We start from the raw sequence: 230686 nt of genomic DNA, 5'->3' as shown, positions 1-230686 counted from the left end.
CTATGACCTGTTTCCCAGACATCATGCTCTGATTCACTCATTTTCGGGAATCCTGACAATCCTTTATATTTTCTAAGGGTATCAAAACCGCCAGCACGACCTGTTAAAATTTTATGAACATAAGATTGATGCCCAACATCCCATAGAAGTTTGTCTTTAGGACTGTCAAATACTTTATGTAGTGCTAATGTAAGCTCTACAACACCAAGATTAGGACCTAAATGACCGCCGCTCGTTGAAAGCTTTTCAACAAGAAACTTTCTAATAGCTTCTGCCAGCTTCTCTAACTCATCATCTGTAAGGTTTTTGATCATTTTAGGGTCTTTTAACATCTCAAGGTTCATGTTAGCAACTCACTTTCATTTTCTAACTTTACGTTTTTTATGTTCTTTAAAAAGTGTAATTTTAAACTTATCTTCAAGCACGTATAAAATCTGTCCAACTCGAAAAATTATATCCGTTGAATAACGAATCGCAAATGATTTTCCAAATGCTTTTCCGCCCACTGTCAACGCAGCAACAATACTTGTAAAAACAACTGAAATAATATATTGAGGAGCCGAAACCTCTTCATAGCCTAAACTCGTCGCAATTTGAATTATGACGATGGCCGAGGCAGTTCCACTAATAATTCCGGAAATATCACCGATGACATCATTACAAAAATTTGCAAAACGATCCGCATTCCTTGTAATTAAAATCGCTTGCTTTGACCCCTTTATCTTCTTTGAAGCCATCGCATGAAAAGGCGTTTCATCTGCAGAGGTAGAAGCAATTCCTAGTATATCAAAAAAAATCCCGATAAGGACAATGAACAATACTAATAGCATGCCCACTCCCCATTTTACACCACTGAGCATGATAGTTGAAATAATTGAAAAAATAGCCGCTAACACAAATGTGATAACGGCAATGCTTAAACTAAAACGTATCGATTTATGTAAGAGATCTTTCATTTTTCAACTACCTTTTTTCGGTAAATTCCGATAAAAATTATTGAAAGCGGAGTGGTCATACACTGAGTAAAAACTACGGCTTAGGTCCAGTAGGTTTTCCCAAGCGAGTACCAAGTGTTGCCACTTCGGCGGTTTCCCTTTAAACCCACCTTAGCTGTGTCACCAGCAGCTAGACTGGATTGCCACTTAGTCCGTACTATAATCCCCAGTATATGTCAGTCGTGAACAGTCTAGGAGTTTTCCTCAGGCAGCCTTTAACTAATCCCTAGCCTCTTTTGCAGAGAAGATTTCATATGGACATGTTCATAACAGTTCGAGCGGCCTACTCGATACTTTATGCTTTAACCATAATCCCCGCTTACTCCACTCAAGGCAGGCTACGCTGCTTGCAATGCTTCCCGCACTTGCAATAACAGGTTCATACCCCATTCCATAGGATTGCTCCTGTTACAACTCCTACGCAAATGGGCCTCCGCGGAAGAAGGGTCAACGCCCACATGCCTTTGTGGATCGCCCTTCAACCTTAACTCCCAGCATCAACCCAAGGCTGGGCGCCTCAAGCCAACACAAGGAACTTCATCGATGTGCCCTTTAACGGATTTTTAGGCCCGTCTTCAGAATTAGTAGACCGACTAGAATACTGCACCACTCCAATTGTTACTTTCATACTACCATAAAACTAACAAATGCTCAATGATTGCGATTGACAATATAGTCGGCAATTTCCAATAACAAATCTTGATTGACGTTTGCTTTTTCGAGCCACATTTTCGCTTGTTTTAGGTGGTCATTGCACTTTTCCTTTGCGCCTTCTACAGTTAATAATTTCGGATAAGTGCTTTTCGCTTTTCCTTCATCACTACCTACTGGCTTGCCAATTTGCTCAACACTACCTTCAATATCTAAAATATCGTCTTTAATTTGAAAAGCTAAACCTAAATGTTTAGCAAACGCATCCAAACATTGTTGTTGTTCATCGGTAGCACCTGCAATAACAGCACCAGCTACAATCGCAAAACGAAGAAGCTTTCCTGTTTTATGCTCATGAATATACTCAAGTTCAGGAACAGTTAAAAGCTTATTTTCCCCTAAAAGGTCAGCAACTTGTCCACCAACCATGCCACTAGGTCCCGCAGCATGCGCTAGCATCGCAATAACTTTAACTTTTAAAGAATCCGATAGCGCTTTCGAATTGGCGATGACTTCAAAGCTATGGGTCAACAAACCGTCCCCGGCTAATATCGCAATCGCTTCCCCATAAACCTTATGGTTCGTCGGCTTTCCGCGTCGGAGATCATCATCATCCATGCTCGGCAAGTCATCATGGATAAGCGAATACGTATGAATCATTTCCAGAGCACAAGCAACGTCCAAGCCTGATTCTTCTGGTTTTCCAAATGCGTTTATCGTTGCGAATAAAAGAATCGGCCTTATTCTTTTCCCACCAGCCTTTAAGGAATAGATCATCGATTCCTTAATTATTTCCGGTGCTTCCATAGTCTCGATATAAATAGGGAGTTTCTCTTCTATCCACTGTTTTTTATTCGTTAAATATGTACTTAAAAGCTGGGTCATTGTTGTCCTCCATCTTCTTCTAAGATAAAAGGCTTCATTTCTCCATCTTCCCCGAGAATTTGCTCCATTTGTTTTTCAACATATTGTAATTTTTCATGGCATATTTTCGATAAGCTCATTCCTTCTTGAAAATATGCAATCGCTGCCTCCAAAGGAACGTCACCTTCTTCTAGCTTTCCGACAATGTCCTCAAGACTTTTCATTGCCTGTTCAAAAGTCATTTTTTCCGCTTCACTCATCAATTTTCACCCTCTTCTAGTCCCCAAACTTGACATTCAAGGCTGCCATTCGTCAAAAGAACTTTTATAGTATCACCAAGCTCAATTTGTTTAATGGATTTCACAATTTTTTTCTCTTCATTGTAAACGAGACTGTAGCCTCTTTCCATTACTTTTAACGGGTTTAAGGCGTTCAATGTTGTTATCGTATTGCTAAATTGCATCCGTTTCTCATTCAGTTGCTTCATAGCGGCCCGTTCTAATTCCCGCGTTAACCGCTTGAGTCGTTCATTTTCGCGGTTAATTTGGGCAAGTGGATGGGACTTTTTTAATCTAGCGTTGACTTGCTTGAACTTTTCTTCTTCTCTTTCTAATTTACGGCGCATTTCTTTCGTTAATTTCTCAAACAACCGGTCCAACTCTTGCTCTTTTTGATTAATAAGTTGCCTTGGATAACGAAAAGCATACGATTTTCGAAGATGTTGTAAGTTTTTTTTCGCCATATTTACTTTTTCATTCACAGCTCTAACGAGCCTTACTGTATTTACAGCTACTCTTTCGTGCAATTCCTCAATATGGGGGACGGCCAGCTCCGCCGCTGCAGTTGGCGTTGGGGCACGGAGGTCCGCCACAAAATCAGCGATTGTAAAATCAGTCTCATGGCCGACAGCCGAAATAATTGGAATGACTGAGGCAAATATGGCGCGTGCCACGATTTCCTCATTGAAAGGCCAAAGATCCTCAATCGATCCTCCACCACGTCCGGCAATTAGACAATCAAATCCACCCATTGTGTTAGCATTTTGAATTGCATTTGCAATCGAAGCAGCTGCTTCGTCTCCCTGTACTAAAACAGGAAGAATCGTAATTCTGGCAATTGGATAACGTCTTTTGATTGTTGTCAAAATATCCCTGATTGCAGCACCTGTTGGTGATGTTATTACACCAATATGCTCAGGAAATTTTGGAATTACTTTTTTGCGCTCCTCGGAAAATAGCCCTTCAAGCTCTAGCTTTTTTTTCAATTCTTCAAAGGCCAAATATAGATTACCAATGCCGTCTGGCTGCATTTCTTTCGCATAAATTTGGTATTGGCCATAAGCTTCATAGACTGTGACTTCACCGCGAATAAGCACCTTCATCCCATCTTCAGGCTTAAACTTTAGATAACGATTATCACCAGCAAACATCACGCCTTGAATGCGGGTATTTTCATCCTTCAAAGTGAAATACATATGACCACGGCTATGCCATTTAAAATTCGAAAGCTCCCCCTTTATCCATACTTCCTGTAAATGGGGATCTGTATCAAATTTTCTTTTTAAATACCTTGTTAAGGCCGTAACCGTTAAAAATTTTTGCTCGGTCATGAACGAGCCTCAAGCTCGTATTTTGCAGATTCAATTGTATTATAAAGAAGCATCGTAATCGTCAACGGGCCGACACCACCTGGAACTGGCGTAATAAAGCTTGCCACTTCTTTTCCTTCATCAAAAATTACATCACCAACAAGTTTGCCTGTCGTTTCATCACGATTGACACCAACGTCAATGACAACTGCGCCCTCTTTAATATGGTCCTTGCCGATGAAATTTGCTCTACCAACAGCAACAATTAAAATATCCGCTTGCTTCGTCATTTCTTTTAGGTTTTTCGTTCTTGAATGGCAATAGGTAACTGTTGCATTTTCATTTAAAAATAGCTGACCAACTGGTTTTCCAACAATATTGCTGCGGCCAACGACGACAACATGCTTCCCTTCGATTTCAATATTTTGAAGCTGCACCATTTTTAAAATGCCAAAAGGTGTGCAAGAAATAAACGCTCTTTGCCCTGTCATCATTCTGCCAACATTAATCGGGTGAAACCCGTCCACATCTTTGTCCGGTGAAATTCTTTCGATAACTTTTTTCTCATCAATATGAGCTGGTAAAGGCAATTGCACTAAAATCCCGTGAATAGCAGCATCATTGTTTAATTCATCAATCATTTGTAGAAGTTCAGCTTCCGTTAATGTAGCTGGCACTTCAATAGAACGATTGTAGATGCCTACTTCTTCACAGCCTTTTTTCTTACCTTTAACATAGGAATGGGAAGCAGGGTCATCACCCACGAGGATTACCGCTAATCCCGGTGTAACCCCTTGTTCTTGAAGTTTGTTAACTTCTACTTTCATTTCCTCCCTTAACTGTGTTGCGATTTCCTTACCGCTAATAATTTTTGCTGTCATGTCTGTGCCCCCAATATTAATTCTCTTTCATTTTATTTTTTATTTTAGATAAAACACTATTTACAAATTTACTTGAATTGTCATCACCGAATTTTTTTGCTAATTCAATTGCTTCATCGATTGAGACATTATGTGGGATATCATCCAAAAACATCATCTCATATGTAGCCATCCGTAAAATTGTCCGGTCAACATTGCCTAAACGTTCAATTGTCCACTTTTCTAAATTTTCACTAATGAGCTTGTCTATTTCAACGAGATTTTTTGACGTGCCGATGACTAAGTCCTCTAAAAAAGGATCGATTTTGCCATCCTCTAACACATAACGAATGGCTTCGAGAGGATCAATCTGACTTCGGTCAATCTGAAATAAAGATTGTAACGCTTTTTCTCTTGCTGTTCTTCTTTTCATTCACTAACTTCCTTTCAACAGTATAGAAAGATGATACCATAAAATGACACGATTTTTAATAATATAAAAAAAAGCCAAGGAGATTGCTACTCCCCAAGGCTTAAACATCGTTATATTTTTAATTAAAATGCTAGGTCTTCCTCTTCGGCTTTCTGTTCGAACTGTACACCAACAACATGAATATTAATTTCGCTCACATCAAGAGCAGTCATATTCAGTAAAGCTTGACGAATGTTATCTTGAATTCTTTTGGCCACGTCTGGAATGGAAACTCCAAAAAGCATGACGACATAAACATCAATCAAAATCCCTTCTTCTCCAAGCTCAACTTTAATCCCTTTTCCATGTGATTTTCTGCCAAGTTTTTCGGCAACACCAGTCGCAAAGTTTCCGCGCATTGATGAAACACCATCGACCTCTGATGCCGCAATTCCAGCAATAACCTCAATCACTTCGGGAGCAATTTCTACCCTGCCAAGACTTGTTGAGTGCTCTGCCATGCCAATTAATTGATTTTCAGACATGTAAACAGCTCCTTTCCTATCATCTGTTCATAAGTATTACTTTTTCTCTGTTAAATCATACTTCTCAAGGAATTTTGTGTTAAAATCTGCATCCACAAACTTCTCATGATTTAATAATCGTAGATGGAAAGGAATGGTTGTGTCAATACCTTCAATTACAAATTCACTTAAAGCACGCTTCATTCTCGCAATAGCTTCTTCTCGTGTTGCACCGTGGCAAATAAGTTTAGCAACCATTGAATCATAAAACGGTGGAATTTTATAGCCAGGGTATACAGCTGAATCAATACGTACTCCAAAACCACCTGGTGGTAGGTACATTTTTACCTCTCCTGGTGACGGCATAAAGTTCCGATCAGGATTTTCTGCGTTGATGCGACATTCAATCGCCCATCCTTCATATTTGATATCTTCTTGTTTAAGCGTAAGTTCTTCGCCATTGGCAATACGAATCATCCACTTAATTAAGTCGACGCCTGTTACCATTTCGGTGACTGGATGCTCAACTTGAATCCGCGTGTTCATTTCCATAAAGTAGAACTTCTTATTATTGTAATCATAAATAAATTCTACTGTACCAGCGCCAGAATAATTAACAGCTTTTGCGGCTTTAACCGCAGCTTCACCCATTTCAGCGCGTAGCTTTTCGTCAAGCGCTGGTGATGGTGTTTCCTCAAGAAGCTTTTGCATCCGGCGTTGCACTGTACAATCACGCTCACCTAGATGAATGACATTGCCATGGTTATCTGCTAATATTTGAATTTCACAATGACGGAAATCTTCGATATATTTTTCAAGATAAATACCAGGGTTGCCGAAAGCTGCTGCAGCTTCTTTTTGTGTTACATTAATACCTTTAATAAGTTCCTCTTCATTAAGGGCAACACGGATTCCTTTACCGCCGCCGCCTGCAGTAGCTTTAATGATAACGGGGTAACCGCCGATAATATCGCTTACAACCTTTTTCGCATCTTCAATTGTTTCAACGATTCCGATAGAACCTGGAACAACCGGAACGCCAGCTTCTTTCATTGTTTCCTTAGCTACATCTTTTGTACCCATTGCGCTAATCGCTTCAGGGCTTGGGCCAACCCAAATGACGTTGCTGTCACGGCACAACTCTGCGAAATCAGCATTTTCCGCTAAAAATCCGTACCCTGGATGTACAGCATCTGCATTCGTAAGCTTGGCGATTGTTATTAAGTTTGTTTTATTCAAATAGCTGTCTTTTGAAGGTGCTGGACCTATGCAATAGGCTTCATCAGCAAGCTGTACATGAAGGGCATCTTTGTCACCTTCAGAATAAACAGCAACCGTTTCAATGTCTAATTCTTTACATGCACGAATAACTCGAACAGCTATTTCTCCTCGATTTGCAATTAATAGCTTTTTAATCACTATAGCCGCCCCCTATTCTGCTTTAACAAGAAATAATGGTTGACCATATTCAACAAGCTGGCCGTTGTTAACCAATACTTCAACGATTTCTCCTTTAACCTCTGCTTCAATCTCATTGAATAATTTCATTGCCTCAACAATACAAACGATTGTTTCAGGATTTACTTTATCGCCAACTTTAACATATGCTGGTGAATCTGGTGATGGAGCAGCATAAAATGTTCCTACCATTGGCGAAACGATTTTATGTAAATTTTCATCGTCAATATTTGCACTAGCTTGGCTTTCAACAGCTTTTGGCGCTTCAGCTTTTTGTGCTGCTGGTGCTGCTGGCGCAGGTGGTGCCACTTGGACCTGTGGTGCTTGGACAACTTCTGGCGCTACCGCATAAGTTACACCACTATTTTTTCTTAGTTTAATTTTGCAATCTTTTTCCTCGTAAGTTAACTCGCCGATTGATGAGCCATCAATCAATTTAATAAGTTCTCTAATTTCTTGGATTTTTAACATTGTTACTACACTCCTTTACCCCTGTGAGTTTAAATTTTTTTTAAAAAATTACTTAGAGAAAACGATACACTTTTCCTCATATACACTACTATACGAATCTTTGCTATCAAATTCAACAATATATTGTTAGATTCGTAATATTTTGACAGTGTTTTTGTTTCAACCACAAAATATTATAACCAAAATAAAAAGAAGATAACCTGTTTTCGGTTATCCTCTTGAACAGCTCCCGCTTATTTATTTAATTGGTTGGAATTCCACTGCTACTTTAATTTGTCCTAGTTCATCATGAACTAACCGCATAATTTCATTGGCAGATGTTGAAGATAGCTCTTTTGCCTTAACAATTACGCGCACCTGGTTTTCCTCAGCTTTTACAAGGGCATCCGCATAATTTTCATTAGCAAGAATCATCGTTTCCAAAATAGCTTCCTTCGCCGCAAAGGTTTGTAGGTCTTCCATCTTATCTAAAGCTGCGCTTCTTTTTTCAGCTGTTACACTACTAGAAGCCACGATTGCTTGTAGCTCTTCTTTTGCTTTTGCACGTTGATCGTCTATTTCCATTCGTAAAGCTGTAAACCATTCATCTGAAGAAATTCCTGAAGCTACCTTTCCATCTGTCATTTCTTCAATCGAAACTTCAGTTCCTTCTGTTGATGTCTTCTCATCATTAGCCTTCTCTTCCTCAGACGTCATGGTGGCATGTTGATTTGCTGGCTTCAGCGGTGTCGTAATATAAAATACTGATAAAACTACTACTAAACTAACCATAGTTAATAACCATACTGTTTGCTTTTTCAATAACATTATGAATCCCCCTTAGTTTTTTTCGGTAACACAGAGACGCGATGGCTTGGTACATCTAAAACCCTTGTAACCGCCTCAATAACCATTTGTTTAACTTTTAAATTATCAGCACCTTTTGCAACTACAAGGACACCTCTAATTTCTGGTTTTTTCGTTTTAAGAATAATCGGCCCTTCTTGTTCCCCAGCCCTAACAATGACGACTTGTTCATCACGGGAAAGATCCTCTACTTGGCGTTTCCCCCCTTCACGGTCGACTTCATCTGTTTCTTGACTTTGAACAACTGTATTTTTTTCAAGGACTTTTGTTTCCGTTGCATCGAGATTAATCATGACTGTTACATCTTCAATCCCAACAATTTGTTCAAGCGCTTCTTTCAGTTGATTTTCATATGTAGCTTCGTAGTCCGCGATTTCACTTGAACCTTCCGATTTTTTTTGTCCAAAAACAGCCGCATCTTTCTCAGTTGAATTTGTCGACCCTAAAACAGGTACTGCCGTTTCACTTGAGGGTTGGGATTGTAATAGATTGCTAAGAAGCATAAAGAGAATCCCAATAGCTAAAAGGACTAATAAATATTTCTGATAATTTTTATCTTTCGGATTATGGTCATTTGAATGGTTAAACAAGCCTTTTAACCAACTGCCAAAGTTATTATTTTTTTTATCCATTTGCTACATCTCCCCTCCCTCCATTACTACATGTACTTTTTCCTCATCAAGTTGCCAATTTGCTGCTAAATAAGCTTCGACAGCAGTTAAATCATTCTTTTTCCGATTCACAATCGGTTTGGTTGTATCTATTTTTATATCATGAACAACTGGGATGCTCTCCAGATGGCCATCAGAATTTTCATGAGTAACAATTACATCGACTACTTGAAGATTTTCTTCGGATAAGTGACGATCATTTTCTAAAAATTGAAGATGAACAGCCTTTACTTGCAATCCGTACTCTCGCATTACCTCCACCTCCACCATTGATTTCATCTGGACAGCCATTTCTTCTAAAATATATGCACGTTGTGAGGCTTGTATTTCTTTTTTCTTATTTTCTATTAAATTTTCCACTTCTTTTTTTTCTTCAATCGTTGGCAATTTGAAGTTTGCTAAGATGTCCTCCATATTTGCGTTAAAAATTTTAAAAACTGGATTTAAAATAATGACGATTAATAAAAGCCCTATCACCATCTTCGTATAGCGCTGCAAATTAGAATTTGGCAATAATAAATCAATAATGACCGCAAATAGAACAAATAAAATAATATTCGTGACCCATGTTGTTAAATACTCCATTTTTATCACCTCATCATCATCGAAATATTGCCTGCAGAAACGATAATGGTGATTGCTAAAAAGAACATAATCGAGACAATCGCCAAAGCTGCAAAAACGTAGATGACGCTTTTGCTAATAACATCTAAACATTGAATAATAGCCCCGCCGCCAAGTGGCTGTAGAAGTGCTGCAGCCGCCTTATATATAAATGCAAGGATTAGTACCTTAATAGCTGGAAACACAGCTAGGATTAGAATGATTGCTACACCAACAAGGCCAATTGTGTTTTTGAGTAACACAGAAGCGCCTAAAACCGTGTCGGCTGCATCGGTAAGCGTCCTCCCAAATACGGGAACGACATTGTTTGTCACAAATTTTGCAGTACGGATTGTTAACCCATCGGAAACAGAAGTAGCTGCCCCTTGTACAGAAATAACTCCTAAAAAAATCGTTAAAAACGTCCCCAATAACCAAATGGCGATATTTCTCATCAATCCAGCTAACTGCGTTACTTTATAATGGTCAGTTAAGGTACTAACGATGCTCAGAACTGTCGATAAAAATAATAGTGGCAGCGTAATATTTTTTATAATGAGTCCACTCGTATGGACAAGGAAAATAATGATCGGATGAAAAAATGCAACAGAAGCTAGGCTTCCAATTGAAGCAATTAACCCTAAAAGCAGCGGAATTAAAGCGATCATAAAGCCCATCATATTTTGAATTGCACCATCTGCGTATGTAACAGCAACATGAAAACTATTGAGGGCTAAAATAATTAACACCATAAACACAATCGCATTCGCGGTTTTACTGACTGCATTGTGCTCAAAAGCATTTTGAACCGATTGCAGGATGAGGCTAAAAATCGTCAGCATAATAAGCGTGCCAAGAAGCTTTCCATTAGCAAGCAATTCATAAAGAATAAATTTTACTAAACCATTAAGCCATTCCTGCGCTGAAAACTGCTTGTCCCCTTTTACAAAATCAATAAAAGTTCCTTTTTGGCTTTCAGGTAAAAATCCGCCATATTCATGGACGATGCCGTCCCAAAATCGTTTTACTTCATCGACACCAAGCTTATCAAGCTCACGATCAATAAAGCTTTGCTCTGTTTCTGTTGGAGCCGCTTCAGCAACCATAAAAGGTGAAAATAGAAAAAATAAACATATTGCCCCCACAACCGCAAATAATGCTGCTCGATTTTTAGTTCTATAACCATTTATAAAAGAGAGCAATCTTTTCACCCCAGCTTTCTATGTCCAACTAACAAATTTCAAGAAGGAATTAATGAAATAATCGTTTCAATCAGTACGGTTAAAATCGGGATTGCCATAATAAGGATTAAAATTTTTCCAGCCATTTCAATTTTCGAGGCAAGCGCACCTTGTCCAGCATCTTTTGTAATTTGTGAGCCGAATTCGGCGATATAGGCAATGCCAATGATTTTTAAAATCGTTTCTACATACATCATATTGACATTCGTTGTAACGGCGATTCTTTCAAGCATCCGAATAATTTCATAAATTTGATCAACTAAAAAAAGAAAAATAATAATGCTTACAAAGATGACTAACATAGAAGCAAAGGCCGGTTTTTGTTCTTTAATAATTAATGCCAAAAATGTGGCAATTAGTGCGACGCCAACAATTTGTAATATTTCAATGATAGCCCCCTCCCCTATTGAAAAAGAAAGACACCTTTAATCTTTGTAAACAAATCTTGGAGCTTCGTGATGACTAAAAATAAAATATAAATAAAAGCAATTAATGTAACCCAATGGGCAAAATCTTCTTTCCCCATTTGTTTAAAAATAGTATGTAAAAAGGCCGTGATGATTCCTATTCCTGCTACATGAAAAATGATACTTGGATTAAACTCCATCAATTTCTCCCCCTAAAGCTACTACAGCAATAAAATGACAATTAATAATCCTGTTAAAAACCCAAGGTTTTTCACCATTTTTTCGTATCGTCCTTGTTTCTCGCACGCATCATTTTCTTCACGTTCTAGGTGTGCAAGCGCTAAGCGAATATGCTTTTGCTGATGCTCACGGTCATGCTGGCCCAATGTTTCACCGAATTGCCGTAATACTTCATACTCACCTTGTCCAAAAGCAGTCTGCTTCCAGATGCCATCTAGACTTTCTTTCCAAGCTTCACTAACAACCGTCTCCCCTTTCGAAAGGCGCATTGCAAAGCTTTCAAAAAATCGGGCTAACGGCTTTTCAAACTGTTTTGCCAAATGGAAGCAAGCTTCACTTAATGATGTATGGCCATACATAATCTCTGCTTCAAGCGACTGCATAGCAACCTTCAACTGTCTTAATTGCCTTGGTCGTTCCCTTAGTTTTTTGGCTGCTTCAAATCCAAACCATGTTGTAGCAACAATAATGATAAAAGCACCAATTAGCTTCACCTATGCCTCACGCTCGCTTCTTTCGTAAAAATAACCTCCCCATTTTTATCAAGAATTGAGGTAACCGTGCCAGGCCCAAAAGCTCTTGTTAGACCGACAAATCGTTCAAACACTTGTAGTTCCATAAGAGACTTAAGCGATGGTCTTCGATAAAGATCCTCTATATCAAATCCATGTACTGTCACAATAAGCCTCACACCTGCATTAACTGCTTCTAAAATCGCCTCTGTATCTTCCTCTCTACCGATTTCATCAACAACAAGAACATCTGGGCTCATCGAGCGAATTAACATCATCATTCCTTCTGCCTTTGGACAGGCATCTAAAACATCAAGACGCGGTCCAAAATGATGCTGGGGAACTCCCTTCACACAGCCAGCAATTTCAGAACGTTCATCAACAATCCCTACTTTGAACGAAGGGATATTGCGCTCGTAATTTCCAGAACTTATCGCTCTAGCAATATCTCTTAATAATGTCGTCTTCCCTGTTTGCGGGGAACCAAAAATAATCGTATTCAGCCATCTGTCATTGTATAAGTAAGGAATAAAGTAGTTGCATATACCAATTTTTTCTTTAGCCACTCGAATATTAAAGGATGTAACCTCCTTGATTGCCTTTACTTGCCCCTTTTCGGTGATGACTTTTCCTGCTAAGCCAACGCGGTGCCCACCTCGAATCGTAATAAAGCCTCTTTTTAGTTCTTCTTCTAACGTGTAAATTGAATAATCACTAAGTTTATTTAATAGGTTTAAGCCATCATGTTTTGTAACAATGTAGCCATTTGGATAAAATGGCTCGCCATCAATAACGAGCTCAAGCGGACGGTCAATCCTAATACGAATTTCCTCAATTTTCTCTTGAACAGATTGGGAATACTGGCAAATTCTTTCTACAATTGTTTTTGGCAGTACATCAAATATTTCTTTATACACCAGTTGCTCCTCCCTGCTACTTTCGAGATTTTATTTTTTTAAGCTATTACTGACAATTTATGCATGTCCGCTTCTTTTATGACAATTTCACAGCCATCTATTTGTATATTCCATATAAGATGAAGGCGACGCCTAAGCCAATAAACAAGAGCTTCGATAATGATAATTCATCAGCTAAATGTATGAGCCCGATGCTCATCGTCGTAATTAATACAGTCGGTCCAACAATGGCTAAAAAAGCATTAACCGCTAAAGCCTTTCGAACATCATTTAAAAACAGCATCGTAATCGCTGCCGATAATTCTATTAACGCTGATAAAATTCGTAACCCAGCCATTGACATGACAGTGGAGTCAATGAGTAGTAGCCAACGTCTCAATTTGTTTCCCCCTATCCCCGATCCAGTTAAAACCTATCACTAAAATATGTATGACAAGCATTTCTTTTTAGAATAAAAAACAAAAAGGTCTGACCCCACAATTGTGGGAGTCAGACCTCTATTATGCTCTTGATACATATTTTCCATCTTCTGTATTAATGATTAACATGTCACCTTCGTTCACGAATAGCGGAACTTGAGTTACTAAGCCTGTTTCTAATGTTGCTGACTTCGTTACGTTAGAAGCCGTATCACCTTTAATGCCTGGTTCAGTTTCGACTACCTTTAATTCAACCGTATTTGGAAGCTCTACACCAAGTGTTTCACCTTGGAATGACATAATATGAACTTCCATGTTCTCTTTTAAAAATTTAAGCTCATGCTCGATTTGCGCAGAGTTTAACTCGATTTGTTCATATGATTCATTATCCATGAACGTGTGAACATCACCGCTCGCATATAAGTACTGCATTCTACGGTTTTCAATGCGAGCCTTTGCTACTTTTTCACCAGCACGGAAAGTTTTTTCTTGAACCGCACCTGTACGAAGATTCCTTAATTTGGAACGAACAAAAGCTGCTCCTTTTCCAGGCTTGACATGTTGGAATTCCATCACTTGCCAAATGCCCCCGTCCACTTCAATTGTTAAACCAGTTCTAAAATCGTTTACAGATACCATGTAAAAATCCTCCTAATTATGAATGTCGTAAGTATAGTAATGAAATTAATTAAAATACATATTTATAATTGTAATAGTTCCTTTGGAGAATGTGTTAAAGCTACATTCCCAGCTTTCATAATGACGATATCATCTTCGATGCGGACACCGCCAATACCTTGAAGATAAATCCCCGGCTCAACTGTGACAACCATCCCTGCTTCAAGTATTGTGTTAGACTTCACTGAAAGAGCCGGTCCTTCATGGATATCTAACCCGATGCCATGACCAGTTGAATGGCCAAAATAATCCCCAAAACCCTTTTCGGTAATATAATCTCTTGTTAAAGCATCTGCTTGTTTTCCCGTCATGCCAGCCTTGATTCCATTCATTCCGCGGCGCTGAGCTTCCAAGACAATTTCATAAATATTTTTTAATTCTTCGCTTATTTCTCCAACAGCGACAGTTCTTGTAATATCAGAACAATATCCTTTATAATAGGCACCAAAATCAAGCGTTACAAGCTCACCAGTCTGAATCACTTTATCGGAAGCAACACCATGAGGCAAGGCAGAGCGATAACCAGATGCGACAATAATATCAAATGACGAAGACGCGGCACCTTGTTTTCTCATAAAAAATTCAAGTTCATTTGAGATACTAAGCTCTGTTACACCAGGTTTAATAAAGTTAAGAATATGTTCAAATGCTTGATCAGCAATCGCCGCTGCTTCTTTTAAGGTTTGCAGTTCTTCATTAGACTTTATTAAGCGTAGCTTTTCAACCATCCCAGAAGTGGGGACCATTTCGGCTGATACGGCTTTTTCATAAAGTTTATATGTACCATACGTCATTTCATCTTGCTCAAAACCAAGCTTTTGAATACCTAGTTCCTTAACAAGGCGAGCCACCTCTTCATGAATTGGATCTTTATGCTGAACAATCTCAAAGCCAATTACTTGTTTTTTTGCTTGTTCAACATAGCGAAAATCAGTAATGAACACGGCTTTTGTTAACGTAATTAAAGCAACACCTGAAGTGCCGGTAAAGCCCGTCATATATGTGCGGTTTTTACTATTCGTTATTAAAAGCCCATCAATACTAGCTTCATTAAATTTTTCGCGAACCTGCGTAAGACGATCCATTTTGACCATCCCTTCAATCTTTTCTACTATGTAGCTTTTCCTTAAAAGCAATCACAGCTAACTTATAGCCTGTTATACCTAAACCAACAATCTGTCCTTCACAAACAGGTGCAATGACAGAAGTATGTCTAAACTCTTCACGCTTATGTACATTTGAAATATGAACTTCAATGACTGGAACATCGATGCTGGCAATCGCATCACGAATAGCATAGCTATAATGCGTAAATGCACCTGGATTAAAAACAATGCCTGCAAATTTATTTCTTGCATCATGAATGGCATCAATGATGCAGCCTTCATGATTAGATTGAAAGCAAGACATTTCAAAGCCATGCCGAGAAGCAAACTGGCTAATCTGTTCCTCAATATCTTTTAAAGTTGTTCGCCCATATATTTCTGGCTCCCGCAACCCAAGAAGATTAAGGTTAGGGCCATTGATGAGGAGTAACTTAGACATGGTAAAACCCCTTTACCTAGATTTTGCAACCATTTCATTTTACCACAGCCGCTCCTCATTTGAATAGAAGATTATACCTGTTTCATTTGTTCAGCATCATAAGAAATTGAATACCCAACAAAAACACCATAAAGAATATATAAACAAATCGTTGTAATAATCGTATTTATACGAAATTCGCGCACAGATTCCAATTTAGGGAAAATTGGATTTAATAAATAAAAAACAATGAGCCATAAAACGACTCCAAATAAAATGCTTGGCCAAATTTTTTGTGTGTTTTTCAAAAAAACATTATAAACAAGGGCGACTCCAATTGAAAGTAGCCCAATAACAATAATTCCAATCCAATGGCCTGTCGTTTCATATTTCCAATCACCAATAGCCCAAGGCTGGAGGATTAATGAGGGCCCCATTTCGGTAAAATTAAAGTAATATGCCAAATAACCAATAAGACTCCAAAAAACGCCACCAATAAAACCAATAATGACGACTTTAGAAAGATGTGATAGCGGTTCATCCTCTTTATTCTGTTCAAGTGCTGGATTGTTTTTTGCCGCGTGATGATCTTGATTTTCTGCCATAATAAAACACCTCCATTATTCATTATGTCCGAAATAATGCTAATCATGACGAACGTTTGAACGTGTTATTTTTTCCCAAGATGGACATACTATTTATTGTATTCATATAGAGGTTTCATCATTTTTCCTGTAGAATATATATAAAGAGGAAATTATTTAGAAACTTTTAGGTTGGTGAAACATAGAATGTCAAACAGAAAGCAAATTTACGGTGGGCAAGCTGTTATTGAAGGTGTCATGTTTGGTGGAAAACACTCATCTGTTACAGCCATTCGCAGGAAGGATCAATCCATTGAATATTTCCATGTTGAAAAAGAAGGCAGACCAGTCCTTGCCAAGTTGAAAAAAATACCTTTTGTACGCGGTATTGTTGCGATTATTGAAGCAAGTGCAAATGGCTCCAAGCATTTAAACTTCTCCAGTGAACGCTATGATGTTAGTCCAGAAGATGATGAAAAGGTACAAACTGAAAAGAAGGAATCCAAGCTAACAATGTTATTTGGAGTAGCTGTCGTCGGTGTTATTTCATTTTTATTCGGAAAATTTATATTTACGCTAACACCAGCCTTCCTTGCCGAATTATTAAGGCCAATCTTTCCAGGCCACATTATGCAAAATTTAATCGAAGGATTTATTAAATTTCTGTTGCTTATCTCATATATATATTTTGTTTCTTTAACGCCATTAATAAAGCGTGTTTTTCAATACCATGGTGCAGAGCATAAAGTGATTAATGCTTATGAAAATGGGAAAGCACTAACAGTAGACAATGTGCAGGCTGCCTCAAGGCTTCATTACCGTTGTGGCTCAAGCTTCATGTTATTTACAGTCATTGTTGGCGTATTCGTCTATATGCTTGTTCCTACAGAACCTTTGTGGGTGAGAGTCGTGAATAGATTAGCACTTCTCCCAATTGTCTTAGGTTTATCATTTGAGGTTTTGCAGTTTACTAATAAACTACGGGAGGTTCCAGTGCTCAAGGTTTTCGGTTATCCCGGCCTGTGGCTTCAATTACTGACGACAAAAGAACCTACAAAGGACCAAATTGAGGTTTCAATAGCTTCTTTTAAAAGAATGCTTGAATATGATAAAGAAATAGCAGATTCCAAAGTAACTCAAAATATCGTTTGATTAATAAATCTATAGGGAGGTGGGCCTCTTGTTTAGGCGACCAACTATTCATCCTCTTATCGTTGGAATCATTGGGTTAGCAGGAATTGGGTTATTGTATCGTTTAATTGCAAATCCTCTAGGATTACTTAGAGATGTTTTGATCGCTGCTGTTGTTTTGGGAATTATTTTCGCAATATACAAAATTGTAATGAAAAAGCGTATAGGCGGTTATAGTGGTGTGGATGCAAAGTATCGTAAAGCTGTACAGCAGTCCAAAAAAAAGTTATATAACGAAACGTCTAACCATTTAACAACAAAAGTAAGAGGGTCATCACAGAAACGCCCAAGTAATAAGAAACCATTGCGAACAATGGCTACAACAAGACAAAAAGAACATAATTTTACCGTTATTGAAGGTAATAAAGGCAAAAAAAAGAATCGAGCACATTTTTAGGCTTGATTCTTTTTTTGTTGATGGAACAGCATAATTTTTATCCTCGCCATTTTTCGATAAATTCTTCCGCTTTTTGCCTTCCTACTTCTGCCAGCTCCTTTTTCATCTTGCTGGATAATGTAAATTCCGTGTTTTTTACAGATTCGATTGGGATAAAGATGATTTGGCTGGCAACCTTCTTTGATATATACCGTGCATCATGAGCAGTAAGCATTGTTTCAATTAGAGCTGGCAACATATCAAAGGCATTTTTGATGTTGTTAGGTGGGGTATTTTCAAGCTTGGGGCTCAGCTTAAACCCGACGATGGGCCGGTCATCGTTTGTTTCAAATAACCAGATGGGGAAATTGCTTAAAACTGCTCCGTCAACAATAACCGATTTGATTCCGAGACGATCATAGATTTTCATCGGTTCAAAAAAATACGGTATTCCCGCGCTCATTCTTACCGCTTTTGCTATCGGGAAGGCATGTTGATTTAATCCATACTCGCTTAAATCATCGGGCAAAGTAATCATACGGCCTTTTGTTAAATCAGAGGCAATGATTTTTAACGATCCTTCTTCAATATCTGCAAATGTCTCGATTCCTCTGTCTTTTAATAATTGCGCCATCCACGCTTCGAGGGCATCCCCTTTATATACACCCATTCGAAAGTAAAAGTGGGCCCATTTTAACAAAGGAATCGGGATTCTAGTATTCGGTCGGTCCAAAAACTTTTTAAAATTTACCTCCGTTAATATTTCTTTAATCTCGTTCGCTTTATAGCCTGCTTTAATAAGTGCAGCTATGATGGCTCCCGCACTAGTCCCTGCTACTTTTTTAAAAATAAAACCTTCACGCTCCATCACTTCAATTGCTCCAACAAAAGCAATCGCTTTCATACCGCCACCAGAAAAGACGCCATCAATCTCCATTTTTACGTCCTCCTTAGGGTGAGATTTCGATTTACATTGCGATTTTGATTTGCTTAGATTTTATTTGCTTTGTATCATTAAATCGTAAGCAGCTGGGACTGGATTTAGAACAGAATTTAGTAAACGGATTTTGATGTATCAATAAAAGCGACTGCTCTTATTGAACAATCACTCCTAGTTAAAAAACTTTTATCATTCTGTTCCTTGTTTTCCAAATCCATCGCCAAATTTTATTGAATGTAGCTGCCCATCTGTAGCCCAATTTTCTCGTTCGTATTCATCAAACACTACGGTTATCCATTCCTTTTTTACGTTTAAAGTTTTTACTGCTTCTTGAGTAATCGCTTCAACAAATTGCTGTTTTTGTTCAATTGTCCTACCTTTAGCCAATTTAATTGTTATAAAAGGCATTTCACCCACCACCAATATTTTCAATTATGTATTTTTAAACCTTTATATAGAAAACTTCTATTAATGTGCACTAGCAAACATTTGGATGTCTCTCTTCTACTTAAAATCTTTTATTTAACCAGCTTGTTTTGTCACTTAACATATCCATAAATTTCATTAAAGAAGTGGGCATATATTTATCTTTGCGGTATATGAATATTGTTTTAACTTTTCCGTATGGACTTGGGATTGGATGCATTCTCAGACTTCCTTCTTGTACATGTTTTTCAATAACACTACGAGGAAGGAGACTTATGCCAAGTCCTGCAGATACACAACCCACGATTGCTTCAAGTGTACCAAACTCCATAATTTTATGTGGGACGAGTCCCTCGTGATGTAACCATTGTTCGAATCTCGCTCGATATGAACAGCCAGCACGGAATACAAGTAGAGTACGAGTCTGCATATCTTTAATTGAGGATAAAGAAGAGTGAATCGTATCTGTAATGAGTACTAATTCTTCTTCTATTACCGTCGTTTGGATAAGTTCTGGGTGTTCAACAGGACCAGCTACAAATGCTCCATCAAGTTCATATTGCAGTACCCCTTGGATATTTTGTTCAGTAGGGCCAGTTTTAAGAGTGAGATCAACTTCTGGATACTTGTGATGGTACTTTGAAAGTAGGGCCGGTAAGCGGACGGCAGCTGTCGTTTCCATGGAACCAATGATTATAGGGCCTTTTGGTGTTTCTTCATCACTCATCACTTTTTGGGTCTCATCTAAAAGACGAAATATTTTTTCTGTATAAGACAGTAACATTTTTCCCTTTGCTGTTAATGTAGTTCCACGATTATGACGATAAAACAAAGTTGTTTCAAGACTTGTTTCCAGTTGTTGAATCTTTGTCGTGATATTTGATTGTGCATAATTAAGTTCTCTAGCTGCTTGCGAAATACTCCCCAACTCAGCTACAATTTGAAAAATTTTCAAAGCTTGCAAATCCATCGTAATCCCCCATATACCTTTCAGCCATCTCGAAAACTGATAGCCGATATCAATTTTATGTATTATACCATATAACAAAAATCCAGTATGATTGTAATATAGAAAAATTCGGAGGTGAATATTAGATTAAGCATTCCTATTTGTTTTTAGTTGGGGGCATACTATCTTTAATGGTTGCGATGGGAATTGGAAGATTCGCTTATACACCAATACTCCCACTTATGCAAAATGACCTCTCTTTTTCCGACGCTCTTGCTGGTTATCTTGCTACAAGCAATTACGGAGGATATTTACTTGGGGCCCTTTTAGCGGGAGTTCTGCCTTTAAGAAAGCACAAAACAATGTATTTAAGGATAAGTCTAGTTGTTAGCATTGTAACAACCTTCAGTATGGGACTATCACATTCTTATTTTCTTATGCTAGTATTCCGTTTTATTTCAGGTATTGCAAGTGCTTTTATATTTGTTTTAGCTTCAAGTATTGTATTGGATAAACTTGCCGCCGTAGGGAAGACAAATTGGTCAGGGATATTTTATTCGGGAGTAGGACTAGGAATCTTTTTAACTGGTCTATTCGTTCCAAGCCTAAACCATCTCTTTCATTGGGAGGGAGCATGGGTGGGACTCGCAATTGTCAGCGGGGCTCTAACTGTTTTCGTATGGATGTGGCTTAAAGATTCTCACAACATTGCTACAAAGAAGCATAAACAAGAAGTGTTTTCACAAGCACAACTACCACCTGCCAAATGGCTTCCATGGTTAGTTGCAGCCTACGGCATAGAGGGATTAGGTTATATTGTTACAGGCACTTTTATCGTTTCAATTGCTGAAAAAACCTCCACCGTTGGTAGTGTCCCTACCTTTGTATGGATGATTGTTGGGTTGGCGGCAGTTCCATCCTGTATCCTTTGGTCATCGCTCGCAAAAAAACGAGGATTTGTTACATCTTTAGTTTTGGCAATGACCCTACAATCTATTGGAATTGCAATGCCAGTTTTCTTAGCATCCCAAACGTTTTTTATAATAAGCGCAATATTATTTGGAGCGACGTTTATGGGGATTACAACTCTTGCTACAACGTTAGCAAGACAAATGAATCCAGCTAATAGCAGCAAGATTATCAGCTATATGACGGCCATTTATGCTGTCGGACAAATGGTTGGACCAACAATTGCTGGGGTTTTAGCATCTATTACGCAAAATTTTAACGCTGCTTTAATAGGTGCCGCGTGTGCCGTATTCATCGGTTCATGCCTGCTTATCAATGGAATTCGTTTTGAGAAGTTACCAATCACGAAAAATACGATTATAAATTATAACAAATAATAAAATAAAAAGGGGAAATCATTATGCCATATGTAAATATTAAAATTACAAATGAAAATGTTACACCAGAAAAAAAAGCATTGCTTATTAAAGGGGCAACGCAATTGCTAGTCGATGTGTTAGGGAAAAATCCTAATACAACTGTTGTAGTTATTGATGAAGTTGATACTGATAATTGGGGAATAGGCGGAGAAACAATAACAGTTCGTAGAAAAAATGGACAGTAAAAAAAAACAAGCTGAGTTCAAGCTACAAAATTAAAAAGGAATACTAAAAAGAAAAAAGCGGGAAATCAAAATGATGATTTCCCCTAGTTAATGTTTCTTAAACTTTTTAACAAGGCGGAAGCAACCCCATTTCCAGCTATTTTTTTACCATTGAATTCACCATTGTAATAAAAGAGGTTCAACAATTCACTCATACCTCTGCCACTCAATTGATTCTGCTTGAAACATTTTATCGCGAAATTCATAAACAATAACGATTTCACCACTAAAGCCTGCGGGTGAAACTTGAGCAGGGATTTTAGCAATAAGTTCCTTGTCTTTTACTTCATAAGCAATAATACCGCCAAAACCGATATCCTCAAATAAGTTCGTAGGTTGTATATTTAAATCATGATGTAGGCCTCGAAGAACCATGTATAACCCAATTAGAGACAAAATAAATCCAATGTAAAAAGGCCAAGGATTATCCTCTATACTTTTATCAAAAGTCCCATAAGTAAAAATACAAAATACAATTGAAATAGCAGGAAGAAGTCCAAAATCTGGTCCGAATGCAAAAGCAATACCACCCATAAAAAGCGCTATAATTCCAAGTAGATTTTGTCTTTTTAATTTACTCAACTATCTTTTTTCATACTCTGAAAGATCTTCATTATTTTCACGATAAAGCCATTCTTTTAACTCGTTCGGATAAAACTTTTTGCTGACTTTTTTAAAGACTTCCATTTTTCTCGTCCTTTTCCAATAAACTAGCCCAGAAATTACATAATCCATGATTCTATTAGATAGCTATCACAACGGGGTAGGATTATTTACTTGTTCATCAAAATTTAATTCTAAAAGTTGTCCAGCATGAACCAAACCCGATCCAAAACCGTACATAAGAACTCGATCGCCATTTTTTACTTTTCCCTCACGGATTCCAAGATCAAGAGCTAAAGGAATTGTTGCAGCGGAAGTATTTCCAAAGTTCACCAAGCTATAAAGAGTTTTTTTCATAGGGAATTCCAATTTTTCGCAAATAGGCTCTATTAACCGTAAGTTAGCACTATGGGGTATAAACCAATCAATTTTATCAAGACCCGTTTGTGTTTGTTCTAAAATCTTTCTTATACCATCTGGAACATTCCTTGCGACCCACCGAAATACTTCTCTACCATTTTGCACAAGATATTGAGTATCGATTAACTCAATTCCATTGACCTTTTTTGATAGTCCTGAACAATATACATGTTGTGCTCCACTTCCATCACTTCCTACATGGAATCCAAGAAAACTTTTTGCTTGTTCGTCCCTCTCTACCAATACCGCACCTGCACCATCCCCAAATAAAATGCATGTGTTTCTATCAGTATAATTTGTGATTTTTGATATTGTATCCGCCCCAATCACAAGTATCTTCTTGTGCAGTCCAGATGCAATATAGCTGTGGGCTGTATGTAAAGCATAAACAAACCCCGCACACGCTGCACTTAAATCTATTGCACCCGTTTGTGATATATTTAATCGGTTTTGGATGATGCTTGAAACAGATGGAAATTGAAAATCAGGTGTACTCGTTGCCACAATAATCATATCTACATCTTCAACTTTTTTATTATATCTTTGCATTAAATCATTTACAGCTGAAACACACAAATCACTAGTAAACTCATCAAGACGAGTTATTCTACGTTCATGAATTCCTGTCCTTTGTACAATCCACTCATGGTTTGTTTCGACCATTTGCTCTAATTCGAAATTTGTAAGGACTTTTTCTGGTACATATGTTCCAATGGCTGTTATTCTTGACCCTATCATATATTCCACCTCAAATTTTATTAGAAGTTAGTGTTAAAACCTAGTACTAATTATAACATACTTAGTTTTAAATAAATAGTTAATTTTCCTTTTTTTGTATGACTAAAAAATAGGGCTATCCAATAAGTCTATTTCCGCATTGGATGCCCTTTTCACGATTAAGAATACTGATGTATATATACGTTCTTGATTTTTACTATCAATTAATTTGTAATTTTCAGACAACATTGATTTTGAAAATCAACATATTAATCACCAAATGCAAATATCAGTTCTGTTTCGCATACTAATTGTCCATTAACAGTAGCAAGACCTTTCCCTTTCCCGATATGACCTTTTAATCTGGTAATTTCAACTTCAAGACAGAGTTGGTCTCCTGGTTTTACTTGTTGTTTAAAGCGGCAATTATCTATTCCTGCCAAAAGCCCTAATCGTCCATGATTTCCTTCCTTACTTAACATTACAACTGCACTTACTTGAGCTAATGCCTCTACAATTAGGACACCTAGTATAACTGGAAAACTAGGGAAGTGTCCATTAAAATTCTATCACTTTGTATTAATGGTTGGTACTATAAATTATACTTCATTTCCCTAAATTTGTTCATTTACATTATAAGAAAAGCGGAGAAATTCACCGCAGATTTTGTTTTGTATTTTTTATTGCAATGAACATTTGAATGATGTTATTCATTATGTGATGCTGTTAAAATCGTTATAATTCACAAAGAAACGTCGCTGTCCAACGGTTTGGATTACGACGTTTTTATTTTATTAGTTCGTTTAGTTTTGTCCTAACGCCTTCTAAAACCTCAGAGTTTACTTGTCCAAATTTTTTTCTGATAATATCTTTTGAAAGTGTATAAACTTTATCTGCCCTAATCGCCGATGTAACTTTAAGTTCACCCTCGTTTAAATCTTTTGGTTCAATTACTACGGAATAATCTAGATCCTTTAATTGTGAAGTAATAGCAGCAACAACTAAATCCTCAGTCACTTGGTTATAATTATCATTCGAAATAACTAGCGCAGGTCGTTGCTTTCTATTTGTTAAATCACTGTATGGAACAGCAACTAAAACAATATCACCCTGTTTATACATTATTCCAAACCTCGTCATCAATATCGTTATCCCAAAAATCAAGGCTACTTTCACTAGCTTTTGTTAAGTCCTTATATAAGTTTTTTTCCTTTTTAGCTTTTAAAAATTCCGCAAAGTCTAAAATTTTATCTACTTCTTGTTCAGGTATTTCTTCAATTATTTTAAGTAAGCGTTCTTTTGCAGTATTCATTTTGACACTCACCTCATCCGTGAATAGTTTATTTAATTATATCACCTACCGCGTCATGAAACTACCTATGGCGTGAACAAAATTAGAGGGCGCTTGGAACTTTTGTCAATTTAATGTAATTGAAACGATACAAATATCATCCGAAACCGTGCACTCCCTTATCCGACTAGTTAGAAATTCCTCCAGCATGAAAGATTCATCTTCATTTTCCATAGCAGTAAAATCCGTTATTAACCTTTGTAAACGACTGATTGTCGTACAATTCGGGGTTTCTATTAGCCCATCGGTGTATAGGAGTAACTTCGCTGGTGCTTGATAATGAATGGTTTTCGCTTCAATTCGAGGGGCATGAATTAATCCGATGGGAACCATTGTTGATTCGAGCATTCTTACGATGCCGTCTTGAAGCATCAGTCCTGGTTGGTGCCCTGCATTCACATAGGAGAATGACTTCTTCTGTGTGTCAATTAATAGAATCATTGCTGTGAAATAGGTTGTCACATAATGAAATTGGTCATTGCGTCCTTCAAATAACGCAAGCATATGTTCATTAAGTGCCTTGGAGATTTTTTCTGGATTCTTTACCCTTTTTAATAAGCCTGGTAATAAAGAGCGCATTGCCATACTAACCAATGACGCATGGACACCGTGCCCGCTAACATCCATTAAAATAAATCCATATTCATGAGGAGAAATTTTAACCCAAAAGTATAAGTCCCCTGATAATTGTTCCGATGGTTTATAAATAGCGTTAAATTTAATATCCTGATTAGAGAAATCTTTTGGAAGAACAAGCTGTTGCAGTTTTTTTGCAAGCTCTAGTTCATTGGTAATATGATTGATAGCGCTCTTTAATTGTATCTCTTTGTCAATTCTGTTTCTCATTTCATCCTGATGTTTAAGCAGCAGGCGAATTCGCAAAAATAGCTCGGATTCGGTCGGATCCGTAACAACATCCATCAAGATCCCCGAATCAAAGGAATGATGTCCAGAAGAATAGCTTTCTTTGCTAACAACGGCAAGTAGAGGAAATTGTTGCTTCAAGCAAAAGTTTTTTATCTGCTCCATTATGGGAGCGTTGTAGTGTCCCTTGTATACAAAAATAGAATCTTGTCTTATTTGAGAAAGTCTAGATTCTGAGGTTAAGGAATTTATAGTAACATGATAAGTACTCTTATACTCTTTTTTGAGAATGGTTGTTAACTGTTTTGCACTGTTTGCATCACAATCTACAATGTATATGTTCATATCTTTACCTGCCATCCAATACAATGTTTTATTTATTTTACCATAAATGATAGGTTATCTAATCTGTTCTCTCTTTTTTTAATAAAAGTTTTATAATATCGTTGTATTCTATGATGAAATATTACAAAATCACCTGTATAATTATCCGTAAATAGGATAAAAGACATACTTATTGTTAGGAGGACGAACATGAGAGATTGTCCATTTAAATCACTATTAAATAATCAATCTGGGGCTTTACGATTTTTCCGTAAAGATGATCAAAAGGACGTGCTAACGCATATAGCGGTTGAACATAGACTGCATGAAAGTAATTATGATTTTCAAGAGTTGCTGAAAAAGGATAAAGGTATACAAATTAAGTTTGTCGGTTTAACAGAAGAAGACATTCAAAATCTCGTTGAAATACGGCCTATAATGGAAAAGAATGCCACCTCAATTGTAGGGGCCTTTTATGAACAGCTACAAAATATGCCTAATTTGATTGAGATTATTGATAAGCATTCAACAATAGAAAAATTAATGAAAACCCTAACTCAATATTTGCTTGACATGGTGTCAGGGAAAATAGACGAACAGTATATTATTCGCCGGAAGGTCATTGGAAATATTCATAATCGAATTGGTTTATTTCCAGAATGGTATATTGGCGCCTATACATTAATCCAAAATGAAATGCTTCGTGTTCTAACGAGAGAACTTGACACATGGGAAGATGCAATGAAATATTATTTGTCATTCCAGCGTTTATGCTCCTTTGATATGCAGATTGGAATCGAAACATATATTGAATCATACACCTCATCTATGATGAGGTTGAACGAAATAGAAGAGCTGCAGACGATGTTGAATGATTCTGCTGCTACTCTAGCAGCAAGTGCAGAAGAAACAACTTCTACTATCGCTGATAAACAAGGATTGGTGGAAGGAATACTCAATGAGGTGGAATGCATCACTAAGTCCTCTAAAGAAATGATAGCAACTGTTGATCACGGTAGAGGGGATGTAACACAGGCCTTAACAAAGGTTGATCATGTTGTTGACTTAATCGAAACAACTAAATCCCTGACTCAGGAATTAAGTGAAAGCTCAACAAAGATTGGTCAAATAGTAAAAACGATTCGCGGTATTTCAAATCAAACAAATATCCTTTCATTGAATGCAGCGATTGAGGCAGCACGTGCTGGCCAGCATGGAAAGGGCTTTTCAATCGTGGCCCAAGAAGTTAGGAAACTTGCACATGAGACAGAGCAGGCACTTGATCATATTCAAGGACAAATTAGTACAGTGCAGGAGACGATTGATAAGTTTGAGAATAGCTATCAGGAAATTGTTGAGGAGACAAGTCTATTCCGAGAAACTAATCGAAATATTATCCAAATATTAGAGTCGTCAGTCGAGAATGTGAAATCAAATGATAGTCGCATATACAGTTTCAGAGGGTCTATTCAGGAGTTTAGAAAAACATTCAAGGAAATATCGGATGCCTCTCTTCGAATAACAGAGATGGCAGAACAACTAAGCTATTTGAATAATGAGCTGACAAATAAATTCAAGAACTAAATTTTTTAAGTTCTATATCTAAAATAGGCATGGAATTTTTCTGACGGGATGGGGTTTGAGGATGAAACAGGTTCGATTGAAATATGAGAATGTTGAATATGGAAGTTTAGAAGAAATGGCATCAGCACTTCTTAATGAAGTCAATGAACAAATAGTCCGTATGGATTTAGGCGATATACAGAATAGTAGGGAAGAGAGAAACTATGCAAAGTTTCGCCTAATGCACTTGGAGCGGTCATTTCAAGGGGAGATTCATGAACAATATCGCTCCATCTATAATTCGTTATGGAGCCAACTATATCGGTTAGAACATCAATGCAACGATGCAAATCCATTATTAAAAATATTAATAGAACGACTTCGTGCCAGGGATGTATAGCTATGATTATTTATTCTATCAAAAAGTTGAAACGTGATAATATTTCATCTACTATTGAAGAAATCCTTAATAAAATGAAGTATTGTGCAACTTTCCAGCAAGGGGAAGGAGATTACACGTTCTATAATATTAAGTTTGTCTTATGGGAAGTGCTCACGAACTATATTTGTCATGGTTCTGAAAAAGCTTGTGATGACATTACAGTGACCATTGATGAGAATGAATACGAAATCCATATACAGGTGATTTCTATTGGGAGTGAATTTGAATGGGAGAGTTACATGCAGCAAGATTGTCCAGGTGTAACGGCAGAAAGAGGAAGAGGGCTATTTATACTTCAACAAATATGTGAGCAGTTCACGTATGAACAGAACGGCCAGATAGTAAATATAGTCCTTAGGAAGTCGTAAATACTTCGAGTAAAGTTCATGCTATTTTGGATTACGGTTATGAATGCAAACGTTACGAATAGAACCTAACTTATTTGAAAGGGGATTTATTATGTTAATCAATTTCATGAATGCTGGGGATGTTTTAAACATTGCTTTTACAAACGATATTCATTTTGAATCATCGCATCAGTTAGAGGAAGAACTGTTTGCATATCAAGGATTGGATGATTATAAATGGGTTGTGATTGATTTTTCAAAAGTGGGATTTGTAGATAGTACAGGGATAAGTTTGCTTTTAAAATGGATATATCCAATGTCACAACATGCAAAAGTGGAATTAATCCATGTAAGCGAGCCTGTTCAAAATATCTTTAAAATCTGCAAGCTAGACCAATTTGCACAGATTCATTCATGATTCTTGCTTCCATATTTGACTAATTGTAGCGTAGAACAATAAAGTCACTATAACATTTCTAAACCGAAGTCTGCCTCTCTTCAGCAGACTTCGGTTTTTTCATTTAACTCATCTCTGTTTGTATTTTCTTAGGTAAACTTTGTAAAATAAGTGAATAAGAATGGACTATTAGTTTTTCGACTAACTCGTCTGGAATATTTGAATCAAAGTAAATTGAATTCCAGTGTTTTTTGTTCATATAGTATCCAGGCATAATTCCATCGTAATTCTCTCGCAATTCTTCTGAACGATTTGGATCACATTCTAAAGTTAAGATAGGATTACCTTCTGGATCTTCACCAATCATTGCATATAGTTTGTTCCCAACTAAGAAACGGTCAGCTTCCCACTCATTTTTATATTCTTGAGTACTACCTGTAAGATTCAAACAAATTGTTTCAACAGTGGCTTTATCCATGCTACTTCCTTTCACTTTTAGAAAATTATTTCATAAGTGGATTATTTTTTATTGAATTTCTCTAAAGAAAAATCATAAGCTTCTTGAATGAATGGCTTTAATTTCTCAAAAGCTTCTTTCGATGGATTAAGAATACTAATCCATCCCATCCAAGCATATACAGGATGAGGGATCACCTTATTATACTCCTTAAAATTATACTCCATTTCAACAACACCACCAGCTTGTGGTCTTTTCGGAATAAACGAGAATAGTTCTACAAAAGTTTTTTTTCTAATTCCTAAATTAACTCTAAATGTATTTTCTCTATTCAAATCAGATGCCTTATCGTTTTTACCATCTTTTTCCTTTATTGTGAGTACATATATCCCACGCTTGAGTGTGTGATTTGGATTATAGAAAATGCCTTTTTCTCCCCAGCTCTCTGTGAGAACTGTTCCTTTAAAGTTTTTTAAACAATAACTTACTATCTCATCAGGTTTCAATTTCGACTCTCCTATCACAGAAACGCAGGGACGATCCGAGACTACTGAAAAAGTAGCTTTCATAATCCATATATATTTCAAATATATGGTAATCGGACAATAAGTTGCCTAAACTCGACAATAAATGACTCTTATTGGACAATAAAAGTGATTCTAGGACAATAAGTTTGAAATGGCTCAATTTTTTCAGTGGTCTCGGACGACCCTCTCACTTCCATTCTAAAGCAGAATAACCATCCCTATATTTCCCTAAATGCGCTCCACTTGGAATCTAAATACCGTTCGCCATAACAAAATTTTTTACTCCGATTTAATTTAAAGAAATATAAATATGTACTTCTACATTGTCTGGCTCCAAACAACCTTGATATTCTTCAAAATCACCGCTGAATTTTCGATCCAAGTCCATAGACCAAAGCTTCATCCAAAATTCTGCTACCGCTTTTTGCACATGACCATGAATTATAAATTTTGCATATTTTCCAGCAGGGATGATTTCTGAATGAACTAAGCTAATAGAATTAGAAGTATTATGAATTTCACAGCAAACGACCACATCGTAGTCGCCATTAACATTGCTCGTATAGTTTGTATACAATCCAATGCATTTATCATTTTTCTTGTCGGGGATGGACTGGTATGTTCCATCTTCAAAAAACTTTTTCCAAGCATCTCCAATGGCAGTGCTCATATTCGGGTCACTATTATTGGTTCTAATTTTAAGCCCAGCGACCTTTTTTTCTTCCAATTGAACGATTTCATAATCCATGTCATATACCTCTTTCATGTTAGAATGAAATCAGTATAACACTCATAATTTGACAACAGTATGTCATATTATAAATATTTTCTCAAACTATCCTCTAGTTTTCTTTTAATGATATTTCGCATATACTCCGGTTCGACGACTTCTGCAAAATTTCCAAATGATAACACATAACCATAGACCCATTCATTTTCAGGAAAAATAGCAGTTACAGTAAAGCTTCCGTCTTGATTTTTTATAATGTTATTTTGATCAAATTCGTCGTATACCCTATAAGCCATGCGCGGGTCAATTTTTAGAATGAGTGTTTCTGTTTTATTAGTATAGCTACTTGTCAAGTCTTGAGGATTCATGCAAATATCCTCTTGTACATTTCTTTCAAATGTTTCGTTAGCAGGCGTAAGATTTTTTATCCGATTTATTTTAAATATCCTGTACTCATCTCTTGTTCTACAAAAACCAAAAACATACCAAGCTTGGCCTTTAAATAAAAGCCTTACCGGCTCTATTGTTCTTTCTGTTTTTTCTCCATATGAACTATAGTAATCAAACACAACAAGCTTTCTGTTTAAAATTGCAGTTTTCAGTATATTGAATTTTTCCTTTTTAATCGCGCCACTACCCCATTGAGAAAAATCCACATCAATCCAGCTTGTATTATTCTTATCAAACATGACAGTTAATTTTTTCAGCACAGGTTCAATATCTGGAACATTTAAAGCCTTCAAACTTTGAAGAGAAGATAAAATATGAAGCTGTTCTTTTTCCGAAAGCAAAGATTTGTTAAGAACAAAATGATCAAGTAACCTTATCCCCCCACCTTTACCTTTGCTTGTATAAATCGGTATTCCTGCAGTACTTAAAGTATCTATATCACGATAAATAGTCCGTTGAGATACTTCAAAATGCTCAGATAATTCTTTAGCGGTTATTATCTTTTTATCAAGTAAAATATATACGATTTCAAGAAGTCTATTAATTTGCATGCTTCATCACCTATAATTGATATACAAATGATTCTTTTAGTGAAATAATGTTTTATATAGTATTGTCATTTTTAGTTGAGTATCATTGAAACGACCCCAAAAATAATCGCTGTGAAAATAATACCGAACAATATTTGCAACAACATTTGTTTGAACTTCTTATCATCATTTTCTGCCTCTTTACTATCTTTAAAAAAAGAGAGAAGTCCTGAGAAAAAATAGTATCCCATATTTTCCAAGTTCCACTGTCATTATTATTTTGCTTATCGTTTTTGTCCAACTTAGTTCCCTTCCTTGTTTTATTACATAATTTTCAAACCACAACATTTATGATTTCGAAGAATTTCAAAGTCTTTGCAAGAAATCTCGCTGAGATTGACACTTTTAACATATTCAGTAAGTTGTTGTAAAAACTTTTGACTAAAATCCCCCTCAAGCCAGTAAATATAATCTTTCTTAATATAATTATCCAAACCGTATGGAGGATTATCACATCTTGATATACTTGGCCCGCCAAGTTCCGATTCATCCTTAGCATAAAGTATGGTTACCTCTTCATCCATCTCATCCCATGATTGAAAACATGCTGGTGGATTTGGTACAGGTTCGATTTTCTTTATATCTCTTACCTTCATCTTAACAAAACCACTATAATCCACTTCGGCTAATGGATTATCTGATGCAATAAACCTATATAAGCTCATAGTAATGCTCCCATCCTTTGCTTTTTGCAGGGTAGAAAACACCCCCAGGTATCAGTGTAAAATATATTTTCCGAAGATAATTTAGAGCCAATTACCTTGTTCAAATTTTTTTTGATTTCAGTAGTGAACTATCCTAATAAAAAAGAAAGCGCCCCTACTTGTAATAGAAACGCAATTCAAACATTTAACAAAAAGTAAAACTTTTATATTCCATACTTAAAGTATTTACCGATTCACTATCTCTATATCTTTAATAGGCCAAAAAATAATTTTAGATACACCTACTACTTTTCCCATTGGAATTGCCCCTATATGACGACTATCCTGACTATTTCTCCTGTTATCCCCCATAACAAATAAACAGCCTTCGGGAACTGTGACAGAGAAGTCAGTAGTCAATAACCCTCCGTATCTATTTAAACTTTGTTCAGTTTTAGTTCCGTCTAAATAATTTTCTTCAAATACTTGGCCATTAATATATAATGTATCATTTTTGTATTCAATTTGATCACCGGGTAAGCCAATGACACGTTTAATATAGTCCTTCTCTTCTGTTGCATGAAAAACAACGATATCAAATCTTTTCGGTTCTTCAATTTTTGATAAAATGATACGGTCATGGTCTTCTAATGTAGGCATCATAGATGCACCATCAACTACAACTGGGGTAAAGAAGAAAGTATTAATAATTAAGAATAATATTATTGGAGTACCAATCGTTTTAATCCATTCCCAAATCTCATTTTTTATTTTTTTCATTCGCATTTTTTCACTCTCCAGTTTTGCATCGTAAAGTTATATTCCACACATTAGTATACCATACAATACTATAACAGGATTATTCTTCAATTTTCTGCTTTAATAATACAGGAGCAATTGCAATAGTCTGCATTCCATTTTTAAGTTTTAAATATACGAACACAAATAAATTAATGCAGTCATTTATTTTATTGTAATTATATGTATAATTAAGCTAGAATGTAAAAACACGATTCGGTTGGTAGTCCGAATGCAGCATGCATTTGCTGTAAGTAACCTTCCCCTCCTCGGGATGTCCATCATTCTAATATATTTAGAGGAGGGACCTGCAATGAAACTAACCATTTTTTATGATGGTCAATTTTATGTAGGAATCATTGAAATTGTATCCGTAAATACCCTAAAAGCCTATCGGTATATGTTTGGTCGTGAACCAAAAGATCAAGAAGTTTTAGAGTTTATCAATTTGGTTTTGCTGAAATATATAGAACAGCATGACCAAAAGGGAATTGCAATTAATCAAATTATTCCCAAAAAGGTAAACCCTAAAAGACTTCAACGAACGGTTTCCAAGGAAATGAAACAAGCCAAAATATCTACCAAAGCACAAGAAGCCATCAAAGAAGACTATAGCCAGAAGAAGAAAGAGAAGTCGAGGAAAAATAAATATCTTAGGGATAGCCTCAAGCGCTATAAAAGAGAGATAAAAATACAAAAGGCTAAAAATAAACATAAGGGTAAATAGGATACTTCAAATATAACTGGCAATAAATCGCCAGTTATATTCCACTTCACAATAGGCATTAACAATCTTGATATATCAAAAAGTAAACAGCCAAAATAATTCTAACAGTTTGTTTCTTTAACTCAATTCAACATATCCATTACAAAAATATCACATTACCACTAAACGACCTTGCTTATATTTTCCTTTTTCTTCAAATTAATTTTGCTTTCTGATATAAAAAGCCCCATTAATGTAAGAATTGTCCCGGAAGCAGCAAGCCATGTGATTTTTTCGTGCAGTACAATCATCGAAGTAATAACGGTGATGACAGGAATTAAATATATATATACGCTCGTTCTAATAGCTCCTAGTACCTTAACCGCAAAATTCCATGTAACAAAACAAAGTGCGGAAGCACCAAGCCCCAAAAATAATATATTAAATAAGTAAGTTGGGTTAGCAAACCGCCCTAGCTCTAGTTTAAAATCAAATAGGAAAAGTGCAGGAATCATAAATAGGAGGCCGTAAAAAAACATCCTTCTTGTAGATTGGATTGTGTTATAGCCGTAACTGCTGATTTTTCTAGTTAATACTGAATACAGAGCCCAAACAATCGTAGCAGCTAGCGCCAATAAATCACCTAATGGATTTAGTTGAAAATTTGTTGCACCATTAAAGCTGATAAGAAAGATGCCAATCATCGCCATGATAAAACCGATAAAAAAATTGATTCGTAATCGTTCATCTTTTAAAAATAAATAAGTAAGTATTGCTGTAAAAAATGGGACTACAGCACTTATCACACCTACATTAGAAGCCATTGTATAGGTTAGTGCAATATTTTCCAAAAGATAATACAAAGTGACACCACATAAACCAGCACATGCAAATAAGAGGTTATGTTTTCTATCGACCAACTTCAACCTGTATGGATATATAATCATTAATACGATAAATCCTATCGAAAAACGAAATAATAAAATCTCGATTGGAGAAAAAACGTTTAATAAAATTTTTGTAGAAATAAAGGTTGTACCCCAAATTAAAATCGTTATAAAAGCTGTTAAATGGCCTACAGTAATTTTATTTTCCATGCCTATGTCCTTTCCTTTTAAAATACATTATTGAATATGATTAATAAAAATATCTCGGTACTGCCCAGGAGTGAGTCCAAGAAAATCCATAAAGAAATTACTAAAATGACTTTGATCAACGAAACCAGTGTGCAGCGCCGCATCTATTGGTTTCATCCCCTGCTCCAGCAGTTTCTTTGCTTCATTAATCCGCACTGTTTGTAAGTAACGATAGGGGGTAATTCCGCGAATACGGGTAAATGAGCGCAACAATGTATATTTGTTCATATTACAAATTTTTGCTAAATCATCTAAAGCAATATGTTCTGCATAATGCGCTTCGATGTAATCACAAATATTGACAATTTGCCGCTCGACTTCCCCAAGCTCTGTTTCTTTAACCGCTTGACAATACTCTTCAATTAGATGCTTCATAAGAAAATAAAACCTTTCTTCTTTCTCAAATGCCGATAATTCGTCCATAATCATTTGATGAAGATGATGCAACAAATGGGCATGTTCACTACGATAGACAACAGGAGCAGTAAAGTGAGGAAGATGGTCTTTTCCAGTAATCTCAATTGCCACTTTTCTCATAATCTCAGGGTTTATATTTAAGCAACGATAGTCTAGTGTATGACCGTCAATCTGTTCACAGGCATGATTATCTAGCGGATTAAAAAATACAATATCACCTGTACCAACTACATACTCTTTATTCATGCACGATAATCGTCTTTTCCCACTCTCTATAAACCCAATCACATAGTATTCATGGAAGTGGTTTGGGAATTTTTGCATAATCCCATGAAAACGATAGGCCTCGATTTGTAAATCATAATCATAACAAATCGTTCTTTCCTCTTGTTTCATGCAAAAAGGCCTCCTAATAATATTCTGAAAGTAAGTGTAGCATATTTTACGAAAAGCCTCTTGTATAATATTGACTAAAAAAAGCGATTGCACTTGTTCCGCAATCGCACTCCGTTAGTTGAGGATGACATACCAAATTTTTTTAATTTCTAGCTTTTAGAAAATAGTAAAGAAACCAAACGGCGTGATTTTGCTCATCTGCTGCCGCTCTGCGAAATACTTCTTTAATATATTGGTTAGTCGTGACATCCGCAATTTCTAAGTAAAAATCAACTGTCTGTTGCTCATCCTGTAGAGAAAACTCCAATCCATTTAAATAATCAGTAGGGCATTCTTCAGTAATTTTTGGTCGAGGTTGTTTTCCAGTTAGACTAGCATAAATCTGTCCAAATTGTTGAAAATGCTTTATTTCGTCCCGGCGAATTTCAAGAATTTGTTTCCGTTCATTGTCGTTTGAAGCCAAATTAGCTAACTTTGCATAACAATTTATCGCACTATATTCTCCATTTATTGCCTTTTCAATGTCATGAACCAATTTTTCATCCTGTCTATAATTACTTAAATAATAATGATTCATTTCAGAACCTCCCCAGCGTATAAATACTCATAGCATTATACGAGTAATTACAATACTGGGTGCATGTCTAGTGTTATTTACTATCTTACTTCCTATACGTAAAATATGTTCCAATAGGATATGGGATGATTATTTATTCGATGCTATATTCTCTCTATCAGCTGCATACGGCGGTTTTTCCATCCAGCCATTCTCTATACAAATTTCCGCTGCATCTTCAACAAATCCTTGGATTTTCATTAACGACCTGAAATAGAGCACCCCTAAATCATGTCTTGTACTTACAGCCACTGAATTTCCATACGCTCTCAGTTTCATTGAGAACATGTCCATCTTATGGTTTAACATAATCTTGTCTGAAAAGGGGGAAAACATTGATGTTGTAACCAAATGGTCCAAAAACGATGGAGAAGGCAAATTTTCATCATGTAGCTTTTTCATATAGCGTTCCAAATTTGTATGTGTAAGGTTTTTCCCTCTTTCAAATAGAACCCGAATTTTTTCATTTTTGGCAACTTGAGCAAATGCCATAATGAGTGCTTTACTCGTGACATTGTTTTCTATATTATCGTACAAATGGGTAATTTCTAATGCTTGCATAGGACGCACATGTCCTAAAAACCCATTTAAAAAGTCCTTATGAACAAATTCTACTTTTTCGGGAACCGGAATAAAAGGTGGTTTAATAATGAAGCCTTTATTCATTAAAATCTCTTTGATTTGTTCCATCAAAGTCTTTGTAGAATCTACACAATAATTAAAAAACTCTTTTACATCGTTTCTATAAGCAAGTGGTACGGCTACGGAATAAATACTCATTCCTGCTTTTGCTGTGTATTTTAAATAATGAACATAGAATTCATCTTCGAATAAACGAGGTGCACCAGGGTTTACATCCTCTTCACCGAAACCTTTAGGTATAGGGAAGCTTTCTTTTTCGAATATTCCTTTAATGGTTTCCATGAAGTCTACACTCAAATTGTATGCATTTTTTACTAAAGTTTTAATATCCTCATCCTCAACATGTTGAAGAAAATAGCTTAAAATGCATTTCGCCATACTGTTTCCCATATATGTCGCCCAAAGTTTACCCATTTCAGAAGATGTTAATGGTTCTGTAGTATTTGTTTTACTTGAAGTTAATTTTATCGGTTCAAGTATGTACATAGAAAAAACTCCCTCTTAATGTTTTCCCTAGTATTCTCCTCCATTCAAATCATATTCAGGTATAAACCTTTATCCAAAAATCCCCTTTTGCTTATTCAAGGATTGCACCGTTAGATTAATAAAAGATTTGGCCTTTTGTTGTCCAAAACTTTATATTGTAAATTAATACAGACTTCCAATTGCAACATTGTCTGGTAGTTTAAATGGATTTTCTTTATTTATCCTGTCATAAAACATGATACCATCTAAATGATCTATTTCATGTTGGATAACGATGGAACTATATCCTTTAAATTTGAAAATCACTTCTTGCCCATTTATGTCATATGCTTTTACCTTAATTTTTTCATATCTTGGAACTAATCCCTCAACTTCCCTATCAACCGAAAGGCAGCCTTCTCCTTCAGGTAGATAAATCATATTGAGAGAATGGCTAATAATTTTTGGGTTAATTAACATAAATTCCAAATTTTTATCATCAAAAAGTGCTGCAAACATACGTTTATCAAGCCCGATTTGATTTGCGGATAACCCCACTCCAGGGCGAAGTTTATATTTTTTTGAAATATTTGGATCTTGGCTGTTTTTTAAATATTGAAGCATGCATAGCAAAGCATCTCTATCTTCACTTGAAACAGGAAGGTCAACTTCTTGGGTTTTCTTTCGTAGTATTGCAGAACCTTCTCTGACTATATCATTCATAGTAATTATGTATTGTGAGCCATACTTACTCATATATAAACACCTCGTCTACTTTCCTATTTAAAACTTTTGAAATTTTAAAGGCTAATTCAAGAGTTGGATCATACTTATCATTTTCAATACAATTAATGGTTTGTCTTACAACTCCACATTCCTTAGCGAGATCTTTCTGCGTAATTTCTAATTTTTTTCTTAGAACTTTTATTATATTTTTCAAACTTATTACCTCATTTGTCCAAAGTATTGGACATTTATCATATAATATAATTAAAAAAGGGTCCGGTATTTTGGGCATTTTTACAATTCCCCCTAATCTCTAGTTGAACTAACCCGTTTATTTAAGTATTTTCCTTCACAATCTTAATAAGTCACTTTTTTGTTGCATAAAAAAATAACCCAAATCAATATGCGATTTGGGCTACCTTTTTGATGAATATTTTTCAAATTTCTTGGGTCTTTTTTATAAACCACATTTAAGCTGTGCGCCACAGTTTGTACATGTGTTGCATCCACCGATTTCTTTAACTTTACCTTTGCGGCAAACCGGACAAGTATTTCCTACTTCATTTCCGATTGTTACATCTGTAGAGCGAAGGTCACTAATTGTATCAACTAATACAACACGTGGCTGTTCATGTGGCACTTTATCAAATGCAACATCATCGAAGCTGTTTTCTTCAGCTTTAAGTGTTAATACTTGAGCGTCGCGGCTGCCATCAACATAAACTGTTCCACCTTTAGCTCCGCCTTTGTATAATCTTTCATAAACTTTTTCAACTTGCTCAACAGAGTAGCCTTTAGGGGCATTTACAGTTTTACTAATCGAGCTGTCTACCCAGCGTTGAATTACACATTGTACATCAGCATGTGCTTCTGGTTTTAAATCCATTGCAGATATAAACCATTTTGGTAATTTTTCCGGATCTGCTTCTGGATGCTTATCTAAATATTCTTGAAGGATATCAGCTTTTACTTCAATAAACTTACCTAAGCGACCGCTTCGGTAGTACGAGAATGAGAAGTAAGGTTCAAGACCGGTACTCACGCCAACCATTGTCCCTGTGGATCCCGTAGGAGCAACAGTTAGTAAATGTGAATTTCTAATACCGTTTTCTAGAATTTGCTGACGGATTTCCTCAGGCATTTTTTTCATATAGCCCGTTTCCGTAAATGCTGTTCTTAGACGATTTGTTTCTGCTTCCGTTTCACCAACTAGGAATGGGAAGCTACCTTTTTCTTTTGCTAGTGCTACTGATGCTTGATATGCTTCAGTTGCAATCGTCTCAAATATTTTATCAACTAGCTCGTTACCTTCCTGTGAACCGTATTCTGTTTCACAATAAATTAAGAGATCATGCAAGCCCATAACACCAAGGCCAACGCGGCGTTCTCCTAAAGCTTGTTTTTTGTTTTGCTCAAGGAAGTATGGTGTTGCGTTAATTACATTATCCTGCATTCTTACGCCAACACGGACTGTTTCTCTAAGCTTGTCAAAATCAACAACTTTCTTTTCTTTGTCTGCCATTTGGCCAAGGTTTACGGCAGCCAAGTTACAAACACTGTATGGTGCGAGAGGTTGTTCCAAAAGTTTGTTATCTCAAAGGCTTTTTATCCTTTGATTCTTACACTTCCTTATTCGTGTAAGTTCAGCATATATTTTCACTAATGGTAAATATGCGTCATTAGCGCTGCGGCCTCGTGCGAGCTTTATTCCTGTTACCGGTCAGCTCGTATGCGTTGCCCCTGACTGGTCTTTCACCAGCCTTCGGTTCGGGTTGTCATCTCAGATTCCCCGCTTAATTCCGCAGTGTTTAACGTGAGGCAAACTATTCTCTACCACACGGATTTGTTGCAACTACTTGATGACCATATGCACGTGCATTTGTCATATCATTCGCATTATCGATAAAGAAAATGCCTGGCTCTGCTGAATATGTTGCACAAATGTTAATTAAATTCCAAAGCTCTTTTGCACGAATTTTCCGGTATACTCGAACTCTATGTCCAAGCTTTTCCCATTCGCGGACATCGCCTACTTTATGCCATTCTTCATTGTAGATTTTCATTTCCACTTGGTTGTAATTTTCAACATCTGGGAACTTTAAATCGTAATATTCATCTTTTTCAACAGCATCCATAAATTCCTTTGTTAAACAAACGGAAATATTGGCACCTGTTAAAAATTCCGAATTATGAACGCTATAATGTCCTCCTGTTTCAAGCTTATCCTCCGCTTCACGGATCACTTTGTCTGAAAAACCACCAGTTCCAGGAATTGCTTTATAATTTACAATTCCTTGATACATCGCTCTTTCCGTTTCTGATAACGGCGTAAATTTCAGCTTATCTTTAGCAAGCTTTTTAATATGCTCATCTTCTGTATTATCAATTAAGAATCGTAATATTCTCGGGTTTTGCATTTTTGAGATGATAAATTCTACGATATCTGGATGCCAGTCCGCCAGCATAATCATCTGAGCACCCCGGCGCGACCCACCCTGCTCTACTAAATGTGTGAGCTTCGCAATATCATCTAACCATGAAACAGAGCCAGAGGACTTGCCGTTGACGCCTTTTGCAAGCGTGTTGCGCGGTCTTAGTGTTGAACCGTTTGTACCAACACCGCCGCCACGGCTCATAATTTCCATTACCTGGGTGCGATGTTCAGAAATGCCACCTCTTGAATCCTGAACAAATGGCATAACGTAACAATTAAAGAAAGTTACCGCTGTATCAGAACCTGCGCCATAGAGGACACGGCCTGCTGGAATAAAGTTCAAACTTGCAAGTTCTTCATAAAATTTTTGAAACCATTCCTGACGCTTGTCTACCGTCTCTTCAACAGCCGCTAGGCCAGTTGCGACACGTTTGGCTATTTGTTCAAAGTAAATTTCAAGCGGCTTTTCAATGACATCAAGAGAGCGTGTGATAAGGCCTGTCTTCATTTCCTTTTCAGTTTCAAAAACCCCACGAAATTCTTCCTCAACCAAAACAACTGCTTTATTATGCTCCCAATCAATATCTTGAATATACCCAGTGCCACGTGCGGGAAACTTTGGATCTTCTTTAATTGTCAAAACAACAAAATCCCCGGTTGTTAGCGTAATTTTTTCAGTATCTTTAAAAGCATACCGATCTAACATTACAAGCCGTGATACACCTTTATGTGTCAGTTTCATATCCTTTGTTATTTCATGTACTTGTGGGAATAATGCAATGTCCTTATTCAACCTTTCAACATCAACCATCATTCTTTCGGCAGCAGCCGTCACCATCATTTCATCTCCCCTTAAAACTAGTAATAAAAATAAACCACATGGTAATGAATACTAGTAGTTTTATCTAGCTGTTTTTCAATACACTTACAGTATCATAACATTCACTTTAAATCAATATATAGTATCTGCGATATTATCTGACATACTACATATTGATAAGCGATCTAAAAAAGATAATTTTGTCAAACTAGTAATTCATTGAAAATAAGAGAAAAATAAAGATTAAATTACAATTTTCGATAATTACCACGAAAAAAGGAAAATTTTCTTGTTTGCAAAATAAAAACGAGATTTTATCGTATTTTTTGGAGAAACAAACAAAAAAATGTGGCTTTTGTACCACATTTTCGACAAAATTCTCAGGCGTTTTTCGCTCATTTTCGAAAATTCCACTCATCATTTGCATATTTTTCTTCTTCAATGCTTTTGATTATATTTAATTGTCCCTCACTAAGTATAAATGGTTCAAGTTCAATTTCAAGTCCTTTTTGAAAGCCAATTTTAAAAGCTTGTTTTGCTTGTTTGATTGTTACTTGTTTATCTGTTAACTGATTAATAGAAACGGCTTTATTTTTAAAGGCTGCCTTCATCCGTTCTTTCATTCTCTCATTTTTATACTTAAATAGGCTAAATAATTTTTTCTCATCTATATCTAGTAAGATTGATCCATGCTGCAAAATGACCCCTTTTTGTCGCGTTTGCGCACTGCCAGCAACTTTTCTTCCTTCAACGACTAGTTCATACCACGATGGTGCATCAAAACAAACGGAGGACCTTGGATTTTTCAATTCTTCTAACTCACCAGAAGTTGCTGGAATAGCAAAATAAGCATCAAGTCCAAGTTCTTTAAAACCTTCCAATATTCCTTGTGAGATTACGCGATAAGCTTCCGTAACCGATTGCGGCATTTTCGGATGGGCTTCTGAGACAATGACGCTATATGTCAATTCCATGTCATGCAAAACAGCCCTGCCACCCGTAGGCCTGCGCACAAAACCAAGTTGCTGGTCTCTTACGGCATCCAAATTAATTTCTTTTTCAACTGTTTGAAAATAGCCGATTGACAATGTTGGCGGGTTCCAGCCATAAAAGCGAATCGTTGGTCCAATTTTCCCTTCACTATGCCACATTAACAACGCTTCATCACATGCCATATTAAAGCTTGGCGTACAATTTTCGGAATCTAAAAAGTACCATACCTCTTTTTTCATATGATTAGTTACTCCTTGTCATTATATGAAGTTGCCATTTAGTCTAGCAAAAAATCGACTAATCTCAAAATACTGATGTTTATCGTTCTGCAATACGACTAAAGTAATTTTACTATTTTCTTTGCTTCTCTTACCATTCCTTTATATAATGTAAGAGGACGTTTTGCTTTTGAAAGAGAGAGGGGTTTTTCGAATGGGAACAGGAACGACAATACTAATCATCACAATTATCGTAATGGCCGCATACTTTTTCGGCACTAAATTATATCAAAAAAGGTACTTGAAAACACTAAACCAAGACGAATTTATAGCTGGCTACCGTAAAGCCCAATTGATCGATGTCCGTGAGCCGAACGAGTATGAAGCTGGTCATATTTTAGGAGCACGTAATATCCCGCTTAGTCAGCTTCGGATGCGAAAGGCAGAAATTCGCATAGATCGGCCTGTTTATCTATATTGTCAACAAGGAATGCGTAGCGCTCAAGCTGCTGGTATTTTAAAACGATTAGGATGCACCGACATCAGTCATCTTAAAGGCGGCTTTAAAACGTGGACAGGTAAAATTAAAAAGAAATAAAAGAGGCTGGCGAAAGTCAGCCTCTTACTCATTATTTTTCGTAACGAAGCACTGGTTTTCTTGCTGCCAATGTTTCATCAAGACGTTTAACAACAGTATTATGCGGTGCTTCTTGAACAACTTCTGGTGTCTCCTCAACCTCTTTTGCAATTTGAATCATCACGTCAATAAACTCATCAAGCGTTTCCTTAGATTCCGTTTCAGTTGGTTCAATCATCATACATTCCTCAACATTCAGCGGAAAATAAATGGTAGGTGGATGGTAACCAAAGTCCAGTAACCGCTTCGCCATATCTAATGTACGAACACCGAGTTTTTTCTGGCGGCGGCCAGATAGAACGAACTCATGCTTACAATGTGTATCATGTGGCAGGTCAAAATATGGAGCTAAGCGCCTCATCATATAATTAGCGTTTAAAACAGCATATTCTGATACAAGCCTTAATCCCTCCGGACCCATCGTGCGAATATAAGCATAAGCACGAACATAGATGCCAAAATTACCATGGAAAGGTTTGACACGGCCAATTGTTTGCGGTTTATTGTAATCGAGATAATAGCCTTCTTCATTTTTTTCCGCTAAAGGCACCGGTAAAAACGGTACTAAATCAGCTTTTACGCCTACAGGACCAGAACCAGGTCCACCGCCGCCATGAGGGCCTGTAAAAGTTTTATGAAGATTTAAATGGACGACATCAAAGCCCATATCACCTGGACGTGCTTTTCCTAAAATAGCATTTAAGTTCGCTCCATCATAGTAAAGCTTACCACCAGCTTCATGTACTATTTTTGCCATCTCAACGATATGCTTTTCAAATAATCCCAATGTGTTCGGATTTGTCAGCATTAAGGCAGCAGTATCTCGTCCTACAACCTGCTTTAAATCCTCTAAGTCTACTAGACCATTTTCATCTGATTTTACAGTAATCGAGTCAAAGCCAGCTACCGTTGCAGAAGCAGGATTTGTTCCGTGAGCAGAATCAGGAACAATCACCTTTGTACGGTCAAAATCACCGTTTGCTTCATGATAAGCGCGAATTAACATCAGTCCTGTCCATTCACCATGTGCACCTGCTGCAGGCTGTAATGTCACCTTGTCCATCCCAGTAATTTCAGCAAGGTCATTTTGTAATTCATACATTAACTCCAATGCACCTTGAACCGTCTTTTCATCTTGATATGGATGAATATGACTAAATCCAGGTAAACGCACAATCGCTTCATTTACCTTCGGATTATATTTCATCGTACAGGAACCAAGTGGATAGAAGCCGGAATCCACGCCATGGTTTCTTCTTGATAAAGCAGTGTAATGGCGCATAATATCTAACTCAGACACTTCTGGCAATTCAGGCTCTGTTTTGCGAATATAGGCACTATCTAACAGTTCTCCTACATTGATTTCCGGAACATCTAATGGTGGAAGGCTATAGCCAACTCTGCCTTCTTTCGTAATTTCAAAAATTAATGGCTGATCGTGTTTAGACATGGTACCCCTCCATTTCCTTCACAAACAAATCAATTTCTTCTTTTGTTCTTAACTCTGTTACGGCAATCAACATATGGTTAGAAAGTTCAGCGTAATCGCATCCTAAATCATAGCCGCCAATGATTCCTTTTTGCAGCAATTGATCATTTACTTCGTTTACAGATTTTTTGCAATCAATAACAAACTCATTAAAGAATGGGCCTGTAAACGGAGAGCTAAAACCTGCCCCTTCCAGCTGTTTCTTAGCATATTGCGCTTTGGCGATATTTTGCAGAGCCATTTCCTTCAAGCCTTTTTTGCCTAAAGCTGTCATCGCTACAGCAGCTGCCAATGCATTCAGAGCTTGATTCGAACAAATATTTGAAGTTGCTTTTTCACGACGGATATGTTGTTCGCGCGCCTGTAGCGTAAGAACGAAGCCACGTTTTCCATCTTGGTCAACTGTCTGCCCAATAAGTCGTCCCGGCACTTTTCTCACCAATTTTTTCGTCACAGCGAAATAGCCGCAATGCGGACCGCCGAACTGTGCTGGGATTCCAAATGGTTGCACGTCACCAACGACGATATCGGCTCCAAACTCACCTGGAGGCGTTAATACTCCTAGTGCCAACGGATTACTTGAAACAACAAACATTGCTTTATTGGAATGGACGATGTCCTCGATTTCCTTTAACGGCTCAACTTGTCCGAAAAAGTTTGGATATTGGACAACAAAGCAAGCAACATCATCTGTCATTTTATTTTTTAAATCTTCTAAATCAGTTGTACCATTTTCAGTACCTACTTCGATTACCTCTAAATGCTGTCCTCGTGCATATGTTTCTAGTACTGTTCGGTATTCTGGATGAACAGCCTTTGAAACAAGAATTTTTTTACGATTCGTTTGCCCTGCACTTAATGCCGCTGCTTCCGCTAATGCTGTGCCACCGTCATACATCGAGGAGTTGGCAACTTCCATGCCCGTTAATTCACATACCATCGTCTGAAATTCAAAGATTGCTTGCAGCTCGCCTTGCGAAATTTCCGGCTGGTACGGTGTATAAGCCGTGTAAAATTCTGATCTTGAAATCACATGGTCAACAACCACTGGAATATAGTGGTCATATACGCCTGCTCCTAAAAACGAAACATGAGCTTTAAGATCCTTATTTAATCCTGCTAATCTTGAAAATTCCTTCATTAATTCATGCTCAGCTAAAGGAGCTTTTAAATTTAATTCCCCTTTAAACTGCACATCTTCAGGAATATCAGCAAATAATTCGTCAATTGAGGCAATTCCAATCGCATCTAACATTCCCTCTTTATCTTGTTCTGTCATTGGCAAATACCGATATTTCATTCTAAGGCCCCCTTACTTCTCTCGTCTATAAAATGGTGTAGACACAACCTTCGCTTTCGCAAATTTATTTGGTCGGACTTCCACATTAATTTCAGTTCCAATATTTGTGTTTTCGCTACTAATTAAAGCAAGACCGATTGATTTATTTAATGTTGGTGACTGTGTTCCTGATGTAATATAGCCAATTTCCTTTTCACCACTATACACTCTATATCCATGTCGTGGGATGCCGCGCTCAATCATTTCGATGCCAACAATTTTACGTGATAGCCCCTCTTCTTTTTGTTTTTTCAATGCTTCTTTTCCAATAAAATCAGCTTCTTTATTTAGCTTGACAGCAAAGCCAACCCCCGCTTCAAGTGGAGATATTGTTTCGTCTAATTCTTGGCCATATAAAGCAAGTCTAGCCTCGAATCGGAGCGTATCACGCGCACCTAAACCAATTGGCTGCACACCAAGCTCAGAGCCAGCTTCTAAAATCTTTTTCCACAAGTTTTGCGCTTCTTTTGCATCACAATAAATTTCAAAACCATCTTCACCAGTATATCCTGTCCGTGAAATCAGTACCTTTACACCATCTACTTCAACATTTTCAGCAAACTTAAAGGTTCGAATATCATTAAGATCAAAAGATGTTAATTTTTGTAATACTTGTGGTGATAGCGGTCCTTGTAAGGCTAGGAGAGCAATCTCACTTGATATATTTATGACTTCAACATTTTCAATAATATGCTTTTTAAGCCATTCATAGTCTTTTTCAGTATTGGCAGCATTGACAACAAGCAAATAATCACTATCCGCTTTTTTATAGACTAAAAGGTCATCAACGGTACCGCCGTTTTCATAGCACATCGCCGTATAGATGCAATCGCCACTATTCATGGCGCTAATATCATTTGTCATCATCTTTTGCAAAAAGGCTACACTATTTTCGCCTCTTATTTCGATTTCACCCATATGTGACACATCAAACAAACCTGCTTTTGCACGGACTGCCTCATGCTCTTCTTTAATTGAAGTAAATTGTACAGGTAAATCCCATCCTCCAAAATCAATTGTTTTGGCACCGTACTCTCCGTATAGCGGAAACAACGGTGTAGTTTTTAGCTCAGACATGAAACCCCTCCTTGTTTTTTTTATATAAAAAAAAACAGAGAAACACAAAAAATCTTGCATTTCTCTGTCATGTTACCACTCTTCAGAGTTGCGTCCAACAAGAGTCTTTTTGCCTGAGAGATTCACAACTGCATTTTGTTGCTTGCTCCTTCGGCGCCACCTATTTTATACTAGCGGTCTCTCCCCTTGCTATCATTCGCATCATATATAATTTTCCTAAATTGGGACATACTATTTCACAAATATACTACTATCCTACAATAAATAGGTGTGTTCGGCAAATATTTTTTGAATAATCAAACAGGCTCGCAATCATTTCCGATTGATTAAAAATTTTACAACTATACGGGCTCACCCCTAGATAAATATGGAAAGGAGCGATTCTATGCATATAGACATTGAATTTGATCAAACATGGCACGATGAATTTTTTAGAAAAATAGAAGATGACGGGCCTTGGGCGAACTGGGACCTTTTTAAATTAGCCTATGAAATAGAGGAGCATATGGTCATTGATGAGTTTGAAGGCTTAATTGCCCCTAAATTTTTACCGCAGCTCACACCACTACCACATCAAATTGAAGCAGCACAAACGGTGTTGGAGAAAATGAATGGAAAAGCCATTCTTGCTGATGAGGTGGGACTTGGAAAAACAATTGAGGCAGGCTTAATTTTGAAAGAATATATGATTAGGGGCTTAGTCAAAAAAGTACTTATTCTTGCACCTGCTTCCCTTGTCACCCAATGGGAAGCTGAATTGAACCAAAAGTTTTTCATCCCAGCCGTTGCCCAAAAGAAAAGTTATGTTTGGGAGCAATGTGATGTTGTCATTTCATCAATTGATACAGCCAAGCGGGACCCTCATCGAGAAATGATTTATCGCCAAAACTATGACATGGTCATAATTGATGAGGCGCATAAATTAAAAAACAATAAAACGAAAAACTACGAATTTGTGCAAAACTTAAAGAAAAAGTTTTGTCTATTATTAACTGCTACTCCAATCCAAAATAAAGTCGAAGAAATTTTTAATTTAGTATCTTTGTTAAAACCGGGACATTTAGGCAGTCAATCTAACTTCACAAAGTCTTTCTCAGCTAAAGAACGCTCCGTTGTAAATAATGACTATTTAAAAGAGTTGATTACTAAAGTTATGATTCGAAATCGACGCGGCGACACTGGAATGGAGTGGACAAAGCGCCATATTAAAACCGTCCCTATTCAGCTATCAAAAGAAGAAAAAGATTTTTATGATGCTGTTTGTGCCTTAAAATCTGACCCAATGCTAAATAAAAGTCAATTCTCCCTAATTACGCTACAAAAAGAAGTATGTTCAAGTCGTGAAGCTGCCTTTATGACATTGAAGAACATGTTGCAAAAAGAAGAAACTAGCATGCAAATGCTCACGATTATCCGTGATTTAATGGAAAAAGCAAGTACAGTAAAAACGAATGCAAAAGCTGAAATAGTATTGGAATTAATCAAAAATACCTCTGACAAATTCATCATCTTTACAGAATACCGAGCAACTCAAGTTTACTTACAATGGTTTTTACAGCAACATGGCATTACTTCCGTTCCTTACCGCGGTGGCTTTAACAGAGGCAAAAAAGATTGGATGAGAGACTTATTTAAAAATAAAGTGCAAGTTTTAATTGCCACCGAAGCTGGCGGCGAAGGAATCAACTTGCAATTTTGCAATCGAATTATAAACTATGACCTACCATGGAATCCAATGAGAATCGAACAACGTATAGGGAGAATTCATCGCTTAGGACAAGACCGTGACGTCCTTATTTATAATTTTGCAACGAAAGGAACGGTTGAGGAGCATATTTTGCACCTACTTTATGAAAAAATTAATCTCTTTGAAAGAGTTGTTGGTGAGCTCGACGAAATATTAACAAAGCTTGAGATTGGCAATATTGAAAAGCATATTGAGGACATTCTCTTCCATTCTGATAGCGATGGCGAAGTAAGAATTAAGATGGATAACCTTACTTCGATCATTAATTACAGTTCTAAAAGTGAAGGAAAGGAGTATATTGATGCAGCAGCAAGATATTCGTGACTTTTTAATCCGCTTCTTTGCTAGCAATGACTGTGAAATAATCGAAAACTCCCAAGGACATATCGTTGTCCAATTAACTGTAGATTTAGATAAACAATTAATGAACCGGCCTTTTTATTGGCATTACCTCGAAAAGACTGGTGGGAAACCAAACCCAATGAAATTAACATTCATAACAGACCATAAAAAAGCACCTGCAGATTGTAAAGGTGAAACGATTCATTTTGGTTCGCCAAGATTGCACCAAATTTTTAAAGCAACAAAATCAATGGCGTCCCATATCCGCCTATACGAACAAGTTCAGCATAATCAAAAAACGGCTCTCCAACCATGGCTAGTCTTACATACAAAAGTATCGTACAGGTGTGATCGAAAAAAGGAACGTTTCCTTTCTCTTGGTCTAAACTTAATTAACGGTGTTGTTATCAATCAATTCCAAAAAAAACTATCCAAGAAGAGATTAACACCGAAAATTCCCGACTACTGCTTTACGCTTTCACCGCTCATTAAACCAAATAGCGGCTTAAAAAGAATCGAAAATATGATTACGGAAATGATTAAAAGTGATGATCACACGTGGGCAATAGAGGCTGAGATGCGCTGGAAAAAGGATTTACAATTATTAGACCACTTTTACGAAGATCTTGAGGAAAAACCCGAAAGCTACCTTGTTGAAAAGATAGCTTTAGAGGAACAATACAAGCCAAGCATAAAAGTGGATATCATAAATGGGGGCTTATTTTACCTTACACAACAAGTCGTCTAGTATTTACACAGCAAAGGTTGACCTCCTCTATGTTGGTCAACCTTTGCCACGTTTTTATTATCCGCCAATATATGACATTTCAATTTTGCCTTTTCGTTGCTCTCCTTTTTTGGCAATTTCCAGCCGTTCATCAGAATAGCGATCTTTTCGATTTCCCCATATATCGAGTATCAATTGGATGAGTTCTTCGTCTGTTGCCTTCTTTCTTACTAATGTTTTTATGTCATAGCCTTGTTCAGCAAACAAGCAAGTATATAATTTTCCGTCTGCAGAAAGTCTAATGCGGGTGCATGATGAGCAAAAGGAATCGGTTACCGAGGAAATGACACCAAATTCCGTTGCTGAGCCTACATATCGGTAACGGCTCGCCACTTCACCAAAATAATTCGCCGAAAGTGGTTCAACAGGAATTTCCTTTGAAATCATTTCAACGATTTCTTTTTTAGAAACAACTTGTGACAAATCCCAGCCATTTGAATTCCCAACATCCATAAACTCTATATATCTTAAATTAATGTTTTTTTCTTTAAAAAACTTTGCCATCGGTATGATTTGACTCTCATTCATACCTTTTTTAACAACCATATTTACCTTAACAAAAAGATCAGCTTTCTGAGCTGCCTCGATGCCTTTTAAAACAGCATTCACCTTTACGTTTCTGCCGTTAATTTTTCCAAAAAGCTCGTCATCAAGTGCATCTAAGCTTATATTTACTCTGTTTAGGCCAGCCTCTTTTAAACATTTAGCATACTTTGGTAAATAAACTCCATTTGTTGTTAAGGCAATGTCTTTAATCCCGTTAATTTTATAGAGGCGTTCAATTAATAGATGTAAATCCTTTCTTAAGAGTGGTTCTCCACCTGTTAATCTAATTTTTTCCACTCCAAGGGCTGCAAAGATAGCTGTCATGCGTTCAATCTCATCAAAAGAAAGCAATTCATTTAGCGGAAGGAAGGGATAATCATCGCCAAATATTTCTTTTGGCATACAATAGGCACAACGAAAATTACATTGATCTATAACCGAAATTCTTAAATCTCTTAATGGGCGTTTTAATGTATCATATGTTTTTAGAGATTCTGTATTATTCAATTATTATCACCCCTAGACTCTCATTTAACAAAACTCTAACATATTCGTATCACCGTGTAAAAAGAAAAAAAGCCCAAGGTTTACATTTTGGGCTTTTTCCTTCTTCCATTTACGATTAACATAAGCGCTATAGGGATGATTCCAAACATTCTTGCTAACATTGGGTCTTGTTCAGATTTTCTTTTTTTTCTTTGATTCTTTCTTTCTTCCTTAGACGTATCAACATATTTTACAAATTGCTCTGTAATATATTTAATATAATCATTTGAAGACAAAAGCAATCACCACCTGTTTAAGCTATATACTAGTATCTCCTAGATGGGTCGGCTTTAATCAATTGCTCGATTTCTAAAACAATTTCTACTGGGCTTTTCCCAGTTGTATCTATTTTAAAATCTGCATCATCGTAATATTCAGACCGTTTCGCAAAAATAGACAAAATATTTTTTTGTTTATCTCCATCTAACAATGGCCGTGTTTCATCACTAGCGAGCCGCTTCATTATTTCTTCTGGTTCACAATGGAGATAAATCACTGTCCCGTTCTTTCTCATCCATGTCCTATTTTCATTCTTCAAAATAATTCCACCACCAGTTGTAATAATGTTGTTTTCTGTTGGAATCATTTTTAGAAATTGCTCTTCATACTCCCTAAACTGTTCCTCTCCTTCCGTTTCGAATATTTCTCGAATTGTTTTTTGGAGCTGCTCCTCAATAAACTGGTCTGTATCAATGACAGGCAGCGCTAGTTTTTCAGCTAAAAGCTTGCCAATTGTCGTTTTCCCTGACCCCATAAAACCTGTTAAATATAAAGATTTCATCCTATTGTACCACCCATTTCTCTATTTCATTTGTTTCGAGATTAACATTTGCGATAAAAACTTGTTGTCTCTCTTTGTCTGTATAACATGTTCCTCTTATTCGCAGAAGATTTAGTCCCAATGGTTCAATTGTATAATCAATTCTCCCTGTAAGATAATAAAGCTTTCCACCTGTAGCCTCCGTGATAGGTTGTTCGATGGCAAGAGCAAAAAGGTCTTGAATCCCTATTTGTGAAAGACTTTGCAATTTTTCTATCTCCTCTTCCTCAATGTAGAAGCGTTGCTCCATTTTATAGATTTCTAGTTCTGAAATAATGACTAGCGGAAATAGAAACATAAGCATCATCGTAAGCGGCAGGATAAAGCCCTTTTGATTAAAGATAACATACATGAGGGCCACCTCTAAATATATTTTTTTATTTTTAAAGTTTCGGTGCCATTGAAAATCTTTTATTCACTCTTCTTCCAGCTAACTCAACGGAAACAATAACCCCATTTGAAACAAGTTCATAATCGACATCAGTAACATTTTGAAGATAAAATTCATTGCCAAGTCCATCTACTTGTCTACGAATATTCGTATTAAATTTTTGAAATTGAATGATAGTGCCATCATCCATGCTTAAATAAAGCGTGCTCCCTGACGTCGATAACTGTTTTGCTTTGGCAATTTCCGTCTGAATATACTCAAAAAACAAATCAATATTGTAGGAAGCAGTAGGTGTTTCCGTTTTTATAATTTTAATCGTAACAGGAAAAAAAGAGATGACTAATAAAAACACGGAAAAGGCAAATAGTGTATTCAGTAGTGTATACCCTTGATTATTTTTTAGCATAATCACATACTTCTCCCTTCCTACCCCAAGGAGTTTTCCATTCTATACATAGCTTTGTTAAATTCCCTTCCATTAGAATCGTTAGTTGATACGATCTTGAGGCAGCTGTGATGACCTTGTTATGTAAAGGATAACCATCATATAAAAATGACTCCTTTTCATTATGTAATACTAACAATGCCTCTCTTTTATAATTGATGACCGTTTTTTCCTCATACGTTTTCAGCAAGATTGGAATGATCATTGTAATTAAAATTAAAAAAATCGCGAAGGAGCCAAGAACCTCGATAACCGAAAAACCATCACCATTTTTCAACATATGTCTGGCCCTTTCCAAATAAAAAAACAAAAGTATATTTATCATCATAAAAATGAACGTACATTTTCCCTGCTTTTCTTATCGTTCCATTCGCCAAAAACGTAACATTTGCTGGTAGCGTAACTAATTCGATTTTAATGCCTTTGGAATAGCTTCTGTTTACAAGTCTTGATCCGTTAAATCCAGGGATGATCTCATAGCGATGACTTTCTGGATAAAAGATAATGTTAACATCCTTAAAATGACTGATAGCATATATTTGTGAATAGGAAATATCAAGTTGCAGCTGTTTAAAGAAATAATTTATTTGCAATTGCCTTACAAGAGGCTTAAAGGAAACCATCGTCAGCGTAATGACGAGAAAAAATATCGTTAAAACAATTAACACTTCTGCCAATGTATAGCCATTCTCTTTTTTTATATGCACTACATTCATCACGAGCCACCAGATGTCCCTGAGCTTGGTGCCGATACAACACCATTTGCAAATTGAACATCCCCACCGCTCGGGCATGTATACGTCTTAATATAACCTTCAGATTTTAAAGTCTCTAAGCTTGTCGGTCTTTCGTTTTTCTCAATTTCATAAGCCTGAACTTGCGCTTCTACTAGCTTAACAAGAGCTTCGCAGCCTTTATCCTTAACAACTGTATTATTTTTCGTCACATTTGGGATTGTGATAAGTAGCAAGACAGAGATAATCATCAAGACGATCATCATCTCGATTAGAGTGAATGCCGCCTCATTTTTGTAATATCTATTAAACATTTGAATTCCTCCCTAAATTTTTTATAGCGATTGCATCATGCCGTAGATTGGATACATAACGGCAACATATAAAAGAACGATAAAAATCCCTAAAAACGCCATTATCGTCGGTTGGAGTACCCGTAGCCAAAAAGTAAAGGTCTCATCGAATTCTTCGATAAGTAGACCGCTGTATTCTAGCAGCTCACTTGATAGAATCCCATTGGCTTGACCATGAATGATGACGGTTGCTAATTCTTTATCGTAGTAAATTGTATTTTTTAATATTGTTGCTAAATCATCTCCTTCTAGTAATAATGCACTAATGCGTATTCCTTCTTCTTGAAAAAACGGCATATGGCTTTGTTGCACAAACACAGTTAAAGCTTCCTTAATAGACAGGCCGTTTTTTAATAAATTTCCTAAATGGAATGAAAAAAAATAAGTATGATGCTTTTTTACGATGTACTTTAAAAATGGAATTTTACATAGAAAAATAGTTTGGCTAATCGCACTTTTTCTGCGAAAATGCAGAAAATAAAGAGCAAAGATGGCAGCGGCAAAAATGAAAACAATCAATCCAATGATAGGCATAGAAGATTTGATGTAGATGATTAATGAAATGATTTTTGATTGTGGGAGATTCATCGATTGATATAATTGAATAAACTGTGGAAGCAATACCTTTTGCATCGTTGCTACTACGATTAGAAGGAGGAACAATAAAAACAAGGGGTAGCGAATCACTTTTTCTGTGTTCTTCCGAAGAGTTTCTTTCATTTCGAGCATTTTTCCAGCGTTAATGAATCCTTTTGCAAGCTCGCCATATTTTTCAGCAAAATAAATATAGCTCAGGCCTTCTTTCGAAAACTGTAAAGTGTGAAATGAATCAAAAAGTGGTGCACCTTGTTTAAGATTTACTAAAATAAACTGTATGTCTTGCTTTTTTTCATCATCAACATAAAGCATTAAAAATTCCAGCGCTGTTGAGAGTGTGTAGCCCCGCTTTAATAAATGGCCTAATCTATAAAAAAACTTCGCTTGCTCTTTACCCTTCCACTTTTTCTTATTTTTCATAGCTTACTCCATAATCATCAGCGGAAAGAAACCCAAGTGCGATTCCTTTTGTAATTAAATTAGCAAGTGTTTGATAACTGTACGAAAATTTTTCGCCTTTTACCTCTTTAAAAACTTCTCTGAGATTATTGCCATGTAAAATTTCGTATATGCATAAGCGGTTCACCTTTCTCACCTTTATACAATGCGGGGAGCATTGACCTTGACAATAAAGGCATTTTAAATTTACAAGCCTTTGAGCTGTCACACAGAGCAGTGTTTGTTCAAGATCTTGAAGTGAAACACCTAAATCTACCAAACGATTAAGTGCACTTCTTGTGTCCTTCGTATGCAATGTCGTTAATACTAAATGGCCTGTTAAACTAGCGCGAACAGCAGCTTGCGCTGTTTCTTCGTCACGAATTTCCCCAACCATAATAATATCTGGGTCATGCCGTAAAATAGCCTTTATCCCTGCCGCATAAGTAATCCCTGCCTTTTCATTTACTTGAACCTGCAAGCAGCCTGTATCTATTCTTTTTTCAATAGGATCTTCTAAGGTGATGATGTTACATTCTAATTTTTGTTGAATGGCATGAAGGAGGGAATACAATGTAGTTGTTTTGCCCGAACCGGTTGGCCCTGTTAAAATAATTAATCCTGTGGATTGCATTGCTAATGAGAAAAGTGTACTTGTTGCTTGCGGAAAAAGCGAAAGCTGTGATAACGGAGAATCAATCTTTTGCGGTAAAATTCTAAGAACCATACTTTCTTGCTGAAGTGTCGGCAACGTAGATAGGCGGACACTTACATTTGTATCATCCAGCAACAATTGAATCGCTCCATTTTGCGGCCGGCGTTTTTCGCCAATATCCATACCAGCTAGAAATTTAAAGTGCGAAATTAACTTTTCAAAAATTGACATTGGTATTTTTTCTCTAGTTACAAGGCGGTGCTGAATGCGAAATTGAATTAATGCATCTCCTTGATGAGGAATGATATGAATATCTGAGGCATGAAAACGCAATGCTTCTTTCAGCAAAGACTCACCTCGTTCTTCAATAAATCCCAAAATGAACACACCTCTTTTCATAAATGTTGTTTAATTTATAATTCTCTACAAAACGGCAAAATCCTTCTTTTTTTTGCATTTTTTTTAGAAGATTTCATGTATAATCTTTGTATAATTTATTATTATTATTTGTATGGCCAAATTATGAATATTTTCAAACAAATGTTGTTTCTATGTTAGAAACAATTCCAATGTCCAATGAACTATACTATAATGACTATATTATTAATAGTAATTAGTAAAGGGGTGAAGAAGATGGAACAGACGTTGAAAATTACGAATGTACTTTCAGATCCAACACGTTTTTCAATTTATCAATATATTACAAAACATCATAACGAGGTTACAGTACAGGAAATCGCTGATTCCTTTAATATTCATCCAAACGTTGCAAGATTACACCTTTCAAAGCTTGAAGACGTTAATATGCTTGTCTCTGAAACTAAAAAAACAGGTAAAGGCGGTAGACCAAGCCGCTTATATCGTTTATCAGATGATGTTGTCCAATTGAATTTTCCATACAGAGATTATCAGCTATTATCTGAAATCGCGATTGGAACATTGCTATCACTTGGAGAGGTTGGTAAAAAGGCACTTCTAGAAACAGGTCAGCGTTATGGAAAAGAGATCATCGAAAAGGAACTGAAAAGGAGTGGGAGTCCATTAAGCTTTCAGGATAAACTTAATATCCTAAAAGATGCAGCTTCCTTGCTTGGATTCTATCCTGAATTTGAGTCTAATGTAGACCAAACAAAGGTTTACTTTAAAATTTTTAATTGTCCATTTAAAGAAGTAGCCGCCCAAGAAATAGGTAATATTTGCAAAATGCATTTCGCGTTTCTTGAAGGAATGTTTAACAGCTTGTTTACTAACGCCCATCTCGTTGAGGAAGACAATATGTTCAAGGGCTGTTCATCTTGCAATTATTTAGCTTTAATAAACGATTAAATATGATTCGTTTATACAAAATTTGAAATTTCGGTCATTTACACCGCACAATTTGTCCATTATAATAAGTAGAGTAATTATATTCTATGTTTAAAATGGTGATTTTCTTGTAAAGGAGGAGTACATAATGGGTAACATGTATCGAGTTATGGCGTTTTGGACTGGTATCTTCAGCATTATGTTCTACCTGGGACATATGCACACAACATCTCTTTTATTCTTAGGGATTACAGTCTTTTTCTTAGCCGTAGGATTTTTAAAATTATCTGAACGTATGTATGTATACATATTCGGAGCATTTTTAACAGTATTTTTTATCGGCTTCACATACTGGACATCATTTATGATGCCACTAGGTGGACAATAAGCGATGCAAATTGCATCGCTTTTTTTAATCTTCTAAAAATCATGCATCAATACATCTTGGTCCGTGATTTTATCAAGATTTTTCTGCTGAATGACTACGGTGAAGCTCCCGCTAATCCCATCATCAAGTAAAAGTGTACGAATGGCCCGATTTTGTTTACTAACTTCCGAAAATGGATTAGGATCATAATGTTCCTGAAGGTACTCTAAAATTCCACCCTTTAACAAAAATTGATATTGCTTAAGCATCGCCAGTAATTTTATACCTACTTTTTCACTCTTTTCAATGAGAGCATCCAAATGTATATGTGTCGTTAAGTCCATATCTCCTGGATGAAGAAGAGGATTAGTAATCATTTGATGTTTATAATATCCCCTTAGACTGCCCTCTCGATGAATCGGCTCCATCCATTCCTCCTTTGTATATCCATAATCAATCGTAAACATCAGGCCTTTTTCAAACCAATCACCTGTTTGTTCAAGCCAGCCATTCATAGCAAGGGGGATTTCTATTCTTTGACCGCTTTTTAGGGTGATATTATTTTCACGAAGCCAGTCCAATAGCGCGGCATTTTCACAAGGAACGAGAGTTTCTACTAAATTTTCATCATTCATTGCCACTCTTACTTCAAATATTTCATTTTCCTTTTTTTGTAAAACATCAACTGGAAAGGCATCAAAAAGCTCATTAGAAAGAACAATACCACTAAATTTTCCGATTTTATCTTTCATCTCAGCGATTGACTGAAATTGAAGCACATTATCAATATCATGAATAACGGATTGCTGTTCTTTGCGGTGGTAAGGACTCATCTCAACGATATAATAATACAATTCTTCAAAAGTACCAGGAGCGATTCTTTTCCATTCTTCCATGATAAAATTGGCTAGTCTTCCTGTACCCGCACCAATTTCACAAATATAAGGTGGTAAGATTCCCATTTCAACTAGCCGACTAAATATTCGTGCCAAAACTTTTCCAAATACACTATGAACATTGCTGTTCGTATAAAAATCGCCTTCTTTGCCAATCTTTTTGCGATCTTTCATATAATAGCCCTTTTCTTCATCATATAGAGCTAAACTTATATAATCAGAATATGAGATACTGCCTTTTTCAGCATTTTTAATCTTATGTTTAAGTTTAGTAAGCATAGTTTCCCATCTTTCTTATTTAACACTGTTGACATAGTGTTAAATATGTAATATAGTATAGATAATGTATCTAACTATTCCTAATCCCATTTATGCTCATACCATACCCCCAAAGGGGCTGTCTTTATTGTCCGCACTAATAGTATGTGCGTTCAATATGTGGCAGCCTCTTTAACATTTGTTTAAAATCCATGTAAAAAAGGATTTTCATTCATTTCATTAATAATGGTTGTGAGCGGACCGTGTCCAGGTGCAACGATGGTCTCTTCAGGCAATACTAATAGCTTGTCATGAATACTTTGAATTAACTGCTTATGAGAGCCACCAAGTAAATCTGTTCTACCGATGCTTCTTGCAAAAAGCGCATCCCCTGAAAATACAGTGGCCTGTTCCTTTAAATAATAAGAGACACTGCCAGGTGAATGGCCTGGTGTTTCAAATACCGCAAAACGGAATGAGCCTATTGCAAGTTCCCCTTCCTCCTCTATCAACTCATCCGCTTCTTTCACAATAATCTCCTCATGTAAACCAAAACGTTTCGAACCATTCAACGAGGAATTTGAAAGCCAATCCTGCTCATTTTTATGTATATAAACAGGACAATTCCATTTAGCACGTAGGTCATCTACGGCGCCAATATGGTCAAAATGAGCATGGGTTAATAATACCGCAAGCGGCATAAGCTCTTTTTGTTCTAAATTTTTAACGAATCTTTTCCCTTCACTTCCAGGATCAATAATAATGCATTCCTTTTTTTCATTTTCAATGATATATGCATTTGTTTGAAGTGGCCCTAATGGGAACGGCCGCCATTTTATTTCCATCAAGAAAACCTCCATTTTATATAAAGTTCGCTTACTTAGCTAATGTATATCATAATTTTGACACATACACCTCTTATTTGGCCTCGACAAAACTATGAAAAAAGATTAAAATAAACATCAGGTGCACTTTTAGTATACATACTAAGTTGTTTTTATTCAAAAAATGGGTATAATAATGACAGAATTTTATTTGTAAGGGGGTAGGACAATGGGTCTTGTTATTATCTTTGCTTTAGTAACAGTATTTAGTCTAGCTGGTACATTCCGTTCTTTAAAACAGAAGAGCATGCTTGCGGTTCTTTTTGCGGGCGGTTCTACACTAGTTTTCGGCTGGTTTACAATAGTGACATTCATCGCTATTCTTAATGGACACGGCGTCCCAGTTGCTCATTAATCGAAAAAAGAGCAAACGATATTTTTTAACTAAAAAACATCAACAATGGCTATTACAGCTGTTGTTGATGTTTTTTTATTAATTAGACACTAGCCTTGTTATTTTTCTACTCGATGCATTCAATACTTGTTCAAACTGAGGGCCTATTAAACACCACTGTCCATCAGGAGAAAGTTTGATTGGAAGATTGTCAGAAAACGTTTCTAACACCTTTTCTTTATTATTCGCTAATGACAATACAGTCAATTGATAGCCTTCATTATATTCCGAAATATCGCCGGCACGCTTGGGCTTCATGTAATAAAACAATTTATTTTCTTCATCATAATCAAAACTTGGAATCCACCATGCTTCAGAAAAAGTATTTAAGACTGGAATATGGAGTGCAGTTAACTTTTTCCTCGTTTTAGAATCATAAAATGTATATAGCGATTGGTATAAATCATTTTCATCGATTGAAACGGTCATCATGATATCTTTTAATGAAAAAAATATGATGCAATTAGTAAGCCATTTTTCCTCTGTATTTGTATTCATATTAAATAATAACAATGGTGCTTCAATACTTGGTTCATTTTGATTCCAGTTTAAATAACCAATTTCATCTTTACTAATCCATTGGACAAACGGATTCGTAACTGGTATTTTTTCTACTTTTTTAGTATCTACACGAATCTTTAAAAGTTGAAAATCTAAATTAGCTAAAAATTCGGCTACAACCATCTCGTTACTTTCATATGGATTCCACATAAATTGCAATTCATCTATCTTATCAGACCAAGAGAAAACTTCTCGCCCGATTTTATTAATAATTCTTATATGCGTTACACCGCTTTGCTCAAATGTTTGTATAGCAAACAAGGAGTAATTGGAATTTGCTTGAACTTTACTAATAAATTCTTCCGTTTGATAAAAAAGATCTTTTTTCCCAGTGATAATATTATGTAAATAAAGGGAGGTTGTTCCCTTTTCTCCAACAGTATAAATAACTGTATGATTATCATACCATTCATTGATTGTATAAAAATCTTGCTTAGCTGTAGTTGTGATTGGCACTAAGCCCTCATTTGCAAAAAATTGTTCAATCATTACGCTCTTTTCGATACCATTTCTTTTAATGAATGAAGCATCATGTACTACTCTAGTAGGTCCACTACAGCCATATAAGAAAAAACATAAGATGACAACAAATAATCTCCTCATTTTTTCTCCTGTCTATAATTTATTTTTTACAAGCCATGCACCACCAATAACACCAGCATCATTGCCAAGTGTAGCAGTCGCCAAATCCGCCCCCTCAAAAACCCGCTTAAGAGCAAACTGCTTAAAATATTTACATATGGCCTCTAGGAAAATAGGTCCAGCTTTTGAAACTCCCCCACCAATCACAATCTTCTTTGGATTAATTGTATTAGCGATATTGGCGATTGCCAGTCCCAAATAAAAGCTCGCTCTATTCACTATTTCTAAAGCAAAGGCATCGTTTTTCAATGCCGCTTCAAATATCATTTTCGCTGTAAGCTGTCCAAGCTCTTCATATCGTGCTTTTAACATACTATCAGAACGTTCATCTAAACCACTTTTTGCAAGCCTTACCATTCCCGTCGCTGATGAAATAGTCTCAAGACAACCGTATTTTCCACAATTACATAGTAGACCGTTTTCTGGAATAACGGTAATATGACCGATCTCACCTGCCATTCCGTTCGTGCCATGCACTATTTCACCATTTAGGATTACCCCCCCGCCAATACCGGTGCCAATAGTGACGCATAGTAAATCTTTAGAGCCTACTCCAGCCCCTTTCCACATTTCGCCAAGCGCAGCAACGTTCGCATCATTGTCAACAACAACTGGAAGGCTTAAAATTTTTTCGAGTTCCGCTTTAAGATTAATATTTCTCCACCCTAAATTTATTGCTTCAAAAACAAAACCAGTCCCCATATCCATAAAAGCCGGTGCGCCAATGCCAATTCCCTTTAATTTGCTACTATTTTGCTGGCATTCATGTAGCTTCGTTACAATTGAATTAGCCATGTCAGGGATGATATTTTCTCCAGCATTTGAGGTGTCCGTTGGCATCACCCATTTAAATAAAATTTCGCCGTTTTCTGAAATAAACGCGAACTTTATCGTTGTTCCCCCTAAATCAACGCCAACCAACCATTTTTCCATTGTGCTCATCCTCTTTTAGTGCAACATTTGTCTTTTTGCTTTTTCTCGCTCTATTTCTTGACGTAACAAAAGCAATGCCATTTGAAAATCTTTCACATCTATAAATTGCGATTTAAACAATTCCCGCACTTCATCCTCCATCAGTTCTAAGTCTGCTATTCGGTCGCCAACATAAATAAACACGCCATATCGCTTTAATAATTGTTGAATATCGTAAATAGTCCTCACAATTATCCGTCTCCTAATCCACAAAATCTTTATCCTGTCTTAAGTATATTAAAAATAGAAAGCTTTAGCCACCATCCAAAAATAAAAAAAGAGCTGTCTCAGAAATAGTGATGTACAGCTACATACACTTTTGAGACAGCTCCTTACCGATCAGGATCTTGCGGGTGTAATATTGTTGGCCTTCGTTTCTTTAATGGAATCGGCGATCTAAACAATACATTTCTAAAAGCTTTGTATGAAAATGGAATAAATGGCCAAAAGTATGGTGTTTGAAACGACTTCATTCTTACCATCAAAATAATCCAAGCTGTAATGGCAATGATATAGCCAATCAAGCCAAACGAGCCGGCCAATAATAAAAAAACAATTCGTACTAAGCGGTTCGCCAAACTCATTTCATAGCTAGGTGTGGCAAATGTTCCAATCGCTACCACTGAGATGTATAGTACTGCTTCATTAGTAAACAGCCCAACTTCAACAGCAACTTGGCCAATCATTAACGCTGCCACCAATCCCAATGCTGTTGCAAGTGAAGTTGGTGTATGTACAGCTGCCATCCTTAATATATCAATACCCAATTCTGCAAGAATTAATTGGATTAGTAATGGAACTTCACCAGAATCATTTGGACCAATAAATTTCAACCCGCTTGGTAAATATTCAGGGTGAATCGAAAACAAATACCATAATGGTAGCAAAAACAACGAGGCCCAGATCGCAACAAAACGAATAAACCGCAAGTACGCACCAACAATCGGCTTTTGGCGGTATTCTTCAGCATGCTGAAGATGGTGCCAAAAAGTTGTTGGTGCAATCATCACACTTGGGGAACCGTCAATAATAATAATAACATGTCCTTCAAAAAGATGAGCAGCTGCTGTATCTGGTCGCTCCGTATAGCGGACAATTGGATATGGATTGAAATGACGACCACCAATAAATTCCTCAATCGTTTTTTCTGCCATCGGCAACCCGTCCGTATCGATTTTTTCTAACGAATCTTTAATTTCTTTTACTAGATCAGGGTCGGCAATATCTTCTATATAACTAATGACAACATCCGTTTTCGAGCGTCTGCCAATTTGCATCGGTTCCATTCTTAATGAACGGTCACGTACTCTTCTTCTCGTTAACGCTGTATTAAAGACAATCGTTTCGACATAACCGTCCCTCGAACCGCGGACAACCCGCTCTGTATCCGGTTCTTCCGGTCCCCTGACAGGATATGTTCTTGCATCTATTAAAATCACTTCATCAATGCCATCAATAACAAGTGCTGTAGGGCCAGCTAATACAGTATCAATAACAACATCTAAATCTTTTTTTTTATCGACTTCAACATATGGAATATATGTTTTTAACATCTTTTCTAAAGGAACTGGTTCAAGAGCTTCCGGCGTTAATTTTGCAAAGAATTTTTGCAACAAATGGAGCAAATCATCTTTCGCAAGACCATCAATTAGAAACATCGCCATCTTACGCCCTGCATATTCGAGATCCAAGTAAATAATATCAAAGCTCTTGCCAACCCCTAATTGCTCCTTTAAATAACGAACATTATCGTCAATTTGGGATTGGGCAGGATGCTTTATTTCTGTATTTTTTGACAATGGATGTCCTCCTCACATTGGCAATCTCCTAAATTCCATCATTAACCAATAGGAGAGGAAACATACATAATATTCCTTTCTATTTATAAAAAAAGCCGTAATATAATATTGATGCCGTTATGAAAAATAAAATTACAAGAGCGGTCAGCTGTCTAGCAACAAGCCATTTATGTTTTGGTAAATGAACGCATGCAGATGCAAAAAATCCGCCAATAAGCCCGCCAATATGGGCACTATTGTCAATCATTGGAACGAGTAAACCAAAAGCAAGATTGATAGCTAAAACTCCGAATATATTCGCTCCCATTGTACGGTAAAATAATGAAGGATGAACGACCCCAAAATACAAGAGAGCCCCAAAACAGCCAAAAATCGCACCTGAGGCACCTGCAGATACTGAAGTTGTAAATGCAAAGCTGGCAATGGCACCAGCAATGCCTGCTGCAAAATAAATGAGAAAAAAACGCCCCGTTCCATAAATTCTTTCAACCGACATTCCTAAATAATATAAGGCCAACATGTTCATCGCTAAGTGCAAAAAGCCAATATGTAAAAACATCGGTGTAATGAAGCGCCACCAGTCTCCTTGTAAAATAAGCGGATTATATTTCGCACCAAATGCAATTAAAGTTGCTATATCCGTACTTGAGCCCACCGATTCTACTAATAAAAACATGATAATATTTACAGCAACTAAAATATATGTTAACAAAGGTTTATTACTAGCGAATAAGAGACTTTTTTCCTCCTCCTGCCTCGCTTTTTCAGTTTGACGAATGGCATGGATAAATAAAGGAATGTCCTCCACATTACTTGACCAACTATGCAAATTAGGTACAGACAAGTTGAGATGGTCAAATAGCTTCCTAAGCTCTACTTCACGATTTCCTAATTCAATTAAAAATGTATCAACATGTTTATGCCCGTCTAGTTGATGTTCCCAATCATCAACAGGCGGATAAGTTGAAATATATATATTATATGCTTTCATTTTTTTGCGATAAGATTGTTTTTTATATTGACTAATAATCTGTGATGTTTGTTCCAAGTCTCGTACTAGCCAATTTCCCCAATCAATATCATAGCGAAGCAGCCTAATTATTTTCTTATCGCGACGTTCCAGCAATTCGAGCCATACTTCACCATGTTCATTAAGTTTTAATACCCGATATCCATGGTGGTTAACTAATTCGTATGCTAAACGCCAAAATATATAATCTTGACTAATCGTACCAATCAATCCCTCACCTTCTTTCCTTAGATTCAAGCTTTCTCTCTTTTCATTATAATAAAAAAAGGTGTGGTTTATAAACCAGCACCTCATTTTTATTGAAATCGAAACATTTGACCGACCATTTGCTCACGTACAAATGGAATTTGCATAAAAGATTTTACAACTAACCTTCGTAGCAAAGACTGTCCTAAAATGATATTGATTAACCGATAACGATAACGATAAATAAAGAAAGAAGCAACTCCTATTAAGATAATTCGCAAAAAGGAATTTTGCATACCTGATCCCTCCTCTTCCTTATCATCTCAAAAAAAGCAATTTTTATCCTTCTTTTTCAAAGTCCAATATATCTTGAATATAGTGTCTTCGCTCTCACTTCATCCTCCGTTCCTTGGACTAGCGTCCGCCCATCAGGGAATAAGACGAGTCTCTCTCCCTCTGGCAGTTCAACTTTTAAAAGGAATGGCGTTTTTTGAATTGTTCCAATATGTTTTAGGCGGTTCGCCCAATCCTCTAGATTAAAATTCCTTCCCGCTTGTATTTGCACCGTCTCTCTGCCACATAACACAGTGATGAAATCTTTCTCAGCTAAATTTAAGGCTGGATATTCGTTTTTTTGACATGTCGGGCAATCTTTGCGCGGCTCAGAAAACTTCATTTCATAACGGTAATTATTCCAAACATCAAGCGTAAGCAAGCTGTTGCGGCGATTTTTCTTATCACCGACAAGATATTTTAGAATCTCCACGACCTCTAAGGAAGCAACAATATCTACAATTGGTGAGATAACGCCAATCGTATCACATGTTTGTCCCCCTTGATCACTAGAAGAAATAAAACATCTTAAACACGGTGTTTCGTTTGGTACAAAGATAGCAGACATTCCTCTTGAACTTACTACACCTCCATAAACAAACGGAATCCCTTGCTTGAAACAAGCATCATTCAACAAAAACCTTGTTTGAAAATTATCGGTGCCGTCAACGACAAGGTCAACACCAGCTAACAACTCATCAATATTTCTTGGAGATACATCCGCGACAATGGCTTCTAAGCTAATTTCAGAATTAATTTTAGAGAGCTTATTTTTAGCAGCAATCGCTTTTGGCAATGCCTCAAGAACATCATCTTCATCAAACAGCATTTGCCGTTGCAGATTGCTTTTTTCCACATAATCACGATCAACAAAACGCACTAAGCCAATTCCAGCTCTAACTAAATGATTCGCTAAAGCTGTGCCAAGCGCCCCCATGCCGACAATAAGCACAGAGCTGTTAGCAAGTTTTTGTTGACCAGCTTCCCCAATTGGTGGAAACAGCATTTGTCTAGAGTATCTTGTATAATCATCCATCATTTTTCAACTCCATTACAGCAATAAAAGAATAAACAGTGAGCCAAATGCAATCGACAGGAAATTTACCATATCATTATTAAAAATACGTAAACCGCTATGAAAAGCCGTCTTTTCTTGACAATGCCTCGTTTTCTCAGTGATTAGGCCGCAGTTCGGGCAAACATATGTAACTTGAACAGTAGCTCCTAAGATTGTATCAATTATATTGCCAATAAATCCAACGAAACCAATAATCATGGCTACTTGTAGTGAGACTTCATGCATAAGAAAATGGCTCATCATTCCAATCAACATTGAACCTAATAGGGCTGCTATTGTTCCTAATAAGGACATGGCGCCGGACGTTCCGGCATCTACTTTTTGCCATGTTAACACATGAATAGGTTTCCTGCTGCTTAAAGAGCCAATTTCAGATGCCCATGTATCAGAATTGGCAACAGCAAGTGAGCAAATAAACATATACAACAGAATTTCTTCATGGAAACATAAGTAAAGCAAGCTTAAAATTGCAGGCATGCCTCCATTAGCAAACACTTGAACAGCATCCCGTGCCCCGCTTTTATTTATTTTATCTTCAAAACTAAATTTTTTTTCTACTTTAAACTTACTCCAAAAACTTGCAGTGACGAAAAAAGTTCCCATGAGAATGAACCCTTGAACACCAAATGCTAATAAAATCGCAAATCCCACTACTACAGCAGCAATCGCCCCAGATTTCGTTAATGTTTTCAGCTTATAGCCAAAAATCGCAGCCATCATTACAACCAAAAATAATAAAAAATTTGTCATTATGAACGACATAATACAACCTGTTCATTTGTAATAATCGAATCTACAGGCATATCATGAGGTTCGATTGGTAGTTCTTCAACTAGTTGGACTTCAAAAGCAAGGGCAGCTGTTCTACCATTATAATTGCTTAAAAAACGGTCATAATATCCACCGCCAAAGCCTACCCGATATCCCGTTTTGTTATAGACTAAACCTGGAACAATTAGGAGATCAATTTCATTCAGTGAAATAGCCTTTGTTTCAGCTTCTTTTGGTTCCTCTAGACCATAATAGACAACTTCCAATTGCTCAAAAGATTGTAGCACACGGAAAGTCATTCCTCTAGTTTCAGGCTCACATTTAGGCACAACGATTCGTTTTCCTAACCCCCAACCCTTTTCAATAATGGCCCTTGTATCCACTTCACGGCTTCGGGAAATCGTTATACCAATTGTATCAGCTTCTACCCAATCATGTAAGTTATAGAGATGAACCGCAATCTCACTTGACCACCGCCCCATTACATCCGAAGGCACCTCTTTAAGCTTTTGTTGCATCAATCGTCTCATTTCAACTTTATTCATCCTCTTTTCAATCCCCCTATCATCCTTATACTGATATCCAACAATATTTATACTTTATCACTATAAAAAAAAACAGTAGGAATAACATCCCTACTGTTTTATTTTGTTTCGCGGTGTAATGTGTGAGTTTTGCATGATGGACAATATTTTTTAAGCTCAATACGCTCAGTATTATTACGCTTATTTTTTGTTGTAATATAGTTGCGATGTCCGCTTTCTGTGCAAGCTAATGTAACGTTAACACGCATGTCTATCCCTCCAGACCTTCACTCGTAAGTTCGTATATTATTTTCATCTTTCGCCATAATAAAAATTAGTACAAATGACGATAACTCAGACTCAAATATAGTACCAAATATTTTAAAAATATTCAACCCTTATTTGCTAGAGGACCATCTTTTTAAAGACTTCCTCCATTTCAATGTTGTCACATATAAGCCACTCAGGATTTCTTTTCACAAGCTCATTTAGCTTCTCGACCTCATTTAAGTTCTCACCAAAAACGGTCCAATAATAGCCATGTTTAATCTCAAATGGCAACAGCGTTGTTTCCAAGGAAAATGCACTCTTTACATTGCCTTCAGCAATTGGATTAAAAAAAAGGCTTCCATTTTCAATATTAATAAGCTGGTTATTTTGAATATCATTTTTTTGCCATGTTGTATATTGGGAAATTCCCTTTTCATCTAATAACCCGTTAAACAATAAGTAATAGTCTTCATATTCATGATAAAGCGAACGATTACTTAGACTGAAAAAAGCCGTACCATCCTCACGCTCGAAATCCTGCTCAAAAAATAATGTTAATTCCTGATTTTCTTTCGATTCATTGAATAGTGTTATTTTCTTTAAATAAATATTTTGCTTTGACTGAACAAAGTCTGCGATTTCTATCTGTATCGGATGTGTTTTGCTTTTTGCCAAGGCATATAAAGGGTGATTCCATTGATCTATTTCCTCATAGAATTTCCAATTAAAATCTTGATCCCATTCTAATCCTTTTCTTTTACTCCATATTCCAAAATTTCCATTCATCATTTCATTTTTTATCATTCTATTAACACCCTTATATATATTTATTTTTATTTAAGCAAATCTTCGAATTTGCTTTTCTAGTACATTTCCAATCTAGTTTTCCATTTACTTACTATGATAACATTGTTTTGACATTTACTACAATTATAATGATTTTATCGAAAACAAGAGTTTGACAACAGTTTCAATTTTTTTACCGTTTACTTAACAAATTATAACAAATAAAGCTATAATAGATAAAGAAGTAACGCTATTACGGACTGGAGTGGACTGTTAATGATAACTTTAGATATGACCATTATTGGACTTTTCTCTATCTCAATTATTTTATTCATACTCTCTTTTTTGAAAAAAGATAAGTATAAAGAGCTTGAAAGCCAAGTTGAAAATTTAACGATGACCGTGATGCAGGAAAACTATCAATTAAAGAAAAAAATGAAGGTATTAGAAGAAGAGTTACTAGGCAATGAAAGCTATACCATCCCATTAAATGAAAAACTTTCCCGGGAAAATATTGGTGAATAAATAATAGAAGAGGATGAATCATTAAATGGCAAATAATTCTTTAAGAAGCTTTGCTTCTGGTATAATGATTGCTACTATAATTTTTACTGCGGTCTATTATTTTCTGCCTTCGAACAAAGGGAAAGTAGAAATAGTGGAGGAGCATGTCATAACCGATGAAGAAGTGGAGCAATACTTAGATCAAAAAGGTTACATGTCAATTTCTAAACAAACATACGAAGAATTGACGAATAAACAAGAAGCAGCAAATATAGTTGAGAAAAATGCTGAAACAACTGAGCAATCCCCGAATAATCCAACACCTAACGAAGCAATAGAGCAAAAACAAGATGTAACAAGCGGAATAGATGAAGACAACAAATCTATAGATAATAACCCAGTAAAAGTGACACCAAGAACGTATACACTGCAAATAACACCGGGAATGTCTGGAGTGCAAATTGGAAAACAATTAGAAGCAGCGAAAATCGTAAAAAGCGGCAAAACATTTTCGGAATTTTTAGCCTCAAAAGATTGGCAAAGTAAAATTCAAGTCGGTACATATTATTTAAGCAGCGACATGACCTATGAACAAATCGGAAAAAAAATTACGACTAAAAGAAAATGAAAGTAATAATTGAAAGGAGCTGCCTCAAATGTGGTCAGCCCCTTTATTCCTAATTGTTCAAATTATAACGGATTCCTTTTACTAAATAAAAAACGCCTTCTGAAATATTTGTCCCATAGTCTGCTATTCGCTCTATATATCTTGCAATAAATGACAATTGCGTTATCCTCATAAAATCCTCTTGTTTTTCAACAGATAACTGCAAAAAGGCCTGAATGGTCTTCCCGTATAACGAATCTACCTCATCATCCATATCTGCAATTTTTTTCGCTAAAACAACATCTTCTTCAAAATATGCTTTTAACGAGAGAGATAACATTTTCCTTGCAATTTCAATCATTTTAAGTAAGGGTTCAATCGGTAAATCGTAATCCGCTTCGCCAATTCTAATCACTGACTTCGCAATATTAACTGCATAATCAGCCACCCTTTCTAAATCAGAAGAAATTTTGAGGGCAACAATAATCCGTCTTAAATCAACAGCAACAGGTGCTTCCCTAGCTATTAGCATAATTGCAAGATCATTGATATCTTCTTCGAGATGGTCAATATAGGAATCCTCATCAATCACATTGATTGCACTTTCGATATCTTTGTCACGCAAGGCATTGACAGCTTTCACCACTGCATGTTCAGCTGAGTTCCCAAGCTCCACTATTTTTTCATGTAATTGTTTTAATTTTAAATCAAAATTTTCTCTTAATGCCATCCTGCTTCCTCTCCTCGTCCATAGCCTTATACTGCTTACAATGCCGATTATCCAAAGCGGCCGGTGATGTAATCTTCTGTTCGTTTATCTTGCGGTTTTGAAAAAATTTGATCTGTCGGCGCAAATTCAATCACTTCTCCGCTTAGAAAAAAAGCAGTGCGGTCAGAAATACGAGCAGCCTGTTGCATGTTATGAGTAACAATCACAATGCTATAATTTTCTTTTAATTCTTGACATAATTCCTCAACCTTTAAAGTAGAAATTGGATCAAGTGCAGAGGTTGGTTCATCCATTAAAATAACATCTGGCTCAATCGCGAGACATCTTGCAATACAAATGCGCTGCTGCTGTCCTCCAGATAAGCCGTAGGCATTTTCATGTAGACGATCTTTTACTTCATCCCAAATAGCTGCGCCGCGCAAGCTTTTTTCCACGATTTCATCCAAAACCTTTTTATCACGAATGCCATGGATACGCGGACCGTATGCAATATTGTCATAAATTGATTTTGGAAATGGGTTTGGCTTTTGAAAAACCATTCCAACACGAGTCCGCAGCTCTTCAACCGGATACGATTTATCAAAGATGTTTTGACCGCGATATAAAATTTCACCAGAGGTTTTAACAATCGGAATCATTTCAACCATGCGATTTAACGTTTTAAGATAGGTTGATTTTCCACATCCAGACGGCCCAATAATAGCTGTCACTTCATTTTCATAAATTGGCATATTGATTAGTTTTAGGGCGAGATCCATACCATACCAAAGATTTAAATCTTTTGTTTCGAATACCATATTCATCTGTTCACTCGTATTTTCAACCTTATTTTCCTTTACCACCTCTAATTTTGAAGAGCGAGCTTGAGCTGGCTGTGTTAAACTATTATGCTTATCAACAACTGTAATCACCGAACTTCCCCCTTAATATCTTTTTTGAAATTTATTTCGAATGATAATCGCAATTGAATTCATCACAAACAAGATAAGAAGCAATACGACGATCGTGGCTGCAGCAAGATTTGCATATTCCGCCGTTAAAACCGAATCAACGGTCCAATAATAAATTTGCATTGGCAAAGCGGTAAAATTATCCATAATATTATTAGGAACAGGCATAATCAAGGCAGGAATCCCTAAGACAACCAATGGTGCTGTTTCTCCTATTGCCCTTGAAAGCGCGAGGATGACCCCTGTTAAAATACCTGGCAATGCTGCTGGCAAGACAATATTTTTTGTCGTTTGCCACTTTGTCGCACCCATACCAAAAGATGCTTCTCTTAAAAATTGAGGAACAGCCCGAATCGCCTCTTGACTCGCTACAACAACGATAGGGAGCACTAAGAGCGACATCGTCAGTCCTCCGGCTAGAATACTTGATCCTAAATTAAACATTCTATTAAAAACTGTTAAACCTAAAAGTCCAAAAATCACGGAAGGGACACCTGCTAAATTTGAGATATTCGTTTGAATAAAAGCCTGTAATTTGCCCCGTTTTGCATATTCTTCTAAATAAATGGCCGTTCCAACACCTAAAAGCATCGTAATCGGGGCAACAACTGCCATCAACCATAGCGTTCCGACAATTACACCTTTTATTCCAGCCCGTTCAGCATTCATCGAAAGCTTACTAGTTAAAAACTGCCAATCTAACCAGCCGATGCTATCAACAATCACACGATATAGTAAGATTGCTAGAACAACGAGCGCAAATAATGTAGCGAACAAAAATAGATTTTTCATCCATATATTTTTAAAAATTCGAATACCAATTCTCTTATGAACGACGTTATAATCAATATATTTCATCTTAATATTCCTCCCTAAACTTACGGGAAATGTACTGGGCTACTAAATTCATAAGCAGTGTAAACACAAACAAAGTAATGCCGACAGCATATAAGCTATGATAGCCGACTGTTCCACTGCCAGCATCGCCACTTGTAAATTCAACAATGTAGGCTGTCATCGTTTGCATTGGCTGAGTGATATCAAATGTGAATTCTTTATTAGAGCCGCTTGCGATTGTAACAATCATCGTTTCACCAATGGCTCTTGAAATTGCTAATACAAATGAAGCAATAATCCCTGATATGGCGGCAGGAATGACAACCTTCATCGTCACTTCAAATTTGGTCGCCCCAAGTGCTAAGGCCCCTTCTCTCATTGAATTTGGAACTGCGCTCATCGCATCTTCCGAAAGAGAGGCAACTAATGGGATAATCATAATTCCCATTACAATCCCAGGACTTAATGCATTTACAGGCTCTAATGAGGGAATAAGTTGTCTGAGCAGTGGGGTTACAAATGTAAAGGCAAAGAAACCATAAACAATCGTTGGAATACCAGCTAGTATTTCAATTAACGGTTTAAGCTGTTTTCTTACCTTATCAGAAGCATATTCACTTAAAAAAATAGCGGAGGTCAGACCAATTGGTATGGCAACTAGCATCGCAATCAAGGAAGTGATGATTGTTCCATTGATTAATGGAAGAATACCAAAGGAAGGATCGTTAGCTAGCGGCTGTAATTTTGTACTAGTAAAAAACTCTAGTATTGATACTTCTTTAAAAAATAGAATTGCTTCAAAAATTAATGTAAATACAATCCCAATTGTCGTTAAAACAGAAATTGTAGCAATTAAAAATAGAATCGCTGGCATTACTTTTTCAATAAGCTTATTTTTTCTTCTGCTTTTACTTTTTTCGATAAGCTCTCTCATACTAACAGCTTTTTGCACGAAAACTGCCCCTCTCTACGATAATACCAATGAAATACAAAATTATTCCATCAGCCGATTATTGTTCTCTAAAGTGATTGGACAATCATTACTATAATGTATTAAATTCGTACATTGTCCAATCAAACTCAGTAACCGTAATAGGCTGATGGAATTCTCATATATTTCTACCTAAATTTTTATTTATTTGATAGCATTTAATTGTTCAAGATAACCGTTTAACGTTGCTTCAGTCATTGGAGCAAATCCAGTTTCACCAGCAAAAACGCCTGCCTTTTCAACTACGAATTTCGCATAATCTAAAACCTGTGGTTTTTCTTTTGCATAATCCACATTTAAATAAGTAAAGACTGGGCGAGTAAATGGAGCATAGGCAAGGTCTTCCCCAATTGTATCAACGCTTGGTGCAACAGGACCATTTCCGAAATCAACATTTACAGCTTGTAACTTATCAGTATTGTTTGCATAATAACCATATCCGAAAAAGGCGATTGCATTTTTGTCTTTAGAAACTAAATCTACTAATGTTGAATATTCTTGTTGAAGGTTTATAGTTGCAACTAATGGTTCTTTAGCTAAAATATTTTCAAAGAAGAATTCATATGTTCCATGGTTTTCATTCGGTCCGAAGAACTTCACTTCTTCTTTAGGCCAGTCTGGACGGATATCAGACCATAATACTTTATCATCAGCCTTGAATTTTCCAGAAATAAACATGTTGATAATTTCATCTTTAGTCATTTCTTTAGCCCATGTATTGTCTTTGTTAATGACCATTGTTAATCCATCATAAGCAAGTTTGAATTCTAATACGTTTTCGCCCATCTTCATACCTTTTTCTTCAAGCTGTGCTACTTCCTCGCTTTTGATAGGTCTTGATGCATCTGAAAAATCTAGTTCACCTGGAATGAACTTTTTGAAGCCTGCTGATGAACCAGCACGTCCTACTTGAACACTTACATTTTCCTCTTTAGTTGTCATATATTCTTCAGCGATTCTAGCCATTAATGGATAAACTGTACCTGAACCATCAACAATAACATCGCCTTTTAAATTTGAAGTTTCTGTTGTTTCTCCTGATGATGTTTCCCCTTCAGTCGCTCCTTCTTTGTTCGTTTGTCCGCCACCGCTACATGCAGCTGCGAAAACTAACAATGTTGACATCGCTAGCATTAAAAGAAGATTTTTCATGTTTTTCATTCCTAATTCCTCCTGCGTTTTATGTTGTGACTTTTCTCTTATACAACATTTACTTTAAACGGTTAGTGTTAATCTTGTATAAATAGAATGTAAAGGTTTTGTAAATGAATATTAAATTATGTTAAGGTTTTTTCGAAAATTAAAGGAGCTATCCAAAAAGACAGTTACATGACTTTTTGAACACTTCTCATTAAACAGTGGACCCACCTTCCCCATCGGCCAATCTCCTATGTGGCACCCTTGGATATGCCTTTTCCTCTCCTTCGCTTCGTTCTTTATTTTCTGCAACATCAATCCCTTTAACAAAAAAGTAAATGATTAAGTGTCCTGCTCCGATTATTGTCAATAAAAGCGGAACGCCACGTTCCTCATTGAAAAAGGTAACAAACATAAGAAACAGCAAAATCGACACAATTCTACCTAAATTCAAGTATAATTCCCGAACAACAATATACTCAATCCGCATTTCCGCAGCCCTCCATGCCTTTCCAATCACATCATAAACAAGTGACATATAAGGCACTAATAACGTTGGATAAGCAATCGCAATGACAACTGCATACATAATCAAACGTGGAAAGGAAAGATCAAAGATAAGCAGAAATACACTACCATATAACATTAACCCTCCAAGGAGAATCGCTTTCATTCGATGTGTAGGTTTAATAAATTTAGTAGCAAGAAAATAAAAGACAAAAGCAACAGCAGAATTCACAAGTCCAAATGTTCCAAGGGCAAGCTCACTATTTGTCGTAATATAGACCCAAACTGAGATAACAAACATAACTGCACCTTCACGCAACCCTTGAAAAAAACTTGCATGCAATATTTTTTGCCAGTTTCGATTATTTTTTCGTTCATGTAAAATGCGCTTGAAAGAATATGTACCATGTGCCGGTCGTCTCTTAATGAACATACTTAATAGAACAGCGCCGACAAATAATCCCAATGAAATACTAAAAATAATCGTATAGCCCGTAAATGCTTCAAGGCTGGAGATTACCCAACCAGCGACAATTGGACCAATCATCCCTGTTAACGACGTTAAAACTCCAAAAAAGCCATTAAAAAAATCTCGTGTCTCAGGCTCCGTAATTTCAAATGTTAAAACATTAAATGCCAGCCAATAAAAACCATAACCAACACCTAATAGGCCTCCAAGCAGAAGTAAAAAGCTGGAAGCGTTTTTACCACTTGCGAGTACTGTTACATAAAATATTGATAAAAAGCTAACACCTAGCCGTAGGACAATAATACGGTCAATCTTTTTTGCCCATTTTCCAGCCAAAATAAACGTAATTGGCTGCATTACAACAACCGCTAAGTTATATAAAGCAAGATCAGTAAATTCACCAGATTGCTTCCATAAAAAAACATTTACAAATGTATTTGATAAGGCAATGCTTAACGCATATAGCCCACCAATTAATAATAGGAAAATGATTTCTTTATTTACCTCTTTATGCCCTGTCATTTTTTCCAAAAATTGATTCATTGCTGACTCCCCTTTACATTATTGTTCCTTAGAATAGATGGGGATATGCGAAAAAATGTAATTGTTTTAACAAAAAAATGATTCTACATTTACATTCACTTAATATTGAGGTGTTAATATAAATATTACTTCTGTCAGAATTGTGTAATTACGAGAATTTCGAATATTAAAAATAATTTATGGTAGGTGTGTTATAAAAATGATCCAAGAGAAATATGCCATTATTGATATAGGATCAAATACGATGAGACTTGTAATTTATAAGCGTGATCGTAATGGGACATTGAAAGAAATTGAAAATATTAAAGTTGTTGCTCGACTCCGAAATTTTTTATCTGAAGAAGGTGTGCTTGAACCAATAGGAATTACGAAGCTAATTAAGACACTACAAGGTTTTCAAGGAGTTACAAGTCATCATCAATTAGAAGAAGTGAAGTGTGTGGGAACTGCTACAATTCGGCAAGCAAAAAATAAGGAAGAAATTTTGGAAAGAGTGAAAAACGAAACGGACTTTACGATGCAGGTGTTGACAGCGTATGAGGAAGCATACTATGGCTTCATAGCTGTTGTACACTCTACTCCATATGAAAAAGGAGTGACCGTAGATATTGGGGGAGGAAGTACGGAAGTAACATATTTTGAGAACAGAAATTTAATCCATTACCATAGCTTTCCGTTTGGAGTGTTATCTTTAAAAAAGCAATTTATAAAAGGAGATATTCCAGAAGAAACGGAACTTAAGAAACTACGCCAATTTTTGCAAGAACAGTTTGGATCACTGAAATGGCTTTACAATATTCAGACACCGTTAATTTCAATCGGGGGAAGTGCAAGGAATATAGTGCAAATTCATCAAGAGTATATAGACTACCCCATTCAAGGAATTCATCAATATGTTATGGGTAGGAAAGATATTAAAGAGATTAATAACCATTTACTGTCGATGTCATTTTCCGAATTACAAAGAGTGGAGGGGTTGTCAAAAGATCGCACAGATATTATTATACCAGCAATAGAAGCCTTTGCTACCTTAATGGATACCATGAAATCAGAAATTTTTGCGCTGAGTCAAAAAGGATTAAGAGAGGGACTGCTCTATGACAAGAGTAAACATACATCTAAGGTCTCAAATATTTTAGAAGAAAGCATTCAAGAATTAGCCGTTGACTTTAAAATTAATGTCACTCATGTATCACAAGTAACGGAAAGCGCATTAATTATCTCCCATTTACTGAATAGGGAAGGTTTTTTCTCAATGGATGAGCAGGATATAAAACGGATTGAGCAAGGGAGCTTTTTATATAATTTGGGTTCTTACATTGATATAGAATGCAGCAGTCAACATACATTTTATTTATTAGCTAACCGATCAATCAATGGTATGCATCATAAAGAAAGAATTGTTATGGCTCTTATTGCTTCTTTTAAAAATAAGGAATCATTCAAACATTATTTAAAACCATTTAATCAGTGGTTTGAAAAGGAAGAGATAGAGAAAATCCGTTTAATTGGTTCAATTATTAAATTTGCTTACAGTTTACATGTAACGAAAAGAAATATAATCGATCAAATTGACTTACATGTAAAAGGACAAGAGCTTGTTTTTTTTGTAAGCTGTTTACAGGATCGGCAACCAGAAGCATACCAAGTGGAAAAACAAAAAAAGCATTTAGAAAAACAATTAAATCGTTCTATATCGGTAAACTTTTCCCATTAGACAAAAAAGCTGGCAGCCCCTCCTTCGCTGCCAGCGATAGCGACCCCAGCTGCCGCTCTACCTATATCTATTTTACCTTGGAAAAGTTTACTAAAAATTAAGCTATTGTAAATAATTTATTAAAATTCGTCGATAACATTTAAATTAATGTAAGTAGTGATTCGCCAATTACACCAGTAAAATTGTGAAAGTATCCTAAATGGGCAACGGGTCCACCAAATGAGGACAATCCAAGCTTGGTTGAAACAAGGAGGATTTCTACAAAGGCCTTAAATCCTCTATCCGTCTCATTTCCTATCATTTTTGCACCTGCTTTAAATTTATAGGGAATATTGTTTATCTTAGTACATTTGTCTCAAATGGCGCAAAATTTGAGTTTAATTATCCTGTGATTATTGAGTAAAGTATCAGCATAAGCATTGTTTTCCTTATACTTATTTTCATTATTAATCCCCCCAAATTTATTTTTTTACTACTACACTTACTCAATTATCAGTAATACGCGGAATAGCCTTAATAATGATATATCCAATTACTAAAACTAATATAGTTAGGGAAAATAATAGGGTATCATTGGCATTGTCATGATCTATAATAATGACTCGAAGCATGGCTGTAATACCTATATACATGAAATACCGCAATGGAAAATGATAATGTTCCTTAAAGTATTTAACAATTAATGCTATAAACTCAAAATATAGGAAAAAGACCAGGATCTTTTCTAAAAATTCTTTGAAAGATGCATCTTTCTCTAAAGCTATAAAAACAACAATATCCTTTATTTCCATAATCATAAGATAAGCAAGGATGAAGGCTAACAAAGTTAAAGAAGAATTTAAAATAATTTGGAATATTAATACTAATAAATCCTTTGACTTTGTGAGTTCCTTAATTATTATCATAAAAACCCTCTTTCTTAGATAGAATTTAACCTAATTTAGTTCTAGACTTACTATATGGTATGAATATTAATTGTTTATTAAAAAGGATTTAAAGAATTGTAAAATTTCCCATCAATTAAGGATGGAGTTTCGAGACTGACTTTTCTAAAAGGGTGTGGTTAACAATCCCCAATAAGGTTATTTAAAGCTTTTGAATAGCTTTAATTTTCTTTAACCCTCCAATTGATGATTGACCGAATTCAACTAGTTTCTCCTTAAAATCCATTAATATGGCTTTTTTATTTTCTTGTAAATACATCGTATTATTTGCTAATTCACATAAAATTTGTTGGCTATTAATTGCTAATTCATTAGGCTCTTGTTGTACATAATGGTATTGACCAAATGAATCTTGTTCACGTGCTTTTACATTATCTGTTAACATGATGTCAAGCCATTTAAAAATTCGAATTTTTAAATGTTTTTTCAAAATAGGGAACAAAATTTCTACCCTATTTTCCATATTGCGTGTCATCATATCGGCAGAGGATAAATAGACCTTTTTTTCACCATTGTGATGAAAATAATAAATCCGACTGTGTTCCAAAAACCTGCCAATGATACTCCTTACTTTAATATTCTCACTTACACCAGCTATCCCAGGACGTAAGCAACAAATTCCCCGCACTATTAAATTAATCTTAACTCCTGCAATGGATGCTTCGTAGAGCTTCATGATTAGTTTTTTGTCTGATAGAGAATTCATTTTTGCAATAATATATCCATTTCCAAATTGTTTATGAAATTCAATCTCTTGGTCGATTAATTCTATAAATTTATTTCTAATATCGTAGGGAGCTACTATCAATTGAAGAAATTCAGGTTTCTCCATATTTCCGCTTAAGTAATTGAAAAAGTTCGTCGCGTCAATCCCAATTTGTTCATCAGTTGTAATGAGCCCTAAATCTGTATAGATTCTAGCTGTTACACCATTATAGTTACCTGTGCCCAGATGAACAAATCTCTCAATTTTACCTGCCTTTTGACGAACAATCAGCGTAATTTTGCTGTGAGTTTTTAAATACGTCATTCCATAAATGACATGGCAGCCGGCTTTTTCTAATTCCTTCGCCCAATGGACATTATTTTGTTCATCAAATCTAGCCTTCAATTCAACTAAAACAGTAACCTGCTTGCCATTTTCAGCGGCACGCTTTAAGCTTTTGATGATTTCCGAATCACCGCTGACTCGGTAAAGGGTTTGCTTGATCGCCAAGACATCTGGATCTACAGCAGCCTGAGACAGAAATTCATCAATAGGTTCAAACGACTCAAAGGGATGATGCAATAAGATATCCTGCTCAAGTGCTGTATCAAAAATATTTTTTTCACCTATGAGATCAATCGGAATTTGTGGTAGGAATGTTTGTTCCATCAGCTGTGCATGTGTTGTCTCTATCGTTTTGTAAAAAGAAAATAGAAACGTTAAATCTAGTGGAGCTTGCACATAATAAACATCCTTTTTAGTGATTTCAAGCTCTTCAATTAAATAATCTACAACCAATTTATTATGCTGTTGTTCTTGTACTTCAAGCCTAACTGGAGCGCCCCACTTACGCTTCTTTAATTCCTCTTCGATTTCTGTTAATAAATCTTCGGCTTCATCCTCATGAATTGTTAAGTCAGCATTTCTTGTTATTCGAAAAGCAGTGACAGACTTTACTTTATATCCTTTAAATAATTTCTTGATAAACAAAGAAATCACTTGTTCTAATAGGACAAATGTTCTTTTTCCAGCTGCATTTGATAATTCTATGTAACGTTTAAGTACTGATGGAACTTGAACAATTGTTAATTTTCCATTAAGTGGTTCTAAACAATTATTTTCTTCCTTGTCTTCTAGAAGAATGGCTAAATTTAATGATTTATTGGCAAGCATTGGGAAAGGGCGATAGGCATCGACGGCCATTGGTGTTAACACAGGAAATATGTTCTCATCAAAATGTTTTTCCAGAAATATTTGTTCAGCATCGGTTATGTTATATATGGGGATGATTTCTACCCCTTCGTCTGCTAATAATGGAGATAACATTTGCAAATAGGTTTGGTCTTGTTTTTCAATTAATTTATGTGTAACCTTTGAGATTGCCTCTAACTGTTCTATTGGCTTTAAACCTGCTTTATTTTCGGGACGATTAAAACCAGCCTTAACTTGATCAAGCAGACCAGCAACACGAACCATGAAGAATTCATCGAGGTTTGAGCTAGTGATTGCTAAAAATTTGCACCTCTCTAGCAATGCATTCCTGCTATCAATAGCCTCCTGTAATACTCTTACATTAAAATCTAGCCAACTTAATTCCCGATTATTATAATAACAAGGATTTGCAATAGTAGTTGTTGTGATTACTGCTGTCATTCCAAGTACAGCTCCTTTGAATATAGTACATTTACTTAAATTAAAAATAACAATCCCTTGTAAATCTATTGTGTAAGGTTTGTAAAATTTATGTAAATAAATTCATCACGGGCTGCGGATTAAAAGATTAATCTTCTATGCAAAGCGCACCACAAAAAAAGAAGCCAGTATGTAATACTGACTTCCGCTTAATGATGCTATATTATTTTGCAGCGTTGTAACGATTTGTTACTTCTTCCCAATTTACTACATTCCAAAATGCGCTAATATAGTCTGGGCGACGATTTTGATAGTTCAGGTAGTATGCATGCTCCCAAACGTCTAAGCCAAGAATTGGCGTTTTGCCTTCCATTAATGGAGAATCTTGGTTTGGTGTGCTAGTCACTTCTAGTTGACCATTATTCACTGCTAACCATGCCCAACCTGAACCGAAGCGAGTTGCAGCTGCTTTAGCAAACTCTTCTTTGAATGCATCAAAGCTGCCGAATTTTTGTGTAATAGCGTCAGCAAGCTCACCAGTCGGAGCGCCACCGCCATTAGGGCTCATAACTGTCCAAAATAATGTATGGTTCGCATGACCGCCACCATTGTTTCGAACTGCAGTACGAGCAGCTTCAGGAACAGCATCAAGATTAGAAATAACTTCTTCAACTGATTTGTTTAAAAGCTCTTCGTTACCTTCAAGAGCGTTGTTTAAATTTGTTACATATGTGTTGTGATGTTTCGTGTGGTGGATTTCCATCGTTCTTGCATCAATATGTGGTTCAAGCGCATCATACGCATAAGGTAATTGTGGTAATTCAAATTTTGCCATTATTAAATCTCCTCCTATTTTTCTTGTTAAAGTGTTTTTAATTCAATACTTTTTATACCTTTTAGTTTAAAAAAGTTGTTCTTACTTGTTACATTACCACTTATTTCTTCATTTTTCAATTTTAAACTCTCGAAATTTCTTACAACATGTATAATTTATCCAATGGCAAAGATTTTATACATCTTAATGAATTTTTGAACAACATTAAACAGTAAATCTTTTCGTTTTAGAGGACAATGAATACGATAAATCTTTTAACAATAAACCAATTTGGTGTGTTCTCTCCATCTGGTTAATTTGACCGTCACTTGTAGCAAGCATTTGTTCTGAACTGGAGAGTGTTTCTTGCGATACAGAGACAATCCCAACTGTTGTTTGTTCAAGTTCAGGTAAAATTCGTTGAAGATTAGTGAGTTCTCCTTGCATATTTTGTATTTTTACAATAACTTTACCGATTTCATCCATTAGTTCATCAAAAGATACTTTCGATTTACTCGCAATATGTAAAGTCTCCTTTATTTTTAAAAGAATTTGATCAAATTCTTTTGTTGCTTTCATTGTAACATCTTCCATATGAGAAATTGATTGGGTTATTTCTACCGCTGCCTTTGTCGATTGCTCCGCAAGTTTACGTACTTCATTTGCTACAACCGCAAAGCCTTTCCCTGCTTCACCAGCTCTTGCAGCTTCAATCGCAGCATTTAATGCTAAAAGCTTCGTTTGATCTGCAACGCCTTGAATTAAGCCTACTAGATTCGCAATGGCAAAAGAATGATTTTTCACCTCTTTAATTGTTCCTGTCATATACTCAAAATCTGTGTCAAATAATGTTATAGTTTCAATTAATTCCGTAATATTTTGATCGCCCACTTCGGCAGAATGATTCATATCCTCAGAACTACTAAAAACTTTATTCATATTGCGGATGAGCAATTCAATTTTACCTTTCATGCTATTAAAATCATCTACGCTATGCTCCGAACTAATCGCCGTTTGTTCTGCTGCTACCTTTACAACATTAATATCTTCAATCAACTTCCGACTAAATGCCAATGCCTCCCTTGATGAATGACTTAAATCTTCACCAGTATTTTCTAGCTCTGATGTCGTTTGATTTATTTCATGAATAACTGTTCTCATTTGATCAACCATCATATTAAAACTTTTATTCAAAGAAGTAATTTCGGGGATTGTCGTTTCAACTGAAATAGCCTTATTCAAATTCCCTTCCCGTACTTCTCTCATCGTCTCCTGTAATTTTTTAAGTGGTTTTGTAATACTTCTAACAAATAAAATAATTAGGAAAGTAGAGATAAAAAAGGAGATGATTACTAACGCAATAATAAAAGTATGCATTTGCGTTACAGGTCCTAAAAATGATGTAGTAGGCACTAATAAAACGTAGTTCCCATTAATTTCGTTTATCTTTTGTACCGAAATGGTATAATCCTCCCCTGCAAGCTTTTCATGAAATACACCATTGCCTACTTTATTTATTTTGTTTATTAATGGGTCTGGGAAGGTTATCTTTGCATTTCGACTAACTTGAAATGGAGTTACTTTTTCATTTTGAATATAATAAATTTCAGAATTTATGCCGTCCTCTTTTAATTGACGTTGTTGATCACGAACGCTCATTTCTACTTGTTGTAAAAAATATTCCTTATCACTTATATATACAAATTTTAAATTCTTCACAATATATGACATGATTTCGACTTCACGAACTAAACGATCCTCTGTTATTTGAATCGTTGTATTCTTAGCTTTACTGTATAAAGTAAACCCAAAGATATTAATCGTTACAACAAACAATGTAATAAAAATTAGCAGTAATCTACTTTGTAAACTAAGACGATTAAACACTATTTTCAAACCTGATCCCCCATTTATTTTTCTAATAATCCCCACCCTATTAATGAAAATTTTAACACTTGAGTATTAAGCAATTGTAAATGTTACATCATTTTTTTGTTAAGAATATTATTCTCCTCCATATGCAAAAAAAGCACCCATTTAATGAGTGCTTTTTTTGAGTGGCTCGAGACAGAATCGAACTGCCGACACGAGGATTTTCAGTCCTCTGCTCTACCGACTGAGCTATCGAGCCATAATAGTATTGTACTTTTAATTTTGATTAGTGTGAACCTCTGTCCCTTCCTCTACTAGCTTATTCTTGGAAGTGTATGCGTCGGGACAACTCGTAGCTTATTCATGGAAGCCTTGCTCGTTGCTCTACCGACTGAGCTATCGAGCCATAATAGTATTGTACTTTAAAGCCAAATATGTATTGGTTGCGGGGGCAGGATTTGAACCTACGACCTTCGGGTTATGAGCCCGACGAGCTACCAGACTGCTCCACCCCGCGATAGTATAAATAATTTTTATGCCTGTAATTTTAATGGCGGAGGAAGAGGGATTCGAACCCCCGCACGGTTTAACCCGCCTGTCGGTTTTCAAGACCGATCCCTTCAGCCGGACTTGGGTATTCCTCCGTAAGCTAAACAAATTTTGAAATGGTGGACCCTGCAGGACTCGAACCTGCGACCGATCGGTTATGAGCCGATAGCTCTAACCAGCTGAGCTAAGGGTCCTTCATGATAAATTTATATTATGGGGCGACTGATGGGAATCGAACCCACGAATGCCGGAGCCACAATCCGGTGCGTTAACCACTTCGCCACAGTCGCCAATTCATTTGATTAAAAGAATAGCGGCGGAGGGGATCGAACCCCCGACCTTACGGGTATGAACCGTACGCTCTAGCCAGCTGAGCTACACCGCCATGATTATGGCTCCACAGGCAGGATTCGAACCTGCGACCGATCGGTTAACAGCCGATAGCTCTACCACTGAGCTACTGTGGAATGTTTTAGCGACATTTTTTACTATATCAAACAACCATCATACTGTCAACTCTATTTATGAAAACATCTTTATAAGATATAGCAATAAAATTAACTGCCCAAATAATATACCACTAAAAAAATAAAAACTCAATTATAATTTCACTTGTATCTTTTGGAAGGAATGTATTAAGATAGCGATGAAAGGAAGTGCTATAAAACATATGAATATATTTCAGCAATTTCTTAAAAGCATCTATTCTCCAAAAGACGTAGCCTTATTTCGTTTTCAAGGAGTAGGCAAAACGATTGGCTATGTTTTTCTGTTAATGTTCATCTCTACTGTGATCGTTGGCATTTCACTAGGAAACGACTTTTTAAAGTGGACAGAGATTACAAATGAAAAGGTCATGAATGAGCTACCTAACTTTGAGCTAAAAAAAGGAACACTTACATCAGAGCTTGATTCACCTATTATTCAAGAAAACAATGAATTTACATTTATTTTTGATACAACAGGACAAATAACCGCTAATGATGTTTCTAAATATTCTAATGCCATTGGTTTATTAAAAAAAGAAGCGATTATTATAAGTGAGTCCGAAAAACAACAACTACCTTACTCCAATTTTGGAGATATTTCAATAAACAAAAATACAGTCATTAATTTTATAGCCAAATTTAAATCCCTTTTTTACGTCATTCTACCAATGATTTTTTTACTCATTTACTTGTTTCAAACATGTTTGAAATTCATCGGTATCTCAGTTCTAGCACTTATCGGGCTAATGCTTTCCAAGCAAACAAGCCGAAAGCTTCGTTATAATAGTCTGTGGATTCTTTCTGCCTATGCAGTAACAATACCAACTATCTTTTTTGCCATAACAAATGCTTTAAAAATCATCATTCCTTTTGCTTTTTTACTCTACTGGGCCACAGCAAGCATTGTCTTATATTTAATCATCGTTGAAATTCCAAAAGCGAAGGCTCCAATTGAAACTACTGAACAGCCGCCCGAATAGGCGGCTATTTTTTTAGTAAATTTCAGTTTAAATATTTCATATTCTTTCACGGACAAGCATAAAGTGTAGTAAAACAAAAGACGGTGAAAAATATGAAAAGATTATTTATAACTTTATTATTTATATTTGTGACGTATGTAATCTATTATGATTTAAGTGCAGGAGTTTTAAGTAAGCCAACTTCGATTGTTTTACTACAAGGGAAAGAAACAGGGAAAAAGATTGACAATGCTACCGTAAAAGAAGAAAAGATAGAGAAAACAAACGAAACGATGTCGAAAACGAAGAACGGTGAACAACTTTATTTTCAAGAGGTAAAAGTAGCTGCCGGGCAAACGGTATTAACGATAGTCGAACAAATTCAAGGTGGGCCCGTTCCTGTATCAATCTCCCAATTAATTGAAGACTTTCAAATTTTGAATCCAAAAACTGAACCAGAGATGATTCAAATTGGCAAAGTATATAAGTTTCCTGTCTATAAAGAAATCGAAGAATAGCTCCACTAAACGAAAAAACTTGTCATTTTTTTCGTCCCATTGATACAATAGATAAGTATATTATTATGAAGGAGCGATTTTTCGCATGAGTGAAATAACACATCGTACTAAAACCCGTCCAATTAAAGTGGGAAACTTAACAATTGGCGGAAACAATGAAGTAGTTATCCAAAGTATGACTACAACGAAAACACACGATGTTGATGCAACAGTTGCCCAAATAAACCGTTTAGAAGAAGCTGGTTGTCAAATTGTTCGTGTTGCCTGCCCAGATGAAAGAGCGGCAGACGCTATTCGTGAAATAAAAAAACAAATTAATATTCCACTTGTTGTCGATATCCATTTTGATTATCGCCTTGCCTTAAAAGCGATTGAAGGCGGCGCTGATAAAATTAGAATTAATCCAGGGAATATTGGCAAGCGCGAAAAGGTCGAAGCGGTGGTAAATGCAGCTAAAGAAAGGGGTGTTCCTATCCGTATTGGCGTAAATGCCGGTTCCCTTGAAAAACGAATTTTAGATAAATATGGATATCCTACCGCTGATGGCATGGTGGAAAGTGCTATTCATCATATCAAAATTTTGGAAGACCTTGATTTCCACAATATTATCGTTTCCCTTAAAGCTTCCGATGTAAACTTAGCAATTGAGGCTTATGAAAAGGCATCGAAGGCTTTTGATTATCCATTACATTTGGGGATTACTGAATCTGGAACCCTTTTTGCGGGTACTGTAAAAAGTGCAGCTGGCTTAGGTGCTATTTTAAGTAAAGGCATTGGAAACACAATCCGCATCTCATTAAGTGCTGACCCAGTTGAGGAAATAAAAGTAGCTAGAGAATTACTTAAAACATTTGGCTTGGCTGCCAATGCTGCCACCCTCATTTCCTGCCCAACTTGTGGAAGAATTGAAATTGACTTAATAAGCATTGCCAATGAGATTGAGGAGTACATTGCCAAAATTAAAGCACCAATCAAAGTAGCCGTTCTTGGTTGTGCCGTTAACGGTCCTGGCGAAGCTAGAGAAGCTGATATCGGCATAGCTGGAGCACGAGGTGAAGGTTTGTTATTCCGCCACGGAGAAATTATCAGAAAAGTACCTGAAGATCAGCTCGTTGAAGAACTAAAAAAAGAGGTTGACATCCTAGCGGAAGAATATTATCTAAAGCAAAACTAAAATATTGAAAAGTGAAATCTGACTCAACAGGGGCTGATTCCCCACATTGGATACTATATCTAATGGTGGAATCTGACCCCTTTTTGAGCCATTATTTTTAAATTTATCTAATCACTATTTATTAAAAAAACGGTGCAATAAATAACCCGATAATCAACGATACGACCCCAATTCCAATCGCCCAATTTCCAAGAGCATTAGCTCCTCTACGGCGTACAATAAAGCCAACAATAATCCCTGCCGCACCTAATAAAACTGGTGCGTAAAATAGCGATAATATTGATAATATTAACGCAATGGCCCCCATACCTTTAGCACCAGCGCCCTCTTCCTTCGTTGGTCTGTCAAAAGCACGTACTCGGTCGGCATCGCCTGTAAATCCCCCTGCAATGCCTGGATTAGGTGCAATCTCTGCTGCCGTTTCTTCAGTAAAATCAGACTCTGTTGTCGCCCAGTCATTTCTCTCTCTTATATCTTGAGAATTTTTTTCTTCGTTAAACATTTCTTCAACCACCTAGAATCCCTCACTTTCATAAATAGAGGAGCATTATTATTATGGACCTCCTCGTAAGGAATCATTAATGACAATCTTTATCATTTTTGGTTAGAACCTCTCAAACCCTCGTTCATATGATGTAAGTAATTGAACTTCAAATAGTGGGGGGGTACGAGATGAATCCATTTATTCAACAGTTTATTAATCAAAAATTAAAAACAATCACTGTTGATGAGTTATTAAAACATGCGCAAAACTATAACGTCAGCTTATCTTCTGGGGAGGCAGCCAAAATAATTGGCATTTTGAAGGCGGAAAAAAGTATTAGCATTGATAATGATGAACAGCATCGGCAAATTATAAAAAAAATTGGCAAGGAAGTTAATATGAATCTTGCTAAAAAAGCCAATGAGCTACTGAGGCAGTTTAAAAAATAGGTAAACAAAATAAATACACTCAGCCGATTATACTTTAGGGAGTAATAATCGGCTGATGGAGTTTTTTTATTGATTGATAATTTTTTCTAAAAGCTTTTCATCAAATTGTTGCTCTTTTAGCATCGCAATTTCAAAACGATATGGTGGTTTTTGATTCTTTTTATCTTCACCGACATATGGCGTTTCAAGAATCTTTGGAATTTCCTTAAGTTGGGGATGATGGATAATATAATTTAATGCTTTAAAACCAATTTTCCCAAAGCCAATATTCTCATGGCGGTCTTTTCTCGCACCACGTTCATTTTTGCTATCATTAATATGAAGCACCTTAATCCGCTCAATGCCAATGATGCGATCAAATTCCGCTAACACACCGTCAAAATCATTGACAATATCATAACCTGAATCATGGGTATGACAAGTATCGAAACAAACGGAAAGCCTGTCGTTGTGGATAACACCATCAATAATTTGCGCCAATTCTTCAAAGGAACGACCGCATTCTGAGCCTTTCCCTGCCATTGTTTCAAGAGCAATTTGCACCGTCTGCTCTTTTGTCAGCACCTCATTTAAGCCCTCAATAATTTTTTGAATTCCTTTTTCAGGGCCAGCGCCAACATGGGCACCAGGATGGAGAACAATTTGCTTCGACCCAATTGCTGCTGTCCGTTCAATTTCAGTACGCAAAAAGTTTACGCCAAGTTCAAAGGTCGCTGGATTTTCGGAATTTCCAATATTAATAATGTATGGGGCATGAACAATAATTTCCTCAATCCCATGTTCTTTCATATGCTGTAAGCCAGCTTCAATATTTAATTCTTCAATCGGTTTTCTCCTCGTATTTTGTGGAGCACCTGTATATACCATAAATGTATTGGCACCATAGGATACTGCTTCTTCACTTGCTGCAAGGAGCATTTTTTTCCCATTCATTGAAACGTGTGAACCAATTTTTAACATAATCCCTTCTCCCTCTATTTTTGATTTCTCGTTTTTCTTTTTTCTTTTCTAATAAATTTTTCAATTTCCTGTTTTCTTTTCTTTTTATAGCCAGGTTTAACTTCTTTAGACTTTTTGATGACTTTATGAGCTAGTTTTTCAGGCTCTTGAATCGTCCTTTTTCGTTCGTTTCGTTTATCCCTTGGGCCTAAATCAACCCATTCTTCATCCCTTAAATCAACATGCTTAAATTCAATTCCCATTTTCTCAAGTCTAACTAATGCATCTTGATTGCTCAATTCATAAATGGTGGCGGCTATCCCTGAATGACCCGCCCTTGCCGTTCTACCAACACGATGGATATAAAAATCTAAATCCGTCGGTAGTTCATAGTTAATAACATGGCTAACACCTTCAATATCAATACCTCTGGCAGCTAAATCGGTAGCAACAATATATTGGTACTCTAAATCCTTGATTTGCTTCATCATCTTTTTTCGTTCACGCGGCGTTAAATCCCCATGGATTCGTCCAACTTTTAAGCCTTTTTCAAGGAGGCCATCAGCTACTTCATCAGCCATTTTTTTTGTGTTCGTAAAAATAAGCGCTAAATACGGGTTAAATTGTATAGCCATTTCAAAGACTACATCAACTTTATTGCGATGGCGCAATGGAATCAACCAATGTTCAATTTTTTCAGCAGCAATTTGCTTTGGTGCTACATGTGTAAAGGTTGGATTCTCTAAATACTTTTTTAAAAATGGCTTTAATTTTTCCGGTATTGTTGCTGAAAAAACGAGAATTTGTAAATCTTGTCCCATTTTTCCAGCAATTTGGTCAACTTCATTAATGAAGCCCATATCAAGCATTAAATCCGCTTCATCAACAACAAGAATATTGGTTGTATGAACAAATAAAGCCTGCTCTTTCACAAGGTCATTAATTCTTCCTGGTGTACCAACAACAATATGTGGCTGTGCTTTTAACTTTTCGATTGTCCGCTGCTTATCAGTCCCACCAATAAAAAGCTTCGCTGTTATCCTTTCATTTTCCGGACAAAACTTCGTAAGTTTTATTAATTCGTCGTAAATTTGTGTAGCCAGCTCTCTTGTAGGCGCCGTTATAACTGCTTGTACTTGTTCCTTTGCCGGCTCGATACTGTCCACAACCGGCAGCAAATAAGCATGTGTTTTGCCTGTTCCTGTTTGTGATTGCCCAATGGCACTTTCGCCTTTTTGGATTGAAGGGATAATCCGTTCCTGAATTTCAGTTGGCTCTCTAAAACCAATACTGTCAATTGCTTCTAAAAGAAATGGCTTGAACTCAAACCGACTAAATGCTGAATTTTCCATTGTAAATTCCCCTTGTATGTCAATTTCCTATTTGTTTCATCTTCCTAGTATAAGGGAAATTGCATGAAATAGCCAATTGCACTCCAATAAGGGGTAACACCCATTCTTCTAGTTGGATAACACCTTGGTCAAAATGCAGCATACTTTAACAATGAGATGATATTTTCGATTTTTTTCAGAAAGGAGGAGGACAATGTTTCCAAATAGACTAGGCGGATTACCGATGCAAATGCCAATGCAACAACCGATGGGGGCCCCATTTATGCGAGGGGCCATGCCTAATCCTGTTCCACAAGTGGGAGGATTCAGGGGCTTGCTTTCGAGGCTGATGGGGGGCGGGGGCGGAAGTGTACCTACTAATATCCAAGGGTTCCCGGGCGCCGGGCTTGCCCGTGGCGCATTCGGTCCAGGGATGACTTCTGGATTCAATCCCGGAATAGCTTCAGGGATTAATCCAGGTGTTGCCGGACAATTATTGGGTGGCGGAGGCGGCGCAGTCCCTGCAGGCTTGACGACTGGTTTGGCAAATACTTCAGGCGGTTTAACCGGAATATTAAATAATGTCCAAAGAGTAATGGGGCTTGCCCAGCAGGTAGGGCCAATGGTGCAGCAATATGGTCCATTTATTAAAAATATGCCAGCGATGTTTAAAATCTTGCGTTCATTAAACAGCTCGGGTTCAGATAACGAAGATGACAATTCTAGTGGGGAAAACAATGAAGAAACGAATGATGAAATTTCGAAAGAACCAACTGGGCAAAAAAATAAAACACAGAAGTCAAATAACACAAGCAAAACCAACAAAACTGTTAAAAAAAAGGGGGATACACTAGAACTAGAAGAAGATAATGAACTACCTGACTTTGATGAAATCAAAGGCGAACGGGCTGAAAATAAAAGTAAACCTTCAAAGCCAAAGCTTTATATCTAGGACTTTCCTTTGTATTTCCTCTTTTTCTATCATATAATTGAGACGGGAGGAGGGGTCAAATGGAGGTATTAAAAATTGCACCTAGAGGGTATTGTCATGGTGTTGTTGATGCAATGGTGATTGCCCAAAATGCTGCACTTGATAAAAGCTTACCAAGGCCTATATATATATTAGGAATGATTGTCCACAATCAACATGTTACGGAGGCTTTTGAGCAAGAAAATATTAAAACTTTAGATATAAAAGGGAAAACACGGAAAGAACTTCTTGAAGAAATAACTGAGGGAACTGTTATATTCACCGCACATGGTACTTCCCCAGAAGTCATTCAAATCGCCAAAGATAGGGGACTTACTGTGTTGGATGCCACTTGCCCAGATGTTACAAGGACACATGACCTTATACGCAGCGTAAAAGAGAAAGGCTATGAGGTTATTTATGTCGGTAAAAAGGGACACCCTGAACCGGAAGGCGCAGTAGGTGTTGCACCAGATATCGTTCATTTAATTGAAAATGAAGATGATCTTGAAAAACTCCAAATTACCGCTGATAAAATTGTCGTCACAAACCAAACAACAATGAGCCAGTGGGATGTTGCTGATTTAATAAAAAAAGTAAAAGAAAAATATCCTCACGCCGAGGTCCATAATGAAATTTGTATGGCTACACAAGTGCGTCAAGAAGCCGTAGCAGAACAAGCAAAAGAAGCAGACCTTACGATTGTTGTTGGCGACCCACGAAGCAATAATTCTAACCGCTTAGCACAAGTATCTGAGGAAATTGCCGGTACAAATGCATACCGAATTGCCGACGTTTCTGAAATTGATATTAATTGGTTGAAGAATATTAATAAAGTGGCGGTTACAGCAGGTGCTTCGACACCAACACCGATTACGAAAGAGGTCATTGCCTTTTTGGAGCAATTTAATCCGAATGATGAAGCAACATGGAAAATTAAGCGGAGTGTTACTTTAAACAAAATTTTACCAAAAATAAAACCTACATCTAATTTACAGTAATTCAAATTTACTATCCGTAAAAGAGGAATTTTCATCGGCTAAATACCTTGAATTTTCCTCTTTTAATTCTTTATATGAACATATTGTATTAATTAAACTACTACCAAATCCCTTTTTTAAAAACTTCACCGATAAACCTACTGATGTTTCCAAATATGCCAAAAAGGGTTACAGAGAAACACTCTATGGTAAACATTAAATAGCAAGCACTATTATCATATTCTTCGATAAAATGACTTTTCCCATATAAAAGCAACTTTAAAAAAATAACTATCATCAAAAATATACTAATTGCTTTTAAGAAAATACTTTCCTTTCTTATAAGAAAATACCTTATTAGAAAACCATATATAAAGAGTATAGTAAAGGGTCTAGTAACGAATCTTAATCTTGTATGGCCCTCTACATTTTCAAAGGCAAAAAACGTTCCAAGTAAACCACTTACAATTATGATAACCCATAACAGTCTATATAATGTCACTAAGTGTGGTGGTATGTTTTTTTCAATCATCTAAAATCCCCTCTTAGTGCCAAAATTCATCAAAACGCATAGCAATTCTTAAACTTGTTGTATACTGTAAAGCGGAAATTGCAACTTTATCATAAAAATCCTTTGCAGCATTAAAATATGCTGTAGCTTGTCCGACTAATATTGTAGGAACTGGATTTCTACCACCAATAATGTATCTGATTGCACCAAAATATAATTCTGTTAAGTGCTTATCATAATTTATTTCTAATTCTAAGTCTTGATTTATTTTCGCAACTAATTCTTCGGCAGTTTCTTCATTATTATAATGTTGGAAAAAAGAATTTATGAATTTTTCTCCATATTCAACAGCCTGTTCTGAATTATCAAAAAAAGAGTCAATATCATCTTTCAAAAACAAAATCATCAATCTCTTATTATTTAAATCTTCTATAATCGACTGAATACTCATACTCGAACTTATAAAATATGCAAGTGCATTCATCATACTATTCGCTGCACGTGCGGCTGTTCCAAAAGAAATATAATTTTCATATACACGTCGATCTTCAGCAACTAATATATCACAATATGCATTAGTAAAGTTTGGATAATAAGGGTTATCTGTATAATGTGATAAATATAAATATACAACCTCTTTTTTAAATGCTTCTGAATTAATATCACCATCAAAGGTGCGTTGTGCAACACCAGTAACATACGCCATTCTTCTAGCTTGTTCTTGTGCATCTGAAGGTGGGTTTACTGGAATATTAAATGGCACAATATTTCTTGAAGTTATTTCTATTGGTAATCCGAATTCTGTTAAATCTTCATAAAATTGATCATCTTTTTCTGGCAACTCCATAAGTGCCTCGACATCATCTCCAGATATACCTAGATATCCCAAAGAGTCATAAATATCAGCACTTATTAATAAAGCCTCTTCCATCAGATTGATATTTATTTGTTTATTTTGAGTGTTTAATTCTTGGGAAGCATAAACTGTGCCTGTAACCATAGGGGATGCCACCGAGATAATTAAACAACTTACAATTACTATTTTATTAATACATCTAAAAATTGATTTCATTTTTTTCTCCTTTCAAAAATAACAAATCATTCTCCAAAAAATAATAAAATAAACGGTTTTTGCAATAAGAAGTTTTATTATAACAGCATATATTAGCACTAAAATAAATGGTTTTGGGGATACCTATCAGAAACAATATATAAATCACGTGTAGTTTTATAATATTCAATACCCATTACACCGCAAACCAATATAATAATACATATCAAGCCTTATAAAAACACCAACAGTTTTTCTTTATTTTTACCGACACCATTCACACTCCCATCAAATTACGTTTTTCTTAGTCTGTAATGCCAAATTGTAATATAATTCATTTTTTGGTTTAAATACCCAATGTATTCACATAAAGCATTATATATTAACAAACTAAATTCATCAACAAATATATGTTAATATTCAGAAAAGTAATAAATAATACCATCCATTCGATATAAGGACATACTAAAAAGACATCAAAATTTGTACTTAATGCAAATTTCGATGTCTTTTTTACACTTTTACTTTCAGCAATTGTTTTTATTGATTACAAAAATCGAAACGGATCCGTATGAATTTGTGACGTTATGATTTTTGTATCATATTTTTTTTCAGCAATAAATGCTTGCAAATACCGCTCTACACCTTGTTTCATCACTTTTTCGACATTATGGCCTGGGTCAACCATATTCAAACCTTCCATCATCGCATCATGAGCAACATGGTAATAGATGTCACCTGTTACATATACATCTGCTCCTTTAAATTTGGCTCTTGACCAAAATTTATTGCCATCCCCACCTAAAACTGCGACCTTTCGTACCTTCGAATGTAAATCACCAACAACACGAACGCCCTCTACATCTAAAGCTACTTTTACATACTCCGCAAATTCTTTTAATGTCATTTCTTTGTTTAAATAACCAATTCGACCTAACCCTAAAGACTGCCCCTTATTATCTAGCGGATAAATATCATATGCAGGTTCTTCATAAGGATGGGCTTTCAATAAAGCACTAACGACCTTGTTTTGGATTGAGGCGGGAAAAATCGACTCCATTTTAATTTCGGCAACATGCTCTAATCTTCCCTGCTCACCAATAAACGGATTGGCTCCATCATTTGGTAGAAAAGTGCCTGTTCCTACCGAATTAAATGTACAATGACTATAGTTGCCGATATTACCTGCTCCTGCCTTACCTAAAGCATTTCGCAACTCATCAGCTTGGTCTTCAGGAACATAAACAGCAAGCTTTTTTAATCTATCCTCATATGTAGGTACTAACAATTCAATATTTTCGAGACCAAGTGCTTCCGCCAAAAGATCATTAACACCACCATTTGCAACATCTAAGTTCGTATGGGCAGCATAAACAGCAATATCATGTTTTAAACATTTAGCTACAATTCGACCAGCAGGACTATCAGTAATCACGGTTTTTAGCGGATTATAAATAACAGGATGATGGGCGATGATTAAGTCAACTTGCTCATCAATTGCCTCCTCCACTACATTTTCGAGGACATCTAGCGTTACCATTATTTTTTTTATTGGCTTATTTAAGGTGCCAATTTGTAAGCCGATTTTATCCCCTTCCATCGCAAGGGATTTCGGTGCGAATGTTTCAAACACTTGAATGACCTCTTGCCCATTAGGAAATTTCATTTTTTAATACCTCCTCAACCATTTGAATCTTCTTAGTGAGTTCCAGTTTCTTTTTAACAGTTTCTCTATTTTCTTCAGCGACAAATTCAAGCTGCTTCATAATTTTTTTCCATTTTGAAAGCTCATCTTGCCATTTCCTCTTAAACACTTCATTCTTTTCTTTTTTCAAAAAGGGACCTAGTAACAATGCTGCTTCCCTATTCGCTTCACCATGATAAGGGGCCAATGGATCACCTTTTTTGGCAACTAACACCTCGTAAATTTTTTTATCTTCTTCCAATATATGTTCTTTTATTAATTCCCAGCCATTTTCAATTAGCCATACTCTAATACTTCTTGCCCCGATATTCGGCTGAAGAATTAAGAGCTCCACTTCAGTAAGTTTTTCTTTCCCAGCTTCTAATATTTCGCTGATTAATGGGCCACCCATGCCTGCAATCGTAATCACATTCACTTCACCTTTTTGAATGACCTCTAAACCATTGCCTTTTCTTACTTTAATGCAATCACTTAAATTCAGTTTTTCAACTTGATTTTTTGCAGACCGAAATGGCCCTTCATTCACCTCACCGGCAACCGCATAACGAATAAGTCCGTGCAGCGCAGCATAACAAGGAAGATAAGCATGATCCGAGCCAATATCGGCGATTTTCGCACCTGACGGGATTTCACTTGCAACTGTTTTAAGTCTTTCAGATAAAACAAATTCGTTCACAATATCACCATGAAACCTTTCGATTATATTCTATGTACCATCATAAACATATTTTAATGGAAAGTAAAAAAGCTTTCTACCTTTACGATAGAAAGCTTTTGTGTTTATAGTTATTATTTTTGCTCTGCTAACCATGCAGCAATAGCGCTAGCTTTTTCAGCATCTACAAGGCCTGCTGGCATTGCGTTTTGGCCATTATTAATGATATTTTCAATGTCTCCAGCAGAAAGGCGGCTACCAACATCAGCTAACGCGGGTCCAACTCCACCTTCTAAATTTTGGCCGTGACATGAAGCACAGCTTGCTTTCACCATTCCTTCTGGGTCATTAGCATCTGGTGCAGCTGCTTCTTGTTGTGTAGCTTGTTTCTTTTCATCCATAGCCGCTAACATTTTATCAGCATTGTTCAAACCCCAGAAAGAAACACCTACCATTATAACGATACCTAAAACAGCAATAAGCGCAAATGGTACTAATGGGTTCTTCATTTTTCTTCCTCCTTATGTATGTAGTCCAATTTTCACATAGTTTATGCAACACTACTTATTTTACTTTAAATTATTGTTTACGGAAAGAGGTTCTGACTAAGTTTGCAATAATTTTTTGGATTTACAATAAATAATTAAATAATTTGTCAAAAAGTTAAAATTTACAGAATTTTCACATCAGTATACTTACATAAAATGATATGTTAGTAGCAAAACTGCCCCAGCAATTCCAGATATAATCAAATACTTCAAATTCAAGCGAAAACCAATGAAGGCCCAAATTCCACAATTCAGTAAAATTGTAATAATAATTGCAATTTGCCTAGCAGAGAAAGCAACAGACACAAGATGAACAGATGCTAGGAATAGAATTAAAATCCCTATAATAAGAGCAATATGAAAAAATGAATGCTTTTTCTTAAACAAGTAAACAAAACTACTAAAGCTTATAATAACAAAAATTGTAAATAAACCGATTTGCAAATGAATCGATATTTCAGTAAAATATATAACAATAAGTGTGATTACAAGCTGCAACAGTATAAAAGTATAAAACAGCTGCTCCAATAACTTTTTATAAGAATAGGAACGTGATTTTCTTTCAAAAGCTCGCTGCTCTTCTTCAGAGCCTTCTGTATATAATGAAATTAAAAAATCACAATATTGTTCAGGTAAAAGGCGATGCTCTTTCCAATATTTAATCTCGTTTAGAACAATATTTTTTCTGGACTTGTCCATCTATGACACCTCAAAAAAAATAGTTTACTCCATTATACATGAAGTAAACTATAATCGGCTTATAATTTATTCTAGAAAGTCTTTTAGACGTTTACTTCTGCTTGGATGACGAAGCTTACGTAGTGCTTTCGCTTCAATTTGACGAATGCGTTCACGGGTAACACCGAATACTTTTCCAACTTCTTCAAGTGTTCGTGTTCTGCCATCATCTAAGCCAAAACGAAGACGCAAGACATTTTCTTCACGATCAGTTAAGGTGTCTAATACATCTTCTAACTGTTCTTTTAATAATTCATAGGCAGCAGCGTCTGATGGTGAGGTCGCTTCTTGGTCTTCAATGAAGTCACCTAAATGCGAATCGTCTTCTTCACCAATCGGTGTTTCCAATGATACGGGTTCTTGGGCGATTTTTAAAATTTCACGAACCTTTTCTGGAGTTAAATCCATTTCTTCGCCAATTTCTTCAGGTGTTGGTTCACGTCCTAAATCTTGTAATAATTGTCTTTGCACTCGTATTAATTTATTAATTGTTTCTACCATATGAACTGGGATGCGGATTGTTCTTGCCTGGTCAGCAATCGCCCTAGTGATAGCCTGTCTAATCCACCATGTTGCATACGTACTAAATTTAAAACCTTTACGGTGATCAAATTTTTCAACAGCCTTGATTAGACCCATATTTCCTTCCTGAATAAGATCAAGAAATAACATTCCTCTACCAACATATCTTTTTGCGATACTAACGACTAATCTTAAGTTAGCTTCAGCAAGGCGGCGTTTTGCCTCCTCATCACCTTTTTCAATACGTTCCGCAAGCTCAATTTCTTCTTCTGCAGATAATAAATCAACCCGACCAATCTCTTTTAAATACATACGGACAGGGTCGTTGATTTTAATTCCTGGTGGAACAGAAAGATCATTTAAATCAAATTCTTCTTCCTTTTCCAGTTGATTAAAGCTAGGATCATCCCCATCATCTTCCGAGTGTCCAATGATATCGATACCTTTATCACCTAGGTATTCATAAAATTCATCCATCTGGTCTGAATCAAGCTCAAAAGCTGATAGACGTTCTGCTATTTCATCATATGAAATAACCCCGCGTTTTTTCCCTTGTTCAACAATTAATTCTTTTACTTGCTCAAGCGTAATCTCTGCCTCTAATTCTTTTGAATGAGCCCCTTTTTCAGCCATTAGTTCCCCTCCTTCCAATAATTCCAACTATTTCAATTCCTTTTTCATTTTGATCATCTTCATAGCAAGCTGTGCTGCTTTGATAAAATCCTGCTCTTTCTCGGCCGCTACCTTCTCTATTTCGAGTTCTTTTATTTTTAACCAATTTGGATAATTCAACACTTGTTTCACATAATCTGATAGTTCCTCGTCAGAAATATCAATATTGATGTCTAACATCGCTAACTCAGAAACAATTCTCTTAAGCTCTTCATCCTCAATCCTTTGCAGAATCGCCCCTATACTTGGAGAATTTCCTTCTTCATAATAACCATAAATAAAGAGAGCAATTGCATTATGAACATCTATGTTAAAGGAACAACCAATTTGTTCCTTTATTTGATTAGTGATTTCTTCATTCCTCAACATATGGGCGAGTATGATTCTTTCTGCATTATGATAAGCAGGTAAAAGTTTCTTTTTCGCAATTATTGTCTTTGGGTAGTTGTTATTATTATTTCGATTAAAAGCTGAAATATCCTTGTTTTTTCTTAATCTTCTATAAATTTGATATTGCTCACTTTTTAAAGCATCTAAGGAAATGGAAAATTCATCGGATAATTGCCTCAAATAGCGGTCTCTTTCCACCGCTTTTGGAAGGGTGCTTATTTCCGCTAGTACTTCTTCTATATAAGCAAAAAGTTCACCTTCATCATTTAGATTTTTCCCTCTTTTTAAAAAATCAAGCTTAAAGGCCATCAATGGTTGGCTTGTTCCAACAACTTTCTTATGAAAACTTTCTTTTCCATACGTTTGGATGTATTCATCAGGATCATAACCTTCTGGCAGTTTTGCAACCCGAACGGTGCACCCAGCATTAGTCAAAATTGTTGTCGCACGGTAAGCTGCGTTTATTCCAGCGTCATCCGCGTCATAGCAAATGACGACGCTACCTGTATTTCGGCGAATGATTCGCGCCTGTTCGTCCGTCAGCGATGTGCCTAATGAAGCGACCCCATTTTCTACCCCTGCAAGATACGCGCTAATAACATCTACATATCCTTCAAACAAGATGATCTGCTCTTTTTTTCGTATCTCCGCCCTCGCCAAATGCAATCCATATAACGTTTTACTCTTATTGAAAATTCTCGTTTCGGGGCTGTTTAAGTATTTCGGCTCCCCTTCAAAAAGAATTCTTCCACCAAAAGCAATCGTCCTGCCTTGATGGTCCCAAATCGGGAACATAATCCGATTGCGAAACCGATCAAAATACGTCCCATCGCTTTCCCTTCTTGCAATAAGGCCAGCTTTATCCATTTCATACAGATTAAATCCTCTTTTATCCAAAAACCTTGCTGCCACATCCCAAGTATTCGGTGCATAGCCTATTTGAAATCTAGTAATGGCCTCCTCCGTAAATCCCCTTTTCTGTAAATACTGAAGCGCTTCACTACCTTCTTTTGTATTTACTAGAAAATGATGGTACAATTTTTGTAATAGCTCATGGGCCCGAAACATTTCCGCATAGTCTTGAGATTGCCCCGGAGCATAGTCTGCTTCGCTTTTAATAGGAAGATTAATATGTAATTTAGTAGCTAAAGCAGATACAGCCTCAAAAAAAGAGCAGTTGTCAATATTCATTAAAAATGAAAAGACATTACCACCGGCACCACAACCAAAACAATGATAAATTTGCTTTTCCGCGGAAACAGAAAAAGAAGGCGTTTTTTCGCCATGAAAAGGACATAGACCAAAATAATTTCGACCTTGTTTTTTTAGCTGAACATATTCACTAATTACATCAACAATGTCTACTTTATTTCGAATTTCTTCAATGGTTTCTTCGGGAATACGATTTCCCATTTTACATCACCATCTACTTCATTATTCTACTTTCTATAATAATTAATTCTATCTCCCTATTCAATTTCCCTGCAATTTTCGACAAATTTTTTAAAATGTTTTTGCAAAATGCTTTCTAACTTTTCACCATCTTTCTTTATTCTACATCCCTTCATAGAATCCTTCTTACTTTAAACTATTTTATTATTTTGATTTTTGTCGAAAGATATGCTTTATTTGTAAGTCTTACTAATATAGTTTATTCTTTCATTGTCAAGTATAAACCTAAATATTTATTTTAATCACAATTTTTTATTGTAATATAAAATTATTTCAATTTCTAGATGCAAAGAAAAAAACCTCAAGAAGTATCGGCTATCATATGAATGCCAGATACTCCTGAGGTTTTTTACAGCATTTTCTTTCCATAAATACTTAAAATGACATTTGCTGTTTCTTCAACTGCTTTATTGGAGACATCAATCACTCCACAGCCGATTTTTTCAACTAGTTTATTAAAATAATGAAGTTCTTCTTTTATACGCTCAATATTTGCATAGCTTGCCGTATCACTTAAACCAAGTGATTTTAACCGTTCCTTACGAATATTGTTAAGCTTTTCCGGTGTAATTTTCAAAGCAAAAATACGTTCTTTCGGAATTTGGAACAATTCTTCTGGTGCTTCAACCTCCGGTACGATTGGGATGTTCACAACCTTTAAACGTTTTAACGCTAAATATTGAGATAACGGTGTTTTCGATGTCCTTGATACACCTAAAAGGACAATATCTGCCCGCAAAATCCCACGTGGATCCCTGCCATCATCATATTTAACGGCAAATTCAATCGCTTCCACCTTTTTGAAATAATCTTCATCCAGTTGACGAACTAATCCTGGTTCTTCTCTCGGTTTTCTCTTATAGTTTTTTTGCATCTGCTCTACCATTGGACCTATAATATCAACCGTTGGAATTCCTAATCGATCGGCCTCTGTTATTAAAAATTCTCTCATACTAGGAACAACTAATGTAAAAGCAATGATTGCTTGATTTTCTTTTGCTAGAGAAATAACTTCACTTAGTGTACCGGTATCTTCCACATATGGGATCCGTTTTATCGTTAAGTCAAATGAATGAAATTGACTTGCAGCAGCTTTTACTACAAGCTCAGCTGTTTCCCCAACTGAATCGGAAACAATATAAACATTGGCGTTGTTCAAATGCCCCCATTCCTTTCTGTATATTTATTTTATTTATAGCTTAGAAAATAATGAATGTTAAATAAGTTCATCTTTAGCAATATCCAACAATACTTTTGTCATATTCGTTTTTGTGAGCCGACCAATAACTTCATATCCTTTTCCTGAAACTTTTACGACAGGGACCGCATCAATTTGTTTTTCAATAATTTTTTCTGCAACTTCGATAATAAAGTCTTCTTTTTGGCAAAAGGTAATATTCGGCATTCTTGTCATAATAATATTAACAGGGATGGCTTCTAAGTTTGTTTTTCCTAGACTTGCACGCAATAAATCCTTTCTTGAAAGAACACCCACTAATAAGGAGTTCCTATCAACGACGAACAATGTCCCCACATCTTCAAGGAACATTGTACAAATAGCATCATAGACAGAAACTCCTTCATCAACAACAACAGGCATCGATTGATACTGGTAAACTTGTAATTTCTTTACTTTCTCTGTTAATAATTGCGAGCCTGTTTTTCCTGTATAAAAATAACCTACCCTGGGCCTAGCCTCTAAATATCCAGCCATTGTTAAAATAGCTAAATCAGGTCTAAGTGTTGCCCTTGTTAAATTTAATTGATCCGCTATTTGTTCGCCTGTAATCGGCCCATTATCCTTGACTATCTGCAAAATTTTTTCTTGACGGTTGTTAAGTTCTATTTTTACTCACCACCTTCGATGATAAAGCACGACACAACAGAATTTTGTAATAAATAGGTTATACTATTGATATATTTATTATAGCTCATTTTACTAAAATGAAAAATAAGTATGTATTATTTATGAAATTATTTAAGCAAATCAAGTTGTGTGAGGAAGCGTTTTGATTTAAGGGATAATCCAGCATACTCATCATAGAGTGATGAAATGACTAACTTAAGTTCCTTTTTCGTCGCATCCTTGACTGAAATTTTGCCAAGACGATGTATATCAAAATAATAAAAAAGTCGTAACAAGCGGACGGTTGATTGCGAAATTTGGATTCGATTCGGGTCAAGATGAAAACAACGATGACATACAAAACCGCCTTCTCTAATTGAGAAGGCGAATTTCCCTTGCGCTTTTGAACAACAAACGCAGCCATCTAGTTTTGGATAAATGCCTGCAATATTCAGCATTTTCATTTCATAAATATAAGTTAATATGTCTAGATCGATTCCTTCATTCATAAAATGTAATGTTTGATAAAGAAGCTCAAATAAATAAGGATTTGTTTTTTTCTCTTCTGTAAGCTTATCGGTAAGTTCAACGATATAGGCTGCATAAGCAGCTTTATATAAATCTTCCCTAAGCGCTCGAAAGGATGATATCATTTCACCCTGCTGCATAGTACCTAAACCAGCACCTATTTGTACTAAAAAGTGACCATGGATAAATAATTGTGATACGGAGGTTAATCTGCTTTGTGTTTTTTTTGCACCACGAGCCATCACACCAATTTTACCCATTTCTCTTGTAAACAATGTTACAATTTTATTTGTTTCTCCGTAATCATTCGTTCGGATGATAATACCTTCAACTTTACGTAACAATTTTGACACCATCCACTTTTATATATGTTTTTTTCGTTTATTATGCAGCCGATATTTATACAGTAAATGGGGTCAAGATAAAGGAGAATCTATTTCGCTAAGCTGGTTAAAATAATTTTCAACAGTTTCTTGAAATTCCCTTTCAATCTCTTTCATAAGAAGATACGTTTCCAAATTACCAGTTTGGGTAAAGATTTTCCAGGTAAAATCAATCACAAGAAACCCCACCTTTCGATTTTTAAGAACTAACTTTTTTAACACTCTCTACAATTAGCTTGACCGATCCTATTCATTTAATGTTAGTGAAATGCTGTAAATTACAAGGTTCACATTAATACTCGTCTTCACGAAAACCAAAGTCGCGAAGTTGACTTAGCTTATTGCGCCAATCCTTTTGCACTTTAACCCATAACTCTAGAAAAACTTTTGAACCTAGTAACGCTTCGATATCAATCCGAGCTAAACGCCCAATTTCTTTAAGCATTTTTCCTTGCTTTCCGATAATGATTCCTTTTTGTGAATCACGTTCAACGATGACTGTTGCAGCGATATAGACTGTATTTCCACCCTCACGACGTTCCAATGAGTCCATGACAACGGCAATCGAATGAGGAATTTCCTCTCGGGTTAAATGAAGTACTTTCTCACGGATTAGCTCGGTTATGATAAACCTCTCTGGGTGGTCAGTTACTTGATCCGCAGGATAATATTGCGGTCCATTTGGCATGTAGTGTTCAATTTGTTCAAGCAATGTATCGACATTATTCCCTTCTAGAGCAGAAATTGGGATGATTTCTTTGAAAGGATACAATTCTTTATATTGAGTAATAATCGTTAATAAATGGTCTGGATGAATTTGATCAATTTTGTTAATCACAAGAAAAACAGGTTGCTTTGTTTGTTTCAAACGCTCAATGATAAATTCGTCACCCTTGCCAAAACCCTCTTCAGCATTAATCAAAAATAAAATAAGATCAACTTCATTTAAAGTGTTTTGCGCTATCTTCATCATGAAATCGCCAAGCTTATGCTTTGGTTTATGAATGCCAGGCGTATCAATAAAAATAATTTGGCTATGATCTGTTGTATAAACACCTTGGATTTTATTTCTAGTTGTTTGCGGCTTATCGCTCATAATCGCAATTTTTTGACCGATTACTTTGTTTAATAATGTTGATTTTCCTACATTAGGTCTTCCGATGATTGATACAAATCCTGATTTATAGTTTTCATTATTCATGTAAATCCTCCGCGGTAAATGCTCCTGGCAACAACGCCTCTACTGTTGTTTCGGTAATGATGCCTTGTAAATTTGTTAAAAAGATTGGCATATTTGGTGGACAAAGCTCTGCCATTACTTGACGGCATGCCCCACATGGCGGTACAGGCCGTTTCGTGTCAGCAACGACAGCGAGCGCTTTTATTTGTTTATCACCTTCTGAAAACGCTTTAAATAATGCCGTTCGCTCAGCACAATTGCATAACCCATAAGCAGCATTTTCAATATTACAGCCTTTGTATACCTTCATGTTTTGAGTTAAAACAGCTGCACCTACTTTAAATTTAGAGTACGGAACATAGGCCTGCTCACGCGCTTCCTTTGCTTGATCAATTAGATCATCTATAAATAATTGGTCCGTCATCTTTTTATTTCCTTTCAAAGTACTTTTATTTTACACCAAATTGAATTTGTTTTCAGCAATATCAAAGAAAAGGTTTACACAAAATTCAAAAAAATTAATAATGGTTTTAAAAAAATAATTAATCCTATGATAACAGATATAATCGCAAAAACAAAAACAGCTCCCGCTGCCACATCCTTTGCCTGCTTGGCAAGGGGCTTGATTTCCTCCGTGCATAAATCAACTGTTCGTTCAATTGCTGTGTTGAGAGATTCAAGACTAAGCATAATCCCGATGCAGAGGAGAATAACAATCCATTCAAGCTTAGATACAGAGAAAAAGTAAGCGAAAAAAAGAACGATGCATGCAATCGTTAAATGTATCTGCATATTTCGTTCTTTTTTTATAACGTGTAATAGTCCCTGAGTAGCATACGAAAAACTTGCTAGGAGTCGCTTCATTTCTTTAACGATGGAGGCCATATTCATCTAAAATTTCCTTTTGTTTACTAAACATGATTTCTTCATCTTCTTTTTCCATATGATCATAACCTAACAAATGCAAAAAGCCATGGATTGTTAAAAAGCCGAGTTCTCTCATGAGACTATGGTTATATTCCTCTGCTTGCTCCTTTGTTTTAGGGATAGAAATGATAATGTCACCGAGAATAGTTGGTAAAGCATCCCCCTGAATCGGTATTTCCCCTTCACCCATTTCTTCCATTGCAAAAGAAATGACATCGGTTGGCTGATCTTTTCCTCGGTAAATGCGATTGATTTCTTGAATTTCTTCATTATCAACAAACGTAATCGAAAGCTCTGCATCTCGGTCAATCTTTTCCTTTTTTGCTGCAAATATTAATAATTTTTCAATTTCATCTTTCTCTTCTTCTTCTATAAAATGATGTTCATCAATAAAATCTATAATCATGCTTCTCTCACCTTCTTCTCTTTCTTCATTTGCTTCGCATCAGGATACTCGATTCTTGAGTGGAAAACTCCCTTTAATGTTTCACAAATTGATTTTGCTGCCAAATCAAGCTCTTTAAGCGTAATATCACATTCATCAAACTGACCATCCTGAAGGCGATCCGTTAATATACTCCGTACTAAATTTTCAATTTTTTGTGGTGTCGGGTTTGATAGCGACCTTACTGCCGCCTCAACACTATCAGCAAGACCAACGATGACAGCCTCTTTTGATTGTGCTTTAGGCCCCGGATATCTGAAATCTGACTCTATTATATCATCTGATTGCTCCTTCGCTTTAAAATAAAAATATTTTAATAGCGTTGTACCATGATGCTGTTCCGCGATATCAATAATTTCTTTCGGAATTTTATATTCCCGCAACAGTTCTGCCCCGTCATAAGGGTGTGCCGTTATAATTGTTTTACTTAACTGCGGCGATATAGTATCGTGCGGATTTTCGATATTCATCTGGTTTTCGATATAAAAATGGGGACGCTTTGTTTTGCCAATATCATGATAATAAGCCCCTACTCTTGCTAAAAAACCGTTGGCACCAATCGTCTCACAGGCTGCTTCGGAAAGGTTGGCAACCATAATGCTATGATGGTACGTCCCAGGCGTTTCAAGTAAAATTTTTCGTAATAACGGATGATTGGGACTTGATAACTCGATTAGCTTAATCATTGATAACAGGCCAAACCAAGCTTCGAAAACAGGCATTAATCCTAATGTTAATACAGCTGATATAAAGCCTGATAAAAATGCAAATAACAAGTACGTCCCAATTTCCAAGCTTGTTACATGACCATTTCTAATCATAAACAATCCCGTAATGGCAACCATATTAATGACGGACACGTACAGTCCTGCTTTTAAAATTTTCGAACGATAATGGCGTTCACTAATAAAAATGATACCAGCAATGCCACTAATTAAAAAATAAACACCAAGGGAAAAATTAAATTTCCCGAGCATTTCTACATTAAAAATAATACTGCCGCAAATTGAAAAAACGATACTTGAAATAACAGCTAATTTTTCTTTAAGCAGAACCTTTATTAACATTGTGGCCATCGCTGCCGGAAAAATATAGCCTATTTCTACTTCTAACCGGAATAAACTAATTCCCTTCATTAATAAAATAGTTAATGCAAAGATTAAAACATACATAATCCGTTCTTTTGAGCCGACATCTTTTACATAATAAGCTACGATACTAGTTAAAAGGAATACAAAAAGGGCCAAACCAATAAATATGTTTGGATTTACTTGTTCTTCTAACAAACCAACAAGCGCTAATTGTTTAAACATCTCGCGGTCAATCACTTGTCCTTCTTTTACGAGAACTTGACCTGCTCTAATTTTTACTGGATTTACTTTATCCATTGCTGCTTGGCGCTTTGCTTCGGTGCCCTTGATGTCATAAACATAATTAGGAATAATCGCATATTGGGCAATTGCGACCATCACGCTTTTTATATTTTCCGGTAGATTCACCTTATTGATTTCTTCTGAGACAATTTCTTTCTGCCTGTCCTCTTCGCCGACCTTTATTGGTTGCCCCATGATTTGTTTTATCAACGTAGTCGTTGTACCTTTAGCACTATCTAACAGTCCTGGTGAGACCGTTAGCAACGTTTCTAAGTTTTTGTCAGAAAGCTGACCTTGAAGTTCTAGTGGAATCATTTCCTTAAGTAAATCTACTTTTTTCTCTAGTGGAATGCTTTCCTCTATAATGGCTGGATTTTGACTATCATCAACTTTCTCAGATTTAACTGCACTCACTGCGTCAAAAATAGCCAAAATGATTTCTACACGGTTTTCTGCATAATCCGCTTTTAAAATATACTGGTCATCTACTTCTAAAACAGCTTCTTGCTTTTTTTCCTCGGTTGCTTCAATATCCTCTATCGTTATCGGGGAGAGGATATCTTTCTTAGCAACTGAAAAAAGGCGAAGGTCTACTTTTTCTGGGCGAATATTCGAATACATTGACACATATAAAATTGCGGCAATTGTTATAAATAATAACACTGGTATAAACTTATGATTTTTTATTTGTTTAAACAATTGATTAAATGTATTCATGGTCGTTCTCCTCTACATTTAAAAAGCATTTGTTAGAAAAGGGCTGTCTCATAAGTATCGGGCATCGTATACAACTAGTGCAGTTGTGATGTTTTCGTGTGATGCCAGACACTGGTGAGACAGCCCTCTTATATTTTATTTTAGGCCCTCGTATGCACTTATAATTTTTTGTACTAATGGATGGCGAACAACATCGGATTGCTCCAAATAAATGAAAGATATTCCTGAAATATCTTTCAATATCTCTCTTGCAATACTTAAGCCTGATTTCACTCCTTTTGGAAGATCTACTTGGGTAATGTCACCCGTAATGACCATCTTAGAACCAAAGCCTAATCTAGTTAAAAACATTTTCATTTGTTCTGGTGTTGTATTTTGCGCTTCATCCAAGATAACGAATGAATCGTCTAATGTTCGACCACGCATATAAGCTAACGGGGCAATTTCAATTGTTCCTCTTTCGATTAACCTTGCCACTTGGTCTGTACCTAAAACATCATGTAAGGCATCATATAAAGGACGTAAATAAGGATCAACCTTTTCTTTTAAATCACCAGGTAAAAAGCCAAGACTCTCACCCGCTTCGACCGCAGGTCTTGTCAAGATAATCCGTTTAATGCGGCCCCCTTTTAATGCAGCAACAGCCATAACGACGGCAATATACGTTTTCCCAGTACCAGCAGGACCAATTCCGAATACTAAGTCATCCGCTTTTATAGATGAAACATATTTTCTTTGACCTAATGTTTTGACACGGATTGATTTGCCTTTCGCATTTTTCGTAATTTCTTGTTCATATAATTCTTCAAATTCGTCTATAATGCCTTTTTGGGCTAATTCAATTGCATACACTACATCACGTTCTGAAATACTGGCACCTTTCCTAATGACCTTCAACAGAGCAAGCAAAACCATTTCTGCAAGCTGGAGAGCTTCAGGATTGCCAGACACATTCACAGATTCACCTCTTGTGACAATTGAAAGCTGAAGCTTTTCTTCCATCATTTTTAAATTCCGATCTTCAGTCCCAAATAAAGATAGTGCTTCATTTAAAGTCTGTAATTGTAAATTGATCGTTTTTACATTCTCTTGCATTATTTAGTCTCCTTGGATAATAGGTTGTGGTAATGCGATATCTTCGATTACTTGGTAGTGTATCATTAATTTAACTTTACCATGGTCCACTGATTGGTGCAAAACATTTTCTCCTTTTATAACAGCTTCTTCCCCTAATTTTGCTTTTAATGAAGTTCGCGCTGTTTTTTTCGCAATCGCAATTGCCGTTTGTTTATCATATTTTCTAACATGTTCTTCTTCTTCCCTAATAATTTGCTTGCGATAAACAAGCGGTAAATTCCATTTAAGAAATTTAATCTCTTTATCGACAGTTTCAGTCTTGTAATTTGCATATTCAATCTTTTCAAAACCCCAGATTGGAATGTTTATGCGAAAAATTCCTAAGGAATGCTTTGTAATACTGTTCCCTGTTAAAACAGTAAAGGTCGTTTCAAGCGGTACAGCGATATGAGACTTGTACCAAATTTCACCAAAAACTTTCCCTTTTGCCGCAATAATCTCTGTCTTTCCTTCTTTGCCAATTACGCCTGAAACTAGCAGCTGCCCTGGCCTCACAAAATCATTTATTTTTATAATAGGTTGTCCTTGTTCCACATAATAATCATAAATGACCGCTTTTTTCTTCGCTACTAAATGTCTAGGGCTAACGAATTCCGGCTTTTCGGCTATTTTTTTCTCAACCACTTCAAATTGGTAGGTCGTACCATTCAAGCTGACCCCTACCCATGTGATTGAAGAAGAAAATTTATCTGTAAGTTCATCTTGGATTTGTTCAATTCCTGGCAGGGAAAATTGCAGCTTCCCTCGTTTAATCCCCATTAAAGTTAATTCTTTTCTAAGCTCATGCTCTAATTTAGGGTTAGCGCCCACTACTTCAATATTCCAAACCGTATTTGATAATAAGATTGTAATCATTAATGCGGCTACAATCCCAAGAACAAAACCACTATTGGTAATCATTTTTTTTATTAAAAACGGCAGCCCAATGCGCCCAATAAATTTAAGTTTACAATCACTTTTTCGAATAATTTTTCGAAGCTTATGTATATCTTCAAGCTTTAAATAGCCTGTAACGGTTGTCGTTCCCTGTCTTTTTAAATCCCAGATTACGACATTTTCCCTAACACAGTTGTTTAGGAATGGTTCAATTAATTTTCCAGTGACTTTTATTTTGACATAGCCTGAAAAATAGTTGGTCCATTTATTTTTCATTACATAGATCTCCTTCCCTCATTTACCAGGTTCGTCTAAATAGATTACTTGGTCAATTTTCCCTTCAAGCAAGATTTCTTCAGGGAGCATCGTTCTAAGAACAAATTGCTCACCTTTTACAAGCAATTGTCCTTGTTTTAAAAGAAGACGTAATTCATTATCAGAAAATTGGAGCAATCCCCGATGGTTTTCAATATATATATGAATTTGACCAATCATCGTGATCCTTGGGAGATCCATCATGACATCTGCAGGAAGTTCCATTTTTTGGGTTATCCATTTTTTTAGTTGTTGTCTAAACTTTCTCATTACTAGGACCCCCTCTCCTTTCATGTTTATGAACAAACAGCAGGTTTTAGCATTAGAAAAACACGAAATTTTCCCATAATAGAAAATTTCGATGTCTTTCTTATACTGTCTACATGAAAATATTAATTTGGATAGTACAAAAAAAGAGGCCTTAAGCGAATGCTTAGCCTCTTTTAAGATTGGAATATGAATGTTTTTTCTTAGCGCGTGGGGGGCCGAGAATTTCTCCCCAAATGATGCCATTGATGACTTCTTTTTTGTTTATTTTAGAATAAATCATGCCTGCGTCAACATTGATATGCTGCTTCTTTTTTTCGAGTTCACGTAGCTTTCCTAGATATGGGTTTGGTGTCATTTCAATTGGTGGAGCTTCTAGTCGAACTTCTTCTTCAACTGTTTGTTCAATCTGTGGCACTCGTTTCGTCGCTGTATACATGGTTGGTTTTTGCTTTTGTTCTTCTTGTGGTTTATTTATTTCCTCAAGTAAATCCCCTAATGACGGGATAAAAGGTTTAACCCTTTTATCTCGTGACGATTGTTTTTGGCTTTGCTTTTGGTTTTCATTTGCCCGTTTTAAAAAGCTCGCAATTGCCCCAATGATAACAATCAAAAATCCAATATTTCCGAATATAAATTCAAAAAATGAACCCATCTTTACATTCCTTCTTCGTCATCTTTAGAGATTCGACCAATAGAGTCCCTCATATCCGTATCAGCGCTAATGTTTTTAATGTTCATATAATCCATCACACCGATGTTTCCGGAACGAAGTGCTTCCGCCATTGCAAGCGGTACTTGTGCTTCCGCTTCGACAACCTTCGCTTTCATTTCTTCAACTTTTGCCTTCATTTCTTGTTCTTGGGCGACAGCCATTGCGCGGCGTTCTTCAGCCTTTGCTTGGGCAATCTTTTTATCTGCTTCAGCTTGGTCTGTTTGTAAGCCTGCACCGATGTTTTTGCCGATGTCAATATCAGCAATATCAATTGATAAGATTTCAAAAGCTGTACCAGCATCAAGACCTTTTGTTAAGACCGTTTGTGAAATCATATCAGGGTTTTCTAATACCTTTTTATGATCTAATTGGGAACCGATGGTAGAAACGATTCCTTCGCCTACACGTGCGATAACGGTATCCTCACCAGCACCACCGACTAGACGGTCAATATTGGCTCGAACTGTTATTCTTGCTTTTGCCTTTACTTCAATCCCATCCATGGCAACACCTGAAATGAATGGTGTTTCAATAACTTTTGGATTAACGCTCATTTGCACAGCTTCTAAAACATCACGGCCTGCAAGATCAATCGCCGCACCACGCTCAAAAGTAAGCTCAATATTGGCACGATGAGCAGCAATTAACGCATTTACAACCCTATCAACATTACCACCAGCTAAATAATGGCTTTCAAGCTGGTTTGTGTTTATATTTAGTCCTGCTTTAACCGCTTTAATTAATGGATTAATGACCCGACTTGGAATAACGCGACGTAGCCTCATTCCAATTAGTGTGAAAATACTTACCCTCACACCTGAAGCCAGTGCTGAAATCCATAGCATCACTGGCACAAAAGTAAATAGTACAGATAAAGCGATAATAATAAGTCCAACAAGTAATAATAAAAAGACTGTCCCTTGTGTAATCATGATCTACTCCTCCATTTCATTTTTTATTTCCCGAACAATAATTCTTGGGCCTTCGGCTTTGATTATTTTAACCTTTTTATTACTGCTAATAAAACTGCCCTCTGTTACAACATCTATTCTATCATCGTTAAAGACAGCTGTTCCAGCTGGACGAAGCGGTGTAACAGTAATCCCTTCAAGTCCTACTAAATCGGAGCGCGTTTCATTTGAAACATATCCTTTTTCGCTACTTGTTGAATCAAATAAAATGATTCGCCTAAAGATTCCTTTTTCATAACCAAATCGTCTGAATAAGATTACAACCGCGATAATGGTTACGAGTAAAGCAATTAAAATAGAGAAAACCATGTGTCCAATATTGTTTGCTGCTAAAAGCAAGCTCGCAATGATCGAAAGGGTACCTAAAAGTCCTAAAATCCCACCTGGCACAAAAAATTCGAGAATGATTAAAACAATCCCAATCACTACTAATATAATTGATTCCATACCCGCTAACCCCGCTATCATATGGCCATAGAAAAATAACAATAATGAAGATAATCCCATAATTCCTGGAAGACCAAAACCAGGACTATAAAGCTCAATCACCAGTCCTAAGCTTCCGATTGTTAATAAAATCGGTACAACTACTGGATGAGTAATGAATCTCGCTAATTTTTCAGCAAAGCTTTCTTCCATTTGCTTTATCGTTGCACCTGACAAACCTAAGTAATCTAAGAGCTCTGCTCGTGTGCTGACGATTTTTTCAGCATAACCAACTTCTAATGCTTGTTCTGCAGTTAATGTTAATAACTTGCCTTCGCCAGCCCCATATTTAGATAAATCGATAGTTTCATCAGCCATTGCTAGCGCATAAATAGGATCGCGATGATTCAGTTCGGCTGAGGCCTTCATTTCCGCTAGCCACATCGACTCAGCTTTTTTACCTGCCGTATTCCCTTGTTGGTCAATAATTGCAGCAGAGCCCATCGTCGAATGCGGGACCATTACGATTTCGTCAGCATTTAACGCTAAGTAGGCACCAGCTGACAGTGCGCTTTTATTTATAAAAGCTGTCGTTGGAATTTCCGTTTCTCGTAAACCTTTGGCTATATCCATAGCCGCATCCACGGCTCCTCCTGGTGTGTTCATTTCTAAGACAATATGGCTAGCACCATTTTCTTCAGCCTCCCGTATCGAGCGATCAAGGAAAGCACCAAGTCCTTGTTCGACCGTTTTTTCAACAGGAATGAAATAAACAATTTTCTCCCCGTTAGCATGTACAGAAACGGAAATGACTTGTGAAAGAAGAATAAATAGAATAAATAAAAATGATGAAACAGCTATTATTTTATTTAAATGTAATTTTAGCCCTCGCGTCACTCTACCCCCTCCTTTCATCTAAATATTAGACTACGCCATATAATACGTATTTATAACCTGCTAAGTTTCAGTATAAACGAATATACATTATATAGTAAAAAGGGACTGTTCCAACTTAGTCCAGCACCGCCTACCAATAAGTAAAAGCATTGGTGGCGCAAATGATGCTGGACAGTTTTGAAACAGCCCCTTAATTGAAATGTTTAAGACAAATGTTTTAGAACGAGTCGATTAACTAAAGAACCATCAGCTTTCCCTTTCACTTTTGGCATAATCGCACCCATTACCTTTCCCATGTCAGCTTTTGAAATGGCCCCTGTTTCCGAAATTGTTTGTTTTACAATCTCTTCAAGTTCTTCTTCAGAAAGCTGTTCAGGCATATAAACAATCAATATTTCAATTTCATCTTTAAGTTTATCAGCTAAGTCACTGCGACCAGCATTTTCGAACTCAAGGAGGGAGTCTTTACGCTGTTTTAATTCGCGATTTAAAACAGTAAGCTCTTCTTCATCAGATAAGTCATGACCAAGCTTGATTGCTTCGTTCTGAAGAGCAGCTTTTACCATGCGGATAACAGATAATTTTTCTTTATCTTTATCTCTCATCGCTTGCTTCATATCGTCAGTAAGACGCTCAAGAAGACTCATAAATAACACCCTCTCTTAGAACTTACGCTTTCTTGCAGCCTCTGATTTTTTCTTACGTCTTACACTAGGCTTCTCATAGAATTCACGCTTCCTAGCTTCAGAAAGTGTTCCATTTTTAGAAACGGATCTTTTGAATCGACGAAGAGCATCCTCAAGTGATTCATTTTTACGAACGCGAGTCGTTGACATAAACTATTTCCCTCCCTCCGAACAACCAGTAACACCACAGACATGGAAGACAGACATAGTACATCTATCCTTTTCACAAGACATGTCTTTTGCCATTATATAATATAGATGTTAGTTTTTCAACCAATAATATAAATTTCCAATTGTCGAAAAGTTGGAGTCATGTCCACAGCACCATGTCCATACAATGGGTGGTGAGGATGGTGACTTTAAAAATGATAGAGATTTTTACGCTATTTGCAATTTTTATTGCAATTTTTTTATATGGTATGACAGTCATGCGGATTGGGCTTTATAATTTATCCCATAAAAAGTTGCGCCAATTTTTAATAACGATGACTGACACACCACTAAAAGGAATGATCATTGGCACGATTATTACAGCCATCTTACAAAGTAGTTCAGCTGTTATGGTACTTACCATCGGCTTCATTGCCGCAGGATTGTTAACGTTCAAACAGTCTATCGGGATTATTCTCGGGACAAATATCGGAACAACTTTTACAACTGAATTTATCACAATTGATCTTATTTACTATGCGACTATGCCGTTTTTGGTTATTGGCGCGTTATTATTGTTTACAAGAAAATTGCTTTCTTTTAATATAGGTGCAATCCTGTTTGGGCTTGGCTGTCTTTTTGTTGCGATGAATGGGTTTGAAAATCTTGCGAAACCGCTTGCATCGATTCCTGTTATCCACTCATCAATTGAAATGTCAAACGAAAATAACTTAATCGGGGTCGGACTAGGTACGTTATTAACAGCGGTTATTCAATCTAGTACCGCAACTACGGGTATTATCATGGGCTTTATGAGTGAAAATTTAGTAACATTATCTTCTGGAATCGCCATCGTTCTTGGGGCCAATATCGGCACATGTGTAACAGCTTTTATTGCCAGCATCGGTGCTAATATAGAGTCAAAATTGGCTGCATATGCCCATATTTGGTTAAATATTTTTGGGGTGCTATTATTCTTCCCGTTTATAAAATTTCTTGGTCTTGCTGCTTCGACATTAACGAGCTTACCAGACGTGCAGCTTGCCCATGTAAGTGTAATATTTAATGTTCTATCTTCGATGATTGCATTGCCGCTTGCTGGATTGTTGGCGCAGTTTATTATGCGGGTACATGGGAGGCAGGCGTAATCGTAAGGGGGCCACTGCCCCCTATTAATAACTTACATTAGATTGCTCATCTTTAACAATTGCAATACCCGCGCTGGCACCTATTCTTGTCGCACCAGCTTCAATCATCCGCAACGCTCCATCACGATCACGGACACCACCTGATGCCTTTACGCCTATATCCGGACCGACCGTTTCCCGCATTAGTTTAATGTCTTCTACAGTAGCACCACCTGTCGAAAAACCTGTCGATGTTTTTACAAAATCTGCATCCGCTTTTACAGCAAGCTGACATGCTCGAACTTTTTCTGCTTCTGTTAACAAACTAGTCTCAATGATTACTTTTACGAGTGCTTTTCCATGAGCAGCTTCAACGACCGCCTTAATATCCTGCTCAACTAAGTCATCATTTTTGTCTTTAAGAGCACCGATATTAATTACCATATCAACTTCATCAGCACCTTTTTCAATAGCATCCTTTGTTTCGAATGCTTTTGTCTCAGACGTTGAGGCCCCTAGCGGAAAACCAATGACAGTACAAACCTTCACATCAGAGCCCTGTAATTGTTCTGCTGCTAGTCTTACCCAAGCAGGATTTACACAAACTGAGAAAAAGCCATACTCCTTAGCCTCCTCACATAACTTGATAATTTGTTCCTTCGTTGTATCTGCCTTTAATGCTGTATGGTCAATTATATTGGCAATATTTTGTAACATAATCATCCATCCTTTCTTTAATATCTGTTTTTTATGTAAATTTTAATATGCCAAAAAAAACAGCAAGGAGTTAACCATTCAACCTTGCTGTCTTTATTATATGTGTATTTACTTATTTAACCAATTTTAACTTGATTCTCAACCTCGTCTGTTACAACGCTGACAAATTCCCCTTCGTTATTAGGATAGCCGGCCTTTGTAATTTTCACCTTGACAATTTGACCAATCATATCGTCTCTTCCAGCGAATACAACACGTAAATAATTGTCTGTGTAACCCGCGTAAAGGTCATTACGGTCAGTTCCTTCTGTAATTTGCTCTTCAGGAATGACTTCAAGGACCTCACCTTCGTAGTTAGATGCATACTCTTTTGCCAATTGATCTGACAATGTTATCAAACGATGGACACGATCGTTTTTAACATCTTCATCCACTTGGTCTTCCATCCGAGCTGCTGGGGTGCCCGTCCGTTTTGAATAAGGAAACACATGTAATTCAGAGAATTTATTATCACGAATTAGATTATAAGTTTCCATAAATTCTTCTTCTGTTTCACCTGGAAAACCAACAATGACGTCAGATGTAACTGCCAAACCCGGAAGAGCTTCCTTCAATCGATTCAAACGTTCAACAAAAAACTCTGTTGTATACTTGCGGCGCATCCGTTGTAAGACCGTATTAGAACCCGATTGCAGCGGAATGTGTAAATGACGGACAATCTTATTAGACTGATCCAAAACCTCAATCACTTCATCAGTAATTTGGCTTGCTTCAATCGATGAAATCCGAATCCGTTTTAAGCCGTCAACCTTTTGATCCAATTCGCGCAATAGCATTGCAAAATTATAATCCTTCAAATCCTCGCCATAGCCACCTGTATGAATACCAGTTAAAACAATTTCCTTATAGCCAGCATCAACTAATTGCTGTGCTTGTTTAAGCACATCTTCTGGTAAACGGGAACGCAATAGTCCACGCGCCCAAGGAATAATACAAAAAGTACAGAAGTTGTTGCAGCCTTCTTGAATTTTCAATGACGCCCTCGTTCTGTCTGTAAAAGCGGGAACATCTAATTCCTCAAAAACTCTCGCTTTCATAATATTGCCAACGCCATTGATTGGCTCCCGGTTTTTTTCATACTGACGGACATATTCTAGCAAGTTAACACGGTCTTGAGTACCGATAACAATATCGACACCAGGAATTTCTAATATTTCAGCAGGTGCCGTTTGTGCGTAACAGCCTGTCACACAAATGACAGCCTCAGGATTTTTGCGAATTGCCCTTCTAATAATTTGCCGGCTTTTTTTATCACCCGTATTTGTTACCGTACATGTATTAATAATATAAACATCTGCCATTTTCTCAAAATCGACACGCTCATAGCCAGCATCTTGAAAAAGCTGCCAGATTCCTTCTGTTTCATAATGATTTACTTTACAGCCTAATGTATAGAAAGCCACTGATGGCATAAAATCACCCCAATAATTCAGTATGATAGGAAACAGCTGCTAGTAGGTATAAAGGGGCTGTTTCTGTTCTTAAAATCCTTTGGCCTAGACTACATGTAATGAAGCCATTGTCAAGTAGCTTCGCAATCTCTTCTTCTGTTAAACCGCCTTCTGGTCCAATTACTGCTAATAAGGAGTCATTTTTAGTTAACTTTGAGAGAACGGAAGAAAGATTCTTCTTTTCTCCATGTTTTGCATCCTCTTCGTAAGCAACAATCTTATATTTGTACTGACTGCTCATCTTTAACAGCGTTTTAAAATCAATCGGCTCTCTAATTTCCGGAATCCTTGTCCGATGCGATTGTTCTGCTGCTTCTTTAGCAATCTTTTCAAGCCTTTCAACCTTTTTTCTTCCCTTTTTTTCATCCCACTTCACAATAGAGCGTGATGCAAAAAAAGGTAGAAAAGAGGAGGCTCCCATTTCTGTTCCTTTTTGGACAATCAGCTCTACCTTATCACCCTTTGGCAGTCCTTGGGCAATTGTAACAAATACAGGCAATTCCTTATTCTCATCTATCCATTCTACAATAGAGGCGAAACATAAGTCATCAGTTATTTCTTGGATTTCACAACGGGCAACTTGGCCATCCTCTGAACAGCAAATAACCGCATCCCCCGTCTTCATCCTCATTACCCGCGAAATATGATGGGCATCCTCACCCGCAATTTTTATAATTTCATCCTTTATTTGCTCATTTTTCACAAAATATCTTTGCACAGGCTTTCACCTTCAACGCTTTTATTTATTTCTAGCAATAATCGCAACCCAATCTTCCATTTGCAAAATTTCTTCGATTTCAAATCCGGCTTTGACAAGGGCTTTTTCCACTTCTTCCTGCTTCGTATTGATAATGCCAGAAGTGATAAATAATCCACCTTTTTTCACTTTTTTAGCGGCATCATCAACAAAGAGCAAAATAATTTCAGCTAGTATATTAGCGACTATACAATCCGCTTCCGCATTAATATTTTCTATCAAATTATTTTGCTTAACGGTAACAATCTGTTGCACTTTATTCAGTTCCACATTCTCAATCGCACTATTGACAGCGACTTCATCGAGGTCATAGGCATCGACTTTACTTGCTCCTAATTTAGCGGCTACAATACTAAGGACACCTGAGCCAGTACCCACATCAATCACATGTGCGCCATTTGGCATTACTTTTTCTAGCGCTTGAATGCACATGACAGTTGTTGGGTGTGTCCCTGTTCCAAAGGCCATGCCTGGGTCCAATTCAACGATGATTTCCTCGCTTGTTTCCGGCTCATATTCCTCCCATGTTGGAACAATCGTAACCCGTTCAGAAATTTTAATAGGATGGTAATATTGCTTCCAAGCTGTTGACCAATCCTCCTCATTTACTTCATCAATTTTAATTGTATTTAAACCAAGATCAATTCCATATTCTACAAGGTTGTTTATCGCTGCTTTAATCGATTCGACCATCTCTGCAAAAGAACTTGTTACTGGAAGATAGGCTTTTATAATAACCCCCTCTTCAGGATAATCAGCTGGATTGAGATCATAAATCTCACCAAATTTTTGTTCTCTAACCTTTACAAGATCCGCTGGGTCTTCTATCGCAACCCCACCAGCACCTGCCTCATGAAGAATATTAGAAATTGCTTCAACCGCTTCTTGCGTCGTATGTATACTCATTTCAGACCATTTCATCTTTTAACACTCTCTTTTTTAATTTGTTTAGAGGCTATCTCAAAAATGTCTGACATCTTTACATGGTACGCTTAGAAAGACACGACTTTCCGCCCACAATGGCGGAAGTCGATGTCCTTTCTTATACTGATATCCAATAAAAAGTTATACTTTTCTATCAGTATAAAAGCTCCATGCATGATGTGATGTTCGACACATTTGAAACAGCCTCGTTTCATGCTAACCTTTAAATGCTCTTTTTACTTTTGCAAAAAAACTATCATCATGTTCGGTTGGTCCTTCATCCCCGCTAAGTTCCGCTAGCTCTCGGAATAGTTCTTTTTGGCGATTATTCAAATTCGTTGGTGTGACAACACGAATTTTAATATGCTGATCGCCTTGCCCATAACCCCTAACATTTGGAACACCTTTCCCTCTCAAGCGGAAATTTGTTCCTGTTTGTGTTCCAGTAGGAATTTTTAATTTTACCTTTCCGTGCAATGTTGGCACTTCAATTTCATCACCAAGGGCAGCTTGAACAAAGGTAATTGGCATTTCACAGTAAATATCTTCCCCATCACGTTCAAAAAATTCATGTGGCTTCACATGGAAGACGACATATAAATCGCCAGGAGGTCCCCCATTTACACCTGGCTCCCCTTGACCAGAAACACGCATTTGTTGACCTTCATCAACACCGGCAGGAATTTTAACGTGAATTTTTTTGCGCCTTTTCACTTTACCTGCACCGCCACATGTCGAACATTTTTCTTTAATCATTTTTCCAGTTCCATTACAATAATGGCAAACACGGCGATTGACAATGCGGCCAAATGGTGTATTTTGTTCAACATTAAGTTGGCCTGATCCATTACAATGTGTACAAGTCTCAGGCTTTGTGCCAGGCTTTGCACCACTGCCATGGCATGTATCGCATTCTTCTTCCTTTGGAATCTCTAAATCTGTTTCTTTCCCAAAGGCAGCTTCTTTAAAATCTAAAGTCATCGTATATTGCAAGTCCGCACCTTGTCTAGGGGCATTAGGATCGCGTCTTCTTGAGCCACCGCCACCGAAAAACATATCGAAAATATCACCAAATCCACCAAAGTCGGCGCCTTCAAAGCCACCAAAACCGCCTTGATTTGGATTTGCATGACCAAATTGGTCATATTGTGTACGCTTTGCATCATCACTTAAAACTTCATACGCTTCTGTGATTTCTTTAAATTTCTCTGTAGCGTCCGCTTCTTTATTTACATCTGGGTGATATTTTCTTGCAAGCTGACGATAGGCCTTTTTTATTTCATCTTTTGAGGCATCTTTCGCCACTCCGAGGACTTCATAATAGTCTCGTTTACTCATACCATATCCACTCCCGAATTTCCCGTTCTAATCTACACTGCATAACGATTATAATATCATTACAAGACTACACTATGCAAATGAAATGAAAAAGTCAAAGCCAAGACAGACCTGACTTTGACTGGGTAATTATTTTTTAGCTTCCTCTTCATTCACTTCAGTAAATTCAGCATCAACGACATTATCATCCTTTGCGTTCGCACCTGCACCGCCAGCTTCGTTTGCTTGTGCTTCTTGCGCTGCCTGCTCATAAAGCTTGACGGAAAGCTGTTGAACAATCTCTTGCAACGCATCTTTTTTCGCACGGATTTCATCAAGATTGTTCTTTTCAATCGCTTGTTTTAATGCATCTTTAGCTTCTTCAGCGTTTTTCTTATCGGCTTCATCAACCTTATCGCCTAAATCCTTTAATGTTTTATCTGTCGCAAATACAAGCTGGTCCGCTTCGTTGCGAAGTTCCGCTTCTTCTTTACGTTGTTTATCAGCTTCGGCATTTGCTTCAGCCTCTTTTACCATTCTATCAATTTCTTCATCAGATAAAGTTGTTGATGATTGAATCGTAATTGATTGCTCTTTACCAGTTCCTTTGTCAGTCGCACGTACATTCACAATTCCGTTCGCATCAATATCAAATGATACTTCGATTTGCGGAATGCCACGCGGTGCTGGCGGAATATCAGTTAATTGGAAGCGTCCTAATGTTTTATTATCTGCTGCCATTGGGCGTTCCCCTTGAAGCACATGGATATCCACAGCTGTTTGACTATCAGCAGCAGTTGAGAAAATTTGTGACTTACTTGTCGGAATTGTTGTATTGCGATCTATTAACTTCGTAAATACGCCACCCATCGTTTCAATACCTAATGAAAGTGGAGTTACGTCTAGTAAGACAACATCCTTTACATCACCCGTTAAAACGCCACCTTGGATAGCGGCACCTAGAGCAACTACCTCATCCGGGTTAACACCTTTACTTGGGTCTTTTCCAACTTCATTTTTAATTGCTTCTACAACAGCCGGAATACGTGTTGAGCCACCAACTAGGATTACTTTGTCAATCTCACTCTTTGAAATTCCCGCATCTTGAATGGCGCGACGAACAGGCCCCATTGTTCTGTCCACTAAATCAGCTGAAAGCTCTTCAAATTTAGCACGTGTAAGATTCATTTCTAAATGCAATGGACCAGCTTCACCTGCAGTGATAAATGGTAATGAAATTTGCGTTGAAGTAACACCTGATAAATCTTTTTTCGCTTTTTCAGCAGCATCTTTTAAGCGTTGTAGAGCCATTTTATCCTTAGAAAGGTCAATGCCGTTTTCTTTTCTAAATTCTGCTACTAAGTAATCAATAACCACTTGGTCAAAATCGTCTCCACCAAGGCGATTATCCCCAGCTGTTGCTTTTACTTCAAAAATACCATCACCTAATTCTAGAATGGAAACATCAAAAGTACCACCACCAAGGTCATATACTAAAATGGTGTGGTTTTCATCTTCTTTATCAAGACCATAGGCAAGTGCTGCAGCAGTTGGCTCATTTATTATGCGTTCAACTTCAAGACCAGCAATTTTACCAGCATCTTTCGTTGCTTGACGCTCAGCATCATTAAAATAAGCCGGTACGGTAATAACAGCTCTTGTAACTGGCTCCCCTAAATATTCCTCAGCATATGATTTTAAGTGCTGCAAAATAGCTGCAGAAAGTTCTTGAGGTGTGTATGATTTTCCTTCTATTTCTGTTTTGTAATCTGTTCCCATATGACGTTTGATTGATAAAATCGTGTTTGGATTTGTAATCGATTGGCGTTTAGCCACTTCACCAACTTGGCGTTCGCCATTTTTAAATGCAACAACTGACGGAGTCGTACGGTTTCCTTCGGGATTTGGAATAACCTTTGGCTCGCCGCCTTCCATCACCGCTACACAAGAGTTTGTTGTCCCTAAATCAATACCAATAATTTTACTCATGAAAATGTCCTCCTCAAAAAATTGTTCAATTAATCTTTCTTCTATTTTTAAATCAAGTTACTGATTAACTTTGACCATTGTTGGACGAATAACCCTGTCCTTTAAAATATAACCCTTTTGAAATTCCTCAATTACTATGTTGGAACCATAATTGCTATCTTCAACTTGCATGACAGCTTGGTGGAAATTAGGATCAAATTCCTTGTCAACCGCTTCGATTATTTCTAACCCCTCCGTTTTTAACGCTTCCTGCAATTGACGATAAACCATCTCCAACCCTTTTAAAACTTGTTTTGTTTCATCTTCTTTCGCCTCTATATTTAAGGCCCTCTCGAAATTATCGAGTGCCGGAAGTAAATGTTCAATTAAACTTTGAGCACGATATTTTGCCGCTGCCTCTTGGTCTAAACGGACGCGGCGTCGATAATTTTCAAGGTCTGCCTGCATACGTAAGATTCTGTTTTGCCTTTCATCAAGTTCTTGTTGTAATCTCTCGATTTCGGGTTGCTCTGCAGTGAGCTCCGCTGCTTGTTCCACCTCTTGTAAAGGCTCTTGCTGTTCACCTATAGGTTGTTCATTTTGCTCTGTATGCGGAGTGTTGCTATCAGTTTCAACAGTTACTTCTGCATCATTTACTTCCTTTAATTCTTCTAATTCTTCACTATTATTTTCTACTTTTTGCGAATAGTCTTTATTAACCATTCGTTTCACCTCCCACAAACTAGCTTTTTATATACATAGAAAAGCGAAAGACCCGCCTTCTATCAAACTTCCCTTTACCAATATGACCATTACGATCCATTTTGATACAGGGAAGTTAATACCTTCGTTAAATCTTGAGAAAAGATGTTTAATAATGAAATAACTCTCGAATACTCCATCCTTGTCGGACCTAAAATAGCGATTGTTCCCATCGGTTCATTTCCAATTGAATACGTTGCAGTAATAACACTGCAATTTTGCATTTCTTCTAATTGGTTTTCCTGACCGATTTTCACAGTGATTCCGGCATTCTTTGCTTTGAACAAATTATAAATTACACTTTCTTGCTCAATAACCGATAGCAATGAGCGTATTTTATGAATATCATTGAACTCAGGTTGTGAGAACATATTCGTTTTTCCACCATAAAATACTTTTTCGGCTTTTTTATGACCAAATATATTGCTGATTAAATCAAACACACGGTCATAATCATACACATTCTTTTTAATAACGCTGACTAGCTCTTTTTGAATGCGGTCTTGAAGCTCAATGATTGGACACCCTTTTAATTGCTCATTTAAGATATTGACAAGCTTTTCTAATTCGGACGAATCTAGTCCTTCTGGCATTTTAATTGCTTGATGTTCAACATGTCCTGTATCGGTAACAATAATCGCTACTACACTTTCACGATTTAAAGGAATCATTTCAATTTGCTTAAGACGAGTTTCGAAATGCTCAGGTCCTAATACAATCGTTGTATAATTCGTAAACTCAGAAAGAAGCTTTGCAGACTTTTTAGCAACCATTTCGATTTCATATATTTTACTATCAAATAGAGAACGAATCGTCGCTAGCTCTTCCATGTTTAACGCTGTCGGTGACAACAAGTGATCTACATAAAATCGGTATCCTTTTTCTGAAGGAATACGCCCTGAAGATGTATGTGGTTTTTCGATAAATCCCATTTCCTCTAAATCAGCCATATCGTTGCGAATCGTTGCTGGACTAAACGAGATATCATCCTTTTTGGCTATTGTCCTAGAGCCAACAGCTTGTGCAGAGTGAATAAAGTCATCAATAATCACTTGCAAAATTAGCAGCTGACGATCTGTTAGCATAGAAGTATCACCTCTGTTAGCACTCTTATCGAACGAGTGCTAATTCTATATTATAAGTTACCAAAAGAGAACGTATATTGTCAATAAGGGAGGCCGTTAACATTTAATATTTTAGCAAAAAGTTATCCGATAAAAGCTTGAAAAACTTCATTTCCTAAAAACAGACCCTTTCTTGTTAGTTTAATCGATTCTGTCGTTTCTTCTAACAAACCTTTCTTTACTTGCTCACTAATTTCATTTCCAAAAATAGTATTCAAATCCTGGCCAAACTTACGGAAAAATACTTTTTTCGAAACCCCTTCTGTTTTTCTAAGGCCTAGAAAAACCTCTTCCTCCATTTTTTCACGCTCTGTTACAGTATGTTCCTCAATATAGGGAAATCCCGTTTCATTGATAAGCGAGATATATTGATTGAGCGGGCCAGCGTTGCCCCTGCGAACGCCATTCACATAGCTATGGGCACCTGCACCAAAGCCGAAATATTCCTCATTGCGCCAATACGTTAAATTATGTTCGCTTTCAAATCCTGGCTTTGAAAAATTACTAATTTCGTACTGCTTATAGCCGTGTGCAGCCATTTCATCCATTAAAACGGAATACATTTCAACTTCATCATCTTCCCTAGGCAAATCAAGTTTTCCCATTCTCTTTAAATTATAAAAAACAGTTTTTGGCTCTATTTGCAGAGAATATCCTGAAAAGTGCTCGATATGAAGCGTAAATGCTTGTTTTAATGTTGCTTTAAAACTTTCAATCGTTTGTCCTGGCAAACTATAGATTAAATCAGCATTTATATTTTGAAATCCAACTTCTTTAGCTAAAGCAATCGTTTCAAAAACATCGCGTACTCGATGTGTACGTCCGATTTTTTCAAGCAGTAGGTCGTCAAAAACCTGAACACCAAAACTAAGACGATTTACCCCTGCTTCCTTTAATAATAACAGTTTTTCTTTTGATAAATGACTTGGGTTCGCTTCAAAAGTAAATTCTGTTTTTTCGTTGTCGTTGAAATACGGTCCAAAATGTTTATGAATGCCATTTAAAAAATAATCAAGCTGGGTAATTGAAAGTGAGGTTGGCGTACCACCACCAACAAAAACCGTCCTAATTACATCTGGCTTATAGTTTTGGAGAGTATGTTTCATTTCTTTTTCCATCGCCATTAAATAATCATGGACTGGCTGGTTTTTTAAATAAAATTTATTGAAATCGCAATAATGGCAAATTTGCTCACAAAAAGGAATGTGAAAATAAACTGATTTCACCATAAAAAACCACTCTTTTCTTAGCAAAAAAGGATGACATAATCGTCACCCCTTACTATTTTTTACTATTATTATCATCCATCCGTAACACGGCCATGAATGCTTCCTGCGGAACTTCGACGGAGCCAACTTGCTTCATCCGCTTTTTACCTTCTTTTTGCTTTTCTAATAGCTTACGTTTCCGGGAAATATCACCGCCATAACATTTGGCAAGAACATTTTTCCCCATTGATTTAATCGTCGAACGCGCGACAATCTTCGTGCCTACTGCAGCTTGGACAGGCACTTCGAATTGTTGCCTTGGAATGAGCTCCTTCAATTTTTCAACAATGACCTTGCCACGTTCATACGCAAAATCGCGGTGGACGATAAATGATAAAGCATCGACTTGTTCACCATTTAATAAAATATCCATTTTCGCTAACTTCGATTGCTTGTAGCCAATGAGTTCATAGTCAAAAGATGCATAGCCTTTTGTGTTAGATTTTAAAATATCAAAGAAATCATAGACAATCTCTGATAATGGCAATTCATACGTAATATTGACGCGTTTCTCATCAAGGTATTGCATGTCAATAAAATTACCGCGCTTATTTTGACATAATTCCATAACAGAGCCAACATAATCGTTTGGCACCATGATACTTGCTTTAACATATGGTTCAAAAATACCATCAATACTTTGCGGGTCTGGCATTTTTGAAGGATTTTCAACAGTTATTTCTTCACCACTCGTTAGGACAACCTTATAAATAACGCTTGGTGCCGTCGTAATTAAATCAATATTGAATTCACGTTCAATCCGTTCTTGAATAATTTCCATATGAAGTAATCCCAAAAATCCACATCGGAAACCAAATCCGAGCGCTTGCGATGTTTCAGCCTCAAATTGTAGTGATGAATCGTTTAATTGTAATTTTTCTAAGGCTTCACGTAAATCATTATAATCCTTAGAATCAATCGGATATAAGCCACAGAACACCATCGGATTAAGCTTACGGTATCCAGGTAAAGCCTCACTTGCCGCATTCTTTGCGCTCGTGATCGTATCCCCGACTCTCGTATCACTAACATTTTTAATAGAAGCCGTCAAAAAGCCGACATCACCGACCGTTAGTTCATCTCTTGGTACCGCCTTCGGTGTGAAAACACCTACTTCATTTACCTCAAACTCTTTACCTGTTGCCATCATTTTAATTTTATCGCCGACTTTTACAGTCCCATCGACAACACGAATATAAGTGATAACACCGCGGTAGGAGTCATATAAAGAGTCAAAAATCAATGCTTTCAAAGGTGCATCAGGGTCGCCCGTTGGCGCTGGCACCTTTTCAACTATTTGCTCTAAAATTTCCTCGATACCAATGCCAGCTTTTGCAGAAGCAAGCACAGCTTCAGAGGCATCAAGTCCAATTACATCTTCAATTTCCTGACGCACACGATCTGGGTCAGCGCTAGGTAAATCAATTTTGTTAATAACTGGTAGAATCTCAAGATTATTATCTAACGCTAAATAAACATTTGCTAATGTTTGCGCTTCAATTCCCTGTGCTGCATCAACTACTAAGATAGCCCCTTCACAGGCAGCCAAACTTCGTGATACTTCATAAGTGAAGTCAACATGTCCTGGGGTATCAATTAAGTGGAAAATATAGTCATTTCCATCTTTTGCTTTATATAGTACTTGAACTGCGTTCAATTTTATCGTGATACCACGTTCACGCTCTAAATCCATCGCGTCAAGAAGTTGCTCTTTCATTTCGCGTTGGCTAACTGTACTAGTTTTTTCTAAAAGCCGATCCGCTAATGTTGATTTCCCGTGATCAATATGAGCAATAATCGAAAAGTTACGAATTCGTTTTTGACGCTCTTGCCTTGTTTCTTTATTCATCCAATAACCACTCCTACTAATGTGAGCAAAATTACACTGCTTTTGATTATATCAATATCTAAAAAACTATTCAATTGAAAAAGGCAGAGGAACCGTCCCCTGCTTCCTAATCAAACGCAATAAGCATCAGATTTACTAGTTTTTGAAACAAAATTGTTAGCATATCGGCTATCTTCCCGCCAATACTTGTGATGACATGAAAGGCCTTCATCTCTTCTAATTTCTTTTGTTTCGCCTCAATATCATGAGCAGTAATTTCCTCACCTAAGACCGCTGCTTCAACTTCCCCAGCTTTATTTTTCTTTATTTGAAAGGCTTGTCCGTACGTCTTATCATCAAATCCTTTCAATTGCAAGAGGCCGTGATTCGCCTCCTGCATGCCAAGGAGAACACCGAAAAATAAAACTATAAGTAAAAGAAAGAATTTAATAATAAATTTTTTCATTTCGTATCCCTTCTATCCATTCCATTTACTTCTTCGGCCTGCCAATAAAATTCGCTAAATACTTCGGCAATTGCTTCTGTTGTTCGAAAAACTTCTTCTAATGAATTTTCCATTCCACCCATTTCGATTAAAATAGCATTCTCGGATAAGTCTTGATTGAATTTACCGTTTGTGCCTTGTCCTTGTTTTTTCGTTACCCCGCGGCTTAAGCCCGGGTATTTTTCATCCAATAAATGATGCAAATCCGTTGCAAGTTTTAAATTTTGTTCATATTTTGCATGCTCGCCACCAATGATGAAAATAGTTCTAGCATAGTCTTTTCCATTTATTTTTGCAGTTGTAATTTTATGCGATTGGGAATCGCGATGTATATCGATAAAATATTTCAAATCACGATTTGTTGCCATAGCTTCTTTAATAGCTGGTCTTGGGACATCATAGGACTGAGGATATTTCATCCCTTTATCAGAGAGAACTTTTGTATAATCAGTTGCATCAAACTGAACACCAATCCCTTTTTTCTCTAATTCCTTCCCGAGTTTGTCAGCCACAGTCATCACATTCACTTCATGAGAATACGATTCTCCTGGTTTTGTTCCTTCTGGTAAGTGTGGTAAATAAGATTCTCTAGAATGTGTTGTATACAGATAGACTACTTTTTTACCATTTGTCGTTAATGCTGGCGGAGAAATATTCTCAGACTCAGCATATTTCTCTAAGCTTTCAATCGAGGCTTCTCGCTCTTGTAAAAGCACTTCCATTGGGGGGGATGATTCATAAGGCATATTCGTATAATTTGTTCCTTCTCCAGCGACGATAATTTCGCCATCAAACAAGGAGAAACCAGGTAATTCACGACCGAGCAAACTTCGTGGATCATTTGGATTTATGCTAGTAGCTAATTCAAATGCAAATGTGCTCAATTTAATCGGTTGTTTCTCAGCATCATCAATTGCTTGCTTAAAATACTGATTTTCAAAACCTAGTAAATGAACAAAGAAAGTTGTGTCCAATTGCTGGCTCCACCCGTTAATAGATGATGAAGAAATTCTTAATTCAGGTTTAAGAGCTGTCAGCATACCTGCGATGACGAACATGACCATCATCGGAATGATTACGATCATGATTGGTTTAATAAGCGAATTTCCATTAAATGAAATCATTAAATTGCGCAAACTCTTTCACCTCTCAAAGCTTCTCTATTAAAATGTATTCGCAAGCTTTGAGAGATAGAACTACTAGAGGAAGCAGGGGACGGTTCTTTTGCTTCCTAATGTGTATAAGAGCCAATATTATCTTGATCAACTTCATAGTGTAAGGCAGCATTTAACCCAGCTGATATGACATTAGCCATATCCTCAATAAAAACATCCACTTCTTTCGGGGTAACCATTAAATTATGACCTAAAGGAGCGAGAACTTCGTGGATTAATCTCCGTTTTTCTTCATCAGGAAGTGTACCAACTAAGCCAAGAAAAGAGTGCCGTTCCTCTTCTCCGGGCATATCCTCCGTCTTAAGCACCTTTTTTTCACCAAATGTTAAGCCAGCAGGTGCTAATGCTCTACTAGGCTTGTTTCCTTCTTTAAGCTCTCTTCCAAAATGTTTTAAAATAAAATCAATCGTATCACTCGTAATCGAAACAGCATCAACCACAGTCGGTATGCCAATGGCAATGACTGGAATACCTAAAGTCTCCTTACTTAGTTCCTTTCGTTTATTTCCAACCCCCGAACCAGGATGAATTCCCGTATCGGATATTTGAATGGTTGCATTAACTCTCTCAAGGGAACGTGCTGCTAAAGCATCGACGGCAATGACAAAATCGGGTTTCGACTTTTCAATGACACCTTGGATAATATCGCTTGTTTCAATTCCTGTGATCCCCATTACCCCTGGGGCAATCGCGCTTACGGAACGAAAGCCATCCCGAACGGTCTCAGGCTGTAATGTAAAAAGATGTCTTGTGATAAGTAAATTCTCAACCGTAATAGGACCAAGAGCATCTGGGGTGACATTCCAATTTCCTAATCCAACAACAAGGCAGCTATCTTCATCTTTAATGCCAATTTGTTTCATAAATGCACTGAATTCCTCTGCGAACACCTTTTGGACCTCATCTTGCAACTCCGTATCTTGCTCACGAATCCCTTGCACCTCTAAAGTCAAATAATTTCCTGCCTTTTTACAAACAGCCTCGGCACCAGCATCTGTAATTTCTACCTTAGAAACTTTTACATTTCCCGCCTTTCTTTCTTTAACAATCACACCTTCAATTGTTGATAGATTTTCATCCTCTTTTTGCCTCTCGTTAATAACCATTTCATGAGCCTCAATGGCTAAGTCTGTGCGGATATTATATTTTGATAAATCTAACGATTGCTCCATTTCTTGGGCCCCCTGTAGAATTTTTGTCAAATTAGAAAAATGTCTAGTAGTTAAAATTTAGCTTATCCGAATAAAAAATAAACATGCATTAAATACTTTCACTTCTCCAAAGTATTGCAAAAAACAAGCCATTTTGATAAAATACTGTTTGTTCTATGTATAGCCTAAATCGGCTTATCAGGAGGTGAAAGGAATGCCAAATATTAAATCTGCAATTAAACGCGTAAAAGTGAACGAAAGCCGTCGTGCGGGGAACATCTCTGTTAAATCCGACATGCGTACAGCTGTTAAAAAGGTTGAAGCGCTTGTTGTTAATAACGATGTAGAAAGTGCAAAAAGCGCACTTATTACAGCTGCTCAAAAGCTTGATAAAGCTGTTGGCAAAGGTCTTGTCCATAAAAATACTGCAGCTCGTCAAAAATCACGTTTAGCTAAAAAAGTTAACGAATTAAATGCTTAAGCATATAAAAAGAAGCGTCCACTAGAAACGCTTCTTTTTTTCTATGCATATATGTACCCATTTCATCCGTTTAATTGCAAAATAAATAATTCTAATAACAGTTTTTTATCCATTTTACCTGTTTTCATTTTATAATCTATTTCCGCTAAATTAGCGATGATTTTTTGCAGCTCCGCTTCTGAAAAACGAGTAGCCTGCTCTCCTGCAAGCTTAACGCGAAACGGATGCACCTTTAAATAGGTTGCTGTTTGGTTTTGACCATAGCCTCTTTTATATAATTCCTTTACTTGATAGATTAGCCGAAATTGCGCTGCAACTAGTGAAAGAATTTTAATAGGTTCTTCCTTTTGCTCTAGCAAATCATAGTAAAACAATAACGCTTCTTCCGTTTTCCTTTTTACGATCATGTCAACCAACGAAAAAACATTCTGCTCTAATGTACGCGGGACTAAATTCCTGATGGCGGGTTGATTGATTTTTCCGTCCTTGCCAACATATAACATTAGTTTTTCGATTTCGTTTGCTAACAGCAGTAATTTGGGCCCTACAAGCCGAAGGAGAAGCTCAATTGCTTCGTCATCAATATCCATATTTTCAGCTGTTACTCTATTTTTAATCCACGCATTAATCGCCTTGTCATCCATAAAGGAAGCTTGGAATACTTCGCCATTTTTCTTTAGCAGCTTAACAAGTTTTTTTCTTTCATCTACTTTGTCATAATGACCAGTAAAGATGACAACCGAATCAGGTGAAGGCGATTCTAAATACTCTTCCAATCTTTTTAGATCATGGTCTATTTTATTTTTCTCCTTTTGTCCTGTTAAAAAAATCGGGTCCTTAATAAGGACAACACGTTTTTCACCGATAAAGGGCAATGTTTCAGCATCTTCAAGAGCTACATCAATGGTAACTTCATTCATATCAAAAACGGATAAATTAAATTCTTTTTCTTCAGGTGCTAAAACAGTGTTGATAATTAGCTTTATTGTTTCATCTAGTAAGAACTCCTCTTGTCCATAAAGCAAATAAAGCGGGGCGATTTGTCGTTTTTTCACCTTTTTATGTATTTCATTTAATGTAACCATGTTATGTTCACCTCAAACTTCAACCGATACTTATATGCTAGACGGTTCGGGCGATTTTGACAAGTATTTGAAATTGAGGTGAAATACTTGAGAGGAGTTGAAAAATCCAGCTCCCCTCTTTTATAATAAACGTTAAATAGTAAGCCCCGGGATACTTACCATTCAACGGTTGTAACTTTGTAAGCTTATCATGTACTAAAACGAATCAACATATAGGTGACAACTCTTGTCAACTAAGGAAGAACAAATTATGTCTTTTCCATAATGGTGTAGATTTTTTTCGTATATTAGCTTATACTAAAATGGTCAAATGGGAGGGATTCAAATGAACGAATTTGAAAAAAATGTCCAAAGTACACGAAATGACGCTGTAGATTCTGGTGTAGGCTTCATCGCTTCTTTTGGATTTTTTGCAACAATTTTTATCATCGGTACAGTTATTAAGCTTGTAGGCTAAGTTAGACAAGTACATACAAGTACAAACGTAAGAAAAAGGACTGCCGCTTTCGGTAGTCTTTTTTTCTATGGACAGCATCGTTTTCCGGTTACAGCTTTTGCTTTATCTTATGGCAGGCGCCATTCAAAGGTTCCTCTATTTCCAGTAAATATGTAACAAATAGCACCCTTTTCATCTGTCCTTAATATATCGACTTGATGTTCACGCAAAATTTCAATGACATCTCGATGTGGATGTCCAAAACGATTAGTAACACCGGCGGAAATTAGGGCATGTGTAGGGCTCAGTTGGGCGATAAATGCTTCCGAGGTAGATGTATGGCTGCCATGGTGTCCTATTTTTATGACATCCACTTTTAAATTTGGAAATTGTTCCAAAACTTTATTTTCTCCTTCCCTCTCCAAATCCCCAGTAAACAACCAGCTTTTCCCTCCTATTTTCGCATAAAGAATGACAGACTGATTATTTTTACTTTTTTCATTCCCCGTTGGCCCAAGGATATAAAATGTCATTCCATCCTTTTTCCAAAAGTCGAAGGCTTTTACCTCCTTCATTTTTACATTATTTTTTGCAATCGCCTTATATATTTTCATCACTTCTTCACTTTCACTTTTATCAAAACTGCCAACACCAACGATGGTTTCCTTTACTTTAAAATGTTCAATAACTGCTGGAACTCCGCCAATATGATCCATATCGCCATGGGTCAAAATTAATTTATCAATTTTCCTAATTCCCTTTGCTTTTAAGAAAGGTGTAACAATGTCTTCACCAACTTCGAAGCTATTTTTCCTTTCTTGCCATTCTTTTTTTTCAAAAAAATTAATATTTCCACCTGTATCAATTAAATAGACAGCCTTTCGATATGGGAGCTCGATTAAAATGCTATCACCTTGGCCAACATCTATCATCGTAATCTTTCCTTCATTTGAAAAATACGGAGCAAACCAGTGGTAAACAAAAACGCTAAAGAGTAAAAACAAAGCTTTTTTAGCTTTAACAAATTGTTTATGTTCTTCCCAGCTTATAAAAAAGAAAATAATAACAACGTAATAAGAAATAAGGAACCAGCCTGCTGGCTTTCCAAACGTCAACATAAAAGATGAAAGTTTATTTGTTTGTTCAAGGATAGTTTCGGAAAAATCGATAATGGCTGAAAGAATTGAAATGGGGATAACCGCAATAGTTTCAGATAAATAATGAAGGAAAAATGAGAAAATCGAAAGCGGCAGGACAATCAAGCATATAAGCGGAACAAAAATAACATTTAAAGGCAAGCTTAATAAAGTTAGTTCAAAATTATATAATAAAACGAGCGGAAAGGAACAAATTTGTGCGATTACAGTAATAACGAATAACTGCTGCCAATAATTCCTGTGCATAGTAATAATTGCTGAAGATGAAATTATGAGGGAAAAACTGACTAAAAACGAAAGCTGAAAGCCAATATCTGTTATGTAATAAGGATTCCTTAAAATCATCCCAATAAAAACGATGCTTAGTACATCCAAAGGATGGAATTTCAACTTCATTTGCGTCGCTGCTAACACTAGAAATGCTGTTAAACATGCTCTAACAACTGATGGGGCGCCGCCAGCTACAATCATATACAAAGGTAATAATATCATTAACAATAAAAATGTCTTTTCCCTTGTGACCCCTAAACGGACTAATATGAGAAAAGCAGCAGCAACAATTAAGACAACATGTGACCCTGATATCGCTAACAAATGGACAATTCCAAATCGTTGGTAGTAATCCTCGGTTGTTTGGCTCATTTCGCTGCGCTCGCCAAAAATTAGTGCTTGGACAAAACCAATTGTATTTTCGGGAAAATGTTCTTTTATATAGGAAAGCTGAGCTGCTCGCCATTTTTGGAGAAGATATTTAATCGATGTTGTAGGCGTACATTGTGATGATTTTAATGTGTCAGGGGTAAAAATCCAATGGATTCTTTTATTGTATAGGAACTTTTGATAATCAAAGGCGAAGAAGTTTCTTGCTTTATTCGGAGTAGTTAATTTCCCAGTCAATTTACAGCTCATACCAACTTGTAATTGTTGCAGCTTCTTTTTTTCTTCAATTGATTTAATCCTGTATGTGACGTTGAATTTTTCTTTCGTGGGCAATTGATAGATGAAGGTTAACCGATCTCCGTCAATCAATGGAATCGTTTCAATCACACCTTTAAACTCAGTTTCGTTGCCAGTTAAACCTGTCACGTTATCGTCGTCTGTCCATTTAAATAGCAATACAAATGAAGACATCGTAACGATGCAAATGATAAATAATTTTAGATGCTGGTTGTCCTTTAATACAACCCAAACTAAATATAAAATGCAAGCACTAATAGCCACCCAATGGAATTTGAAAAAGGCGGCCATCGTCCCAAGAGCACAAGCAAAAGCTATGAATATCCATTTCCCTCGCACAACAACAGGCCACCTCCATGATTTTTTAACTTGTCCAACCTAACACGGTCGAAAGTAAAGGCTTATTGCATAAATATTTCCGCTGAAAATAACTGCTTACTACTTTCGCGAAGTTTTTGAACCTCGGCAGCTTCAACTCCAGCAGCCGCTAGCTTTTCAATAAGCTCTTCTACAAACATAAGCTTTTCTTTACCTTTCGTATCAATCATCATGTCCTTAAGCTCGACCTTCACAAATTTTACGTTGGCCTTCTCAAGAATTTCGATTGCATATGGGTGATTTTTATAATCCTCAGCATAATAAATGGCTTTAATACCGCTTTGGATAATTGCTTTTGTACAATGGACACACGGAAAATGAGTGACATAAATTTCTGCCCCTTCCGTTTGAACGCCGAACTTGGCACATTGTAAAATTGCATTCATTTCCGCATGAATTGTCCTAATGCAATGATTATCAATCACATAACAGCCATCATCAATACAATGTGTCTGGCCGGACACCGAGCCATTATATCCACCGGCAATAATTCGTTTATCTCGAACAATCGTAGCACCGACGCGCAAGCGGGTGCATGTACTTCGTAAAGCTAATAAATGGCTTTGCGCCATAAAATATTGATCCCAAGAAACGCGATTCACAATTCATTCTCCCTTCACTTCATTACTTTCATTTTAGCTACGAAATTTCATATTCGTCAATCCATTTGCCAATTATCGAATTTTCACCAATTCTTTTAGCTTTTCTAATGTTTTCTCGCCAATTCCCGATACATTGCCAAGGTCATCAACCTTTTTAAAAGGACCGTTCGCTTCACGATAGGAAATGATTTGCTCCGCTTTAGCAGGGCCAATTCCAGGTAAGCTTTGTAGTTGTTCTGATGTAGCACTATTTATATTTACCTTGCCATCATCAGTCTGATTGAATGAAGGGCCTCCTGCTTCAATTGTAGTTTCTTCTCCAATAACAGGAACGTAGAGTACCATTTCATCGACAAGACGTGCTGCTAAGTTTATTTTCGTTTGATCAGCAGTTTCCAAAAATCCCCCCGCAAGTTGAATCGCATCTTGAACCCTACTGTTTTCCTCCAACAGATATACACCAGGTTTTAAAACTGCTCCCTTAATATCGATATAAAGTATTGCTGGCTCACTTTCTTCACTTGCCGTCTGTTCATCAGAGCTTAACTCCTCCGGCATTCCCAATTCTCCGCTTTTAGCGCCCAATGTTCCAAAATCAGCTTGAAGTGCATTGTTAGTTTCAGCCTTCACAAATAAAAATAAACTAATCATGATAAAGAAGCCAACCACAATCATAATCAACTTTTTATTAGTCAATATTTGATTCATTTTTTATCACTCCTAATCATATTTTTTTATTAAAGAACATAGGCATAAGTAGAGTATGGTTTGGGAAAGAGAGGGAAAAACAGTGAATATTGGAATTATGGGGACTGGGAATATGGGCAAAATCCTAATTGAAGCATTCATCAAATCCTCTGCCGTAAGTGAACAAAATTTGTTTATAATGAATCGAACAAAAACAAAAGTTGAGCAAATAAAATGCGAATTTCCTACTATACAAGTCGTTAATAGTCCAGAGGAAATTGTCAAATGTACAGATTACATCTTTTTATGTACAAAACCACTTGATATTTATCAAATATTAAAAGGAATTTCTCCCTTATTAAAAGAAGAACAATGTATTGTTTCAATCACAAGCCCAATAAGTGTAGAACAGTTGGAATCATTAGTGCCGTGTTCAGTTGCCAGGGTCATCCCAAGTATAAATAATCGCGTTTTGTGCGGGACTTCATTACTTTCCTTTGGAGAGCGATGTCCTAGCCATCATAAACAATTCATTGAGAACATCATGACGATGATTTCCACACCTGTCCACATCGAAGAAAATATCACACGAGTTGCCTCTGATATTACAAGCTGTGGGCCAGCATTTTTCACATTTTTATTGCGGCGTTTTATTGATGCAGCTGTAATGGAGACAAATATTTCAGAGGAGCAAGCGACATTATTAGCGAGTAAAATGATTATTGGCTTAGGGCAGCTTATTGAGCAGAAGGTCTATACACTGGAAACATTGCAAGAAAAGGTATGTGTGAAAGGCGGAATCACTGGCGAAGGAATTAAAGTTTTAGAAGAAGAAATCGGAGAAATGTTTAACCACTTATTCCAGCAAACACATGCTAAATTTTATCATGAAAAAGAAAAAATAACGGAGCAATTTTGTATTAAAGATTAATTCGACATTTTTTTATTTTCTCCTGCAAAAAAGCAGAAATTTTTTAAGGCTGACCTTCTTTCCGTTGGTCAGCCTTTGTTTATTTTTTCCTAGCGACAAAAAAGATTCTCTCCGAACTAGGCTTCGGACTCTCCTCTATAAAATCTGCCGAAATCTGCAACAATTCGAAGCCTGCTTTTTCCAACCATATCCTATATTTCTCTATAGGAAATGTCCGCTGCATATGATATTCGTCAAATCGCTCATATAAATCATTATGCTTCACAAAAAAGGTTAATTCATGTTCAACTGAGTAAGCCTCTTCACCACGAAAACAATTCCAAATATAGGAGATTTCTTCGTCATTACTACAATACGTTTGATTGCCGAAAACTTCCTCCATTTTATAAACAGAATGAACATCAAATAATAAAAGTCCACCCGGATGAAGAAGATTGTAAATATTTCGTATCGTTCTTTCGACATCTTCTTCCGTTCTTAAATAGTTTAAAGCATCGCAAAAAACGCCAATAATGTCAAAAGGCTCGAATCCTGCTAATTCACTCATATCTTGCTGATAAAAAGGAATGTTTACACAAGCATCAATAGATTTTGCCTGGGCAATCGCTAACATTTCTTCGGATAAATCAATCCCTGTAACATCATAACCATTTTCTGCTAAAGGAATCGATAATGTCCCTGTACCACAACCAAGATCTAACAACCTTTTGCCGCCATTCCCATAGCTTTCAATATTCTTCATAATAAAATCGAGCCAATTTTCATAAGGTACATCCGTCATTAAATCATCATACAATAACGCAAAATGTTGATAAGACATCATGATCATCTTCTTTAAACAAGTTTTTCTTGAATATTAACACGGGCCGCATCGCCCCACAGCCGCTCTAAATTATAATAAATTCGTTCATCACGATGGAAAATATGGACGATAACATCCCCTAGATCAACAAGCACCCAACGTGCTTCATCAAATCCTTCTAGCCGTTTCACCGGAAGATCACTTTCTTGCGCTTTCTCCTTCACTTCACGGGCAATGGCCTGAACTTGCTTTTCAGAATTGCCGTGGCAAATTAAGAAAAAGTCAGCTACTAATGAAACGCCTCTCATGTCCAAGACGGTGATGTCTTCAGCTCTTTTGTCATCGGCCGCCTTCGCCGCAATATACACAATATCCTTTTCACTCATGCAATCAAAATCCTCCTTAAGATATTTTTTGACATCTTATCAATGTGTTATAAGTTTCTAAAGTGTCTGGATAAACCGCTTCGTTTTTATCCAACAGAAATTTAATCGTATTTTTTAACGCCATAATTACAGCTTGCTCTAAGCTTTCATTGGCAACATGGCGAACCTCTTCTACCCCTTGAAATTTTCTGCCTGGCTCAATATAATCTGCTACGAAAATAATTTTATCTAACGTATTCATATCTTTGTTCCCAGTTGTATGATAGCGAATCGCTTGCAAAATCTCCTCGTCACTAATTCCAGCTTCGATGCGAACTAAATATGCGCCAACAGGTGCATGCCATAACTCATGATGAAATTCCAATAATTTTGGATTCATATTTTGCTTTATAATTATTTTTTCCATTTCAACTTTAGAACGGAATTTAGCATAATCATGGAAGATAGCGGCAAGCTCCGCCTTTTTAACATCTGCACCATATTTTTTAGCTAATTGAATGGCTGTTTCCATCACACCTAGCGTATGTTCATACCGTTTATCAGTCATCTGTTCTTTTACAAGCATCAATGCTTTCGTAGGGTCCATAAAGATTTTTCTCCTCTATATATTGTCTAACACTTTCTGGCAAAAAATATCTTGTATTTTGCTTCGTGCTGAAACGATGGCGTAATTCGGAAGATGACATATCAAACTGGGGAACCTCAACCTTAATGACCTCAAACTTTGGCATAAGTTCATACTTTGGCCTGTTGACAGCAACAAAGCGAACTTCATGTATCAAATCGTCAATACGGTACCAGTTTGGCAAATATTCTACCATATCTGCGCCAATAATAAAGTAAAATTCAATATCAGGGTACTTTTCCTTTAAAATTGTAATCGTATCATATGTATACGATTGACCAGACCGTTCAAATTCGATTGGCTGCAGCTTGAAACAGTCATTATCGATAATTGCCCGCTTTATCATTTCGATGCGATCTTCACCCTTTGACTTAGCCTCTCTCTTATGTGGGGGTATATTCGTTGGCATAAACCACACTTCATGTAATTTTAATGAAGTGAATACCTCCTGTGCAATAATTAAATGTCCATTATGGGGAGGGTCAAATGTACCACCTAAAATCCCCACCTTCTTCATAACACCAATCCTTTCTTACATATTAAGGGAGACTAATTTGTTTATTTTCAACCGACTCTTTATAAAGGACAATTATATTTCCGATAATTTGCACAAGTTCTGCCTTTGTGCCGTCAACTAAGCTTTCAGCTACTTCACCGCGGTCAAATTCACAGTTTTGCAAAACGCTAACTTTTATTAATTCACGGGCCTCCAACGCTTCTCCAATTTGTTTCACCATATTTTCATTGACTCCGCTTTTGCCAACTTGAAAAATTGGATTTAAATGGTGGGCTTTCGAACGTAAAAACCGCTTCTGTTTTCCTGTTAACATCTTTTTAAATTCCTCCCAGTCGCCTCATGACTATTTGTTCCATTTTATTAAAATTTGGTTTTTGCTTTGTCCACAGTTCAAATGCTAAAGCCCCTTGACCGACAAACATGCCAACCCCATTTTGCGTAATTGCCCCTAAACTTTTTCCTATTTTCAGCCACTTTGTTTCAAGTGGATTATAAATAATATCACTCAAAATTGTTCCATGCTTCATATTTGTTAATTGTAATGGGACCTCATCAACGCGCGGGCTCATCCCAACTGAAGTTGTGTTGATGATGATATCATACGTTGCTAATCTTTCCTCAGCTTCAGTGAGCGAAAGGGGATTAGAAGCAATTGAATAAGGGTTTGCATTGATTAGTCGCTCAGCCTTTTCTGTTGTTCGATTGGCAATATCAATGGCCCCCGCTCCCATCCGTGCTAGTGTAACATAAATACCTCTTGCAGCTCCACCTGCCCCGATGATTAGTATTTTTTTATGTAAAAAATCTGCACCAGCAATTTGTTCAAGTGATACAGCGAAACCCTTACCATCTGTATTATAGCCGACTAGTTTTCCACCCTTTGCTACAACAGTATTGACAGCACCAATTTGTGCGGCTTCCTCGTCAATTTCATCTAGATACTTCATCACTTCAACTTTATGTGGAATTGTCACATTAAAGCCTGCTATTCCGAGTGACCGTATCCCTTTAACGGCGTCTTCTAAATCATTTGGTAGAACATCAAAGGCCTGATAATAACAATCAAGTCCAAGTTCAGCAAATTGGGCATTATGCATAAGCGGTGACATAGAGTGGCCGACAGGGTGGCCAAGTAATCCAAATAATTTCCCCATCTCTTTCCCCCATTTCTTTCTAAGCTTAAATAAGCGATGGTCTAATCGTTACACCAACACCCTTCGGAACGTGAGCGACCACCTTCACTCCCGCTTCATTGCATGTAATCCAACCTAAACCATGAAAAACAACATCAGTCTTCGCCTCGCGAATCATAAATTCCTGTTTCACTAATGGCGGCAGTTCATTCGCTTCCTCAGCGTATGGCGGATAGAGCAATTCACCTAAATGATTTTTATAAAGCTCATCAGCTTTTTCCAATTTTGTACGATGAATATTCAGCTCATTTGAAACATAGCAAGTAAACGACTTTCTCCCACCAGAAATATAGTCAAACCTTGCCAAGCCGCCTATAAACAATGTTTGTTCTTCATTTAATTGGAAAACCCGCGGTTTAATTTCTTTTCGTGGCGAAATAATTTTTAATCCTTTTTCGTTAACAAAATGGGCCATTTGATGATGATTAATAATACCTGGTGTATCAAATAAAAATTTGCCGTCATCCAATGGAATATCAATCAAATCCAATGTTGTTCCTGGAAATTGTGATGTTGTAATCACATCCTCGACCCCACTAAATTCTTTAATAATTTTATTAATAAAGGTGGATTTTCCGACATTTGTACAGCCGACAACATATACATCTTTACCTTCGCGGTGAACATCAATCGCAGCCGCAAGCTCCTTAACCCCGATGCCTTTTGCTGCACTAATTAAATAAACATCCGCTGGTTTTAATCCAAGTTGTTTCGCCGAATACTTCATCCAATGAATCAGCTTTGATGTTTTCACTGACTTAGGTAATAAATCAACTTTGTTCCCTACTAACAACACATTATTATTGCCGACAAAACGATGTAAGCCTGGCAGCCAACTGCCATTGAAATCAAAAATATCAACAAGTTTAACAACTAATGCGTCTGAATTGCCAATGCCATTCAAAATTTTTAAAAAATCATCATCTGTTAATGAAACATCTTGAATTTCATTATAATGCTTTAATCTAAAACAGCGCTGACAAATTAATACTTCACGCTCTAATGCGGAAGGGGGGGCATAGCCTATTTCCGCTTTGTTTTCTGTTTGAACCTTAACACCGCAGCCTTGACAATGTAACTCTTGATTTCCCAATCCTATTCCTCCCAATAAACCATACCTTTTCGTTTCATAATGTTTAAAATCGAACGCTCAATCCTTCGATTAATCCTCGTAAAGAAGCCATCTGACTGTGCAACGGGGACGACTAATATCGTATGCAGCCCTGAGCGGTTCCCTCCTAATACATCTGTCAACAGTTGGTCACCAATGACAACAACTTCTTCTTTTTTTAGATTCATATCTTTCACAGCCTTGCGAAATGCCCGGCCCATCGGCTTTCTAGCTTCATATATATACTGAATACCTAATGGCTTTGAAAACAGCTTTACTCTTTCTTGATTATTATTAGAAACAATCGTAATGACAATCCCACTGTCTTTCATTTTTTGAAACCACTCGATTAGTTTCGGAGTGGCTTCTGGACGATCCCACTCCACAAGCGTATTGTCCAGATCAGTAATAATGCCTTTAATGCCTTTTTCATGTAATGCAATTGGTTCTATATCAAAAATACTCTTTACATGCTCATTTGGTAAAAACAAGTCTAGCAAAATAAACACCTCAACTATAGTTATATGCTTCCTATTTCCTTTTCTAATAATAGCCAAAGTTCGACAACGTTTCAAAACTTTATTTAAAATAAAAAAATTTTTCGACAAAATTTTATAAATTTCCCATATGTGGATAACTTTATACACATTATTAAAGGTTGATATAACTGGAATTATTTACATTATAAACACAATACCCACAAGTTATCCACTTTTATCTGTGGATATAAGAACGATTGTTCTAAAAAAGAAAACATGGTAATGTATAGACACAGGGAGAAAATATTAATTATATGCTTCTAAAAAAGAAAAAATGACAAAAAGAAAAAATGTTTAATTTGTAGGAGGTGAATGGCCAGCACCCCTGGCTAAGAAAAATGAGAACATTATCAGATGATTTATTATTGGAGTCATTCTACAAGGCCATTGAACTGAACTTAAGTCCAGATTTTATTCATCTTATCGAAAAAGAAATTGAACGCCGTTCATTAAACATCAAGATTAAAAAAACATCCTAATTGAAACATCCTGTCCCAAAAATGGACAGGATGTTTTTTTTACAAAAATACTGTTAAATATCTAAAGTAAATGTACACATGGGCCATTGCCAAGGCAATTAAAGTTAAAGGTGCACCGATTTTTAAGAAATCTAAATAACTGAAACCATTTCCTTCTCGTGCTGCCATCCCAGCCACAATAACATTGGCAGAGGCGCCAATTAATGTACCATTTCCCCCTAAACAAGCACCAAGGGATAATGACCACCATAATGCATCTATTTCTGGCGCGTCTACTGGTAACCCCATGCCAACAGCCATATCTTGAATTAACGGAATCATTGTCGCCACAAATGGGATATTATCAATCGTTGCCGACGCGATACCTGACACCCACAAAACTAAAATCGCTGCTGTTGGAATATGACCGCCTGTTAAATCCAAGGCTTGTTCTGCTAAGCTTTTAATAATTCCAACGTCTACTAGACCACCTACTAATGTAAAAAGACCAGCAAAGAAGAAGATTGTAACCCATTCAACACTATGGAACACCTCTTCTAAATCATGCTCTTTCACACCAATTAACATTAATAGAGTTGCCCCACCAATGGCTACAACTGCCGCTTCCATGTGAAGGACAGAATGAAAGGCGAACCCTAAAATTGTCAGTCCAAGAACAAATAACGATTTTTTCATCAACACAGGGTTCTTTATATACTCATCTTCATTCAAGCTCATTAACTTTTGTTTTTGTGACTCTTCTACCTTTAATTGTTTTCGGTATATAAAATAGATTAGCACTAAAGTAACAAATATGATTACAACGACTATCGGGGTTAAGTTAAGTAGAAACTGATTAAACGTTAAATGTTTCACTGCGTTGCCAATCATAATATTTGGCGGGTCCCCGATCAATGTTGCTGTTCCGCCAATATTTGAAAATAACACTTCAGAAATTAAAAAAGGAACAGGAGGCACACCTAACAACCGTGTAATTGAAAATGTAACAGGGACAATTAAAAGAACGGTTGTTACATTATCCAAAAAGGCAGAGGCTACCGCTGTTAATAATGATAAAATAATTAATATTTTGATTGGATCACCTTTGGCAAATTTCGCCGATTTTAAGGCAGCATATTGAAATACCCCTGTCGTACTTGTAATTCCAACTAGAATCATCATTCCGATTAATAATGTAATTGTGCCCCATTCGATATGATGTGTAAACGCTACTTCTAAATCTACTATTTTAAAGGCAACCATTAAAAAGGCTCCTAGTAATGCAACAACAGCTCTATTTATCTTTTCTGAAATAATAAATGCATATGTAACAAGAAAAATAATAACTGCTAAATAAATTTGAAAATTTGAAACCTCTTGTGCAACTGAATGCTCCACTTTTCCAGCCCCTTACTTATTATCTTTATTTATCTTTTTAACATTATTTCCAATTACGTCTAATTTCCCTCCATCTTTAGGACATTTAAGGGTGGATGGGTCTATATCCAAATCTTGAATAAATACATCAAAATGACAGTCCTTGCATTTTAACTGCATCATTCGATCAATTAAAATCTTGGAAGGTGTTCCTACTTTTGTTGTATCGATTACCTCGATATGATAGCGTGGGTCCGAATTATCCTCGGCAATCATTTTCCCTTCAATCTCATCCCTCGTTCTCCAGCCACGGTCAATTAAATGCGAATCCAGCTCTGAAAGAGACGCTTCGTCAATTTCTCTTTTAGCCAGTTTCATTAGCTGTTCAGGACTCAACGTTTCGAATTCAAAATCTTCCCCCAGCCTTTTCCAAAAGCTTCTTAACTGATTTTCAGTTACAACAAATTCAACTATTTTATTAATAAGTACATTTTTCACGCCATTACCCTCCTCTATTACATTTAGTCAAAAGATATTCTACCATATTTATTTTTTATTATTTAATGAAAACCCCTATTTTTTGTCCCATTTTAACAAATTGTCCTTTTAAATGCTCATTGGCTTTAATACTTTCCTTTTCAAATAAGAGAACAACCGTGGAGCCAAAAGAAAAATAACCAATTTCTTCTCCTTTTGTAAGCAAATCATTCTTATGTGTTAACGTAATGCTATTAATAAACAACGCTCCTACTTTTGCAAGCGCAACACTTTTACCTTCGCATTCTATTTCCGATATTTTTCGGTAATTTTTTGCTAGTGGTGCCTTCCCATATTTCAAGCCCCATTTGTTAACAGGGTAAGATTTTCCACCTAATTCCCATTGCGAAATTACCTTACCAGCTACCGGACTATGAATGCGGTGGTAATCTTTTGGGCTTAAATAAATAATCATATAAATACCGCCATCATACTTTGCAAAAGCTAGATTATTTCCAAACATCTCTTTAATAGAGAATACTTGTCCTTTCACATAAATATTCTTCTGAGTGGATATCTCCCCAACATCTTCGACATAACCATCGACAGGACTAATCACACTGCTTGGGTCATCATCAATCGGTCTGGCATCGTTTTTAAGCGCCCTCGTAAAAAAATCATGGAGGCTCTCATATTCTTTTATATCTTTCCCATATTCTTGCTCATTTATTTTAAATGTCTTTGCAAAAGAAGGAATTACATGCCTGCTTATTTTCGAAGTTGTATACGTGCGAATAATCTTTGATAAATAAAGATTGTTTGTTAAATCTATTAAGAATCGATAAAAATACTTAAGCACTGCGAACGCCCCTCCTAATCATTTAAATTGTACATTGTCCAATTAAACTTAGATACAATAATCTGCTGATGGAATCTTCCTTCCTATTGTAACGTATATATATTGAAATGGTTAAGAAACTGGATTGTTTTTTAAAGGAGTTGTTTTCAGAATGTTTTTAGCACAGTATATTGATCATACAATTAAAAAAATAAAGTCACAAGCAGCAAACATTTTGACCATATTGAACTTGGGCTTTGGTGTATGTTCACTGCTTGCAATAGTCCAAGGTCAATTCCAACTTGGACTATTATTAATTTTTATTGCCTCCCTTTCTGATCGGTTTGATGGATTAGTTGCTAGGAAGCTTCATATTGAATCCGAATTCGGTAAGCAGCTTGATTCGATGTGTGATATTGTTTCCTTTGGTATTGCTCCCGCTTTATTAACGTACTTACATGTTCTTCATGAATTTGGGGCCGCTGGCATATTGTTTACTCTCATTTATATTGCATGTGGCGCTATTCGTTTAGCTAAATTTAATATTACCGAAAACAATGGTTATTTTACAGGTTTACCAATCACAGTTGCGGGTATTGTCTTAACATTTTCGACACTCGGAATATCTATTTTTCCTAGTTATGTTTTTATGTATTTTACGATTGGCTTAGCTTTACTAATGGTCAGTTCGTTTAAATTAAAGAAAATGTAAAGCAGAAAAAAGGGGATTGCTCCCCTTTTTTAGCTTCTTTTTTTCCGTTCGTTTCGATAAAATTCATGGAATAGTTTCATAAGTGCACGCTTTTCAATTCGGGAGACATAGCTTCTTGAAATTCCTAAATCTTTCGCAATTTCCCGCTGTGTTTTTTCCTTCTGCAAATCCAACCCAAACCGGCCAACGATGACTTCCTTTTCCCGCTCATCTAATATATGAATATATTCATTAATTTTCTCTAATTCCATCAATAACTGAATTGTGTCGACGACATCCTCATTTTCGGATTTCAAAATATCTATAAGACTAATTTCATTCCCTTCCTTATCTTGACCAATCGGATCGTGCAAGGAAACATCCTTTTTCGTCTTTTTCAAAGCACGGAGATGCATCAGTATCTCGTTTTCTATACAACGAGCAGCGTATGTTGCCAGCTTTGTTCCTTTGCTATATGAGTAGCTTTCAATGGCTTTTATTAAGCCGATCGTCCCGATTGAAATCAAATCTTCAGAATCTTCGCCTGTATTCTCAAACTTTTTTACTATGTGGGCGACAAGTCGCAAATTATGTTCAATCAGTCGATTCCTCGCATCACTATCACCTTGTTCCATCAATAATAAATACTTTCGTTCTTCTTGTTCAGATAATGGCTGTGGAAACGCATTATTTTTCACATAGGAGACAAGAAAAAACAATTCTTTGATGAAATAACTCATCGCTGCAAATAAAGACGACACATAATCACCTCCATATAGATAGTAGGTAACCGCCTATTACCATTCCTATGCTATTGAAGGATTTTGTGTGCCTGTCTACTTAGTGAACTGTCAAATTTTCAACTTGATGATCGTGAATTTTGTTTTTTTCTTCTTCTACATGAACCTTGATATTGTACGTTCCCTGCTCGTTAAAAATTTCTTTCGCTGAATATTCACCAGCTTTGTCTTCAGTTGCATCAATAAATTGATGCTTGTCCTGCCCATCCTTCCACACTTCAAATCTGACCCTCGCACCTTTTAATGGTGATTTCTTATAAGTAATATGCACCTTTAATTGTGCTTCCTCATTCACTTTTATTTCCTCATCACCCATAAAATGAATTAATAAATCAGTGCCATGATGATGGTGGTCAGCAACAGCAGTTTCTTGCTTTGGCTGGACATTTTTTTGTCCTTGTAAGTCAACAACATTAAATTCCCTCTGCGGCATCGTGTGCATATCTCTGGCAGTTACATGCGTAATGACATTATATGTGCCTGTCTCAGCAAATGAGTGCTTAATGGAATAAATACCATCGCCTTGATGTTCAGCTTTTATTTTCTCATGGATTTCTTCCCCATTTTTCCACAATTCAAACTCTACATCCGAAGCATCGTCAACTTTTTCATCACCTTGCGTAACAGTTGCTTCAAATGTGACTTCATGACTCACTTCGATTGGGCTTGGGTAAATCGCAACATCAACAGAAATTGGCTTAATATCTTCAGTGCCTGCCTTAGTCTTTTCCTTGTTTACGTTATTTTCATTTACATTTGAACATCCCGTTATTGCTAACATCATTACAAAAAAAACAGCTAAATATCTTATCATGTCAAATCCTCCTAGATGCTACTATTTTAACTATTTAAAAATGTGAAGTTTTGATTAACTTTAATCAAATTGTAAATCGTAATGATTTTGACTTGCAAATCGTAATAATTACGATATAATTACAAAGTGATAGAAAGGGGGACGAAAAAATGAGAAGAAATTTTATTCGCATTTTGCTCTTAATTTTAGTAATGAGCACTTTTATGATTGGTTGTAGTCAAAATAAAACTGAAACAGAGCAAAAAAAAGAACAAACTGAAAGTAAACTTAAAATATATACAACTTTATTTCCAATTGAAGATTTTGCAAAAAAAATTGGCGGCTCGCATGTTGACGTTAATAGCATTATTCCCCTAGGAACAAATGCCCATACTTATGAGCCAACAACGAAAACGATGATTGGAATTGCCAAAGGGGATGCCTTTATTTTTAGCAATAAAAGTATGGAACCTTATGCAGTAAAAATTGCTGATGCTCTGAAAAATGAAAATGTAAAAATTGTTGATGCATCAAAAGGGATTGAAATGATTGCAGCTGGCGAGGAATCTGCAGGCAATCACAATGAATCACACGGGACAGAAACTGGACATGAAGAGGGACACGACCATGGTGATGTTGACCCACATATATGGTTAGACCCGATTCTTTCAGTTTCCATTGCCAAAAATATAACAGCAAGTTTAGTAGAATTAAAGCCGGAGGCTGCTGAGGAATTTGAAGCCAATTTTAATAAATTAAGATTGCAATTAGAAGAATTAGATGGCCGCTTTACAGAGCTTGTAAAAGGAAAAACGGCACCCAAAATATTGGTTTCACATGCTGGATTTGGTTATTGGCAAAATCGATATGGTATCAAACAAATTTCAATTACTGGTCTGTCATCAACGAACGAACCGTCACAACAGGGGCTACAGCATATTATTGATTTAGCTAAAGAAAACAATATAAAGTATATTATTTTTGAACAAAACATAACACCGAAAGTAGCCGAGATTATTAAAAATGAAATTCATGCAGAATCCTTACGCATTCATAATCTTTCCGTATTAACCGAGGATGATATAAAAAATAATGAAGATTATTTTAGCTTAATGAACAAAAATATCGAAACATTAAAAATCGCATTGGAATAGAAATAATTATTAGGCTAATTAACATTTTTTAGTTTAATTGTGTATATTGAGAATCAAGTTCACTTATAATAAGGAACGTAGGCAGTTATTTTGTTTTTTCAGTATATCTCCTTTCTCAAATGGTTATCTTATTTATTGTAGCAAGATTATCATATGAAGGGAGATGTTAAACAATGGCACAAGATGTGTTATGTGAAGTAAATAACTGTACGTACTGGGCACAAGGAAATAAATGCTCCGCTGATTCAATTTATGTAGTAAGTCAACATGGCAATGCAGCCACTTCACAGCAAGAAACAGATTGTAAAACATTCGAACCACAAATGTAAAAAAGAAAACCCGGGATTACACTCATCCTGGGTTTTCTTTGTATAATAATTTACATTTATTCAACTGCTTTTCCTAAAAACGCTTTAAGCATCCAAACATGTTTTTCTAGACTGCCGTGGATTGCAAGCAACATGTCACCGGTAATGTCATCATTTTGCTCTTCAGCCAATGACATTCCTTCTTTTAACTCACTAACAACCTTCGAAAAATCATTGACTAATACTTGAACCATTTGTTCAGCAGACTCATTGCCACTTGCTTCTTCAATTGATGACATTTCTAAGCAGCCTTTCATCGTTGCTACAGGTTCTCCACCGATTGTGAGCAACCGTTCTGCTAATTCATCAATATGGAGGTTTGCTTCATTGTAAAACTCTTCAAATTTCATATGCAATGTGAAAAAATGTCCCCCTTTAACATACCAATGGTAGTTATGGAGTTTAACATAAAGTACAGTCCAGTTTGCAATTTGTTTGTTTAAAACTTCAGTAAGCTGCGACATTTTTAACATCTCCTTTTTTTGTTTACAATGTTATGTTCCCCCACTGATGTCTAATTTAACACTACCACATTCTATTTATTTGATACAAATGATAACATTTCGCTAGCGATTCTATTGCCAATATAGATTACGATTGATAAATTTAATAATAGTTTAGGGGGAAGGAAGGCTATTTTCATGCTTACACAATTTAGTAAAAGAACTCGATTTTTGTTTGCTTTATTATTTTTTTTAACAATTGGAAGTGGATGTTCAGAACAGACAGCAAATCAAATGGAAGCAATCGTTACAAATGTCGTTGATGGGGATACGTTAGACATATCTTTTCATAATAAAGAAGAGCGAGTTCGTTTGCTATTAGTAGACACACCGGAGACAAAGCATCCAAGTAAACCCGTACAGCCGTTTGGTCCAGAAGCTTCGCAATTTGCGAAGGATGCGTTAGAAGGCAAAGAAGTAACGATTGAATTAGATGTATCTGATCGTGACAAATATGGGCGCTTACTTGCCTATGTATGGATTGACGGGAAAATGTTCAACGAAATGCTGCTTGAAAAAGGGTTAGCGCGTGTCGCTTATGTTTATGCTCCAAATACGAAATATGTTGATGAATTTTATGAAATTCAGAAAAGGGCCCAAAAAGAAGGAATCGGAATTTGGAGTATTGAGAATTATGCCCAAGAAGATGGATTTAGAACAGAAAAAAAGAATCCAGTGAAGGGCGACGAAGATGCAATCTCACAAGCAAATCCTGATTGTCTCATTAAAGGCAACATCAATTCCAAAGGTGAGAAGATTTATCATACCCCTTATTCACGTTCCTACAAGCAAACGAAACCGGAAAGATGGTTTTGCACGGAAAAAGAAGCAGAGGCTGCTGGGTTTCGTGCACCAAAAAACTGAAGATAAAGGCTGTCCAAAACAATTGGACAGTCCCTTCATTTCTTACAAATATCGTGTTTTTCTATTAATTTTAATTTTCATTCTCAAATTCAGTGATAATATTCAATATTAATGTAGCAGAGTGCAGCGCTGCTTTTTCTAAAAATTTATCAAAGGATGTATTGGAATCCTTTCCAGCTATATCAGATAGCGCTCGGATAACGACAAACGGCACATTGAATAAATGACATACTTGTGCAATCGCCGCTGCTTCCATCTCAACCGCATACAAATCAGTGAATTTGCGGCGAACAAATTCTACTCGTTCAGGGTCATGCATAAAGGAGTCGCCTGTTACGATTAATCCTTTCGCAACTTTAATATCGGTAATTCCTTCAGCGGCTTTTTCCGCCTTTTTAATTAACTGTTGATCAGGTGCAAATCCTGGCGGCATCTTTGGCACTTGTCCATATTCATACCCAAAGGCAGTTACATCAACATCATGATGTCTTACGTCAGTAGAGATTACAATATCACCAACGTCTAAGTCAAGATGATAGCCCCCTGCTGATCCCGTATTTAAAACGTAATCTGGTTTGAAATGATCTAACAATAATGCTGTTCCTACAGCGGCATTTACTTTCCCAATTCCCGACTTTAATAAAACAACATCAACATTGCCTATTTGTCCAAGCGAAAATTCACTTTTAGCAATTGTCATATCTTCTCTGTTCTCAATTTTCTCTTTTAAAATAGCAACTTCCTCATCCATTGCCCCAATAATGCCAATTTTCATAGTAAGGTTAAGCCCCCTTGATGTAAATATCCAAATTAATTATTAGTTTCGTCCCCTATATTATCACTTGTTGCGTTTGTTGTTGGTTGATGGTCATTGCCTTCGATTTGCTCAACTTTAACAGGTTTCCAGCCTGCGTTGTCAACCCATTCAAGTTGGACGCGGTAGTAGCTTGCTTTATCCTTTGTACTAACTGTTGAAACAGCTTTATTAGGGGCACCACCATTCCCCATCCACCAAACAATCATATTATTATCCGCTAATCCTGTTGCAGAACTAACAGCTTTGGTCATTTCCTGCCAATCCTGTGAACCCTTCGTAAAATCGGTAACATGTTCACCTTGCTGCTCTGTTCCTACTGCTTCCCAATTTTTTTCAATTGTACCGATAACTTGTGATTCATTGACCTTTCCACTATTTGAACGCACTTGATCTGCTTCTTCATCAATAACAGCAGGGCGATCGGAATTATTTTTGTTTATTCCACCTGCATTAGAAGAATGATCTTGTGATGCTGCTTCGTCTTCAAGTGATTCTTGATTGTCAGAAGACTCCTCTTTCTCGGAACCATTGATGGTATCTTCATCGTCATCTACAGGCTTGGTTGCTTCCATTGTTTCCTCTGGTGAACCATTTGCTTCTTCCTTACTAGTTGAAAAAAAAGAAACAATCCCAATTATAATAAAAAAACCTATAATCGCCATAATACTAGAAATGATAAGTCTAATTTTCCTCTTTCTTGCTTTGTTTTGAAAACGTGGACCTTCATATAAATCATCGAAATCGTATTTCATACAATGTCCCCCACTTTAATTTCTAAATGTAGTCTACCTCGTATTCTACCATTTATTTGTATAGCCTAAAAGCAAATTCATTCGTTTCTATTTAATTGATAAATATTTTTCACCATTGCCTCAACGATATCACTAGTTTTCGCATCTTTTTCTTTTACATCTAAGTCCACAACTACGAGCGCATATTTTGGTTGCTCAACTGGAAAGTAGGCGGCAAACCATTTGTTCACTAAGCCATTCCGCCCTGTTTCAGCTGTACCCGTTTTTCCGGCTACTTTATATGGCAACGTTTTAAAACGTTCACCTGTTCCTTCTTCAACTACTCCTTGAAGAAGCTTCTGCAGATTCTTTATCGTATAAGTAGATAATGGGCTCCCCTTTAGTTGTTGTTGTGGAAATGAAAACAATGTTGTGCCATTTTTATATTGGACCTCTGATGCAGCCCGCACCTGCATTTTTTCCCCACCACGTGCGATCGTAGCCATCATATTGGCAACCGAGAGCGGACTTACGCGTACATCCTTTTGCCCAATCGCTGTTTGGTTTATCGCCTTTTTTACATGCTTATCGTTGGCATCGCTCCAAATACGACCAACTTTTTCTTCAGGTAATTGCAAAAAATTCTCATAGTGAAAAACTTCACCATGCCAGCCAATACGGCTTAGCAAGCCTAGTTTCTCAGCGTATAGCTCGATGTAATTAGGATTCTCCGTGATGATTTCTTCCGCTAATTTTGCAAATGTATAATTACAGCTTTTCGCAAAGCTTTCTTCAAAATTTAGCAAACCTAATTTTCGCGCGTCCTCACCATCACCATAAAGATTATAATCACAATTAAACATTCTCCCGCGCACTTTTACATTATTCTCTAATGCCGCAGCCGCTGTAACGATTTTAAAAACAGAGCCGGGTATTTGCGGCTCAATCATTTCATTTACCCCACCTCTATCTGCCAATGGGTTTTTAACGTTCATTACCGGTCGACTAACCATTGCTAGAATATCGCTTGTCTCAACATCTATTACGATTAAACCTCCTTTTTCTAAGCCTAAATCATCAACAGACCGTTCAGCTACTATTTGCAATGGTTTATGTAATGTCGTTTTAATTGCCGTCGGATAAAACGGATTTGCAGGTGCCGTGTATTTTACCTCAAGTCCAAATAATGGCCCTCCTAATTGATCAACATGATAAAGAAGCTTAGATTCACCTTCAGGCAGCAAAAATTCGTCAAATGCCTTTTGTAGCCCTGTGATGCCAATTTCCGTATGAGGCGAAATAAGGCCACTTTTCAACTTTTCATTATACCTTTTTTCTAAAATCTCTTTATTTTGGCGAGCGATTCCGAGTAAATGCTCTGCCAATACTTGATTCGTGTTTACCTGCTGGTATAACGCAAACACACCTGGAATTTTTAACTCATTTATTTGTTGCTGCTGTTTTTCTGTAAGCTTGACTGGGTCTTTTCCACCAAAAGCAAAAGGGGTTTTTGCACTTTGGACAGCTGTCAACAGTTCTTGTTCTGAAATCCCAGTAATGTTAGCGATTTTTTCAACGGGCCACTTCATTCCTTTTAAAAATGGAAATAGCACTACGCTTGGATAATAATCGTTTGTAATCGCCTCGCCGTTTCTATCGATAAACCGACCGCGGCCATCATCTAAAACAATCGCTTGCGTCCTTTGCTTAATGCTCGCTTCAATTAAATTGATATGATGCTTTGAAAAAGATTCTGTTTGAATAAGTTGAACTTGAACAAGCCGCCCAATGAGACTTAATAAAATAATCATAATGGTGGCAATAAGAAATAGCGCTCTTTTTTTTATTTTCATAAAAAACACCTCATCATCATTTTTGACGAGGTGTTTGCTATTAAAACATGAAAGCGCATTTATTTTATTTTACATCTTTAATGCGAACTTTTATTTCACCGCCAGGTGTTTGGACAACAACTTCTTCACCAATTTGGCGTCCTAAAAGACTCACTGCCATTGGAGAATCATTTGAAATCTTACCTTCAAACGGATCAGCTTCCGCACTTCCGACAATCGTGTATTCTTCTTCGTCATCTTCGCTACCATCCGCCATAATTTCTGCGAATATTACCTTTTTACCTAGGGATACAATATTTGAGTTTTCCTCATCAGCCTCAATAATCACAGCATTACGAATCATCTTTTCAATAGCGGCTATTCTTGATTCAACAAATGCTTGTTCATCCTTTGCGGCATCATATTCAGAGTTCTCTGATAAATCACCAAAACCTCTGGCAATTTTTATGCGTTCAACAACTTCCTTCCTCTTTTCACTCTTTAAATACTCCAATTCCTTATTCAGCTTTTCTTTACCTTCTTCAGTCATATAATAACTTTTTTCTTCTGCCATAACCCTTCGCTCCTTTTATTTCCTTCTTTATGTACATCCGAAAAAGAAAGTATAATTGTATGGAGCCCCCATAACTTCATACAATTATTTTAAATATACTTTTTATATCCTATTACAAATTTTCCATTTCATCAACAATTGTTTGGAATTAAATTTCCTTTCTCATCATGTTGTAGAGAAAAACGGGGCGGTCTACTTTAAATTTGACAATTTGCAATGGATGACGGGCAGCATCTAACTCTATGCCATCTTCATCCCATATTTTTTCAACAATCATTTTAAAATTATCAATTTCTGGACCAAAAAATTCAACTTCATCACCAGGCCTAAAGTGGTTGCGTTGCTGTAATGTTACCATTTTTGTTTCAGGATTATAATCTAACACCATACCAGCAAAATCATAAGTTGTCTTTTTGCTATGATTGCCAAACATCTGCTCTTTAAAGCCTGGAACACCTTCAAAAAAGGCTGGAGCCGTATCACGGTTGGCGCACTTATCAAGCTCTTCCAACCACTCCTGTTTAATTACAAAATTGTCTGGGTCAGCACAATAGGCATCAATAACTTTGCGATAAACGCTGACAACCGTCGCAACATAGTGGATTGATTTCATTCTTCCTTCTATTTTCAAGCTGTCTACTCCAAGCTCAATAATCTTTGGAATTGATGCAATTAGATTTAAATCTTTCGGGCTCATCGCAAACGGAAGATCCTCATCAGCAAATTGCGCTGCTTCCGTTATGGCGCCATTGTTGCTCTCTAATTTGTATAAATCATAATCCCAGCGGCATGATTGGCAGCAGCCTCCTCTGTTAGAATCGCGGGCTGTCATGTGGTTGCTTAACGTACAACGTCCAGAATAAGCGATACACATCGCTCCATGAATAAAAATTTCTACTTCAATATCAACGTTTTCTTTAATTGCTTTTATTTCTTCCGCGCTTGCTTCCCTTGCTAAAACAACGCGTTCCATTCCTTCTTCTTTCCAAAACTGCGCTGCTTTCCAGTTAGAAAGAGATTGCTGTGTGCTTAAATGCGTCTCAAGCTTTGGTGCAACTCGCTTAGCTGTTTCGATAATAAGCGGGTCGGCAACAATAATACCGGCAACACCGGCTTTTTCCACACCTTTTAAATATTCTTCTAGCCCGGGAATATTTTCATTATGGGCAATGATATTTGTCGTCACATAAATTTTCGCCCCGTATTTCTTGGCAAATTCTACGCCCTCTGCCATTTCCTCAATCGAAAAATTATCGGCATTGGAACGTAACCCGTACTCTTGACCACCTATAAAAACAGCATCTGCGCCGTAATGTACTGCAATTTTTAACTTTTCTAAATTGCCGGCCGGCGCAAGGAGCTCTGGTTTTTTCACAATTACACGCTTGCCATCGATGATTTCAGATATTTTATCAGCTATAGCTGCCACTTTGTATCACACCTTTCTTTATGGAACATGTGGATAGTTTGCATGTTCCATTATTATATATTTCTTGGACACTAGAACTGTACCCTAGTGACCAGTTTGGGGCTTACATGCTCAATTTAGACACTAGTCAATATTTTCAGTAGTTTTGTACAATTTTTTATTCTCTTTCCCTAATACACGGTCTCCTTATAGAAAAATCCTGTATCCAACGGGCGATTTTTCGGCTGGATAGCTTCAATTTCAGCAACTAATTGTTCTTTTATCTCCTCGTATTGTTCACGGTCGTCGGTACATAAATCAACCGCTTTACGATATTTTTTCGTCACTTCAACAATATATTCCGATGATTTTAGCACCCCTTCAATTTTAAAGCTGTCAATACCCGCATCAATTAATTCCTCTAGCTCATCAATGATGCAAATATCGTTCGGGCTCATAATATGTGTCCCATTTTCATCCTCGAAAACTGGATATTTAGTGCCGCGTTCTTTATCATGAAGAAACATCTGATCTTGTTTTGAACGGTTTTCAACCTTCATCGTTTTTCCTTGGAATTCATAATAGTTGCCGATTAATGTGCGCCTTGACTGAAACATCGCGGTCATGCCATGAACTTGGACTTCGATTTCTACTTCCGCATTTTCTTTCGTTTCAATAATTGCGTCCAAATTCAGTTCACGTGCCAATACTGCTCGCTTTGCCCCTTTACGGCCCCAGTAATTACATGTGTACCAATTGGTTGCGAGCGTTTCGGTGTTCCAATGCAATTTCATTTCTGGAGCGACTTCTCTTACTGTCATTAGTGCAGCAGGGTCTCCAAAAACAATCGCATCAGCATTGGCTTCTTGAACAAACGTTACATAATCTTTTAATTCTTCAATTTTATCATTATGAAAAATGGCATTAATCGCCACGTAAGCTTTCATCTTATGTTGATGTGCTATCATAATAGCCGTTTTTAAATCGTCTCTTTTAAACTCTCCAGCAAGGCGCAGGCCATAGCGCTCCTCACCAATTAAAATGGCATCTGCTCCTGCTTCAGCAAGTAATTCAATATCTTTTATACAAGTTGGTGTTACTAAAATTTCAGGTTTCTTCATTCTTTTCACCTCTTACGGCTAATGGCAATTCCATCCCCAACCGTTAAAATCGTTGTTTCGAATTCAGGATGATTCATAAGCCATTTGTTATAGCCTTTAATTTTGTCAACTAAGCTTTGATGACGTTTTTCTTCCACATTAGCTTTGGCAACGAATCCTCTGAATAAAACATTGTCTGAAAAAATAACTCCATGATGATTTAATAACGCACTATATAACTCAAAAAATCGCATATATTGACCTTTGGCAGCATCTATAAAAATACAATCGAACGGACCATACTGGCTAACTTGTTCTTTTGTCTCAAGAGCATCACCAAATATGACCGTTATTTGTTCTTGCAAGTTCATAGCAGCTATATTTTCAATCGCCTTATCATAGCGGATTTTATCACGCTCAATTGTTGTAATTTGAGCGTTTGGCAACGCTTTTGCCATCCTTATCGCTGAATAGCCAATTGCCGTGCCGATTTCTAATATTACCTTTGGCTGAAGTAGCTTTAAAAACTGAAGCATCGATTCCATTCCAACTAGTTCCATAATTGGGATACGATGCTCTTTTGCGTATTTTTCTATTTCAATAATAGCTGGCTCCCTTTCAGGAACCAGACTTTCAATATAAGCAGTTATCTCATTAGATATGAACAAAAAAAGACCTCCTCTATCAAATAGAGTTGATTGAACATCTCATGGCTAAAAATATATGATGACATATGGATGAAGTATTCAATCTAATAATTCATTGGAACTGAAAACGTGACAATCGTTCCAACTTCTATATTACTCTTAATGATTAATCCATGTCCATAAAGACGTCTTAAACGTTTATCCGTATTCAATAGACCAATCCCGCCGTTCTCATTTGTTTGATAGGAAAGTAATTGAGCTACTTTCTCTTCGGACATCCCGATACCATCGTCTTTAATCATGATTTCAACATTATTTTCAACTTTCCGCACTTGAATTATAATCGTTCCACCATTTGGATGCTTTAATACCCCATGATGAATTGCATTTTCTACAATCGTCTGGATTGAAAGCGGAGGAATAGTAACATTAATCCCTTTATCGACCTCCCAAATGACATTTAACCGCTCCCCAAATCTTTGTTTTTGAATAAATAAATAGGAGCGAACAAGTTCTAATTCATTCTTTAATGAAATAACTTGTTTTAAATTCCTAACATCAAAACTTGCTTGTAAGTAATTTCCAAACTCATCTAATAAATCTATCATTTTAACCGGATTTGTTTTACTTAATGCTGCAATCGAATTCAATGTGTTAAATAAAAAGTGAGGGCGAATTTGCGCCTGTAGCCACGCTGCTTCCATACGTATTCGTTCATCAACCGAATCTTTCAATGTAGCCAATGCCTTAATCCTTGTAACCAATTCTAATTTCTCAACAGGTTTTATAATATAATCATTTGCACCGTAGTGAAAGCCTGTTTGTGTCACTTCTAGCTGATTTTTTGCCGTTAATAATAAAATCGGTAATTCCGTTAACGAAAACCGCTCACGAATTTTCTTTGTAAGTTCATATCCAGACATGTTTGGCATCATTACATCAGTGATTACGAGATGCCAACTTCCCATAGACAACAATTGTAATGCCTCTTCACCAGAAGAAGCGGTAATTACATTAAACTTTTCTAAATACAATGTTTGTTTTAGTACTTCCTGATTAATTGGGTCATCATCAACGACTAAAACCGACGGCCACCCCTTTTGAACGGCTGGAATCTCTACTTCGTGTCCTCTCGTATTTTTGTCTGATTTATTCAGAACTTGTACTTGCTTGTTGTCACTTGCTAATGGAAGGAAGAACGTGAAAGTTGTCCCCTTCCCTATCATCGACTCGACAGATAAAGTTCCTCCATGCAACTTAATTAATTGGTCACATATACTTAATCCTAGGCCACTACCGCTTTTTTCCACCGGACTTATAGTAGCCCGCTTAGAAGATGAGAAAATGTTTTGCAATATTTTATCATCCATGCCAATTCCACTGTCTTTCACACTAATCAAGGCAAATTCGCCTTTAACCTCGGCACGAACAACAATTTCTCCTTCATTCGTAAATTTAACGGCATTATGAACAAGATTAAAGACAATCTGAAACAAGCGATTTTTGTCCGCCTTGATTTCTGGGAAATCCTCCAAGCCCTCCGTTCTGAAGGCAATGTTTCTCCCCTCTGTCATAAAGCGGACCATATCGAATACACTCAAAACAACAGATGATAAATTCACTCGACCTGTTTTTAAGATGATGCCACTTTCTTTAAGTTTGTCGATTTCGAGTAAGTCACTAAGGAGAAGTGACATCCTTTGACCTATATCAATGATTGTTTGTAAATTTTTTCGATTTGTTGCTGATAAATTAGATTGTTCTGTTTCATATACTAGTTGAGAAATATTGAGTAAGCCATGCAATGGATTTTTCAGTTCATGTGAAGTAATCGCTAAAAATTCATCCTTTTGTTCAGCGGCTACTTGCAGTTTCTTAGCTAAACTCTCACTTGTATCAAGCGCTTCGAAAAAACGACTAAACCAAAACAGCGCAAAACCAGTTACCCCTATGACCACATCTATTGGATAATAAGGAAATGACACCCCACCATGACCTTTAATCCAACCCCAAACAAGACTGAAGGCAATAGCAAACATACCAACTAGTAAAGCAATTGAACCCTTTTTCTGATGTAACACAGCTTTGAACAAAAGAAATGGGATAACAAACGGAAAAAATACCATTAAAACTGTGAACAATATAGGAACTATCAGATTAAATTCCAACAATACCGCGGCTAAAATCGTACTATATAAATAAGACAATAGTTTGTAGATGAGCCTCATTCCCAGTCGATTTTCAAAAAACTCAGGGAACACATCTTTAAAAAAGTAAAGTAAAAAAAATATAGCACTTGAGTATGATACATAATATAGTTTATTCGACCACTCAAAACTGATAGCTGGAAATAGATAAAGAATGATTCTCTCATCATTCACAAGGATTGATATAGCTCCAAATAGGAACGCCATTGCTAAATAAAGCAATCCTTTTTTTCTTGCATAAAAAATAAAAATAATGAGTGCATATATAAAATGAATTAAAAATATAAAAATACTTATAAAGTGTAATAATAAAGAGATTACTTGTGCCTTTTTAATCGCATCATACGAACCAAATTGAATCGGTTTTAAAATCCCTCCAGAACGTTTCAACTCAAAATTGGCAACATGGATGAGCAATCGAATTTCTGATGCATTATCATTTACAATCACTTCAAATGGTCGATAATCAGCTTGAAATAAGGCTTTATCTTCAGAAATCTCTCCAAGCTGAGCGACTTTTTCACCATTAATATAAGTTCTGGAGCTTGCACGGATATCCTTAAAATAAAGACTAAACATTTGCTTTTTTTCTTCATTTAACAAAATCCGTAAATAATAAGTTCCTACTCCAAAAGGTTTTTGTTCTTCATCTTCGACTATCCCCTTCCAATTTCTTGGAACTTGAATGTTCTCGTGTTCTAAACGACTTAGTTCTTCCTTAGATAGTGTTGGATTGATCAACTGATTTTTGAAAAATAACCACTCTCCATTAAGAAAAACGACATCATCAGAATCTAAATCTACATCTCTTAAATCAAGTATGCCATTTTTTGCAGTAGGAAAATTACTTTGTTGATGTATTCCCATCCAAATAAAGCGAAAGCCTATGAGAGACATAATGAGCAACCCTATTATTATGAAAATCTTCCTTTTTTGTCTACTATTTTTCAATTTGTTGCTCACCATTTGTAACTTCCTTTACGTTTATAATTTTTTTGCAAGTTAATTACTACCATTATAGAAATAAGAATAGACGCATTCAATCTCAAAATTGTTTTCTCTACAAAAAAATGGACTATGATAGGCTCATTACCCATCATAGTCCATTTAATTATAATGCTTTTATTTTTCTTTTAAAGATCATTAGGGAGGCTCCAACAATAAGTAACAGAATCCCAACAAATAATAGTGGTAAATTTCTCTCTTCACCAGTTTGTGGTAAAGAACGTTTTGTAGTTTGCGAGTTAGACTTGTCTGAACCTTTTACATTCGTTGATTTGTCTACACTTCCACCGTCAGGCGTGCTACCACTTGGCGTGCTGCCACTAGATGTGCCTCCACTTGGCGTGCCTCCATCTGGTATGCCTTCACCTGGCGTGCCTCCACCTGGTGTGCCTCCATCTGGCGTGCCTCCACCTGGCGTGCCTCCACTTGGCGTGCCTCCATCTGGTGTGCCTCCACTTGGCGTGCCTCCATCTGGTGTGCCTCCACTTGGCGTGCCTCCACTTGGCGTGCCTCCATCTGGTATGCCTCCACTTGGCGTGCCTCCACCTGGTGTGCCTCCACTTGGCGTGCCTCCACCTGGCGTGCCTCCACCTGGTGTGCCTCCACCTGGTGTGCCTCCACCTAATGTGCCTCCACCTGATGCGCCATCGTCACTTGATTGAATAGGCTCCATTTCAAAGTCATGTTTTACGATATTATATTCTACCGAAATCGTCGGGCTTCTATAGTCCTCATATCCTGGCTTTTTCGCTACGATATAGTAATCCCCCTTAGGAAATACTAACCACGCATAGTTGCCGTAATCGCTCACATCATCGTTCCATACTGGTACCGAGACGCTCGTTTGCGGGTTTTTGTTATTACTTGGTGCAAAACCTGGTAATTCTGGTAAGTCTACAAGCATACCTGGTGTTCTTCCATTTGCTCTATTTCTAGGAGTATCTGCGTAGTATAGCTCAACTTCGACTCCGCCTATTACATCGCCTGTTTTGCTATCGGTAATCTTACCGTACGGGTCAACAAGCTCTTCGTGGATATTAGTAATTTCACCATCTGGATTGATTGTTACTGTAATTTTGCCCATTACCAATTGACTGCCATCTTCCAGTTCAACAACGACAACAAATTCATGCTCCCCTGGTTCTAGCCCTTCTACAGAGAATACTCCGTCTTCATCAACATCACTTTCCTTGTTGCTTCCATCTTGTTTAATTTGCTTAATCCTTACTTTCTTGATTAAATCTTTCTTGAAGATTTTTCCTTTGTCGTCAAGTGCCAATCGAAGAATCGCTGCGTTACAGCTGTCTTTATAGCTTACGACAATTTCAGAAAGGAATTCTCCATTTGCATAAACATCATATGTTCCTGCTGGCAAATTAATTGATGGAACCGTCACTATGCTGTTTGCATCCGTTATTGCTGTTACTACTGAATTACCCTCTTTGTCTTTCAACTCAATTTGTACACCTGCTGCAAAAGGCTTACCTTCGGTATCTTTTACTGATAAAGTAAAATTTTCACATGATGGTGTTTGTTGAATTTCAGCAGTGCATCCATTTTTATAACTAACAGTAAGTTCACCTAGTTTTATGCCGCCGTTGTAAACATCATATTGACCTGCTGGCAAGTTTTCCGATGGAATCGAAACTTTACCATTTTCGTTTGTTTCAGCTGCTGCTTCTTGATTTGTCACCTTGTTTTTCAACGTGATGGCTATACCTTTCTCAAACAGGTTACTATCGACATCACGCACAGTGACCGTAAAATTAGGGCATATTGGTTTTGGCTGGACATCATTTTCACAAGCAATATTCGTTGTAAACGTATCAAATGGTGCAGGTGAATCACCTTCAAAAACGTCATATTCGCCTGCTGGTAACGGTTTAGTCGTTCGGACTTTACCATCACTGTCTGTTGTTAGCCCTGTTTCCATTTCCTGTCCATCTTTATCCTTGATTGTAATCGCAACACCAGCTTCACGTGGATTGCCATCAACATCTCTTACTGTTAGTGTACACATTTCGCAAGTTGGTACTTCTATTACGGTAGCTTCACAAGGAGAGTTTTTATACGTAATCGTTACGTCACCGAGATATTGTTTGCCTTCATACACTTTATAAACACCTGTTTGTGTTGCTGAAGGTACAGTGAATTGACCATTTGCATCTGTTGTTGCTATAATTTCTGGTGCTGTACTATCTGTTCTATGTTTCAATGTTACTGTTACATTCGGGCGTACAATCTCCTTTGTATCTTTGATTGTAATTGTAAATAGATTACACTTTGGCTGAGGTTGGAGCTCATATTGACAAGTGCCATTATAAGTTACTGTTACTTCACCAAGTGTAACATCTGTTCCACCTTCATTTATCGTAGCCGTATATAGTCCTGCTTTAACTTTATCAGATGTAAGTGTAATTTCCCCAGCACCGTTTGTCGGTAAAGTATGCACCTGACCTGTTGCCTTGTTTGTTAGTGTAACATTTTTATTCGCTACTATGTTTCGGTCAACGTCTTTAATTGTTAAAGTAAATTGCGGACACATTGTCCCTGAACCTGTTTTAAAGTTTTCAACTTCAACGATTTGCTTGCCATTATATGGTCCGCTCTTTTCAACCGACTTACGGTCAAGTTTAAATCTAATATCGCCTGGATTGTCGTAGCCTGCAACAGTAGTTTCTTTTAGCGTATAGTTACCTTCTGTCAACTTCATACCAAGGTCAAATATTCCATTTTCATCTGTTTTCTTGGAAAGTAATGCAACGCCTGACTGGAAGTCACTATATAAAGTGAATTCCACATCTTCCATCGGTTCACCTGTGGCTCCGTCTGTTTTTACGACAACAAATGGTACTTTTACTGTCGTTCCAGAATTTCCGTATCTAAAGTTACTGATTGAAAAATTATTTGAAGCCTGGTTTCCGTCGTTACTCACATAATTTACTTGTACTGCATTTTCTACAGTTAAGCCGTTATCACCCATGTAAATCGTTTCATATTCAATGTAATACGCACTGTCTCCGTCTGGTAGTTTTAGCTCAAACTTACCTTCTTGAATATTGACATTTAATTGATACGTACCTGCTTGCACTGTTCCGTTTGGATCATATTCGGCACGGGTTGTTAACAGAGTATTCTGTTTTGTTGCATTATAGCTAGCACTATCAGACTTTCCACTTAATTCTACTTGATAAACTTTAAACGAGTCTGGTTTAATAAGCTGATTCGGATTACCTTCACCATCTTTACCGACTGTGTCCGTAATGACGATGTTTTTAAGATCTGACTGGGCATAGTTAAATTCAAAGTTCCACTTTATACCCGCAGTTGATTGAATTTGACTACCCTTTTTCGTAATCAGTTTATCTGTGTAGTTGACCCCGACTGTTTTCGTCCAAGAAGCGTTTGGAGCGGCTCCATCTTTTAATGTTGCGTTGTTCGTTATTTGCACCTTACCTGCTGTTTCAGGGAATACACGATCTGTATCATAAGATTTATAAGTTACCTTATAAGGTACAGAAATAGCACCTAATGAAAATGCAATCTTATGAGGTTCCGTCGCCGTATTCGTTACGTCAACATCCTCTCCTGGTTGGAATACTCCAGCTGAATTCAACGTTCCTTTGACTACTTTGATGCTCTCAACGTCAATCGTTTGTGTGTTAGGTAATACATCTTCAAAAATCGCATTCGTTAACGTGTTGTAGTTGAAGTTCAGTTCCACTTCCCACTCAAACTGTTTCGTTTTGTAGTTGTACACACCTGTCTTTTTACCATTTGCTGTTTGCTCTGTAGCAACAGAACGCGTTGCAGAATCTGATGGTGCAGCTGGTAAACCAGAGTTATTTATCTTAACATTATTTTGGAACTCACGATTATTTGAACCAATGTCTCTGATGTCATAGTCAGTTGTGTACGTAATGACAACTTGTTGATTTGTTCCGTTTGTTAATGTAATGTCGAAACCAACTTTACCCCTATTCGTTAGTGTGTAACCTACACCTTCAGTAAGTTTTTCACTACCAACAGTTACGACTAATGTTTCTTCCTTCAACTCCATATTTGGATTCGTAAATGTATCTTTGAATGTCGTACCTGCATCTAAACTATAACCTGCTTGGTTTGCTGTAATCGTCCATGGTATTGTTTTGTTTGCGTAGTTCACGTTACCAGCAGATTTGTTTAACATGAAATTATTCTTAGAATACGTTACAGTATCCCCTTTTGAAAGAGTTACATCACTACGTGTAACTGTGTTTGTTACTGTCATATTACTAGTAATATACGTATCACTAGCTGGTTTTGTTTTGTACTTAATAACGTATGGTTTTGTAACGGTTTGGTTAAATTGAAGTGTGAAACCTTGACCATTATCCGTTCTTGTCCATTCATCCCCAGATACTGGTGTTGTTCCATTTTCTTCGTAAACGTTAAATTCAGACATCACTTGTGTTTTCGAACCGCTTCCACCAGTTGTTGACCAACTATCTGTCAATTTGGCATTCCCTTGTGTAATCGTACGTTTATTAAAGTTATACTTAATCGTCCACGTTGTTTCTAAATTAGCATTAGGTCCTGAATACTCCTTGCTTAATGGCGTTCCGTAATTCACCGTTGCCTCTTTCGTTACCGCATGCGCTGTACCATACGTAGCGCTATTTTTATACGTAATGAACTCATTATTTCCTGGATCATCTGGAATCGTGTTATACGTAATTTCATACGCTTTCGTTCCGTCCAAGCTGATTGTCATTACGGTGTTAGAACCAGTAAAAGTTGGTGTGATCCCTGCAGGAGTTCTGCTTAAAACGTTACCATCTGGTTTCATCGTCAGTTCAGTAATGGTTACTGAACTTGTAGCAAACTTATGTCCACTACCATTATTCGCACTTAATGTATCTGTGAATGTTACTGGGTTTGACGTATTTTTTAAATCGGTGTTTACTGTGACTTTCCATTCGATATAGTCACTATTAGTGTTACTTTGGATAGGATTGCCACCATTATCTACGTAAGCTATTCCATTATTTTTTGTAATCGGCTGACCATTTAACGGTGTGAAATTAAGCGCAATATTAGCTTGGCCAGGTAAATCAATTCTTTCGTTCACATTGTTACCTATGTTGTTAAATGTTGCAGCAATGTAAAAATGCGCACCTGGTTCAAAACCTGTACCATTGAGTCCATCGTGAATATTCTCATTGAATGTAATAATAATGTCATTACCATTCTTTGTAATATCTCCTAGATCCCCAAATTTAGTTCCTTGTGGGAATGTAATATTTGTGAAAATATTCGGCAATGTATACGTCATTGTTGTACCTGGACCATAGTCATGTCCTGCAGCTAGTTCCATGTTGAATTTAAACTGTGCTGTTTGACCGTTTTGTACAGTAACAGGTCCAGGTCCTGTAACAGTCTGACCACCGACCGTGAACTCTGTACTTGTCATGACGTCTTCTGGTGGCATTATACTTGCTGACTGAGTACCAAACGGCATCATTTCCATAAAAAACGTAGCGACTTTATCTAAGAGGTTTTCTGGTTCTTCTTCAACTTCCTCTTCTACAACAACATTATCCTCTTGCTGCAGTTCTTCTTGTTGTACTTCTTCTTGTTGTACTTCTCCTTGCTGCAGTTCTTCTTGTTCAGATTGTGATTCCGTTACTTCTTCGGTTGTTGAATCTTCAATAGGCGACTCTTCATCAGCAACTTCATCGCTAACGCCATCAATCGTATCATCTATGACCTCACTAATAGAAGAAGTTTCTTCACCTTCATTTGCACTTACTTGCAGTACGGGTGCTATACTGAAGAAGTTGTTCATGATTAATAGGAAGGAGATGATGATAATTCTTAATTTTTTTTTCATGTTTACCTCCTGTAATAAATAAAGAAATTGTTTACTAGGAGATAGTTAGTTCATTAACTGCTTTAATTTTGCCTGCACAATTAATCGGTCGGTCGGATTTTTCTTCCCGATTGGCGTACAAGTGACCAAAGTAATCAATGGCTCATCTTTGTCTGTCAAAACACCGATCTCTTTCTTATCGACAACAAAAGTATCTGCAATGACAAACTCAAATGTTCCATCCTTGGTCAAAATCTCAATTTCGTCATTTGCGGTTAACTCTCCTAGTCGATTAAAATGCTTGCCATAAGCGAGGGAGCGATGACCTGCGATACCGACATTATTTACGCCAATTTTTTTTTCAGGTTCGATAGTTCCAGCGCCATTCTTTAACGACGATTGCCCTGCACCTTCAAAAATCATCATCTCAAGGTCGATTTCAGGTATGCGAATAATGCCAACGGCTCCTTCTAACAACTCCACTTGCTCATTTATAGATTTAGAATTCACTTCAATCGCTGCTGATTCCTCCGCATAAGCAAGCTGTTCGAACGTAGCCACAAGCTCTTTTTGTTTTGTATCCGAAAAAACCTTCTCAATCTGTGGATACAAAATAAGACAAAATCCTACGATAACAAATAACACCCCTGAAACAATTCGCAATGCCCTCTCCCCCCTAACAACGTTTTTTTTCATCACCTCGATTTCAAACTTTTAATTTTAAGTATTTTCAGTCTTTCAAAGAGTTTACTTTGTCAGATTTTGAAAATACCTATAAATCTTGTAAAATTATAACTTTTCATTCTGAACAAATTCTGAAAAAAAAAAAAAAACGTAACTCATAATCATAAGTTACGTTCGTTTCAAATAACGCCCAAATGTTTGTTGAACTTTCACAGGAGTCTTTACACCTAGTTCTTCTTCAAATAGCATTTTTCTTGACTCATAAAACTTAATTAATTTTTGCATATCTTTCATTTCACCATAATATTTCAATAAACGTAAAATATACACCTCATTATACGAATCAATCTCTACCATTTTCTCCAAACATTGTTGCACCAATAAAGGACATTCTTGATTGTTTATCGATTTCATTACAAAATCCTCAAAAAAATGAAGAACATGCTCTTTTAATTCGTGTTGTACTTGGACGGCCCATTGATAATCTTCTTCTTCTAAATACCCTCCACAATAAAGACTTAATAGTTGTCTAATGTTTTCTTCGGTACTTTGCCTAGAATAAATGATATTTTCAATTTCTTCAACATCGCTTACAATCGGTACACTAAGTACATAATGATCATTTACTAATTGAATAGATTTATCAAATCCGACATTTCTTAACGTTTTTCTAAGCTGATAAATCGTCGTATGCATAAGTTGAACTGCTTTCAGAATATCCACATCTGGCCAAAGCTCTTCAATAATACGTGCCTTATGGACTTTTCCACTATGATGCCATAGTAAGATAAATAATTCTTGAACTTTACGTGTACGCCATTTTATTAGTTTTTTATTCTTGTCTACAAGTTTAAAACCTCCCATAGCATAAGCGGAAAGCTTACATTCTATATTATCACTTGACACATTTTTGGAATGTTCGATGACTACCTTTTTTTTCATCTTTTCTACAGCTTTCCGCAGCCGTTCACTACTTACAGGTTTTAAAATATAATCAATCGCATTTACTTCAAATGCTTCTAAAGCAAATTGTGGATAAGCGGTAGCGAAGATAATTTGAATGTGACCGTAATGGTTCATAATCTCTTTTGCTAATTCTAAGCCATGTATTGCCCCCATCTCCATGTCAAGAAAAATGACATCAACTGATAGTTTTTCTAATACATGTAGAACCTTTTCTGGATTCGTGAACTTTCCAACAATTTCAATTCCATCTATTTCCTTTAGCAAAATATCCATTACATCTAAAGCAAGCTGCTCATCATCTACTAATAAAACCCTCATTTTTTACCCCTTAAAAAATAGTCATACTTCCTGAAAGGAACTATATTTATTCAGCCTTTTTAAGTTCATCCCATTCATGCTTATATTTATTTTTAATCGTATTATGCTCATTTAAAGTATTTGTGAATATCGTTTCACCGTTAGGACGGGAATAAAAATATAAATAATTAGCATCTGTCGGGTTAACGGCGGCTGCCATTGAGATTTCACCTGGGCTTGCGATGGGCCCCGGTGGCAGCCCTTGAATCTTATAAGTATTATACGGCGAATCCACTTCTAAATCTTTATAGGTGATTCCCACCTGATGTTTTCCTAACGAATACAACACAGTTGGGTCTGTTTGTAGTGGCATCTTTTTCTTGAGACGATTATAAAAAACGGTCGAAATCTTTTCGCGATCTGCTTTTACTGATGCTTCCTCTTCAATTAAAGAAGCTATCGTCATAAACTCATGGATAGAAAGACCATTTTCCGCAATTTGATCTAGATATGGAGAAACGACATCCTCTGTTTTTGTAATCATATTCTCAATAATTTCCTCTAGCTTCGGTTCTTTTTCATAAAAATCAAAAGTAGCTGGAAAAAGATATCCTTCAAGCGGATGGCGTATATTCTTTTGTAAAATTTCTTCCGATAAAATGGATGGATATTTCTTTATTAAACTTTCAACATACCCACGATTATCAAGTTTTTCAATAATTTCCTTTTCACTATAATTTGTCTTCTTAGATATAATAGTTGCAATTTCTTCTAGCTGCTTTCCTTCGGGAATGGTAATTGTAAATTCAGGCTCCATCATCACTTTGCCTGTTTTTAATTGCGCAATAATATCGCCAAACTCCATCGCTGGACTAAGTTTATAATCACCAGCTTGAAATCCAGCCTCATTTTTAAATTTGACATAATAACGAAAAACAGTGGCATCTTTAATAACCCCGTTTTCCTCTAGAATATTGGCAATTCCTCTTACCGAAGAACCGATTGGTATTGTTACGTTAATTTGCGATTGATCCTGTTTATTAACTGGCTCTAGTGCTGACTTTATGTAAAAATAACCAGCTATCACTACAGCAACGATTACGATTAAAATGCATGAAATAATAATAGCGACAATTCTCCGAACTAAGCGTGCTTCTTGTTCTCGTTCGAAAAGTTTCGCATCGTTATCCTTTTTGTTAAATCTACCCAAAAAAACGCCTCCTTCCTGTCCGTATTATTATACTATATGACTGACAAATTTCGAGTGATTTTTTTTAGAAAAAAAAAGACGAACCAACAAGTGGTCCGCCTAACATATCAACTCATTGCCTACTACGGCTAACGTATTACTCTTCTTCCTTATCTTCCTCTTCGGTAAAGGTATTCAACATTTCCTCAACTATATCCCATTCTTCATCAGTTTCAATTGGGAATAAAGCAAGATCGTCTTCGTCATCGCCTTGATCCTCAAAACGGAAAGCAAATACTTCGACCTCTTCGTCTTCATCTTCACTTGCTCCAACAGGTTCCACGACCATATAAGACTTGCCAGTTTCCTCAACATCAAAAGTGAATAAAACTTCAAACAGATGCTCTTCACCTTTTTCGTCAGGAATTATAATTCGCTCTTTTTCTACTTTAGCCATTTCATTTTCCACTCCTTATTGTTTACTATCAAGATAGCCTTGTAAAATCATGACAGCTGCCATTTTATCAATGACTTTTTTACGTTTCTTGCGGCTAACATCACCACTTAAAAGAACTCGTTCAGCTGCCATTGTTGAAAGCCTTTCATCCCAAAGAACTACCTCGATATGGAAGGTCTTTTTCAAGAGTTCTGCAAATTCAAGACAAGCTTCTCCGCGTGGTCCAACTGTGCCATTCATATTTTTTGGAAAACCAACCACTATTTTTTCTGGATTATACTCATCTATAAATGTCTTTATTCGCTCAAAACCAAAATTATTTTGCTCGACATCTATTTTAATTGTTTCAATCCCTTGTGCTGTCCATCCTAATTCATCACTGACAGCAACGCCAATTGTCTTTGTTCCAAAATCTAGACCAATCACTCTCATTTTAGTTGTTGCCTTCCCGATGAGTCTCTAGATAGGATTTCACTAATTCTTCAATTAATTCATCTCTTTCAAGCTTGCGAATAATATTGCGTGCATCTTTGTGGCGCGGAATATAAGCCGGGTCCCCCGAAAGCAAGTACCCTACGATTTGGTTAATCGGATTGTAGCCTTTTTCTTGCAGTGCTTCATATACAGTAAAAAGTACATCCTTAACATTTGTATCAACTGGCTCATCTTGAAAGTTAAAACGCATCGTATTATCCATTGAGCTCATCTTGACACCTCCGTTCTAGAAGTTAGAGGCGAGAGATTGCTCTCACCCTACTTGTCCATTTTAGTTTATCTTTATTTTACACTATAATTTGTAAAATTACGAAATAGATTTCATCCACTCTTCTGCATAATGTAAGGCTTCTACTAATTGCTCGGGATTTTTCCCACCTGCTTGGGCCATATCTGGACGACCACCACCGCCGCCGCCACAGCGTGTTGCTACCTCTTTAATTAATTTTCCAGCATGGTAGCCTTTCTCTATTAAATCGTTTGTTACACCTGCAGTTAAATTTACTTTATCTTCATTAACAGCACCAAGAATGATAACAGCTGATCCTAGTTTTCCTTTTAAATCATCTACCATTGTTCGTAAACTATTCATATCTTTCACATTTACTTTCTTCGCTAGAAGTTTAACGCCATTAATTTCTTTTACTTCATTTACAAGGCTAGATGATTCAATATTGCTAAGTTTTGCTGCTAATGATTCATTTTCACGCTGCAGTTGACGAATTTCTCCGTTAAGAGCCTCAATTCTTGCTGGAACTTCCTTCAGATTTGTTTTTAACTTATTCGCTGCTTCTTTTAAAAGATTGATTTGGTCATTCATCAACATGTACGCGCCTTGAGCTGTTACCGCTTCGATTCGGCGAGTACCTGCGCCAATTCCTGATTCTGCAACAATTTTAAATAAGCCAATTTGCGCTGAGTTCGAGACGTGACAGCCGCCGCAAAGCTCTAAGCTGTATTCGCCTACTTTAACAACGCGAACAACATCACCATATTTCTCACCAAATAACGCCATTGCTCCCATTTCTTTTGCTTCTTTTAAGCCTTTGTTGGAAATTTCTACATCAAGGCTGTTCCAGATTTTGCTATTTACTATTGCTTCAACTTCGTCTAACTCCTCTTGTTTAACTTGTCCAAAATGTGAGAAGTCAAAGCGCAGACGCTCAGGTGATACTAAGGAACCTGCTTGCGCTACATGGTCGCCAAGCACATCTTTTAAGGCCTGGTGTAGCAAGTGTGTTGCTGTATGGTTTTTAATAATGGCATTGCGCTTCTCTTCATCGATCTTCGCTCTGACTGTCTCGCCTTTTGTTAAGCTACCTTTTTCAACGATGACCGAATGAAGATGCTGACCATTTGGCGCTTTTTGCACATCTTTGACACGAAGAATAAGATTATTGTTCACTAAATAACCTTGGTCAGCAATTTGACCGCCTGACTCAGCATAAAATGGCGTTACATTTAAAATAATTTGCGCTTCCTCACCCGCTTGGACATGCTCTACATAATCATTATTTTGTAAAACAACTTCAATGCGAGCCTCAGCATCAGCTTGGTCGTAGCCGATAAATGTACTTTCTATCTTAATATCGCCAAGAACGCCGCCTTGTACTTGCATTGAGCCTTCATCATGGCGGGCGCTACGCGCACGTTCTCGCTGTTTTTCCATTTCGACATTGAAGCCTTCTTGGTCGATTGTCATCCCTTCTTCTTCGGCATATTCTTCCGTTAACTCATAAGGGAAGCCATATGTATCGTATAAACGAAAAGCATCTTCACCTGGAATTACAGTGCTATCTTTCTTTTTCGCATTTTTGATGACTTCAGAAAGTATCGCTAAACCTTCATGCAATGTTTCATGGAAACGTTCTTCTTCATTTTTAATTACTTTTTGAATAAACTCTGTTTTTTCTTTCACTTCTGGATAATAGTCAACCATGATTTCACCGACAACTGGCACGAGTTCAAACATAAATGGGCGGTGAATATTAATTTGTTTTGCATAGCGGACAGCACGGCGCAGCAAACGGCGTAATACATAGCCACGGCCCTCATTTGACGGCAGCGCCCCATCCCCAACCGCAAAAGTAACGGTGCGAATATGGTCGGCAATTACTTTAAAGGCTACATCCTTTTCTTTGCTTTCATTATATTTTTGACCTGAGATTTCTTCTGTCGCTTTAATAATTGGCATGAAAAGGTCAGTATCAAAGTTTGTTGGCACTTCTTGCATGACGGATGCCACGCGCTCCAAGCCCATGCCTGTATCTATATTTTTCTTTGGAAGTGGTGTGTATGTATGGTCTGGATTATGGTTAAATTCAGAGAACACTAAATTCCAAATCTCAAGATATCTTTCGTTTTCTCCGCCTGGGTAAAGTTCAGGATCGTTCGCATCATTGCCAAATGCTTCGCCGCGGTCGTAAAAAATTTCTGTATTCGGGCCGCTTGGACCTTCGCCAATATCCCAGAAGTTTCCTTCAATCCGAATAATTCTTTCTGCAGGGATACCAACATCGTTTAGCCAATAATCGTAGGCTTCATGATCCTCAGGGTGGATTGTAACTGATAGTTTTTCTGGCTCAAGACCTAGCCATTTTTCAGAAGTCAAAAACTCCCAAGCAAATTCAATCGCTTCTTTTTTAAAATAATCGCCGATGGAGAAATTCCCAAGCATTTCAAAAAAAGTGTGATGTCTAGCTGTTTTGCCGACATTTTCAATATCATTTGTACGGATTGATTTTTGTGCGTTGCAAATCCGTGGATTTTCAGGGATGACACGTCCATCAAAATATTTTTTTAACGTTGCCACACCGCTATTAATCCATAATAAAGACGGGTCTTCATGTGGAACTAGCGAGCGGCTAGGTTCTACAGCATGTCCTTTTTCCTTAAAGAAATCAAGATACATTTGCCGAATTTCGGCGGCAGTTAATTTTTTCATCGTAAATCCCCCTATTTCATGTGAATTATATTTCAACTATAAAAAAAGCCCCCACCCCTACAGTAAACTGCAGGGACGAGAGCTATAATTTCCTCGCGGTACCACCCTGATTATGAAAAAAATCTTCATCACCTTTAAAACCTTAACGCGGTCAAACGGCTTAGTTTTAAACACTAAACACTCAGGAGCAGCTTTCGATTACACTTCATTTAAAGTTTCTTTCAGCCTAAGGAAACTTTTCTCTAGAAATTGGGCTGTAATCTACTTATTCCGTCATCATTCAATCATATTAAACATTCACTAAATCATTTTAGACAACTACCGTAGCGTTTGTCAAACATTAATCATTTGTATCAGCCATTTGTATCTGTTTTTCAAAGTTCAGTTTTAAATGTGTGACAACAACGCGAAAAATTGCCAAAATCGGAACGGCCAATATTAAGCCTACAATACCTGCCACTTCTTCCCCTACTAAAAGCGCCAAAATAATAACAACAGGATGCATTTGTACGCTTTTTCCGACGATTAATGGGGATAAAATATTCCCTTCTATAAATTGCAAACAAAGGATAATAACAGCAACAATGATTACCATTTTCATTGAAATCGTTGATGCAACAATAACGGCAGGGACTGCACCAATGATCGGGCCAAAGTAGGGGATAAAATTGGTAATCCCAACAATAGTTGCAAATAAAAGCGGATAGCTCATACCGGTAATCCAAAAAGCAATGGCGGCCACAACGGCGATAATTACGCAAACAAATAGCTGTCCTCGTAAATAATTGCCGAGCGATTCGTCGATATCTTTTAATAGCTCTATTCCCGGCCTTCTCCATTTCCGCGGCGTTATATACCAGACTGCTTTTTTAAATATGTTAAAATCCTTTAGCATATAAAAAACAATAAACGGGACTAAGGCGAAAAGCACTAGAGAATTGACCAGGTCTTTTACAAACTCTAAAAAAGAAGTAATAAGTTGGTTAACCGTATTTTCAATTCCACTTAACCCTTGTTCGATTCGAGCGTGAATTTCGTTTGGAAAATGTTCCGTTCTAAAATCAATTTCTTCAAGCCAACCGCGATATGTATTTACTAAATAAGGGAGATTTTCACTTAAATCCTTTACTTGTTTAATGATTTGCGGAAAAAGCTTATAAAGGCCAAAGCCTAATCCTCCGAAAAAAAGAAAATAAATACTCAAAATCGCAACCGTTCGTGGGGCTCCCCGCTTGTGTAATCCTTCTACTACAGGCAGCAACAAATAGGTAATAAACCCGGAAATAAAGAGTGGCAGTAAAATTGTTAAAATAATTTGAAAAATTGGTTTCCAAATGGGGGTTAGCTTCAGAAATACAAAAAAACATAAAAATATGATTAGCAAGGTAGTAGCTCGAATTAACCATTTATAGCCTTGGGAAGCTCCCATATAAATAACCACTCCTTATATCTGTCTATTTACACAGAAAAGAGGCTGAGATTCCTGCCCCAGCCCCTTCTTCTTGTAACTTATTACTTTCAACCGCCTAATAAATAGCCCTAGAAATACGCCTTCTCATTTTTTTCATCGTTCTGCTATTGATGAAATTATTGTTCCCCCTACTCATACTATAAGCGGCAGCCCCGATTCCTAATGCCAATAGAGACGTCATTGTTTTATTCATAACAATCACCCCTAGAAAAAATTTTTTCACATTCCCAATCGCAAATCCTCTTCTGTAAAAAGGTCATCTAATGAACTTAACGTACCATCTTCTTCAACTTGGTGGGTATATAGTCGATCTTTGTTTACTGTTAGCTCGATAAAGCAATTCCAGCAATAATATTGGTTAACACCGATTTTCCCAATATCCTTACTGGCACAATTAGGGCACTTCATCATGGGTATTGTCACTCCTCTTTGGAAGAAACAACTGGAATGTTCCTTGTTTCTAACAATTACAATTTTGTTAATTTAAATCAACGATTAGGATACTTTCGCCTATTGTCAAAGGTGCTCCAGATTTATAAACCTTGCGGCCTTCTGTCATATCAGCGAAAAATCCGTCCGTAACTTCATACCCTATAATGGTGCCCAATTCTTCCCTAAAATATACATCTTCTACCAACCCAAGTTTTTCGCCTTCAGTCGTCACTAAAGGTTTGCCAATAATTCGCTCCTGGCCATTTTGAAGAAAATGTACTCCATTTCGGTTTTGCGTCATTTGCTCTTCAGTTGTTGGTTCATTAGACAACATAATCCCGTCCATTCCTATTGAGGAAATTTGAGAATAGGGAATAAGTTTATTTTTTTTTAATAACCCCTTTGTATCCACCATCAAACCATTGACTGTACCGTTGTTATCAAAACAAAGATCTAAAACTTTACCGAGCTCCTTACCTGTTGCTTGATTATAAACTGGTAAATCTCTTATTGACGAGAACGTTCGCAATAGGACCCCACCCCTCGAACATTCTTTAAACAATGTAGACAATCAGTTTTTAATCGTATATAAGAGTTGATCAAGGCAGTCAACTCATACTTAGATTACGGATTTCACATAAAATCATACGGTGATAATGTTTCCATGTTTTCTTCATTAACCTCGTCGACGTCCTTTTCTCCAAAACGCTCGATTAGCTTTGATGTCAATGTTGTTTGTCGTAAACCTTCATCTTGGCGCGATACACCACTCTTCAGGGCTTCTTCTTCACCACAAAGAATTAAATAATCTTTACTGCGAGTGACAGCGGTATAGATTAAATTTCTTCTTAACATTCGATAATATCCCTTTACAATTGGCAAAATAACAATTGGAAATTCGCTTCCCTGTGACTTATGAATAGAGCAGCAATAAGCGTGGGTTATGTTATTTAAATCTTGCCGTGTATACATCACTTGCGTTCCTTCATAATTGATGAAAATTTGGTCTTGTTTTTCGAGATTCTCCTTCGCATAAATAATGCTGACAATTTCACCGATGTCACCGTTAAAAACATTATCATCAGGCTGATTGACAAGCTGCAGTACTTTATCGCCAACACGATATGCAATTTCCCCAAAGATTAGTTCTCGTTTTTGGTCGGATTTTGGGTTAAAAAGATTTTGCAGCATTGGATTTAATGCATCTATTCCAGCGCTGCCCCGATACATAGGAGCTAACACTTGAACATCCTTTGCCGTATAGCCTTTTTTTAGAGCGTTTGCACTAACTTGACGAACTACTTCCAAAACCTGGTTTTGCTTGCATTGAAAAAAAGCTCGATCCACCCTCGGTTTCGTAATATCGTCAGGTATTACACCATCTTTAATACTATGGGCCAAATCGATAATGGAAGAACCTTCTGATTGGCGATAAATATCTGTAAGGCGGACTGTATTTATTTTTCCCGATTTTAGTATATCCTTTAAAACTTGGCCGGGACCAACAGATGGCAATTGATCCTCGTCGCCGACGATGATTACTTGGATTGCTGGTGGCAATGCCTTAAATAATTGGTTAGCAAGCCACACATCGACCATTGAAAATTCATCAATGACCACGAGCTTTCCTTCAATCGGATCATCTTCATCATGATTAAAGCCTTCATTACCGTTCCAGCCAAGGAGTCGATGAATCGTGACAGCTGGCAAGCCAGTTGACTCTGTCATTCGTTTTGCCGCTCTACCTGTTGGTGCACAAAGAATGATTGGAAAACAGTCATCTTTATCATAATCTTTATGGTTTAAAGAACAGCCATGCAGTTCGGCGTAAATTTCAACAATCCCTTTTATAACTGTCGTTTTCCCAGTCCCGGGGCCACCAGTTAAAATCATTAGTGGAGAAGAAATGGCACTTTGAATGGCAGTTTTTTGTGAGGGAGCATATTGCACATTTAATCTTTCTTCAAGGCCGCCAAGTGCCTTTAAAAATTCAGATTCCGGAAACTGTTCCGTGTATTCTTTTTGCTCTGCAATTCTTTTTAAGCTTGTCACAATGCCTTTTTCGGAAAAATAAAGCGATGGCAAATAAACTCTGTTTTCTTCAATAATTAATTTTCCTTCTTCACCAAGCGCGATTATTTCCCGAGAAATATCGATTTCGGACACTTTCGTTTCTTTTGCCTTTTCATTAATTAATTTATAAATCTGGATTATGTAAGGCTCTAGCAATGAATAGACATGGCCTTCCTGCAATGATTGCTGATTTAAAATATAAATACATCCAGCACGAATTCGATCTGGGTGGCTTCCTGATATCCCTAACATTTGTCCTAATTCGTCTGCCCTTGCAAAGCCAATCCCTTCAACATCTTCAATTAATTTATAAGGATTATCTTCGATGATTTCTAACGTGTTTTCTTTATATGTTTGGTATATTTTCATGGAAAGCTGTGGACCAAATCCATAATTAGCTAGAGCAATCATGATTCGCTCTAACCCTTGGTGGTGCATCAATGTATCATATAATATTTTTGCTTTTTCCTCGGGAAACTTCGGAATTGTTGTTAAAATGGAAGGGTTTTCTAATATTTTTGAGATGGCTCGCTCTCCTAATGTATCTACAATTTTTTTTGCCGTTTTTTTGCCAATGCCGGTAAATAAATCGCTTGAAAGGTATTGAATAATGCCATCCTTTGATTGTGGTAATTCCTTGCGAAATTGATTGATTTGATATTGCATCCCATAACGAGGATGTTGATGGAAGCTACCAAAAAATGTATAAGATTCATCTTCATGTATGTATGGAAAGTAACCAGCAACGACGACTTCTTTTTCATCATATTGCTCATTCGTTTCCATAATGCGAATTCTTGCAACAGAATATAAAGTCTGTTCATTGTGAAAAATCATAACAATGATTTTTCCTTTAATAAATTTTTTTTGTTCTTCAATAAACTCTATCGATTGCTGTTTTTCCATCGTTATTCCCCTTTGAAGCTTTGTTTAATGCTTTCGAAACAATTGTTCCACATTTTTCTTGCCATTTGCTGCTAAAAAGTGATCAGGTTGAATCTCTAACGCTTTTTCAAACATAGTAAGTGCTTTTTCTGGCTCGTCTTTAAAAGCATAAGCAACACCTAAATTATAATAGCTATCTGTATGCTCATCGTTTAACTCGATTGTTTTTTCAAAATGCGGAATCGCTTCATCAATCATTTCCAACAATGCTAAACATAAACCATATTGGAAGTGGGCATCTTCGTCAAATTCATTTAGTTCAATCACTCTTTGAAAATAAGGAAGAGCCAGTTTTTCTTGACCGAGCTGGGCCAAGCTCATCGCCAACATAAAATAAACATCTGCTTCCTGTAAGCCGAGTTTGATTGCCTGTTCAAAATTGTCTTTTGCTTTAATGTAATCTTCTTGATTGTAATATGTATTTCCTGCTCCATAGTAAGCAGTCGCTAAAGTGCTATCGATTTCCAACGCTTTGTTAAAAAACGCAATCGCACGGACATGCTCTCCAACTGCAGCAAGTAAATTACCAAAGTTAATATAAGCAATTGGATTATTCGGGTTTTCCGCAATAACTTCATTGAAAATCTTTGCAGCATCCTCATACTTCCCTTGCTGCATATATTGAATGCCGAGGGTATTTTTATCTGTCATGCTTTTTTCTCCTTCTTACATGTTCTTGTTTTATATGCTTAAGAAGCAAGAGAACCGTCCGTCCCCTACTTCCTACACGTATGTTAAGCGTTCATTATTTTTGTAAACTTCATCAATGGTGGCACCGCCTAAGCATTCGTCACCATTATAAAAAACAACGGATTGGCCAGGCGTGATTGCTCTCACTGGCTCCCCAAAGATCACCTTTACAATATTATCATCAATTATTTCTACAGTTACAGGGATATCAGGCTGACGGTAGCGGAATTTCGCTGTGCAGTGAAACGGCTCCATTGGTTTTTGGTCACTAACCCAGCTCACATTAACGGCAAGAAGGGAATCAGAATAAAGAGCCTCATTATGAAAACCTTGGCCAACATAAAGAATGTTTTCTTTTAAATTTTTACCGATGGCAAACCATGGTTCTCCTGCGCCGCCAATACCTAAGCCATGCCTCTGCCCGATTGTATAATACATGAGACCATCATGGGTTCCCTTCACTTCACCATCTAATGTCGTCATCTTCCCAGGCTGTGCCGGTAAGTAGTTGCTTAAAAATTCTTTAAAATTACGTTCGCCGATAAAACAAATGCCGGTGCTATCCTTTTTAGTAGCCGTTGCTAAACCAGCTTCTGCGGCGATTTTCCGAACTTCAGACTTAGGGAGTTTTCCGAGCGGAAACATTACCTTTGAAAGCTGATCTTGTCCTAATTGATTTAAAAAATACGTTTGATCTTTATTATCATCAACACCGCGTAACATCTTGTATTCACCGTCGCGATATTCAACTTGGGCATAGTGGCCTGTCGCTAAATAATCGGCTCCTAATGTAAGAGCATGCTCTAAAAACGCTTTGAATTTAATTTCTTTATTACACATTACATCGGGATTTGGCGTTCGTCCTGCTTTATATTCATCTAAAAAATACGTAAATACCTTATCCCAATACTGCTTCTCAAAATTAACAGCATAATAAGGAATGCCAATTTGATTGCAAACACGAATGACATCATCGAAATCCTCGGTTGCTGTACAAACACCGTTTTCATCCGTATCATCCCAGTTTTTCATAAAAATTCCGATTACGTCATAACCCTGTTGTTTTAAAACATAAGCGGCAACTGAGGAATCAACACCACCAGACATCCCGACGACAACACGCATTTCTGCAGGTGTTTTTGAGTTTTTCATAAGCTATTCACCACCTACTTCCTATTAACAATTTTAGCTATTTCAAATGAAGCCTTTTCAATTTCCTCTAGTGTGTTTCCCAAGCCAAAACTAAAGCGAATTGAATTTGTGATTTTATCCGAATCTTTCCCATACATAGCAACTAAAACATGAGAAGGGTCAATTGATCCCGCAGTACAGGCAGATCCGCTTGATGCCGCAATACCCGCTAAATCGAGGTTCACAAGCATCGATTCTACATTTGTACTAGGAAATGAAATATTGAAAACATGAGGAAGCAAGTCCTTTGCACCTTCACCATTCACATTAAACTGAATTTTTTCTTTTTGAAAAACTTCAAGCATTTTTTGTTTAAATTGCTCATATTTCTCTCGTTTTTCAAGCATATCCGTTTGCGCCAAGTGAACCGCTTCTTTGAAGCCGACAATACCAGCAACATTTTCTGTTCCTGCCCGACGTTTCCGTTCCTGTTCACCACCATGTTGGCGCGGAATAAGCTTCACACTATTTTTCACATATAAAAAACCAATCCCTTTAGGACCGTTTATTTTATGAGCGGAAACAGACATTAAATCTATATGCAATTCTTTCACATCAATAGCTTGAATCCCATATGCTTGAACAGCATCCGTATGGAATAAAATATTAGCTTCTGAACATAGCTCGCCAATTTCTTTAACAGGTTGAATTGTGCCGACCTCATTATTTCCATACATAACAGACACTAAAATAGTAGACTCCTTAACCGCCGCTTTTAAGTCCTCTATACTAATTTCGCCGTGATTGTTTACAGGCAAATAAGTAATCTCAAAGCCTTCTTTTTCAAGTTGTTTGCAAGTATGAAGAACGGCATGATGTTCAATAGCCGTCGTAATAATGTGATTGCCTCTGTCCTTATGGGCATTAGCAACACCAAATAGAGCGGTATTATCAGCTTCAGTGCCACCGCTCGTAAAAATGATTTCGTTTTCAGTTGCATTGATTGATTTAGCAATGAACGCTCTCGCTTCATCTACCTCACGCCGCGCTCTTCGGCCAAAGGAATGAGCACTCGAAGGATTGCCGAAAATATTAATCATAATCGGCATCATTGCTTGAGCTACCTCTGGATGGGTAGGAGTTGTCGCGGCATGGTCTAGGTAAACTGGTTGCTGCATGTTTTCACCTACTTTTAAATGTAGAACATATAGGCATCATGATTATTCCCTTCGTAATCAGCAAGATATTGAAGAGTAGTTGTATCTAATACTTCCTTAACTGCATCACGAATTTTTATCCATAACTCACGTTTTGCCGGTTCTTCATCCTCGAGCACTTCGACAGGACTAATCGGGCCTTCAAGCACTCGAATGATATCACCTGCAGTTATATTTTCGGCATCCCTTGCCAAAACATAACCACCATATGCACCGCGGATACTTTTTACTAAACCAGCATTGCGCAGTGGGGCAATTAATTGTTCCAAATAATGTTCAGACAAATCATGATCCTTGGCAATATTTTTAAGCGGAGTCGGCCCTTCACCATGTTTTTTCGCGAGCGCAATCATGATTGTTAAGCCGTAACGCCCCTTTGTAGAAATCTTCACATTTTTCACCTCTATAACATTTTCCGACACATCACAGTATAGTCATCGCTATTATAACATGAATTTATAAACACTTACATTGTTTGATATTTTATTTTAGGTAACTTTTGCTAAATAGCGTAAGCATTACAGACTGTTCGATGTTTCAGTTACGATATTGGCGCGTCTTTTTTCTATCCAGTTATTTATGATTTTTTGACACTGCGGCAACGCGAATCCTGTTACATGACCAATTGTTAAACAAAAAACAATCGTTCCAACCCCAACTGGTCCCCCTAGCATCCAACCAACAGTTAGTACAAGAACTTCCATAATAAAGCGTATCCATTGAACTTTCATTTTTGTTATTTGCATAATGACTAGCATAAGACTGTCTCTTGGTCCGGTCCCCACATTTGCTGAAACATAAATAGCCATTCCATAAGCCATAAAAATAATTCCGAGAGATAGCATCAAAAATTGGCCAACCATTGAAGCTGGCGTCTTTAGCCATGGTATTAATAAATACATATCAATAAAAATTCCACATAAAAGCATATTTAAAAAGGCGCCTAATTTCGGGAACGCTTTTGCCAAAATAGCTGAAGTGCTTAGCACAATAATTCCTACAAAAATGGTCCAGCTTCCGATTGTTAAACCAAATTGCTTATATAGCCCAATATGGAGCACATCCCATGGAGCACTGCCAAGGTCAGCTTGAATGACTAATACAATTCCAAAAGTCATGACCAACAGTCCTACTAAGTAAACAATCCATTGTTTCAAGTTAATCCTTCTTTCGTCTGAAAAAATGATGTAGATTATGATATTCTATCATGATACTGGAAAATTTGAAATAAATGAAAACCGATATGTGATAAAGTATACAATGAGGTGATGATGTTGTTATTTGATTTTTTAGTTGAGGAACCTCTTTCCTATCGGATGAGACCTCGTAATATAGATGAAATCGTTGGTCAAAAGCATATTATTGGAAAAGGAACAGCGCTGTACAAAATGATTCACAATGGCTATGTTCCATCTATTTTACTGTACGGACAGCCTGGTGTTGGAAAAACATCAATTGCCAAAGCAATCGCAGGTACAGTTCAACATCCGTTTGTAGCTATAAATGCAACGACTGCCGGAAAAAAAAATTTAGAGGATGCCGTTGAATTGGCTAAGGCAGACGGTAAGTTAATTTTATTTATCGATGAAATCCACCGCTTTAATAAAGCACAACAAGACTATCTTTTGCCACATGTCGAACGAGGATTGATTACTTTAATTGGGGCAACAACAGAAAATCCGTTTCATGATGTTAATCCAGCAATCAGAAGCAGATGTGGGCAGATTAAGGAATTAAAACCGCTTACTCCAGCAGATTTAGAGGAATTATTATCGCGTGCTTTATGTGATGAAGAACGAGGATTAGGAAAAATGAATATTAATATTTCCAAGGAAGCCATCCAGCTTATTTCTTCCACAACAAATGGAGACGCAAGATCTGCTTTAAATATTCTTGAAGAAGTTGTGCAAGCGGCAAAAGATAAAGATTCCGATTCTATTCATATTAATATAGAGTTAGTTAAGGAATGTGTCGAAAACAAAGGTTTTTCCCATGATAAACAAGGTGATCTTTATTATTCACTATTATCATGTCTGCAAAAGTCAATAAGAGGTAGTGATGTGTCAGCAGCCTTGCATTACCTTGCACGGCTCATTGAAGGTGGAGACTTAATTTCCATTTGTCGTCGATTAATGGTAATCGCTTACGAAGATATTGCTCTTGCGGCGCCAGAAGTTGGTGTTCATACAGTAGCAGCCATCAATGCTGTTGAACGACTAGGCTTACCAGAAGCAAGAATACCATTGGCAAATATTGTGATTGAACAATGCTTATCGCCAAAATCAAATAGCGCCTATAAAGCATTGGACTTAGCATTAGAGGATGTTAGAAAAGGCGCTATTGGTGAAATCCCTATCCATTTAAGGGATGCACATTATAAAGGGGCTCAAGTATTGGGCCATGGAATTGGTTACAAATATCCCCATGATTACCCGAATTCATGGGTAAAACAACAGTATTTGCCTGATAACTTGAAGGACAAGCAATATTATGTTCCAAAAGAAAGTGGGCATGAAAAACACTTTTCTAAGGTTTTTGCAAGATTAGAAGAGCTTAAGCATGGCAATGATAAGTGAATTGTGCTCAAAAATTGAAAAAGTATAATCATATAAAAATTGGGCCAAACTACTAAAAATACTATAGTAGGGAGTTGGCATAAAATGAAAGTAAGACAGGATGCTTGGTCACATGAAGATGATCTCCTTTTGGCGGAAACGGTATTACGGCATATTCGTGAGGGTAGTACACAGTTAAATGCGTTTGAAGAGGTTGGCGATAGACTAAACAGGACATCTGCTGCTTGCGGATTTCGTTGGAATGCAGAGGTAAGGAAAAAATTCCAGCAAGCAATGGAGCTTGCAAAAAAACAACGAAAAGAACGAAAAAGAGCCCTCGCTAAGCAAGAGGCACAACAACTACATACCGAACAAACTAAAAAACAAACTGTTCCAGTAGAGACCAATACAAATTTCAATCACGAGGTACCATCTACCTCATCCATTGCTACATACAATTATAGTAATAATATTGAAAATCAAGAAGTAACTAGACAAACAGATACAAAGGAAAAAATGGCAACGGGGATTGATATAGAAACCGTTATCTCTTATCTTTATTCGATTAAAAATACAGGGATAAACTCTCATATTCTACGGTCTGAAAATGAAAGACTTACTAGAGAGAATACGCTATTGTTGGAGGAAAAAGAAAAACTCACGAGAAAATTACAGCGAATACAAGAGGAGAATTCGATTATTGAGGAGGATTATCAGGCCTTAGTGCAAATTATGGACAGAGCAAGGCGAATGGTTTCATTCTCCGATGAAAGTATGAGTACACCACAATTTTTTCCTACTAATCATGAAAGTGATTTTGGACAAATTGCAAAATGAGGCTGAACATTCAGCCTCATTTCTTATTCTGATGCAACTCTATTAATTTTAATATCCTTCAAAATTTCTCTAACAACATAGGCACCCATAATTAAACCAGCTGTAGAAGGACAGAATGCATTGGAAGCAGGTGGCATTTTCGCCTTTCTTATTGGCGTATTCTCATCTGGGACAATCTCTTTTCTTATTTCTTCACGAATAACAATTGGACTTTCATCTGAAAAAACGACGGGAATCCCTTTATAGATGCCTTCTTTACGCAACTTCTGACGAACAATCTTAGCAATTGGATCTGTATGGGTTTTCGAAATATCGGCAATTGTAAAGCGAGTTGGGTCCATTTTATTAGCCGCGCCCATGCTTGAAATAATCGGGATGTTGCGTTTCAGGCATTCTTTCATTAAATGAATTTTGTACATAATTGTATCAGAGGCGTCAATTACAAAATCCAAACCGTATTCAAAAATTTGCTCATACGTTTCTTCTGTATAAAACATTTTTAAAGCAATAACCTCACACTCCGGGTTAATATCTGCAATTCTTTCCTTCATTAGTTCAACCTTTGGACGACCAATCGTTGATAATAAGGCTATTAATTGGCGGTTAACATTCGTAATATCGACATCATCCTTGTCTATTAAAACTAGTCTACCAACACCTGTGCGTGCTAATGATTCAGCAGCAAAAGAGCCGACGCCGCCAATGCCCAATACAGCCACCGTACTATTTTTTAGCTGCTCTAAACCTTCTTTGCCAAAAGCTAACTCATTTCTTGAAAATTGATGTAACAACATGTCCACTCTCCAAAACTTATGTAGTAATAATGTTTTTCCCTATTTTAATGCAATCATACTTATTTACTTTTCCAAAAATATTCCACTAAAAAACCCTAAGCAAGGTTGCTTAGGGTTGAACTGTTAATTTGTAAAGTCCCAATTCGTGTCGTCACTCGGCCTTTGTTTGAACCCGCATAATGCAGGTGGGTGCTTTGTTTCAAGGACTTGTGCTTCCTCTGGGCGGCAGAATGCCAGCTTCCGTATGAGGTATGTACGCGGCTTGAAAACTTCAAACTCCCTTAGTTTTAATGTTCGGTCAAAACTAATAGGTTAAATAACGTGCACCTCAGGACTTTGTAAGTAAATAGTAACATACATGCTTACTAATATCAATAAAAATTATGAAATCGTTTTACAACTTCACTTGTAAATTCAACTCTAATAATTGATCATGGCTCACATAGCCTGGTGCGTTTGTCATAATATCACTTGCGCTTGCCGTTTTCGGGAAGGCAATTGTATCGCGAAGATTTGTACGGCCAGCAAGTAACATAACAAAACGGTCAAGACCAATCGCAATTCCAGCATGTGGTGGTGTACCAAATTCAAATGCATCTAATAAGAAGCCGAATTGTTCACGTGCTTCCTCCTCTGGCATACCAAGAACTTTAAACATTTTTTCTTGAATATCACGCTCATAAATACGAGCAGAACCACCGCCAAGCTCGTAGCCATTTAGAACGATATCATAGGCTTGAGCGCGAACTTCACCTGGATGTTCGTCAAGTAAAGGTAAATCCTCACGTACTGGCATTGTGAACGGATGATGGGCAGCAAAGTAACGTCCTGCCTCTGGATCAAACTCTAAGAGCGGCCAATCAGTAATCCAAAGGAAGTTAAATTTATTTTCATCAATTAGTTGTAAATCTTTAGCAAGCTTTTGGCGAAGGGCTCCTAAGCTGTCGGCAACAACTTGTTTAGAATCTGCCACTAACAATAATAAGTCACCAGCTTCAGTTTCAAGTGTTTTTTGAAGTCCAGCCTGCTGTTCTTCGTTGAAGAACTTCGCAATCGGCCCCTTTAACCCGTCTTCTTCAACTTTAAACCATGCCAACCCTTTAGCCCCATAACGGCTTACATACTCTGTTAAGACGTCGATATCTTTTCTAGAATATTTTTCAGCTGCACCTTTTACATTTATCGCTTTTACTTGTCCGCCACCTGAAAGTGCATTGGCAAACACTTTAAATTCCGAATCCTTCACAATTTCGCCGACATCGACAAGCTCCATCGCAAAGCGTGTATCTGGCTTATCAGAGCCGTAACGTGACATTGCTTCATCATATGTCATGCGCGGGAATGGCATAGCAACATCGATGCCCTTAACTTCTTTTAATACGATTGCCATCATTTTTTCTATTAAAGCAATTAGCTCTTCTTTATCTAAAAATGATGTTTCAATATCGACTTGCGTAAATTCTGGCTGACGGTCGGCACGAAGATCCTCATCACGGAAACAGCGGGCAATTTGGTAATAACGGTCAATACCAGAAACCATTAATAATTGTTTAAAAAGCTGCGGTGATTGTGGCAGCGCATAAAATTGCCCTTCATGAACACGGCTAGGTACTAAATAGTCGCGAGCACCTTCTGGTGTGCTTTTTGTTAAAATTGGTGTCTCAACATCTAAAAAGCCGTGCTTATCTAGGAAATTACGGATTGTTGTTGATACTTGATGACGCATTTTTAATGTTTGGAACATCTCTGGACGGCGCAGGTCAAGATAACGATATTTTAAGCGCAATTCTTCTGAGGCATCAACATCGTCTTCAATCATAAATGGCGGTGTTTTCGATGCATTTATAATCATAACTTCTTCAGCAAGAATTTCAATTGTACCAGTTGGAATTTTGTTATTATAAGTACCCTCCGCACGGGCAACTACTTTTCCTTTAATATCTAAAACAAACTCACTTCTTGCGCGATCTGCTGTTTTTACATTTTCTTCTCCAGATACTTCTGGGCTAAAAACAACTTGTACAATCCCAGTGCGGTCTCTTAAATCGATAAAAATAAGCCCGCCTAAATCACGGCGTTTTTGCACCCAGCCTTTTAATTGGACTGTTTCACCAACATTTGCTTCTCGTAATTCTCCGCAATAATGACTTCTTCCTAACTCTGACATTTTCTTTTTTCCTCCTTAGCTTCTATCCAATAAATATTCAATAAAGTTTGTAAGCTTAACCTCTTCTTGTGTACTAGTTTCCATATCTTTTACATTAATTACACTTTTCGCTAATTCATCCTCACCAAGTACAGCAACATACTTTACGTTTAAGCGGTCCGCTGCCTTAAATTGTGCTTTTAATTTGCGGTCTTGGTAATCTTTGTCCGCTGTAAATCCCGCTTTTCTTAACTCATATAAAAGTGAAGCTGCTTTATCCTTTGCTGCATCCCCAAGGGCCACGAGAAAACAATCAAGCTTATTTTCAACTGGCAAGTGAATGCCCTCCGCTTTTAATGCTAACAGAAGCCTTTCAATACTTAGCGCAAAACCGATTCCCGGTGTTGGTGGGCCGCCAATTTCTTCAGTTAAGCCATTGTATCGGCCTCCCCCCATTAACGTTGTAATAGCGCCAAAGCCTTCTGCATCGCTCATAATTTCAAAAGCGGTGTGATTATAATAATCTAGGCCCCGTACTAAGCGAGGGTCAATTTCATAATCAATCCCCATATCTGTTAAATACAATTTTACTTTTTCAAAAAAGTTTCGCGACTCCTCGTTTAAATAATCTAATATCGACGGAGCAGATTTCATTAATTCATGGTCACGGTCTTTTTTACAGTCGAGAATCCGCATTGGATTTTTTTCAAGACGGCTTTGACAATCCCCGCAAAATTCACCAATTCTCGGCTTAAAGTGATTAATCAATGCTTCTCGATGTTCTTTGCGGCTCTCAAGGTCTCCTAAGCTGTTAATCACGAGTTTTAAATGTTTTAAACCTAGTTCACGGTATACATCCATTGCCAAGGCAATCACTTCCGCATCAATCGCCGGGTCATTGCTACCTAATGCTTCTACTCCAAATTGCACGAATTGGCGCCAGCGGCCTGCCTGTGGCCGTTCGTAGCGGAACATCGGACCTATGTAAAATAACTTGACCGGCTGATTCGATGCGCCAAACATTTTATGTTCAACAAAGGAGCGAACAGTTGGCGCTGTCCCCTCTGGTCTTAGCGTCATACTACGGCCGCCGCGATCGTCGAAAGTATACATTTCTTTTTGCACGATATCCGTCGTTTCTCCGACCCCTCTTTGGAACAGCTCTGTCTGTTCAAAGATTGGTGTGCGAATTTCACTATAATTATATTTTTTGCAAATTTCTCTCATGATTTGTTCTACAAATTGCCATTCTTCAACCACTCCTGGCAAAATATCCTGCGTACCGCGTGGAATGTTAATTGACATCTTTTTTACCTCCTATCTATACAAGCGTAAGCACCTGCGAAATAAAAAAACTCCCATCCCTACATTAAATGTAGGGACGAGAGTTTATTCCCGTGGTGCCACCCTAGTTAAAGCAGCTTATATTGCAATTATGGCTGCTTCCACTTGGTCAGTTAACGCCTGAAACGTCCATCTCCTACTAAGCACAGCCTTTCAGAGTGAAACCTCTTGAGTGTTCTTCACTAGGTCATCATAGAGAAATGCTTCCAGCCTATGGCATTTCCTCTCTATCCATGTGTTTCCTAATTACTTTTCTCCGTTATCGGTTTATTCGATAATTTTTGCATTGATTATTATGTTACGGATGAATACTTAGATTGTCAAGCTATTATTTATTGTTAATTCCGCTCTAGCTTTTTTTTCAAATTTCTAACTGTCCGTAGCGTGACTCCAAACTCTTGAGCTAATTCCATGTTCGTTGCTGATTGTTCTCCTTGGATAAAATCATGAAAATCAATGCCAAATAATTGGTTTGATGGATTGCCTGTGACTTCTCCTTTTGCACTATAACGCATCATTTCCATTCCCTTCATTATCACGTCTAATTATTTAGTCCTGTAATATCATGCCCATCATTAGCTAAATAATTTCACTTTTTGACGAGGTATTATGATTTTTGATGCATTGTCCAATCACTTTAGGAAGCAATCATCGACTGATGGAACAAGTTCATGATTTACTTTCAAGGATAATCGTAACAGGACCATCATTTATTAAAGAAACAGCCATCATTGCTCCAAATTGGCCTGTTTCAACATGCACACCTTTTCGGCGCAGGCAATCATTAAATTTTTCATATAAATTGTTAGCGTAATCTGGCTTTGCCGCTTCCATAAAATTCGGTCTTCTCCCTTTCTTGCAATCACCGTATAATGTAAATTGCGAAATTGATAAAATTTCTCCACCAACATCAAGTAAAGACAAATTCATTTTATCTTCCTCATCTTCAAAAATGCGCAAGTTTACGACTTTATCAGCAATATATTCGGCATCCTCGATTGTATCGGTATGTGTGATGCCAACCAAGAGCACTAACCCGGACTCAATTTTGCCGACAATTTCACCGTTTACTTGCACATTTGCTTGTTTTGAACGTTGTACGACTACTTTCATAAAAGATTCACTCCTTGTCTCAACATTTTTCTTACCTATTTCCACGAAACTGAGCTACTTTTCCACGAAACTAGCGGTTTATCCACGAATTAATTCCTTTTATCCACGAAACCAGCGGTTTATCCACGAATTGATTCCTTTTATCCACGAAACCAGCGATTTATCCACGAATTAAGATTTACACCACGGAAGAGGCGGCCGTGTACAGAACAGGCCGCCTTTCTTCTTAAATTATTGCATAATTCTCCTTACAGAATAAATATCAGGGATTTGTTTAATGCGATCAGCTATTTTTTGCAGGTGATTCACGTTTTGAATTGGAATCGAAATATCAATTGTGACTATCTTATTTCGGTCTGTTCGACCCGATACAGCTGTGATATTTGTTTTTGCCTCATTGACCGCTTGCAACACTTCATTTAAAAGTCCACGGCGATCATAACCGGTAATTTCAATATCGACATTGTATGTTTTTCCGTCCTCACCGCTTCCTTCCCATTCAACTGGCAAAAGCCGCTCCTTCGCTTCTTCCGTATGAATATTTGGACAGTCGGCACGATGAACAGATACGCCTCTACCCCTAGTAATGAATCCTAAAATGTCATCACCCGGTACAGGATTACAGCATTTCGATAATCTGACAAGCAAATTATCGACGCCTTTGACAACAACTCCAGTATCCTTTTTCTTTTTATGAGGGATGCTCTTTACTTCTGCAACAGCTTTTAAGAGCGATTCTTCAAGCTGCTCTTGTCCTTTTTGTCGACGCAGCTTTTCCGTTAATCTTGTAGCAATTTGGGCAGCCGTTATGCCGTTATAGCCGACAGCTGCATACATATCTTCTTCATTAGCAAAATTAAACTTCTCCGCGACGCGATTTAAATTTTCCGTTGTCAAGACGTCTTTGAGCTCCAAGTCATATTTTGAAATTTCTTTTTCAACTAACTCTCGGCCTTTTTCGACATTCTCATCACGGCGCTGCTTTTTGAAAAACTGACGAATTTTATTTTTTGCCTGTGATGTTTGGCAAATCTTAATCCAATCCTGTGAAGGGCCGAATGATTGCTTTGATGTTAAAATCTCGACAATATCGCCGGTTTTCAATTGATGGTCTAACGGCACCATCTTGCCGTTTACCTTTGCTCCAATTGTTTTGTTGCCAATCTCAGTGTGAATTCGATAGGAAAAATCAATTGGCACCGAGCCTCTTGGCAACTCATAGACATCGCCTTTTGGAGTAAATACAAAGACCATATCAGAAAACAAATCAATTTTTAGCGATTCCATAAATTCTTCAGCATCATTTGTATCTTGTTGCCATTCCAATATTTCCCTGAACCAAGTTAGCTTTTCTTGTAAATTTTCTTGATTTTCACTAATTTGCGTTCCTTCTTTATAAGCCCAGTGAGCCGCAATTCCATACTCAGCAATATGGTGCATTTCAGTTGTGCGAATTTGAACTTCTATTGGGTCACCCTTAGGGCCGATTACAGTTGTATGCAGCGATTGATACATATTCGCCTTTGGCATCGCGATATAATCTTTAAACCGTCCAGGCATCGGCTTCCAGCAAGTATGAATCACACCTAGGACAGCATAACAATCCTTAATGCTCTCAACTAAAACTCGGACTGCCAGTAGATCATAAATTTCATTAAATTGTTTGTTTTGGAGTACCATTTTTCGATAAATGCTATATATATGTTTTGGGCGGCCTGAGATATCTGCTTTCAAAAGAACTTCATCTAAACGCTTGCGAATTTCGTCGATAACCTCTTTCACCTGGTTTTCACGTTCGACCCGCTTATTTTTCATTAAGTTGACAATTCGATAGTACTGCTGCGGATTCAAATACCTTAATGCCGTATCTTCAAGCTCCCACTTAATCGTTGAAATCCCAAGACGATGGGCTAAGGGTGCAAATATTTCAAGCGTTTCATTGGAAATTCGCCTTTGTTTTTCAGGAGGTAAATGCTTCAATGTTCGCATGTTATGGAGACGGTCAGCAAGCTTAATCAAGATAACGCGAATATCCTGCGCCATCGCAATAAACATTTTTCGGTGGTTTTCTGCTTGTTGGGCTTCCTTCGATTTATATTTGATTTTTCCAAGCTTTGTGACACCATCGACTAGCATCGCTACTTCTTTATTGAATTCATTTTCTATATCTTCCAATGTAATATCTGTATCCTCAACAACATCATGAAGAAATCCTGCTGCAACTGTCACAGGGTCCATTTCCAGTTCAGCCAAAATTCCAGCAACTTGAATTGGATGGATAATGTAAGGTTCACCTGACTTGCGATATTGGTCATGATGTGCCGCTTCTGCATATTTATAAGCAGACTCAACGAACGCTACATCTTCTTCAGGTAAATAGCGCCTTGTTAGGTCTAAAACTTGGTCAATTGTTAATACTTGTTCATTAGCCATTAAAAATCACCTAATATTCTATCACGATTAGAAAACTCTCTTATTTTATCTATTATCATGAAAGAAACCGATAATGTAAAGTGTTATGAAAAATTAAAATGAAGTTCAATTTAAAAAGAAGGAGTACCCAAACGGGCACTCCATATACTTTCTTTAATATTCCATTAATGTTAATACATCATAGCCTTTTAACTTCGAACGACCCTCTAAATAGCTAAGTTCAACTAAAAAGGCTAAGCCTGCCACGACGCCGCCAAGCTGCTCGACTAAGCGAATCGTCGCCTCCATCGTTCCACCAGTTGCTAACAGATCATCTGTTATTAATACGCGCTGGCCTGGTTTGATGGCATCTTTGTGCATTGTTAAAACATCTTTTCCATATTCAAGTCCATACTCAACACGGATAACTTCCCTTGGCAGTTTCCCTTCCTTACGAACTGGGGCAAAACCGATTTCTAATGCATAAGCAACAGGGCAGCCTACAATAAAACCACGCGCTTCTGGACCAACGATTAAATCAACCTTTTTCGTCTTCGCATATTGTACAATGTCATCAACTGCTCTTTTAAAGGCAGGACCATTATCCATGAGCGGTGTAATATCCTTGAATTGAATACCTTTTTTTGGCCAATCAGAAACTAATGCAATGTAATCCTTATAATTCATGAAACTACTTCCTCCTCTACTATACGGGACGTTCGAATAACTTGGTCAAACCAATCTTTTAACGACTGATAAGAAGAATACACCAATTCCGCTTCCATCTTTAATAACTCTTGCTTTCGACTATAAATTTTCGATGATTCAAAATCCCTTTTCACAGGATTTTTTACTAGTGAAATAAAACCATTTTCTATTTTAGCAAATTCTAAATCAAAAAACACCTGTGTCATAAATTGAATCGTTTCTTTTGACCAGCCTTTTTTTCTAGAAAGCGCATCCGCATACTTAACTATATTAAATGGCTGCTGTTTTAATAAAAAGCTATAATACCATTTAAAATGCTCCCGTGTAGGTAATGTACTAAAAAAATGCTCCTCTTCATGGTCAAAAACAGCATAAATTCTTTCTGGCGCCAACTCTAGTAAAAGCTTTTTCAAAATAAGCGATTCATGCGGCAAATCTAGTAATACAAGTGATTTGCAATTTTTATCAATTTTGTCGAGACTATTCTTTTCATCTACAATGATAATCTGGTTTTTTAAGTCTTCTAATTGTAAGCGAGAAATCGTCTTCTCTCGAAAAGCGATGAAAGAGAACTGATTAATTTCAAAGCCGTCAAAATGTTTTTTTATTTCTTTTTTTCCTCTTAAATCGAACAGCTGCCATTCATCCACACAAGCATCCTTCAGCATAAATTGTGGTTTTCTGAAACCGTTCCATTCATTAATGGACAGTTCACCAACCACTTTTAAGCTTGACAATGATGAGATTTCATCTGCCAAATGGCCAAAACCAAAGCCAACCGCATCTAAAACATGACCATCCTGTTCAAAAATCATCTTCAAATGGTTCGCTTGACTGCCAATTTTGCGAATTTGCTGTAGTGAAATATCTTCAATACAAACGACAGGTTTTGAATTGCCAACACCAAATGGGGCAAGCTCATATATTTCCTCGATTGTTGCAAGGCTAATTTCAGTAAGACTACAGGTTAAGTCAATATTCATTAAAGGTGTAAAATCATCTTCCTTTACTATTTCACGAGCAAAATTATTTAGTCGTTTCCGTAATATTTCTACGTCTTTAATCGCCAATGTCATTCCAGCAGCCATTGCATGACCGCCAAAATGAGAAAGAATATCCCGGCATTTCGATAGATTTTCAAACAAATCGAAGCCTTGGATACTTCTTGCCGACCCTTTTGCTACACCTTTTTCATGGTCAATGCTTAAGACAATTGTCGGGCGATAATACTTTTCGACTAGTCTTGAGGCAACAATGCCGATTACCCCTGGATTCCAGCCTTCCTTAGTAAGGACGAAGACAGCATGTTCATCAGGCGAAAAATTTCTTTCTACCTCATTAATTGCTTCCTTCGTAATTTCATTCACCAATTGTTGCCGATCGCGATTCACTTCATCAATTTCTGCTGCAATCATGTCTGCTTCTTCATTAGAGTCCGTCATTAATAATTCAACAGCAGGATCAGCGGAGCCTAGGCGGCCTACAGCATTAATGCGCGGCCCGATAGCAAAACCGATTGTTTCTTCATTAATTTCTTTATCTTCCATGCCAGCTACTCTCAAAAGGGCTCTTAGGCCTGGATTTGTTGTATTTTGTAGCGCTTTTATTCCGAAGCTGGCAATTAAACGATTTTCATCCTGCAACGGCACTAAATCAGCAATCGTCCCAATTGCCGCAAACTCAAGTAAATGCTTTGGCAAATACCCTAATAAGGCATGGGCGACTTTAAAAGCAACACCAACACCCGCTAATTCACCAAATGGGTATTTGCTCCCTTGTTTACGTGGGTGAATAATCGCAAACGCATCTGGAAGCTCAGGCGACACTTCATGGTGATCAGTAATAATCAAGTCAATGCCTAACTCCTTCGCTACCTGCGCTTCATGGATGGCCGAAATGCCATTATCAACAGTAATAATAACTTGATAGCCCTCATCTTTTGCCCACCTAAAAGCGGCTTCGTTAGGTCCATAGCCTTCAGAGAAACGATTGGGAATATAAAAATCAACCTTTGCCCCCTTTTCTTCTAAAGCCTTCACCATAACTGTTGTACTTGAAACACCATCGGCGTCATAATCGCCGTAAACAAGAATTTTTTCATTATGTTCAATCGCCCGCTCTATTCTAGCAACAACAATTTCCATCGAATCTAATAAAAACGGGTCATGAAAACCGTTTACATCTTTAGTTAAAAAAGCATGTGCATCTTCAATCTTTTCTATGCCTCTATTTATTAAAAGTCTAGCAACAAGAGGGGTAATGTTAAGATTAGAGACCAACTCTTGCACAATCGTACTACCATCACTATCTTTAATAATCCACCGATTTTTTGAATATAACAAAAAAACCACTCCTTAACCTATTAAGTATACTAGACAGGCATGAGGAGTGGCAATTGTAAAAAAAGGAGTCCCTTCACGTAGAAAGAGACTCCTTTTAATTACACTAAATTTATACTTGCGGTTCTGGATCCACGTCAGTTTCTTTTGGCTTAGACTTTGTTTTTCCTAAAGATTTCGCTTTCCAAACTAACCATAATTGGGCCGCAATAAAGATTGATGAATATACTCCTGCAACTAATCCAACTAATAAAGCAAACGAGAAGTTGCGGATTGATTCAGCACCAAAAATATACAATGCTGCTGTTGCAATGACAACAGTTAAAACAGTGTTGATCGAACGACCCATCACCTGGATTAAGCTTTTATTGACGATTTCCGCTAAATCATCATATGTTTTCACACGTTTCTTTAATCTCATATTTTCACGAATTCGGTCAAACGTAACAATCGTATCGTTTATTGAATAACCAACAATCGTTAAAACCGCGGCAATAAACGTTAAATCAACCTCTATCCGTAACATACTAAAGACAACAATAATGAAGAAAGCATCATGGAGAAGCGAGATAATCGCAGCAAGTCCGAAACGCCATTCAAAGCGGACGGCAACATAAAGAACAATTCCGAGAGATGCAATCATAATCCCCTTGAAAGCATTTTTAGCTAACTCTTTCCCAACGGTAGGTGATACCGTGCTAATATTCGGCTCAGCCCCATATTTATCATGGAAATGTGCTTTCATTTTGGCGATTTCTTCTTTTGAAAGAACACCAACAAAACGGGAGATGCTCATTTCATTATTATCACCAGCAAGCGTAATATCTTCGGCATCATAGCCTAACGCAGCAAATTCTTTTTGGAGAATGTCCTTCGTTAATTTATGTTCAGGCGACTGAATCTCAACCCGTGTACCACTGGCAAAATCAATACCAAGATTTAACCCCATTGTTAAAAGGAGAATTGTACCAACAACAACCATTGCGCCAGAAAAGAAGAAATACTTTCGATGGTGCTTAATAAAATCTAGCTTCGCAAATGGTCCTTGAACAACAAGTTCCTCTTCATTATATTCATTGATGTCGCGAATTTGGCTCTTTTTCACGCCAAACCAGCCTGGCTTATTATTTAATAAACGGCTGTTTACCCATAGTTGTAATAAAATCCGCGAGCCCCAAACGGCTGTAAGGAAGCTGACTAAAATACTGATAATCAACATTGTCGCAAACCCTTTAACAGAGCTTGTCCCGTAGATGAATAAAACAACAGCTGCAAGAATTGTTGTTACATTCGCATCAAGAATCGTTGAGAACGAGTTTTTACTACCGGCACGAAAAGCAGACATGATTGATTTTCCTGTTCGAATCTCTTCTTTTATCCGTTCATACGTGATGATGTTGGCATCTACGGCCATACCAACCCCTAGGATTAAAGCCGCAATACCAGGTAATGTTAAAACGGCATTCATCGCATCAAATACGAGCAGGATTAACCAAATATAGATGCTTAACGCAACAACCGCAATAAAGCCTGGGAAACGATAATAGAAAAGCATGAACAGATAGATTAAAGCAATTCCAATTAGACCTGCAAAAATAGTATCTTGTAATGCTTTTTCACCAAATGATGCCCCAATCGATGTTGAGAAAATTTCATTTAATTCAACTGGTAGTGACCCTGCATTCAATAAATCCGCTAATTGCTTCGCTTCATCAATTGTAAAACTACCGCTAATCATGACATCCTTTGTATTTAAAACCTCTTTTACATTAGCGTTTGATAAAAACTTCGGTTGTCCATCTGTTTTCTGAATTTCAGATACAAAAGAGTCAACGCCTTCTTCAAAATCTAACCAAATAACTAATTGATTGTTTGGTTTCATATCCAATATATGCTTTGTAACTTGACCGAATTTATCTGCATCTTTAAGTGTCAGCGATACAACCGGCTGATTATTTTGATCAAATGATTGTTTAGCCCCTCCTTCTTGTAAATCCGCTCCATCTAATAATTTTTCGTCAAGTACATCCCTAAATGTCAGCTTCGCTTGTGTAGAAAGAATTTCACGTGCTTTTTCTTGATCTTTCACACCTGCCAACTGAACGCGGATGCGGTCATTTCCTTCAATTTGAATATTAGGTTCACTTACACCTAAAACGTCAATCCTTTTACGCAAAGCACTAACCGTACTTAATAATAGCTCACGGTCTACTTTTTGATTTTCGATAATTGGCGTTACTTCATATAAAATTTCAAATCCACCTTGAAGATCCAGTCCCAGTTTAATGTCTTTCAACGTTTTATCCGTTGTGAAACCCATCGTACTTCCAAATAACAGGACGATCAGGAAAAATGCTAAAATCCGTCCTCTTTTAACCATAGACGCTCCTCCTTCAAACATGAAAACAACGGGATTTCATCCCGTTTCACAAGCATAAATTTATATTTAAAAATAATTTCAATATGTCCATTATAGAAAACTGGCATAAGATATGTCAATTTGTTCTGTCAACAGTTGTTTCAAACTCAGCAAAAAAATCAGGTCCTTTATAGGCTTCGATTGTTAAATAGCTCATATAATCACCAATTTGAAGTGATAAAATATCGGCGACAACCTCGTGGAGAAGTTTATCTTCCTTTTTCCTCCATTTTTTGTTTTGTAAACAATCCCATATTCCCTGCAATGAAACACGATCATACCCAAGCAAACGAAATTCATCCATTTTACTTTCTACAACTGGCAGCACTTCATCTTTGTAAAATTCAACAGGCTGTTTTTCAACCTCCATTTTTCCGCCCCCTCATCTATAATCCAATAATAAACTTGTCATGCTTGCCCATACATTGTGCATATAAATTATTGTACCGAATATCGTAGCAATTTTGAAGGTAGGGGCTTTAAATGTCTAATAGATATAAACAAAGTTTTTTACGAGGGACTTTGATTTTAATTTTAGCCGGGCTAATTACCCGTTTTCTTGGATTCGTGAATCGCATCGTTGTTGCAAGAATTATGGGTGAAGAAGGCGTTGGACTTTACATGATGGCTTTGCCAACCTTCCTTTTAGCGATTACGCTGACACAATTAGGCTTACCTGTTGCCATCTCAAAGCTTGTTGCCGAGGCAGATGCAAAAGGAGATCAGCGTGCGATAAAAAAAATCCTCGTTGTTTCACTAGCGATTACAGCTGTAACAAGCATCATTTTTACAACGGGCATGATTGCTCTTACACCGCTTTTATCTAATACACTGTTAACAGATTCGCGTACATATTATCCATTAATCGCAATCTCGCCTATTGTTCCGATTATTGCTTTATCATCGGTGTTGCGCGGCTATTTTCAAGGGCTGCAAAATATGCGGCCAGCAGCGTATTCACAAGTAATTGAGCAAATCGTTCGCATTGCTTTAGTCGCGGTGATTACGAAAGCGCTTTTACCCTATGGTGTAGAATTTGCTGCTGCAGGGGCGATGATTTCCGCCGTCATTGGTGAGCTAGCATCGCTACTTTTTATGCTAACAATGTTCAAAATGAAAAAACAAATAAAAGTGCGTCGTCATTTTTTCCAACAAATAAAAGCAGGCAAACGTACATTAGATGATTTGTTAAGAATTGCTTTACCGACGACAGGAAGCAGATTAATTGGATCGATTTCTTATTTTTTTGAACCAATTGTTGTTTCACAAAGCTTAAGTCTAGCAGGTGTGGCAACTGTCTTGGCCACAAAACAATATGGTGAGCTTACAGGATATGCCATCCCCGTTTTATTGCTCCCATCCTTTGTAACAACATCCCTGTCCGTTTCCTTAGTGCCAGCGATAAGTGAAGCAGCGGCAAGAGGGCAAACGCTCATGATTGAACATCGCTTACAGCAAGCGTTACGATTAACTTTAGTAACAGGTGGCCTATCGATTGTTATTTTATATGTATTTGCGACACCGATTATGGAGCTAATGTTTAACACGACAAAATCAGCTATTTATGTCCAACTGATGGCACCTTTTTTCCTGTTATCCTATTTCCAAGGCCCACTACAAGCAACATTACAAGCACTTGACCTTGCAAAAGCGGCAATGATTAACAGCTTAATTGGGGCGTTTGTAAAAATTGCCGCCATTTTTGCTTTTGCCTCAAGACCTGAATTTGGTATCATGGGGGTAGCAATCGCGATTATTCTCGGAATGTTACTTGTTACATTGCTTCATTTCGCAACAGTAATTAAAGCAATAAGCTATACATTTTATGTGAAAGATTATGCGAAAAGTATTGTAACAATGGTTGCCTCAGGAGTTATCGGCAGTTTTGTTTTTAAGCATACCCTAGTCGATGCGTCACTATCTTTGCAAACTTTTACGGCAATCATCGTGACCGCTATTGTATATTGCTTTTTGCTCGCCATCTTTCGCTTAGTATTAAAAGAAGAAATTAACCGGATACCGTTAATCGGTCCGAAAGTAGCGATGATTTTCCCAAGCAAAAAAAAGTAAGGCAGCTTTTCTACTAGCAAGCCTTACTTTCGTTATTTATCATCCTTCATATCAACAAAAAGCTCACCATTATCATCAATCGTGCAATAAAAAATATTTTTTATATCCTTGTAGCCTAACTTTCTGAGTTCCTGTCTAAGCCATAAGTTTGTTCTATGAATCCTTTTCAACTGATCTTCTTGAATCATACCATCTTTAATTAGCGGAAACGGAATATTAATCGCTTGATTTGTTTGATTATATTTATCCTTCTCAAATACGGATAGCTTCCCAGTTGTTTCGAGGATGGCAAATTCAACATCAGCAACGTTTTTTATATCCTTTTCACGGAGCTGTGTCAAGAGGTCATCAAGATTATAGCGCTGCTTCCGCATCTCTTCCTCATTAATTTGCCCTTGGTCAACAATGGCAGATGGTTTGCCATCTAAAGCATCCCGCAATTTTTGGCTTTTTAAAGAAAGGATTGACAAAGAAAGCTGGATAAATAGCAATAAAAACATCGGCAAAATCGTGATGAATAACGGTTTATCAGGCTTTTCGATTGCCACTACAGCCATCTCACCAATCATTATAAAAACAATTAAATCTAACAGACTTAACTCGCCGATTTCTCTTTTCCCCATTAATCGAAAGATAATGACCAGTAACAAATATAAGAATAGCGTTCGCAAAACGACCGTCCAAAGTTCCATCTTCCACCGCTCCTTATCAAACACTACTTTTTATCTTCATGTTAGTTTGAGCGAAAGGATTGGAAACATAACGCGAATGTTTTTCCATTTTTTTATTGTCTAGCTACAGCGCCCAGCGACTAGTGGACTTCGCTAAACGGGCGCTTCCGCTTTTCCTGTTCTAAAATTTGTCCCACTGAATAAGTTTTTAATAAGGGTGAAACAACCTCAGTGAACTTGTAAGGGGGCAGCAAAATGGCAAAAAACTCATTTTCGGCAATATTATCTGGGGTCATCACGACCTTTATCATTGTTCTCGTATCTAGTCTCGTTTTATCATTATTACTACGTTTTACAAATGTACAGGAATCATCTTTAACTTGGGTTATTTTAATATTATCTTTCCTAGCATTATTTATCGGCGGATTTGTTTCCGGTGGAAAAGGGAAGCAAAGAGGCTGGCTCGTTGGTGCTGGAACAGGATTACTTTTTTCTTTATTAGTTTTTCTTATGCAATTTTTAGGATATCAAACAAGTTTCTCCATTGAGCAAATGGCCTATCATCTCGGCTATATCATTGTCGCTTTGTTAGGTGGGGTCATTGGAGTTAATACAGCGGGCAGAAGAGCTTAAAAGAGACAGTGGAACAAGAGGGGCACGAAACCTGCCCCTCTTGTTCCACTTAAATTTTAAATTTATGAATCTCTTCTTGAAGATTTTCTGCCATTTTCGCCAATTCATGTGAACTAGCGGAAATCTCTTCAACGGTTGCCGATTGTTCTTCTGCTGCTGCTGATACTTGTTCTGTTGCTGCGGCTGTTTGTTGAATAATACCCGAAATTTCATGAATCGAGCTTAATACATCTTGGGCATGTTGATTGATTATTTGGAGAATTTCTTGTGAATCTTTTACCCCTCTTTCCGTTTCTTTGGCTTGGCGAACAATTAAATCAAGTGCTTCTTCTCCTTTTTTGATAATATCCACTTGTTCTTCAACTGCATTAAGATTGCTTTCCATCGCTCCGACAGTAATAACCGTTTCAGCTTGAATATCTTTAATTAAGTCCGTAATTTTGCCAGCAGATTCACTTGATTGCTCGGCAAGCTTGCGTACTTCAGCAGCAACAACAGCAAAGCCTTTGCCATGTTCACCTGCTCTAGCTGCTTCGATAGCAGCGTTTAAAGCGAGCAAATTCGTTTGTTCAGCAATTTGCGTAATAACGGTAATAATGCCGCCAATTTCTTCGGATCGTTTGCCAAGCTTTTGGATCGAATCGGTAGCATTGGCAACCGTCTTTTTGACCGTACTTAAATGATGAATCGCTTCTTGTATTGCCGTATTTCCATGATGAGCAGTCATCGTTGATTGTTTGGCATTTTCGAGTGCTTTTGTCGATTTGTCATTACCTTCGGCAGCCTTTTTAACCGTCTCGTTCATTTTTGTTAAGATATTGCTTATGTAATCAGTTTGGTGTGTTGCCCCTGATGCCACTTCATTAATCGTTATCGCAATTTGGTTTGAAGATTTTTCCGTTTGATCGGCACTGGCAGACAATTCCTCCGCAGAAGCTGCTGACTGTTCGGCACTAAGCTGTACTTGTTTAATCATGGTTCTCATGCTTTTAGTAATATGATCGAAGCTATGGGCAAGCGTTCCAATTTCATCTTTTCTAGTTAAAAGCTGTTTAGGCATATCGTAAGAGAAGTCACCTTGAGCCAACTGCTCACCATGAGCAACAGATGCTAAGATTGGTTTTATAATCGCCCGTTTTATTAGAAGATTTCCCGCTACAGCAATTCCGATTGCAATAATAAGAGAAAGAATGATATTTTTTACGGCAGATTTATAAGCGATGTCAATATAAGGTTTCTCTAGTAAAGCAGTTCCAAATACACCGATGACTTTCCCATCTCTGTTATTTATAGGTATATATGCAGCCTGCATCCACTCGCCAACGACATTTGCCCTACCTGTATATCTTTCTTTTTTCCCTATAACAGTATTTTTTACTGCATCTGATACTTTCGTATTGATCGAACGATTTCCACTTTCATCTTTTAAATTTGTTGCAACTCTAGTTTCACCATGGAAAATGCTAACAGTGTTTCCTCCCGTTTCCTCACCAATATGATCAATTAACTCATGATTTCCATCTATTTTAATATTCCCTTTATAAAGAAAACCATTTCTGCTCTCCCAATCTCCTGGATAAGCAACATCAATAAGAGTGTATGATAATTCCAAATCCGATAAAATTTTTTGTTGTGCAGATTCAATTAAACTATTTTTCGTTCCTATATAACTAATAATTGACAAAAGTACAGCCAAGAAAAAAATACTCCCCAGCATTCCGCCAATAATTTTTGAACTTAACCCTAGCTTCATATTTCCTACACCAATCCTTCCTTAAAAATAATGATGGCGGCATCACCGTGTGATTATTCCAAAGTCAATTTACTCATCCCATTTTCCCCTTCATTTTATAAACATGACCTATCTGAATTTTCTTTTTTTAACTTTTGATTTAACTTCTAAGACAAGCTATCCTAACACATCTTTCACGGCCTCTAACACCTGCGATTCTTGAAATGGCTTTACAATGAAATCTTTTGCCCCTGCTTCGATTGCTTTAATAATTAGTGTATGTTGCCCCATCGCTGAACACATAATGATTTTCGCCTTACTGTTTATTTTTCTTATTTCTTTCAATGCAGTAATTCCATCCATTTCAGGCATTGTAATATCCAGCGTAACTAAATCTGGTTTTAGCTCTTTATACTTGGCAATGGCTGTCAAGCCATTTTCCGCTTTACCGATTACTTCATATCCACCTTTTACAAGAATACTTTTTAACATTGTTCGCATAAATGCTGCATCATCTGCAACAAGAATCGTTGCCACCATTTTTCTCCCCTATTCATTAAATTTCTAGATTTAAAACTGTAGCAGCCTAAGCCAATACAAAAACTACCTGCTTTTAACTTGTTTATAAGATTTACAAAACGATAAATAAGTCCCGTTAAGTTGTTTTCTATATAGGTATATATACCTATATTAAAATCAAAAAAAATCAATTCTATATTTTATAAATTCAAGCTAACTGTAGGAAGAATTCTACGCGGGCAAGCTGCATTTCATTTGTCTTCAGCACAATATCAAAGCAGATGTCTGCTGTGCTCGTTGTAAAGAAGTTACCCCTTATGCGATGTGCTGAATAGATTCGGGGTCAATTTCTAACACATCTAGTATTTTAGGAAGGTATTTCTGTCCCGACCGCTCACCATGAAGGATGTAATTAAGATAAACTTTGGTTGTCCCCACTTCTTTGGCAAGCTGCTCCTGGGTTTTTCCCTTCTCAAGCAGACGCTTCCTTATAATCATCCCGAGCGGTGTCAACTTTCTCTGTCTTTTCTTCAACTGCGATTACTCCCTCCGTGGTACTTTTGCAAATTATTTATCACCCGTATAAACTATCTTTCAATCCCCCCTTTCAAGGAACGAAAAGCATTAGATTATTTCTCTTCTGTCTATACTGGATGATGTATGATATTATTTTTGAAGATAAATTTGTTAATCGTAGTTAAATATTACCACAAACGAAAACTTTATCAATATTTTTTTCTCATTCAGGGTAATAACTTCTTGATAAAGTTTTCATTTGTATAATATTTAAGGAGTGTGTTTGCCATGAATGAAAACTTCGATGGCGTTGGAGTGCGTATCGCACAAAAATTAAATGAATTGGGTATTTCGCAAAAAGACGTCTATAGTGTTACAGGATTTTCAAAGACAACTATGAGTAACTATGTCAATGGAAGGAGGTTGCCCAGCACTATCGAACTGTATAAACTCTCAAAATTCTTTTCAGTTTCTATGGAATGGTTATTAACTGGCGAAAAACCAGATCATCAACCAGCTAGCACTCCAACAATTGAAAAAAATTTTCTCCCTTTTGTTGACCTTTCTCCTGAAGATTTAGAGTTTATAGCTAAATTCAGACAATTATCAGAAAGACAAAAAGGGAGAATTGAGGGGCAGGTCGAGGAAATGCTGGGGGGGACAAGTTCAGACAAGAACAAAAAGTTGTCAGTCTCGAAGAATGGAAAGGGGCGAGAGGAAGGGGGCACTAGAGAGGGTGCTTAATTTTTGCGCTTAAATGATTAACTTGTTAATCATTTTTGTTATACTGATTAAGAAGTATCCCTTTTATCAGATATCAGTATAAGAAAAGAGGGCCTTTAGGAGGCCTTCAGGTCATCCCCTTGTGGGATACACCGACATTTGCTATTGTGGCAAATGTCGTGTTTTTTTAATCTCTGTTCTGTCATTTGTTTTGATAAAGTACAACAATTCTAAAAAAATGTAGAGATTATCGAACATGAACAAACCACCCGTTTTCACGGGTGGTTCTAATTTATCCAAAAATAATCTAGCTCATTCTCATACTATTCACCCGTTTTAACTTCACGAACGGCATTGCGGTCAAAAGTCAATCTTGACCCGTCCCCACATTTAATGACAACTTTATTCTCATCAATCGAATCAATGATACCATGCATTCCACCGATTGTGACAACTTGGTCATTTTTCTGAAGATTGCTCTGCATTGTTTGCACAGCCTTTTGGCGTTTTTGTTGTGGACGAATGAGCAAAAAATAGAAAACAGCAAACATCGCCACTAATATCAGTATTTGACTATAGTTTTGCATCCTTTTTCACATCCTTTCCTAGCTTGTCTATGTATTTGATTTGTAAAACTATATTCTAAAACCATCGGATTTAGAAGTTTTTTGCATCGGGCCGATTAAACCCATACAGTTCAAAAAATTCTTCACGGAAATCACCGAGGCGGTCCTCACGGATGGCTTGTCGAACGTTCTCCATCAATTTTAACAGAAAATAGAGATTATGGTAAGTAGTAAGTCTTATTCCAAATGTTTCATCACATCTAATTAAGTGGCGAATATAAGCGCGTGTATAATTTTTGCATACTTTACAATCACAGTTATGATCTAAAGGCGTAAAGTCACGAGCATATTTCGCGTTGCGGACAACAAGACGACCCTCGCTTGTCATCACCGTTCCATTTCTAGCAATCCGCGTTGGCAAAACACAATCAAACATATCTACACCGCGGATGGCACCATCTATTAATGAATCAGGTGAACCAACCCCCATTAAATAACGCGGTTTATCGTCTGGTAATAATGGTGTAGTGAATTCAAGCACCCTGTTCATAATATCCTTTGGCTCCCCGACAGAAAGCCCGCCAATCGCATAGCCTGGGAAATCGAGAGAAACTAAGTCTTTGGCGCTCATTTTTCGAAATTCTTCGTATTCCCCGCCTTGAACGATGCCAAATAAGCCTTGATCATGTTTTCGAGAATGTGCTTCCAAGCAGCGCTCTGCCCAGCGGCTTGTACGTTCCACCGATTTTTTCATATATTCAGGTGTTGCCGGATATGGCGGGCATTCATCAAAAGCCATCATAATATCAGAGCCTAAAGCGTTTTGGATTTGCATCGCTTTTTCCGGTGATAAAAACAGCTTTTCCCCGTTTAAATGATTGCGAAAATGGACGCCTTCCTCCGTAATATCACGAAATTCACTTAAACTAAACACTTGAAAGCCGCCAGAATCTGTTAAAATCGAGCGATCCCAATTCATAAATTTATGAAGCCCGCCCGCTTCCTGAACGATATCTTCGCCAGGCCTTAGCCAAAGATGGTATGTATTACTTAAAATAATCCCGGCACCCATTTCTGTTAATTCGTCTGGGCTCATCGTCTTAACGGTTGCGAGTGTCCCAACAGGCATAAATACCGGTGTTTCAAAAGTGCTGTGCGGCGTTGTAACCCGCCCAAGCCTAGCTCCTGTTTGTTTACATGTTTTGATCAATTCATAACGAATCGGTGTCACTAAATGTTCCCCTTTCTTTATTAATTAAATAATTAACATCGCATCGCCAAAACTAAAAAAACGATACCTTTCCTTTACTGCTTCTTGGTATGCATGTAAAACATGCTCACGACCAGCTAGCGCACTAATTAACATGACTAATGTTGATTTCGGAAGATGAAAGTTTGTTAACATTGCATTGATTGCTTTAAACTCATAACCTGGATAAATAAAGATATTCGTCCAACCGGAATCCTCATGAAAGTGGCCAGCAAATTTAGAAGCAATTGTTTCCAACGTCCGTGTTGAGGTAGTCCCAACGGAAATAATTTTTCCACCACCAGTTTGCACACGATTTAGTAGCTCTGCTGTTTCTTTCGTCATTTGATAAAATTCCCCGTGCATGTCGTGCTCTTCCACTTTTTCCACACTCACCGGGCGAAAGGTGCCAAGACCAACATGGAGGGTTATAAAAGCAACATGCACTCCTTTTTGGCGAATTTCCTCAAGGAGTTCTTCTGTGAAATGTAAACCTGCCGTCGGTGCTGCTGCTGAGCCGCGTTCCCGTGCAAATACAGTTTGATAGCGTTCACGGTCTTCGAGCTGTTCTTTTATATAAGGAGGAAGTGGCATTTCCCCTAAAGAGTCTAAAACTTCATAAAAAATACCTTCATATAAAAACTCAAAGTTACGCCCACCATGTTCACTTTCATCAACACATTTTGCTTTTAAGCGGCCATCACCGAATGTGATGACAGTGCCAACTTTAACACGTTTAGCAGGTTTTACCAATGTTTCCCAAAGGTCATTTTCGAGCTGCTTTAATAATAACACCTCAACTTTTGCACCTGTATCTTCCTTCATGCCATAAAGCCGAGCAGGCAATACACGCGTATCATTTAAAACAAGACAATCTCCTGGCTGTAAATAATTCACTATACCTTTAAACTGTTCATGCTTGTATTCACCCGTTTTTTTATTAAGCACCATCAGCCGTGAAGCTGTCCGTTCTTCTAAAGGTTTCTGCGCTATTAGCTCGTCTGGCAAATCGAAATCAAATAAGTCAACCTTCATGTTTATCTCCTTCTCTATTGGTGAACGTTTTGAAAAATTAGCGGAAGCGACCGATTACATAAAAAATGAGCGATAGTACAATACTGATTACAATGGAAGTTACAATTGGAAAATAAAAAGTAGTATTGCCTTTTTTATAGACAATATCACCTGGAAGCTTGCCGATAAATTGCCATAGAAAGCCGACAATAATTAATACAACTCCCATAAGCATTAACATTTTTCCCATTATAGATGAGGCACCTCCATATGGAAATGTTGATAAACTTGCGGTGTAGCAACACGACCTCTTGGCGTTCGTTGTAAAAAGCCAATTTGCAGCAAATACGGCTCATATACTTCCTCAATCGTATGGGCTTCTTCACCAATGGTTGCAGCTATTGTATCAAGCCCCACTGGGCCGCCGCGGAATTTTTCAATAATCGCCATTAAAAGCTTATGGTCAATATGATCCAAGCCTAAGCTGTCTACTTGCAGCATTTCCAACGAATGTACCGCCAAATCTCTCGTTATTGTACCATTTCCTTTTACTTGCGCAAAATCACGAACCCTTTTTAAAAGACGGTTAGCAATCCGCGGTGTCCCCCTTGAGCGCCTAGCGATTTCAATTGATGCAAGACTTTCAATTTCAATTGAAAAAATCTCAGCTGTCCGCTCGACGATATTTGTTAATTCTTCTACTTGATAATACTCCAATCGTGAGTGAACACCAAAACGGTCGCGCAAAGGAGCTGTTAACAATCCTACTCTAGTCGTTGCCCCAACCAATGTAAACGGTGGCAACTCAAGCTTTACAGACCTTACGCTAGGACCTTTGCCAATGACAATATCGATGCAAAAGTCCTCCAACGCAGTATATAGAACTTCTTCCACACTGCGTGGCAGACGGTGGATTTCGTCGATAAACAACACATCACCCGGCTCAAGCGCTGTTAAAATTGCGGCCAACTCTCCAGGACGTTCAATGGCTGGGCCTGACGTTGTTCTCATGTTTACATTCATTTCATTGGCGATAATCGCCGCTAATGTTGTTTTCCCAAGTCCCGGTGGGCCATAAAGCAAAACATGGTCTAATGATTCGTTTCTCATTTTTGCCGCTTCGATAAATATTTTTAAATTTTGCTTCACTTTTTCTTGACCGATATATTGGCTTAAAAATTTAGGCCGCAGACTTTGCTCAAATAAATCTTCATCAAGATTATATTCGCTTGATATTAAGCGTTCGTCCACCTCGAAACACCTCCACTACTTAAGCATCTAAACACTTCACTAACTAAGCAAAAGCTGCAGCGCTTTTTTTATGTATTGGTCTGTTCGTAGTTCTTCCGTTTTCAGCTTTGGAATAACCTTATTTATTTCTTTTTCTGCATAACCAAGAACCTTCAATGCTTCGATTGCTTCTTCTAATTCAACCGTGTACGTAGCAGCAATATTTACAGTTCCTATTTTTTCTGGCTCAAATAAATCTGGCATTAGCTCTGGCAATAAGTCATTTAATTTTCCTTTTAAGTCTAAAATCATTTGTCTAGCCGTCTTTTTCCCAACGCCTGGAAATTTAACTAGAAACTTTTCGTTCTCATCCTCAATCGCTTGTACAACCGCACTTGGCTGCCCAGCCGCAAGAATAGCCAAGCCCCCCTTTGGTCCAATTCCCGACACATTTAATAATTTTGTAAAAAGCGTTCGTTCCTGCCTTGTTTCGAATCCATATAAAGCAAGCGTATCTTCCCTTACGTATTGGTATGTGTAAACCTTGATTATTTGATTTAAATCTTTTTGAAATAAGAATGGGTTAGGTGTATAAATTTGATAGCCAACCCCTGACACATCTATGACAATAAACTCTGGACTAACAAAATCAACTTTTCCATGAATAAATTCAATCAAAAAATTTCCTCTCCCTATATTGCTTAACTCAGCGAACATGTATTTCTATATACTTTTATCATTCTACCATATTTCACTTCTGTATGTAGAAGAAAAAAGGGCAGGCCCTTGTATAATTTAAGTGCCCAACCCTTTTTTAGTCATTGTTTAATTCCTAGTGTTTTAAAGCTGTCAATCACTTGGATATAATGGTCTTTTGATACTACTGGAATCCCCTTTTTCAGCTCTTCCTGCTGTCTGCTTTCAAGTTTACTAATATCAATTTGAAAAAAAGACTGGATGACTTCCTCAGATTTTTCCGGTACACCTTTGAATATTGTTAATATTCCATCCTCTGTTATTCCGAAATACCCGTTAGCCTTAAGCAAAGGAGAAATATCATCGATATTTTTTCTAAAAATCATTTGTCCTTCCCTGTGATCGACAAGCTGCCAGTCATAATACTCAGCCCAAAAGTCTTCCATTGACCAAATCGTTTCTTTTACAACTTCCTCACTTGTATTTCCGTCAATATATTGACGTTGCAAAATCACATTCACGGTTAATGGACCTGAAACCTGGATAGCATTTGTTTGTGTTTCGCTTTTGTTAATTTGCTTTTCTGCTACTCCATTATTCTCAGCAGCAGTATCGAAAAAAAATAAAAATACTGAAATGCCACTGATTAAGAAGCCTACAACCAAATACTTAACGGCATGAGCTTTTTTAAATAAAGGAGTCATCATTGGTCACCTCGGCTTTTAAATTAAAAAAACTTCTATTCTGGTATCACTACTAGTGTCACCAATAAATAGAAGCTTTATCCAAATTTATTTGTTAAACATGCTTTTGTCTGTAATTACCTTTATATTTCGCCCAGGTGCCATCCCTTCAACAATGCGGTAAACTTTATTTTCAATTTTTTGCTGATTTTTTTCGTCGGTATCAATCACAACTACAATCGTATCTCCATCGATGATAGCTGCAACATCATTAACATTTGCAACATGTTCAATTCTGTCGGTAATTTTTTGAGCAATTACATTATCATAACCAGAATGATACGACCTTGTTGGTACGCCATTATAGGTTGTGTTTAAGTGTCCATGGTAATTATAGTCATTGTAGCCATAACTTCCTTGAGCTAAATTGGTGCCATTCAGATCATTTACTTGGCGGACCATTTGTTGGTCATTAAAGCCGCGGTCATTTACATATCGAAATGCCCCAGTATTTTCTATTGGTGAAAGCTCATTTTGTGCTTGATTATTAATCCCGCAACCTGCAAGTACCACAACAGTACTGATTCCTATGATTGTTGACATTGCAAATAGTGAACGTCGTAATTCTTTCATAAGAACAAGCCTCCCCGCCACTTTTGAGGATATTGGGTTTGTCATCCCCACTTTTAGGTTGGCGATTAAAGGCTCATTTTACGCTATTTTATTTTTACCAATCTGAATCATCCTCTTCTAGATTGTCATCCCTTAAAGGTGGCACTCCTAAAGTCGAAGGTGGCATCGGTGCTTGAAACTGTCCATATGGATAACCGGGTTGTTCAAATCCCGCCGGGAATCCTGTTGGTATATTGCCCAAACCTTCTGGCATTCCCATTATTATGCCATCGTGGCCAGTTGGCATGCCTCCATAACCCATAGGCATTCCCATTGGTGCATTGGCATAGCCGGCTGGTAATCCCATCGACGTACCGCCGTAACCTGTCGGCATGCCGCCATAGCCTACTGGCATGCCCGTTTGTGCCCCAGCATAACCAGTTGGCATGCTACCATAACCTACTGGCATACCACCATAGCCAACCGCTGGAGCTGCTTGTGTGCCACTACCATAGCCAGCTGGCATGCCTCCGTAACCAGCCGAGGAACCGCAACCACAATCGCTTCCTGCAGTCGGCATTTGAAATGCAGGCATGGCAGTTGTAGAAAGCCCAGGATACATTTGGACTGCAACATCATCAAGGTCATCTTCGTCAGACATCATTGGGCTTACAACTGATGGTTGTGAAAAATTAGCTGTTGCTGGAACTCCTGGCAAAGCTCCATATGAAAATCCATAAGGATTTTGGTATGGTGAATACGAAACCGGCACTGGATAATATCCACATGGCAAACCGCTTCCTGGCAGAACACCTGTTACTGGAACACATGGTGGACAAGGCATTGGCTGTGCTGGCATCGTTGGTGGCACGAATTCTTCCATAACTTCTGGTTCAGGACAAGGAACTGGCATTTCTTTTACAGGGGCTTCTTTTACCTTTTTAGGTGCTGCTTCTTTAATTGGCATATAGGGAATAGTCGGAAAAGTAGGTACATTGAACGTATAATTATACATTTTTTGTTCAATATTATAATCAATTTCTTGTTCTACAGGCATTGGCGGGATTGGCATTTCTTTTTGTATAGGGGTTGGTAAAATTTGCTGCGGCATTTCCTTCACAATTGGCATTTCTTTTGCAATAGGCATGTGTGGCGCCATTGGATGTTCTTTTTTTACCACTGGAACACTGCCTGTCGGAATTTTTATTTTCATACCAGGCATAATCATATCAGGGTTGCTAAGTTGTGAATTTACAGATTTTAGCTCGTTAAAATCTACACCATACTTTTGTGCGATTTTCCAAAGCGTATCGCCTTTTTGTACGATATGAATCTTCATGGTGCATATACCTCCTCTAAAATGTCTTTATTATTATATGGGCTTATGGGCAAAATGCTACCTTTATTATTATCTTTCGTAAAAACTTATGCTAAAAATTTTCAATTTATGTATAAACAGAAAAAGGCCGATACATCGTATCCGACCTTCTCTTATTTTATAATTATTTTTTAAACATGCTCCAACATTTTATCTAATGCAAGCAATGCATCCTTGGCAATTTGTTTATCAACAGTAATTCGATTCAATAATTCACTTTTGTCGTCTTGTTCAATTGTTTCTAATGCCCATAATAAATGAGGTAAGTCAATGCGATTCATCGTCATACATGGGCACATATTCGGATTAAGTGACATGATTTCTTTATCTGGATGCTCGGCAATGATTCTTTTGACTAAATTCATTTCCGTACCAATCGCCCATTGGCTTCCAGCAGGTGCCTTTTTGATTGTTTCGATAATATAACTTGTTGAACCATTATAATCGGATACTTTCACGACTTCATGCATGCATTCTGGGTGAACGAGAATATTCATATGTGGCTTTGTCTTACGAATCTCCTCAACATTTTCCATTGTAAAACTTTCATGAACAGAACAGTGACCTTTCCACAAAATCACCTTCACATCTTGCAAGTTGTCGCCATCATATTCAAACTGATCATGAATTGGATCCCATACAGCCATTTGCTCTAGTGGGATACCTAAATCAACGCAAGTATTCCGGCCCAAATGCTGGTCAGGCAAAAACAAAAGACGTTCTTTTTGGGTAAAAGCCCATTCAATCATTTTTTTGGCGTTGGAGGATGTTACTGTTGCACCACCATGTCGTCCACAAAACGCTTTAATAGCCGCTGTCGAATTTATATACGTAACTGGAAGAACAGTATCACCAAATGTTTCCTGCATTACTTTCCAAGCACGTTCTGTTTGCTCCATATCGGCCATATCAGCCATTGAACAGCCAGCTCTCATATCCGGCAAGACAACAATTTGATCGTCTCTCGTTAACATATCTGCCGTTTCAGCCATAAAATGTACGCCACAGAAAACAATATATTCAGCTTTTTTATTTTCCGCAGCAAGCTGTGCAAGACGTAATGAATCGCCTGTAGCATCTGCAAATTGAACAACCTCATCTTTTTGATAATGATGACAAGGAAGAAATAATCTTTCACCGAACTTTTTCTTAATTTCACGGACGCGGTTTTCCATTTCAGCAACGCCCATATTTTTATAACGCTCAGGAATTGTAACGTTTTTGTTTGCTGCCAAAACATCAAGAATTCCCATTATTTATCTCCTCCCTCAAGATTAAAGCTTATGTCCAATGCTACTACAGAATGTGTCAGCATTCCAAGCGAAATATAATCAACTTTTGTATCACGATAAGAGCCGATTGTATCTAAAGTTAGGCCACCGGAAATTTCTGTTACAATGCCTTTCGGAACGAGCTTGACATATTCGGCAACCTCCTCTGGTGAGCGATTATCGAACATGATGACATCCGCCCCAGCTTCAATTGCTTCTAACACTTGTTCCTTTGACTCCGTTTCAACCTCAATTTTCACCATATGCCCAACTTGGGAACGAACTTTGGCAACTGCTTCTTTAATACTACCGGCAAAAGTAATATGGTTGTCCTTAATCATGACACCATCATACAAGCCAAAGCGATGGTTAAAACCGCCGCCGCAACGAATCGCATATTTATCAAACATCCTTAAACCCGGCATTGTTTTTCTTGTATCACAAATTCTTGTATGGTCACTGTTCAGCGCCATAACCGCTTCTCTTGTTAAAGTAGCAATACCACTCATATGCTGAATAAGGTTTAAAATGACACGCTCGGCACTTAACAAATACGCAACAGGCCCTTTAACAGAAGCAATGATTTCCCCTTTTTCAACAAAGTCTCCATCTTTTTTGTATAACACCACTTCAATCGATGGGTCAAAAAGTGCATACGCTTCTTTAATGATTTCAACACCAGCAAGTACACCGTCTTTTTTCACTAAAAAGCTTCCACTCGATACTTTTGCTAACGGAAAAATATATTCACTAGTGATATCGAATTCTCCTAAATCCTCTATATAAAACTCTTGTAATTTCTTACGCAGTTTAATTTTGTTCATTTTTTGAAATTACCCCTTATTTTATTAGTTGCCGTACTGCCTCTTTAAAATGTGCTATGTGCAGGGATGAGAGAGCTTCTTACGATTTTTTTCTTCAACCAATCATTGCTTTCTTCTGAAAAATCAGAGCGATAATGGCCACCACGGCTTTCTTCTCTCATTAAAGCTGAAGTTGTAATAAGCCATCCTGCCTGTAGCATGTTATAAATACTAATTTGTTCATATGTCAAATGTTCTGCTGGCACTTGGATGATTTCATTGGTTGGTACGTATTGTTCAAACCATTGCTTTGCGTATTGTAATCCTTTTTCGTCACGAACAATTCCAGCGTATTTCATCATGATTGCTTTTATTTCTTCTTTAGTAGGTAAAGATATGGATTCAATTTTTTCATTCACTATTTTGAGCGAAGGAATTTCAAATTCTTGCGGTGCTTCCATGCTTAAAAGAAAATCTGCTAATTCATTTGCAAAAACAATTCCTTCTAAGAGGGAGTTGCTTGATAATCTGTTAGCACCATGGACACCGGTACAGGCAACCTCACCAATCGCATATAAATGATTGACTGAAGTTTGGCCCACTTCATTAACGTCAACACCACCCATATGAAAATGTGCACCAGGTACAACTGGAATTTTTCCTGCCTTTACATTAACGCTATTTTGCTCACACAACTCAGTTATCGTTGGAAAGCGATTCGTAAAATCATTTATCATTGAAATATCTAGAAATATTTGTTCTCCATTTAAAACGGCCCGATTAATTTCTCGTGAAACGACATCCCGTGGGGCTAAGTCCTCTTGACGATGAACGCCACGCATTAATCGATCTCCATTTTTCGTTACGAGAACAGCACCTTCGCCACGTACAGCCTCCGAAATAAGCCCTTTTACATCACCATTAATGTAAAGCAATGTTGGATGAAATTGAACAAACTCTAAATCTGCTAATTTAGCACCTGCACGATAAGCCATGGCGATGCCATCACCTGTTACGGTTGGATCATTCGATGTAAAAGAATATAATCCCCCACTGCCGCCAGCTGCAAGGACCGTATCACTTGTATATAATCGTTTGATTTTTCCAGCATTTGTTTTTACCTTTACCCCATAACAGCGGTTATCTTGAACAATCAAATCAACCGCGACTACATTTTCGAAAATTTTCACCCTTCGATTTGAGCGAAGACGATTGAACATAAAGTCAACGAGAGCTTTTCCAGTCGCATCGCCGCCAGCATGTAAAATTCTCCGCATACTATGGGCACCTTCTTGCCCAAGTACAAGCTTCCCATTTCCATCCTTGTCAAAGGATATGCCTTCATCCATCATGCCCCGAAGGTAGCCAGGTCCTTTTTGGACAAGGGTTTGCACAGCTTTTTCAATGTTATGGTAATTTCCCGCTGTCAAAGTGTCGCTAAAATGATATTCCCAATGATCATTTCGCGATATAGCTGCTGCGACACCCCCTTGGGCGCGGTTCGAGTTGCTATTTTCCTTTTTTGACTTTGTGATAATAATCACATTTTTTTGTTGACTTAAACGCTCAGCTGCTACTAAAGCAGCAATGCCACTTCCAATAATGACGATATCTGCGATACATTTTACGGTCATTATCTGGCCCCCACATCTTAGCATATAGATTTAATTAGCTTTCATGTCATAAAAATCGAACTGTCTTGACACTTATATTTACATATATTTAAACTAATGACAAGAGTTTTTTTATGTAAAAGACACAATTTGGACAATTTTTCCACAATAATTATTCAGAGAAAAACAGTTAGGAGAGGACAGCAGTGATTTATTTAGATTATGCGGCAACAACACCAATGAGTGAAAAAGCTTTACATGTATATAGCCAAGTTGCAAGTCAATTTTTCGGTAATTCAAGTAGTCTTCATGATATTGGCGCAACCGCACAAACCATTTTGGAGGAATCACGAAAAACAATTGCTAGTTTTATTAACGGTGACGCTAAAGGTATTTTTTTTACAAGCGGTGGCTCGGAGTCAAATTATTTAGCGATTCATTCATTGCTTAAAGGGCAGCATAAACAAGGGAAACATATTATTTCGACAAAATTAGAGCATTCATCGATTGCGAACACTTTGGACCAATTAGAAGAAAGTGGCTATGAAATTACTTTTATCCCTGTTAACGAAGAAGGAAGAGTCAATTTAGAAGCTTTGAGTGAAGCCATTCGTCCAGATACAGTTTTGGCAACCATTCACCACGGAAATTCAGAAATCGGCGCTATCCAAGATTTAGTTTTGATAGGTGAACTACTAAATAAGCATGATATTCTTTTTCATAGTGACTGTGTTCAAACGTTTGGAAAAATTGAAATCGATGCGAGAGAGGCGAAACTTGATAGTATTTCCATCTCCAGTCATAAAATTTACGGTCCAAAGGGCGTCGGAGCTTGTTATATAAATCCGGCGCGGACTTGGAAAGCAGTTATACCAAATACGACACATGAAAGCGGCTTTAGACCAGGCACGGTCAATGTTCCAGGAATTGCAGCATTTGTTGCAGCGGCGGAAGAAGTTTTTCCAATTATCGATAGTGAACAGAAAAGATTTACATATTTGCGGGAAATGCTAATTAATGGGATTCAAAGTGATGCTTGGACAATTACAGAGCTAGGCCCAAGCCAGCAACGGTTAGAGCATATTATCGGACTAACGGTAGCTGGAATTGAAGGTCAATATGTAATGCTTGAATGCAACCGTTATGGTGTTGCCATTTCAACTGGCAGTGCTTGTGCCGTTGGCATGCAAAAGCCATCAAAAACTTTAGTAGCTATTGGAAAATCTAAGGAGGAAGCAAAACAATTTGTCCGCCTCTCACTTGGAAAGCTAACAACGGAAGCTGAGATCAAGAAAACAATCAATATTTTTCAAACGTTTTTGAAAAAGCATTTTAATGTTGGATAAGGGGGAGAGTATTTTGCCTAGTGGTAAAAAAATCCTTGGGGAAGACCGGCGCAAACTTATTCTCGAATGGTTAAAAGAAAGTGATAAACCGCTGACTGGAAGCTTCATAGCGGAAAAGACTAATGTAAGCCGACAAGTAATTAGTCAGGATATTTCCTTGCTCAAGGCCCGCAATGAACCAATTATTGCAACCTCCCAAGGTTACGTTTATTTCAAGGAACAAAAAAAGACGCGCCCTTCTAGAGAAATTGTCAGTACACATAATCATGAACAAACAAAAGATGAGCTAAATTTAATCGTTGATTGCGGTGTAACTGTAAAGGATGTCAAAGTTGAACACCCGCTCTATGGGAAGTTGTCGGCCTCGATTGAAGTTAGCAACCGCAATGATGTCGACGAATTTTATGAAAAAGTTAAACAGACAAATGCTCCGCTATTGCTTCAGCTTACAGGAGGCCCGCATATCCATACACTTGAAGCCGATAGTGAGGAACAACTAGATCACGCCATCCAAAAGTTAGCGGAAGCTGGTTTTTTAGTACGGCAATAGTTTTAATGCCCCGGCTAAAATTTGTCCCCCTCTTAAACTTAGGAGAGCAATTTTTTAACCGGGGCAACTTTTTTAATTTTGTAATGTACTGCTTTGTTCTTTTCCTACAAAATAATATGGATAGCTACCTAAAATCCGCACAGAGCAGCCAAGTGCTTCAAGCTCCGCCACCACTCCAGGTATTAAAACTTCATCCATTTTCATTTCCACATCGATTAAGAAGAAATAATTACCTAACCCTGTTTTCATTGGGCGTGATTCAATCTTTGATAAATTTAATTTACGCCAAGCAAATGCTGACAACACTTGATGTAATGCCCCTGCATAGTCTGATGGTAATGAAACCATTAGCGTTGTGCGGTCACCGCCATAAGAGCGCTGTGATGTGCCTAGTTCAACATTGTTTTTATGAAGAATGACAAAACGAGTGTGGTTATTATCATAATCATGAACATCTTTTTTCACGATGTCTAACCCATATTCTTTTGCAGCCAACTCGTTTCCAATGGCAGCAATACAGTCCTCTGGATGCTCATTTACATATTCTGCTGCTGCACCAGTGGAGTTAACAAATTGAATTTCAACGTTTGGCATTTTTGTGTGCAAAAATTTATGACATTGGGCAATTGCATGTGAATGAGAAAGAACAGTCGTGGCATTTTCCCATTGACACTTATTTTTTGGATGCACCATTAAATGCTGACGGATTGGCACAATAATTTCGCCAACGATGGGCAGGTTTTGTTCATGAATTAAATAATCAATCGTAATATTGACAGACCCTTCAATTGCATTTTCCAATGGAACAACAGCAAATTCTACATCACCGTTCGTAACAGCTTCAATACTTGCTAGAATTGTATCATATGGAATATTTTCTTCATTAGGAAATATTTCATTAACCGCAATTTTTGTAAAAGTCCCTTTTGGACCTAAATAGCCAACTTTTAAAGCCACGTATACTTCTCTCCCTTTTAATCTATTCTTATTAAACCTAGAACTTACTAAGCACCAGAGCCAAGAATCTCTACCTTCTTCACAAATTCAAGTCCCTTTAATCTTTGAATTAATACATTAATATCTTCCTTCATTCCTGAAGTATTTAGAGATAAGGTCACATTTGCTTTCCCTTGAAGCGGTATATTTTGGTTAATTGTTAAAACATTACAACCTGCATCAGCAACCATCGCAAGCATTTCTGATAATGTTCCTGAACGGTCCTCAAGATGAAAAAAAAGTGTAATAATCCGTTCTTTTACAATCGCATGAAATGGGAAAATCCCATCTCGATATTTGTAAAAAGCACTTCTGCTAAGCCCAACCATTTGCACTGCATCTGCGACAGAAACCGATTTGCCGCGCTCAATAAGCGCTTTAGCTTCCAACGTTTTTTTCATTGCTTCCGGCAAAAAATCTTCCCGAATTAAATAATAGCTTTGTTCCTTATCATCATTTTTTGCCTTCAACTAAAACCCCTCCCCACGACCATGTGAAGCAAATAAATACGCTTTTTGCAATGAATTTAAAAGACTGTCCAAAAAAGACAGCCTTGTCTAGGACTTATTCTATAAATTCAAATTCAAACTCCAATAATCGGACAATATCACCATTTTTCGCGCCACGTTCACGCAAGGCATCATCTACACCGAGTCCCCTCATCTGGCGGGCAAAACGGCGTATAGATTCATCACGTGAGAAATCAGTCATTTTAAATGTTCTCTCAATTTCAGCACCAGAAATAACAAAGGTTCCATCATCATCTCTTGTAATTTCAAATGGAATTTCTTGTTTTTCATGCTTATACAAAATATGTGTTCCCTCATCCTCTTGTTCTTCCAAAGGAAACTCAGGCGTAGTTTCTAATAAATCCGCTATTTTGAACAGCAGGTCCCGCAAACCCTGATTTGCGACAGCTGAAATCGCAAAGATTGGCAAATCCTCGCCAAGCTGTGTTTTAAATTTTTCCAAATTTTCTTCAGCACCAGGGATGTCCATTTTATTGGCTACAATAATTTGCGGTCTTTCTGTTAATCTTAGGTTGTACTGCTTTAATTCTTCGTTTATCGTAACATAGTCGTTGTAAGGATCACGGCCTTCCATTGCTGACATATCAATTACATGGACTATAACCCTTGTCCGCTCAATATGACGCAAAAATTGATGACCTAAGCCAACACCTTGATGGGCACCTTCAATTAAACCGGGTAAATCAGCCATAACGAAACTGCGACCATCCTCGGTCTCAACAACACCGAGATTCGGAACAATCGTCGTAAAATGGTACTCTGCAATTTTAGGTTTGGCAGATGAAACAACAGATAAGAGTGTTGACTTTCCAACACTTGGGAATCCAACTAAGCCTACATCAGCTAACACCTTTAATTCAAGAATGACATCACGCTCTTGGCCTGGCTCTCCATTTTCGGCAATTTCAGGAGCTGGATTTGCCGGGGTAGCAAAACGCGTATTGCCACGACCACCACGACCGCCTTTAGCAATAACAGCCCTTTGACCATCTATTGTTAAATCTGCAATTTTTTCATTCGTAGCCACATCCCGAACAACAGTGCCTGGGGGAACTTTAACAATCATTGGCTGGGCATTTTTCCCGTGCATCCCTTTTGACATCCCGTGCTCACCACGAGCTGCCTTAAAATGTCTTTGGTAGCGAAAATCCATGAGCGTCCGTAAACCTTCATCAACCTCAAAAACAACATCCGCTCCATTGCCGCCATCGCCACCTGCCGGGCCGCCTTTGGGAACATATTTCTCACGGCGATAAGCAACCATGCCATTGCCACCATCTCCGCCTTTTACATAAACCTTAACGTAATCGACAAACATTGTTGTCACCTCTCATCCTCAGCTGTATCAAAATTTTTTATATACCTATAACAAAATTTTGGTTATAACAACTAATTCATTTTTATGTACTTCATACTCTAAAACTTTTATTATACCATGATTTTTTTGGTTTTCTAAGTAATTTAAAATTCTCCTCTTGTCTACTATTATTCCACTAAAATCATAAATAAAACGAACGTCTTCGTCCGATAACTCGATTGAGAGAATTAAATTATTTTCAGCAAAGGGTTTAATGGACTTGTTTAAATTATTTAAAAAACCAAAACACCATGAAGTTAGTTCGTCATCGTGGAAAGAAAGATTGCGCTCATTACCAATAACCTCAAAATCAAGAAAAAAGTGCCGCTCATCCCAGTTAAATAACATCAATAATGACGCCAACTTATGAGCTTTTAAGTTAGACAGTTTCGCTTCATTTTTTGTATCAATAATAATTTCTTCAATGATTTCATTAACACGATCTAACCGGTCTAACGCTAGATTCCCTTTTATTAATTGCAATTTATTTAACCAATCGTGCCGTGAATGCCGCAAGATTTCAACTGCATTCCATTCTCTCTTCATAATTTTACCTCTATTTAGTTATTGTAAGTGCATTATACCAAATATTTTTGTTTATGGATAACTAAAAATAAAGGCTCTAACCAATTGGGTTGGTTAGAGCCTTTATTTCTGCAATTAGCTTTACCTAATTATTGAGCAGCTGGATATACACTTACTTGCTTCTTGTCACGACCAACACGCTCGTAACGTACGATGCCAGCTGTTTTAGCAAATAATGTGTCGTCACCACCACGACCTACATTATTTCCTGGATAGATTTTCGTACCACGTTGACGGTAAAGGATTTCTCCACCGTTAACAAATTGGCCATCAGCACGCTTAGCGCCTAGACGCTTAGAGATAGAGTCACGACCGTTCTTTGTACTACCTACCCCTTTTTTAGATGCGAAAAACTGAAGATCTAATCTTAACATCAGTCTCACCTCCTATACGTTCAAACTTATTTTTGCATTATTTGAATGTATTTGCCGTAATCATTCTCAATTGTTTGTAAAGATACGAGCATACCTTCAAGTAATAATTGAACTTTCTCATTTGTTTCTTGAGCAAGATGATCAGGAACAACACAGCGGAGAAAGCCGCCTTTTTTACCTTGTTCAATTTCAAGCTTCGTCTGACATAAAGCATACACCGCATTGACTGTTCCAAAAGCAACAGCCGAAACAGCCGCACACACCAAATCATGTCCATAAGGACCAGATTCCGCGTGCCCACTTAACTCAAACGAGCCAATTGAACGGTCTGCACGCCTTGTTATAATTACTTTAATCATTCAATCAACCTAATTAACCGTTAATTTTTTCGATAACAACTTTAGTGTACGGTTGACGATGACCTTGCTTACGCTTGTAGTTTTTCTTTGATTTATACTTGAAAACGATAATTTTCTTAGCGCGGCCTTGCTTTTCAACTTTACCAGTAACAGAAGCACCATCTACAGTTGGGTTACCAACCTTTACGTTATCGCCACCTACCATTAAAACTTTGTCAAAAGTAACAGTCTCGCCAGCTTCAGCGTTAAGCTTTTCGATGTAGATTGCTTGTCCTTCTTCAACTTTCACTTGTTTACCGCCAGTTTCAATAATTGCGTACATTCCCTGCACCTCCTCTTAAACTAAGACTCGCCATCCCAGGTACTGCATTCGAATCCAGTTTAAAAACCTGTTCTGTGCGGTTGTAGCTGTGGTGCGCTACATTAAACACAATGAAAATCATACCATAATCCGGTGAAAAAAGTCAATTGCAAAATGGACGAAAATTGACGGGTACCGTGTCCCAATTTCCTTAGTTAAAAAGCCGCTTTCTTATTTCATTTTCCGAACTGATCTGCCGTACTTTAAATGTATCAACGTACTTTTCAGTTGTTGTTATAAAAATTTTAAATCGTAAAGCCGCTTCCAATTCCGTAAGATGATTGTTCGCTTTTAATAAAGCCGAAACATTTTCTGGAACTTCAAGCCAAATCGCTTCATGATCCATTCCTTTGAATTCCCATAGTGCTCTTTCAACACGGAATGCAACTTGTTCACTTGAATAGACTCGTCCAGTTTCGCAACATGTTGGACAGGGGATTGTTACTTTTTCGAGTAAGGATTTTCTTTGTTTTTTTCTTGTCATTTCTAACAGACCTAACTGAGTAAATCTAAAAACCTTTGTATAATTGCGGTCAGTCTTTAAGGCCGCAACAAGTTTGTTTTTCACAAACTCTCTGTCTTTTTCATGTTCCATATTAATAAAATCAATCAAAATCATCCCACCAATATTGCGGAGCCGAAGCTGCCTAGCAATTTCGCTTGCTGCGATTTCGTTCGTCTTAACAATCGTTTCATTGGCATTATATTTCCCGGTGAATTTTCCAGTATTGACATCAACAACTGTCAACGCTTCCGTTTCTTCAATCATCAAGCTAGCGCCATTCTCAAGCTCCACATAAGGCCTTATAAGCTTGTCCATCTCTTGTTCGATTCCAAAATAAGAAAAAATATTTTCTTTATTCGTATACAAACGAACTTCAGTTAATGCACCATCATCATAAATAGAAAGACGTTGTTTCAGCGTCCGAAAAACAAGGCCATCATCAACGACAATTTCTGTTGGCACATCACCAACCATATCCCATAAAAGCCGCTCCGCAAAACTTGAATTATTATAAAGAAGACAAGGTGCTTTCTTTGAGGGTTGATTGGCAAGCACATCCTGCCATGTTTTTTTCAAAAAGGCCATTTCATCACCAATTACTGATGGCTCCTTGCCAGCACAAGCTGTTCGAAAAATGACACCTTCATTCTCTGTACAAATAGACTGGCCAAAACGGCGCCATTTTTCTCTTTCGTTTTCTGCGATTTTCTTCGATACAGAAATTTGTGCATCATTTGTCAAATAAATAACAAACAGCCCAGATAATTCAAGCATTGTCGTCAATCTTGGCCCCTTTTCGCCAAATCCATCTTTTGTTACTTGGACAACAAGCTCCTGTCCCTCATGGAGCAAATTGGAAATGGATGCATTCACCTTTCTTGCTGGCTCTAAATTTTTATAGGCTACAAGCTGTTCGATTTGTAAAAAACCATTGCGCTCTTGACCAATATTAACAAATGCCGCCTGCATGCCTGGCACTACTTTTTCAACCCGCCCTTTATAAATGTTGCCGACAATCGACTCTTCGTCAGCTCCCTCAATAAAAAGCTCCATTAATGTATCATTTTCCAAAACAGCAGCTCGTTTTTCAGTTGTTCGATAGTTCAAAATAATTTTTCGCAAATGATTTCTTCCTTACTTTATTTATTATTTGGGATTAGGAAACAGAACGATATCTCATGTAGTATTATAGAATATTAGTATGCTTAAGACTAGCAGCGTCGTTGGACATGGGGAAGGGCTGATAGACTAGTGACCGTTTCAGCGATTTTTCCTTGAGCACGGGCACTATAGTATCATCCTAGTGACTGATTAAACGATTTTTCCTTGAGTACGGGCACTATAGTACCTTCCTAGTGACCGATTAAACGATTTTTTCTTGAGTACGGGCACTATAGTATCATCCTAGTGACCGATTAAACGGTTTTTTCTTGAGCACGGGCACTATAGTATCATCCTAGTGACCGATTAAACGATTTTTTCTTGAGCACGGGCACTATACTTTCTTTTGAGCAAAAACAAACGGAACATAGAATCGCCGTATCTACTAGTACCGCAGCTCCTATGTCCCGCTTAACAAAAGATCTCGCGCATTGTCCCATTTGTTCTTTTTTCTGAAAAATAAGCATAAAGTAGCTCGTTTTCATCAAAAGTGATTTGCTCTCGGTCACTCATTTTTATAATAATTTGATGTTTGCAACCGCGGCAAAATTGGGCAAAAACATCAATTAACTGGTCTGAATCATTCACGACAATCGGGCGCAAATTTTTTATCTCCCGACTCCTGCCATAATACCGTTCCAGTAAAAAACGAATATGGGCAAATTTCCTTTGCTTCCATTCAACATAATGGGCAAAAATAACAAACAATAAAACAATCCATAAGTTCAAATGGAATGGAAAAACTAAAATCGTAGACAAAACTAATAGACCAACAAACCCAATGGAGGTAAACAATGCATACTGATGGGCCTGACTAAACGGAAACTTTAGGGACATGCCTAAAAAGACAAGTTTCCCTCCATCTAACGGCCAAATCGGAAGTAGATTAAAGACCAAAATCATCATATTATGCTTCATAAACAAGTCATATGTATTTTGATCAATCCACCCGATAAAAAAAAGTAAGTATGCTAAACCACTTAGCCAAATATGCTGCAAAGGCCCGCTTAAAATAACAAGCAATTCCTCCTTTAAAGGACGATTACCGTGCTCATCCATTTCAGCAACACCGCCAAATGGCAACAGTTCAATTTTTTTTATGCGCCAACGAAAATGATGTGCACAAGCGGCATGACCCATTTCATGGACAAAGACAATCGTAAATAACATAATAATTTCCAAAAACCGTCCCGTTAACACCCCAATACCAACAACAAGCCAAAACAAAGGATGAATCGAAATTTTACCGAGGATCTCCTTAAGGTCAAATTCAGTCAATGTAAATCACCAACCCTAGTCAAAGTTAATCACCTGAATCGGGTCAATAAAAACATCCCCTTCTTTAAAGGCAAAATAGAAGGTCCCTGCTTGCCCGTCATCAGTGTTGGTGACTTGGCCAAGTTGGGTGCGACTTTTCACAAATTCATATAATTTTACATTGATAGAAGCCAAATTTCCATACCATGTCTCACTGCCATCAGAGTGCTGCACAACAACCGTTTTGCCGATATCTTCTTTAATACCAACATCAATCACAACGCCATCATCAATTGCTTCAACAAAAGAATCACGGCCCGTTTCAACCATTATTCCTTGGCGGTCCTTTGAAAACGGCTCAAGAACTCGTCCCGCTGCGGGAACGGCGTAAACATGCTCTGTTTTTTCAGCTAGATTTGTGTCAGGTGCCATCTGTTGTTTACTCGTATTTGGTAGCAGTGCAACAGGTTTGCCAAATTGATTTTCATACCAATCCAATACGGTCGCAAATTGAAATTCCTTTTCCATCGTCTCGCTAATAAACGTGCGTGCCACTTGCCAGCGTGGCGATGAATCTTTGAACAAAATACCGACAACTAAAAATAAACTTGCGGCAAGCAATACTTGTAAAACAAAGAATTCGCTCCTAAATACAGGATGCTTTTGTTTTGAGTATGAGGGATGCTCATAATCAATAAATGGAGCTTCCCCATATCGTTCTTCATCTTTTGGAAGTGGATAGACATTTTTTCTTGTAATAGGTGGTGTTTCACCAAATGAACGGCTCTCCTTTTTCCGTTTGGCTATTCGCCTTTTTACCTCATCAACTTGATTTCTCACCCTCATCATTCCCCCGCTTATACGCTTGCATAATCATTACTAAATGTTTATGACTTGTCCCCGGAGGATATGACTAGGCAGAAGTATAAAAAAAGAACCTGGGAACAAAGCCCAAGTTCTAATTTTTATCACATACCCATTTATTCACTTCAACTTACTTCATCCCAAAAAACTTTCTCATTTTTGAAAACATGCCGCCTTTGTCTTCTTCCAAGGAAAGCAATGGTACTGATTCTCCTAAAATGCGCCTTGCCATATTACGATAGGCAATCGAAGCTTTGCTTGTCGGGTCTAAGGCAACCGGTTCCCCGCTGTTAGAAGCCTTAATAACTGAATCATCATCACCGACAATTCCAAGTAAATCAATAGCTAAAATATTTACAATCTCATCAACATCCAACATTTCGCCATTTTTCATCATATGACTGCGAATTCGGTTGACAATAAGTTTTGGCGGCTCAACTGCCTCTTGTTCAAGTAAGCCAATAATTCGGTCGGCATCGCGAACAGAAGACACCTCCGGTGTCGTAACAACAACCGCTTTGTCAGCACCAGCAACAGCATTTTTGAAACCTTGTTCAATCCCTGCTGGGCAATCAATAATAATATAATCAAAATCCTGCTTTAATTCGCCAACTAGTTTTTTCATTTGGTCAGGAAAGACAGCAGACTTGTCCTTTGTTTGTGCTGCTGGAAGCAAGTATAAACAATCAAAGCGTTTGTCCTTAATTAGTGCTTGTTGAAGCTTGCAGCGTTCCTCAACAACATCCACTAAATCATAAATAATCCGATTTTCAAGCCCCATAATCACATCTAGATTTCGCAACCCAATATCTGTATCAACTAAACAAACTTTTTTCCCAGATAACGCTAATGCAGTACCTAAATTAGCACTTGTTGTTGTCTTTCCAACGCCGCCTTTTCCTGATGTAATAACGATAGCCTCACCCATTTACACCATTCCCCTTTCAAGCTTCGTTAAATTTGGTCTTAGATGTGGTAAAACCTGAACTCGGTCGATTACAATTTGATTTTCATCTTGATCTATAAATGCACATTCCATTTCATGGCCATCCTCCTGCTCATCAGGAGCACGAGTTACTAAATCACTAATACGGAGCTGCGTCGCCCTCATTAAAGAAGCGGCAATAACAGCCTCGCGATTTCCGTAACAACCTGCATGGGCAATGCCGCGCAATGCTCCCATAACATAAATATTGCCGCCAGCCATAACCGTTCCGCCAGGATTGACATCGCCAACTAAAAGGAGATCACCTTTAACCTGTAATACTTGGCCTGAACGAATGATTTTCGAAACTGTTGCAACCCCATTTTTCTTTTTCCATTCTAAGGCCTCTGTTTTTGTCATCACATTCGATTCAAGCGTTTCGACAACAAGTTTTTTCTTACTTCGAATAATTTCGCGAATTTGATCTTCCTGGTCACTCGTTAAATAGCGGTTTCCTGCTTTAATATGAACGGAGATTAAAGGACTATCCTCAGGTTGGTAGTTTGTGGATAACTTTTCTTTTAATTCTTTTAGAAGCTCTTCAAAAGAACAACAGTCATCTAAATATAAAGTAAGTCCACTTTTTGTTCCTTTAATTGTTACATATTGTTGTTTTTGTCCGATCATCTTCGTTCACCTCGATGATTTTAATTCGACATAATTCAAAGCTTTTCCTTTAATGATTGACTAACTTATCATTTTCTTTATTTGCCAGCTTATCTAATCGTACTAAAAATTTCTTCATGGGATAGTAAATACAAATTATAAATACTCCGTTTAAAACAAGCGTTGGAAATAATCTATTAAACATAAATTGATTCCAATCAAGCGTTGTCACATGGACTAAATATAAAATACCAAAGGTTAGCATTTCTAGAAGACTAATTCCAACTGTAACAACAAAGAAAACAACTAAGAGGTTTGTATGAAGCACTTTCTTAGATAAAGAAATGACATAGACAATGAGTGGAAATGAAAACATATAAACCCCAATGATATCGGTATAAATAATGTCAAACAATAAACCGAAGAGCATCGCATAAACAATCGCCTTATTACGGCTATAAAAAAAGACAATGAGCATTATTAATACAAGCGTAAATCTCGGTACAAAAACTCGGTCAATACCAAATCTTTCAGCTGGTACAAGCTCCACAAAAATACTTTCAAATAAAAAAGCCAAAAATACAATAAACGCAAGAAGGAATCTTTTCACAATTAGACTCCTCCTTCCGTTTCTTCTACTAAGTCCTCACCAGGCGTTGTCGATAACCTTTGGACAATCATGAGATGATCAATATCGAAAAAATTAGCAGAAGGCTTCACATAGGCCATTTTTGTTAGTCCATGTTCATCCGGTACAACCTCGGTAATTTCACCAATGACTAAACCGCTCGGGAAGACACCACCTAATCCCGATGTAATAACCGTTTGTTTTTCTTGTAAATTTATGTCAACATCAAATGGAATTCGTTTAAATAATAACGCACCTTTTTTTTCATCATAACCTTCAATAAGTCCAAAAATATCTTTATTGCCTTTTACTACAGCAGAAATACGGTTCGTGCGATCAACGGCACTTAAAAGCTGCACCGTAGACGTAAATTGCGAAACTTGTTTAATTTTGCCAATCATTCCTTCTGATGTAATAACAGCCATGTTTTTCTTGACTCCGTGCTGTTCACCTTTATTAATAAAAATTAATTCATGCCAGTGATCTGGGTTGCGCGCGATGACATTGGCTTGAATCAGCTTATAGTCGCGCAAGCTTTCTTTTTTATCTAAAATTTGGCGCAGCCGTTCATTTTCTTTTTCCAATTCCGAAACTTTAGCATTTAACTCAACATATTCATCTAATCGTGCCTTTAATAGCTTATTTTCCTCAAAGGTATTTTTTAGATCAGCGATATTTTCAAAGAAACCCGCTGCATATTCAGCGGGTTGATGCAAAATCGATTGAAACCAGCCAATCGTATCCTTTAAAAACTGCTCAGGCCAGCTTAAATGGGATCGATCTTTTAAGGAAAAACCAATCAATGCCACTAAAATAATGATACTAACTAAAAGCACGATTAATCGTTTATTATAAAAAAACTGTGGCATGATTTACACCTACTTACCTATTTTCTTGACCTCGATGTAATTCCTGCTTTTGAGCGGAAAAGATGTAGATTATCTAATGCTTTTCCAGTCCCAATCGCCACACAATCCAGAGGATTTTCGGCCACTAATACAGGCATTTTCGTTTCATTACTGATAACTTTATCAAGATTCCTGAGCAAAGCGCCGCCCCCCGTTAATACGATACCACGGTCCATGATATCAGCCGCTAATTCTGGCGGGGATTTTTCCAATGTAAACTTCACTGCATCGACAATCGCATACACTGTATCGTATAAAGCTTCAGCAATTTCTTCAGCCGTAATGGAGATTGTTTTCGGAAGGCCACTCAAAAGGTCGCGTCCACGAATTTCCATATTATCAATACCCTCTGGCATACCTGCTGAACCAACTTCTAGCTTTAGCTGTTCAGCAGTTCGTTCACCAATTAACAAGCTATACTTCTTCTTTACATATTGAATAATCGCATCGTCCATTTCATCGCCAGCGACACGAACAGATTGGCTCGTAACGATCCCTCCAAGGGAAATAATCGCAACCTCCGTTG

At 37.2% G+C, this 230686-nt stretch carries 250 protein-coding genes, 7 tRNA genes, 1 other RNA gene, 1 riboswitch and 3 other annotated features (2 of these 262 only partly in view); of the genes, 40 read left to right on the top strand and 218 right to left on the bottom strand.

Annotated elements, in window-relative coordinates:
• From GX497_07720 to GX497_07610, 23 genes are all read right to left on the bottom strand, one after another.
• Positions 1 to 344: the 5' portion of a 1-deoxy-D-xylulose-5-phosphate synthase gene (locus tag GX497_07720; protein HHY73099.1), read on the bottom strand. 1561 nt of this gene lie to the left of the window's left edge; 344 of the gene's 1905 nt are visible here — the first part of the coding sequence; its start codon is at positions 342 to 344; its stop codon lies beyond the left edge, outside the window.
• 15 nt (positions 345 to 359) lie between these two features.
• On the bottom strand, positions 360 to 956 hold the full coding sequence (locus tag GX497_07715) for a hypothetical protein (GenBank protein ID HHY73098.1): 597 nt from the start codon (positions 954 to 956) through the stop codon (positions 360 to 362).
• Positions 957 to 1646: 690 nt separating this feature from the next.
• Positions 1647 to 2531, bottom strand: coding sequence for a polyprenyl synthetase family protein (locus tag GX497_07710; GenBank protein ID HHY73097.1), 885 nt, complete (start codon positions 2529 to 2531; stop codon positions 1647 to 1649).
• A complete protein-coding gene (locus GX497_07705) occupies positions 2528 to 2770 on the bottom strand; it encodes an exodeoxyribonuclease VII small subunit (protein HHY73096.1) in 243 nt (80 codons plus the stop codon). Before GX497_07705 ends, GX497_07710 begins: the two co-directional genes overlap by 4 nt.
• Positions 2770 to 4119, bottom strand: coding sequence for an exodeoxyribonuclease VII large subunit (locus GX497_07700; protein HHY73095.1), 1350 nt, complete (start codon positions 4117 to 4119; stop codon positions 2770 to 2772). Before GX497_07700 ends, GX497_07705 begins: the two co-directional genes overlap by 1 nt.
• Complete coding sequence (gene folD, locus GX497_07695; GenBank protein HHY73094.1) at positions 4116 to 4979, bottom strand: bifunctional methylenetetrahydrofolate dehydrogenase/methenyltetrahydrofolate cyclohydrolase FolD; 864 nt, start codon at positions 4977 to 4979, stop codon at positions 4116 to 4118. The genes GX497_07700 and folD overlap by 4 nt, the downstream gene beginning before the upstream one ends.
• A 16-nt stretch (positions 4980 to 4995) precedes the next feature.
• Positions 4996 to 5391: a transcription antitermination factor NusB gene (gene nusB / locus GX497_07690; GenBank protein HHY73093.1), complete on the bottom strand. Its 396-nt coding sequence runs from the start codon at positions 5389 to 5391 to the stop codon at positions 4996 to 4998.
• A 122-nt stretch (positions 5392 to 5513) separates the two neighbouring features.
• Positions 5514 to 5915 (bottom strand): Asp23/Gls24 family envelope stress response protein, encoded by a 402-nt coding sequence (locus GX497_07685; protein HHY73092.1) that lies wholly within the window; start codon positions 5913 to 5915, stop codon positions 5514 to 5516.
• A 36-nt stretch (positions 5916 to 5951) separates the two neighbouring features.
• Positions 5952 to 7313, bottom strand: coding sequence for an acetyl-CoA carboxylase biotin carboxylase subunit (gene accC, locus GX497_07680; GenBank protein HHY73091.1), 1362 nt, complete (start codon positions 7311 to 7313; stop codon positions 5952 to 5954).
• 12 nt (positions 7314 to 7325) lie between these two features.
• A complete protein-coding gene (accB, locus tag GX497_07675; protein HHY73090.1) occupies positions 7326 to 7823 on the bottom strand; it encodes an acetyl-CoA carboxylase biotin carboxyl carrier protein in 498 nt (165 codons plus the stop codon).
• A gap of 237 nt (positions 7824 to 8060) precedes the next feature.
• A complete protein-coding gene (locus GX497_07670; protein ID HHY73089.1) occupies positions 8061 to 8630 on the bottom strand; it encodes a SpoIIIAH-like family protein in 570 nt (189 codons plus the stop codon).
• The gene (gene spoIIIAG, locus GX497_07665; GenBank protein HHY73088.1) at positions 8630 to 9301 is read right to left on the bottom strand and encodes a stage III sporulation protein AG; all 672 of its coding nucleotides are present in this window, start codon (positions 9299 to 9301) and stop codon (positions 8630 to 8632) included. Before spoIIIAG ends, GX497_07670 begins: the two co-directional genes overlap by 1 nt.
• Before the next feature lie 3 nt (positions 9302 to 9304).
• Entirely contained in the window at positions 9305 to 9925 is a 621-nt protein-coding gene (gene spoIIIAF / locus GX497_07660) for a stage III sporulation protein AF (GenBank protein HHY73087.1), read from the bottom strand.
• Positions 9926 to 9930: 5 nt separating this feature from the next.
• Positions 9931 to 11133 carry a stage III sporulation protein AE gene (spoIIIAE, locus tag GX497_07655; GenBank protein HHY73086.1) on the bottom strand — a complete coding sequence of 401 codons (1203 nt, stop codon included), beginning with the start codon at positions 11131 to 11133 and terminating at the stop codon, positions 9931 to 9933.
• Positions 11134 to 11183: 50 nt separating this feature from the next.
• A complete protein-coding gene (spoIIIAD, locus tag GX497_07650) occupies positions 11184 to 11576 on the bottom strand; it encodes a stage III sporulation protein AD (protein HHY73085.1) in 393 nt (130 codons plus the stop codon).
• Between the two features lie 11 nt (positions 11577 to 11587).
• A complete protein-coding gene (gene spoIIIAC, locus GX497_07645) occupies positions 11588 to 11791 on the bottom strand; it encodes a stage III sporulation protein AC (protein ID HHY73084.1) in 204 nt (67 codons plus the stop codon).
• A 21-nt stretch (positions 11792 to 11812) separates the two neighbouring features.
• Positions 11813 to 12325, bottom strand: a complete 513-nt coding sequence (locus GX497_07640; GenBank protein ID HHY73083.1) for a stage III sporulation protein SpoAB — start codon at positions 12323 to 12325, stop codon at positions 11813 to 11815.
• Complete coding sequence (spoIIIAA, locus tag GX497_07635; protein ID HHY73082.1) at positions 12322 to 13260, bottom strand: stage III sporulation protein AA; 939 nt, start codon at positions 13258 to 13260, stop codon at positions 12322 to 12324. The genes GX497_07640 and spoIIIAA overlap by 4 nt, the downstream gene beginning before the upstream one ends.
• 97 nt (positions 13261 to 13357) lie before the next feature.
• The gene (locus GX497_07630; protein ID HHY73081.1) at positions 13358 to 13639 is read right to left on the bottom strand and encodes a YqhV family protein; all 282 of its coding nucleotides are present in this window, start codon (positions 13637 to 13639) and stop codon (positions 13358 to 13360) included.
• 121 nt (positions 13640 to 13760) lie between these two features.
• Positions 13761 to 14318 (bottom strand): elongation factor P, encoded by a 558-nt coding sequence (gene efp / locus GX497_07625; protein HHY73080.1) that lies wholly within the window; start codon positions 14316 to 14318, stop codon positions 13761 to 13763.
• Positions 14319 to 14380: 62 nt separating this feature from the next.
• On the bottom strand, positions 14381 to 15442 hold the full coding sequence (locus GX497_07620) for an aminopeptidase P family protein (GenBank protein HHY73079.1): 1062 nt from the start codon (positions 15440 to 15442) through the stop codon (positions 14381 to 14383).
• Positions 15443 to 15455: 13 nt separating this feature from the next.
• Entirely contained in the window at positions 15456 to 15902 is a 447-nt protein-coding gene (gene aroQ, locus GX497_07615) for a type II 3-dehydroquinate dehydratase (protein ID HHY73078.1), read from the bottom strand.
• Positions 15903 to 15973: 71 nt separating this feature from the next.
• Positions 15974 to 16486 (bottom strand): hypothetical protein, encoded by a 513-nt coding sequence (locus tag GX497_07610; protein HHY73077.1) that lies wholly within the window; start codon positions 16484 to 16486, stop codon positions 15974 to 15976.
• 186 nt (positions 16487 to 16672) lie between these two features.
• On the opposite strand from GX497_07610, the gene GX497_07605 reads away from it, so the two are divergent.
• Both GX497_07605 and GX497_07600 read left to right on the top strand, forming a co-directional pair.
• Positions 16673 to 17617, top strand: a complete 945-nt coding sequence (locus tag GX497_07605) for a DUF1385 domain-containing protein (GenBank protein HHY73076.1) — start codon at positions 16673 to 16675, stop codon at positions 17615 to 17617.
• 28 nt (positions 17618 to 17645) lie between these two features.
• Complete coding sequence (locus tag GX497_07600; GenBank protein ID HHY73075.1) at positions 17646 to 18053, top strand: hypothetical protein; 408 nt, start codon at positions 17646 to 17648, stop codon at positions 18051 to 18053.
• Positions 18054 to 18090: 37 nt separating this feature from the next.
• Here GX497_07600 and GX497_07595 read toward each other — a convergent pair whose 3' ends face one another.
• From GX497_07595 to GX497_07585, 3 genes are all read right to left on the bottom strand, one after another.
• A complete protein-coding gene (locus tag GX497_07595; protein HHY73074.1) occupies positions 18091 to 18969 on the bottom strand; it encodes a patatin-like phospholipase family protein in 879 nt (292 codons plus the stop codon).
• A 192-nt stretch (positions 18970 to 19161) separates the two neighbouring features.
• The gene (locus tag GX497_07590) at positions 19162 to 19380 is read right to left on the bottom strand and encodes a 4-oxalocrotonate tautomerase family protein (GenBank protein ID HHY73073.1); all 219 of its coding nucleotides are present in this window, start codon (positions 19378 to 19380) and stop codon (positions 19162 to 19164) included.
• 100 nt (positions 19381 to 19480) lie between these two features.
• Positions 19481 to 20368 (bottom strand): LysR family transcriptional regulator, encoded by an 888-nt coding sequence (locus tag GX497_07585; GenBank protein ID HHY73072.1) that lies wholly within the window; start codon positions 20366 to 20368, stop codon positions 19481 to 19483.
• Positions 20369 to 20538: 170 nt separating this feature from the next.
• On the opposite strand from GX497_07585, the gene GX497_07580 reads away from it, so the two are divergent.
• Complete coding sequence (locus GX497_07580; GenBank protein HHY73071.1) at positions 20539 to 21693, top strand: YbfB/YjiJ family MFS transporter; 1155 nt, start codon at positions 20539 to 20541, stop codon at positions 21691 to 21693.
• Between the two features lie 23 nt (positions 21694 to 21716).
• Positions 21717 to 21920 carry a 4-oxalocrotonate tautomerase family protein gene (locus tag GX497_07575; protein HHY73070.1) on the top strand — a complete coding sequence of 68 codons (204 nt, stop codon included), beginning with the start codon at positions 21717 to 21719 and terminating at the stop codon, positions 21918 to 21920.
• Positions 21921 to 22106: 186 nt separating this feature from the next.
• Here GX497_07575 and GX497_07570 read toward each other — a convergent pair whose 3' ends face one another.
• The 6 genes from GX497_07570 to GX497_07545 form a co-directional block, all read right to left on the bottom strand.
• A complete protein-coding gene (locus tag GX497_07570; protein ID HHY73069.1) occupies positions 22107 to 22541 on the bottom strand; it encodes a hypothetical protein in 435 nt (144 codons plus the stop codon).
• A gap of 171 nt (positions 22542 to 22712) precedes the next feature.
• A complete protein-coding gene (locus GX497_07565; GenBank protein HHY73068.1) occupies positions 22713 to 23720 on the bottom strand; it encodes a ketoacyl-ACP synthase III in 1008 nt (335 codons plus the stop codon).
• Between the two features lie 248 nt (positions 23721 to 23968).
• Positions 23969 to 24232 (bottom strand): hypothetical protein, encoded by a 264-nt coding sequence (locus tag GX497_07560; protein ID HHY73067.1) that lies wholly within the window; start codon positions 24230 to 24232, stop codon positions 23969 to 23971.
• A 253-nt stretch (positions 24233 to 24485) separates the two neighbouring features.
• The gene (locus tag GX497_07555; protein HHY73066.1) at positions 24486 to 24821 is read right to left on the bottom strand and encodes a type II toxin-antitoxin system PemK/MazF family toxin; all 336 of its coding nucleotides are present in this window, start codon (positions 24819 to 24821) and stop codon (positions 24486 to 24488) included.
• Positions 24814 to 25011, bottom strand: coding sequence for a DUF2281 domain-containing protein (locus tag GX497_07550; GenBank protein HHY73065.1), 198 nt, complete (start codon positions 25009 to 25011; stop codon positions 24814 to 24816). The genes GX497_07555 and GX497_07550 overlap by 8 nt, the downstream gene beginning before the upstream one ends.
• A gap of 105 nt (positions 25012 to 25116) precedes the next feature.
• Entirely contained in the window at positions 25117 to 26259 is a 1143-nt protein-coding gene (locus GX497_07545; protein HHY73064.1) for a SpoIIE family protein phosphatase, read from the bottom strand.
• Between the two features lie 189 nt (positions 26260 to 26448).
• Here GX497_07545 and GX497_07540 point away from each other — a divergent pair, with 189 nt between their 5' ends.
• The 4 genes from GX497_07540 (at position 26449) to GX497_07525 (ending at position 29008) form a co-directional block, all read left to right on the top strand.
• Positions 26449 to 27822, top strand: a complete 1374-nt coding sequence (locus tag GX497_07540; protein HHY73063.1) for a chemotaxis protein — start codon at positions 26449 to 26451, stop codon at positions 27820 to 27822.
• Positions 27823 to 27883: 61 nt separating this feature from the next.
• Positions 27884 to 28201 carry a hypothetical protein gene (locus tag GX497_07535; protein ID HHY73062.1) on the top strand — a complete coding sequence of 106 codons (318 nt, stop codon included), beginning with the start codon at positions 27884 to 27886 and terminating at the stop codon, positions 28199 to 28201.
• Between the two features lie 2 nt (positions 28202 to 28203).
• Entirely contained in the window at positions 28204 to 28611 is a 408-nt protein-coding gene (locus GX497_07530; protein HHY73061.1) for an ATP-binding protein, read from the top strand.
• 91 nt (positions 28612 to 28702) lie between these two features.
• Complete coding sequence (locus GX497_07525) at positions 28703 to 29008, top strand: STAS domain-containing protein (GenBank protein ID HHY73060.1); 306 nt, start codon at positions 28703 to 28705, stop codon at positions 29006 to 29008.
• A 103-nt stretch (positions 29009 to 29111) separates the two neighbouring features.
• On the opposite strand, the gene GX497_07520 is transcribed toward GX497_07525, so the two are convergent.
• The 6 genes from GX497_07520 to lepB all read right to left on the bottom strand — a co-directional run bounded on the left by GX497_07520 (position 29112) and on the right by lepB (position 33165).
• Positions 29112 to 29465: an MmcQ/YjbR family DNA-binding protein gene (locus GX497_07520; GenBank protein HHY73059.1), complete on the bottom strand. Its 354-nt coding sequence runs from the start codon at positions 29463 to 29465 to the stop codon at positions 29112 to 29114.
• Between the two features lie 41 nt (positions 29466 to 29506).
• Entirely contained in the window at positions 29507 to 29950 is a 444-nt protein-coding gene (locus GX497_07515; GenBank protein HHY73058.1) for a hypothetical protein, read from the bottom strand.
• 310 nt (positions 29951 to 30260) lie between these two features.
• Positions 30261 to 30719, bottom strand: coding sequence for an AraC family transcriptional regulator (locus GX497_07510; protein ID HHY73057.1), 459 nt, complete (start codon positions 30717 to 30719; stop codon positions 30261 to 30263).
• 68 nt (positions 30720 to 30787) lie between these two features.
• A complete protein-coding gene (locus GX497_07505; protein ID HHY73056.1) occupies positions 30788 to 31702 on the bottom strand; it encodes a YafY family transcriptional regulator in 915 nt (304 codons plus the stop codon).
• 302 nt (positions 31703 to 32004) lie between these two features.
• A complete protein-coding gene (locus tag GX497_07500) occupies positions 32005 to 32406 on the bottom strand; it encodes a hypothetical protein (GenBank protein ID HHY73055.1) in 402 nt (133 codons plus the stop codon).
• A 225-nt stretch (positions 32407 to 32631) separates the two neighbouring features.
• Positions 32632 to 33165 carry a signal peptidase I gene (gene lepB, locus GX497_07495; protein HHY73054.1) on the bottom strand — a complete coding sequence of 178 codons (534 nt, stop codon included), beginning with the start codon at positions 33163 to 33165 and terminating at the stop codon, positions 32632 to 32634.
• Positions 33166 to 33496: 331 nt separating this feature from the next.
• On the opposite strand from lepB, the gene GX497_07490 reads away from it, so the two are divergent.
• A complete protein-coding gene (locus GX497_07490; protein HHY73053.1) occupies positions 33497 to 33910 on the top strand; it encodes a YjdF family protein in 414 nt (137 codons plus the stop codon).
• Positions 33911 to 34071: 161 nt separating this feature from the next.
• On the opposite strand, the gene GX497_07485 is transcribed toward GX497_07490, so the two are convergent.
• From GX497_07485 to GX497_07445, 9 genes are all read right to left on the bottom strand, one after another.
• Positions 34072 to 34986 carry a DMT family transporter gene (locus GX497_07485; GenBank protein HHY73052.1) on the bottom strand — a complete coding sequence of 305 codons (915 nt, stop codon included), beginning with the start codon at positions 34984 to 34986 and terminating at the stop codon, positions 34072 to 34074.
• 27 nt (positions 34987 to 35013) lie between these two features.
• A complete protein-coding gene (locus tag GX497_07480; protein HHY73051.1) occupies positions 35014 to 35838 on the bottom strand; it encodes an AraC family transcriptional regulator in 825 nt (274 codons plus the stop codon).
• A gap of 142 nt (positions 35839 to 35980) precedes the next feature.
• The gene (locus tag GX497_07475) at positions 35981 to 36415 is read right to left on the bottom strand and encodes a ferritin-like domain-containing protein (protein HHY73050.1); all 435 of its coding nucleotides are present in this window, start codon (positions 36413 to 36415) and stop codon (positions 35981 to 35983) included.
• Positions 36416 to 36544: 129 nt separating this feature from the next.
• A complete protein-coding gene (locus tag GX497_07470) occupies positions 36545 to 37582 on the bottom strand; it encodes a DUF3231 family protein (protein HHY73049.1) in 1038 nt (345 codons plus the stop codon).
• 162 nt (positions 37583 to 37744) lie between these two features.
• A complete protein-coding gene (locus tag GX497_07465) occupies positions 37745 to 38317 on the bottom strand; it encodes a peptide deformylase (GenBank protein HHY73048.1) in 573 nt (190 codons plus the stop codon).
• Positions 38310 to 38501: a helix-turn-helix transcriptional regulator gene (locus tag GX497_07460; protein ID HHY73047.1), complete on the bottom strand. Its 192-nt coding sequence runs from the start codon at positions 38499 to 38501 to the stop codon at positions 38310 to 38312. Before GX497_07460 ends, GX497_07465 begins: the two co-directional genes overlap by 8 nt.
• 243 nt (positions 38502 to 38744) lie before the next feature.
• Entirely contained in the window at positions 38745 to 39869 is a 1125-nt protein-coding gene (locus tag GX497_07455) for a hypothetical protein (protein ID HHY73046.1), read from the bottom strand.
• A gap of 241 nt (positions 39870 to 40110) precedes the next feature.
• The gene (locus GX497_07450) at positions 40111 to 41559 is read right to left on the bottom strand and encodes a vitamin B12-dependent ribonucleotide reductase (protein HHY73045.1); all 1449 of its coding nucleotides are present in this window, start codon (positions 41557 to 41559) and stop codon (positions 40111 to 40113) included.
• 377 nt (positions 41560 to 41936) lie between these two features.
• Positions 41937 to 42773 (bottom strand): lipoate--protein ligase family protein, encoded by an 837-nt coding sequence (locus GX497_07445; GenBank protein ID HHY73044.1) that lies wholly within the window; start codon positions 42771 to 42773, stop codon positions 41937 to 41939.
• Between the two features lie 193 nt (positions 42774 to 42966).
• Between GX497_07445 and GX497_07440 the strand changes: the two genes are divergently transcribed.
• Positions 42967 to 43350 (top strand): rhodanese-like domain-containing protein, encoded by a 384-nt coding sequence (locus GX497_07440; protein ID HHY73043.1) that lies wholly within the window; start codon positions 42967 to 42969, stop codon positions 43348 to 43350.
• Positions 43351 to 43381: 31 nt separating this feature from the next.
• Here GX497_07440 and GX497_07435 read toward each other — a convergent pair whose 3' ends face one another.
• From GX497_07435 to gcvT, 3 genes are read right to left on the bottom strand one after another with little or no spacing between them, the layout of a single operon-like run.
• Positions 43382 to 44839, bottom strand: coding sequence for an aminomethyl-transferring glycine dehydrogenase subunit GcvPB (locus tag GX497_07435; GenBank protein ID HHY73042.1), 1458 nt, complete (start codon positions 44837 to 44839; stop codon positions 43382 to 43384).
• Positions 44832 to 46178 carry an aminomethyl-transferring glycine dehydrogenase subunit GcvPA gene (locus GX497_07430; GenBank protein ID HHY73041.1) on the bottom strand — a complete coding sequence of 449 codons (1347 nt, stop codon included), beginning with the start codon at positions 46176 to 46178 and terminating at the stop codon, positions 44832 to 44834. Before GX497_07430 ends, GX497_07435 begins: the two co-directional genes overlap by 8 nt.
• 12 nt (positions 46179 to 46190) lie before the next feature.
• Complete coding sequence (gcvT, locus tag GX497_07425) at positions 46191 to 47294, bottom strand: glycine cleavage system aminomethyltransferase GcvT (protein HHY73040.1); 1104 nt, start codon at positions 47292 to 47294, stop codon at positions 46191 to 46193.
• Between the two features lie 91 nt (positions 47295 to 47385).
• Positions 47386 to 47490: riboswitch (glycine riboswitch) on the bottom strand.
• A 189-nt stretch (positions 47491 to 47679) separates the two neighbouring features.
• Here gcvT and GX497_07420 point away from each other — a divergent pair.
• Positions 47680 to 49365 carry a DEAD/DEAH box helicase gene (locus GX497_07420; protein HHY73039.1) on the top strand — a complete coding sequence of 562 codons (1686 nt, stop codon included), beginning with the start codon at positions 47680 to 47682 and terminating at the stop codon, positions 49363 to 49365.
• Positions 49343 to 50131: a hypothetical protein gene (locus GX497_07415; protein ID HHY73038.1), complete on the top strand. Its 789-nt coding sequence runs from the start codon at positions 49343 to 49345 to the stop codon at positions 50129 to 50131. Before GX497_07420 ends, GX497_07415 begins: the two co-directional genes overlap by 23 nt.
• A gap of 57 nt (positions 50132 to 50188) precedes the next feature.
• Here GX497_07415 and moaA read toward each other — a convergent pair whose 3' ends face one another.
• From moaA to GX497_07365, 10 genes are all read right to left on the bottom strand, one after another.
• Positions 50189 to 51223 (bottom strand): GTP 3',8-cyclase MoaA, encoded by a 1035-nt coding sequence (gene moaA, locus GX497_07410; protein ID HHY73037.1) that lies wholly within the window; start codon positions 51221 to 51223, stop codon positions 50189 to 50191.
• Positions 51224 to 51303: 80 nt separating this feature from the next.
• A complete protein-coding gene (locus tag GX497_07405; protein HHY73036.1) occupies positions 51304 to 51498 on the bottom strand; it encodes a YqzE family protein in 195 nt (64 codons plus the stop codon).
• Between the two features lie 29 nt (positions 51499 to 51527).
• Positions 51528 to 52043 carry a shikimate kinase gene (locus GX497_07400; GenBank protein HHY73035.1) on the bottom strand — a complete coding sequence of 172 codons (516 nt, stop codon included), beginning with the start codon at positions 52041 to 52043 and terminating at the stop codon, positions 51528 to 51530.
• A 1-nt stretch (position 52044) separates the two neighbouring features.
• Positions 52045 to 52434, bottom strand: coding sequence for a hypothetical protein (locus GX497_07395; GenBank protein HHY73034.1), 390 nt, complete (start codon positions 52432 to 52434; stop codon positions 52045 to 52047).
• A gap of 31 nt (positions 52435 to 52465) precedes the next feature.
• Positions 52466 to 52885, bottom strand: coding sequence for a ComGF family competence protein (locus GX497_07390; GenBank protein HHY73033.1), 420 nt, complete (start codon positions 52883 to 52885; stop codon positions 52466 to 52468).
• A complete protein-coding gene (locus GX497_07385) occupies positions 52866 to 53198 on the bottom strand; it encodes a type II secretion system protein (GenBank protein HHY73032.1) in 333 nt (110 codons plus the stop codon). The genes GX497_07390 and GX497_07385 overlap by 20 nt, the downstream gene beginning before the upstream one ends.
• Positions 53182 to 53634, bottom strand: coding sequence for a type II secretion system protein (locus GX497_07380; protein HHY73031.1), 453 nt, complete (start codon positions 53632 to 53634; stop codon positions 53182 to 53184). The genes GX497_07385 and GX497_07380 overlap by 17 nt, the downstream gene beginning before the upstream one ends.
• The gene (locus tag GX497_07375; protein HHY73030.1) at positions 53634 to 53966 is read right to left on the bottom strand and encodes a prepilin-type N-terminal cleavage/methylation domain-containing protein; all 333 of its coding nucleotides are present in this window, start codon (positions 53964 to 53966) and stop codon (positions 53634 to 53636) included. Before GX497_07375 ends, GX497_07380 begins: the two co-directional genes overlap by 1 nt.
• A 21-nt stretch (positions 53967 to 53987) precedes the next feature.
• Positions 53988 to 55022: a type II secretion system F family protein gene (locus GX497_07370; GenBank protein ID HHY73029.1), complete on the bottom strand. Its 1035-nt coding sequence runs from the start codon at positions 55020 to 55022 to the stop codon at positions 53988 to 53990.
• Positions 55012 to 56094 (bottom strand): type II/IV secretion system protein, encoded by a 1083-nt coding sequence (locus GX497_07365; protein ID HHY73028.1) that lies wholly within the window; start codon positions 56092 to 56094, stop codon positions 55012 to 55014. The genes GX497_07370 and GX497_07365 overlap by 11 nt, the downstream gene beginning before the upstream one ends.
• A 234-nt stretch (positions 56095 to 56328) precedes the next feature.
• Here GX497_07365 and GX497_07360 point away from each other — a divergent pair, with 234 nt between their 5' ends.
• Together GX497_07360 and GX497_07355 are read left to right on the top strand one after the other, a co-directional pair.
• Positions 56329 to 57021, top strand: a complete 693-nt coding sequence (locus GX497_07360; GenBank protein HHY73027.1) for a helix-turn-helix domain-containing protein — start codon at positions 56329 to 56331, stop codon at positions 57019 to 57021.
• Positions 57022 to 57148: 127 nt separating this feature from the next.
• Positions 57149 to 57388 carry a DUF2626 domain-containing protein gene (locus GX497_07355; protein HHY73026.1) on the top strand — a complete coding sequence of 80 codons (240 nt, stop codon included), beginning with the start codon at positions 57149 to 57151 and terminating at the stop codon, positions 57386 to 57388.
• 32 nt (positions 57389 to 57420) lie between these two features.
• On the opposite strand, the gene GX497_07350 is transcribed toward GX497_07355, so the two are convergent.
• Both GX497_07350 and GX497_07345 read right to left on the bottom strand, forming a co-directional pair.
• Positions 57421 to 58542: an SAM-dependent methyltransferase gene (locus tag GX497_07350; protein ID HHY73025.1), complete on the bottom strand. Its 1122-nt coding sequence runs from the start codon at positions 58540 to 58542 to the stop codon at positions 57421 to 57423.
• 182 nt (positions 58543 to 58724) lie between these two features.
• Positions 58725 to 59360, bottom strand: a complete 636-nt coding sequence (locus tag GX497_07345; GenBank protein ID HHY73024.1) for an MBL fold metallo-hydrolase — start codon at positions 59358 to 59360, stop codon at positions 58725 to 58727.
• A 214-nt stretch (positions 59361 to 59574) separates the two neighbouring features.
• Here GX497_07345 and GX497_07340 point away from each other — a divergent pair, with 214 nt between their 5' ends.
• Complete coding sequence (locus GX497_07340) at positions 59575 to 59760, top strand: DUF2759 domain-containing protein (protein HHY73023.1); 186 nt, start codon at positions 59575 to 59577, stop codon at positions 59758 to 59760.
• A 78-nt stretch (positions 59761 to 59838) separates the two neighbouring features.
• Here GX497_07340 and GX497_07335 read toward each other — a convergent pair whose 3' ends face one another.
• The 11 genes from GX497_07335 to GX497_07285 form a co-directional block, all read right to left on the bottom strand.
• Positions 59839 to 60849, bottom strand: coding sequence for a hypothetical protein (locus tag GX497_07335; GenBank protein HHY73022.1), 1011 nt, complete (start codon positions 60847 to 60849; stop codon positions 59839 to 59841).
• 126 nt (positions 60850 to 60975) lie between these two features.
• Complete coding sequence (locus GX497_07330; protein ID HHY73021.1) at positions 60976 to 61935, bottom strand: ROK family glucokinase; 960 nt, start codon at positions 61933 to 61935, stop codon at positions 60976 to 60978.
• A gap of 15 nt (positions 61936 to 61950) precedes the next feature.
• Positions 61951 to 62163, bottom strand: coding sequence for a YqgQ family protein (locus GX497_07325; GenBank protein HHY73020.1), 213 nt, complete (start codon positions 62161 to 62163; stop codon positions 61951 to 61953).
• Positions 62164 to 62306: 143 nt separating this feature from the next.
• Positions 62307 to 63773, bottom strand: a complete 1467-nt coding sequence (locus tag GX497_07320; protein HHY73019.1) for a spore germination protein — start codon at positions 63771 to 63773, stop codon at positions 62307 to 62309.
• A 79-nt stretch (positions 63774 to 63852) separates the two neighbouring features.
• Entirely contained in the window at positions 63853 to 65097 is a 1245-nt protein-coding gene (locus tag GX497_07315) for a rhomboid family intramembrane serine protease (protein ID HHY73018.1), read from the bottom strand.
• Between the two features lie 2 nt (positions 65098 to 65099).
• Positions 65100 to 65285: a hypothetical protein gene (locus GX497_07310; GenBank protein ID HHY73017.1), complete on the bottom strand. Its 186-nt coding sequence runs from the start codon at positions 65283 to 65285 to the stop codon at positions 65100 to 65102.
• Between the two features lie 56 nt (positions 65286 to 65341).
• On the bottom strand, positions 65342 to 66361 hold the full coding sequence (locus GX497_07305) for a thiazole biosynthesis adenylyltransferase ThiF (GenBank protein ID HHY73016.1): 1020 nt from the start codon (positions 66359 to 66361) through the stop codon (positions 65342 to 65344).
• 12 nt (positions 66362 to 66373) lie between these two features.
• Complete coding sequence (locus GX497_07300) at positions 66374 to 67162, bottom strand: DUF92 domain-containing protein (protein ID HHY73015.1); 789 nt, start codon at positions 67160 to 67162, stop codon at positions 66374 to 66376.
• Positions 67150 to 67716 (bottom strand): 5-formyltetrahydrofolate cyclo-ligase, encoded by a 567-nt coding sequence (locus tag GX497_07295; GenBank protein HHY73014.1) that lies wholly within the window; start codon positions 67714 to 67716, stop codon positions 67150 to 67152. Before GX497_07295 ends, GX497_07300 begins: the two co-directional genes overlap by 13 nt.
• Before the next feature lie 98 nt (positions 67717 to 67814).
• Positions 67815 to 67964, bottom strand: a complete 150-nt coding sequence (gene rpmG / locus GX497_07290) for a 50S ribosomal protein L33 (GenBank protein HHY73013.1) — start codon at positions 67962 to 67964, stop codon at positions 67815 to 67817.
• Between the two features lie 136 nt (positions 67965 to 68100).
• A complete protein-coding gene (locus GX497_07285; protein ID HHY73012.1) occupies positions 68101 to 68769 on the bottom strand; it encodes a hypothetical protein in 669 nt (222 codons plus the stop codon).
• Between the two features lie 258 nt (positions 68770 to 69027).
• On the opposite strand from GX497_07285, the gene GX497_07280 reads away from it, so the two are divergent.
• The gene (locus GX497_07280) at positions 69028 to 69276 is read left to right on the top strand and encodes a hypothetical protein (GenBank protein ID HHY73011.1); all 249 of its coding nucleotides are present in this window, start codon (positions 69028 to 69030) and stop codon (positions 69274 to 69276) included.
• 25 nt (positions 69277 to 69301) lie between these two features.
• Positions 69302 to 69883, top strand: coding sequence for an endolytic transglycosylase MltG (locus tag GX497_07275; protein ID HHY73010.1), 582 nt, complete (start codon positions 69302 to 69304; stop codon positions 69881 to 69883).
• Between the two features lie 49 nt (positions 69884 to 69932).
• Here the strand turns inward: GX497_07275 and phoU are convergent, their stop codons facing one another.
• From phoU to GX497_07245, 6 genes are all read right to left on the bottom strand, one after another.
• Positions 69933 to 70592, bottom strand: a complete 660-nt coding sequence (gene phoU / locus GX497_07270) for a phosphate signaling complex protein PhoU (protein HHY73009.1) — start codon at positions 70590 to 70592, stop codon at positions 69933 to 69935.
• A gap of 47 nt (positions 70593 to 70639) precedes the next feature.
• Entirely contained in the window at positions 70640 to 71500 is an 861-nt protein-coding gene (locus GX497_07265; GenBank protein HHY73008.1) for a phosphate ABC transporter ATP-binding protein, read from the bottom strand.
• A gap of 15 nt (positions 71501 to 71515) precedes the next feature.
• Positions 71516 to 72400 (bottom strand): phosphate ABC transporter permease PstA, encoded by an 885-nt coding sequence (gene pstA / locus GX497_07260; protein HHY73007.1) that lies wholly within the window; start codon positions 72398 to 72400, stop codon positions 71516 to 71518.
• Between the two features lies 1 nt (position 72401).
• Positions 72402 to 73313, bottom strand: a complete 912-nt coding sequence (gene pstC, locus GX497_07255; protein HHY73006.1) for a phosphate ABC transporter permease subunit PstC — start codon at positions 73311 to 73313, stop codon at positions 72402 to 72404.
• Positions 73314 to 73514: 201 nt separating this feature from the next.
• On the bottom strand, positions 73515 to 74522 hold the full coding sequence (locus tag GX497_07250) for a PstS family phosphate ABC transporter substrate-binding protein (GenBank protein ID HHY73005.1): 1008 nt from the start codon (positions 74520 to 74522) through the stop codon (positions 73515 to 73517).
• Positions 74523 to 74721: 199 nt separating this feature from the next.
• On the bottom strand, positions 74722 to 76026 hold the full coding sequence (locus GX497_07245; protein ID HHY73004.1) for an MFS transporter: 1305 nt from the start codon (positions 76024 to 76026) through the stop codon (positions 74722 to 74724).
• 199 nt (positions 76027 to 76225) lie between these two features.
• Between GX497_07245 and GX497_07240 the strand changes: the two genes are divergently transcribed.
• On the top strand, positions 76226 to 77743 hold the full coding sequence (locus tag GX497_07240) for a Ppx/GppA family phosphatase (GenBank protein ID HHY73003.1): 1518 nt from the start codon (positions 76226 to 76228) through the stop codon (positions 77741 to 77743).
• Between the two features lie 139 nt (positions 77744 to 77882).
• Here GX497_07240 and GX497_07235 read toward each other — a convergent pair whose 3' ends face one another.
• From GX497_07235 to GX497_07180, 12 genes are all read right to left on the bottom strand, one after another.
• Positions 77883 to 78044: a hypothetical protein gene (locus GX497_07235; GenBank protein HHY73002.1), complete on the bottom strand. Its 162-nt coding sequence runs from the start codon at positions 78042 to 78044 to the stop codon at positions 77883 to 77885.
• A 184-nt stretch (positions 78045 to 78228) separates the two neighbouring features.
• Complete coding sequence (locus GX497_07230; GenBank protein HHY73001.1) at positions 78229 to 78648, bottom strand: phosphate-starvation-inducible protein PsiE; 420 nt, start codon at positions 78646 to 78648, stop codon at positions 78229 to 78231.
• A 181-nt stretch (positions 78649 to 78829) separates the two neighbouring features.
• A complete protein-coding gene (locus GX497_07225) occupies positions 78830 to 81046 on the bottom strand; it encodes an RNA degradosome polyphosphate kinase (protein HHY73000.1) in 2217 nt (738 codons plus the stop codon).
• Between the two features lie 202 nt (positions 81047 to 81248).
• The gene (locus tag GX497_07220) at positions 81249 to 81860 is read right to left on the bottom strand and encodes a superoxide dismutase (GenBank protein ID HHY72999.1); all 612 of its coding nucleotides are present in this window, start codon (positions 81858 to 81860) and stop codon (positions 81249 to 81251) included.
• Positions 81861 to 82064: 204 nt separating this feature from the next.
• Positions 82065 to 83735 carry a methyl-accepting chemotaxis protein gene (locus GX497_07215; protein HHY72998.1) on the bottom strand — a complete coding sequence of 557 codons (1671 nt, stop codon included), beginning with the start codon at positions 83733 to 83735 and terminating at the stop codon, positions 82065 to 82067.
• Between the two features lie 162 nt (positions 83736 to 83897).
• Positions 83898 to 83970 (bottom strand) — tRNA-Phe (locus GX497_07210).
• Positions 83971 to 84151: 181 nt separating this feature from the next.
• Positions 84152 to 84228: transfer RNA gene (locus GX497_07205), tRNA-Met, on the bottom strand.
• 34 nt (positions 84229 to 84262) lie between these two features.
• Positions 84263 to 84355 (bottom strand) — tRNA-Ser (locus tag GX497_07200).
• Between the two features lie 22 nt (positions 84356 to 84377).
• Positions 84378 to 84454: transfer RNA gene (locus GX497_07195), tRNA-Ile, on the bottom strand.
• Positions 84455 to 84474: 20 nt separating this feature from the next.
• Positions 84475 to 84550, bottom strand: a tRNA-His gene (locus GX497_07190).
• Positions 84551 to 84571: 21 nt separating this feature from the next.
• A tRNA-Met gene (locus tag GX497_07185) sits at positions 84572 to 84645 on the bottom strand.
• Positions 84646 to 84652: 7 nt separating this feature from the next.
• Positions 84653 to 84727, bottom strand: a tRNA-Asn gene (locus tag GX497_07180).
• A gap of 203 nt (positions 84728 to 84930) precedes the next feature.
• On the opposite strand from GX497_07180, the gene GX497_07175 reads away from it, so the two are divergent.
• From GX497_07175 to ispG, 3 genes are all read left to right on the top strand, one after another.
• On the top strand, positions 84931 to 85728 hold the full coding sequence (locus GX497_07175; GenBank protein ID HHY72997.1) for a DUF1189 domain-containing protein: 798 nt from the start codon (positions 84931 to 84933) through the stop codon (positions 85726 to 85728).
• 92 nt (positions 85729 to 85820) lie between these two features.
• Positions 85821 to 86225: a hypothetical protein gene (locus GX497_07170; protein HHY72996.1), complete on the top strand. Its 405-nt coding sequence runs from the start codon at positions 85821 to 85823 to the stop codon at positions 86223 to 86225.
• 85 nt (positions 86226 to 86310) lie between these two features.
• Positions 86311 to 87399 (top strand): flavodoxin-dependent (E)-4-hydroxy-3-methylbut-2-enyl-diphosphate synthase, encoded by a 1089-nt coding sequence (ispG, locus tag GX497_07165; GenBank protein HHY72995.1) that lies wholly within the window; start codon positions 86311 to 86313, stop codon positions 87397 to 87399.
• 121 nt (positions 87400 to 87520) lie between these two features.
• On the opposite strand, the gene GX497_07160 is transcribed toward ispG, so the two are convergent.
• Positions 87521 to 87913, bottom strand: a complete 393-nt coding sequence (locus GX497_07160) for a DUF4190 domain-containing protein (GenBank protein HHY72994.1) — start codon at positions 87911 to 87913, stop codon at positions 87521 to 87523.
• A gap of 158 nt (positions 87914 to 88071) precedes the next feature.
• On the opposite strand from GX497_07160, the gene GX497_07155 reads away from it, so the two are divergent.
• Positions 88072 to 88332, top strand: coding sequence for a DUF2624 family protein (locus GX497_07155; GenBank protein ID HHY72993.1), 261 nt, complete (start codon positions 88072 to 88074; stop codon positions 88330 to 88332).
• 66 nt (positions 88333 to 88398) lie between these two features.
• Here GX497_07155 and GX497_07150 read toward each other — a convergent pair whose 3' ends face one another.
• Both GX497_07150 and GX497_07145 read right to left on the bottom strand, forming a co-directional pair.
• A complete protein-coding gene (locus tag GX497_07150; protein ID HHY72992.1) occupies positions 88399 to 89292 on the bottom strand; it encodes a deoxyribonuclease IV in 894 nt (297 codons plus the stop codon).
• Positions 89293 to 89306: 14 nt separating this feature from the next.
• The gene (locus GX497_07145) at positions 89307 to 90623 is read right to left on the bottom strand and encodes a DEAD/DEAH box helicase (GenBank protein HHY72991.1); all 1317 of its coding nucleotides are present in this window, start codon (positions 90621 to 90623) and stop codon (positions 89307 to 89309) included.
• A 193-nt stretch (positions 90624 to 90816) separates the two neighbouring features.
• Between GX497_07145 and GX497_07140 the strand changes: the two genes are divergently transcribed.
• Together GX497_07140 and GX497_07135 are read left to right on the top strand one after the other, a co-directional pair.
• The gene (locus GX497_07140) at positions 90817 to 91554 is read left to right on the top strand and encodes a hypothetical protein (protein ID HHY72990.1); all 738 of its coding nucleotides are present in this window, start codon (positions 90817 to 90819) and stop codon (positions 91552 to 91554) included.
• A 59-nt stretch (positions 91555 to 91613) separates the two neighbouring features.
• Positions 91614 to 92573, top strand: a complete 960-nt coding sequence (locus GX497_07135) for a 4-hydroxy-3-methylbut-2-enyl diphosphate reductase (GenBank protein ID HHY72989.1) — start codon at positions 91614 to 91616, stop codon at positions 92571 to 92573.
• A 100-nt stretch (positions 92574 to 92673) separates the two neighbouring features.
• Here GX497_07135 and GX497_07130 read toward each other — a convergent pair whose 3' ends face one another.
• The 25 genes from GX497_07130 to GX497_07010 all read right to left on the bottom strand — a co-directional run bounded on the left by GX497_07130 (position 92674) and on the right by GX497_07010 (position 114635).
• Positions 92674 to 93084: a hypothetical protein gene (locus tag GX497_07130; protein ID HHY72988.1), complete on the bottom strand. Its 411-nt coding sequence runs from the start codon at positions 93082 to 93084 to the stop codon at positions 92674 to 92676.
• A gap of 13 nt (positions 93085 to 93097) precedes the next feature.
• The gene (locus GX497_07125) at positions 93098 to 94063 is read right to left on the bottom strand and encodes a hypothetical protein (GenBank protein HHY72987.1); all 966 of its coding nucleotides are present in this window, start codon (positions 94061 to 94063) and stop codon (positions 93098 to 93100) included.
• A gap of 598 nt (positions 94064 to 94661) precedes the next feature.
• Entirely contained in the window at positions 94662 to 95780 is a 1119-nt protein-coding gene (locus GX497_07120) for a Nif3-like dinuclear metal center hexameric protein (protein ID HHY72986.1), read from the bottom strand.
• The gene (locus tag GX497_07115; GenBank protein ID HHY72985.1) at positions 95767 to 96495 is read right to left on the bottom strand and encodes a tRNA (adenine-N(1))-methyltransferase; all 729 of its coding nucleotides are present in this window, start codon (positions 96493 to 96495) and stop codon (positions 95767 to 95769) included. The genes GX497_07120 and GX497_07115 overlap by 14 nt, the downstream gene beginning before the upstream one ends.
• Positions 96496 to 96608: 113 nt before the next feature.
• On the bottom strand, positions 96609 to 96983 hold the full coding sequence (locus GX497_07110) for a cytochrome c (GenBank protein HHY72984.1): 375 nt from the start codon (positions 96981 to 96983) through the stop codon (positions 96609 to 96611).
• A gap of 186 nt (positions 96984 to 97169) precedes the next feature.
• Complete coding sequence (locus tag GX497_07105; protein HHY72983.1) at positions 97170 to 97721, bottom strand: hypothetical protein; 552 nt, start codon at positions 97719 to 97721, stop codon at positions 97170 to 97172.
• A gap of 66 nt (positions 97722 to 97787) precedes the next feature.
• The gene (gene rpoD, locus GX497_07100; protein ID HHY72982.1) at positions 97788 to 98915 is read right to left on the bottom strand and encodes an RNA polymerase sigma factor RpoD; all 1128 of its coding nucleotides are present in this window, start codon (positions 98913 to 98915) and stop codon (positions 97788 to 97790) included.
• 27 nt (positions 98916 to 98942) lie between these two features.
• Positions 98943 to 100757 (bottom strand): DNA primase, encoded by a 1815-nt coding sequence (locus tag GX497_07095; protein ID HHY72981.1) that lies wholly within the window; start codon positions 100755 to 100757, stop codon positions 98943 to 98945.
• A gap of 388 nt (positions 100758 to 101145) precedes the next feature.
• Entirely contained in the window at positions 101146 to 101955 is an 810-nt protein-coding gene (locus GX497_07090; GenBank protein HHY72980.1) for a kinase/pyrophosphorylase, read from the bottom strand.
• 57 nt (positions 101956 to 102012) lie between these two features.
• Complete coding sequence (locus GX497_07085) at positions 102013 to 102642, bottom strand: helix-turn-helix transcriptional regulator (protein HHY72979.1); 630 nt, start codon at positions 102640 to 102642, stop codon at positions 102013 to 102015.
• A 128-nt stretch (positions 102643 to 102770) separates the two neighbouring features.
• On the bottom strand, positions 102771 to 103514 hold the full coding sequence (gene recO, locus GX497_07080; protein HHY72978.1) for a DNA repair protein RecO: 744 nt from the start codon (positions 103512 to 103514) through the stop codon (positions 102771 to 102773).
• A 72-nt stretch (positions 103515 to 103586) separates the two neighbouring features.
• On the bottom strand, positions 103587 to 103730 hold the full coding sequence (locus GX497_07075) for a YqzL family protein (protein HHY72977.1): 144 nt from the start codon (positions 103728 to 103730) through the stop codon (positions 103587 to 103589).
• A 115-nt stretch (positions 103731 to 103845) separates the two neighbouring features.
• Positions 103846 to 104754, bottom strand: coding sequence for a GTPase Era (locus GX497_07070; protein HHY72976.1), 909 nt, complete (start codon positions 104752 to 104754; stop codon positions 103846 to 103848).
• A complete protein-coding gene (locus tag GX497_07065; protein HHY72975.1) occupies positions 104747 to 105157 on the bottom strand; it encodes a cytidine deaminase in 411 nt (136 codons plus the stop codon). The genes GX497_07070 and GX497_07065 overlap by 8 nt, the downstream gene beginning before the upstream one ends.
• A gap of 74 nt (positions 105158 to 105231) precedes the next feature.
• Entirely contained in the window at positions 105232 to 105624 is a 393-nt protein-coding gene (locus GX497_07060; protein HHY72974.1) for a diacylglycerol kinase family protein, read from the bottom strand.
• A complete protein-coding gene (gene ybeY, locus GX497_07055; protein HHY72973.1) occupies positions 105602 to 106066 on the bottom strand; it encodes an rRNA maturation RNase YbeY in 465 nt (154 codons plus the stop codon). The genes GX497_07060 and ybeY overlap by 23 nt, the downstream gene beginning before the upstream one ends.
• Positions 106063 to 108195 (bottom strand): HD family phosphohydrolase, encoded by a 2133-nt coding sequence (locus GX497_07050; protein HHY72972.1) that lies wholly within the window; start codon positions 108193 to 108195, stop codon positions 106063 to 106065. The genes ybeY and GX497_07050 overlap by 4 nt, the downstream gene beginning before the upstream one ends.
• A gap of 135 nt (positions 108196 to 108330) precedes the next feature.
• Positions 108331 to 109290 carry a PhoH family protein gene (locus GX497_07045; protein ID HHY72971.1) on the bottom strand — a complete coding sequence of 320 codons (960 nt, stop codon included), beginning with the start codon at positions 109288 to 109290 and terminating at the stop codon, positions 108331 to 108333.
• Between the two features lie 3 nt (positions 109291 to 109293).
• Positions 109294 to 110484 (bottom strand): sporulation protein YqfD, encoded by a 1191-nt coding sequence (gene yqfD, locus GX497_07040; GenBank protein HHY72970.1) that lies wholly within the window; start codon positions 110482 to 110484, stop codon positions 109294 to 109296.
• A gap of 18 nt (positions 110485 to 110502) precedes the next feature.
• Positions 110503 to 110817, bottom strand: a complete 315-nt coding sequence (gene yqfC, locus GX497_07035) for a sporulation protein YqfC (GenBank protein ID HHY72969.1) — start codon at positions 110815 to 110817, stop codon at positions 110503 to 110505.
• Between the two features lie 139 nt (positions 110818 to 110956).
• A complete protein-coding gene (locus GX497_07030) occupies positions 110957 to 111445 on the bottom strand; it encodes a hypothetical protein (protein HHY72968.1) in 489 nt (162 codons plus the stop codon).
• A gap of 2 nt (positions 111446 to 111447) precedes the next feature.
• Positions 111448 to 112434, bottom strand: coding sequence for a flotillin-like protein FloA (floA, locus tag GX497_07025; protein HHY72967.1), 987 nt, complete (start codon positions 112432 to 112434; stop codon positions 111448 to 111450).
• 6 nt (positions 112435 to 112440) lie between these two features.
• A complete protein-coding gene (locus GX497_07020; protein ID HHY72966.1) occupies positions 112441 to 113817 on the bottom strand; it encodes a nodulation protein NfeD in 1377 nt (458 codons plus the stop codon).
• Between the two features lie 185 nt (positions 113818 to 114002).
• Positions 114003 to 114446 carry a GatB/YqeY domain-containing protein gene (locus GX497_07015; protein ID HHY72965.1) on the bottom strand — a complete coding sequence of 148 codons (444 nt, stop codon included), beginning with the start codon at positions 114444 to 114446 and terminating at the stop codon, positions 114003 to 114005.
• A gap of 15 nt (positions 114447 to 114461) precedes the next feature.
• Positions 114462 to 114635, bottom strand: coding sequence for a 30S ribosomal protein S21 (locus tag GX497_07010; GenBank protein HHY72964.1), 174 nt, complete (start codon positions 114633 to 114635; stop codon positions 114462 to 114464).
• Positions 114636 to 114850: 215 nt separating this feature from the next.
• On the opposite strand from GX497_07010, the gene GX497_07005 reads away from it, so the two are divergent.
• The gene (locus GX497_07005) at positions 114851 to 115783 is read left to right on the top strand and encodes a Na/Pi cotransporter family protein (protein HHY72963.1); all 933 of its coding nucleotides are present in this window, start codon (positions 114851 to 114853) and stop codon (positions 115781 to 115783) included.
• A gap of 24 nt (positions 115784 to 115807) precedes the next feature.
• On the opposite strand, the gene deoC is transcribed toward GX497_07005, so the two are convergent.
• From deoC to GX497_06940, 13 genes are all read right to left on the bottom strand, one after another.
• Complete coding sequence (gene deoC / locus GX497_07000) at positions 115808 to 116479, bottom strand: deoxyribose-phosphate aldolase (GenBank protein ID HHY72962.1); 672 nt, start codon at positions 116477 to 116479, stop codon at positions 115808 to 115810.
• Positions 116480 to 116595: 116 nt separating this feature from the next.
• Positions 116596 to 117951, bottom strand: a complete 1356-nt coding sequence (mtaB, locus tag GX497_06995; GenBank protein HHY72961.1) for a tRNA (N(6)-L-threonylcarbamoyladenosine(37)-C(2))-methylthiotransferase MtaB — start codon at positions 117949 to 117951, stop codon at positions 116596 to 116598.
• A gap of 4 nt (positions 117952 to 117955) precedes the next feature.
• Positions 117956 to 118708, bottom strand: coding sequence for a 16S rRNA (uracil(1498)-N(3))-methyltransferase (locus GX497_06990; GenBank protein HHY72960.1), 753 nt, complete (start codon positions 118706 to 118708; stop codon positions 117956 to 117958).
• 21 nt (positions 118709 to 118729) lie between these two features.
• Complete coding sequence (gene prmA / locus GX497_06985; GenBank protein ID HHY72959.1) at positions 118730 to 119668, bottom strand: 50S ribosomal protein L11 methyltransferase; 939 nt, start codon at positions 119666 to 119668, stop codon at positions 118730 to 118732.
• Positions 119669 to 119887: 219 nt separating this feature from the next.
• Entirely contained in the window at positions 119888 to 121009 is a 1122-nt protein-coding gene (dnaJ, locus tag GX497_06980) for a molecular chaperone DnaJ (protein ID HHY72958.1), read from the bottom strand.
• A 129-nt stretch (positions 121010 to 121138) separates the two neighbouring features.
• Entirely contained in the window at positions 121139 to 122977 is a 1839-nt protein-coding gene (gene dnaK, locus GX497_06975) for a molecular chaperone DnaK (GenBank protein ID HHY72957.1), read from the bottom strand.
• 57 nt (positions 122978 to 123034) lie between these two features.
• Positions 123035 to 123679: a nucleotide exchange factor GrpE gene (gene grpE / locus GX497_06970; GenBank protein ID HHY72956.1), complete on the bottom strand. Its 645-nt coding sequence runs from the start codon at positions 123677 to 123679 to the stop codon at positions 123035 to 123037.
• A gap of 89 nt (positions 123680 to 123768) precedes the next feature.
• On the bottom strand, positions 123769 to 124803 hold the full coding sequence (gene hrcA / locus GX497_06965) for a heat-inducible transcriptional repressor HrcA (protein HHY72955.1): 1035 nt from the start codon (positions 124801 to 124803) through the stop codon (positions 123769 to 123771).
• Between the two features lie 122 nt (positions 124804 to 124925).
• On the bottom strand, positions 124926 to 126071 hold the full coding sequence (locus tag GX497_06960; GenBank protein HHY72954.1) for an oxygen-independent coproporphyrinogen III oxidase: 1146 nt from the start codon (positions 126069 to 126071) through the stop codon (positions 124926 to 124928).
• Between the two features lie 52 nt (positions 126072 to 126123).
• A complete protein-coding gene (gene lepA / locus GX497_06955; protein ID HHY72953.1) occupies positions 126124 to 127959 on the bottom strand; it encodes an elongation factor 4 in 1836 nt (611 codons plus the stop codon).
• A gap of 106 nt (positions 127960 to 128065) precedes the next feature.
• Positions 128066 to 128404: a DUF3679 domain-containing protein gene (locus GX497_06950; GenBank protein HHY72952.1), complete on the bottom strand. Its 339-nt coding sequence runs from the start codon at positions 128402 to 128404 to the stop codon at positions 128066 to 128068.
• Positions 128401 to 129567: a stage II sporulation protein P gene (locus tag GX497_06945; GenBank protein ID HHY72951.1), complete on the bottom strand. Its 1167-nt coding sequence runs from the start codon at positions 129565 to 129567 to the stop codon at positions 128401 to 128403. The genes GX497_06950 and GX497_06945 overlap by 4 nt, the downstream gene beginning before the upstream one ends.
• A 107-nt stretch (positions 129568 to 129674) precedes the next feature.
• Positions 129675 to 130790 carry a GPR endopeptidase gene (locus GX497_06940; GenBank protein HHY72950.1) on the bottom strand — a complete coding sequence of 372 codons (1116 nt, stop codon included), beginning with the start codon at positions 130788 to 130790 and terminating at the stop codon, positions 129675 to 129677.
• 193 nt (positions 130791 to 130983) lie between these two features.
• Here GX497_06940 and rpsT point away from each other — a divergent pair, with 193 nt between their 5' ends.
• Positions 130984 to 131250, top strand: coding sequence for a 30S ribosomal protein S20 (rpsT, locus tag GX497_06935; protein HHY72949.1), 267 nt, complete (start codon positions 130984 to 130986; stop codon positions 131248 to 131250).
• A gap of 62 nt (positions 131251 to 131312) precedes the next feature.
• On the opposite strand, the gene holA is transcribed toward rpsT, so the two are convergent.
• Positions 131313 to 132335 carry a DNA polymerase III subunit delta gene (holA, locus tag GX497_06930; protein ID HHY72948.1) on the bottom strand — a complete coding sequence of 341 codons (1023 nt, stop codon included), beginning with the start codon at positions 132333 to 132335 and terminating at the stop codon, positions 131313 to 131315.
• Between the two features lie 325 nt (positions 132336 to 132660).
• Between holA and GX497_06925 the strand changes: the two genes are divergently transcribed.
• Entirely contained in the window at positions 132661 to 132792 is a 132-nt protein-coding gene (locus tag GX497_06925; protein HHY72947.1) for a YqzM family protein, read from the top strand.
• Positions 132793 to 132899: 107 nt separating this feature from the next.
• Here the strand turns inward: GX497_06925 and GX497_06920 are convergent, their stop codons facing one another.
• From GX497_06920 to GX497_06910, 3 genes are all read right to left on the bottom strand, one after another.
• Positions 132900 to 135224, bottom strand: coding sequence for a DNA internalization-related competence protein ComEC/Rec2 (locus GX497_06920; GenBank protein HHY72946.1), 2325 nt, complete (start codon positions 135222 to 135224; stop codon positions 132900 to 132902).
• Between the two features lie 62 nt (positions 135225 to 135286).
• Positions 135287 to 135865 carry a ComE operon protein 2 gene (locus GX497_06915; GenBank protein HHY72945.1) on the bottom strand — a complete coding sequence of 193 codons (579 nt, stop codon included), beginning with the start codon at positions 135863 to 135865 and terminating at the stop codon, positions 135287 to 135289.
• A gap of 72 nt (positions 135866 to 135937) precedes the next feature.
• Positions 135938 to 136573 carry a hypothetical protein gene (locus GX497_06910; protein ID HHY72944.1) on the bottom strand — a complete coding sequence of 212 codons (636 nt, stop codon included), beginning with the start codon at positions 136571 to 136573 and terminating at the stop codon, positions 135938 to 135940.
• 82 nt (positions 136574 to 136655) lie between these two features.
• Here GX497_06910 and GX497_06905 point away from each other — a divergent pair, with 82 nt between their 5' ends.
• Positions 136656 to 137483, top strand: coding sequence for a late competence protein ComER (locus GX497_06905; GenBank protein ID HHY72943.1), 828 nt, complete (start codon positions 136656 to 136658; stop codon positions 137481 to 137483).
• A gap of 79 nt (positions 137484 to 137562) precedes the next feature.
• Here the strand turns inward: GX497_06905 and GX497_06900 are convergent, their stop codons facing one another.
• From GX497_06900 to GX497_06865, 8 genes are read right to left on the bottom strand one after another with little or no spacing between them, the layout of a single operon-like run.
• Positions 137563 to 138303, bottom strand: coding sequence for a class I SAM-dependent methyltransferase (locus GX497_06900; protein ID HHY72942.1), 741 nt, complete (start codon positions 138301 to 138303; stop codon positions 137563 to 137565).
• A 14-nt stretch (positions 138304 to 138317) separates the two neighbouring features.
• Positions 138318 to 138671: a ribosome silencing factor gene (rsfS, locus tag GX497_06895; GenBank protein ID HHY72941.1), complete on the bottom strand. Its 354-nt coding sequence runs from the start codon at positions 138669 to 138671 to the stop codon at positions 138318 to 138320.
• 16 nt (positions 138672 to 138687) lie between these two features.
• Positions 138688 to 139257 carry an HD domain-containing protein gene (locus GX497_06890; protein ID HHY72940.1) on the bottom strand — a complete coding sequence of 190 codons (570 nt, stop codon included), beginning with the start codon at positions 139255 to 139257 and terminating at the stop codon, positions 138688 to 138690.
• Complete coding sequence (locus GX497_06885) at positions 139211 to 139813, bottom strand: nicotinate-nucleotide adenylyltransferase (GenBank protein HHY72939.1); 603 nt, start codon at positions 139811 to 139813, stop codon at positions 139211 to 139213. The genes GX497_06890 and GX497_06885 overlap by 47 nt, the downstream gene beginning before the upstream one ends.
• 22 nt (positions 139814 to 139835) lie before the next feature.
• On the bottom strand, positions 139836 to 140126 hold the full coding sequence (yhbY, locus tag GX497_06880; protein HHY72938.1) for a ribosome assembly RNA-binding protein YhbY: 291 nt from the start codon (positions 140124 to 140126) through the stop codon (positions 139836 to 139838).
• Between the two features lie 4 nt (positions 140127 to 140130).
• On the bottom strand, positions 140131 to 140967 hold the full coding sequence (locus tag GX497_06875; GenBank protein HHY72937.1) for a shikimate dehydrogenase: 837 nt from the start codon (positions 140965 to 140967) through the stop codon (positions 140131 to 140133).
• A gap of 25 nt (positions 140968 to 140992) precedes the next feature.
• The gene (yqeH, locus tag GX497_06870) at positions 140993 to 142099 is read right to left on the bottom strand and encodes a ribosome biogenesis GTPase YqeH (GenBank protein ID HHY72936.1); all 1107 of its coding nucleotides are present in this window, start codon (positions 142097 to 142099) and stop codon (positions 140993 to 140995) included.
• Between the two features lie 2 nt (positions 142100 to 142101).
• A complete protein-coding gene (locus GX497_06865) occupies positions 142102 to 142620 on the bottom strand; it encodes a YqeG family HAD IIIA-type phosphatase (protein ID HHY72935.1) in 519 nt (172 codons plus the stop codon).
• 374 nt (positions 142621 to 142994) lie between these two features.
• On the opposite strand from GX497_06865, the gene GX497_06860 reads away from it, so the two are divergent.
• A complete protein-coding gene (locus GX497_06860) occupies positions 142995 to 143135 on the top strand; it encodes a sporulation histidine kinase inhibitor Sda (protein ID HHY72934.1) in 141 nt (46 codons plus the stop codon).
• A 39-nt stretch (positions 143136 to 143174) separates the two neighbouring features.
• On the opposite strand, the gene GX497_06855 is transcribed toward GX497_06860, so the two are convergent.
• The 3 genes from GX497_06855 to GX497_06845 are packed head-to-tail and all read right to left on the bottom strand — an operon-like array spanning position 143175 to position 145827.
• The gene (locus GX497_06855) at positions 143175 to 144512 is read right to left on the bottom strand and encodes an ArsB/NhaD family transporter (GenBank protein HHY72933.1); all 1338 of its coding nucleotides are present in this window, start codon (positions 144510 to 144512) and stop codon (positions 143175 to 143177) included.
• A gap of 12 nt (positions 144513 to 144524) precedes the next feature.
• Positions 144525 to 144989 (bottom strand): hypothetical protein, encoded by a 465-nt coding sequence (locus GX497_06850; protein ID HHY72932.1) that lies wholly within the window; start codon positions 144987 to 144989, stop codon positions 144525 to 144527.
• A 58-nt stretch (positions 144990 to 145047) separates the two neighbouring features.
• Positions 145048 to 145827 carry a phosphatidylserine decarboxylase gene (locus tag GX497_06845; protein HHY72931.1) on the bottom strand — a complete coding sequence of 260 codons (780 nt, stop codon included), beginning with the start codon at positions 145825 to 145827 and terminating at the stop codon, positions 145048 to 145050.
• A gap of 151 nt (positions 145828 to 145978) precedes the next feature.
• On the opposite strand from GX497_06845, the gene pssA reads away from it, so the two are divergent.
• Positions 145979 to 146518 carry a CDP-diacylglycerol--serine O-phosphatidyltransferase gene (gene pssA, locus GX497_06840; GenBank protein HHY72930.1) on the top strand — a complete coding sequence of 180 codons (540 nt, stop codon included), beginning with the start codon at positions 145979 to 145981 and terminating at the stop codon, positions 146516 to 146518.
• Between the two features lie 29 nt (positions 146519 to 146547).
• Here pssA and sigK read toward each other — a convergent pair whose 3' ends face one another.
• Positions 146548 to 147258 (bottom strand): RNA polymerase sporulation sigma factor SigK, encoded by a 711-nt coding sequence (sigK, locus tag GX497_06835; GenBank protein ID HHY72929.1) that lies wholly within the window; start codon positions 147256 to 147258, stop codon positions 146548 to 146550.
• 79 nt (positions 147259 to 147337) lie between these two features.
• Entirely contained in the window at positions 147338 to 148111 is a 774-nt protein-coding gene (locus GX497_06830) for a FixH family protein (protein HHY72928.1), read from the bottom strand.
• Between the two features lie 149 nt (positions 148112 to 148260).
• Between GX497_06830 and GX497_06825 the strand changes: the two genes are divergently transcribed.
• Together GX497_06825 and GX497_06820 are read left to right on the top strand one after the other, a co-directional pair.
• The gene (locus tag GX497_06825) at positions 148261 to 149244 is read left to right on the top strand and encodes a zinc ABC transporter solute-binding protein (protein ID HHY72927.1); all 984 of its coding nucleotides are present in this window, start codon (positions 148261 to 148263) and stop codon (positions 149242 to 149244) included.
• A 173-nt stretch (positions 149245 to 149417) separates the two neighbouring features.
• Positions 149418 to 149573 carry a DUF1540 domain-containing protein gene (locus tag GX497_06820; GenBank protein HHY72926.1) on the top strand — a complete coding sequence of 52 codons (156 nt, stop codon included), beginning with the start codon at positions 149418 to 149420 and terminating at the stop codon, positions 149571 to 149573.
• A 56-nt stretch (positions 149574 to 149629) separates the two neighbouring features.
• On the opposite strand, the gene GX497_06815 is transcribed toward GX497_06820, so the two are convergent.
• The gene (locus tag GX497_06815) at positions 149630 to 150076 is read right to left on the bottom strand and encodes a DNA starvation/stationary phase protection protein (GenBank protein ID HHY72925.1); all 447 of its coding nucleotides are present in this window, start codon (positions 150074 to 150076) and stop codon (positions 149630 to 149632) included.
• Positions 150077 to 150253: 177 nt separating this feature from the next.
• Here GX497_06815 and GX497_06810 point away from each other — a divergent pair, with 177 nt between their 5' ends.
• A complete protein-coding gene (locus GX497_06810; protein HHY72924.1) occupies positions 150254 to 150979 on the top strand; it encodes a nuclease in 726 nt (241 codons plus the stop codon).
• A 70-nt stretch (positions 150980 to 151049) separates the two neighbouring features.
• Here the strand turns inward: GX497_06810 and mtnN are convergent, their stop codons facing one another.
• The 26 genes from mtnN to GX497_06680 all read right to left on the bottom strand — a co-directional run bounded on the left by mtnN (position 151050) and on the right by GX497_06680 (position 183329).
• Complete coding sequence (gene mtnN / locus GX497_06805; GenBank protein ID HHY72923.1) at positions 151050 to 151754, bottom strand: 5'-methylthioadenosine/S-adenosylhomocysteine nucleosidase; 705 nt, start codon at positions 151752 to 151754, stop codon at positions 151050 to 151052.
• 35 nt (positions 151755 to 151789) lie between these two features.
• On the bottom strand, positions 151790 to 152548 hold the full coding sequence (locus tag GX497_06800) for a DUF1510 family protein (protein HHY72922.1): 759 nt from the start codon (positions 152546 to 152548) through the stop codon (positions 151790 to 151792).
• A gap of 77 nt (positions 152549 to 152625) precedes the next feature.
• Positions 152626 to 154380, bottom strand: coding sequence for a penicillin-binding protein 2 (locus tag GX497_06795; GenBank protein ID HHY72921.1), 1755 nt, complete (start codon positions 154378 to 154380; stop codon positions 152626 to 152628).
• A 64-nt stretch (positions 154381 to 154444) separates the two neighbouring features.
• Positions 154445 to 154933 carry a transcription elongation factor GreA gene (gene greA / locus GX497_06790; GenBank protein ID HHY72920.1) on the bottom strand — a complete coding sequence of 163 codons (489 nt, stop codon included), beginning with the start codon at positions 154931 to 154933 and terminating at the stop codon, positions 154445 to 154447.
• Positions 154934 to 155081: 148 nt separating this feature from the next.
• On the bottom strand, positions 155082 to 156362 hold the full coding sequence (locus tag GX497_06785; protein HHY72919.1) for a U32 family peptidase: 1281 nt from the start codon (positions 156360 to 156362) through the stop codon (positions 155082 to 155084).
• A 170-nt stretch (positions 156363 to 156532) separates the two neighbouring features.
• Complete coding sequence (locus GX497_06780; GenBank protein ID HHY72918.1) at positions 156533 to 157462, bottom strand: U32 family peptidase; 930 nt, start codon at positions 157460 to 157462, stop codon at positions 156533 to 156535.
• 5 nt (positions 157463 to 157467) lie between these two features.
• Complete coding sequence (locus GX497_06775; GenBank protein ID HHY72917.1) at positions 157468 to 158109, bottom strand: O-methyltransferase; 642 nt, start codon at positions 158107 to 158109, stop codon at positions 157468 to 157470.
• A gap of 83 nt (positions 158110 to 158192) precedes the next feature.
• Positions 158193 to 161246, bottom strand: a complete 3054-nt coding sequence (locus GX497_06770) for a response regulator (protein HHY72916.1) — start codon at positions 161244 to 161246, stop codon at positions 158193 to 158195.
• A gap of 160 nt (positions 161247 to 161406) precedes the next feature.
• The gene (locus tag GX497_06765) at positions 161407 to 167172 is read right to left on the bottom strand and encodes an LPXTG cell wall anchor domain-containing protein (GenBank protein HHY72915.1); all 5766 of its coding nucleotides are present in this window, start codon (positions 167170 to 167172) and stop codon (positions 161407 to 161409) included.
• Between the two features lie 45 nt (positions 167173 to 167217).
• Positions 167218 to 167814 carry a class D sortase gene (locus GX497_06760; protein ID HHY72914.1) on the bottom strand — a complete coding sequence of 199 codons (597 nt, stop codon included), beginning with the start codon at positions 167812 to 167814 and terminating at the stop codon, positions 167218 to 167220.
• A 189-nt stretch (positions 167815 to 168003) separates the two neighbouring features.
• The gene (locus GX497_06755) at positions 168004 to 169119 is read right to left on the bottom strand and encodes a response regulator (protein ID HHY72913.1); all 1116 of its coding nucleotides are present in this window, start codon (positions 169117 to 169119) and stop codon (positions 168004 to 168006) included.
• A gap of 46 nt (positions 169120 to 169165) precedes the next feature.
• On the bottom strand, positions 169166 to 170308 hold the full coding sequence (gene mltG, locus GX497_06750; GenBank protein HHY72912.1) for an endolytic transglycosylase MltG: 1143 nt from the start codon (positions 170306 to 170308) through the stop codon (positions 169166 to 169168).
• A 136-nt stretch (positions 170309 to 170444) separates the two neighbouring features.
• A complete protein-coding gene (locus GX497_06745; GenBank protein ID HHY72911.1) occupies positions 170445 to 170744 on the bottom strand; it encodes a DUF1292 domain-containing protein in 300 nt (99 codons plus the stop codon).
• 15 nt (positions 170745 to 170759) lie between these two features.
• A complete protein-coding gene (ruvX, locus tag GX497_06740; GenBank protein ID HHY72910.1) occupies positions 170760 to 171176 on the bottom strand; it encodes a Holliday junction resolvase RuvX in 417 nt (138 codons plus the stop codon).
• A 1-nt stretch (position 171177) separates the two neighbouring features.
• The gene (locus tag GX497_06735; protein ID HHY72909.1) at positions 171178 to 171450 is read right to left on the bottom strand and encodes an IreB family regulatory phosphoprotein; all 273 of its coding nucleotides are present in this window, start codon (positions 171448 to 171450) and stop codon (positions 171178 to 171180) included.
• Positions 171451 to 171546: 96 nt separating this feature from the next.
• Positions 171547 to 174183 carry an alanine--tRNA ligase gene (gene alaS, locus GX497_06730; protein ID HHY72908.1) on the bottom strand — a complete coding sequence of 879 codons (2637 nt, stop codon included), beginning with the start codon at positions 174181 to 174183 and terminating at the stop codon, positions 171547 to 171549.
• 68 nt (positions 174184 to 174251) lie between these two features.
• Positions 174252 to 174469: a binding site (T-box leader), on the bottom strand.
• A gap of 54 nt (positions 174470 to 174523) precedes the next feature.
• Positions 174524 to 175612 (bottom strand): AI-2E family transporter, encoded by a 1089-nt coding sequence (locus tag GX497_06725; protein ID HHY72907.1) that lies wholly within the window; start codon positions 175610 to 175612, stop codon positions 174524 to 174526.
• A gap of 97 nt (positions 175613 to 175709) precedes the next feature.
• Complete coding sequence (locus GX497_06720; GenBank protein ID HHY72906.1) at positions 175710 to 175847, bottom strand: DUF3918 family protein; 138 nt, start codon at positions 175845 to 175847, stop codon at positions 175710 to 175712.
• A gap of 26 nt (positions 175848 to 175873) precedes the next feature.
• A complete protein-coding gene (locus tag GX497_06715; protein ID HHY72905.1) occupies positions 175874 to 176065 on the bottom strand; it encodes a hypothetical protein in 192 nt (63 codons plus the stop codon).
• Between the two features lie 67 nt (positions 176066 to 176132).
• A complete protein-coding gene (locus GX497_06710) occupies positions 176133 to 176615 on the bottom strand; it encodes a photosystem reaction center subunit H (GenBank protein ID HHY72904.1) in 483 nt (160 codons plus the stop codon).
• Between the two features lie 104 nt (positions 176616 to 176719).
• Positions 176720 to 179065 (bottom strand): ATP-dependent RecD-like DNA helicase, encoded by a 2346-nt coding sequence (locus tag GX497_06705; protein HHY72903.1) that lies wholly within the window; start codon positions 179063 to 179065, stop codon positions 176720 to 176722.
• Positions 179066 to 179089: 24 nt separating this feature from the next.
• On the bottom strand, positions 179090 to 179755 hold the full coding sequence (locus tag GX497_06700; GenBank protein ID HHY72902.1) for a tetratricopeptide repeat protein: 666 nt from the start codon (positions 179753 to 179755) through the stop codon (positions 179090 to 179092).
• Positions 179756 to 179827: 72 nt separating this feature from the next.
• Positions 179828 to 180946: a tRNA 2-thiouridine(34) synthase MnmA gene (gene mnmA, locus GX497_06695; protein ID HHY72901.1), complete on the bottom strand. Its 1119-nt coding sequence runs from the start codon at positions 180944 to 180946 to the stop codon at positions 179828 to 179830.
• Positions 180947 to 180960: 14 nt separating this feature from the next.
• On the bottom strand, positions 180961 to 182103 hold the full coding sequence (locus GX497_06690) for a cysteine desulfurase (protein ID HHY72900.1): 1143 nt from the start codon (positions 182101 to 182103) through the stop codon (positions 180961 to 180963).
• 14 nt (positions 182104 to 182117) lie between these two features.
• On the bottom strand, positions 182118 to 182534 hold the full coding sequence (locus GX497_06685; protein HHY72899.1) for an Rrf2 family transcriptional regulator: 417 nt from the start codon (positions 182532 to 182534) through the stop codon (positions 182118 to 182120).
• Between the two features lie 126 nt (positions 182535 to 182660).
• A complete protein-coding gene (locus GX497_06680) occupies positions 182661 to 183329 on the bottom strand; it encodes a YitT family protein (GenBank protein HHY72898.1) in 669 nt (222 codons plus the stop codon).
• An 84-nt stretch (positions 183330 to 183413) separates the two neighbouring features.
• Here GX497_06680 and GX497_06675 point away from each other — a divergent pair, with 84 nt between their 5' ends.
• Both GX497_06675 and GX497_06670 read left to right on the top strand, forming a co-directional pair.
• On the top strand, positions 183414 to 184718 hold the full coding sequence (locus tag GX497_06675; protein HHY72897.1) for a replication-associated recombination protein A: 1305 nt from the start codon (positions 183414 to 183416) through the stop codon (positions 184716 to 184718).
• Between the two features lie 84 nt (positions 184719 to 184802).
• Positions 184803 to 185534 carry an RsfA family transcriptional regulator gene (locus tag GX497_06670; protein HHY72896.1) on the top strand — a complete coding sequence of 244 codons (732 nt, stop codon included), beginning with the start codon at positions 184803 to 184805 and terminating at the stop codon, positions 185532 to 185534.
• Positions 185535 to 185557: 23 nt separating this feature from the next.
• Here GX497_06670 and GX497_06665 read toward each other — a convergent pair whose 3' ends face one another.
• The 11 genes from GX497_06665 to GX497_06615 form a co-directional block, all read right to left on the bottom strand.
• Complete coding sequence (locus GX497_06665) at positions 185558 to 186325, bottom strand: tRNA threonylcarbamoyladenosine dehydratase (GenBank protein HHY72895.1); 768 nt, start codon at positions 186323 to 186325, stop codon at positions 185558 to 185560.
• 134 nt (positions 186326 to 186459) lie between these two features.
• A non-coding RNA gene (gene ssrS / locus GX497_06660) (6S RNA) lies at positions 186460 to 186666 on the bottom strand.
• A gap of 56 nt (positions 186667 to 186722) precedes the next feature.
• The gene (gene aspS / locus GX497_06655) at positions 186723 to 188495 is read right to left on the bottom strand and encodes an aspartate--tRNA ligase (GenBank protein HHY72894.1); all 1773 of its coding nucleotides are present in this window, start codon (positions 188493 to 188495) and stop codon (positions 186723 to 186725) included.
• 15 nt (positions 188496 to 188510) lie between these two features.
• On the bottom strand, positions 188511 to 189779 hold the full coding sequence (locus GX497_06650) for a histidine--tRNA ligase (GenBank protein HHY72893.1): 1269 nt from the start codon (positions 189777 to 189779) through the stop codon (positions 188511 to 188513).
• 69 nt (positions 189780 to 189848) lie between these two features.
• Positions 189849 to 190090: a binding site (T-box leader), on the bottom strand.
• 66 nt (positions 190091 to 190156) lie between these two features.
• The gene (locus GX497_06645; GenBank protein ID HHY72892.1) at positions 190157 to 190333 is read right to left on the bottom strand and encodes an RNA polymerase subunit sigma-70; all 177 of its coding nucleotides are present in this window, start codon (positions 190331 to 190333) and stop codon (positions 190157 to 190159) included.
• 154 nt (positions 190334 to 190487) lie between these two features.
• Positions 190488 to 190931: a D-tyrosyl-tRNA(Tyr) deacylase gene (locus GX497_06640; protein ID HHY72891.1), complete on the bottom strand. Its 444-nt coding sequence runs from the start codon at positions 190929 to 190931 to the stop codon at positions 190488 to 190490.
• 231 nt (positions 190932 to 191162) lie between these two features.
• Positions 191163 to 193364 (bottom strand): bifunctional (p)ppGpp synthetase/guanosine-3',5'-bis(diphosphate) 3'-pyrophosphohydrolase, encoded by a 2202-nt coding sequence (locus GX497_06635; protein HHY72890.1) that lies wholly within the window; start codon positions 193362 to 193364, stop codon positions 191163 to 191165.
• A 153-nt stretch (positions 193365 to 193517) separates the two neighbouring features.
• Positions 193518 to 194030, bottom strand: a complete 513-nt coding sequence (locus tag GX497_06630; protein HHY72889.1) for an adenine phosphoribosyltransferase — start codon at positions 194028 to 194030, stop codon at positions 193518 to 193520.
• On the bottom strand, positions 194027 to 196393 hold the full coding sequence (gene recJ / locus GX497_06625) for a single-stranded-DNA-specific exonuclease RecJ (GenBank protein ID HHY72888.1): 2367 nt from the start codon (positions 196391 to 196393) through the stop codon (positions 194027 to 194029). Before recJ ends, GX497_06630 begins: the two co-directional genes overlap by 4 nt.
• A 109-nt stretch (positions 196394 to 196502) precedes the next feature.
• Entirely contained in the window at positions 196503 to 198770 is a 2268-nt protein-coding gene (gene secDF, locus GX497_06620; GenBank protein HHY72887.1) for a protein translocase subunit SecDF, read from the bottom strand.
• 115 nt (positions 198771 to 198885) lie between these two features.
• Positions 198886 to 199179 carry a histidine kinase gene (locus GX497_06615; protein ID HHY72886.1) on the bottom strand — a complete coding sequence of 98 codons (294 nt, stop codon included), beginning with the start codon at positions 199177 to 199179 and terminating at the stop codon, positions 198886 to 198888.
• Positions 199180 to 199292: 113 nt separating this feature from the next.
• Between GX497_06615 and spoVB the strand changes: the two genes are divergently transcribed.
• Positions 199293 to 200879 (top strand): stage V sporulation protein B, encoded by a 1587-nt coding sequence (gene spoVB, locus GX497_06610; GenBank protein HHY72885.1) that lies wholly within the window; start codon positions 199293 to 199295, stop codon positions 200877 to 200879.
• Between the two features lie 32 nt (positions 200880 to 200911).
• On the opposite strand, the gene GX497_06605 is transcribed toward spoVB, so the two are convergent.
• Positions 200912 to 201571 carry a DUF421 domain-containing protein gene (locus GX497_06605; protein HHY72884.1) on the bottom strand — a complete coding sequence of 220 codons (660 nt, stop codon included), beginning with the start codon at positions 201569 to 201571 and terminating at the stop codon, positions 200912 to 200914.
• Between the two features lie 234 nt (positions 201572 to 201805).
• On the opposite strand from GX497_06605, the gene GX497_06600 reads away from it, so the two are divergent.
• Positions 201806 to 202183: a TIGR04086 family membrane protein gene (locus GX497_06600; protein ID HHY72883.1), complete on the top strand. Its 378-nt coding sequence runs from the start codon at positions 201806 to 201808 to the stop codon at positions 202181 to 202183.
• 49 nt (positions 202184 to 202232) lie between these two features.
• Here GX497_06600 and GX497_06595 read toward each other — a convergent pair whose 3' ends face one another.
• The 3 genes from GX497_06595 to GX497_06585 form a co-directional block, all read right to left on the bottom strand.
• Positions 202233 to 203936, bottom strand: coding sequence for a methyl-accepting chemotaxis protein (locus GX497_06595; protein HHY72882.1), 1704 nt, complete (start codon positions 203934 to 203936; stop codon positions 202233 to 202235).
• A gap of 156 nt (positions 203937 to 204092) precedes the next feature.
• Entirely contained in the window at positions 204093 to 204455 is a 363-nt protein-coding gene (locus tag GX497_06590; protein HHY72881.1) for a response regulator, read from the bottom strand.
• A 294-nt stretch (positions 204456 to 204749) separates the two neighbouring features.
• Complete coding sequence (locus tag GX497_06585; protein ID HHY72880.1) at positions 204750 to 204932, bottom strand: helix-turn-helix transcriptional regulator; 183 nt, start codon at positions 204930 to 204932, stop codon at positions 204750 to 204752.
• 306 nt (positions 204933 to 205238) lie between these two features.
• Here GX497_06585 and GX497_06580 point away from each other — a divergent pair, with 306 nt between their 5' ends.
• A complete protein-coding gene (locus GX497_06580; GenBank protein HHY72879.1) occupies positions 205239 to 205694 on the top strand; it encodes a helix-turn-helix domain-containing protein in 456 nt (151 codons plus the stop codon).
• A gap of 302 nt (positions 205695 to 205996) precedes the next feature.
• Here GX497_06580 and yajC read toward each other — a convergent pair whose 3' ends face one another.
• The 12 genes from yajC to nadB form a co-directional block, all read right to left on the bottom strand.
• Entirely contained in the window at positions 205997 to 206260 is a 264-nt protein-coding gene (gene yajC, locus GX497_06575; GenBank protein ID HHY72878.1) for a preprotein translocase subunit YajC, read from the bottom strand.
• A gap of 70 nt (positions 206261 to 206330) precedes the next feature.
• Positions 206331 to 207470: a tRNA guanosine(34) transglycosylase Tgt gene (gene tgt / locus GX497_06570; GenBank protein ID HHY72877.1), complete on the bottom strand. Its 1140-nt coding sequence runs from the start codon at positions 207468 to 207470 to the stop codon at positions 206331 to 206333.
• A 24-nt stretch (positions 207471 to 207494) separates the two neighbouring features.
• Entirely contained in the window at positions 207495 to 208523 is a 1029-nt protein-coding gene (gene queA, locus GX497_06565; protein ID HHY72876.1) for a tRNA preQ1(34) S-adenosylmethionine ribosyltransferase-isomerase QueA, read from the bottom strand.
• 37 nt (positions 208524 to 208560) lie between these two features.
• Positions 208561 to 208752: a DUF2905 domain-containing protein gene (locus tag GX497_06560; protein ID HHY72875.1), complete on the bottom strand. Its 192-nt coding sequence runs from the start codon at positions 208750 to 208752 to the stop codon at positions 208561 to 208563.
• The gene (gene ruvB, locus GX497_06555; GenBank protein ID HHY72874.1) at positions 208752 to 209753 is read right to left on the bottom strand and encodes a Holliday junction branch migration DNA helicase RuvB; all 1002 of its coding nucleotides are present in this window, start codon (positions 209751 to 209753) and stop codon (positions 208752 to 208754) included. The genes GX497_06560 and ruvB overlap by 1 nt, the downstream gene beginning before the upstream one ends.
• Before the next feature lie 39 nt (positions 209754 to 209792).
• Complete coding sequence (ruvA, locus tag GX497_06550) at positions 209793 to 210410, bottom strand: Holliday junction branch migration protein RuvA (GenBank protein ID HHY72873.1); 618 nt, start codon at positions 210408 to 210410, stop codon at positions 209793 to 209795.
• A 140-nt stretch (positions 210411 to 210550) separates the two neighbouring features.
• Positions 210551 to 211132: a regulator gene (locus GX497_06545; GenBank protein ID HHY72872.1), complete on the bottom strand. Its 582-nt coding sequence runs from the start codon at positions 211130 to 211132 to the stop codon at positions 210551 to 210553.
• An 87-nt stretch (positions 211133 to 211219) separates the two neighbouring features.
• A complete protein-coding gene (locus GX497_06540; GenBank protein HHY72871.1) occupies positions 211220 to 211744 on the bottom strand; it encodes a hypothetical protein in 525 nt (174 codons plus the stop codon).
• A 94-nt stretch (positions 211745 to 211838) separates the two neighbouring features.
• Positions 211839 to 213062, bottom strand: a complete 1224-nt coding sequence (gene safA, locus GX497_06535) for a SafA/ExsA family spore coat assembly protein (GenBank protein HHY72870.1) — start codon at positions 213060 to 213062, stop codon at positions 211839 to 211841.
• Positions 213063 to 213232: 170 nt separating this feature from the next.
• Positions 213233 to 214354: a quinolinate synthase NadA gene (nadA, locus tag GX497_06530; GenBank protein HHY72869.1), complete on the bottom strand. Its 1122-nt coding sequence runs from the start codon at positions 214352 to 214354 to the stop codon at positions 213233 to 213235.
• Positions 214354 to 215196 (bottom strand): carboxylating nicotinate-nucleotide diphosphorylase, encoded by an 843-nt coding sequence (gene nadC, locus GX497_06525; GenBank protein HHY72868.1) that lies wholly within the window; start codon positions 215194 to 215196, stop codon positions 214354 to 214356. The genes nadA and nadC overlap by 1 nt, the downstream gene beginning before the upstream one ends.
• A 44-nt stretch (positions 215197 to 215240) precedes the next feature.
• Complete coding sequence (gene nadB, locus GX497_06520) at positions 215241 to 216809, bottom strand: L-aspartate oxidase (protein ID HHY72867.1); 1569 nt, start codon at positions 216807 to 216809, stop codon at positions 215241 to 215243.
• A 185-nt stretch (positions 216810 to 216994) separates the two neighbouring features.
• Here nadB and GX497_06515 point away from each other — a divergent pair, with 185 nt between their 5' ends.
• Positions 216995 to 218134 carry an IscS subfamily cysteine desulfurase gene (locus tag GX497_06515; protein HHY72866.1) on the top strand — a complete coding sequence of 380 codons (1140 nt, stop codon included), beginning with the start codon at positions 216995 to 216997 and terminating at the stop codon, positions 218132 to 218134.
• A 13-nt stretch (positions 218135 to 218147) separates the two neighbouring features.
• Positions 218148 to 218684 carry a transcription repressor NadR gene (locus GX497_06510; GenBank protein ID HHY72865.1) on the top strand — a complete coding sequence of 179 codons (537 nt, stop codon included), beginning with the start codon at positions 218148 to 218150 and terminating at the stop codon, positions 218682 to 218684.
• Between the two features lie 72 nt (positions 218685 to 218756).
• On the opposite strand, the gene pheA is transcribed toward GX497_06510, so the two are convergent.
• The 15 genes from pheA to GX497_06435 form a co-directional block, all read right to left on the bottom strand.
• Positions 218757 to 219641 carry a prephenate dehydratase gene (gene pheA, locus GX497_06505; protein HHY72864.1) on the bottom strand — a complete coding sequence of 295 codons (885 nt, stop codon included), beginning with the start codon at positions 219639 to 219641 and terminating at the stop codon, positions 218757 to 218759.
• Between the two features lie 47 nt (positions 219642 to 219688).
• Entirely contained in the window at positions 219689 to 220150 is a 462-nt protein-coding gene (locus GX497_06500; protein ID HHY72863.1) for an ACT domain-containing protein, read from the bottom strand.
• Positions 220151 to 220244: 94 nt separating this feature from the next.
• Positions 220245 to 221528 carry a GTPase ObgE gene (gene obgE, locus GX497_06495; GenBank protein ID HHY72862.1) on the bottom strand — a complete coding sequence of 428 codons (1284 nt, stop codon included), beginning with the start codon at positions 221526 to 221528 and terminating at the stop codon, positions 220245 to 220247.
• A 45-nt stretch (positions 221529 to 221573) separates the two neighbouring features.
• A complete protein-coding gene (locus tag GX497_06490) occupies positions 221574 to 222113 on the bottom strand; it encodes a sporulation protein (GenBank protein ID HHY72861.1) in 540 nt (179 codons plus the stop codon).
• 128 nt (positions 222114 to 222241) lie between these two features.
• The gene (gene rpmA, locus GX497_06485) at positions 222242 to 222526 is read right to left on the bottom strand and encodes a 50S ribosomal protein L27 (protein HHY72860.1); all 285 of its coding nucleotides are present in this window, start codon (positions 222524 to 222526) and stop codon (positions 222242 to 222244) included.
• Positions 222527 to 222552: 26 nt separating this feature from the next.
• Complete coding sequence (locus GX497_06480) at positions 222553 to 222885, bottom strand: ribosomal-processing cysteine protease Prp (GenBank protein ID HHY72859.1); 333 nt, start codon at positions 222883 to 222885, stop codon at positions 222553 to 222555.
• 13 nt (positions 222886 to 222898) lie between these two features.
• On the bottom strand, positions 222899 to 223207 hold the full coding sequence (gene rplU / locus GX497_06475; GenBank protein HHY72858.1) for a 50S ribosomal protein L21: 309 nt from the start codon (positions 223205 to 223207) through the stop codon (positions 222899 to 222901).
• Between the two features lie 13 nt (positions 223208 to 223220).
• Positions 223221 to 223299: a sequence feature (ribosomal protein L21 leader region), on the bottom strand.
• A gap of 98 nt (positions 223300 to 223397) precedes the next feature.
• A complete protein-coding gene (locus GX497_06470; protein HHY72857.1) occupies positions 223398 to 224873 on the bottom strand; it encodes a ribonuclease E/G in 1476 nt (491 codons plus the stop codon).
• A gap of 450 nt (positions 224874 to 225323) precedes the next feature.
• The gene (locus GX497_06465) at positions 225324 to 226190 is read right to left on the bottom strand and encodes a stage IV sporulation protein FB (protein HHY72856.1); all 867 of its coding nucleotides are present in this window, start codon (positions 226188 to 226190) and stop codon (positions 225324 to 225326) included.
• Positions 226191 to 226205: 15 nt separating this feature from the next.
• The gene (locus tag GX497_06460; GenBank protein HHY72855.1) at positions 226206 to 227009 is read right to left on the bottom strand and encodes a M23 family metallopeptidase; all 804 of its coding nucleotides are present in this window, start codon (positions 227007 to 227009) and stop codon (positions 226206 to 226208) included.
• Between the two features lie 154 nt (positions 227010 to 227163).
• Positions 227164 to 227961, bottom strand: a complete 798-nt coding sequence (gene minD / locus GX497_06455) for a septum site-determining protein MinD (GenBank protein HHY72854.1) — start codon at positions 227959 to 227961, stop codon at positions 227164 to 227166.
• Positions 227962 to 228645 carry a septum site-determining protein MinC gene (gene minC, locus GX497_06450; GenBank protein HHY72853.1) on the bottom strand — a complete coding sequence of 228 codons (684 nt, stop codon included), beginning with the start codon at positions 228643 to 228645 and terminating at the stop codon, positions 227962 to 227964. It lies immediately after the preceding gene.
• Between the two features lie 49 nt (positions 228646 to 228694).
• Positions 228695 to 229234, bottom strand: a complete 540-nt coding sequence (gene mreD / locus GX497_06445) for a rod shape-determining protein MreD (GenBank protein HHY72852.1) — start codon at positions 229232 to 229234, stop codon at positions 228695 to 228697.
• A 2-nt stretch (positions 229235 to 229236) separates the two neighbouring features.
• On the bottom strand, positions 229237 to 230121 hold the full coding sequence (mreC, locus tag GX497_06440) for a rod shape-determining protein MreC (GenBank protein ID HHY72851.1): 885 nt from the start codon (positions 230119 to 230121) through the stop codon (positions 229237 to 229239).
• Positions 230122 to 230138: 17 nt separating this feature from the next.
• Positions 230139 to 230686, bottom strand: partial view of a rod shape-determining protein gene (locus GX497_06435; GenBank protein ID HHY72850.1) — the 3' portion only. Its footprint extends 493 nt past the window's final position; 548 of the gene's 1041 nt are visible here — the last part of the coding sequence; the start codon falls outside the window, past its right edge; it ends in the stop codon at positions 230139 to 230141.

Source organism: Bacillus sp. (in: firmicutes) (assembly GCA_012842745.1).
Taxonomy (GTDB): domain Bacteria; phylum Bacillota; class Bacilli; order Bacillales; family Bacillaceae_J; genus Schinkia.
This window is presented reverse-complemented; position numbering and strand designations above follow the sequence as displayed.

Coding starts and splice junctions, on each gene's coding strand:
- GX497_07620 (HHY73079.1), bottom strand. CDS start 15,442: ATGGATCGTCTTACGCAGGTTCGCGAAAAATTTAATGAAGCTAGTATT.
- mreC (HHY72851.1), bottom strand. CDS start 230,121: ATGCCACAGTTTTTTTATAATAAACGATTAATCGTGCTTTTAGTTAGT.
- GX497_07610 (HHY73077.1), bottom strand. CDS start 16,486: ATGGCAGAAAATCAAGATCATCACGCGGCAAAAAACAATCCAGCACTT.
- GX497_06540 (HHY72871.1), bottom strand. CDS start 211,744: ATGAAAGAATTACGACGTTCACTATTTGCAATGTCAACAATCATAGGA.
- GX497_07595 (HHY73074.1), bottom strand. CDS start 18,969: ATGGAGATTGATGGCGTCTTTTCTGGTGGCGGTATGAAAGCGATTGCT.
- dnaK (HHY72957.1), bottom strand. CDS start 122,977: ATGAGTAAAATTATTGGTATTGATTTAGGGACAACAAACTCTTGTGTA.
- spoIIIAC (HHY73084.1), bottom strand. CDS start 11,791: ATGGAGTTTAATCCAAGTATCATTTTTCATGTAGCAGGAATAGGAATC.
- GX497_07235 (HHY73002.1), bottom strand. CDS start 78,044: ATGATAGGAAATGAGACGGATAGAGGATTTAAGGCCTTTGTAGAAATC.
- GX497_07685 (HHY73092.1), bottom strand. CDS start 5,915: ATGTCTGAAAATCAATTAATTGGCATGGCAGAGCACTCAACAAGTCTT.
- GX497_07525 (HHY73060.1), top strand. CDS start 28,703: ATGTTAATCAATTTCATGAATGCTGGGGATGTTTTAAACATTGCTTTT.
- GX497_06595 (HHY72882.1), bottom strand. CDS start 203,936: ATGAAGCTAGGGTTAAGTTCAAAAATTATTGGCGGAATGCTGGGGAGT.
- nadC (HHY72868.1), bottom strand. CDS start 215,196: ATGAACAAAATTAAACTGCGTAAGAAATTACAAGAGTTTTATATAGAG.
- GX497_06780 (HHY72918.1), bottom strand. CDS start 157,462: ATGAAGAAACCTGAAATTTTAGTAACACCAACTTGTATAAAAGATATT.
- GX497_07105 (HHY72983.1), bottom strand. CDS start 97,721: ATGGACAAGTCCAGAAAAAATATTGTTCTAAACGAGATTAAATATTGG.
- GX497_07575 (HHY73070.1), top strand. CDS start 21,717: ATGCCATATGTAAATATTAAAATTACAAATGAAAATGTTACACCAGAA.
- aspS (HHY72894.1), bottom strand. CDS start 188,495: ATGTCAGAGTTAGGAAGAAGTCATTATTGCGGAGAATTACGAGAAGCA.
- GX497_07510 (HHY73057.1), bottom strand. CDS start 30,719: ATGGATTATGAAATCGTTCAATTGGAAGAAAAAAAGGTCGCTGGGCTT.
- GX497_06825 (HHY72927.1), top strand. CDS start 148,261: ATGAGAAGAAATTTTATTCGCATTTTGCTCTTAATTTTAGTAATGAGC.
- minD (HHY72854.1), bottom strand. CDS start 227,961: ATGGGTGAGGCTATCGTTATTACATCAGGAAAAGGCGGCGTTGGAAAG.
- GX497_06815 (HHY72925.1), bottom strand. CDS start 150,076: ATGTCGCAGCTTACTGAAGTTTTAAACAAACAAATTGCAAACTGGACT.
- GX497_06605 (HHY72884.1), bottom strand. CDS start 201,571: ATGGAACTTTGGACGGTCGTTTTGCGAACGCTATTCTTATATTTGTTA.
- GX497_07010 (HHY72964.1), bottom strand. CDS start 114,635: ATGTCAACGACTCGCGTTCGTAAAAATGAATCACTTGAGGATGCTCTT.
- GX497_06800 (HHY72922.1), bottom strand. CDS start 152,548: ATGAAATACGATTTCGATGATTTATATGAAGGTCCACGTTTTCAAAAC.
- GX497_06735 (HHY72909.1), bottom strand. CDS start 171,450: ATGAGCTCAATGGATAATACGATGCGTTTTAACTTTCAAGATGAGCCA.
- GX497_07155 (HHY72993.1), top strand. CDS start 88,072: ATGAATCCATTTATTCAACAGTTTATTAATCAAAAATTAAAAACAATC.
- pstA (HHY73007.1), bottom strand. CDS start 72,400: ATGAAATATATTGATTATAACGTCGTTCATAAGAGAATTGGTATTCGA.
- GX497_06690 (HHY72900.1), bottom strand. CDS start 182,103: ATGCAGCAACCAGTTTACCTAGACCATGCCGCGACAACTCCTACCCAT.
- GX497_06715 (HHY72905.1), bottom strand. CDS start 176,065: ATGATGAAGTGCCCTAATTGTGCCAGTAAGGATATTGGGAAAATCGGT.
- GX497_07365 (HHY73028.1), bottom strand. CDS start 56,094: ATGAAAAGAGGTGTGTTCATTTTGGGATTTATTGAAGAACGAGGTGAG.
- nadA (HHY72869.1), bottom strand. CDS start 214,354: ATGGGAATTCTTGATGTTTTGGCAGCAAACAAAAACGTTACAATTCCT.
- GX497_07120 (HHY72986.1), bottom strand. CDS start 95,780: ATGAAATTTCCTAATGGGCAAGAGGTCATTCAAGTGTTTGAAACATTC.
- GX497_06960 (HHY72954.1), bottom strand. CDS start 126,071: ATGGTGAAATCAGTTTATTTTCACATTCCTTTTTGTGAGCAAATTTGC.
- phoU (HHY73009.1), bottom strand. CDS start 70,592: ATGGCATTAAGAGAAAATTTTGATTTAAAATTAAAACAATTACATGAA.
- GX497_07370 (HHY73029.1), bottom strand. CDS start 55,022: ATGAAAAATAAGAAAAAGTGGAAGGGTAAAGAGCAAGCGAAGTTTTTT.
- GX497_07350 (HHY73025.1), bottom strand. CDS start 58,542: ATGCTTACTAAACTTAAACATAAGATTAAAAATGCTGAAAAAGGCAGT.
- GX497_07545 (HHY73064.1), bottom strand. CDS start 26,259: ATGAACATATACATTGTAGATTGTGATGCAAACAGTGCAAAACAGTTA.
- GX497_07485 (HHY73052.1), bottom strand. CDS start 34,986: ATGGAAAATAAAATTACTGTAGGCCATTTAACAGCTTTTATAACGATT.
- GX497_07415 (HHY73038.1), top strand. CDS start 49,343: ATGCAGCAGCAAGATATTCGTGACTTTTTAATCCGCTTCTTTGCTAGC.
- pssA (HHY72930.1), top strand. CDS start 145,979: ATGTTTTTAGCACAGTATATTGATCATACAATTAAAAAAATAAAGTCA.
- spoIIIAF (HHY73087.1), bottom strand. CDS start 9,925: ATGGAGTATTTAACAACATGGGTCACGAATATTATTTTATTTGTTCTA.
- ruvX (HHY72910.1), bottom strand. CDS start 171,176: ATGAGAGTGATTGGTCTAGATTTTGGAACAAAGACAATTGGCGTTGCT.
- GX497_06480 (HHY72859.1), bottom strand. CDS start 222,885: ATGATTAAAGTAATTATAACAAGGCGTGCAGACCGTTCAATTGGCTCG.
- GX497_07500 (HHY73055.1), bottom strand. CDS start 32,406: ATGAGCTTATATAGGTTTATTGCATCAGATAATCCATTAGCCGAAGTG.
- GX497_07220 (HHY72999.1), bottom strand. CDS start 81,860: ATGGCAAAATTTGAATTACCACAATTACCTTATGCGTATGATGCGCTT.
- GX497_06745 (HHY72911.1), bottom strand. CDS start 170,744: ATGGCTAAAGTAGAAAAAGAGCGAATTATAATTCCTGACGAAAAAGGT.
- folD (HHY73094.1), bottom strand. CDS start 4,979: ATGACAGCAAAAATTATTAGCGGTAAGGAAATCGCAACACAGTTAAGG.
- GX497_07280 (HHY73011.1), top strand. CDS start 69,028: ATGATAACTTTAGATATGACCATTATTGGACTTTTCTCTATCTCAATT.
- GX497_07555 (HHY73066.1), bottom strand. CDS start 24,821: ATGTATAAACAGGGTGATATTGTTTTAGTTGCTGTTCCATACAGTGAT.
- GX497_07670 (HHY73089.1), bottom strand. CDS start 8,630: ATGTTATTGAAAAAGCAAACAGTATGGTTATTAACTATGGTTAGTTTA.
- spoIIIAG (HHY73088.1), bottom strand. CDS start 9,301: ATGGATAAAAAAAATAATAACTTTGGCAGTTGGTTAAAAGGCTTGTTT.
- GX497_07535 (HHY73062.1), top strand. CDS start 27,884: ATGAAACAGGTTCGATTGAAATATGAGAATGTTGAATATGGAAGTTTA.
- GX497_06890 (HHY72940.1), bottom strand. CDS start 139,257: ATGGACCCTACGAAAGCATTGATGCTTGTAAAAGAACAGATGACTGAT.
- GX497_07565 (HHY73068.1), bottom strand. CDS start 23,720: ATGATAGGGTCAAGAATAACAGCCATTGGAACATATGTACCAGAAAAA.
- holA (HHY72948.1), bottom strand. CDS start 132,335: ATGGTTACATTAAATGAAATACATAAAAAGGTGAAAAAACGACAAATC.
- yajC (HHY72878.1), bottom strand. CDS start 206,260: ATGCAAAACTATAGTCAAATACTGATATTAGTGGCGATGTTTGCTGTT.
- GX497_07170 (HHY72996.1), top strand. CDS start 85,821: ATGAAAAGATTATTTATAACTTTATTATTTATATTTGTGACGTATGTA.
- GX497_06650 (HHY72893.1), bottom strand. CDS start 189,779: ATGTCAATTAACATTCCACGCGGTACGCAGGATATTTTGCCAGGAGTG.
- GX497_07285 (HHY73012.1), bottom strand. CDS start 68,769: ATGATAAAAAATGAAATGATGAATGGAAATTTTGGAATATGGAGTAAA.
- GX497_07300 (HHY73015.1), bottom strand. CDS start 67,162: ATGTCGTTCATAATGACAAATTTTTTATTATTTTTGGTTGTAATGATG.
- hrcA (HHY72955.1), bottom strand. CDS start 124,803: ATGCTAACAGATCGTCAGCTGCTAATTTTGCAAGTGATTATTGATGAC.
- GX497_07065 (HHY72975.1), bottom strand. CDS start 105,157: ATGACGGACCAATTATTTATAGATGATCTAATTGATCAAGCAAAGGAA.
- GX497_07275 (HHY73010.1), top strand. CDS start 69,302: ATGGCAAATAATTCTTTAAGAAGCTTTGCTTCTGGTATAATGATTGCT.
- GX497_07135 (HHY72989.1), top strand. CDS start 91,614: ATGGAGGTATTAAAAATTGCACCTAGAGGGTATTGTCATGGTGTTGTT.
- GX497_06900 (HHY72942.1), bottom strand. CDS start 138,303: ATGTCTTATCAACATTTTGCGTTATTGTATGATGATTTAATGACGGAT.
- GX497_06860 (HHY72934.1), top strand. CDS start 142,995: ATGAGAACATTATCAGATGATTTATTATTGGAGTCATTCTACAAGGCC.
- GX497_07340 (HHY73023.1), top strand. CDS start 59,575: ATGGGTCTTGTTATTATCTTTGCTTTAGTAACAGTATTTAGTCTAGCT.
- yqfC (HHY72969.1), bottom strand. CDS start 110,817: ATGAAAGGAGAGGGGGTCCTAGTAATGAGAAAGTTTAGACAACAACTA.
- GX497_07590 (HHY73073.1), bottom strand. CDS start 19,380: ATGCCTTTTATAACAATTAAATTGGCTAAAGGTAGGACAATTGAACAA.
- GX497_07450 (HHY73045.1), bottom strand. CDS start 41,559: ATGGTGACGGCTGCTGCCGAAAGAATGATGGTTGATGTTGAAAGGTTG.
- queA (HHY72876.1), bottom strand. CDS start 208,523: ATGAAGGTTGACTTATTTGATTTCGATTTGCCAGACGAGCTAATAGCG.
- GX497_06645 (HHY72892.1), bottom strand. CDS start 190,333: ATGCGTTATAGTGCAAAAGGAGAAGTCACAGGCAATCCATCAAACCAA.
- GX497_07375 (HHY73030.1), bottom strand. CDS start 53,966: ATGTTTAATAGATATTACAAAAATGAGGCGGCATTCACTCTAATCGAG.
- aroQ (HHY73078.1), bottom strand. CDS start 15,902: ATGTCTAAGTTACTCCTCATCAATGGCCCTAACCTTAATCTTCTTGGG.
- GX497_07530 (HHY73061.1), top strand. CDS start 28,204: ATGATTATTTATTCTATCAAAAAGTTGAAACGTGATAATATTTCATCT.
- GX497_07295 (HHY73014.1), bottom strand. CDS start 67,716: ATGAATAAAGTTGAAATGAGACGATTGATGCAACAAAAGCTTAAAGAG.
- GX497_07360 (HHY73027.1), top strand. CDS start 56,329: ATGGAACAGACGTTGAAAATTACGAATGTACTTTCAGATCCAACACGT.
- GX497_07540 (HHY73063.1), top strand. CDS start 26,449: ATGAGAGATTGTCCATTTAAATCACTATTAAATAATCAATCTGGGGCT.
- GX497_06725 (HHY72907.1), bottom strand. CDS start 175,612: ATGGGAGCTTCCCAAGGCTATAAATGGTTAATTCGAGCTACTACCTTG.
- GX497_07465 (HHY73048.1), bottom strand. CDS start 38,317: ATGAGTAAGTATGGCTCACAATACATAATTACTATGAATGATATAGTC.
- gcvT (HHY73040.1), bottom strand. CDS start 47,294: ATGTCTGAGCTAAAAACTACACCGTTGTTTCCGCTATACGGAGAGTAC.
- GX497_07305 (HHY73016.1), bottom strand. CDS start 66,361: ATGATGGATGATTATACAAGATACTCTAGACAAATGCTGTTTCCACCA.
- rpmA (HHY72860.1), bottom strand. CDS start 222,526: ATGTTAAGATTAGATCTTCAGTTTTTCGCATCTAAAAAAGGGGTAGGT.
- rpmG (HHY73013.1), bottom strand. CDS start 67,964: ATGCGTGTTAACGTTACATTAGCTTGCACAGAAAGCGGACATCGCAAC.
- grpE (HHY72956.1), bottom strand. CDS start 123,679: ATGGTTAATAAAGACTATTCGCAAAAAGTAGAAAATAATAGTGAAGAA.
- rplU (HHY72858.1), bottom strand. CDS start 223,207: ATGTACGCAATTATTGAAACTGGCGGTAAACAAGTGAAAGTTGAAGAA.
- rsfS (HHY72941.1), bottom strand. CDS start 138,671: ATGAGTGAAAAGGATATTGTGTATATTGCGGCGAAGGCGGCCGATGAC.
- pstC (HHY73006.1), bottom strand. CDS start 73,313: ATGAGAGAGCTTATCGAAAAAAGTAAAAGCAGAAGAAAAAATAAGCTT.
- GX497_06600 (HHY72883.1), top strand. CDS start 201,806: ATGGCAAAAAACTCATTTTCGGCAATATTATCTGGGGTCATCACGACC.
- greA (HHY72920.1), bottom strand. CDS start 154,933: ATGGCAGAAGAAAAAAGTTATTATATGACTGAAGAAGGTAAAGAAAAG.
- mtnN (HHY72923.1), bottom strand. CDS start 151,754: ATGAAAATTGGCATTATTGGGGCAATGGATGAGGAAGTTGCTATTTTA.
- GX497_06560 (HHY72875.1), bottom strand. CDS start 208,752: ATGGGAAAAATGTTAATGCTTATGGGAGTTGTATTAATTATTGTCGGC.
- GX497_06810 (HHY72924.1), top strand. CDS start 150,254: ATGCTTACACAATTTAGTAAAAGAACTCGATTTTTGTTTGCTTTATTA.
- GX497_07480 (HHY73051.1), bottom strand. CDS start 35,838: ATGAAACAAGAGGAAAGAACGATTTGTTATGATTATGATTTACAAATC.
- GX497_07095 (HHY72981.1), bottom strand. CDS start 100,757: ATGGGAAATCGTATTCCCGAAGAAACCATTGAAGAAATTCGAAATAAA.
- GX497_06630 (HHY72889.1), bottom strand. CDS start 194,030: ATGAATTATAAGGATTACATTGCATTAGTTTCTGATTGGCCAAAAAAA.
- efp (HHY73080.1), bottom strand. CDS start 14,318: ATGGTATCTGTAAACGATTTTAGAACTGGTTTAACAATTGAAGTGGAC.
- yqfD (HHY72970.1), bottom strand. CDS start 110,484: ATGAAAAATAAATGGACCAACTATTTTTCAGGCTATGTCAAAATAAAA.
- GX497_07175 (HHY72997.1), top strand. CDS start 84,931: ATGAATATATTTCAGCAATTTCTTAAAAGCATCTATTCTCCAAAAGAC.
- GX497_07700 (HHY73095.1), bottom strand. CDS start 4,119: ATGACCGAGCAAAAATTTTTAACGGTTACGGCCTTAACAAGGTATTTA.
- GX497_07435 (HHY73042.1), bottom strand. CDS start 44,839: ATGTCTAAACACGATCAGCCATTAATTTTTGAAATTACGAAAGAAGGC.
- GX497_07070 (HHY72976.1), bottom strand. CDS start 104,754: ATGAATAATGAAAACTATAAATCAGGATTTGTATCAATCATCGGAAGA.
- GX497_06545 (HHY72872.1), bottom strand. CDS start 211,132: ATGACTCCTTTATTTAAAAAAGCTCATGCCGTTAAGTATTTGGTTGTA.
- GX497_07330 (HHY73021.1), bottom strand. CDS start 61,935: ATGGAAAAATGGTTGGTTGGCGTTGATTTAGGGGGAACAACGATAAAG.
- GX497_06950 (HHY72952.1), bottom strand. CDS start 128,404: ATGAAAAAATTTATTATTAAATTCTTTCTTTTACTTATAGTTTTATTT.
- GX497_07145 (HHY72991.1), bottom strand. CDS start 90,623: ATGGAAAATTCAGCATTTAGTCGGTTTGAGTTCAAGCCATTTCTTTTA.
- rpoD (HHY72982.1), bottom strand. CDS start 98,915: ATGGCTGAAAAAGGGGCTCATTCAAAAGAATTAGAGGCAGAGATTACG.
- dnaJ (HHY72958.1), bottom strand. CDS start 121,009: ATGAGTAAACGAGACTATTATGAAGTCCTCGGAGTGGCGAAAGATGCC.
- prmA (HHY72959.1), bottom strand. CDS start 119,668: ATGAAATGGTCTGAAATGAGTATACATACGACGCAAGAAGCGGTTGAA.
- GX497_06635 (HHY72890.1), bottom strand. CDS start 193,364: ATGGCTAATGAACAAGTATTAACAATTGACCAAGTTTTAGACCTAACA.
- GX497_06765 (HHY72915.1), bottom strand. CDS start 167,172: ATGAAAAAAAAATTAAGAATTATCATCATCTCCTTCCTATTAATCATG.
- GX497_07250 (HHY73005.1), bottom strand. CDS start 74,522: ATGAAAAATCTTCTTTTAATGCTAGCGATGTCAACATTGTTAGTTTTC.
- GX497_07490 (HHY73053.1), top strand. CDS start 33,497: ATGAAACTAACCATTTTTTATGATGGTCAATTTTATGTAGGAATCATT.
- GX497_07520 (HHY73059.1), bottom strand. CDS start 29,465: ATGGATAAAGCCACTGTTGAAACAATTTGTTTGAATCTTACAGGTAGT.
- GX497_06670 (HHY72896.1), top strand. CDS start 184,803: ATGAAAGTAAGACAGGATGCTTGGTCACATGAAGATGATCTCCTTTTG.
- GX497_07710 (HHY73097.1), bottom strand. CDS start 2,531: ATGACCCAGCTTTTAAGTACATATTTAACGAATAAAAAACAGTGGATA.
- GX497_07705 (HHY73096.1), bottom strand. CDS start 2,770: ATGAGTGAAGCGGAAAAAATGACTTTTGAACAGGCAATGAAAAGTCTT.
- GX497_06925 (HHY72947.1), top strand. CDS start 132,661: ATGAACGAATTTGAAAAAAATGTCCAAAGTACACGAAATGACGCTGTA.
- GX497_06945 (HHY72951.1), bottom strand. CDS start 129,567: ATGATTTCATTTAATGGAAATTCGCTTATTAAACCAATCATGATCGTA.
- GX497_06585 (HHY72880.1), bottom strand. CDS start 204,932: ATGATTATAAGGAAGCGTCTGCTTGAGAAGGGAAAAACCCAGGAGCAG.
- GX497_07430 (HHY73041.1), bottom strand. CDS start 46,178: ATGAAATATCGGTATTTGCCAATGACAGAACAAGATAAAGAGGGAATG.
- GX497_07030 (HHY72968.1), bottom strand. CDS start 111,445: ATGGGTTCATTTTTTGAATTTATATTCGGAAATATTGGATTTTTGATT.
- GX497_06830 (HHY72928.1), bottom strand. CDS start 148,111: ATGATAAGATATTTAGCTGTTTTTTTTGTAATGATGTTAGCAATAACG.
- GX497_07045 (HHY72971.1), bottom strand. CDS start 109,290: ATGCAAGAGAATGTAAAAACGATCAATTTACAATTACAGACTTTAAAT.
- lepA (HHY72953.1), bottom strand. CDS start 127,959: ATGAATAAAGAAACAAGGCAAGAGCGTCAAAAACGAATTCGTAACTTT.
- GX497_06705 (HHY72903.1), bottom strand. CDS start 179,065: ATGGAAAAACAGCAATCGATAGAGTTTATTGAAGAACAAAAAAAATTT.
- GX497_06720 (HHY72906.1), bottom strand. CDS start 175,847: ATGAATAAAACAATGACGTCTCTATTGGCATTAGGAATCGGGGCTGCC.
- GX497_06940 (HHY72950.1), bottom strand. CDS start 130,790: ATGGAGCAATCGTTAGATTTATCAAAATATAATATCCGCACAGACTTA.
- minC (HHY72853.1), bottom strand. CDS start 228,645: ATGATCGGACAAAAACAACAATATGTAACAATTAAAGGAACAAAAAGT.
- GX497_07050 (HHY72972.1), bottom strand. CDS start 108,195: ATGAATACATTTAATCAATTGTTTAAACAAATAAAAAATCATAAGTTT.
- GX497_06885 (HHY72939.1), bottom strand. CDS start 139,813: ATGAAGAAGGTGGGGATTTTAGGTGGTACATTTGACCCTCCCCATAAT.
- lepB (HHY73054.1), bottom strand. CDS start 33,165: ATGAAAAAAATAAAAAATGAGATTTGGGAATGGATTAAAACGATTGGT.
- nadB (HHY72867.1), bottom strand. CDS start 216,809: ATGACCGTAAAATGTATCGCAGATATCGTCATTATTGGAAGTGGCATT.
- GX497_06490 (HHY72861.1), bottom strand. CDS start 222,113: ATGAAGAGAGAATGGAATGCAGTTGAAATCTTGCGGCATTCACGGCAC.
- safA (HHY72870.1), bottom strand. CDS start 213,062: ATGAAGATTCATATCGTACAAAAAGGCGATACGCTTTGGAAAATCGCA.
- GX497_07355 (HHY73026.1), top strand. CDS start 57,149: ATGGGTAACATGTATCGAGTTATGGCGTTTTGGACTGGTATCTTCAGC.
- GX497_07225 (HHY73000.1), bottom strand. CDS start 81,046: ATGACAGCAGTAATCACAACAACTACTATTGCAAATCCTTGTTATTAT.
- GX497_07605 (HHY73076.1), top strand. CDS start 16,673: ATGTCAAACAGAAAGCAAATTTACGGTGGGCAAGCTGTTATTGAAGGT.
- GX497_07020 (HHY72966.1), bottom strand. CDS start 113,817: ATGAAAGGAGGGGGTAGAGTGACGCGAGGGCTAAAATTACATTTAAAT.
- GX497_07585 (HHY73072.1), bottom strand. CDS start 20,368: ATGGATTTGCAAGCTTTGAAAATTTTTCAAATTGTAGCTGAGTTGGGG.
- GX497_07005 (HHY72963.1), top strand. CDS start 114,851: ATGATAGAGATTTTTACGCTATTTGCAATTTTTATTGCAATTTTTTTA.
- accB (HHY73090.1), bottom strand. CDS start 7,823: ATGTTAAAAATCCAAGAAATTAGAGAACTTATTAAATTGATTGATGGC.
- alaS (HHY72908.1), bottom strand. CDS start 174,183: ATGAAAAAATTAACTGCCGCCGAAATTCGGCAAATGTATCTTGATTTC.
- ispG (HHY72995.1), top strand. CDS start 86,311: ATGAGTGAAATAACACATCGTACTAAAACCCGTCCAATTAAAGTGGGA.
- GX497_07335 (HHY73022.1), bottom strand. CDS start 60,849: ATGATTGAACAATTTTTTGCAAATGAGGGCTTAGTGCCAATCACAACT.
- GX497_07140 (HHY72990.1), top strand. CDS start 90,817: ATGTTTCCAAATAGACTAGGCGGATTACCGATGCAAATGCCAATGCAA.
- GX497_07245 (HHY73004.1), bottom strand. CDS start 76,026: ATGAATCAATTTTTGGAAAAAATGACAGGGCATAAAGAGGTAAATAAA.
- GX497_07420 (HHY73039.1), top strand. CDS start 47,680: ATGCATATAGACATTGAATTTGATCAAACATGGCACGATGAATTTTTT.
- rpsT (HHY72949.1), top strand. CDS start 130,984: ATGCCAAATATTAAATCTGCAATTAAACGCGTAAAAGTGAACGAAAGC.
- mtaB (HHY72961.1), bottom strand. CDS start 117,951: ATGCCATCAGTGGCTTTCTATACATTAGGCTGTAAAGTAAATCATTAT.
- GX497_07150 (HHY72992.1), bottom strand. CDS start 89,292: ATGTTAAAAATTGGTTCACACGTTTCAATGAATGGGAAAAAAATGCTC.
- GX497_06755 (HHY72913.1), bottom strand. CDS start 169,119: ATGAGGGTTTTATTAGTAGATGATGAGCAGCTTGCTTTAGATGTAATG.
- GX497_07110 (HHY72984.1), bottom strand. CDS start 96,983: ATGAAGAACCCATTAGTACCATTTGCGCTTATTGCTGTTTTAGGTATC.
- GX497_06820 (HHY72926.1), top strand. CDS start 149,418: ATGGCACAAGATGTGTTATGTGAAGTAAATAACTGTACGTACTGGGCA.
- GX497_07240 (HHY73003.1), top strand. CDS start 76,226: ATGATCCAAGAGAAATATGCCATTATTGATATAGGATCAAATACGATG.
- GX497_07130 (HHY72988.1), bottom strand. CDS start 93,084: ATGATTGAAAAAAACATACCACCACACTTAGTGACATTATATAGACTG.
- GX497_07445 (HHY73044.1), bottom strand. CDS start 42,773: ATGAAAAAAGAGGTATGGTACTTTTTAGATTCCGAAAATTGTACGCCA.
- GX497_07400 (HHY73035.1), bottom strand. CDS start 52,043: ATGAAATCTTTATATTTAACAGGTTTTATGGGGTCAGGGAAAACGACA.
- ybeY (HHY72973.1), bottom strand. CDS start 106,066: ATGATTATAGATTTTATTGATGAACATCATTTTATAGAAGAAGAAGAG.
- GX497_07015 (HHY72965.1), bottom strand. CDS start 114,446: ATGAGTCTTCTTGAGCGTCTTACTGACGATATGAAGCAAGCGATGAGA.
- GX497_07440 (HHY73043.1), top strand. CDS start 42,967: ATGGGAACAGGAACGACAATACTAATCATCACAATTATCGTAATGGCC.
- GX497_07715 (HHY73098.1), bottom strand. CDS start 956: ATGAAAGATCTCTTACATAAATCGATACGTTTTAGTTTAAGCATTGCC.
- GX497_06640 (HHY72891.1), bottom strand. CDS start 190,931: ATGAAAGTAGTCGTACAACGTTCAAAACAAGCAAATGTGCAAGTAAAC.
- GX497_07470 (HHY73049.1), bottom strand. CDS start 37,582: ATGTACATACTTGAACCGATAAAATTAACTTCAAGTAAAACAAATACT.
- GX497_07125 (HHY72987.1), bottom strand. CDS start 94,063: ATGGTTACAGGCACAGTTTATGCTTCCCAAGAATTAAACACTCAAAAT.
- spoVB (HHY72885.1), top strand. CDS start 199,293: ATGTCTAATAGATATAAACAAAGTTTTTTACGAGGGACTTTGATTTTA.
- obgE (HHY72862.1), bottom strand. CDS start 221,528: ATGTTTGTCGATTACGTTAAGGTTTATGTAAAAGGCGGAGATGGTGGC.
- GX497_07505 (HHY73056.1), bottom strand. CDS start 31,702: ATGCAAATTAATAGACTTCTTGAAATCGTATATATTTTACTTGATAAA.
- GX497_06580 (HHY72879.1), top strand. CDS start 205,239: ATGAATGAAAACTTCGATGGCGTTGGAGTGCGTATCGCACAAAAATTA.
- GX497_07310 (HHY73017.1), bottom strand. CDS start 65,285: ATGCAAAATTCCTTTTTGCGAATTATCTTAATAGGAGTTGCTTCTTTC.
- mnmA (HHY72901.1), bottom strand. CDS start 180,946: ATGAAAAACTCAAAAACACCTGCAGAAATGCGTGTTGTCGTCGGGATG.
- GX497_06590 (HHY72881.1), bottom strand. CDS start 204,455: ATGGTGGCAACGATTCTTGTTGCAGATGATGCAGCATTTATGCGAACA.
- GX497_06910 (HHY72944.1), bottom strand. CDS start 136,573: ATGAATCAAATATTGACTAATAAAAAGTTGATTATGATTGTGGTTGGC.
- deoC (HHY72962.1), bottom strand. CDS start 116,479: ATGTTACAAAATATTGCCAATATAATTGACCATACAGCATTAAAGGCA.
- GX497_07380 (HHY73031.1), bottom strand. CDS start 53,634: ATGAATGTAGTGCATATAAAAAAAGAGAATGGCTATACATTGGCAGAA.
- GX497_06700 (HHY72902.1), bottom strand. CDS start 179,755: ATGACAGATAAAAATACCCTCGGCATTCAATATATGCAGCAAGGGAAG.
- GX497_06675 (HHY72897.1), top strand. CDS start 183,414: ATGTTGTTATTTGATTTTTTAGTTGAGGAACCTCTTTCCTATCGGATG.
- secDF (HHY72887.1), bottom strand. CDS start 198,770: ATGGTTAAAAGAGGACGGATTTTAGCATTTTTCCTGATCGTCCTGTTA.
- yhbY (HHY72938.1), bottom strand. CDS start 140,126: ATGTTAACAGGAAAACAGAAGCGGTTTTTACGTTCGAAAGCCCACCAT.
- GX497_07230 (HHY73001.1), bottom strand. CDS start 78,648: ATGATAATAATTAAGGAACTCACAAAGTCAAAGGATTTATTAGTATTA.
- GX497_07385 (HHY73032.1), bottom strand. CDS start 53,198: ATGTTGAAAAATGGTGATGGTTTTTCGGTTATCGAGGTTCTTGGCTCC.
- GX497_06615 (HHY72886.1), bottom strand. CDS start 199,179: ATGGAGGTTGAAAAACAGCCTGTTGAATTTTACAAAGATGAAGTGCTG.
- GX497_07580 (HHY73071.1), top strand. CDS start 20,539: ATGGTTGCGATGGGAATTGGAAGATTCGCTTATACACCAATACTCCCA.
- GX497_07395 (HHY73034.1), bottom strand. CDS start 52,434: ATGTATGTTATCTTTAATCAAAAGGGCTTTATCCTGCCGCTTACGATG.
- GX497_07550 (HHY73065.1), bottom strand. CDS start 25,011: ATGAATACTGCAAAAGAACGCTTACTTAAAATAATTGAAGAAATACCT.
- GX497_07475 (HHY73050.1), bottom strand. CDS start 36,415: ATGAATCATTATTATTTAAGTAATTATAGACAGGATGAAAAATTGGTT.
- GX497_06875 (HHY72937.1), bottom strand. CDS start 140,967: ATGGGGAAATTATTTGGATTACTTGGCCACCCTGTCGGCCACTCTATG.
- GX497_06795 (HHY72921.1), bottom strand. CDS start 154,380: ATGAAAATAAAAAAAAGAGCGCTATTTCTTATTGCCACCATTATGATT.
- GX497_07315 (HHY73018.1), bottom strand. CDS start 65,097: ATGAGGTGCTGGTTTATAAACCACACCTTTTTTTATTATAATGAAAAG.
- GX497_07060 (HHY72974.1), bottom strand. CDS start 105,624: ATGAATATGGCCTCCATCGTTAAAGAAATGAAGCGACTCCTAGCAAGT.
- nusB (HHY73093.1), bottom strand. CDS start 5,391: ATGAAAAGAAGAACAGCAAGAGAAAAAGCGTTACAATCTTTATTTCAG.